Origin of the sequence: Streptacidiphilus sp. MAP12-20 (assembly GCF_041262525.1) — a bacterium.
Classification (GTDB): Bacteria; Actinomycetota; Actinomycetes; order Streptomycetales; family Streptomycetaceae; genus Streptacidiphilus.
On sequence record NZ_JBGCCK010000002.1, the window covers coordinates 167598 to 396852 of the forward strand.

General features: G+C 71.1%; 204 protein-coding genes, 1 tRNA gene and 1 pseudogene (1 of these 206 running past the window's edge). 94 read left to right on the forward strand and 112 right to left on the reverse strand.

Annotated elements, in window-relative coordinates:
• The first annotated feature begins 99 nt into the window (after positions 1-99).
• Complete coding sequence (locus ABIA32_RS03015) at positions 100-936, forward strand: LysR substrate-binding domain-containing protein (RefSeq protein ID WP_370092166.1); 837 nt, start codon at positions 100-102, stop codon at positions 934-936.
• Positions 937-1064: 128 nt separating this feature from the next.
• Positions 1065-1562, forward strand: coding sequence for a cupin domain-containing protein (locus ABIA32_RS03020; protein ID WP_370092167.1), 498 nt, complete (start codon positions 1065-1067; stop codon positions 1560-1562).
• A gap of 13 nt (positions 1563-1575) precedes the next feature.
• Here ABIA32_RS03020 and ABIA32_RS03025 read toward each other — a convergent pair whose 3' ends face one another.
• Positions 1576-2175 carry a hypothetical protein gene (locus ABIA32_RS03025; protein WP_370092168.1) on the reverse strand — a complete coding sequence of 200 codons (600 nt, stop codon included), beginning with the start codon at positions 2173-2175 and terminating at the stop codon, positions 1576-1578.
• A gap of 100 nt (positions 2176-2275) precedes the next feature.
• Complete coding sequence (locus ABIA32_RS03030) at positions 2276-3526, reverse strand: low temperature requirement protein A (protein WP_370092169.1); 1251 nt, start codon at positions 3524-3526, stop codon at positions 2276-2278.
• A gap of 154 nt (positions 3527-3680) precedes the next feature.
• Here ABIA32_RS03030 and ABIA32_RS03035 point away from each other — a divergent pair, with 154 nt between their 5' ends.
• Entirely contained in the window at positions 3681-5963 is a 2283-nt protein-coding gene (locus ABIA32_RS03035) for a helicase (protein WP_370092448.1), read from the forward strand.
• 13 nt (positions 5964-5976) lie between these two features.
• Here ABIA32_RS03035 and ABIA32_RS03040 read toward each other — a convergent pair whose 3' ends face one another.
• Both ABIA32_RS03040 and ABIA32_RS03045 read right to left on the reverse strand, forming a co-directional pair.
• Complete coding sequence (locus tag ABIA32_RS03040) at positions 5977-6936, reverse strand: PfkB family carbohydrate kinase (RefSeq protein WP_370092170.1); 960 nt, start codon at positions 6934-6936, stop codon at positions 5977-5979.
• Positions 6933-7577, reverse strand: a complete 645-nt coding sequence (locus ABIA32_RS03045) for a bifunctional 4-hydroxy-2-oxoglutarate aldolase/2-dehydro-3-deoxy-phosphogluconate aldolase (protein WP_370092171.1) — start codon at positions 7575-7577, stop codon at positions 6933-6935. Before ABIA32_RS03045 ends, ABIA32_RS03040 begins: the two co-directional genes overlap by 4 nt.
• A gap of 97 nt (positions 7578-7674) precedes the next feature.
• On the opposite strand from ABIA32_RS03045, the gene ABIA32_RS03050 reads away from it, so the two are divergent.
• Positions 7675-8451, forward strand: coding sequence for an IclR family transcriptional regulator (locus ABIA32_RS03050; protein WP_370092172.1), 777 nt, complete (start codon positions 7675-7677; stop codon positions 8449-8451).
• Here the strand turns inward: ABIA32_RS03050 and ABIA32_RS03055 are convergent.
• From ABIA32_RS03055 to ABIA32_RS03065, 3 genes are all read right to left on the reverse strand, one after another.
• Positions 8448-9632 carry a DUF2306 domain-containing protein gene (locus tag ABIA32_RS03055; protein ID WP_370092173.1) on the reverse strand — a complete coding sequence of 395 codons (1185 nt, stop codon included), beginning with the start codon at positions 9630-9632 and terminating at the stop codon, positions 8448-8450. The two genes, ABIA32_RS03050 and ABIA32_RS03055, sit on opposite strands and share 4 nt — an antisense overlap.
• 97 nt (positions 9633-9729) lie before the next feature.
• Entirely contained in the window at positions 9730-10251 is a 522-nt protein-coding gene (locus ABIA32_RS03060; RefSeq protein WP_370092175.1) for a PadR family transcriptional regulator, read from the reverse strand.
• A 19-nt stretch (positions 10252-10270) separates the two neighbouring features.
• Positions 10271-10735: a VOC family protein gene (locus ABIA32_RS03065; RefSeq protein WP_370092176.1), complete on the reverse strand. Its 465-nt coding sequence runs from the start codon at positions 10733-10735 to the stop codon at positions 10271-10273.
• A 138-nt stretch (positions 10736-10873) separates the two neighbouring features.
• On the opposite strand from ABIA32_RS03065, the gene ABIA32_RS03070 reads away from it, so the two are divergent.
• Positions 10874-11314, forward strand: coding sequence for a heme-binding protein (locus ABIA32_RS03070; RefSeq protein ID WP_370092177.1), 441 nt, complete (start codon positions 10874-10876; stop codon positions 11312-11314).
• Between the two features lie 7 nt (positions 11315-11321).
• The gene (locus ABIA32_RS03075) at positions 11322-12044 is read left to right on the forward strand and encodes a helix-turn-helix domain-containing protein (RefSeq protein ID WP_370092178.1); all 723 of its coding nucleotides are present in this window, start codon (positions 11322-11324) and stop codon (positions 12042-12044) included.
• An 85-nt stretch (positions 12045-12129) separates the two neighbouring features.
• On the opposite strand, the gene ABIA32_RS03080 is transcribed toward ABIA32_RS03075, so the two are convergent.
• On the reverse strand, positions 12130-12531 hold the full coding sequence (locus ABIA32_RS03080; protein WP_370092179.1) for a VOC family protein: 402 nt from the start codon (positions 12529-12531) through the stop codon (positions 12130-12132).
• Positions 12532-12615: 84 nt separating this feature from the next.
• Between ABIA32_RS03080 and ABIA32_RS03085 the strand changes: the two genes are divergently transcribed.
• Complete coding sequence (locus tag ABIA32_RS03085; protein ID WP_370092180.1) at positions 12616-13242, forward strand: GNAT family N-acetyltransferase; 627 nt, start codon at positions 12616-12618, stop codon at positions 13240-13242.
• 56 nt (positions 13243-13298) lie between these two features.
• Here the strand turns inward: ABIA32_RS03085 and ABIA32_RS03090 are convergent, their stop codons facing one another.
• A complete protein-coding gene (locus ABIA32_RS03090; RefSeq protein WP_370092181.1) occupies positions 13299-15593 on the reverse strand; it encodes a discoidin domain-containing protein in 2295 nt (764 codons plus the stop codon).
• A 150-nt stretch (positions 15594-15743) separates the two neighbouring features.
• The gene (locus tag ABIA32_RS03095; RefSeq protein ID WP_370092182.1) at positions 15744-16946 is read right to left on the reverse strand and encodes an ROK family transcriptional regulator; all 1203 of its coding nucleotides are present in this window, start codon (positions 16944-16946) and stop codon (positions 15744-15746) included.
• Between the two features lie 222 nt (positions 16947-17168).
• Here ABIA32_RS03095 and ABIA32_RS03100 point away from each other — a divergent pair, with 222 nt between their 5' ends.
• The 4 genes from ABIA32_RS03100 (at position 17169) to ABIA32_RS03115 (ending at position 21995) form a co-directional block, all read left to right on the forward strand.
• Positions 17169-18530: a sugar ABC transporter substrate-binding protein gene (locus ABIA32_RS03100; protein WP_370092183.1), complete on the forward strand. Its 1362-nt coding sequence runs from the start codon at positions 17169-17171 to the stop codon at positions 18528-18530.
• Positions 18531-18628: 98 nt separating this feature from the next.
• The gene (locus ABIA32_RS03105) at positions 18629-19621 is read left to right on the forward strand and encodes a carbohydrate ABC transporter permease (protein ID WP_370092184.1); all 993 of its coding nucleotides are present in this window, start codon (positions 18629-18631) and stop codon (positions 19619-19621) included.
• A 46-nt stretch (positions 19622-19667) separates the two neighbouring features.
• Positions 19668-20507 carry a carbohydrate ABC transporter permease gene (locus tag ABIA32_RS03110; protein ID WP_370092449.1) on the forward strand — a complete coding sequence of 280 codons (840 nt, stop codon included), beginning with the start codon at positions 19668-19670 and terminating at the stop codon, positions 20505-20507.
• A 105-nt stretch (positions 20508-20612) separates the two neighbouring features.
• A complete protein-coding gene (locus ABIA32_RS03115; protein WP_370092185.1) occupies positions 20613-21995 on the forward strand; it encodes a GH1 family beta-glucosidase in 1383 nt (460 codons plus the stop codon).
• A 43-nt stretch (positions 21996-22038) separates the two neighbouring features.
• On the opposite strand, the gene ABIA32_RS03120 is transcribed toward ABIA32_RS03115, so the two are convergent.
• Entirely contained in the window at positions 22039-22536 is a 498-nt protein-coding gene (locus ABIA32_RS03120) for a hypothetical protein (protein ID WP_370092186.1), read from the reverse strand.
• Positions 22537-22552: 16 nt separating this feature from the next.
• On the opposite strand from ABIA32_RS03120, the gene ABIA32_RS03125 reads away from it, so the two are divergent.
• Positions 22553-22852, forward strand: coding sequence for a hypothetical protein (locus ABIA32_RS03125; RefSeq protein WP_370092187.1), 300 nt, complete (start codon positions 22553-22555; stop codon positions 22850-22852).
• A 210-nt stretch (positions 22853-23062) separates the two neighbouring features.
• On the opposite strand, the gene ABIA32_RS03130 is transcribed toward ABIA32_RS03125, so the two are convergent.
• On the reverse strand, positions 23063-24136 hold the full coding sequence (locus ABIA32_RS03130; protein WP_370092188.1) for a dipeptidase: 1074 nt from the start codon (positions 24134-24136) through the stop codon (positions 23063-23065).
• A complete protein-coding gene (locus ABIA32_RS03135) occupies positions 24133-25461 on the reverse strand; it encodes an amidohydrolase family protein (RefSeq protein ID WP_370092189.1) in 1329 nt (442 codons plus the stop codon). The genes ABIA32_RS03130 and ABIA32_RS03135 overlap by 4 nt, the downstream gene beginning before the upstream one ends.
• Before the next feature lie 89 nt (positions 25462-25550).
• Between ABIA32_RS03135 and ABIA32_RS03140 the strand changes: the two genes are divergently transcribed.
• From ABIA32_RS03140 to ABIA32_RS03150, 3 genes are read left to right on the forward strand one after another with little or no spacing between them, the layout of a single operon-like run.
• A complete protein-coding gene (locus tag ABIA32_RS03140) occupies positions 25551-26330 on the forward strand; it encodes an IclR family transcriptional regulator (protein WP_370092190.1) in 780 nt (259 codons plus the stop codon).
• On the forward strand, positions 26327-27400 hold the full coding sequence (locus ABIA32_RS03145; RefSeq protein ID WP_370092191.1) for an ornithine cyclodeaminase family protein: 1074 nt from the start codon (positions 26327-26329) through the stop codon (positions 27398-27400). Before ABIA32_RS03140 ends, ABIA32_RS03145 begins: the two co-directional genes overlap by 4 nt.
• Before the next feature lie 33 nt (positions 27401-27433).
• The gene (locus tag ABIA32_RS03150; protein ID WP_370092192.1) at positions 27434-27682 is read left to right on the forward strand and encodes a Smr/MutS family protein; all 249 of its coding nucleotides are present in this window, start codon (positions 27434-27436) and stop codon (positions 27680-27682) included.
• Positions 27683-27707: 25 nt separating this feature from the next.
• Here the strand turns inward: ABIA32_RS03150 and ABIA32_RS03155 are convergent, their stop codons facing one another.
• Positions 27708-28262: a hypothetical protein gene (locus ABIA32_RS03155; RefSeq protein ID WP_370092193.1), complete on the reverse strand. Its 555-nt coding sequence runs from the start codon at positions 28260-28262 to the stop codon at positions 27708-27710.
• Positions 28211-28567: a hypothetical protein gene (locus tag ABIA32_RS03160; protein ID WP_370092194.1), complete on the reverse strand. Its 357-nt coding sequence runs from the start codon at positions 28565-28567 to the stop codon at positions 28211-28213. The genes ABIA32_RS03155 and ABIA32_RS03160 overlap by 52 nt, the downstream gene beginning before the upstream one ends.
• 217 nt (positions 28568-28784) lie before the next feature.
• Between ABIA32_RS03160 and rpmG the strand changes: the two genes are divergently transcribed.
• Positions 28785-28949: a 50S ribosomal protein L33 gene (gene rpmG / locus ABIA32_RS03165; protein ID WP_037607149.1), complete on the forward strand. Its 165-nt coding sequence runs from the start codon at positions 28785-28787 to the stop codon at positions 28947-28949.
• A 5-nt stretch (positions 28950-28954) separates the two neighbouring features.
• Here rpmG and ABIA32_RS03170 read toward each other — a convergent pair whose 3' ends face one another.
• The 3 genes from ABIA32_RS03170 to ABIA32_RS03180 all read right to left on the reverse strand — a co-directional run bounded on the left by ABIA32_RS03170 (position 28955) and on the right by ABIA32_RS03180 (position 29837).
• Positions 28955-29281 carry a helix-turn-helix domain-containing protein gene (locus ABIA32_RS03170; RefSeq protein WP_370092195.1) on the reverse strand — a complete coding sequence of 109 codons (327 nt, stop codon included), beginning with the start codon at positions 29279-29281 and terminating at the stop codon, positions 28955-28957.
• The gene (locus ABIA32_RS03175) at positions 29281-29667 is read right to left on the reverse strand and encodes a type II toxin-antitoxin system RelE/ParE family toxin (RefSeq protein ID WP_370092196.1); all 387 of its coding nucleotides are present in this window, start codon (positions 29665-29667) and stop codon (positions 29281-29283) included. The genes ABIA32_RS03170 and ABIA32_RS03175 overlap by 1 nt, the downstream gene beginning before the upstream one ends.
• Before the next feature lie 96 nt (positions 29668-29763).
• Positions 29764-29837 (reverse strand) — tRNA-Met (locus tag ABIA32_RS03180).
• A gap of 125 nt (positions 29838-29962) precedes the next feature.
• On the opposite strand from ABIA32_RS03180, the gene ABIA32_RS03185 reads away from it, so the two are divergent.
• Complete coding sequence (locus ABIA32_RS03185; RefSeq protein ID WP_370092197.1) at positions 29963-30484, forward strand: hypothetical protein; 522 nt, start codon at positions 29963-29965, stop codon at positions 30482-30484.
• A gap of 10 nt (positions 30485-30494) precedes the next feature.
• Here the strand turns inward: ABIA32_RS03185 and ABIA32_RS03190 are convergent, their stop codons facing one another.
• The 6 genes from ABIA32_RS03190 to ABIA32_RS03215 form a co-directional block, all read right to left on the reverse strand.
• A complete protein-coding gene (locus ABIA32_RS03190; RefSeq protein ID WP_370092198.1) occupies positions 30495-30926 on the reverse strand; it encodes a PaaI family thioesterase in 432 nt (143 codons plus the stop codon).
• 67 nt (positions 30927-30993) lie between these two features.
• On the reverse strand, positions 30994-32733 hold the full coding sequence (locus tag ABIA32_RS03195; RefSeq protein ID WP_370092199.1) for an amidohydrolase: 1740 nt from the start codon (positions 32731-32733) through the stop codon (positions 30994-30996).
• On the reverse strand, positions 32730-34232 hold the full coding sequence (locus ABIA32_RS03200) for an APC family permease (RefSeq protein WP_370092200.1): 1503 nt from the start codon (positions 34230-34232) through the stop codon (positions 32730-32732). The genes ABIA32_RS03195 and ABIA32_RS03200 overlap by 4 nt, the downstream gene beginning before the upstream one ends.
• Positions 34233-34385: 153 nt before the next feature.
• Positions 34386-35423: an Lrp/AsnC family transcriptional regulator gene (locus ABIA32_RS03205; RefSeq protein ID WP_370092201.1), complete on the reverse strand. Its 1038-nt coding sequence runs from the start codon at positions 35421-35423 to the stop codon at positions 34386-34388.
• 65 nt (positions 35424-35488) lie between these two features.
• The gene (locus ABIA32_RS03210; protein ID WP_370092202.1) at positions 35489-36514 is read right to left on the reverse strand and encodes a LacI family DNA-binding transcriptional regulator; all 1026 of its coding nucleotides are present in this window, start codon (positions 36512-36514) and stop codon (positions 35489-35491) included.
• A gap of 112 nt (positions 36515-36626) precedes the next feature.
• On the reverse strand, positions 36627-38033 hold the full coding sequence (locus tag ABIA32_RS03215; protein WP_370092204.1) for a DUF222 domain-containing protein: 1407 nt from the start codon (positions 38031-38033) through the stop codon (positions 36627-36629).
• Positions 38034-38284: 251 nt separating this feature from the next.
• On the opposite strand from ABIA32_RS03215, the gene ABIA32_RS03220 reads away from it, so the two are divergent.
• The 7 genes from ABIA32_RS03220 to ABIA32_RS03250 all read left to right on the forward strand — a co-directional run bounded on the left by ABIA32_RS03220 (position 38285) and on the right by ABIA32_RS03250 (position 48079).
• On the forward strand, positions 38285-40486 hold the full coding sequence (locus ABIA32_RS03220; protein ID WP_370092205.1) for an ArnT family glycosyltransferase: 2202 nt from the start codon (positions 38285-38287) through the stop codon (positions 40484-40486).
• 71 nt (positions 40487-40557) lie between these two features.
• On the forward strand, positions 40558-42627 hold the full coding sequence (locus tag ABIA32_RS03225) for a DUF2264 domain-containing protein (protein ID WP_370092206.1): 2070 nt from the start codon (positions 40558-40560) through the stop codon (positions 42625-42627).
• A 35-nt stretch (positions 42628-42662) separates the two neighbouring features.
• Positions 42663-44882: an NADP-dependent isocitrate dehydrogenase gene (locus ABIA32_RS03230; protein ID WP_370092207.1), complete on the forward strand. Its 2220-nt coding sequence runs from the start codon at positions 42663-42665 to the stop codon at positions 44880-44882.
• A 137-nt stretch (positions 44883-45019) separates the two neighbouring features.
• Positions 45020-45526 carry an N-acetyltransferase family protein gene (locus ABIA32_RS03235; RefSeq protein WP_370092209.1) on the forward strand — a complete coding sequence of 169 codons (507 nt, stop codon included), beginning with the start codon at positions 45020-45022 and terminating at the stop codon, positions 45524-45526.
• 25 nt (positions 45527-45551) lie between these two features.
• On the forward strand, positions 45552-46166 hold the full coding sequence (locus ABIA32_RS03240; protein ID WP_370092210.1) for a TetR family transcriptional regulator: 615 nt from the start codon (positions 45552-45554) through the stop codon (positions 46164-46166).
• A 120-nt stretch (positions 46167-46286) separates the two neighbouring features.
• Entirely contained in the window at positions 46287-47072 is a 786-nt protein-coding gene (locus ABIA32_RS03245; protein WP_370092211.1) for an electron transfer flavoprotein subunit beta, read from the forward strand.
• Between the two features lie 38 nt (positions 47073-47110).
• Positions 47111-48079 carry an electron transfer flavoprotein subunit alpha/FixB family protein gene (locus ABIA32_RS03250; RefSeq protein ID WP_370092212.1) on the forward strand — a complete coding sequence of 323 codons (969 nt, stop codon included), beginning with the start codon at positions 47111-47113 and terminating at the stop codon, positions 48077-48079.
• Between the two features lie 240 nt (positions 48080-48319).
• On the opposite strand, the gene ABIA32_RS03255 is transcribed toward ABIA32_RS03250, so the two are convergent.
• The 3 genes from ABIA32_RS03255 to ABIA32_RS03265 form a co-directional block, all read right to left on the reverse strand.
• Positions 48320-50353 carry an FAD-dependent oxidoreductase gene (locus tag ABIA32_RS03255; protein ID WP_370092213.1) on the reverse strand — a complete coding sequence of 678 codons (2034 nt, stop codon included), beginning with the start codon at positions 50351-50353 and terminating at the stop codon, positions 48320-48322.
• 142 nt (positions 50354-50495) lie between these two features.
• Positions 50496-51713, reverse strand: a complete 1218-nt coding sequence (locus tag ABIA32_RS03260) for a cytochrome P450 (protein WP_370092214.1) — start codon at positions 51711-51713, stop codon at positions 50496-50498.
• Between the two features lie 312 nt (positions 51714-52025).
• A complete protein-coding gene (locus ABIA32_RS03265; protein ID WP_370092215.1) occupies positions 52026-53024 on the reverse strand; it encodes a helix-turn-helix domain-containing protein in 999 nt (332 codons plus the stop codon).
• A 267-nt stretch (positions 53025-53291) separates the two neighbouring features.
• On the opposite strand from ABIA32_RS03265, the gene ABIA32_RS03270 reads away from it, so the two are divergent.
• From ABIA32_RS03270 to ABIA32_RS03305, 8 genes are all read left to right on the forward strand, one after another.
• A complete protein-coding gene (locus ABIA32_RS03270; protein ID WP_370092216.1) occupies positions 53292-54269 on the forward strand; it encodes an ROK family protein in 978 nt (325 codons plus the stop codon).
• Between the two features lie 112 nt (positions 54270-54381).
• Positions 54382-56073 carry an ABC transporter substrate-binding protein gene (locus ABIA32_RS03275; RefSeq protein WP_370092217.1) on the forward strand — a complete coding sequence of 564 codons (1692 nt, stop codon included), beginning with the start codon at positions 54382-54384 and terminating at the stop codon, positions 56071-56073.
• 35 nt (positions 56074-56108) lie between these two features.
• Positions 56109-57098 (forward strand): ABC transporter permease, encoded by a 990-nt coding sequence (locus ABIA32_RS03280; protein WP_370092218.1) that lies wholly within the window; start codon positions 56109-56111, stop codon positions 57096-57098.
• A gap of 5 nt (positions 57099-57103) precedes the next feature.
• Positions 57104-58033 carry an ABC transporter permease gene (locus ABIA32_RS03285; protein WP_370092220.1) on the forward strand — a complete coding sequence of 310 codons (930 nt, stop codon included), beginning with the start codon at positions 57104-57106 and terminating at the stop codon, positions 58031-58033.
• Positions 58008-59042, forward strand: a complete 1035-nt coding sequence (locus ABIA32_RS03290) for an ABC transporter ATP-binding protein (RefSeq protein ID WP_370092221.1) — start codon at positions 58008-58010, stop codon at positions 59040-59042. The genes ABIA32_RS03285 and ABIA32_RS03290 overlap by 26 nt, the downstream gene beginning before the upstream one ends.
• A complete protein-coding gene (locus tag ABIA32_RS03295) occupies positions 59039-60088 on the forward strand; it encodes an ABC transporter ATP-binding protein (RefSeq protein WP_370092222.1) in 1050 nt (349 codons plus the stop codon). Before ABIA32_RS03290 ends, ABIA32_RS03295 begins: the two co-directional genes overlap by 4 nt.
• A gap of 96 nt (positions 60089-60184) precedes the next feature.
• A complete protein-coding gene (locus ABIA32_RS03300) occupies positions 60185-63052 on the forward strand; it encodes a sugar-binding domain-containing protein (protein WP_370092223.1) in 2868 nt (955 codons plus the stop codon).
• 8 nt (positions 63053-63060) lie between these two features.
• Positions 63061-64641: a beta-N-acetylhexosaminidase gene (locus ABIA32_RS03305; protein ID WP_370092224.1), complete on the forward strand. Its 1581-nt coding sequence runs from the start codon at positions 63061-63063 to the stop codon at positions 64639-64641.
• A gap of 15 nt (positions 64642-64656) precedes the next feature.
• On the opposite strand, the gene ABIA32_RS03310 is transcribed toward ABIA32_RS03305, so the two are convergent.
• Positions 64657-65820, reverse strand: a complete 1164-nt coding sequence (locus ABIA32_RS03310) for a methyltransferase (protein WP_370092225.1) — start codon at positions 65818-65820, stop codon at positions 64657-64659.
• Positions 65821-65963: 143 nt separating this feature from the next.
• On the opposite strand from ABIA32_RS03310, the gene ABIA32_RS03315 reads away from it, so the two are divergent.
• From ABIA32_RS03315 to ABIA32_RS03325, 3 genes are read left to right on the forward strand one after another with little or no spacing between them, the layout of a single operon-like run.
• Positions 65964-66941 (forward strand): phosphatase PAP2 family protein, encoded by a 978-nt coding sequence (locus ABIA32_RS03315; RefSeq protein WP_370092226.1) that lies wholly within the window; start codon positions 65964-65966, stop codon positions 66939-66941.
• Positions 66942-66998: 57 nt separating this feature from the next.
• Positions 66999-68561, forward strand: coding sequence for an MFS transporter (locus ABIA32_RS03320; protein WP_370092227.1), 1563 nt, complete (start codon positions 66999-67001; stop codon positions 68559-68561).
• 3 nt (positions 68562-68564) lie between these two features.
• A complete protein-coding gene (locus ABIA32_RS03325) occupies positions 68565-69404 on the forward strand; it encodes an MBL fold metallo-hydrolase (RefSeq protein WP_370092228.1) in 840 nt (279 codons plus the stop codon).
• A 221-nt stretch (positions 69405-69625) separates the two neighbouring features.
• Here the strand turns inward: ABIA32_RS03325 and ABIA32_RS03330 are convergent, their stop codons facing one another.
• Both ABIA32_RS03330 and ABIA32_RS03335 read right to left on the reverse strand, forming a co-directional pair.
• Positions 69626-70636, reverse strand: coding sequence for an NADPH:quinone reductase (locus ABIA32_RS03330; RefSeq protein ID WP_370092229.1), 1011 nt, complete (start codon positions 70634-70636; stop codon positions 69626-69628).
• A gap of 60 nt (positions 70637-70696) precedes the next feature.
• Complete coding sequence (locus ABIA32_RS03335; RefSeq protein ID WP_370092230.1) at positions 70697-71593, reverse strand: S41 family peptidase; 897 nt, start codon at positions 71591-71593, stop codon at positions 70697-70699.
• Positions 71594-71772: 179 nt separating this feature from the next.
• Between ABIA32_RS03335 and ABIA32_RS03340 the strand changes: the two genes are divergently transcribed.
• The 3 genes from ABIA32_RS03340 to ABIA32_RS03350 all read left to right on the forward strand — a co-directional run bounded on the left by ABIA32_RS03340 (position 71773) and on the right by ABIA32_RS03350 (position 74827).
• Positions 71773-72357, forward strand: a complete 585-nt coding sequence (locus tag ABIA32_RS03340; protein ID WP_370092231.1) for a hypothetical protein — start codon at positions 71773-71775, stop codon at positions 72355-72357.
• A 46-nt stretch (positions 72358-72403) separates the two neighbouring features.
• Entirely contained in the window at positions 72404-73012 is a 609-nt protein-coding gene (locus ABIA32_RS03345; RefSeq protein WP_370092232.1) for a class F sortase, read from the forward strand.
• A 144-nt stretch (positions 73013-73156) separates the two neighbouring features.
• Positions 73157-74827 carry a nitrate/nitrite transporter gene (locus tag ABIA32_RS03350; protein ID WP_370092233.1) on the forward strand — a complete coding sequence of 557 codons (1671 nt, stop codon included), beginning with the start codon at positions 73157-73159 and terminating at the stop codon, positions 74825-74827.
• Positions 74828-74884: 57 nt separating this feature from the next.
• Here the strand turns inward: ABIA32_RS03350 and pulA are convergent, their stop codons facing one another.
• Positions 74885-80329: a pullulanase-type alpha-1,6-glucosidase gene (gene pulA / locus ABIA32_RS03355; RefSeq protein ID WP_370092234.1), complete on the reverse strand. Its 5445-nt coding sequence runs from the start codon at positions 80327-80329 to the stop codon at positions 74885-74887.
• Between the two features lie 224 nt (positions 80330-80553).
• Here pulA and ABIA32_RS03360 point away from each other — a divergent pair, with 224 nt between their 5' ends.
• Together ABIA32_RS03360 and ABIA32_RS03365 are read left to right on the forward strand one after the other, a co-directional pair.
• Entirely contained in the window at positions 80554-83034 is a 2481-nt protein-coding gene (locus ABIA32_RS03360) for a carbohydrate-binding module family 20 domain-containing protein (protein ID WP_370092235.1), read from the forward strand.
• A 189-nt stretch (positions 83035-83223) separates the two neighbouring features.
• The gene (locus ABIA32_RS03365; protein WP_370092450.1) at positions 83224-84036 is read left to right on the forward strand and encodes a phosphatase PAP2 family protein; all 813 of its coding nucleotides are present in this window, start codon (positions 83224-83226) and stop codon (positions 84034-84036) included.
• A gap of 129 nt (positions 84037-84165) precedes the next feature.
• Here ABIA32_RS03365 and ABIA32_RS03370 read toward each other — a convergent pair whose 3' ends face one another.
• The 3 genes from ABIA32_RS03370 to ABIA32_RS03380 form a co-directional block, all read right to left on the reverse strand.
• Positions 84166-87216 carry a bifunctional [glutamine synthetase] adenylyltransferase/[glutamine synthetase]-adenylyl-L-tyrosine phosphorylase gene (locus ABIA32_RS03370; protein WP_370092236.1) on the reverse strand — a complete coding sequence of 1017 codons (3051 nt, stop codon included), beginning with the start codon at positions 87214-87216 and terminating at the stop codon, positions 84166-84168.
• Positions 87217-87303: 87 nt separating this feature from the next.
• A complete protein-coding gene (locus tag ABIA32_RS03375; protein ID WP_370092237.1) occupies positions 87304-87777 on the reverse strand; it encodes an RDD family protein in 474 nt (157 codons plus the stop codon).
• 57 nt (positions 87778-87834) lie between these two features.
• Entirely contained in the window at positions 87835-88590 is a 756-nt protein-coding gene (locus tag ABIA32_RS03380; RefSeq protein WP_370092238.1) for an MBL fold metallo-hydrolase, read from the reverse strand.
• 72 nt (positions 88591-88662) lie between these two features.
• Between ABIA32_RS03380 and ABIA32_RS03385 the strand changes: the two genes are divergently transcribed.
• The gene (locus tag ABIA32_RS03385) at positions 88663-88884 is read left to right on the forward strand and encodes a hypothetical protein (protein WP_370092239.1); all 222 of its coding nucleotides are present in this window, start codon (positions 88663-88665) and stop codon (positions 88882-88884) included.
• A gap of 207 nt (positions 88885-89091) precedes the next feature.
• Here the strand turns inward: ABIA32_RS03385 and ABIA32_RS03390 are convergent, their stop codons facing one another.
• The 3 genes from ABIA32_RS03390 to ABIA32_RS03400 form a co-directional block, all read right to left on the reverse strand.
• Positions 89092-90453: a glutamine synthetase family protein gene (locus tag ABIA32_RS03390; RefSeq protein WP_370092240.1), complete on the reverse strand. Its 1362-nt coding sequence runs from the start codon at positions 90451-90453 to the stop codon at positions 89092-89094.
• 117 nt (positions 90454-90570) lie between these two features.
• Positions 90571-91620, reverse strand: a complete 1050-nt coding sequence (locus ABIA32_RS03395; protein ID WP_370092241.1) for a C40 family peptidase — start codon at positions 91618-91620, stop codon at positions 90571-90573.
• Between the two features lie 70 nt (positions 91621-91690).
• Positions 91691-92923: an SPFH domain-containing protein gene (locus ABIA32_RS03400; protein WP_370092242.1), complete on the reverse strand. Its 1233-nt coding sequence runs from the start codon at positions 92921-92923 to the stop codon at positions 91691-91693.
• Between the two features lie 232 nt (positions 92924-93155).
• Here ABIA32_RS03400 and ABIA32_RS03405 point away from each other — a divergent pair, with 232 nt between their 5' ends.
• The gene (locus ABIA32_RS03405) at positions 93156-94913 is read left to right on the forward strand and encodes an NAD+ synthase (protein ID WP_370092243.1); all 1758 of its coding nucleotides are present in this window, start codon (positions 93156-93158) and stop codon (positions 94911-94913) included.
• Positions 94914-95145: 232 nt separating this feature from the next.
• On the opposite strand, the gene ABIA32_RS03410 is transcribed toward ABIA32_RS03405, so the two are convergent.
• The 3 genes from ABIA32_RS03410 to ABIA32_RS03420 all read right to left on the reverse strand — a co-directional run bounded on the left by ABIA32_RS03410 (position 95146) and on the right by ABIA32_RS03420 (position 98602).
• Positions 95146-96120: an endonuclease/exonuclease/phosphatase family protein gene (locus tag ABIA32_RS03410; protein ID WP_370092244.1), complete on the reverse strand. Its 975-nt coding sequence runs from the start codon at positions 96118-96120 to the stop codon at positions 95146-95148.
• A gap of 71 nt (positions 96121-96191) precedes the next feature.
• Positions 96192-96902 (reverse strand): TetR/AcrR family transcriptional regulator, encoded by a 711-nt coding sequence (locus ABIA32_RS03415; protein WP_370092245.1) that lies wholly within the window; start codon positions 96900-96902, stop codon positions 96192-96194.
• A gap of 14 nt (positions 96903-96916) precedes the next feature.
• On the reverse strand, positions 96917-98602 hold the full coding sequence (locus ABIA32_RS03420; RefSeq protein ID WP_370092246.1) for an MFS transporter: 1686 nt from the start codon (positions 98600-98602) through the stop codon (positions 96917-96919).
• A 206-nt stretch (positions 98603-98808) separates the two neighbouring features.
• On the opposite strand from ABIA32_RS03420, the gene panB reads away from it, so the two are divergent.
• From panB to ABIA32_RS03435, 3 genes are all read left to right on the forward strand, one after another.
• Entirely contained in the window at positions 98809-99693 is an 885-nt protein-coding gene (gene panB, locus ABIA32_RS03425) for a 3-methyl-2-oxobutanoate hydroxymethyltransferase (RefSeq protein WP_370092247.1), read from the forward strand.
• A 90-nt stretch (positions 99694-99783) separates the two neighbouring features.
• A complete protein-coding gene (locus ABIA32_RS03430) occupies positions 99784-100812 on the forward strand; it encodes an ATP-binding cassette domain-containing protein (protein WP_370092248.1) in 1029 nt (342 codons plus the stop codon).
• Positions 100809-101609 carry an ABC transporter permease gene (locus ABIA32_RS03435; RefSeq protein WP_370092249.1) on the forward strand — a complete coding sequence of 267 codons (801 nt, stop codon included), beginning with the start codon at positions 100809-100811 and terminating at the stop codon, positions 101607-101609. Before ABIA32_RS03430 ends, ABIA32_RS03435 begins: the two co-directional genes overlap by 4 nt.
• Before the next feature lie 17 nt (positions 101610-101626).
• On the opposite strand, the gene ABIA32_RS03440 is transcribed toward ABIA32_RS03435, so the two are convergent.
• Positions 101627-105121 (reverse strand): BTAD domain-containing putative transcriptional regulator, encoded by a 3495-nt coding sequence (locus ABIA32_RS03440; RefSeq protein WP_370092250.1) that lies wholly within the window; start codon positions 105119-105121, stop codon positions 101627-101629.
• A gap of 181 nt (positions 105122-105302) precedes the next feature.
• Here ABIA32_RS03440 and ABIA32_RS03445 point away from each other — a divergent pair, with 181 nt between their 5' ends.
• A complete protein-coding gene (locus ABIA32_RS03445; protein WP_370092251.1) occupies positions 105303-106103 on the forward strand; it encodes a site-2 protease family protein in 801 nt (266 codons plus the stop codon).
• On the opposite strand, the gene ABIA32_RS03450 is transcribed toward ABIA32_RS03445, so the two are convergent.
• Positions 106104-106265, reverse strand: a complete 162-nt coding sequence (locus ABIA32_RS03450) for a hypothetical protein (RefSeq protein ID WP_370092252.1) — start codon at positions 106263-106265, stop codon at positions 106104-106106.
• An 82-nt stretch (positions 106266-106347) separates the two neighbouring features.
• Positions 106348-107061: an NADPH-dependent F420 reductase gene (gene npdG / locus ABIA32_RS03455; protein ID WP_370092253.1), complete on the reverse strand. Its 714-nt coding sequence runs from the start codon at positions 107059-107061 to the stop codon at positions 106348-106350.
• Between the two features lie 47 nt (positions 107062-107108).
• Between npdG and ABIA32_RS03460 the strand changes: the two genes are divergently transcribed.
• Both ABIA32_RS03460 and ABIA32_RS03465 read left to right on the forward strand, forming a co-directional pair.
• Complete coding sequence (locus tag ABIA32_RS03460; protein WP_370092254.1) at positions 107109-107711, forward strand: hypothetical protein; 603 nt, start codon at positions 107109-107111, stop codon at positions 107709-107711.
• A gap of 138 nt (positions 107712-107849) precedes the next feature.
• Entirely contained in the window at positions 107850-108905 is a 1056-nt protein-coding gene (locus ABIA32_RS03465; RefSeq protein WP_370092255.1) for a terpene synthase family protein, read from the forward strand.
• A gap of 23 nt (positions 108906-108928) precedes the next feature.
• Here the strand turns inward: ABIA32_RS03465 and ABIA32_RS03470 are convergent, their stop codons facing one another.
• The 6 genes from ABIA32_RS03470 to ABIA32_RS03495 form a co-directional block, all read right to left on the reverse strand.
• Positions 108929-109591, reverse strand: coding sequence for a hypothetical protein (locus ABIA32_RS03470; protein WP_370092256.1), 663 nt, complete (start codon positions 109589-109591; stop codon positions 108929-108931).
• The gene (locus ABIA32_RS03475) at positions 109588-110922 is read right to left on the reverse strand and encodes a DUF58 domain-containing protein (RefSeq protein WP_370092257.1); all 1335 of its coding nucleotides are present in this window, start codon (positions 110920-110922) and stop codon (positions 109588-109590) included. Before ABIA32_RS03475 ends, ABIA32_RS03470 begins: the two co-directional genes overlap by 4 nt.
• Entirely contained in the window at positions 110919-111977 is a 1059-nt protein-coding gene (locus ABIA32_RS03480) for an AAA family ATPase (RefSeq protein WP_370092258.1), read from the reverse strand. The genes ABIA32_RS03475 and ABIA32_RS03480 overlap by 4 nt, the downstream gene beginning before the upstream one ends.
• A 57-nt stretch (positions 111978-112034) precedes the next feature.
• Positions 112035-112703: a hypothetical protein gene (locus tag ABIA32_RS03485; protein ID WP_370092259.1), complete on the reverse strand. Its 669-nt coding sequence runs from the start codon at positions 112701-112703 to the stop codon at positions 112035-112037.
• The gene (locus ABIA32_RS03490; RefSeq protein ID WP_370092260.1) at positions 112703-113680 is read right to left on the reverse strand and encodes a DUF4129 domain-containing protein; all 978 of its coding nucleotides are present in this window, start codon (positions 113678-113680) and stop codon (positions 112703-112705) included. Before ABIA32_RS03490 ends, ABIA32_RS03485 begins: the two co-directional genes overlap by 1 nt.
• Before the next feature lie 286 nt (positions 113681-113966).
• Entirely contained in the window at positions 113967-114158 is a 192-nt protein-coding gene (locus ABIA32_RS03495) for a hypothetical protein (RefSeq protein WP_370092261.1), read from the reverse strand.
• Between the two features lie 46 nt (positions 114159-114204).
• On the opposite strand from ABIA32_RS03495, the gene map reads away from it, so the two are divergent.
• Positions 114205-115062 carry a type I methionyl aminopeptidase gene (gene map / locus ABIA32_RS03500; RefSeq protein WP_370092262.1) on the forward strand — a complete coding sequence of 286 codons (858 nt, stop codon included), beginning with the start codon at positions 114205-114207 and terminating at the stop codon, positions 115060-115062.
• A gap of 18 nt (positions 115063-115080) precedes the next feature.
• On the opposite strand, the gene ABIA32_RS03505 is transcribed toward map, so the two are convergent.
• The gene (locus tag ABIA32_RS03505; RefSeq protein ID WP_370092263.1) at positions 115081-115797 is read right to left on the reverse strand and encodes a bifunctional DNA primase/polymerase; all 717 of its coding nucleotides are present in this window, start codon (positions 115795-115797) and stop codon (positions 115081-115083) included.
• A gap of 129 nt (positions 115798-115926) precedes the next feature.
• Between ABIA32_RS03505 and ABIA32_RS03510 the strand changes: the two genes are divergently transcribed.
• Positions 115927-116139 (forward strand): hypothetical protein, encoded by a 213-nt coding sequence (locus ABIA32_RS03510; protein WP_370092264.1) that lies wholly within the window; start codon positions 115927-115929, stop codon positions 116137-116139.
• A 16-nt stretch (positions 116140-116155) separates the two neighbouring features.
• On the opposite strand, the gene ABIA32_RS03515 is transcribed toward ABIA32_RS03510, so the two are convergent.
• The 3 genes from ABIA32_RS03515 to ABIA32_RS03525 form a co-directional block, all read right to left on the reverse strand.
• Entirely contained in the window at positions 116156-116725 is a 570-nt protein-coding gene (locus tag ABIA32_RS03515) for a hypothetical protein (protein WP_370092265.1), read from the reverse strand.
• Positions 116726-116881: 156 nt separating this feature from the next.
• Entirely contained in the window at positions 116882-118351 is a 1470-nt protein-coding gene (locus ABIA32_RS03520) for an APC family permease (RefSeq protein WP_370092266.1), read from the reverse strand.
• 99 nt (positions 118352-118450) lie between these two features.
• On the reverse strand, positions 118451-118867 hold the full coding sequence (locus tag ABIA32_RS03525) for a hypothetical protein (protein WP_370092267.1): 417 nt from the start codon (positions 118865-118867) through the stop codon (positions 118451-118453).
• Here ABIA32_RS03525 and ABIA32_RS03530 point away from each other — a divergent pair.
• Entirely contained in the window at positions 118848-119402 is a 555-nt protein-coding gene (locus ABIA32_RS03530; protein ID WP_370092268.1) for a PucR family transcriptional regulator, read from the forward strand. The two genes, ABIA32_RS03525 and ABIA32_RS03530, sit on opposite strands and share 20 nt — an antisense overlap.
• A 41-nt stretch (positions 119403-119443) precedes the next feature.
• Positions 119444-121006 (forward strand): phytoene desaturase family protein, encoded by a 1563-nt coding sequence (locus ABIA32_RS03535; RefSeq protein ID WP_370092269.1) that lies wholly within the window; start codon positions 119444-119446, stop codon positions 121004-121006.
• 10 nt (positions 121007-121016) lie between these two features.
• Here the strand turns inward: ABIA32_RS03535 and ABIA32_RS03540 are convergent, their stop codons facing one another.
• Positions 121017-121664, reverse strand: a complete 648-nt coding sequence (locus ABIA32_RS03540; RefSeq protein WP_370092270.1) for a TetR/AcrR family transcriptional regulator — start codon at positions 121662-121664, stop codon at positions 121017-121019.
• Between the two features lie 125 nt (positions 121665-121789).
• On the opposite strand from ABIA32_RS03540, the gene ABIA32_RS03545 reads away from it, so the two are divergent.
• Positions 121790-122662, forward strand: a complete 873-nt coding sequence (locus tag ABIA32_RS03545; protein ID WP_370092271.1) for an esterase/lipase family protein — start codon at positions 121790-121792, stop codon at positions 122660-122662.
• Positions 122663-122723: 61 nt separating this feature from the next.
• On the opposite strand, the gene ABIA32_RS03550 is transcribed toward ABIA32_RS03545, so the two are convergent.
• From ABIA32_RS03550 to ABIA32_RS03580, 7 genes are all read right to left on the reverse strand, one after another.
• On the reverse strand, positions 122724-124100 hold the full coding sequence (locus ABIA32_RS03550; protein ID WP_370092272.1) for a glycosyltransferase: 1377 nt from the start codon (positions 124098-124100) through the stop codon (positions 122724-122726).
• 4 nt (positions 124101-124104) lie between these two features.
• Entirely contained in the window at positions 124105-124704 is a 600-nt protein-coding gene (locus ABIA32_RS03555) for an exosortase/archaeosortase family protein (protein WP_370092273.1), read from the reverse strand.
• On the reverse strand, positions 124697-124855 hold the full coding sequence (locus ABIA32_RS03560; protein ID WP_370092274.1) for a hypothetical protein: 159 nt from the start codon (positions 124853-124855) through the stop codon (positions 124697-124699). Before ABIA32_RS03560 ends, ABIA32_RS03555 begins: the two co-directional genes overlap by 8 nt.
• A 35-nt stretch (positions 124856-124890) precedes the next feature.
• On the reverse strand, positions 124891-126105 hold the full coding sequence (wecB, locus tag ABIA32_RS03565) for a non-hydrolyzing UDP-N-acetylglucosamine 2-epimerase (protein ID WP_370092275.1): 1215 nt from the start codon (positions 126103-126105) through the stop codon (positions 124891-124893).
• Between the two features lie 11 nt (positions 126106-126116).
• Positions 126117-126659, reverse strand: coding sequence for a hypothetical protein (locus ABIA32_RS03570; RefSeq protein ID WP_370092276.1), 543 nt, complete (start codon positions 126657-126659; stop codon positions 126117-126119).
• A gap of 163 nt (positions 126660-126822) precedes the next feature.
• Positions 126823-127338, reverse strand: a complete 516-nt coding sequence (locus ABIA32_RS03575) for a sortase (RefSeq protein ID WP_370092277.1) — start codon at positions 127336-127338, stop codon at positions 126823-126825.
• Between the two features lie 321 nt (positions 127339-127659).
• On the reverse strand, positions 127660-128346 hold the full coding sequence (locus tag ABIA32_RS03580; protein ID WP_370092278.1) for a TetR/AcrR family transcriptional regulator: 687 nt from the start codon (positions 128344-128346) through the stop codon (positions 127660-127662).
• A gap of 196 nt (positions 128347-128542) precedes the next feature.
• On the opposite strand from ABIA32_RS03580, the gene ABIA32_RS03585 reads away from it, so the two are divergent.
• The 4 genes from ABIA32_RS03585 (at position 128543) to ABIA32_RS03600 (ending at position 135039) form a co-directional block, all read left to right on the forward strand.
• Positions 128543-130453: an anti-sigma factor RsbA family regulatory protein gene (locus ABIA32_RS03585; RefSeq protein WP_370092279.1), complete on the forward strand. Its 1911-nt coding sequence runs from the start codon at positions 128543-128545 to the stop codon at positions 130451-130453.
• A 339-nt stretch (positions 130454-130792) separates the two neighbouring features.
• Positions 130793-132211, forward strand: coding sequence for an aldehyde dehydrogenase family protein (locus tag ABIA32_RS03590; protein WP_370092280.1), 1419 nt, complete (start codon positions 130793-130795; stop codon positions 132209-132211).
• Between the two features lie 53 nt (positions 132212-132264).
• Positions 132265-133350, forward strand: coding sequence for a Zn-dependent alcohol dehydrogenase (locus ABIA32_RS03595; RefSeq protein WP_370092281.1), 1086 nt, complete (start codon positions 132265-132267; stop codon positions 133348-133350).
• Positions 133351-133425: 75 nt separating this feature from the next.
• On the forward strand, positions 133426-135039 hold the full coding sequence (locus ABIA32_RS03600) for a peptide chain release factor 3 (RefSeq protein WP_370092282.1): 1614 nt from the start codon (positions 133426-133428) through the stop codon (positions 135037-135039).
• On the opposite strand, the gene ABIA32_RS03605 is transcribed toward ABIA32_RS03600, so the two are convergent.
• Both ABIA32_RS03605 and ABIA32_RS03610 read right to left on the reverse strand, forming a co-directional pair.
• Entirely contained in the window at positions 135036-135896 is an 861-nt protein-coding gene (locus ABIA32_RS03605) for an alpha/beta fold hydrolase (RefSeq protein WP_370092283.1), read from the reverse strand. The genes ABIA32_RS03600 and ABIA32_RS03605 overlap by 4 nt on opposite strands.
• A gap of 40 nt (positions 135897-135936) precedes the next feature.
• Positions 135937-136308: an arsenate reductase family protein gene (locus ABIA32_RS03610; RefSeq protein ID WP_370092285.1), complete on the reverse strand. Its 372-nt coding sequence runs from the start codon at positions 136306-136308 to the stop codon at positions 135937-135939.
• An 87-nt stretch (positions 136309-136395) separates the two neighbouring features.
• Here ABIA32_RS03610 and ABIA32_RS03615 point away from each other — a divergent pair, with 87 nt between their 5' ends.
• Entirely contained in the window at positions 136396-136710 is a 315-nt protein-coding gene (locus tag ABIA32_RS03615; RefSeq protein WP_370092286.1) for a putative quinol monooxygenase, read from the forward strand.
• A gap of 10 nt (positions 136711-136720) precedes the next feature.
• The gene (locus ABIA32_RS03620) at positions 136721-137398 is read left to right on the forward strand and encodes an NAD(P)H-binding protein (RefSeq protein ID WP_370092288.1); all 678 of its coding nucleotides are present in this window, start codon (positions 136721-136723) and stop codon (positions 137396-137398) included.
• A 46-nt stretch (positions 137399-137444) separates the two neighbouring features.
• On the opposite strand, the gene ABIA32_RS03625 is transcribed toward ABIA32_RS03620, so the two are convergent.
• The 5 genes from ABIA32_RS03625 to ABIA32_RS03645 all read right to left on the reverse strand — a co-directional run bounded on the left by ABIA32_RS03625 (position 137445) and on the right by ABIA32_RS03645 (position 143625).
• Positions 137445-140039: a phosphatidylglycerol lysyltransferase domain-containing protein gene (locus tag ABIA32_RS03625; RefSeq protein ID WP_370092290.1), complete on the reverse strand. Its 2595-nt coding sequence runs from the start codon at positions 140037-140039 to the stop codon at positions 137445-137447.
• Positions 140036-141403, reverse strand: a complete 1368-nt coding sequence (locus ABIA32_RS03630; protein ID WP_370092292.1) for an alpha/beta hydrolase — start codon at positions 141401-141403, stop codon at positions 140036-140038. Before ABIA32_RS03630 ends, ABIA32_RS03625 begins: the two co-directional genes overlap by 4 nt.
• Before the next feature lie 260 nt (positions 141404-141663).
• On the reverse strand, positions 141664-142188 hold the full coding sequence (locus ABIA32_RS03635; RefSeq protein ID WP_370092294.1) for a histidine phosphatase family protein: 525 nt from the start codon (positions 142186-142188) through the stop codon (positions 141664-141666).
• Positions 142189-142228: 40 nt separating this feature from the next.
• Positions 142229-142351: an SGM_5486 family transporter-associated protein gene (locus ABIA32_RS03640; RefSeq protein WP_370092296.1), complete on the reverse strand. Its 123-nt coding sequence runs from the start codon at positions 142349-142351 to the stop codon at positions 142229-142231.
• A 17-nt stretch (positions 142352-142368) separates the two neighbouring features.
• A complete protein-coding gene (locus tag ABIA32_RS03645) occupies positions 142369-143625 on the reverse strand; it encodes an MFS transporter (protein WP_370092298.1) in 1257 nt (418 codons plus the stop codon).
• A gap of 102 nt (positions 143626-143727) precedes the next feature.
• On the opposite strand from ABIA32_RS03645, the gene ABIA32_RS03650 reads away from it, so the two are divergent.
• The gene (locus ABIA32_RS03650; protein WP_370092300.1) at positions 143728-144393 is read left to right on the forward strand and encodes a FadR/GntR family transcriptional regulator; all 666 of its coding nucleotides are present in this window, start codon (positions 143728-143730) and stop codon (positions 144391-144393) included.
• Between the two features lie 162 nt (positions 144394-144555).
• On the opposite strand, the gene fabI is transcribed toward ABIA32_RS03650, so the two are convergent.
• Positions 144556-145323 (reverse strand): enoyl-ACP reductase FabI, encoded by a 768-nt coding sequence (gene fabI, locus ABIA32_RS03655; RefSeq protein WP_370092302.1) that lies wholly within the window; start codon positions 145321-145323, stop codon positions 144556-144558.
• Positions 145324-145328: 5 nt separating this feature from the next.
• Positions 145329-146033 carry a 3-oxoacyl-[acyl-carrier-protein] reductase gene (fabG, locus tag ABIA32_RS03660; RefSeq protein ID WP_370092304.1) on the reverse strand — a complete coding sequence of 235 codons (705 nt, stop codon included), beginning with the start codon at positions 146031-146033 and terminating at the stop codon, positions 145329-145331.
• Positions 146034-146248: 215 nt separating this feature from the next.
• Between fabG and ABIA32_RS03665 the strand changes: the two genes are divergently transcribed.
• Entirely contained in the window at positions 146249-147769 is a 1521-nt protein-coding gene (locus ABIA32_RS03665; protein ID WP_370092305.1) for a TldD/PmbA family protein, read from the forward strand.
• 41 nt (positions 147770-147810) lie between these two features.
• Positions 147811-148686 (forward strand): oxaloacetate-decarboxylating malate dehydrogenase, encoded by an 876-nt coding sequence (gene maeA, locus ABIA32_RS03670; RefSeq protein ID WP_370092451.1) that lies wholly within the window; start codon positions 147811-147813, stop codon positions 148684-148686.
• An 89-nt stretch (positions 148687-148775) separates the two neighbouring features.
• Here the strand turns inward: maeA and ABIA32_RS03675 are convergent, their stop codons facing one another.
• Both ABIA32_RS03675 and ABIA32_RS03680 read right to left on the reverse strand, forming a co-directional pair.
• Positions 148776-149759 carry a GNAT family N-acetyltransferase gene (locus ABIA32_RS03675; protein ID WP_370092307.1) on the reverse strand — a complete coding sequence of 328 codons (984 nt, stop codon included), beginning with the start codon at positions 149757-149759 and terminating at the stop codon, positions 148776-148778.
• A gap of 324 nt (positions 149760-150083) precedes the next feature.
• Positions 150084-150377, reverse strand: a complete 294-nt coding sequence (locus tag ABIA32_RS03680; RefSeq protein WP_370092309.1) for a DUF1330 domain-containing protein — start codon at positions 150375-150377, stop codon at positions 150084-150086.
• 188 nt (positions 150378-150565) lie between these two features.
• Here ABIA32_RS03680 and ABIA32_RS03685 point away from each other — a divergent pair, with 188 nt between their 5' ends.
• Entirely contained in the window at positions 150566-151468 is a 903-nt protein-coding gene (locus tag ABIA32_RS03685) for a LysR family transcriptional regulator (RefSeq protein ID WP_370092311.1), read from the forward strand.
• A gap of 263 nt (positions 151469-151731) precedes the next feature.
• Here ABIA32_RS03685 and ABIA32_RS03690 read toward each other — a convergent pair whose 3' ends face one another.
• Positions 151732-152463 carry an SDR family NAD(P)-dependent oxidoreductase gene (locus ABIA32_RS03690; protein ID WP_370092313.1) on the reverse strand — a complete coding sequence of 244 codons (732 nt, stop codon included), beginning with the start codon at positions 152461-152463 and terminating at the stop codon, positions 151732-151734.
• A gap of 95 nt (positions 152464-152558) precedes the next feature.
• Between ABIA32_RS03690 and ABIA32_RS03695 the strand changes: the two genes are divergently transcribed.
• Positions 152559-153419: a LysR family transcriptional regulator gene (locus ABIA32_RS03695; RefSeq protein ID WP_370092315.1), complete on the forward strand. Its 861-nt coding sequence runs from the start codon at positions 152559-152561 to the stop codon at positions 153417-153419.
• A gap of 146 nt (positions 153420-153565) precedes the next feature.
• Here ABIA32_RS03695 and ABIA32_RS03700 read toward each other — a convergent pair whose 3' ends face one another.
• Entirely contained in the window at positions 153566-154405 is an 840-nt protein-coding gene (locus ABIA32_RS03700; RefSeq protein WP_370092317.1) for an SDR family oxidoreductase, read from the reverse strand.
• Positions 154406-154496: 91 nt separating this feature from the next.
• On the opposite strand from ABIA32_RS03700, the gene ABIA32_RS03705 reads away from it, so the two are divergent.
• Positions 154497-154901: a winged helix-turn-helix transcriptional regulator gene (locus ABIA32_RS03705; protein WP_370092319.1), complete on the forward strand. Its 405-nt coding sequence runs from the start codon at positions 154497-154499 to the stop codon at positions 154899-154901.
• Here the strand turns inward: ABIA32_RS03705 and ABIA32_RS03710 are convergent.
• The gene (locus ABIA32_RS03710; RefSeq protein ID WP_370092452.1) at positions 154877-155830 is read right to left on the reverse strand and encodes a GlxA family transcriptional regulator; all 954 of its coding nucleotides are present in this window, start codon (positions 155828-155830) and stop codon (positions 154877-154879) included. The genes ABIA32_RS03705 and ABIA32_RS03710 overlap by 25 nt on opposite strands.
• Positions 155831-155999: 169 nt before the next feature.
• Between ABIA32_RS03710 and ABIA32_RS03715 the strand changes: the two genes are divergently transcribed.
• The 3 genes from ABIA32_RS03715 to ABIA32_RS03725 all read left to right on the forward strand — a co-directional run bounded on the left by ABIA32_RS03715 (position 156000) and on the right by ABIA32_RS03725 (position 159385).
• Complete coding sequence (locus tag ABIA32_RS03715; RefSeq protein WP_370092320.1) at positions 156000-156587, forward strand: isochorismatase family protein; 588 nt, start codon at positions 156000-156002, stop codon at positions 156585-156587.
• Between the two features lie 161 nt (positions 156588-156748).
• Positions 156749-157903, forward strand: a complete 1155-nt coding sequence (locus tag ABIA32_RS03720; RefSeq protein ID WP_370092321.1) for a hypothetical protein — start codon at positions 156749-156751, stop codon at positions 157901-157903.
• Positions 157904-158059: 156 nt separating this feature from the next.
• Positions 158060-159385, forward strand: a complete 1326-nt coding sequence (locus ABIA32_RS03725; RefSeq protein WP_370092322.1) for a CynX/NimT family MFS transporter — start codon at positions 158060-158062, stop codon at positions 159383-159385.
• A 608-nt stretch (positions 159386-159993) separates the two neighbouring features.
• Here the strand turns inward: ABIA32_RS03725 and ABIA32_RS03730 are convergent.
• From ABIA32_RS03730 to ABIA32_RS03785, 12 genes are all read right to left on the reverse strand, one after another.
• Positions 159994-162315 carry a glycoside hydrolase family 3 N-terminal domain-containing protein gene (locus ABIA32_RS03730; RefSeq protein ID WP_370092323.1) on the reverse strand — a complete coding sequence of 774 codons (2322 nt, stop codon included), beginning with the start codon at positions 162313-162315 and terminating at the stop codon, positions 159994-159996.
• A 202-nt stretch (positions 162316-162517) separates the two neighbouring features.
• The gene (locus tag ABIA32_RS03735) at positions 162518-163336 is read right to left on the reverse strand and encodes a carbohydrate ABC transporter permease (protein ID WP_370092324.1); all 819 of its coding nucleotides are present in this window, start codon (positions 163334-163336) and stop codon (positions 162518-162520) included.
• Entirely contained in the window at positions 163333-164253 is a 921-nt protein-coding gene (locus ABIA32_RS03740; protein WP_370092453.1) for a carbohydrate ABC transporter permease, read from the reverse strand. Before ABIA32_RS03740 ends, ABIA32_RS03735 begins: the two co-directional genes overlap by 4 nt.
• Before the next feature lie 47 nt (positions 164254-164300).
• Complete coding sequence (locus ABIA32_RS03745; protein ID WP_370092325.1) at positions 164301-165587, reverse strand: ABC transporter substrate-binding protein; 1287 nt, start codon at positions 165585-165587, stop codon at positions 164301-164303.
• Between the two features lie 274 nt (positions 165588-165861).
• Positions 165862-166902 (reverse strand): LacI family DNA-binding transcriptional regulator, encoded by a 1041-nt coding sequence (locus ABIA32_RS03750; protein WP_370092326.1) that lies wholly within the window; start codon positions 166900-166902, stop codon positions 165862-165864.
• Positions 166903-167038: 136 nt separating this feature from the next.
• Positions 167039-168745, reverse strand: a complete 1707-nt coding sequence (locus ABIA32_RS03755; protein ID WP_370092327.1) for an RICIN domain-containing protein — start codon at positions 168743-168745, stop codon at positions 167039-167041.
• 190 nt (positions 168746-168935) lie between these two features.
• Positions 168936-169634: a hypothetical protein gene (locus ABIA32_RS03760; RefSeq protein WP_370092328.1), complete on the reverse strand. Its 699-nt coding sequence runs from the start codon at positions 169632-169634 to the stop codon at positions 168936-168938.
• A 58-nt stretch (positions 169635-169692) separates the two neighbouring features.
• Positions 169693-170094, reverse strand: a complete 402-nt coding sequence (locus ABIA32_RS03765; RefSeq protein ID WP_370092329.1) for a DUF5955 family protein — start codon at positions 170092-170094, stop codon at positions 169693-169695.
• A gap of 26 nt (positions 170095-170120) precedes the next feature.
• Positions 170121-171632, reverse strand: coding sequence for a hypothetical protein (locus tag ABIA32_RS03770; RefSeq protein WP_370092330.1), 1512 nt, complete (start codon positions 171630-171632; stop codon positions 170121-170123).
• A gap of 602 nt (positions 171633-172234) precedes the next feature.
• Positions 172235-172357 (reverse strand): 50S ribosomal protein L36, encoded by a 123-nt coding sequence (locus ABIA32_RS03775; RefSeq protein WP_370092454.1) that lies wholly within the window; start codon positions 172355-172357, stop codon positions 172235-172237.
• Between the two features lie 92 nt (positions 172358-172449).
• Positions 172450-172704, reverse strand: coding sequence for a DUF2630 family protein (locus tag ABIA32_RS03780; protein ID WP_370092455.1), 255 nt, complete (start codon positions 172702-172704; stop codon positions 172450-172452).
• Between the two features lie 95 nt (positions 172705-172799).
• Entirely contained in the window at positions 172800-173600 is an 801-nt protein-coding gene (locus tag ABIA32_RS03785) for a maleylpyruvate isomerase family mycothiol-dependent enzyme (protein WP_370092331.1), read from the reverse strand.
• A gap of 94 nt (positions 173601-173694) precedes the next feature.
• Here ABIA32_RS03785 and ABIA32_RS03790 point away from each other — a divergent pair, with 94 nt between their 5' ends.
• The 4 genes from ABIA32_RS03790 (at position 173695) to ABIA32_RS03805 (ending at position 176392) form a co-directional block, all read left to right on the forward strand.
• Positions 173695-173874 carry a hypothetical protein gene (locus tag ABIA32_RS03790; RefSeq protein WP_370092332.1) on the forward strand — a complete coding sequence of 60 codons (180 nt, stop codon included), beginning with the start codon at positions 173695-173697 and terminating at the stop codon, positions 173872-173874.
• 210 nt (positions 173875-174084) lie between these two features.
• Positions 174085-175491 (forward strand): metallopeptidase TldD-related protein, encoded by a 1407-nt coding sequence (locus ABIA32_RS03795; RefSeq protein WP_370092333.1) that lies wholly within the window; start codon positions 174085-174087, stop codon positions 175489-175491.
• A 139-nt stretch (positions 175492-175630) separates the two neighbouring features.
• On the forward strand, positions 175631-175945 hold the full coding sequence (locus ABIA32_RS03800; RefSeq protein ID WP_370092334.1) for a DUF3099 domain-containing protein: 315 nt from the start codon (positions 175631-175633) through the stop codon (positions 175943-175945).
• A 219-nt stretch (positions 175946-176164) separates the two neighbouring features.
• Complete coding sequence (locus ABIA32_RS03805) at positions 176165-176392, forward strand: hypothetical protein (protein WP_370092456.1); 228 nt, start codon at positions 176165-176167, stop codon at positions 176390-176392.
• 15 nt (positions 176393-176407) lie between these two features.
• Here ABIA32_RS03805 and moaA read toward each other — a convergent pair whose 3' ends face one another.
• Complete coding sequence (gene moaA / locus ABIA32_RS03810; RefSeq protein ID WP_370092336.1) at positions 176408-177433, reverse strand: GTP 3',8-cyclase MoaA; 1026 nt, start codon at positions 177431-177433, stop codon at positions 176408-176410.
• A 206-nt stretch (positions 177434-177639) separates the two neighbouring features.
• Between moaA and ABIA32_RS03815 the strand changes: the two genes are divergently transcribed.
• Complete coding sequence (locus tag ABIA32_RS03815; RefSeq protein WP_370092337.1) at positions 177640-178833, forward strand: CaiB/BaiF CoA transferase family protein; 1194 nt, start codon at positions 177640-177642, stop codon at positions 178831-178833.
• Positions 178830-180005 carry an acyl-CoA dehydrogenase family protein gene (locus tag ABIA32_RS03820; RefSeq protein ID WP_370092338.1) on the forward strand — a complete coding sequence of 392 codons (1176 nt, stop codon included), beginning with the start codon at positions 178830-178832 and terminating at the stop codon, positions 180003-180005. The genes ABIA32_RS03815 and ABIA32_RS03820 overlap by 4 nt, the downstream gene beginning before the upstream one ends.
• A 300-nt stretch (positions 180006-180305) precedes the next feature.
• Here the strand turns inward: ABIA32_RS03820 and ABIA32_RS03825 are convergent, their stop codons facing one another.
• Positions 180306-181349: a zinc-dependent alcohol dehydrogenase family protein gene (locus ABIA32_RS03825; RefSeq protein WP_370092339.1), complete on the reverse strand. Its 1044-nt coding sequence runs from the start codon at positions 181347-181349 to the stop codon at positions 180306-180308.
• An 87-nt stretch (positions 181350-181436) separates the two neighbouring features.
• Here ABIA32_RS03825 and ABIA32_RS03830 point away from each other — a divergent pair, with 87 nt between their 5' ends.
• From ABIA32_RS03830 to ABIA32_RS03845, 4 genes are read left to right on the forward strand one after another with little or no spacing between them, the layout of a single operon-like run.
• Positions 181437-182477 (forward strand): DEDDh family exonuclease, encoded by a 1041-nt coding sequence (locus tag ABIA32_RS03830; protein WP_370092340.1) that lies wholly within the window; start codon positions 181437-181439, stop codon positions 182475-182477.
• 21 nt (positions 182478-182498) lie between these two features.
• A complete protein-coding gene (locus ABIA32_RS03835; protein ID WP_370092341.1) occupies positions 182499-183287 on the forward strand; it encodes an SURF1 family protein in 789 nt (262 codons plus the stop codon).
• A gap of 31 nt (positions 183288-183318) precedes the next feature.
• The gene (locus tag ABIA32_RS03840; RefSeq protein ID WP_370092343.1) at positions 183319-185115 is read left to right on the forward strand and encodes a glycoside hydrolase family 15 protein; all 1797 of its coding nucleotides are present in this window, start codon (positions 183319-183321) and stop codon (positions 185113-185115) included.
• 10 nt (positions 185116-185125) lie between these two features.
• Complete coding sequence (locus ABIA32_RS03845) at positions 185126-185887, forward strand: SDR family oxidoreductase (RefSeq protein WP_370092344.1); 762 nt, start codon at positions 185126-185128, stop codon at positions 185885-185887.
• Between the two features lie 138 nt (positions 185888-186025).
• On the opposite strand, the gene ABIA32_RS03850 is transcribed toward ABIA32_RS03845, so the two are convergent.
• From ABIA32_RS03850 to ABIA32_RS03920, 15 genes are all read right to left on the reverse strand, one after another.
• Positions 186026-186823: an enoyl-CoA hydratase/isomerase family protein gene (locus tag ABIA32_RS03850; RefSeq protein WP_370092345.1), complete on the reverse strand. Its 798-nt coding sequence runs from the start codon at positions 186821-186823 to the stop codon at positions 186026-186028.
• Between the two features lie 131 nt (positions 186824-186954).
• A complete protein-coding gene (locus ABIA32_RS03855; protein WP_370092346.1) occupies positions 186955-187188 on the reverse strand; it encodes a helix-turn-helix domain-containing protein in 234 nt (77 codons plus the stop codon).
• Between the two features lie 350 nt (positions 187189-187538).
• Positions 187539-189137 carry an ABC-F family ATP-binding cassette domain-containing protein gene (locus tag ABIA32_RS03860; protein WP_370092347.1) on the reverse strand — a complete coding sequence of 533 codons (1599 nt, stop codon included), beginning with the start codon at positions 189135-189137 and terminating at the stop codon, positions 187539-187541.
• A gap of 82 nt (positions 189138-189219) precedes the next feature.
• Positions 189220-190023, reverse strand: a complete 804-nt coding sequence (locus ABIA32_RS03865) for a hypothetical protein (RefSeq protein WP_370092348.1) — start codon at positions 190021-190023, stop codon at positions 189220-189222.
• 76 nt (positions 190024-190099) lie between these two features.
• Positions 190100-190435 (reverse strand): YnfA family protein, encoded by a 336-nt coding sequence (locus ABIA32_RS03870; protein ID WP_370092349.1) that lies wholly within the window; start codon positions 190433-190435, stop codon positions 190100-190102.
• Positions 190436-190445: 10 nt separating this feature from the next.
• Positions 190446-191690 (reverse strand): GNAT family N-acetyltransferase, encoded by a 1245-nt coding sequence (locus ABIA32_RS03875; protein ID WP_370092350.1) that lies wholly within the window; start codon positions 191688-191690, stop codon positions 190446-190448.
• Positions 191687-192421: a Wzz/FepE/Etk N-terminal domain-containing protein gene (locus tag ABIA32_RS03880; protein WP_370092351.1), complete on the reverse strand. Its 735-nt coding sequence runs from the start codon at positions 192419-192421 to the stop codon at positions 191687-191689. The genes ABIA32_RS03875 and ABIA32_RS03880 overlap by 4 nt, the downstream gene beginning before the upstream one ends.
• The gene (locus ABIA32_RS03885) at positions 192411-193685 is read right to left on the reverse strand and encodes a glycosyltransferase (RefSeq protein WP_370092457.1); all 1275 of its coding nucleotides are present in this window, start codon (positions 193683-193685) and stop codon (positions 192411-192413) included. Before ABIA32_RS03885 ends, ABIA32_RS03880 begins: the two co-directional genes overlap by 11 nt.
• 56 nt (positions 193686-193741) lie before the next feature.
• Positions 193742-194632 carry a polysaccharide deacetylase family protein gene (locus ABIA32_RS03890; RefSeq protein WP_370092352.1) on the reverse strand — a complete coding sequence of 297 codons (891 nt, stop codon included), beginning with the start codon at positions 194630-194632 and terminating at the stop codon, positions 193742-193744.
• The gene (gene murJ / locus ABIA32_RS03895) at positions 194622-196475 is read right to left on the reverse strand and encodes a murein biosynthesis integral membrane protein MurJ (protein WP_370092353.1); all 1854 of its coding nucleotides are present in this window, start codon (positions 196473-196475) and stop codon (positions 194622-194624) included. Before murJ ends, ABIA32_RS03890 begins: the two co-directional genes overlap by 11 nt.
• On the reverse strand, positions 196472-197989 hold the full coding sequence (locus ABIA32_RS03900; protein ID WP_370092354.1) for an O-antigen ligase family protein: 1518 nt from the start codon (positions 197987-197989) through the stop codon (positions 196472-196474). Before ABIA32_RS03900 ends, murJ begins: the two co-directional genes overlap by 4 nt.
• A 4-nt stretch (positions 197990-197993) precedes the next feature.
• On the reverse strand, positions 197994-199493 hold the full coding sequence (locus ABIA32_RS03905; protein ID WP_370092355.1) for a sugar transferase: 1500 nt from the start codon (positions 199491-199493) through the stop codon (positions 197994-197996).
• Between the two features lie 152 nt (positions 199494-199645).
• Positions 199646-200842 carry a glycosyltransferase family 4 protein gene (locus tag ABIA32_RS03910; protein ID WP_370092356.1) on the reverse strand — a complete coding sequence of 399 codons (1197 nt, stop codon included), beginning with the start codon at positions 200840-200842 and terminating at the stop codon, positions 199646-199648.
• 278 nt (positions 200843-201120) lie between these two features.
• A complete protein-coding gene (locus tag ABIA32_RS03915) occupies positions 201121-203580 on the reverse strand; it encodes a DHA2 family efflux MFS transporter permease subunit (protein ID WP_370092357.1) in 2460 nt (819 codons plus the stop codon).
• A 210-nt stretch (positions 203581-203790) separates the two neighbouring features.
• Complete coding sequence (locus ABIA32_RS03920; protein ID WP_370092358.1) at positions 203791-204231, reverse strand: SRPBCC family protein; 441 nt, start codon at positions 204229-204231, stop codon at positions 203791-203793.
• Between the two features lie 101 nt (positions 204232-204332).
• On the opposite strand from ABIA32_RS03920, the gene ABIA32_RS03925 reads away from it, so the two are divergent.
• The 3 genes and pseudogenes from ABIA32_RS03925 (at position 204333) to ABIA32_RS03935 (ending at position 206560) form a co-directional block, all read left to right on the forward strand.
• Complete coding sequence (locus tag ABIA32_RS03925; protein WP_370092359.1) at positions 204333-205349, forward strand: acetamidase/formamidase family protein; 1017 nt, start codon at positions 204333-204335, stop codon at positions 205347-205349.
• Positions 205271-205861: pseudogene (locus ABIA32_RS03930) on the forward strand (NUDIX hydrolase); the annotation flags it as partial. The gene ABIA32_RS03925 and the pseudogene ABIA32_RS03930, both read left to right, overlap by 79 nt.
• A gap of 6 nt (positions 205862-205867) precedes the next feature.
• The gene (locus ABIA32_RS03935; RefSeq protein ID WP_370092458.1) at positions 205868-206560 is read left to right on the forward strand and encodes a VOC family protein; all 693 of its coding nucleotides are present in this window, start codon (positions 205868-205870) and stop codon (positions 206558-206560) included.
• A 162-nt stretch (positions 206561-206722) separates the two neighbouring features.
• Here ABIA32_RS03935 and ABIA32_RS03940 read toward each other — a convergent pair whose 3' ends face one another.
• Positions 206723-207619, reverse strand: coding sequence for a LysR family transcriptional regulator (locus ABIA32_RS03940; protein WP_370092360.1), 897 nt, complete (start codon positions 207617-207619; stop codon positions 206723-206725).
• 145 nt (positions 207620-207764) lie between these two features.
• Here ABIA32_RS03940 and ABIA32_RS03945 point away from each other — a divergent pair, with 145 nt between their 5' ends.
• From ABIA32_RS03945 to pssA, 13 genes are all read left to right on the forward strand, one after another.
• On the forward strand, positions 207765-208352 hold the full coding sequence (locus ABIA32_RS03945) for an ArsR/SmtB family transcription factor (protein WP_370092361.1): 588 nt from the start codon (positions 207765-207767) through the stop codon (positions 208350-208352).
• Positions 208349-209674, forward strand: coding sequence for an MFS transporter (locus tag ABIA32_RS03950; RefSeq protein WP_370092362.1), 1326 nt, complete (start codon positions 208349-208351; stop codon positions 209672-209674). The genes ABIA32_RS03945 and ABIA32_RS03950 overlap by 4 nt, the downstream gene beginning before the upstream one ends.
• A gap of 98 nt (positions 209675-209772) precedes the next feature.
• Positions 209773-210564 carry a hypothetical protein gene (locus ABIA32_RS03955; RefSeq protein ID WP_370092363.1) on the forward strand — a complete coding sequence of 264 codons (792 nt, stop codon included), beginning with the start codon at positions 209773-209775 and terminating at the stop codon, positions 210562-210564.
• Entirely contained in the window at positions 210561-210959 is a 399-nt protein-coding gene (locus ABIA32_RS03960; protein WP_370092364.1) for a hypothetical protein, read from the forward strand. Before ABIA32_RS03955 ends, ABIA32_RS03960 begins: the two co-directional genes overlap by 4 nt.
• Positions 210960-211189: 230 nt before the next feature.
• Positions 211190-212998, forward strand: coding sequence for a 3-hydroxyacyl-CoA dehydrogenase family protein (locus ABIA32_RS03965; RefSeq protein WP_370092365.1), 1809 nt, complete (start codon positions 211190-211192; stop codon positions 212996-212998).
• A gap of 20 nt (positions 212999-213018) precedes the next feature.
• Positions 213019-213858, forward strand: a complete 840-nt coding sequence (locus ABIA32_RS03970; RefSeq protein WP_370092366.1) for a TetR family transcriptional regulator — start codon at positions 213019-213021, stop codon at positions 213856-213858.
• Between the two features lie 383 nt (positions 213859-214241).
• The gene (gene ccrA / locus ABIA32_RS03975; protein ID WP_370092367.1) at positions 214242-215579 is read left to right on the forward strand and encodes a crotonyl-CoA carboxylase/reductase; all 1338 of its coding nucleotides are present in this window, start codon (positions 214242-214244) and stop codon (positions 215577-215579) included.
• A 32-nt stretch (positions 215580-215611) separates the two neighbouring features.
• On the forward strand, positions 215612-217627 hold the full coding sequence (locus ABIA32_RS03980; RefSeq protein ID WP_370092459.1) for a protein meaA: 2016 nt from the start codon (positions 215612-215614) through the stop codon (positions 217625-217627).
• Positions 217624-218610, forward strand: coding sequence for a CoA ester lyase (locus ABIA32_RS03985; RefSeq protein WP_370092368.1), 987 nt, complete (start codon positions 217624-217626; stop codon positions 218608-218610). Before ABIA32_RS03980 ends, ABIA32_RS03985 begins: the two co-directional genes overlap by 4 nt.
• An 8-nt stretch (positions 218611-218618) precedes the next feature.
• The gene (locus ABIA32_RS03990) at positions 218619-219116 is read left to right on the forward strand and encodes a MaoC family dehydratase (protein WP_370092369.1); all 498 of its coding nucleotides are present in this window, start codon (positions 218619-218621) and stop codon (positions 219114-219116) included.
• Between the two features lie 90 nt (positions 219117-219206).
• Positions 219207-220415 carry an acyl-CoA dehydrogenase family protein gene (locus ABIA32_RS03995; protein ID WP_370092370.1) on the forward strand — a complete coding sequence of 403 codons (1209 nt, stop codon included), beginning with the start codon at positions 219207-219209 and terminating at the stop codon, positions 220413-220415.
• Positions 220416-220765: 350 nt separating this feature from the next.
• Positions 220766-221419, forward strand: a complete 654-nt coding sequence (locus ABIA32_RS04000) for a phosphatidylserine decarboxylase (protein WP_370092371.1) — start codon at positions 220766-220768, stop codon at positions 221417-221419.
• Positions 221406-222302, forward strand: coding sequence for a CDP-diacylglycerol--serine O-phosphatidyltransferase (pssA, locus tag ABIA32_RS04005; protein WP_370092372.1), 897 nt, complete (start codon positions 221406-221408; stop codon positions 222300-222302). The genes ABIA32_RS04000 and pssA overlap by 14 nt, the downstream gene beginning before the upstream one ends.
• 61 nt (positions 222303-222363) lie before the next feature.
• Here the strand turns inward: pssA and ABIA32_RS04010 are convergent, their stop codons facing one another.
• The 7 genes from ABIA32_RS04010 to ABIA32_RS04040 all read right to left on the reverse strand — a co-directional run.
• Positions 222364-222681: a hypothetical protein gene (locus ABIA32_RS04010; RefSeq protein WP_370092374.1), complete on the reverse strand. Its 318-nt coding sequence runs from the start codon at positions 222679-222681 to the stop codon at positions 222364-222366.
• A gap of 44 nt (positions 222682-222725) precedes the next feature.
• Positions 222726-223097 carry a hypothetical protein gene (locus ABIA32_RS04015; protein ID WP_370092375.1) on the reverse strand — a complete coding sequence of 124 codons (372 nt, stop codon included), beginning with the start codon at positions 223095-223097 and terminating at the stop codon, positions 222726-222728.
• Between the two features lie 131 nt (positions 223098-223228).
• Positions 223229-223792, reverse strand: a complete 564-nt coding sequence (locus ABIA32_RS04020) for a hypothetical protein (RefSeq protein WP_370092376.1) — start codon at positions 223790-223792, stop codon at positions 223229-223231.
• A gap of 67 nt (positions 223793-223859) precedes the next feature.
• Complete coding sequence (adhE, locus tag ABIA32_RS04025; protein WP_370092377.1) at positions 223860-226472, reverse strand: bifunctional acetaldehyde-CoA/alcohol dehydrogenase; 2613 nt, start codon at positions 226470-226472, stop codon at positions 223860-223862.
• Between the two features lie 250 nt (positions 226473-226722).
• A complete protein-coding gene (locus ABIA32_RS04030) occupies positions 226723-227211 on the reverse strand; it encodes a MarR family winged helix-turn-helix transcriptional regulator (RefSeq protein WP_370092378.1) in 489 nt (162 codons plus the stop codon).
• A gap of 61 nt (positions 227212-227272) precedes the next feature.
• Complete coding sequence (locus ABIA32_RS04035) at positions 227273-227920, reverse strand: NAD(P)-dependent oxidoreductase (RefSeq protein WP_370092379.1); 648 nt, start codon at positions 227918-227920, stop codon at positions 227273-227275.
• 154 nt (positions 227921-228074) lie between these two features.
• A protein-coding gene (locus tag ABIA32_RS04040; protein ID WP_370092380.1) for a glycosyl hydrolase crosses the window boundary here: on the reverse strand, positions 228075-229255 show its end. Its footprint extends 1306 nt past the window's final position; the window shows 1181 of its 2487 coding nt (coding positions 1307-2487); the start codon falls outside the window, past its right edge — the gene reads right to left on this strand; its stop codon occupies positions 228075-228077.

Consider the following 229255-nt stretch of genomic DNA (forward strand, 5'->3'; position numbering starts at 1 on the left):
TCGGTGCCGTGGGGCTGGGTCGTCTGGGATTCGGGCGATGTCATGGGTCCAGGGTAGCGAGCGAGCGACCGCGCTGGTCACAGCCGGTAACCTGGCTGTGTGACAGACACGCACGAATCCGCTTCCTTCCGGCTCGCCTATGTCCCGGGAGTGACACCCGCCAAGTGGGTGCGCGTCTGGATCGAACGGCTCCCCGACGTCCGCCTCAATCTGGCTCTGGTGCCCGCCGCCGAGGCCGAGGCGTCCCTGCGCGCCGATGCGGCCGACGCGGGCCTGGTCCGCCTGCCGGTCGACCGGCAGGGTCTGCACGCGATCCCGCTCTACACCGAGACCACGGTGGTCGTCCTCCCCAAGGACCACCGCCTGGCCGAGGCCGCCGAGACGGCCGAGGTCGCCCCGGCCGATCTGGCCGAGGAGCTCGTGCTGCACCCGCTGGACGACGTCTTCGACTGGGAGGAGTTGCCCGGCCTGCCCGCGAAGGAGCGCCCGGCGACGACGCCGGACGCCGTCGAGCTGGTGGCGGCGGGCGTCGGCGTCGTAATCGTGCCGCAGTCGCTCGCCCGCCTCTACCACCGCCGTGACCTCACCTACCGCCCGCTCACGGACGCCCCGCAGTCGCAGGTCGCCCTGGCCTGGCTGGAGGACCGGACCACCGACCTGGTCGAGGAGTTCATCGGCGTGGTCCGCGGCCGGACCGCGAACAGCTCCCGAGGCAACACGGCCGCCGCGGCCGCGAACACCGCCGCCGCGCCGAAGAAGCGCGCCACCCCTGCGGGCGGCGGCAAGGCGGGCGGCGGCAAGGCAGGCGGCGGCAAGGCAGGCGCGGGCCGAACCGGCGGCGGCAGCGGAAAGTCGGGCAGCGGCGGGCAGCGCGGCGGCGCCGGTAAGCCGAAGCCCGGGAGCGCGAAGCGCGGCAAGCCCCGCCGCCGCTCCTGACCTCTTCGCACCGAAGTGGACCAGGGAACGGCCACCACAATGGCTCTTCTGGCTGGACCTCCTCGCGCCGTACGGTCGTAGCACCCCAGCACACACGACCACGACCACGACCAGTCGAGGAGCCCCCGATGTCCTACCCCTCGCCCCGCTACCTCGCCGAGAACGGTGCCGCGACGGCCGCCTACCGGCCCGCCTCCGCCGGGCCGGACCTGCTGATCGGCGCGAAGTCCCAGGTCGGCTACCTCGCCACCGGGGCGTCCACGGACGGGCAGTTCGGGCTCTACCGCTGGGACATGTCCGCGATCCCCAACGGCCCCGGCGCGCACTTCCATCGCACCATGTCCGAGTCGTTCTACGTCCTGGACGGCACGGTCTCGCTCTTCAACGGCGAGAAGTGGCTCGACGCGACGGCCGGCGACTTCCTCTACGTCCCGCCGGGCGGGATCCACGCCTTCAGCAACGAGTCCGGCTCCCCCGCCTCGATGCTCGTCCTGTTCACCCCCGGCGCGCCCAGGGAGGCGTACTTCGAGGAGCTCGCCGACATCGTGGCGACGGGCCGTCAGCTCTCGCCCGAGGAATGGACGGAGCTGCAGGCCCGCCACGACCAGTACGAGGCCGACGCATGACCGGCGGCCTCCGCTAGGACGCAGCCCCGGCAGCCCCGACTGCCCTGCTGCCACAGAACCGCCGACGGATCATCAGCACCCCGCCGGTCACCAGCAGCGCACCTGCGCCGACCTCGGCCAGGTTCGGCCCGAGCTGCGAGCCGCCGAGCCCGGCCGCGACCCCACCCCCGGGAAGCCCGCCGCCACCGCCGTTCGTCCCGCCCCCGCCGCCGACCGTGCAGGTCACCCGGAAGACCTTGAACTTGTCCTTGCCCTTCTCACCCGCGAAGTGCCAGAACAGCTTGTACATCCCCTTCGGCAGGGTCAGGTTCTTCGTGTGCCCGGTGCCGTTCGTCAGCGTGATCGTCCCGCTCAGCACCGTGCCCGAAGGCTTGAGCGGCTGATGGACGATGTGCCAGGACACCAACTGCAGCGTGTCGAAGTGGAAGGCGTCGAGATAGAAGACACAGACCTTCGGGTTGTTCCGCTCATCGGTGACCGGCGTCGTGCTCTTGTGTACCTTGACGTCGCCGTTGCTGCCGGGAATCGGAGTCGGCTTCGCCTGGGCGGCCGTCGGTGCGACCAGACCGAGGGCGGCCACGCCGACGGCGAGCAGCGGTACGACTCCGACCACCACTCTCCGCCGCGGGCTCGTAGGGGGGTCAGCAGGAAGGGGGCGTCTCACGGGTGCTCCTCACGGGCCGGGATAGTCCGACGGTCGGACTATCAGGCAATCAGCGTGAGCACCGACCAGTCCTCCGCCGGTGGCACCACGCCCCCTCAGGCCGAAGGATTCCCCACGTTGGCGGAGCGTCAGTCGCCCGCACCCTGGTCTCCAGGCACAGCATCGCGATCAGCACCGCAACCAGCCCCAGCAGCTCCGCCACCGCCGCCACGCGGATGCCGAGCCTGATCGTCGCCAGCGCGCCGACCGCACCCGCGACGCGGAAGCGCATCGGCTCCTCGATGCCGAGACTCAGCCTGAGCGCCAGGTTGCCGAGCAGGAAGAGCGCGACCCCACCGGCCAGCGCCACCGACGGCGCGGTGGCAAGAGGCTCGGGGAGGTGCCCGATGGCCTTCCTCATCCCGGCGGCCAGGACGGCGACGCCCAGCAGCATCGGAATGAAGCTGTAGTAGTACGCGAGCAGCGTGCGACGGAAGCGGGCGACCCCCGTGGCGCGGTGCAGCGCGTGCACCGCCGCCTCCTCGTCGCGGTCGAAGTAGACCCACCACAGCGCCGCCGCCAGGGCCAAGGCCAGCACCACGCCCAGGAACAGGGCCCAGTCCAGCCGCAGCCCGTCCGCGCCGGCGCCGATCGCGATGACCGATTCGCCGAAGACGATGAGCAGCAGCAGGCCGTGCCGCTCCACGAAGTGCGCCGGATCCAGTCCGCCGACCTGGTCGGTGACCCGGCTACGCGCGCCGTCCGAGGAGGTGCCGGTGATCCGGCTGGAGATGATCGGGGTGATCGTCTGCAGCACCAGCGCCGCTCCCCAGAGCTCGTCGGCCGCGGCGCCGTGGACCAGGCCCGCGCCGGTGACGCAGAGCGCGGCCAGCACATTGGTCAGCGCGAAGCTGAGCACGTAGCGGCCGTGCCTGATGGCGTAGAGCGCGCTGTGCACGACCACCACCAGCAGGAATCCGAGACCGAATGCGACGCCGGTGCCGCTGAAGACGTCCGGGACCGCCAGCGCGCAGGCCAGAAAGCCGCACATGCCGAGCATCAGTGGAATCCGGCGGGCCAGCGTCTCCGGCGGGACCTGGTTGGTGAGGTACGCGTACGCCCCGTACATCCAGAAGAGCACGCTGAAGATCAGCAGCACCCGTCCGGCCTGCGCGAAGGAGAGGTTCCGGCCCAACAGCACGGTGAGCTGTGTGATCGTGAAGACGAAGACCAGGTCGAAGAAGAGCTCCAGCGTGGACACCCGCCGCTCGCCGACCGCCTCGGCTCCCTCTTCCGATTCCTCCGCAGCCTGAACGGACATGGCGTGGCCCCCCGGAAAAACAAAAAGCCGGAACGCTGGCGTCCCGGTGATTCTGCTCGTATATTGGAAAGTTCCGTGCCCGGAAACACAAAAGGGCGTACGGAATCGATAGCCTCACTATATCCGAGCGGGAGCAGAATTGTCAAACGACGAAATTCGCCAGGAACAGGAATTCATCGACCTGCTCCGTGCACGCCTCTCCACCCTGGAAGCGGCGGCCGAGGCGGCCGTCGGCTCGGCGCTCGGGCAGGACGCGGGCACCGCCCAGGCACGGCTGGAGCGCGACGTGATGGTGGCGGAGCAGTCGGGGCTGCTGGCCGCCTTCGCTTCGGGCGAGAACGGTCTCTGCTTCGGCCGGCTGGCCTTCGGCGACGGGAGCGACCACCACATCGGCCGGATCGGCATCCGCCGCGACGACGCCGAGCGCACCCCGCTCGTCGTCGACTGGCGGGCCGAGATCGCCCGGCCGTTCTACCTCGCCACCGGCCACCAGCCCATGGGCCTGCGCCGGCGACGTCACATCACCACCGAACGCAACCGCGTCACCGCCCTCCACGACGAGATCCTCGACCTCGACGACGCCGAGCGCAGCGGCCACGAGGGCGCCGACGCGGACGCCGTGCTGCTCGCCGCGCTCGACGCGGCCCGCACCGGGCGGATGCACGACATCGTGCAGACCATCCAGGCCGAGCAGGACCGGATCATCCGCGCCCCACACCGGGGCGTCCTGGTCGTCGAGGGCGGGCCCGGGACCGGCAAGACCGCCGTCGCGCTGCACCGCGCGGCCTACCTGCTCTACGCCTACCGGGAGTTGCTGGCCCGCCGCGCGGTGCTGATCGTCGGGCCGAACCCTGCGTTCCTCGGCTACATCGGCCAGGTGCTGCCCTCGCTCGGCGAGACCGGCGTCCTGCTGGCCACCCCCGGCGAGCTCTACCCCGGCGTGACCGCCACTGGCACCGACACCCCGGCCGCCGCCGCGGTCAAGGGCGGCGCGGCGATGGCCGACGCGCTGGCCGCCGCGCTGCGCGACCGGCAGTCGCTGCCCGAAGCGGAGCTGCTGATCCCCCACGAGGACGGCGAACTGGTGCTGGACCGCGAGCTCGCCCGCGCCGCCCGCGACGACGCCCGCGCGACCCACCTGCCGCACAACCTCGCCCGCCCGCACTTCGCCTTCGCCGTCATCGACGCGCTCACCGCGCAGCTGGTCGATCGGATCGGCGCCGACCCCTTCGGCGGACCGAACCTGCTCGGCCCGGACGACCAGGCCCTGCTGGGCAAGGCGATCGCGACCAGCCCCGCGGTGCACGCCGCCGTCGAGGACCTGTGGCCGCAGCTGACGCCGGAGCAGTTCGTCGCCGACTTCCTTACCGAGCCGACCCACCTCCCACCCGCCGACGCGGCGGCGATCCGGCGCGAGCGGCAGCTTCCCGAGGCTGGGCTTCCCGAGGCTGGGCTGCCCGAGGCGCGGCTGCGCGAGGCGTGGACGGCGGCCGACGTGCCGCTGCTGGACGAGGCCGCCGAGCTGCTCGGCGAGGACGACTCGGCGCGGCGCGCGGCCGAGGAGGCTCAGCGGCAGGAGGAGATCGCCTACGCCCAGGGCGTGCTCGACCTCTCCTACGGCTCGCGCAGCCACGAGTTCGCGGACCGCGAGGACGAGGACTCCGAGGAGCTGGCGGCGCACGACCTCATCGACGCCGAGCGGCTGGCCGACCGCCAGGAGGAGGCCGACCACCGCAGCGCCGCCGAACGCGCCGCCGCCGACCGGACCTGGGCCTTCGGCCACGTCATCGTGGACGAGGCACAGGAGCTCTCCCCGATGGCCTGGCGACTGCTGATGCGCCGCTGCCCGACCCGCTCGATGACGCTGGTCGGCGATCCGGCGCAGACCTCCGAGCCGGGCGGCTGCGGCAGCTGGGCGACGGCGCTCGCCCCGCACGTGGGCGACCGCTGGGATCGTGTCCTGTTGGACGTCAACTACCGCACCCCGGCCGAGATCATGGACGTCGCGGCGGGCATCCCGCGCGCTGCGGACCCCGCCTTCGCGCCGCCCCGCTCGATCCGCGCGACGGGTGTCCGCCCCTGGGCGGTGTTCAGCCAGGATCTGCCGGCCACCGTCGCCGCGGCGGTGGCACGCGAGTCGGCGCAGGAAGGGCAGGAGGGGAACGAAGGCCGCCTCGCGGTGATCGCCCCGCGCGAGCACCTCGACGCCCTCGCCGCCGCCCTGCCGACCGCGTCCGCCGGTCCCGCGCCGGATCTCACCCGACCCGTCGTGCTGCTCGCCCCGGCGCAGGCCAAGGGGCTGGAGTTCGACTCGGTGGTGGTCGTCGAACCGGCCGGCTTCGGCGACAGCGAGCTCTACGTCGCGCTGACCCGCGCGACGCAGCGACTCGGCGTCGTCCACTCCCGCCCGCTGCCGGACGGCCTCAAGCTGCCGTAACGCCGGTGCGCCCTCAGCCTTCGAGACGGCGGCCGGCCAGCGCCGCTGTCTCGGCGAAGGCGGGCACGCGTCCGGTCCCGCCCCGGCCGGAGACGGAGAGCGAGGCCGCGGCCAGGCCGCACACCACCGCGTCGGCGAGCGGGTCGCCGAGGACCAGCCGGGCGGTGGCGGTGCCGGTGAAGCAGTCACCGGCACCGGTCGCGTCGAGCGGGTCCGGGTTGACCGGCACAGGGAAGAACGTGGCACCGGCCCCGTCGTGCAGCAGCAGCCGGTCCGCCCCGGTGGTGACGGCGACCGCGCGGGCGCCCAGCGCGCGGTAGCGCTCGGCGGCGGTGAGCGGGTCGTCGCTGTCGACGAGCGCGTGCGCGTCGGCGGGGCAGGAGGTCTTGAGCAAGCCGGTCAACGGGGCGATCTCGGCCAGCAGTTGCCGCGCCTCCGCTCTGCTCGTCAGCCGGGCGCGGAAGTTGGGGTCGTAGCTCACGTGTCCGCCCGCGTCGTGGACGATCGCGGTGGCAGCGAGGACCGCCGCCCTGCTGCTCGCGGAGAGCGCGCCGGTGATGCCGCTGGTGATCAGCGCGCCCGCACGGCCGAGCAGCTCGCGCCAGGACTCGACGTGCGCGGGCGAGAGAGTGGAACCCGCGCTCCCGGTGCGCCAGTAGACGAACTCCCGGTCGCCGTCGGGGTCCGCGCCGAGGAGGTAGGCGCCGTTGGGGCGGGCGGCGCGGCGCACGTGGGTCACGTCGATGCCGAGGCGGGCGGCGCGGTCCAGCAGCGGCACACCGAGTTCGTCGTCGCCGACCACGGCCAAGAGCGCGGTGCGGGCCCCCGCGGCGGCGGCCGCAGCCGCCGCGTTGAGGGCGTCACCGGAGTAGGAGAGCCGCGCGCCGGTCCCGTCCGCCGCGTCGCGCAGAGCCGCGTCCAGATGGACCTCGACCAGCACCTCGCCCATCACCAGCACGTCGTAGTCGGTCATCGCGCCGCCTCCCCCTCGTCCACGGCGGCGAGCCGGGCGAAAACGGCAGCCAGTTCGGCCGGGTCCGCCGGCAGGCCGCTGCCGATCCCGACCGCGAAGGCCCCTGCGTCCAACCACTCCCCGATCTGGCCGAGCGCGATGCCGCCGGTCGGGACGAGGCGCACCTGCGGGAGGACCGCCTTGAGCGTGCGTATGTACTGCGGGCCGCCGACATGGGCCGGGAAGACCTTCGCCACGCCGGCGTGCCGCGCGGCCGCAGCCACCTCCCCCGGGGTGAACCCTCCCTCCACGAACAGCGCCCCGCGCCGGTTCGCCACCTCGCGCACCTCGGCCGACGCGCAGGGCGAGACCAGGAACGCGGCCCCCGCGTCCAGCGCCCGCTCGGCGTCCTCCCCGGTGGTGACCGTGCCGAGGCCGATGACGGCCGGACGGTTCTGCGCATCCGTCAGCGTCGCGGCCCGACCGACCGCCTCGGCCCAGCCGGGCGTCGAGGTGGTCAGCTCCACCGCCCGGCAGCCTGCGGCGAGCAGCGCGGCCGTCTCCCGCACGGCGGCGTCGGCGTCGGCGCTGCGCAGCACCGGCAGCAGCCGTTGCGCGGCGATGACGGCAAGAACGGGGTGGACAGACAGGTCGGCAGGCATGGGCACCTCCACTTGTTCCACGTAATGGAACGCTGTACTGTGTAATGGAATCGCTGCCGCAGACCTTACCCACATCCGCCGATCCATGGAGAGCCCCGTGCCGTCGTCACCTGAGGGCCGGGGCGGCCGCACGTCCGCAGCCGGCACCGCACTGGAGAAGTCGATGCGCATCCTGGAGGCCGTCGCCGCGCCCGGCGGCCCGCACCGGCTGGCCGAGCTGACAGCCGCCGCAGCCGTGCCGAAGTCGAGCACCTTCCGCATCCTGGCCTCCCTGGTCGAGCAGGGCTTCGTCCGGATCGAGGCAGAGAACCGCTACGCGGCGGGCCCCCGGCTGCGTGCGCTGGCGGCGCAGGTCGGCGGCGCCGAGCCGCCCGGCGTCGAGAGGATCCTCGCCGACCTTCGGGACGCCACCGGACAGACGGTCCACCTCGCCCTGCACAGCGGTGAATCCATCACCTACGTCCAGAAGTTGGAGAACCCGGAGCAGCCCTTCCGGACCGCCTCCCGAGTGGGCATGCAGATGCCGCTGCACACCACGGCGATCGGCAAGAGCATCCTGGCCCACCTCCCGACGACGGAGGCCGACGCCCTGATCGCCGCCACCGGTCTCCAGCGCCGCACCCCGCGCACCCTCACTTCCGCCGAGGCGCTGCACGCCGAGCTCGCCTCGATCCGCGCCCGTGGCTTCGCCGTCGATGACGAGGAGAACGAGCCCACCATCCGCTGCCTGGGCGCCCCGATCCTCTCCCCGTCCGGCCGCCCGCTCGGCGGCGTCAGCATCACCACCGTGACCTTCCTGGTCCCGCGCGAAGAGCTCGAGACCTTCGCCCCCGCCCTGCTGAAAGCGACGGCGGCGCTGGCACCCCTCCTCTAAGGCGCCTGCACCGCCGCGGCCGGCATCCGGTCGCCCTCGGCTTCACTCTTCTGCTGAAGCTTCAGCACCTCCCGCGCGACCAGCGCCCGCACGCTGACCGCTGCCGTGGCCCAGAACGCCAGCATCCCGCAGCCGATGGCGACACCCGCCGACATCGCCGTCTCCCGATCCAGGCCGAAGGCACGCTCGAGCGGCAGCACCGTCGCCAGCGAGAAGACCGGCGCGAGGCAGAGGGCGACCAGGTGCAGCCGCCACTCCTCGCGGGCCCACGTCCGGCCCTCGCGACCTGCGCGCCGCTGACGCCAGAGCATCACCGCGTAGGTGGCCACCCACGGCACCAGATAGCCCGCCAGCAGCCGGTGGCCCTGCGCGCCCCAGCCGAGGTAGGCCGTCGTGATCCACACCAGCGCGCCGGCGGCCGCCAGTTGCGCGACGGCGAGCACCGGCATCGGCACCCAGCTCCCGGTCACACCGGGCACCGTGGCCCGCTTGTCCAGCGCCCGCGAGGCCAGCAGCGCGCCGAAGGCGACGACGGAGCCGAGGTGCATGACCGCGATCCGGTTGATCTCCGCCATCGACAGCCCGGGGAAGAGCACGGGCAGCGCGCCCCACTCGAAGCGCAGCAGCGGAGCCGTCATCAAGAACCCGTAGCAGAGCAGCATCCAGCGCTGGTGCAGCTCGGGCAGCCGGCCCACGGCGGCGCCGATGCCGAAGGTCACGCTCATCACCGTGCCGACCAGGATCGTCGCGAGCACGATCCAGAAAGCAGCCCCGCTGAACGCGTCACGCGGCGCGGTCCGCAGCAGATAGACGGCCGCGCCCGCCATCGACACGTAGACGGTGACCGCGAAGAGCACGCCCATGGCCCGGTGCAGCCGGATCCGCCGCCGGACTGCGGAGAGCAATTGGATCGGTCCGAGCAGCATCAGCAGGCCGCCCAGCACCGAGTGGACGATCATCGCGGCGAGGCTGTGCCGGTACGGCGCGATCCGGGTCGCGAGCGCGGTGGCGACGTAGTGCGGCGAGACCATGTGACCCAGCAGCGACTGTCCGATCGCGGGCGCCCCCGGGTGGGCGTAGGGCCAGAGCTCGGTCATCGCCACCGGCGCGTAGCCGACGCAGACGACGACCACGGCGATCATCGCCGCACGGCCCCGGGCGATCCCCCTCGGACGGTTCACGGCGACTCCTTCGCTTCCCTCGCTCGCTCATAGTCTCTCCTGGACTATCGAGAAGGTAGGGCGGAACCAGGACCCGGTCAAGAGGTTGTTACCCGAGTCAGTTACTGTCGGCGCGCGCCTCGACCCAGGCCCAGAAGTCGAGCATCATCCGCTCGTAGCGGATGCCGAACTCCAGCGCCTCGCGCTGCCCCCGGCTCAGCAGCTCGCCGACGCTCCCGGCCAGCGACTCGTACTCGGCGAGCGTGCGCTCGTGCTCCCCCAGCTGCACCGGTGCCAGTACCTCCCCCCGCGCGCCGAACCAGAGCTTGAGGATCCCGCGTTCGCGCGCCTCCACCGGCACGAACGCCGGGTCCCCCAGCCACTCCGCGAGCGCGGCCGAGCCAGCCTCGGTCAGCCGCATCAGCCGCCGGTTCCGCCCGCCCGCCTGCCGTGCCTCCGCGAGCAGGCCCGCCTCGACCAGCCGGTCGCACTGCGCGTACACCTGGGCGTGCGGCATCGCCCAGAACGGCGCCACGGTGCGCCCCGCCTCGACCTTGACGTCGTACGGCGTCGCCTCGCCCAGCGCGTCGATGATGCCGAGGACGAGGTACGAGGACGTGGTCAACCGGGTGTCAGCCATGGCGAGACGTTATCGCGGGCTACGCCGCGCAGAACTCGTTGCCCTCGGGGTCCTGCATGACCCACCAGTGCCCGGCCGGGCCCCGGTCGACCTCGTTCAGGCGCTTGGCGCCCAGACCCTCCAGGCGCGCGACCAGTCCGTCGAGCCCTTCCGGTCCGGCGTGGACGTCGATGTGCAGACGGTTCTTGACGGTCTTGGCCTCCGGCACGTCCTGGAAGAGCAGCCGGCGACCTCGGCCGATCCCGGTGAACTGGTCGAATGGGTCCTCGGGGTGACGGATCGCGGCAGCGCCGCGGAAGACCCGGCGTCCGCCGTGCTCGGCGATCAGCTCGGGGCCGACCTGACCGGCCGCCAGCAGGTGCTCGATCAGCGCGCTCTGGTCCTCCACCTCGTAGCCGAGGGCGGCGGCCCAGAAGTCGGCGAGGACGGGGGCGTCCGCGGTGTCGATGACGAGTTTCCAGTGAAGTGCTGAGGGTCCGGTCATGTCAGCGGTTCTATGTGCCTGCGGTGCCCCGCGCAAGTCAACGCGCCCACCACCGCGACAGATTGCCGTGCACGCGCCCCGGTCCGATACACCCTGCCCCTGGCCGCCTTCGCCGCACGGCCCGCAGAGTGCTGCCTCATGACCCAGCCACCCGTGCTCGATCTCGCCACCGCCCGCGACCTCTGCGACGCCGCCCTCGCCGCAGCAGCCTCGCGCTCGCTCCTGGTCTCCGTCGCCGTCGTCGACGCGGGCGGACACCTCGTCGCCTTCGCCCGCATGGACGGGGCCGAGATCGCCGGCCCGACGCTCGCCGTGGACAAGGCGTTCACGGCCGTCGCCCACAGCGCGCCCACCCACGAACTGGCCGTCGCAGCCGCGCCCGGCGGGCCACTCTTCGGACTGCACGCCGCCGGACAGGGCCGCTACGTCATCTTCGGCGGCGGCATCCCGCTCCGCGCCGAACCCGGTGGGGTGATCGTGGGCGCCGTCGGCGTCAGCGGCGCGCCGGACCCGGCCGACGACACCGCCTGTGCCGAGGCTGCCGTCGACGCAGCCGCGGCCCGCTGGACCCGGCGATAATCGAGGCGTGTACGAGGAGCAGCCGGCCGCACGAATCCCGGGCGGGGTCATCTGGACCCGCGATCGGGAAGTCGCCGCGACGGCACCTGTCCGCGTGCTGCCCGACGGCTGCATGGACCTGATCTGGTTCGACGGCACGCTCCTCGTCGCCGGTCCGGACACGACGGCGCAGCTGGTGTCCGGCGGGGCCGGTGGGGCCGGAGGGAGCTACGTCGGCCTGCGCTTCGCGCCCGGGACGGCGCCGGCGGTGCTGGGCGTGGCCGCCTGGGAGCTGCGGGACCAGCGGGTGCCGCTCCAGGCGCTCTGGCCCGGGCGGCGCGTGCGGGAGCTGACCGAGCGGGTGAACGACGCCACCGACCGCGCCGCCGCGCTGGAGGCGCTCGCCGCACCTTTCGGGGCCCGCGCGGACCCGCACGGTGACGACGTGGCGGCCGGTGTCCTGTGGGGGCTCCGGCGCGGCCTGGGCGTGCGGGAGCTCGCGGGCGAGCTGGCGCTGAGCGAGCGCCAGCTGCGCCGCCGCTGTCTGGACGCCTTCGGCTACGGCCCCAAGACGCTCGACCGCGTCCTGCGCCTCGGCCGCGCGCTCGAACCGGCGCGCAACGGCGTCCCCTTCGCCGAGGTCGCGGCCCGCGCCGGCTACGCCGACCAGGCCCACCTGGCCCGGGAGGTCCGGGCACTCGCCGGCGTGACGCTGGGCCGACTGCTCGCGGACGAGGCCGCCCGCGCCTGAACCCGCTTCCGTTCCCGCCTCAGGCTGAGGCGGGCAGCGCTCAGGCAGGCAGCTCTCATTCAGGCAGCGCTCATTCAGGCAGCGCTCATTCAGGCAGAGGCGCGAACAGGTCCACGCCGTTGCCGTCCGGGTCGTGGACGACCGCGTAGCGCATGCCCCAGAAGGCGTCCCAGGGCTCCTTGTGACCCGCGTACCCGGCGCCGACCAGGTCCGCGTAGGCCTTGTCCACCTCCGCCGGGCCCGCGCACGCGAAGGCGAGTCCCATGCGCGCGCTGCCCGTCGGGGGCGTCCAGTCGGGGTCGAAGCTGTGGACGACCGCCACCGTGTCCCACGCCATGCGCAGCCCGCCGGGCAGCAGGCACTCGACGTGCGGCTCGGCGTCCGCCTCGGGCGGCAGGTCGAGGCCCAGGCGGCGGTAGAAGGCCAGCGAGGCCGCCATGTCGGCGACGACCAGGCCGATGAGATCGAATCGTGGCTGAGGAGTCATGCCCCCACGCTAGGCAGCCACGCCGTCCGCCGTCTTGAACGAAACGGACGTGCCCGCCGATCCGGGAAGTGATTAGGTGAGCCCGTGAGCAACGAAGCCATGCCAGTGCCGACGCCCGTCACCGCTCGGAACGCCACGCCCGCCGACGTCGACGCGATCGTCGCGGCCATGACCACCGCGTTCTTCGACGACCCGCTGTGGGGTCCGGCCTTCCCTGACCCGGGCCGACGGGCTGAGCAGGCTGCTGCCATGTGGCGGCTGCTCGTGGAGTCCTCGCTGCGCTACCCGTGGATGCTGGTCACCGAGCACGTCGAATCGGCTGCCCTGTGGATCCCGCCGGACGGCGCCGAGCTCACCGACGAGGAGGAGCACGGGTTCCCCGACTTCCTGGCCGGGATCACCGACCCGGAAACCGCCCACGGCATCGAGGCCATCCTCGACGCCCTGGAGGCCGCGCACCCGCGCGACGAGCCGCACTTCTACCTCAGCCTGCTGGCCACCCACAGCGACCACCGGGGCCACGGCCTCGGCATGGGCCTGCTGCGGGAGAACCTGGCCCGGATCGACGCGATCGGCATGCCCGCGTACCTGGAGTCGTGCAACCCGGGGAACAACAAGCGCTACGCGAGCGTCGGCTTCGTCGCCAAGGACGAGGTCCGGGTTCCCTCGGGCCACATCGTGACCACGATGTGGCGCCCCGCGCGCGGCTGACCCGAAGGCCGGCCGCACGCGAGGCTCGCGATGATCCACCCACAGCATCAGGGCTGCTAGGGGTAGCTCACCACGTCACTCGGCCCGCCGAAGGTCGAACTGACGGGCTTGCCCACGCCGTTGACGACCGAGTCGATGCCGCCGCTGCCGTTCAGGAAGACCGTGAGCAGGTCGTGCAACTGGACGCCGGCGGTGTTCGGGACCTGGAAGGCCATCGCGTTGTGGATGTTCACCCCCTTGCTGAAGTAGGAGTAGCTGCCCATCCCGTAGCCCTGGAAGCTGGTCACTCCGGGGGCGACGTAGAACGCGGGGTAGCCGTTCTGGCTCGGGCTCGCCATCCAGGCGGCCTGGCTGGGCACCTCGTAGGGGTTCTCGTTCTGGAAGAAGACCACCTGCCCGCCCTGGCCGTTCCAGACGGTCTCGTTCTTCTGGAAGTGCTCCACGGCCAGGCCGGTCGCGACGACGTTGTTGCCGTTGACGACGAGTCCGGTGTCGCTCTGGTCGCCGGTCCAGCCGCCCGCGCCCGCGCCGTGGTCGGCGCGCCAGATCCACGCGTCGTCGATCAGCGAGTTGTTGCTGTTGTCGATGAGCGCGGTCGTCGCCGACCCTGCGGTCGCGCCGCCGATCCGGAAGAAGACGTCGTCCAGGCTCACCGGGTCGGCCGCGTGGTTCACGGTCGATCCCTGCGTGCCGACCTGCAGCAGCGCCGGGGAGTTGGTCGCTCCCGCATCGAAGATCACGCCGGTCACGTTGACGCCGCTGACGTCGGCCACGTTCATCGTCACGTTGCCGTTGCTCGGCACCAGGGTCGGGAAGCCGATCCCGACGATCTTCGTGTCCGGATTGGTCACGTTGATCGTGCTGGGCACGGAGTAGACGCCCGGCGTGAAGAGCAGGTTGTCACCGGCCGCGAGCGCCGCGTTGATCTGGTCGACCGTCGCACTGGGCTGGACCACGAAGAAGCTGTTCAGCGACAGCGAGGTGCCCGGCGTCGAACCGTTCTGCCACGTGGTGCCTGAGGAGTTGGCCTGCGTCGCGGGGACGAAGACGTTGTAGTTGCCGCTCGCGTCGAGGTAGAGGTAAGGCGCCTCCCGGGTGACCGGGCAGGTGGCGAGCGTGGTGTAGGAGTTGGGACCGCCGCTGTCACCGGAGTTGGCCGCGAAGGACTGCGCGGGCGCGCCTGGCGATCCGCAGAAGACCTGGTTCCAGACCGCGTTGCTCCAGCCGTCCAGACTGCTGTTGCGAGTGAAGAACTGCTGCTGCGAGCCGTTGGTGACGGTTCCCCCGGTGAACTGCGAGTCGGCGATGAAGCCGCCGCTGGCCCAGTCGGGCGAGCCGGTGCAGTAGTCCATCAGGCTCAGGTTGCCGTTGATGTGCACCCGGCGCAGCGGCGCGGCCTGGGAGACGGCCCAGAAGTCGTCGCCCGCGTAGCAGCCGGTCATGCCCGTCACGTTGATGGTGAGGTTGGTGAGCGAGCGCCAGAAGTTGGTGGTGGCGTAGCACTGCGTCTGCACGCCGCCGTTGCACTGGTTGTAGACATCGACCGTGCCGTTGATGACCACGTCGCCGGGGTTCCGGCCCAGTCCCGCCACGCTCTCGTAGAAGCCGACCGAGAAGATCAGCGGGCTCGCGGTGGAGCCGTAGGTGCCCGGCTTGAACAGGATCGAGTAGCGCTGCGTGCCGAACTCGTTGCCGGCCTGGGCGTTGGCGATCGTGTTGAGCTGGCTCTGGATGGACGCCTGGCTCATGCCGGGGTCGAAGACGAGGACGTTCGGGCCGAGGCTGCCACCGGTCGGCGGAGGCGGCGTGCCGCCGCCCGAGCCGCTGCCGTAGACGGAGAACTCCCAGAGGCTGTAGCCCCACTGGGTGTTCCGCTGCGTCCCGTACATCCGGATGTAGCGGCCCGAGCCGCTCACGTTCAGGGTCTCGGTGCCGCCGGGGCCGGTCGTCGTCGAGTAGACGGTGGTCCAGTTGACGGCGTCGGCCGAGGTCTGGATCTGGTACGCCTTACCGGACGCGGTCTCCCAGTTGAGCACGACCTGGCAGACGCTCTGCGTGGAGCCGAGGTCGACCTGGAGCCACTGCGGGTCGCTGAACGCGCTCGACCAGCGGGTCCCGGTGTTGCCGTCGACAGCGTTCGAGGCCGGGTCGCCGGCGTTCTCCAGCGAGGAGGCGGCGGCGGGCTTGTTGAGCGCGAGGTTGGTGGTGCCACAGCTCGCCGCGGCCGCTCTCGGCGCGAAGCCCGCCTGCATGAGCAGACCGGCGAGCAGCAGGGTCAGGACGGCCAGCAGGGTGGTGAGCGGGCGGCCGCGCGATCTGCGGACGGCCGGGACGAACGAGACGGGACTCATGACACTCCTAGCACGGTGGGTGGGCTGCAGTGCTGGGTGAGAGAGCGCTCTCTGCGAGGAGCATCGTGCGCGCCTGATCCGCGCCTGTCAATAGAAAAGGTAAACGGTCAGGACACTGAGGAAACGTCAGCAGTGCTCTCCGGCAGGCAGTTACGCACCCGACTCGAGGAACCGTGCCACCGGCAGCGTCGCCGCTCCGCGCGCCACCGCGTCCGGGCCGAGCGCGCCCAGTTCCACCGAGGTCAGCGAGTACGGCAGCCGCAGCGAGTGCGCCTGCGCGACCTCGTGGATCCGGGGCAGCAGCCGCGGCGCCATGGCCAGCCCGGCCCAGCCGCCGATGATGACCCGCTGCGGGTTCAGGAAGTTGACGACATTGGCGATCCCGACGCCGATCCGCACCGCCGTCTCGTCAAGTACCGAACGGGCGGCATCCCCCGCGGCGCCCGCATCGACTTCCGCCAGGGCCAGGATCCGGCCCAGGCCCTCCTCCTCGTCGTCCGTGTCGATGACCGCCGCCCCGACCGCCTCGCGGTACCGCGCGATCACCGCCTCCGCCCCGACGTACGCCTCCAGGCAGCCGCGCGCGCCGCAGCGGCAGAGCCGCCCGCCGTACTCCGCGTTGAGGTGACCCCACTCCCCCGCGCTGGTCGTCGAGCCGCGGAACGGCGCGCCGTCCACGATCACGGACGCGCCCGCACCCGAGCCCAGCAGCAGGAAGACCGCGCTCTCCGCACCGCGCCCGGCGCCGAACCACATCTCCGCCTGGGCCATCGTCCTCGCGCCGTTGTCCACGAAGAGCGGCAACTCGGTGTGCTCACGCAGCAGCTCCTCCAACGGGAGCGCGTCCCAGCCGATCGTCTGCCCGTGCACGACGGCGTACGGCTGGTGCTGCACGGTGCCGGGCACGCCGATGCCGACGCCGAGCACCGGCGCCTGCGCCCCCGCGGTCAACTCGGCCAGTCCGGCCGCGATCGCGGGCACCACGGCCTTCGGGTCGAGCTGGCCGCCGAGCACCGGGACGTCCACTGAGCCGAGTTCGCGCAGCCCGAGATCGAAGCGCTCCAGCCGGATCCGCGTCTCGCCGACGTCCACCCCGATCGCCTCGAAGCGCGCCGCGTCGACCCGCAGCAGGATGCGCGGCCGCCCGCCGTCCGACTCGACCGAACCGGCCTCGACCACGATCTTTGCCTCGATCAGGTCGGCGACGACATTGCTGACGGAGGCCGAACTCAGGCCCGTTGTCTGCACCAACTCCTGGCGGCTGAGCGGACCGTGGAAGTAGAGCCGGCGCAGGAGCATCGCGCGGTTGCCGCGCCGCAGGTCACGGACGTTTCGGCGGCCCTCGTCGGTCATGCGCCCACCTTCCCTGGTCGAGGCATTCACTCGGCACCCTACTGGCACATTGCCTGGCACAGTCGCGCCGCAACCTGTTGACGGCTGATTGTCTCACAGGTTAAATCACGTCTCGAACTAAGCCATGAGCAAAGCCTCTCCGGCAGAATCTCCGCCACGCTGCCACCACGCGCCGCCACCGCACGCTGCCGCTGAACCGCCACCCACCGAAGGGCTCCCACCATGCGCGTCCTCAACTCCGCTGCCCGCACCCCCCTCGCCCGCAGATCCGCGCTGCTCACCCTGGCCGTCTCCACCGCGCTGCTCGCCTCCGCCTGCGGCAGCGGCGGCTCGGGCGGCGGCGGCACCGCCGGCAGCTCGGGCGGCTCGCAGACGACGCTGACCTACTGGGCCAGCGACCAGGGCGGCTCCATCGCCCAGGACGTCAAGGTGCTCACCCCCGAGCTGGACGCGTTCACCAAGCAGACCGGGATCAAGGTCAAGCTCGAGGTCATCGGCTGGAACGACCTGCTCAACCGGATCCTCGCCGCCGCCAGCTCGGGCCAGGGCCCGGACCTGGTCAACATCGGCAACACCTGGTCCGCCTCGCTCCAGGCGACCGGCGCCTTCCTTCCGGTCTCCGACGACGTGATGGGGCAGATCGGCGGCACCGGCCGCTTCCTGCCCGGCGCCCTGGCCGCCACCGGCGCGCCCGGCAAGCCGCCGGTCGGCGTCCCGATCTACTCGATGTCCTACGCCCTCTACTACAACAAGGCCATGTTCCAGGCCGCCGGCATCAGCACCCCGCCCGCCACCTGGGCCGACTTCGTCGCCGACGGCAAGAAGCTCACCAAGAACGGCCAGTGGGGCGTCTCCGTCGAGGGCGCGAGCACCTCCGAGAACGCGCACCACGCCTTCACCTTCAGCGCCCAGCAGGGCGGCAGCTTCTTCGACAGCGCCGGCAAGCCGACCTTCGACACCCCGCAGAACGTCGCCGCCCTCAAGCAGTACGTCGACTTCGTCGCCGCCGACAAGATCGCCAACCCGAGCAACGCCGAGTACTCGAACGGCACCGAGGCGGTGAAGGACTTCGCCACCGGCAAGGCCGCCATGCTGCTCTGGCAGTCGGCCGACGCGACGCTCGCCACCTACGGCATGCAGTCCGGCCAGTACGGCGTCGTCCCGGTCCCGTTCGCCTCCGCAGGCGCCAGCGGCCCGACCCACGTCGACTCGATCGTGGCCGGCATCAACCTCTCCGTCTTCGCCAACACGAAGAACAAGGACGCCGCGCTCAAGTTCGTGAAGTTCATGGTCAGCAAGGAGACCCAGACCGCCCTCAACAAGGCGTACTCCTCGCTGCCCTCCGTGTCCGACGCCTACACCGACCCGGCCTTCCAGACCGAGAGCGTCAAGGTCATCCAGAGCGTGCTGGCCAACTCCGCCGCGCCGATGCCCGCCGTCGCGACCGAGAGCCAGTTCGAGACCGTCATCGGCTCCGCGCTGAAGAACCTCTTCGCCGACGCCGCCAGCGGCAAGCCCGTCACGAACCAGTCCGTCGCCGCCCAGCTCGACCAGGCCCAGCAGCAGCTCCTGGCCGGCGGCTGACCGGCAGGCGGCCGACCCGCACACTGAACGGATCTGGAACTGCACCGATTCGACTGCACGGTCTAGAACAGCAGCACCACGGAAGGACCCCACGACCGATGCCCGCCGCCATCGACACCGCCCGCAGCAGGGCGTCCGCGCCGCGCCCCGAGCCCCCCAGCGCCTCCTCCCCGCGCTCCTGGGCCCGGATCCGCCGAGCCGGCCTGCCCTACCTGCTGCTGCTGCCCGCCGTCCTCTTCGAGCTGCTGGTGCACGTGGTGCCGATGCTGGTGGGCATCTTCATGAGCTTCAAGCACCTCACCGAGTTCTTCATCCGCAACTGGAGCGCCGCGCCCGGCGCCGGCTTCGACAACTACCGCTTCGCGCTGGACTTCAACAGCGCGGTGGGCCGCAACCTGCTGCACTCCTTCGAAATCACCTGCGGCTTCACGGTGCTGACGGTCGGCGTCTCCTGGCTGCTCGGCACCGGCGCGGCGCTGCTGATGCAGGACCCGTTCCGCGGCCGCGGCCTGCTCCGCACCTACTTCCTTGTCCCCTACGCCCTGCCCGCTTACACCGCCGCGATCACCTGGGAGTTCATGTTCCAGCGCGACTCCGGCCTGGTGAACCAGCTGCTGGTGCACGACCTGCACCTGTTCAAGACCGCGCCGTTCTGGCTGCTCGGCGGCAACAGCTTCTGGGCGCTGGTCGTCACCGCCGTCTGGCGGACCTGGCCCTTCGCCTTCCTGGTCGTCACCGCGGGGCTGCAGAACATCCCCGGCGATCTGTACGAGGCGGCCGCCATCGACGGCGCGGGCACCTGGCGGCGGATCCGCTCGATCACGCTGCCGCAGCTGCGTCCGGTCAACCAGGTGCTGGTGCTGGTGCTGTTCCTGTGGAACTTCAACGACTTCAACACGCCTTTCACGCTCTTCGGCAACGTCCCGCCGCCGCAGGCGAACCTGATCTCGGTACAGATCTACGACACCTCCTTCCAGAACTGGAACTTCGGCTCGGGATCGGCCATGTCCGTCCTGCTCCTCCTCTTCCTGCTGCTGGTCACCGCCGTCTACCTGCTCGTCACCAACCGGAGGAGGAAGGCCGTTGACTAGCACACGCACCGGGCGCACCCCTCGCACCAGTCGCCCCCGGTCCCCGATGGCTCCGCCGCCCGCGTTCGTGTGGACCCGACGGATCGGCCTCACCCTGCTCGGGATCTTCACCTTCCTGCCGCTCTACGTCATGGTCAGCAGCTCGCTGAAGCCGCTCCAGGACGTGCAGGCTGCCTTCGCGTGGCTGCCCACGCGGCTGACCTTCCGTCCCTACGTGGACATCTGGAGCACCGTCCCGCTGGGCCACTACTTCGTGAACAGCCTGGTGGTCGCCTCCTGCTCCACCGCCATCTCGGTGGTCCTGGCGATCCTGGCCGCCTACGCGGTCAGCCGCTACCGCTTCCGCGGCCGGCAGCTGTTCAGCGTCACGGTGCTGTCGACGCAGATGTTCCCCGGCATCCTCTTCCTGCTGCCGCTCTTCCTGATCTACGTGAACATCGGCGCCGCCACCGGGATCCAGCTGTCCGGCTCGCAGCTCGGGCTGGTCATCACCTACCTCACCTTCACCCTGCCGTTCTCGATCTGGATGCTGGTCGGCTACTTCGACTCGATCCCGCGCGAGCTGGACGAGGCGGCGAAGGTCGACGGCAACGGCCCGATCGGCGCGCTGGTCCGCGTGATCGTGCCGGCGGCGGTGCCCGGGATCGTCACGGTCGCGGTCTACTCCTTCATGACCGCCTGGGGCGAGGTGCTCTTCGCCTCGGTGATGACCGACGACTCCACCCGCACGCTGGCCGTCGGGCTGCGCAACTACGCGTCGCAGAACGACGTGTACTGGAACCAGATCATGGCGGCTTCCCTGGTGGTGAGCGTGCCGGTGGTCGTGGCCTTCCTGCTGCTCCAGCGCTACCTCGTGGCCGGCCTGACCGCCGGCTCGGTCAAGTAGCGGCCCCCTTCACCTCGTACCGCCTTTCACCCCGCACTGCCCTTCGCCCCGCACTGCCCTTCACATGCACTGCCCTTCACCCCGCACCGTGAGCTGAGGAGACCCATGCCTGCGCCCGACCCCTCCGTGTTCGACACCTCCGTGTTCGGGCCTGACTTCCGCTGGGGGTCGGCCACGTCCGCCTACCAGATCGAGGGAGCCGTCGCCGAGGACGGCCGGTCCCCCTCCATCTGGGACACCTTCTGCCAGGTGCCCGGCGCGATCGACAACGGCGACACCGGCGCGGAGGCCTGCGACAGCTACCACCGCTGGCCCGAGGACGTCGCCCTGATGCGCACCCTCGGCCTGGACAGCTACCGCTTCTCCATCGCCTGGCCGCGCGTCATGCCCGACGGCACCGGCACGGTCAACCGGGCCGGTCTCGACTACTACGACCGCCTGGTCGACGCCCTGCTCGAAGCCGGGATCCGGCCCAACGCCACGCTCTACCACTGGGACCTGCCGCAGGCCCTGCAGGACCGGGGCGGCTGGCCGGCCCGCGCGACCGCCCGCGCCTTCGCGGACTACGCCTCCGTCGTCGCCGCCCGCCTCGGCGACCGGGTCGCCGACTGGGCCACGCTGAACGAACCGCTGTGCAGCGCCTGGATCGGCCATCTCGAGGGCAAGATGGCCCCGGGCGTCACCGACCTCACCGCGGCCGTCCGCGCCTCCTTCCACCTGCACCTGGGCCACGGCCTGGCCGCGCAGGCCCTCCGCGCCGCCTCCCCGGGTCCGACCAGGATCGGCATCACCAACAACCTGAGCACCTGCGAGCCCGCCTCCGACAGCGAGGCCGACCACGCGGCCACCCGGCGCGCCGACGGACACATCAACCGCTGGTGGCTCGACCCGATCTTCGGCCGCGGCTACCCGCAGGACATGCTCGACCACTACGGCGTCGAACTCCCGGCCCTGGACGGCGATCTGGCGACCATCGCGCAGCCGCTGGACTGGCTGGGCGTCAACTACTACTTCCGCCAGATCATCGCCGACGACCCCGGCGCCGCGGCACCGGGCTTCCGTCAGGTGCCGGGCCCCGGCCCACGGACGGCCATGGACTGGGAGGTGCACGCCGCGGGGCTGGAGGAACTGCTGCTCCGGGTGACCAAGGAGTACGGCGCGCAGAGCCTCATGGTCACCGAGAACGGCTCGGCCTACCGGGACGTCCTCACCGCCGACGGGCAGGTCCTCGACCCCGAGCGCACCGCCTACCTCGAACAGCACCTCGCCGCCTGCGCCCGCGCGATCAAGGCCGGCGCGCCGCTGACGGCGTACTACGCCTGGTCGCTGCTGGACAACTTCGAGTGGGCCTACGGTTACGACAAGCGCTTCGGCCTCGTCCACGTCGACTACCCGACCCAGCGCCGCACCATCAAGTCCAGCGGCCACCGCTACGCCGACATCATCCGCACCCACCGCACCCGCTCCACGCCCCCGGCCGCGGCCTGAGACGTGAGGCGTGAGGCGTGAGGCCTAGCGCTGCTGCACGGCACTAGACCGGGGTCACCCCGGCCGGGCCCTTGGGGAGCGGGAAGACGAAGTGCCGTGGCATGCCCGTCGGCCGGGCACCCGGGTAGTCGAGGGTCAGCCGGGTGAACCGCACCGACCCGGCATGGCCGGACCAGGACACCGGCCGGTCCAACGTGACCTCGACCGGGAAGCGGTGGAAGTGTCCGGCCGCGCAGTAGGGCACGCAGTCGTTGGCCACGTCGGTGCCCGAGGCGCGGGCGGCGCTCCCGTTCCACTGCGTCCAGTGCAGGGAGACGAGGTAGTTGTTCCCGTCTCCGCAGGCGACCACGTACGTGCCGGGGCGCGTCTGCGGGTGGCCGACGCAGTCGAGCAGGATCGGCGTCCGCACGGCCTGCTGCGCACCGGTGCTCTGCCCGCCCGGGGCGGGCGCGCCGGAAGTGCTGGATGTGGAGGACGCCGCCGCAGGGACCAGGGACCCACCGCAGGCCAGGAGTGCTGCTGCCAGTTTCATCAGTGCCATCGCGCGCTCTCCCCTGGTGCTCTTCCTGGGTACCCCTACGCTACGACGCCCCGGCGCTGCCCGCCCACCGCGCCACGCCACCACCTCGCCTCGCCGAGCGCGCCTCCCGACGCGCCGCGCGGACGAGCTGCGCAGCACAGCCGCCCCGGGGCCCACTCTCGGCGAGGCCGCCGACGACTTCCTCGCCCGCGCCGAGCTGGACGCCTCCAGCCGTCGCTCCTACACGCAGACCCTGCGACAGCTGCGCCTGAGCCTCGGGGAGACCAGGCCGCTCGACGACCTCGCCACCGCCCTTGCCCGTCGGACAGGGCACTGATCGGCGACCGCCGGCGCGGACCCCTCTGCCTCACCGACCGCCGCCCCGGCCCGGCCCGCACCCCGGCCGACCCCGCCGACCTGTGCCCGGACACCGGACGCCGCCGACTCTCCTACGAGCGTGCCGAGTACCTCTTCAAGCAGTCGACCAAGGACCTCGACCCCACCGGCGAGGGCTGGACCCTGCGCCGGCTCAAGCCCAGCTCCCCCGTCAGGGCCAGATCCGCTCGGCGTAGTCGATGAAGTTCCCGCCCATGATCTTGGCTATCCGCTGCTCCGTGAAGCCGCGCCGCTCCAACAGCCGGATCAGCTCGCGGAACTGGTCGACGCCACGCAGGTCGATGACGAAGGGGAGGGTGTCCGCCCGCTCGCCCGCCGCCCCGACGCCCGCCCGCGCCCGCTCGGCGACGTGCTCCGCCAACCGGGCGCGATAGGCGTCGAGATCGTCGATGGCGGTGACCGGCCCGTCCGTGCCGATGCCGACCGCGTCCTCACCGCAGACGTCCACCGCGTGGACGATGTGCTCGACCACGTCGGCCGCACGAGCGTGTCCGGAGAGGGTGAGGAAGGGCATGAAGTAGATGCCCACGAAGCCGCCGCGCTCGGCGACCAGGCGCAGCTCCTCGTCGGTCTTGTTGCGGGGCAGGTCGGCCAGGGCCCGGCAGCCGGTGTGGTTGATCGAGACCGGCTGCCGCGAGATCCGCGCGGCCTCCAGGCAGGTGCGCTCGCCGCTGTGGGAGAGGTCGACCATGAGCCGGTGCTCGTTCAGCGCGGCCACGACCTCCCGCCCGAAGCCGCTCAGCCCGCGGTTCTCCGGCGCCATCGACCCGTCGCCCAGGTGGTTGGCCTGGTTGTACGTCAACTGCACAACCCGCACTCCGCGCTCGGCGAAGAGGCCCACCCGCTCGCCGATCCGCGCCGGATCCTCACCCACGGCCACGCCGTTCTGGAAGCCGTAGATCACCCCCACTCGCCCCTCGTCATGCGCGCGGCGGATGTCGGACGCGGCCAATACCTTGACCAGTTCGTCCGGCTGCGCCGCGATGATGCCGTCCCAGACGTCCAGCTCGCGCAAGGTGTGCTCGTAGGGCGGCAGATCGCCCAGCGTGTAGCCCAGCGTGATGTTGACGGCCGTCAGCCCGGACGCTTTGGCCTCGGCGAGCGCGCGGGCGTCGATGACCAGCTCCTCGCCGGTCTGCTGGAGTTGCCCTGCCGCCTCGGTCTCGGCGTTGGGATTCTCCAGGCCGCCGAGCGCGTTGACGATCGGGTAGCTGAGCGTGCTCACGCGGACGCCTCTCCGTTCAGGTGCTCTGAGTGATCGGCGCGGTACTCGACCCGGTGCTCGGCCCGGTACTCCGCGCGGTCGTACCGCTTGCCTCGCTTGACGACGAAGCGCAGGCTGCGCAGTTGCCGGATGTCCCGCGTCGGATCCTCCGCCAGGACGAGGAAGTTGGCCAGCTTCCCTGCCTCGATCGTGCCCATCCGCGCCTCGGCGCCCATGCTCACCGCGCCGGCGTACGTCGCGCTGCGCAGCGCCTGCTCCGGGGTGAGCCCGCAGCGCTCGACCAGGTACTCGAGCTCCTCGAAGAGCGGCGGCCAGGGCTGCTCCGGATCCGGATCGCAGTCCGTGCCCGCGGACACCGTCACCCCGGCCCGGAACGCCTGCGCGGTCAGCGCGGCCGACAGACCGTCGTTGGCCACGGCCCGCTCGCGAGTTTCGTGGTCCTCGACTCCTGCCCCGTCCCCTGCCTCGCGTGCGATGCGCGCCCACAGGCTCGCCGTCGCGTCCAGGACCGTGCCCCGGCGGCGCATCTCCTCGAAGAGCTCCGCGAGGCAGGCGTCGTCCCCGGCCGCGAAGCGGGCGTAGTCGATCGGGGGCTTCTGCTGGTACGTCGTCAGCGGCTGCTGTGCCGCCTCGTGCACGAGCAGCTGTACGTGGGAGACCGAGTCGACGCCGGACGCGACGACCTCGCCGGGCGTCGCGGGGAAGACCGCGCCGTGCGCCCAGACCGCGATGCCCTGCCGGTGCGCCTCGGCGGTGATCGCGGCCACGAGCCCGCCGGGAAGGTTGGCGTAGATCTTGATCGCCGTCGCAGACGTGCCGCGCGCCATGGCGACGGCGAGCGGCAGATCCGTCTCCTCCGTGATCGCCTGCATCCACGGCACGGCCCCCGGCGTCGCGCCTTGGGAGACCTGCCAGGTGCGCGGGTCCTCGAAGAAGCTGGGGCCCGCCATCAGCGCGGCGTAGTGGATGTCGGGCGCCGCGATCTCGCCGACCAGCGCAGCGCGCGCCAGATCCGCCACCTGACGCAGGTCGTCTGCCATGTCCCTGGTCGCGGTGACCCCGCCGTACAGGTCGCGCCGGAGCGTCGCCTCGGCGAGGGCCCGGTCGGGCGGGGTGGCGATGTGCTGGTGCGAGTCGATCAGCCCGGGCACGACGAAGGCGCCGCCGAGCTCGACCACCTCGGCGTCCACCGGGACGTCAGCGTCGGCGTCGGCGTCCGCAGCGACCAGCCGGATCTTGTGCTCGTCGACAACGATCGTCACCCCCGCGCGGACCGGCGCTCCCGTGCCGTCCAGCAGCGTTGCTCCGCGATACGCGACCACCATGGGACCCCTCCTGCGAGGTGTTACAACAGCTGAAACATCTGCTTCAATGTCTGCAACACCCTATCCCAGCCTTCCGACAGGAGGACCCCGTGCCCGCATCAGCCACGTCCGCCGTCGACAAGGCTCTGGATCTGATCGAGACCGTGGCCGGCTCCGACCGGCCGCTGCGCCTGTCCGAGATCGCCGACCGCCTCGGCATGCACCGCGCGACCGCGTACCGCGTGCTCCTGGACCTGGTCCGGCGCGGCTGGGTACTGCGCCTGGGCGACCACTACCTCCCCGGCACCGCGATCCTCCGGCTCTCCGGCGCGGCCGCCGCCAACGGGCTGGCCGGCGTCGCCCGTCCGGTCCTGGAGGCGCTCGCCGCAGAGACGGGCATGATGGTGAACCTGCAGGTCCCGGCCGAGGACCGGTCCCGCGTCGTCGACGTGGTGCGCCCCGCCCGGCTGGCGATGATCAGCGACCTGCGCGACGAACTGCTCCCCGTCCACCGCTTCGCCGGACCGCTGGCGCTGGTCGCCGCGCTCGCCCCGGAGGCCCGCGCGCCCTACCTCCGCCCCGCCGAGGCCGACGGCCACCCACTGACCGGCCCCGACGGCCTGCTCGCCGATCTCGACCGGACCGCGAGCAGCGGCTTCGCCGTCCAGCGCGGACGCAACCAGCAGCTGATCGCCTCGGTCAGCCGCGCCGTCACCACGGCGGCGGGCGCGACCCCGGTCTGCGCCCTGACGGTCGTCGGCCCGGTCGCGGAGTTCGACGGCGAGGGGCTCACGACGCTGGAGCGGCAGCTGCGCGCCGCGGTCGACCGACTCAGCAGCGACCTCGCGGAACTGACGTCCTCCCACCACACAGCCCGGGGCCACGCATGAGCCAGGACAGCGCCTCCTACCCCATCTCCCCCATCTCCCCCATCTCCTCCGGCACCGCCTCTCACCCCGCGCAGGTGCTGGTCCTCGACCACGCCCGCACCGAAGCCGCCCTCACCGGCGTGCCCCGCGACCCGACGCACAGCGCCTCCACCCCGACCGCCACCCCGACCTCCACCCCGACCGCCAGCCTGACCGCCGCCCTCACTCACGCCCTGGTCGCCATCGCGCGCGGCGAGGCGTCCAGCCCGCCCCGGATCGCGGCTCGCGCCCCGCACGGCCTGCTCGGCGCGATGCCCGGCTACGTGCCAGGACTGGGCCTCGCGGCCAAGCTGATCACCGTCTTCGGCGATCCCGACCAGCCGGGCCGCAGCACCCATCGCGGTCTCGTCGCCTACTTCGACGAGCACGACGGCCGCCTGCTCGCACTGCTCGACGCCGAACCGCTCACCGCCGCCCGCACCGCCGCGACGGCCACGCTCGCCTTCCGCGCCCTCGCCCGCCCCGACGCCTCACGCATCGCCATCGTCGGCACCGGCGCCCAGGCCACGGCCCAACTCGCCCTTCTCACCGACGACGAGGCCGCCTCGGCGACCGTCGCCGGACGCGACCCCGCCCGGGTCCGCGCCCTGGCCGACCGCTTCGGCGTCGCGCCCGCCGCGTCGATCGAGGAGGCCGTGCGCGGGGCGGACATCGTCCTGTGCTGCACGGGCGCCCGCGAACCCGTCGTCCGCCGCGAGTGGCTCGCGCCCGGCACCCACATCAGCTCGGTCGGCGGCTCCGACGGCCCGGAGCTGGACGCCGCGACGATCCGTGACGCCGCCCTCTTCGCCGAGTGGCCCGGCGCGGCGGGCTCCCCTCCTCCGGCAGGCGCGCACGAACTCCAGGCTCTCGCTGCTGACCGCGTCACCCTCATCGGCGCAGTCCTCGACGGCGCGCACCCGGGCCGCCGCGCCGCCGCCGAGCTGACCGTCTTCAAGTCCACCGGCCACGCCGCGCTCGACGTCGCCGCCGCCTCCGTCGCCCACGCGGCCGCCCGCGCCCTCGGCCTGGGCAGCACGGTGCAGCTCTGACATCTCCCGGCAAGCTGTGACAGGCTGCCCTGCATGCTGAGCCTCGACCTGCATCCCATCTTCCGCAACAACCGGGACATCGAGCTGGCCATGCGCCAGTTCCTCTTCACCGCCGCCCACTCGGGCGAACGGGTCGTCGAGATCATCCCCGGCAAGGGATCGGGCAAGCTCAGGCAGCGCGTCGTGGCCTTCCTCGACCAGAAGCACATCAAGAAGCTCTACCTGCGGCACGAGAACGCCCCCGGCAACGACGGCCGGGTCCTCGTCTGGTTCCGCGACTGACCCGCGACTGACCCGACCTCCAGGGCTACTGCGCCTCGGTCGAGTCCGCCTTCATCAGCTGTACCGCCCCGCTCGACTGCTCCGGGATCTCCGGCTGCATCTCCCGCTGCTCCTCCGGCGGCCGCAGCTGGTCCAGGTGGCGGGCGACCGCATCGGTGCGCTCCCGCAGCGCCTCCAGCCGGGCGCGCTCGTCGCTCTCCGCAGGCGCGGCGGCCGGGCGAACCGGCACTCCGTGCAGCGCGGCAGTCGCCGCCAGGCTGTCTGCCACAGGCTCCACGATCACCAGCGTCGCCGCCGCGAACAGCCCACCCCGCAGCACTCGTTGGCGTCCGAGCAGTCCCCGATGGACGATCTCGGCGGGAACGGTCAGCTCGTCGAGCCGCCCCGGCGTCGAACCCTGCTCCAGCGCCGCCAGCACCACCGTGGCCATCGCCTCGGCCGCCTGGGTGACCAGCCACTTCCGCCCTGGAACAGGCGGCAGCAGGGTGCGGATGCGGTCGACCTCGTTCTCGAGCGCCTGCGTCGTCATCAGCTCGAAGGCGTTGCGGGTGCGGATCTCGACGATCTTGCTCCACTCCACCTCCTCGCCGTCGAAGCACCGACGCCCTGCGGACCGAGGTGGACCGCGCCGAGTCCGTCGAGCAGACCGAGCGCCTTGTGGGCCAGCGCCGGGGTCCGCGGGTGCCGGCCGAGCAGTGTGCCCATCGACAGCTTCCAGGCTTCGCTCACCGGCACGGCAGGCGGGGCGACCGAAGTCAGCGCGGCATAGGCCCACTCGCCCTGCGCAGCCCTCCGGCCGCCGTCGACCACCCGGTCCCGCCCCGCATGCAGCAGACGCGCTGCCCCCGCCAGACCCGTCCGCGCGAGCTCCCCCGCCTCAGCCATACGGCCCGCCTCACCCATCCGCCCCGCCTCAGCCATACGGCCCGCCGCCCCATCCGTCCGACCACTCGCCCCACCTGTCAAGGGCACAGATCATTCCACGCCCCGCCCCGGCCCGGCCCGGGAATGCGCCGACCCCGACGCGTGTTGACGCGTACCCGACCACAGCACGGGTCGGCCGTACAAGTAAGTTCAGAAGCAAGGAACAGGAGAGGCCGTCATGGCACGCAGTGAACTCCGTCCCGTCGTCAAGCTCCGCTCCACCGCAGGTACCGGGTACACCTACGTCACCCGGAAGAACCGTCGCAACGACCCCGACCGGCTGAGCCTCCGCAAGTACGACCCGGTCGCGGCCGCCCACGTGGAGTTCCGCGAGGAGCGCTGACGCGTTTACCGCTCGGTCAGCGTGACCTGAGCGCCGTCCGCGTCGATCGCAAAGTGCAGCGAGGCCTCGAGCCCCTGGGCGAGTCTGGTCAGCAGGGCCAGTGTCGGCACCGTGTCGGATCCCTCGATCCGGTCGACCGCCGCCCGGGGCATGCCCATCCGGGACGCGAGCTCGGCCTGGGACAGGCCGAGCTCCACCCTGCGGTCGCGCACCACCCGCGCCAGCGCCATCGCCAGCCGGTGCTCCTGCCGCTCCTGCTCCAGTTCGAGCGACTCACGGTGCCCGTCGACGAGCCTGCACTCGCTCGCCAACTTCCATCGGGTATGCGCCATTACAGACCCCCGTCCCCTTCGCGGGTGAAGGTCCCCTGCTCCGCCTGTGCATGGCCCTCGTGCCCCGCCTCGCACTCCTGCTTCGCCCGCACGGCCCGGCTGATCTGCGCCTGCTCGTGCGTGCGAGTCTTGCGGAAGACGGTCAGCAGCACGATGCGTCGGTCATCGGTGATCCAGAAGGTGATCCGCGTGGCCACCCCGTCGAGCGTCGGACGCAGCTCTGCCACTCCGTCGCCCAGCTTCCGGACGTACGGCGAGGGCGTATCCGGCCCCAGTTCGGCCAGGAGCTCCGCGTAGGTCTCGAAGCGACGGAACAGCCGACCGGGCAACAGCTCCAGCCAGGCCCTGACCTCCGGTTCGAGCTCGACCGTGTACGGCGGTGCCATACCGCCAGCCTAGGCCCGAAAAGCAAGCACTGCTCGAAGAAAGCACTGTGGGCCTGATCAACGGATGTCCGTCGATCAGGCCCACAGTGGTGCGAGTAGCGGGGACAGGATTTGAACCTGCGACCTCTGGGTTATGAGCCCAGCGAGCTACCGAGCTGCTCCACCCCGCGTCGTTGAGTTCACAGTAACAGACCTGCCCGGACATGCGAAAACGGATATCAGCACGTCCCGGACCGTCGCACCCACACCCCCACCTCCCCTACCTGAAATCTTGTAATGGTGTAATCATGGATCCATGACAGACATGGGCAAGACCGGGGAGTCGGTCGCGGAGTGGTTCGCCGCACACCTTCCCGAAGGACTGTTCGAGGAGACGCCGACGGTCGTGGCTGACCGCGAGGAGATCACGGTCGTCGGCACGATTCCCGCTGCGGCGGAAGAGACGGACGGGTCGACCGACCCGGTGGCGGAGTTCCGCGAGCGCACGCGCGTGGACCGGATGCACGTGGCCCGCGCGGCGGAGGAGCACTTCGGCCGCAAGGTGTCCTGGGGCGTGCTGCACGACGGCCGACGGATGATGTTCACCCATCTCGCCGTCCCCACGATGACCCGGCTGCGGCAGCCGGAGCGCCAGGTGCTGGACACCCTGGTCGCGGCCGGCGTCGCCCGCAGCCGCAGCGACGCGCTGGCCTGGTGCGTGCGCCAGGTCGGCGACAACGCCGAGACCTGGCTGGGTGACCTGCGCGACGCGCTGCGGCACGTCCAGGAGGTCCGCCGCCAGGGCCCCAGCAGCTCCCCGTCGGGCAAGGCGTCGTGACGGGCCTGGGCTAGCTGAGCAGGGCGTAGACAGCCGTCGCGTGCGCTGCCGGCGCATGCTCGGCCACGGTGCCGTCCGGACCCTCCGGCGACATCGTGATGTCGGCGAAGGCGAGCGTGCGGCCCAACTTGGTGAGCGTGGCGCGCACCAGTACGTCCGCGCCCACCACGGGCCGCTGGAACGAGGTCGACAGCTGAACGGTCGTCATCGGCACGTACCCGCCCCGCGCCGCCGCGACCGCGACGACCGTGGCGGTGTCGGCGGCGGCCATCAGCGCCTGCCCGGAAAGCGCACCACCCTCCCGGGCGAGCCGCTCGGACCAGGGGAGTCGCAGCACGGCGTGCCGTTCACCGGTCGTGACGACCCGTAGACCCAGATCCAGCACCCAGGGTGCGAAGTTGTCGGCGAGGAGCTTGTCGGCGAGTTCCACGGTCAGCGGCATCGCACCAGCATGCCGGTGCGATGCCGCTGACCGAAACCCCCGGGCTGGAGGCGGGGCCCTCCGGCCCTCAGACGCGCGAGCTGCGCTGCACCACTTCGCCGTCGAGCACCGACAGATCGACCACCGTGTCCAGGATCGCGCGCGGGTCGTCGAGGGCGAACAGGTCCTGCGAGAGCAGGACCAGGTCCGCGTACTTGCCGACGGTGATCGAGCCGAGCCGGTCGTCGAGGTGGTTGGCGTAGGCGCCGCCCATCGTGTAGCCGTGCACCGCCGTGGCCAGGTCCAGGGTCTGCTCCGGCTGCCAGGCCGGACCACCTGCCAGACCCTGCCGGGTGACGGCCGTGTAGAGACCGACCATCGGGTCCATCTCGGCCACGTTCCAGTCACTCGAAAGAGCGAGCCGCGCTCCGGCCTCGTGCAGACTGCGCATCGGCCAGGCCTTGTTCCAGCGACCAGGGCCGACCGCGTCGGCCCAGTCCTGCCCCGGACCGGCGATGTCGGGCGAGCAGTGCCGGGGCTGCATGCAGGCGACGACATCCAGCTCGACGAAACGCGCCACGTCATCGGGGTCGAGGCACTCCACGTGCACGATCTGGTGCCGCGCGCCGCCGTCCCCGCCGTAGCCCCTGGCCGCTCCGCCGTAGCCCTCCCCGCCTTCGTTCACCTTGCGCGCGTACTCCGCCGCGTCCAGCACCGTGCGGATACCGCGGTCGCCGGTCGCGTGCACGAAGAGCTGGAAGCCCAGGCGGTCCAGGCGGGCGAAGGTCTCGGCGAACTCCTCCGGCGGGTAGAACGTCTCGCCGCGGTGGGAGTGATGCCCCGCGTAGGGCTCCAGCAGCGCTGCCGTGTGCGGCTCGACGACGTCGTCGATGTAGAGCTTCAGCGGGCCGACCCGGAACCGGTCGCCGCTGTGCTCACGCCCCGCCGCGGCGAACTCCGCCAGCTCCGCGTCGCTCGTGCCGCGCGGGTGGAACAGCCCGGCGACCAGGCGCGACCGCAGCCTCCCTGCACGCCGCGCCCGCTCGTACAGGGCCAGGTCGTCGAGCGAGTTCTGCGGCTCGACGACGGTCGTGATGCCGTAACGGGCCGCCATGTCCAGGCTGCCGCAGAGCCGCGCGTACTGCCGGTCCGGGTGCGCCCACGGCACGCCCGCTGCCTCGAGCGCCCGATGGCCGTCACGGGAGAGCCCGCGCACGGCGAAGTCAGTGAGGAAGCCCGTCGGTTCGCCGGTCCCTGGATCCTTCTGCACGGTCCCGTACGGGGTCTGCGCCACACTCGCGTCGATGCCCAGACGCCGCAGCGCAGCCGAGTTGAGCCAGGCAGTGTGCACGTCGTAGCTCAGCACGAAGGCCGGGCGGTCGCCGGTGAACGCGTCCAGATCGGCCGCCGTCGGCATTCGGCCCGCCGGGATCGCGGTGTAGTCGAACGCCTCCGCCTCCACCCACTCGGCGTCCGGAGTCTCCGCCAGCCAACGCTGGATCCGCCGGCCGATCTCCGGCAGCGACCCTGCCCCGGCCAACTGCACGCAGGCGCTGTCCGAACCGAGCCGCACGTGGTTGTGACTGTCGACGAACCCGGGCAACAGCAGCCGTCCGCCCGCGTCGACGACCTCCGTGTCCGGCCCGAGCCAGTCACGCCAGCCGCCCGCGTCGGCGTCCCTCGCGCTGCGCCCACTCCCCCCACCGCCCCCGACGCCGACCCAGACGATGCGCCCTTCGCGCACGGCCACGGCCTCGGCGCGCGGCTGTCGGGGGTCGACGGTGTGGACGTGGGCGTTGTGGACGATCAGATCGGCGTGCTGGTTCATGAGTTCTTCCGTGCGGTGGCGATGGTGGCTGCCGCGGCAGCGGGTGTGACGTCGGCAGCGGGTGTGGCTCCGGCGGTAGGTGTGGCTTCGGGCGCAGGCGGCGGGGTCTGGTCCGCAGGCAGGCTCAGCTGCCAGTGCGTGGCCAGGCGGGGACGGAGGAACCCGACCCAGTAGGCCAAGCCCACCAGCAGCACCACGCCGGTGATGATCAGGTCGTGCGCCGTCTGCTGCGTCAGCACGTAGGCCAGCGCTGCCACGGTGACCACCGGGGCCACCGGCCACAGCGGCATCCGCCACGCCGTCGTCTCCCGGTGCCGCCCGCGCCGTGCGGCCAGCGCCGCGACGCCGAGCAGCAGGTAGATCACGGCGACCACGACACCGGTGAAGCCGAGGAGCTGGTCGATCGGCACGGCCAGCGCGAGCACCACACCCGGCAGGCCGATGGCCAGCGTCGCCACCCAGGGAGACCCCCAACGCGGGTGAATCCGGCTCAGCGCGTGGTTGACCGGCTCGGGCCAGGTGCGGTCACGGGCGGAGGCGAAGAGGACGCGTCCGTTCTGCAGCACCATCACGATCACCGCGTTCAGGATCGCAGCGGCGACGCAGAGGCTGACAAAGGTGCCGACGCCGCTCCCGGCCCAGCTGTTCACGACGGCGACCAGATCCCCGGCCGCCAGCTGATCCGGACTGCTGACGCCCAGACAGATCGCGGTCACCGGGACCGTGATGACGACGACGCCCGCCACCAGCGACCACAGCACCGTGCGTGCGACCGAGCGGCGCGGCTCGATCAGGTCCTCGGAGAGGTAGATCGCGGTCCCGAACCCGTTGTAGGTGAACAGCGCCACCGCCAGACCCGAGACGAGCAGGCCCGCCGTCAGCGGACTGGTGTGACCTGCTCCGTCGGGGACGACCGGGTGGATCAGCGTCGCAACCGACTGGTGCACATGCGTGAAGCCCAGGAAGCTGACGACGGCGGCCGCCAGCACTTCGATCCCCAGGAAGATGCCGGTGATCAGCGCGTTCGACTTGATGTCCAGCACGCCCACCACGACGGCGAGCAACATCACCACCGCTCCGGCGATGCTCGCGTCCACGTTGACGACGGATGCGATGTAGCCGGCCGTACCCAGCGCGATGATCGGCGGGATGACGATCAGCGACACCAGCGAGATGACGAAGACCAGCCAGCCGATCGGGCGACCCAGGATCTGTCCGACGATCGAGTACTCGCCTCCGGCGCTGGGCACCAAGGTGCCGAGCTCGGCGTAGCAGAGCCCCACCCCGAGCGAGAGGAACGCCGCGACCAGCAGACTCAGGACGGCCCCGCTGCCGAGCTGCTGCAGCAGCGGCGGGACGACGATGAAGAGCGAGGACGCGGGCGTGACACAGGAGAGCGTCAGCAGGACCGCGCCGAAGACCTTGAGGGATCTCGGCAGAGCCGCTGCAGTGGAAGCCGCAGTAGGCGCAGAGGGCGCTGGAGGCGCTGGAGGAGTCATCGGGCCTGGCCTTCAGAGCGAGAGGGGGATGAGTCCGCTCATTGAAGGGCAGGCGAAAAGTAGGCGTCAATCTCATGCGGCGAATGAGAAGCCGTGACTTTCACGCACATCCAGCGATTCAATGGCATTCGCATCACCATGCAAAAGATCCGCCTACTGCGTCGGCAGATCGTAGCTGTAGCTCTCCTTGACGATCTCCATGTGCACCCAGGACTCGCTCCGGGCCACGCCCGCCACCGAGCGGACCGCTTCGAGCCCCACCAGCAGTTCCTCGCGGTCCCGCGCGTCCACGCCGCACACCAGGTCGAAGCGCCCGTGTCCGCGCGCGACGAAGTTCACCCCCGGGACCGCCGACACCTCGCGCGCCACCTGATGCACGTTGCCGTACCCGCCCCCGTAGCCCACGCCCAGCCCGATCCCGGCCGCCTCCCGCACGCCGAGCGCCCGGGTCGCGATCAGCGCGGTCACGTGGACCGCGCCGGAGTCCAGCAGACGCAGCACCCGCGCCCGGACCGCCGGTCCCGAGAGCCCGACCTCCTGCGCCAGCGCCGCGAACGCCGCCCGCCCGTCCTCCTGCAACAGCGCCAGCAGCCTCCGGTCCACGGCGTCCAGATCGGCGGCGGTGAGCCCGGTGGAGACGGGCCCGCCGCCGGGCCTTCTCCGTCCGTCCGGCCACAGCGGCGAGTAGGCGTCCTTGACCAGCTCCGCGCAGCGGAAGACCTCCACGTCCCGCACCCCGGGGGCACTGCGCAGCACGGCCAGCTCGCGGTCCAGCGCATCCTCGTCCGCGGCCCGCAGGTCGACCACGACGCCGCGCGCCCCAGCCGTGCAGGAGACGAACCGCGCAGCAGCCCGCCCCGCCGCCACCCGCGCCACGGGCCCGCTCGGCCCGCCGACGTCGAGCGAGACGTGCGCCATCGCCGCCAGCCCGGCCACCTGCGGCGCGACGATCCCGACGATTCGCACGCGCCCCCGCGCCAGCAGCCGCTGCACCCTGGTCCGGGCCGCCTCGCGGGAGACGCCCGTCCGCTCGGCCAGCTCCTGATAGCTGAGCCGCCCGTCCCGCTGCAGCTCCCGCACCAATGCCGCGTCCACCGCGTCCAGCGCGCCGACCCGCTCGCCGCCGGACCCGTCTGCGCCGAACCTGGCTGCGCCGAACCTGTCTGGGCCGAACCTGTCTGGGCTGCTCATGCGGCTGGATCGTACCGGCATCGCGTGGCCGGATCCCGGTGCGCGGCCCCGCCCTCCCCACCCGGTCAGGCGCTGTCGCGGACGACGAGCTCCGGCTGGAACACCCGCGACTGCAACAGCCGCTCGGGAGAGGCGATCTGCTCAAGCAGCAGCTCCGCCATCTGAGCAGCCATCTCCTCCACCGGCTGACGCACCGTGGTCAGCGGCGGATCGCAGGTCAGCGCGACGTTGCTGTCGTCGAAGCCGACCACCGCCAGGTCCTCCGGGATCCGCAGTCCCGCGCGGTGCAGCACGCTCACGGCACCGAGCGCCATCAGGTCCGACGCGACGAACACGGCATCGGTGTCCGGTGCCCGCTCCAACAGCCCGCGCATCGCGGCCGCTCCCCCGGCCTGGGTGAAGTCGCCCTCGGCCCAGGCCGATTCGGCGAGCCCGTGATGCGCCAACCGCTCCCGGAAGGCCTCCAGCCGTACGCGTCCGGCGGGCGTGTCCAGCGGACCCGAAGCGGTGGCGATCCGCCGCCGCCCGAGCGCCACAAGATGGTCGACCGCGAGAAAGACACCGGCCTGCTGGTCCACCTCGACGAAGCTCACCGGCAGCGGATCAGCCGGCCGCCCGGCGAGCACGGCCGGCACCTTGGCGGCGGCGAGGTCCGCCGGCAGCGGGTCGTCCGTGTGCGTGGAAACCAGCACCACACCGTCGACGTGGCCCTGCCGCAGGTAGTTGAGCAACTGCTTTCGGGAAGGCTCGTCATCCACGATGGTGAGCATGAGCTGGACGCCACGTGGGCGGACGGTCTGCGTCACTCCACTGACGACCCGGCCGAAGAACGGATCCGCGAAGATCTGCCCCGCGCTCATGTCCGAGACGGCCAGCGCGATGGACCCGGTCGTACGCGTCACCAGCGAGCGAGCAGCGAGATTGGGCACGTACCCGGTGGCGGCGATCGCCTTCTCCACGGACTTGCGCAGCCCCGCAGCAACCGAGGCATTCCCGTTCACCACCCGCGACACTGTCGCCCGCGACACCCCGGCCACCCGCGCGACATCCTCGAGCGTGACCACGAGAGCGGGGACGGGCTTCTTGGACATGCATGAGTTATACACGTCGCACTCGCACAATGACCGAGCCAATCGGATCCGTGCTGCACGCGGGCGTGCCGATGGGCCGCCTGGTGGGGCGGCTCATGGGCCGTGCTGTGGGTCAGCCGGGGTATCTGGTGTTGGGGGGTGGTGGGGTGTCGGGTGGTGGGACGGCTTGGGGTTGGCCGTTGATCATTTCGAGTTCCCAGCCGGTTTGGTGGAGGTCGGTGTGGTGTTCGCCGCACAGGAGGGCGAGGTTGTCGAGGCTGGTGTGGCCGCCGTCGGCCCAGTGGGTCAGGTGGTGTGCTTCGCACCAGGTCGGGGGGCGGGTGCAGCCGGGCCAGACGCAGTGCCGGTCCCGGGCGATGACCGCGTCGCGCAGGTGGGCGGGGACGGTGCGGGTGGCGCGGCCGATCGAGACGGGCTTGTCCTGGCCCCGCGTCAGGATGACGCGGAGCTGGCAGTCGCAGGCTTCCTTGCGGGCCTGCCAGGCGGGGAGCTGGTAGCCCCGGGTCGTGGTCGCCACCACCCGAGGGCGCAGTAGCCCCGACAGGTCATCCCCGCCCTCTTCCGGCTCGTCGTCCTCGGACTCGTCGTGGTCGAGGGTGGGGTGGGTGGGGCAGGTCGTCCGCAGCGCGTCCAGGTCCGCGATCAGGGTGAGGTGCGGACGCTGGCCACCCGTGGTGGGGAGCTTGTCGGAGCCGAGCGCGAGGTCGGCGACGGTTTCGATGGCGTCGCCCATCCGCTCCGCGTGGGTGCGCGGGTCCCCGTCCACGGGAGCGCCCATGGCGGCCTCCAGCGCGACGCGGAGCTTCTCCCCGACCACCGGCGACAGTTCACCGGACAGGACCCAGAACGGGTCGTCCGAGGTGCCGGTCGGCGACAGCTTCGCCCAGGACTGGAACGACGCCGGAACATCGTCCGCCTTGGGGTCTTCCTCGGCGACGAGGTGGGCGTGGACCTGCTGGGCGGCCGTCCGCAGGTGCGCGAGGTGCAGGACCTTGGCCTGGGCGATGAGGAGTTCCTCGGCCTGCTGGCGGGCCTGCGGGTCCTCGACCGGGACGATCTCCTTCGCGATGACCTCCACCTGGCTGGAGGAGAGCTCACCCACCGCGAGGGCGGTACGGACGCTGCGGAGCTTGTCCAGGTCCCGGGCCCGGCCGACCAGCTGGTTCGCGTGCTTGTCCGCGAGCTGCCCGTGGGTGCGGAGGAAGCCCTTCGTGGTGCGGGACCGGACGGCGGTCGCGCCGCCGGTGCGGTCGAACACCGCCAGGCGGCGCGCCAACTCCGCGCCGACCATTTCCTCGAACCGCACCAACGCCAGGAGTTGCTCGGACTGGAACCGGGCCCCGGCCGCGTGCAGCACCTCATCGTCCTCCGCCGCCAACGCGGCCAGAAACGAGAGGGCGGAAGCGGGCAGGGTGCGGAGGGGCTCCGCGCAGTGGCGGGCCTGGCGGGAAGACTTGGGGGTCAGCGGGTCCGCACGGAACACATCCCCGAGCGAGGGGCCGGAACAGCCCTCACCCATGGACGCATCTCCGTCTTCACACCCGCCCCCGAACATCGAGGCGTCCATAGAACAATTGTGACACCCAAACAGCCCCACGCCAAGCCCAAACCATCACCCACAAGAGTGAAAAACCCCAGCTCAGCGCCGCAATCCGACCCGCAGATAGATCATCTGACAGGGCGTCAAGAATTGGCCAAATCTTCCTGGGAATCCGGCACATTCGGCCTGCCGATCACCCCGGTTCGACCGCGACCACCGACAGTCGCCGCATGCCCATGTTCACCGCACCCGTCCACCCCGGCCGCCCCAAGGGAAGCGCAGCAATCGCCGACCGGCTGATCCTCCTCGGTCTCTGCGCCCTCTCAGCCGTGCTCTTCGCCTGGGGGATCGGCCGGAGCCAGTTCCATCCCTTCTACGCGGATGCAGTCCGCAGCATGACGCTGAGCTGGAAGGGCTTCGTCTTCGGATCGTTCGACCCCGGTAACACCATCACCCTCGACAAACTCCCGGGCTTTCTCTGGCCGCAAGCTGTCGCCGCCCGACTGTTCGGATTCCACCCCTGGGCGCTGACCCTGCCGCAAGTCGTCGAAGGCGTCGTGAGCGTGGGCGTACTGCACACACTCGTGCGTCGCTGGGCCGGCCGAACGGCGGGGGTTCTCGCCGCCCTGGCCTTCATGCTGACGCCGGTTGTGACCGGACTCTTCCGCACAGCCGTTGAGGACCCGGCGTTCACCCTGCTGCTCCTGCTCGCCGCCGAAGCAACCTCCCGCGCTGCACAGAGCGGTCGGACGCGAACGCTGCTCCTGGCCGCGACCTGGGTCGGGCTGGCCTTCCAGGCCAAGATGCTCGAAGCCTTCGCCGTGTTGCCGGTGCTCGCTGCGGTGTATCTGATGTCCTCTCCGACGCCGCTGCGCAGGCGCTGCGTTCAGCTCGCGGCTGCGGGCACTCTCGCCGTCCTCGTGTCTGCGTCCTGGATGGCGCTCGTCGCCGTGACACCGTCGGCCGACCGTCCGTACGTGGACGGTACGACCGACAATTCTCCGGTCAGCATGGTGGTCGGCTACAACTTCCTGAACCGCTTCTCCGCCGTCGGCCTGAATGCCATGGGCACGGGCAGCGTGTCCGCCGTTCGCGGTGGCGGCGTCAGCGGCGTCGACCCCAACAGCGGCGGGCGCACCCACACGAACAACGCCATCCCGCAGGCCGCCAGGAGCGACGGCTGGGCGAAGCTGCTGCGCGGGTCGCTCGCCTCCCAAGTCGGATGGCTCTACCCGACCGCCCTCGCCGGGTTCGCGGCCGGACTGTTCGCGCGGCGCGGACGACCCCGAACCGATCCGGTGCGCGCCGGATACGTGCTCTGGGGCAGCTGGCTCGCGGGCTTCTTCGTGGTCCTCAGCGCGGGCAGCGTCGCCGGGCACGCCTACTATCTGGGCGTCATCGCCGCACCGTTGGCCGCTCTCTCCGGCGCGGGCCTGCCTCAGCTGTGGCGGTCGTACCGCAGCGGCGTGGTGGAGTCCGGCGCACGTGTGGAGGCGCGCTCGGGCACCATCCGGGCGCTCGCACTGCCGGTGACCGTCGCGGCGACAGCGGTGTGGGCGGTCGTGCTGAGCCGCCCGTACCAGGGCTTCCGGCCCTGGGTGACGCCGACGGTCACGCTGCTGGGTGGTCTCTGCGTCGGGCTGCTTCTGCTGCCGATCCTGCTCCGGGCGCTGGGCGTGCGGCCACGGCCGTACCTCGCCAGGGCAGGAGCAGCAGCAGCCGTCGCCGCCGGGCTCGTGACGACCCTGCTGGCGCCCACCGCCTGGACCTCGAGTGTGTTCGATGCCCACTACCCGCACTCGATGATGGGCGCGCTCGGGCCGACCGCCCTGCTCGGGCCCGGGTCGGGATCTCCGGCAGCGACACAGACGTCAACACCGAAGTCCTCCTCGCACAATGCCGGCGCCACTGCCGCTTTCGCCTCCTGGGCACGCCTCCTCGACAGCGGCGGCGACGGCCCCTCGTCGCTCGATCCCGGCCAGCGCGCACTGCTCGCCTATACGACCGCGCACCGGGGCGCAGCGCGCTACCTGTTCGCGACGACGAGTTGGACGGCTGCCGCGCCCTTCATCCTCGCGACGGGCGCGCGGGTGCTGCCGATGGGCGGATTCACCGAGCAGGTGCCCTGGCCGACGGTCCGCGCCGTGCGCCAGGACGTGGCCGACGGACGCCTGCGGTACGTCCTGATCAGTTCCGCGCGCATGCCGGGTGCCACGGCCGGCACAGCAACCGGACGGACCGGCGACAGTACGCCGGCTGCCGGCGTCAGGTCCTGGGTGACCGCCACCTGCCACCCCGTCAGCGTTCCAGCATTGCAGACGAGCCGTCAGGACCCGCAACGGCTCTACGACTGCGCACCATCGCCGACGCCTCCGGCAACCCGGACGTCTCCCTCTCGGACGGCAGGAGCTGCCGCCCGACCCAACCCCTGAGCTGGACCCCTGAGCTAGCATGCTGACCCACCACCACGGAAACCGCTTTCCAAGGCAAGGGACAGGTCAGCATGCGGCAGCCAGCCCCCACCCTCCCGACCATCCGCTCCCCGTTCACCGGCTGGGATCGGAGCCACTGGGAAGCACACGCGGACCGACTCCTCGACGGGGTGCTCCCCTACGCGTCGCCGCACTTCGCCGGCTACGCCCTGCCCGGACCGCCCTCCTGGTCCGGGCCCGCGTCGGACGCGCTGGAAGGCTTCGCCCGCACGTTCCTGCTTGCCGCCTTCCGCATCGCAGGGGCGCGCGGGCGCGGCATGGAGGCCGCCCAGCTGCTCGAGCGCTACGCCACCGGCCTCGCCGCAGGCGCCGATCCACGCCACCCCGAGGCGTGGCCTCGCATCGACAGGGACCGCATCCAGCCGATGGTCGAGGCCGCGTCCGTCGCGCTGGCATTGCACGAGACCCGCGACTGGCTCTGGGACGCGCTCTCCTCCACCACCCAGGAGCAGGTCACTGCCTGGCTGGGCGGTTTCGTCGGACGTCGGCCGGTCGACAACAACTGGATGCTCTTCCAAACGACGGTCGAGGAGTTCCTCTCCTCGGTCGGGGCGCTGCACGACGACGCCGAGATCCGGCGCGGACTCGAGGCACTGGAAGACTGGTACCTCGGACACGGCTGGTACAGCGACGGCCCGTACGGCACCACCGGCGGCCACATCACCGGCGGCCTGCGCGTCGACCACTACAACGGCTGGGCGCTGCACCTCTACCCGCTGCTGTGGACCCGAGTCGCCGCCGACGGCCCGCGTGCCGCGCTCGCCGACCAGCTCGGCGCGCGCTACCGCGAGCGGCTTCGGCTCTTCCTCGCCGACTACGTCCACCTCATCGGCGGCGACGGCGCGCCACTGCACCAAGGGCGGTCGCTCACCTACCGCTTCGCTGCAGCCGCACCTCTGTGGATGGGCGAGCTGTTCGACTGCTCCCCCGGCCCGTCCGGCCTCGCACGGCGCGCGGCCTCCGGGATGCTGCGGCACTTCGCCAAGCACGGAGCTCCGGACGCCGACGGGATACTGACGCGAGGTTGGCACGCGCCCTGCCCCGGCATCACCCAGGCGTATTCCGGTCCGGCCTCTCCCTACTGGGCCAGCAAGGGCTTCATCGGGCTGCTGCTCTCCGCCGACCACCCGGCCTGGACCGCGACCGAGCAGCCGCTCCCCGTCGACACCGGTGACACCGTGCGGCTGCTCGCAGGCGTCAACTGGCTGGTCCAGGGCACGAAGGCGGACGGCATCGTACGCGTCCACAACCACGGCAGCGACGGCCTCGACCCCCACGCCACCCCGCACAGTGCGCCCAGCGAGCGCCTCAGCGATCCGCACTATGCCAAGCTGGCCTTCACCACGCACACCGGCCCGGTGCTCTCCGCGCGGCAAGCGGACAACGAACTCGTCCTCACCTCCCCCGACGGCACGCTGACCATCCCGCGCGGACGCATCACTCCGCTCCCCGGCCTCCAGGTCGGACCGCCTCTGGCGGCCTCGGCCTACGCCGTCGACGCCACGGTGGGCGCCCGCGTCGAGACGGTCACCCTCCTCGACGGCCGTTTCGAGCTGCGTCTGCACGCCGTCCTCGCACCCGCCGGCTGGCAGATTCGCACCGGCGGCTACGCAGTCGCCGCCGCCACGCCGCCCGTCACCCGCCGTGGTCGACACTGGACGCTCGTCCGGCACCCGACCGACGGCACCCTCAGCGCACTCGCCCCGCTGCACGGCTTCGAACCCGAGGCCGTCACCGTGACCCCCGCCGAGCACGCCAACGCCTTCGGCCCGTATGCGGCCTTCCCGGTCGCCGCCGCCGTCCAGCCCTCGACCGGCCTGTGCGTCTACGCGACCTGCACCACGCTCACCGGCACGCCCCTCGACCCCGACGAACCCTCGCCCTTCTCCCTCCGGGTCACTCCGGACGCCGTGGTCGTCACCCACCCCCACCGCGCCGACGAACTCCGCCTGCGCCTGTGCGTCGCCCTGGCGTCGGCCGTGCCCGATGTCCACAGCCCGCTCCTCACGCTGCCCGCAGGCGCGCGCACCGCCACCCAGGGGACGCCGGTACCCGGAAGCGGCTCGGACAAGATATCTTGATGTCGAGACGTTGTAGACGTGAAGCGGGAGTACCGGTGACTGACTCGACCATCATCTATACGCACACCGACGAGGCCCCGGCCCTGGCGACGTATTCGCTCCTGCCGGTGATCCAGGCGTACGCCTCGACGGCGGGCGTCACGGTGGAGACGCGTGACATCTCCCTCGCCGGGCGCATCATCGCCAGCTTCCCCGAGCGTCTCACCGAGGCCCAGCGGATCCCGGACGCGCTGCACGAGCTCGGCGAGCTCGCCAGGACGCCGGGCGCGAACATCATCAAGCTGCCCAACATCTCCGCGTCGATCCCGCAGCTCAAGGCCGCGATCGCCGAGCTGCAGGCGCAGGGCTACGCGCTGCCGGACTACCCGGACGACCCGAAGTCCGACGAGGACAAGGACGTCCGCGTCCGCTACGACAAGGTCAAGGGCAGCGCCGTCAACCCGGTCCTGCGCGAGGGCAACTCCGACCGCCGCGCGCCGCTCTCGGTCAAGAACTACGCCAAGACCCACCCTCACCGCATGGGCGCGTGGAGCGCGGACTCCAAGACCAACGTCGCCACCATGGGCGAGAACGACTTCCGCCACAGCGAGAAGTCCGCCGTGATCGCCAAGGACGGCAGCCTCCGCATCGAGCTGGTCGCCGCCGACGGCAGCACCACGGTGCTGCGCCCGTCCGTCCCCGTCCTCGCGGGCGAGGTCGTCGACGCGAGCGTCATGCACGTCGGCGCGCTGCGCGAGTTCCTGACCGCGCAGATCGCCCGCGCCAAGGCCGAGGACGTGCTCTTCTCGGTGCACCTCAAGGCCACGATGATGAAGGTCTCCGACCCGATCATCTTCGGCCACGTCGTGCGCGCCTTCTTCCCGAAGACCTTCGCCGAGTACGGCCAGACCCTCGCCGCCGCCGGCCTGAGCCCGAACGACGGCCTGGGCGCGATCCTGAACGGCCTGGCCGCTCTCCCCGAGGGCGACGCGATCAAGGCCTCCTTCGCCGCCGAGATCGCCGAGGGCCCGGCCCTGGCCATGGTCGACTCCGACCGCGGCATCACCAACCTGCACGTGCCGTCCGACGTCATCGTCGACGCCTCGATGCCGGCCATGATCCGCACCTCCGGCCACATGTGGGGCCCGGACGGCGACGAGGCCGACACCCTGGCCGTGCTGCCGGACAGCAGCTACGCCGGCGTCTACCAGGTCGTCCTCGACGACTGCCGCGCCCACGGCGCGTTCGACCCGTCGACCATGGGCTCCGTCCCCAACGTGGGCCTGATGGCCCAGGCCGCCGAGGAGTACGGCAGCCACGACAAGACCTTCGAGATCCCGGCCGACGGCACCGTCCGCCTGGTCGACACCGAGGGCAACGTCGTGCTGGAGCAGCCGGTCGCCGCCGGTGACATCTTCCGCGCCTGCCAGACCAAGGACGTGCCGATCCGCGACTGGGTCAAGCTCGCCGTCACCCGCGCCCGCGCCACCGGCTCCCCGGCCGTCTTCTGGCTGGACGAGACCCGCGCGCACGACGCCAACCTGATCGCCAAGGTCAAGCAGTACCTGCCGGAGCACGACACCGACGGCCTGCAGATCGAGATCATGTCCCCGGAGGCGGCCACCGCCTTCTCGCTGGAGCGCATCCGTCGCGGCGAGGACACCATCTCGGTCACCGGCAACGTGCTGCGCGACTACCTGACCGACCTGTTCCCGATCCTGGAGCTGGGCACCAGCGCCAAGATGCTCTCGGTGGTCCCGCTGATCAACGGCGGCGGCCTGTTCGAGACGGGCGCGGGCGGCTCCGCCCCGAAGCACGTGCAGCAGTTGCTCAAGGAGAACTACCTGCGCTGGGACAGCCTGGGCGAGTTCTTCGCGCTGGCCGCCAGCTTCGAGCACCTGGCCACGTCCACGGACAACGCGCGCGCGCAGATCCTGGCCGACACGCTGGACCGGGCCACCGGCACCTTCCTGAACGAGGACAAGTCGCCGAGCCGTCGCCTGGGCGGCATCGACAACCGCGGCAGCCACTTCTACCTGGCTCTGTACTGGGCCCAGGAGCTGGCCGCGCAGACCGAGGACGCGCAGCTGGCCGAGGCCTTCGCGGGTCTGGCCAAGACGCTGGCCGAGCAGGAGCAGGCGATCGTCGCCGAGCTCATCGCGGTCCAGGGCTCCCCGGTCGAGATCGGCGGCTACTACCAGCCCGACGTCACCAAGGCGTCCGCCGTCATGCGCCCGTCTCAGACGCTCAACGACGCGCTGGCCACTCTGGCCTGACGCAGCATCAACCGGGCCTGAGCCCGAACAGTGGGCCCGCGGCGAGCAGCCGCGGGCCCACTGCGTTTCTCCGACACGTGGGCGCCGACGCTCCGGCACACCTTGCACTTATGACCCTCGTCATAATAATGGGAGCTATGACAGCCGTCATAGAAATCGACGCCGTTCAGATCGACGCCGTGCGGACCGGCGATCGCTCGGCCATCCAGGGACTCTTCGCCGACTGCTCGACCGAGACCGTGCGGCTCCGCTTCTTCGCGCAGTTGCGCGCCTTCCCCGCCGCCTATCTCGACAGCCTGCTCGCGGGCCCGCCGGAACAGCACGACGCCGTGATCGCGCGCGAACGGCTCACCGGACGGGTCCTCGGTCTCGGCACCCTCGCCCGCGTCGACGCCGAAACCGCCGAGCTCGGCCTGCTGGTCGCGGATGCCTGGCAGCGCCAGGGTCTGGGCCGGGCCATGACCGAGTCGCTGCTGACCCGCGCCCGCGGGCGCGGCATCAGCCGTCTCTCCGTCGACGTCGCCCACGGCCGGTCGGCCCTGCTCGGCGCGCTGGCCCGCCGGCTGCCCGACGCCGTGCGCCGCAGCACCCGCGAGGGCGTGACCGGCATCTATAGGCTGGACCGACCCGCACGTCGCCCGTGAGGCCCGCCCCCTGGAGGTCGTCGAGATGCCAGCGTCCGAGCACGGACCGCGCGAGCGCCTGGTCGTCAGCGCGGCCCAGCTGATCCGTCGCGACGGGGTGGGCGCGACCGGCATGCGCGACGTCGCCGAGCACGCGAACGCTCCGCGCGGTTCACTGCAGCACTACTTCCCGGGCGGCAAGGAGCAACTCGTCAACGAGGCGGTCGGCTGGGCAGGCCGCTACGCCGCCCGGCGGGTGACCCGACATCTCGACGCTCTCGACGCTCTCGGCGGGCAGGAGCGCAGGCCGAGCGGGCTCCTCGCGGCGATGGTCCGGCAGTGGACCGTGGAGCTGACGGCCACCGACTACACCTTCGGCTGCACGATTGCCGCGGTGACGATCGACTGCGCCGAGTCGTCGGCGCCCGCGCGGGTGGCAGCCGCCACGGCCTTCGCCGGCTGGCAGGCGCCACTCACCGCCGCGCTCGGCGAGCTCTGCATCCCTGCGGCGCGGGCATCGTCACTGGCCACGCTCGTGATCAGCTCCCTGGAGGGCGCGCTGCTCATCGCTCGCGCCGAGCAGAGCGTCCGTGCGTTCGAGGCGATGAACGCCGAGCTCGGGCCGCTGCTGGACGCGGCGGTCGCACCGCAGTCGCGGTAGTGCCGCAGGCCACTCGACCGATGGCACTCAGTGCCTTGGCAGATGGCACTCAGTACCCTTATGGTGCGAGTAGCCAGCCCCGCTGTGGGAGTGAGTGGTGACCAGTACAGGAGACAGGTCGTGAGCTTGAGGATCGTTGTCTGTGTGAAGTACGTGCCCGACGCGACGGGGGATCGTCGGTTTGCGGAGGATTTCACGACCGACCGTGACGGGGTCGACGGCCTGTTGTCGGAGCTGGATGAGTACGGGGTGGAGCAGGCGTTGCGGATCGCGGAGGCGTCGGGGGACGCCGAGGTGACCGTGCTGACGGTGGGTGGCGACGACGCGAAGGACGCGTTGCGTAAGGCGTTGTCGATGGGTGCGGACAAGGCCGTGCACGTGAACGACGACGACATTCACGGGTCGGATGCGATCGCTACTTCTGCGGTGCTGGCGGCTGCGGTGGGCAGGGCCGGGTTCGACCTGGTGGTGTGTGGGATGGCGTCGACGGACGGGACGATGGGTGTGGTGCCGGCGCTGCTGGCGGAGCGCTTGGGCGTGCCCGGGGTGACGCTGGTCTCCGAGGTCGCGGTGAACGGTGGCACGGTGACGGGTCGCCGTGATGGTGACTCGGCGACGGAGGTGCTGGAGGCGTCCCTTCCCGCGGTGGTCAGTGTGACGGACCAGTCGGGTGAGGCGCGGTACCCGTCCTTCAAGGGGATCATGGCGGCGAAGAAGAAGCCGGTGCAGTCCTGGGATCTGGACGACCTGGGGTTGGACGCCGAGCGGGTGGGGTTGGCGGGGGCGTGGACCGTGGTGGACGCGGCCGTGGCGCGTCCGGCCCGTACGGCGGGGACGGTCGTGAAGGACGAGGGCGAGGGCGGCAGGCAGCTGGCCGAGTTCCTGGCCGCGCAGAAGTTCATCTAGCCCACCGGACCGTTTTCCCTTCTTCTGGAGTTTTGATCATGGCTGAGATTCTGGTCCTGGTGGACCATGTGGACGGTGTCGTGCGTAAGCCCGCGCTGGAGCTGCTGACGCTGGCGCGTCGCATCGGCACGCCGGTCGCGGTGGTGCTGGGCGCGGGCGATGCGGCTGCCGCTGTCGCGGCGAAGGCGGGCGAGTTCGGCGCCGAGCGCGTCGTGACCGCGGAGGCGTCCGAGTTCGCGGACTATCTGGTGGTGCCGAAGGTCGACGCGCTGGCGCAGATCGCGGCGAGTGTGAACCCGGCGGCGGTGCTGGTGACGTCCTCGGGTGAGGGCAAGGAGATCGCGGCGCGGCTGGCGCTGCGCCTGGGTTCGGGTGTGATCACCGACGCCGTCGACCTCACCGCGGGCGAGCAGGGTCCGGTGGCGACGCAGTCGGCGTTCGCGGCGTCGTTCACCGTCACCTCCCGTGTGTCGCAGGGCATCGCGGTGATCACGGTCAAGCCGAACGCGGCCGCCCCGGAGCAGGCCCCGGCCGCCGGCACCATCGAGACCGTCACCGTCGCCTTCTCCCCGGCGGCGACGGGCACGAAGGTCACCTCCCGCACCGCGCGGGTCTCGACCGGGCGTCCGGAGCTGACCGAGGCCGCGATCGTGGTCTCCGGCGGGCGTGGCGTGGGCGCGGCGGAGGGCTTCTCCGTCGTGGAGGCACTGGCCGACTCCCTGGGTGCGGCCGTGGGCGCGTCCCGCGCCGCGGTGGACGCGGGCTGGTATCCGCATTCCAACCAGGTCGGGCAGACCGGCAAGCAGGTCTCGCCGCAGCTGTACATCGCGAACGGCATCTCGGGTGCGATCCAGCACCGGGCGGGCATGCAGACGTCCAAGACGATCGTCGCGGTGAACAAGGACCCGGAGGCGCCGATCTTCGAACTCGCCGACTTCGGCGTCGTCGGCGACCTGTTCACGGTCCTGCCCCAGCTCACCGAGGAGATCAAGACCCGCAAGGGCTGACCCACCCCGGACACACCCCCGGAACCACCCGACGGACCCCGCGCAGCCACCCCGCCGCGCAGGGTCCGTCGTTGTGCGCGAACGTCAGGCCACAGAAACGCAGTCGCACGTCAGACGGAGTGACGGTTAGGCTGACGCGCGCTGTCCGGGCGGACGCCGAAGCGGTCGGGCCGACTCGGCAAGGGGAAACGCCGGTTCGAATCCGGCCGGGACCAGGACGCGCGAATGGGGCATAGCCGCCTACAGCGTCGCCGCCAGGCGGGTGCCCTGGTCGATGGCGCGCCTGGCGTCGAGCTCGGCGGCCACGTCCGCGCCGCCGATGATGTGGGGCTTCAGCCCTCGGTCCAGCAGCGCCTGCTGGAGTTCGCGGCGCGGGTCCTGGCCGGTGCAGAGGACGACGGTGTCGACCGGCAGGACGCGCTCCTCGCCGTCGACGGTGAGGTGCAGGCCGGCGTCGTCGATGCGCCGGTACGAGGCGCCGGAAACCGAGGTGACGCCGCGGTGCTTGAGCTCGGCGCGGTGGATCCAGCCGGTGGTCTTGCCGAGGCCCTCGCCGACCTTGCTGGTCTTGCGTTGGAGCAGGTGCACCTGGCGCGGGGAGCGGTGTCGGACGGGCGCGGTGAGGCCGCCGGGGGTGCGGTGCTCGGTGTCGACGCCCCACTGCTCGAAGAAGACCTCCGGGCGCAGGCTCGCCTGCTCGCCCGGGTCGGTGAGGAACTCGGCGACGTCGAAGCCGATACCGCCCGCGCCCAGGATGGCGACGCGCTCGCCGACCTCCGCCTCACCGCGCAGGACGTCCACGTAGCTGACGACGCTGTGGTGGTCGACGCCGGGGATCTCGGGCGTGCGCGGCGTGACGCCGGTGGCGAGGACGATCTCGTCGTAGCCATTGCCGTCGCCGTCGCCAGCCAGGGTCTCGGCGTCGACGTAGGTGGAGAGCCGCACCCGCACGCCCAACGCGTCGAGCTGGTACCGGTAGTAGCGCAGGGTCTCGTCGAACTCCTCCTTGCCCGGCACCCGGCGGGCCAGGTTGAGCTGACCGCCGATGGTGTCGGCGGCGTCGAAGAGGGTGACCTCGTGGCCGCGTTCGGCTGCGGAGACCGCGCAGGCCAGGCCGGCCGGTCCGGCGCCGACCACGGCGACGTGCTTGCGCAGCCGGGTGGGCGAGAGGACCAGCTCGGTCTCGTGGCAGGCGCGCGGGTTGACCAGGCAGGAGGCGATCTTGAGGCTGAAGGTGTGGTCGAGGCAGGCCTGGTTGCAGCCGATGCAGGTGTTGACGGCCTGCGGGGTCCCCGCCGCCGCCTTGGCCACGAAGTCCGGGTCGGCCAGCAGCGGGCGGGCCAGCGAGACCAGGTCGGCGGTGCCGGAGGCGAGCAGCTCCTCCGCGAGCTCCGGGGTGTTGATCCGGTTGCTGGTGACCAGCGGGACGGAGACCTGGCCCATCAGCTTCTTGGTGACCCAGGTGTAGGCGCCGCGCGGGACGGAGGTGGCGATGGTCGGGATCCGCGCCTCGTGCCAGCCGATGCCGGTGTTGATGATGGTCGCGCCCGCCGCCTCGACCGCCTTGCCGAGCTGTACGACCTCGTCGAAGGTCGAGCCGCCGGGGATGAGGTCCAGCATCGAGAGGCGGTAGATGAGGATGAACTCGGCCCCGACCCGCTCGCGCACCCGCCGGACGATCTCGACGGGGAAGCGCATCCGGTTCTCGTAGGAGCCGCCCCAGCGGTCGGTGCGGCGGTTGGTGGGGGCGGCGATGAACTCGTTGATCAGATAGCCCTCGGAGCCCATGATCTCGACGCCGTCGTAGCCCGCCTGCTGGGCGAGCGCCGCGCAGCGGACGAAGTCCTCGACGGTCTGCTCGACCTGCTCGTCCGTCAGCTCGTTCGGCACGAAGGGGCTGATCGGCGCCTGCAGCGGGCTCGGGGCGACCAGGTCCTGGTGGTAGGCGTAACGACCGAAGTGCAGGATCTGCAGAGCGATCTTGCCGCCCGCCGCGTGCACGGCGTCGGTGATGACGCGGTGCTGCGCCGCCTCGGCTTCGGTGGTCAGCATCGAGCCGCCCTCGAAGGGGCGCCCGGCCTCGTTCGGGGCGATGCCGCCGGTGACGATCAGGCCGACGCCGCCGCGGACGCGGGTGGCGTAGAACTCGGCCATCCGCTCGAAGCCGTCCGGGGCCTCCTCCAGGCCCACGTGCAGGGAGCCCATCAGCACCCGGTTGGGCAGCGTGGTGAAGCCCAGGTCGAGGGGGCGGAGCAGGTGGGGGTAGGCGGTCATCGGGCGTCTCCTCGCAGCCGGCGCGTCCGGTGTCGGCCTCCACGGTAGGGCCGGGGCGGAACGTTATGCAACAAGGTGCAAAAGAGATGCGGCGCACAGTCCCGCCCCGACCGCCCCGGCCGGCCCAGCTCAGTCCGTCAACTCAGCCCTTCAGCGTCACCGGCAGCGTCTGGACGCTGTTGCTGAGGAACGAGGCGATCGGCACCGGCTCGCCCACGGCCCGGACCTGCGGGAAGCGCGCGTACAGCTCGCGCAGCGCGACCTCCGCCTCCAGGCGGGCCAACGGCGCGCCGAGGCAGAAGTGCAGGCCGTGGCCGAGCGAGAGGTGGCGGTTCGGCTCGCGGGTGACGTCGAAGCGGTCCGCCTCCTCGTAGTGGCGCGGGTCGCGACCCGCCGCGGTGTAGGAGGCGAGGATGCCGTCGCCGCGGCGGATGACCACGCCGCCGATCTCGATGTCGTCCAGCGCGAAGCGCATGAGGAAGTGGTTGACCGGCGAGTCGTAGCGCAGCGTCTCCTCCACCACCGCGGACCACGGGACCGCACCGGAGCGGACCAGCTCGCGCTGCTCGGGGAAGGCGGTCAGCGCGCGCACGGCGTTGGTGATCAGGTTGAGCGTCGTCGCGTGGCCGGCGATCAGCATGAGCATCATCGTGCCGACGACCTCCTGCTCGCTGAGCCGGTCGCCCGGGCCGGACTCCCCCGCCTCGCGTGCCGCGATCAGGTCGCTGGTCAGGTCGTCGCCCGGCTGCGCTCGGCGTTCGGCCGCGACCGCGCCCAGGACGCCGAACAGCCCGCGCTGTGCCGCGATCGCCTGCTCGGGCGTGGCCGAGCTGCGTACCACGACGCCCGAGTGCTCGTGCAGCTCGTCGCGCAACTCCTCAGGAATGCCCAGCAGTTCGCCGATGACCCGCATCGGCAGCGGGTAGGCGAAGTGCTCGCGCAGGTCGACCGGGCCGGGGGCGAGCGTGGCCATCCGGTCCAGCAGTTCGGCGACGATCGCTTCGACCTGCGGGCGCAGCGCCTCCACCCGGCGCGGCGTGAAGCCCCGGCTGACCAGCCCGCGCAGCCGCCGGTGGTCCTCTCCGTCGGCCGAGGTCATCCCGGGAATGGTGATCATGCCGAGCAGCGGCCAGTCCGCCGGGACCCGACCCTCCTGCAGCGCGTTCCAGTTGCCCGGGTTCTTGGCGACGCGGGCGTCGGCGAGCAGCGACTGCAGTTCGTCGTGGCCGGTGACGGCCCAGGCGGTCAGGCCGCCCGGCAGCTCCACCAGCGCGACCGGGCCGCGCTCGCGCAGGGCGGCGTTCTCGCCGTGATGGTCGCTGCCGTGGATGTCGAGGCGGTAGGGCGGTGCGCTGGTCATGACGTGATCCCCCGAGGGTAAAGCCGAAACGTGACGAATGATCCCCTGATCGTTTCTGATCATGGATCACGACGTGACGCTCCGTCCACTCCATCCACTCCATCCGCTTCGCCCCCGAGGACGGCGCGAAGCGGGGGCTGGAGTCCGGTCCCCGGTTCCGGGCTCCAGCCCCCGCTCGCCGGTCGGAAGGTCTCACGGCGACGAGGCCCACAATCGCGGAAGCCGCAGCGGCGGGGCCCCGTTGAGGGGTGTCGCAGCAGCGTGACAGTCGAGCGGACGAGAGACCAGCTTTTAGGGGGAGAGCCTAAAAGCTCAGCCGGAGCCCGGGTTCGCACAGACCAGCGCGTCCCCCAGGTCGGTGAGCACATGGCGGACGCGCTGGCCCTCGCGGACGCTGGCGATGAGGTCCGCGTTGCGCAGCGCGGTCGTGTGCTGCGAAGCGGTGGGCGCGCTCACGCCCAGGCGCGCGGCCAGCTCGCCGGTGGTGCAGCCGCCGCCGATGGCGCGCAGGGCGCGGGCCCGGCCCTGGCCGATCAGCACGGCCAGGCCGTCGCCGCCACGCGGGATCGAGCCGCGCGACCGGGCCGGGTAGACCAGGGTCGGCGGCCGGCTCGGGTCCAGCACCGGCAGGCACTGATTCAGGCCGAAGAGGCTCGGCACCAGCACCAGCCCCCGCCCGCCGAGCTCGACCCGCGCGTCGGCGGCCAGGCCGGGGACCGGGACGAGCAACGCGCCCGCACCGCCTTGCCAGCTGATTCCCGGGTGCACCGAACCCGCCGCCGAGGCCAGGCCGAGCGAGGCGGCACGCTCGCTCACGTCAGCCATGTCCCGCCGCAGCGCCGCCCGCATGCCGCTCCAGCCGTCGGCCATGCACGCGGAGAAGAGGGAGCGCATCGCGGAGACCAGGCCACGAACCTCGCGCTGCCCGCCGTCGCGCAGGCGCAGCAGCGCGGTGGGTGGGCGGGTGAGTCCGGCGCGGGTCACGTAGAGCTCGATCTCGCGGGAGATCCGTTCGGGCTCGGCAGCCTCCAGCGCCTCCAGCTCGGACTCCAGGTCGTCGCCCATCCCTGGCACGAAGGGGACCAGCGGCAGCGGCACGAACCGTGGATGAGCATTGATCAGTTCCACGACGGGCAGTGCCCGCTGCGGCACCTGCCGTCGCGCCGTCGCCCACCAGCGTTCCCGCGCGACCCCGCCGTCCGCGCGGGGGCCGTCATGGAGGGCGTCGACCAGATTGCGCAGTGGTGAGATCGAAAGGCGCATCCGCATCAGGTCCTCGGCATCGCAGCCGAGCAGAAGCGACGTCTCCACCGTCGCCCACCCCCTCTCCTCCCCCGACCGAGCATAGACCGGACTGCGACCAGCACATGACAGTACGTCAGCCAGATTTGCCACGCACGTGGCCGATCGCGATCGCTCCCCGGCCACCCCAGCCCACCCCAGCCCGCCCCGGCGGCCCCGTTGCGGAGACGTTATTGATCGTTTCGACTGCCCCATTGTCGGGACCCCGCCCATAGTTTAGTTTCCTAACTTAATCAGCACCTGGGTCCGTCTCGAGATTCACGCGAGGAGCCGCACGTGCCACAACCAGTCGTCCTGGGCATCGACTTCGGCGGGACCAAGACCGCCCTGGCCGTCGTGGACGCCCACGGGACACGACTCGGGTCCGTCACCGTGCCCACCGCAGCCGAACAGGGAGCGGAGTCGAGCCTGAAGCGCGCGGTGTCCGCCGCCCGCGAACTCCTCGCCGAGGTCGCGCCCGCACGGGAGTTGACCGCGATCGGCGTCGCCACGATCGGCATCCCCGGCGAGACCGGCGTCGAGCTGGCCCCCAACATCCCCGGCTGGAGCGGACTCGCACTCGGCCGCGAACTGCGCGCCGCCTTCCCCGGCGCCCGGGTGCGCCTGGCGACGGACGTGAAGGCCGCCGCAGGCGTCGAGGCGGAGGAGGGCGCGTTGCGCGGCTGCGATCCGGGCCTCTACCTCAATCTCGGCACCGGACTGGCGGTCGCGATCGTGGCCGGAGGCCGGGTCGTCAGCGGCAGCAACGGGGCCTCCGGAGAGATCGGTTACGCGCTGCGCCGCCTCGCTGACGTCGGGCTGACCCTCGACGAACGGACGCCGCTGGAGGATGTGGTCAGCGGCAAGGCGCTCTTCGAGAACGCCGTACGCCACCTGCCGCCCGGGGCCACCGGCGCCGAGGACGTCTTCGCCCGCGCGCCGCACGACCCGCAGGTGGCGGAGGTCCTGGCGGACTTCCTGGACGAGCTGAGCTTCCACCTGGTCAATCTGGCCCTGGCCGTCGACCCGCGCCGGATCGCGGTCGGCGGCGGGCTGGTCCGCTCCTGGGACGCCCTGCACGGACCGCTGCGCCGCGCCCTGGACGCGGCCCTGCCGTTCCCGCCGGAGCTGGTCCCCGCCGCCCACCCCTACGACGCGCCTCTGCTGGGCGCCCTCGCCCTCGGCCTCGCCGCCGCACGGGAGCCGGACAGCGGCGAGGTCGGCAAGGCGGAGGGCAGTGCGACGGACAGTCCCGAGCACGCCCGCATCCCATGACCTTCCATCAGTTCAGCGTCACCGCAACGCAAGTACCGCCGCACCACCTGACATCGCCAGCACGGAACACCGCTGCCCCGCCGCAGCACCGTCCTTGGAGGGATCCGCAGAGATGAGGCGCACCAGACTCGCCGCCGTCGCCCTGGCGATCGGCCTGGCCGCGACGGCCTGTACCAGCACGCAGCGCACCACCGACAAGCCCAGCGGTTCCAGCACCGCCGCCAACAACGGCCCGCACAAGCAGGGCGGCACGGTCACCATCTCCAACGAGCAGGGACAGACCTGGCCCTGCCAGTTCAACCCGTTCAACCCCTCCGTCTATCTGGAGTCCAACGGCTTCGTCTACGAGCCGCTGGTCTTCGTCAACGCGCTCAACAACCAGGCCGAGACGCCGATGCTGGCCACCGGCTACCAGTGGAACGCCGACAAGACACAGATCGTCTTCACCGTCCGCTCCGGCGTGAAGTGGAACGACGGGCAGGCTTTCACCGCCGACGACGTGGCCTTCACCTTCAACCTGATGAAGCGCGTGCCCGCCACCGACACCTACGCGCTGTGGACCGGCGCCGGACTGAAGAGCGTCACGGCCGCAGGCGACAAGGTCACCATGACCTTCAAGCAGAACGCGCAGACCTACTTCTTCTCCTTCGCCGACCAGGTCGGCATCGTCCCGCAGCACATCTTCGGCTCCGGCGCCGCCGCCGCGAACCCGGCCACCTGGGCCGATCCCAACCCGGTCGGCACCGGCCCGTTCACGGTCAGCCCGTGCACGCCCAACAACATCCAGTACACCGCCAACCCGAGCTACTGGCAGGCGGGAAAGCCGTACATCCAGAAGATCGAGTACCCGGCCTACCTGGACAACGGACCGGCCAACCTCGACCTGGCCAGCGGCAAGGCGCAGTGGGGCAGCCAGTTCATCCCCGGCATCAAGAACCTCTACCTGGCCAAGTCGTCCGACAACCACACCTGGTCGCCGCCGATGCTGAACGTGTCGCTCTGGCCGAACAACGACCCCTCGCACAAAGCCACCAGCACCCTGGCCGTGCGCCAGGCGCTCGCCGCAGCCATCGACCGCAGCCAGGTCGCCGCGATCGGCGAGGGCGGGCAGGAGCCGCCCGCCAACCAGTCCGGCGTGGTGGCGCCGACCTTCCAGAACTACTACGACTCGGCCGCCGTGGCCGCCGCCGGCTACGACAAGCCGGACCCCTCCAAGGCCGCGCAGTTGCTGGCAAGCGCGGGTTACTCGCCCTCGAACCCGCTGAAGCTGACGGTCATCACGATCACCGGCTACACCGACTGGGACGCCTCGCTCGCCGTCATCAAGCAGCAGCTGAAGCCGCTCGGCATCGACCTGACCATCGACGACCTGGCCCAGCAGACCTTCAATGCCAAGCTGTTCAACGGCAACTACGACCTCGCCTACTACGGTCTGCAGACCGGCGGCCCGACCCCCTACTACGAGCTGCGTGAGCTGCTCGCCTCGGCGAACACAGCGCCGATCGGCCAGCAGGCCAACAGCAACTTCGAGCGCTACAAGAACCCGGCGGTGGACGCGCTGTTCGCCCAGTACGCGACCGCGTCGCCGGACCAGCAGGTCGGGATCATCAAGCAGATCGAGGCGTCGATGATCAACGACGTACCGGTCATCCCGATCACCGAGTCGGTGGACTGGTTCCAGTACAACACCAAGGACCTGGCGGGCTGGCCCACGCCGCAGGACCCCTACGCGCAGCCGGCGGCGTTCAACTTCCCCGACGCCGAACAGGTCCTGCTGCACATCTACTCCAAGTCGGCCCAGTAGTAGCGCAGATCGGACCGAGCGAAAGGAAGCACGACGTGAGGTTCCTGCTCCGGCGGCTGGGCTTCTTCCTGCTGACCCTGTGGGCCGCCCTGACCCTGAACTTCTTCATTCCGAGGTTCATGCCGGGCAGCCCGGAACTGGCGCTGCGCGACCGCACCCGCGGCAAGGTGTCGCCCGCGGCGCTGGAGCAGATGCTCGCCTCCTTCGGCTTCAAACCGCACCAGAACCTGTTCGACCAGTACCTCGCCTACCTCGGCGACATGGTCACCGGCCACTGGGGGCTGTCCATCGGGCAGAACCTCGGTGAGCCGGTGACCACGATCATCGGCCAGGCCCTGCCATGGACGCTGGGCCTGGTCGGCCTCACCACCGTGATGGCCTTCGTCCTCGGCACGCTGATCGGCACGGTGGCCGGGTGGCGGCGCGGCGGGCGGCTGGACGGCATTCTGCCGCCGGTCTTCGTGGTGACCTCGGCGCTGCCCTACTTCTGGGTGGCCCTGGTCCTCATCATGGTCTTCTCGGTGTGGACGGGCGGCTGGCTGCCCGGCGACAACACCTACGACAACACCATCATCCCCGGCCCCTCGCCGGGCTTCGTCACCAGCGTCCTGCAGCACGCCCTGCTGCCGGCGGCGACGCTGCTGATCACCTCCATCGGCGGCTGGATCCTCACCATGCGCAACAACATGATCACCACCCTGGCCGAGGACTACATCCGGATGGGCCGGGCCAAGGGACTCTCCAACCGCCGCATCATGTACGGCTACGCGGCCCGCAACGCGATCCTGCCGAACCTTTCCGGCTTCGCGATGTCGCTGGGCTTCGTGATCTCCGGCGCGATCCTGATCGAGTATGTCTTCAACTACCAGGGCCTGGGCTACCTGCTCTACAACGCCGTGCAGAACGTGGACTACCCGCTGATGCAGGTGCTGTTCATGCTCTTCACGGTGGCGGTGCTGGTCGCGGTCCTGGCCTGCGACCTGGCGACGGTCTGGCTCGACCCGCGCGCCCGGGCGAAGGGGTGAGCGGGATGAGGAAGCACCGCTCGAACGGCTTCTGGCCGGCGCTGCGCGGCAATCGCAAGGCGATGACCGGGGCAGTCATCCTGCTGGTCTTCACGCTGGTCGCCGCGTTTCCCGGACTGTTCACCTCCGTGCGGGACCCGAACGCCCTCCTCTCTCCGCCCTCCCTGCAGCCCTCGGGCGCGCACTGGCTCGGCACGACCAGCCTCGGGCAGGACATCTACGCCCAACTCGTCTACGGCACCCGACAGTCGTTGATCATCGCCGTCGTCGCCGGGGCCTTCGCGACAGTGCTCTCGGTGCTGATCGGCGTCTCCGCCGCGTATCTGGGCGGGGTCTTCGACGACCTGCTCTCCATGCTGACCAACGTGATGCTGGTGATCCCCGCCTTCCCACTGATCATCATCCTGTCCAAGTACGCGGGCAAGGGCTCGTTGACGGTGATGCTGGCGGTGCTGGTCGCCACCGGCTGGTCCTACGGCGCCAACCAGCTGCGCGCGCAAGCGCTTTCGCTGCGCAACCGGGACTTCCTCGAGTCGGCCAGGGTCCGCGGCGAGCGGCGCGGCTACATCATCGTCTTCGAGGTGCTGCCGACGATGACCTCGCTCATCGTCGCCAACTTCCTCGGCGCGGCGCTGTATTCGGTGCTGAGCGCGGCCGGCCTGCAGTTCCTCGGGCTCGGCGACCCGAACTCGTCCAGCTGGGGCACGATGCTCTACTGGTCGCAGAACCAGCAGGCGCTGCTGACGGGCAGCCCGCTGTGGTCACTCGCCCCGGGTCTCTGCGTGGCCCTGCTGGGCGCCGCCTTCGCGCTGATCAACTACGCCTTCGACGAGATCGGCAACCCGGCCCTGCGGCCGGTGCGTACCAACGCGCGCACGCGCGTGAAGACCGTGAAGAAGAGGGGGCAGCGTGTCCAGCGCGCCGAATCACAGTGACCCCAGCAGTGACCACGAGCCGCTGCTCGATGTGCGCGGGCTGCGGGTGAGCTACCAGAGCTCGCGCGGGCCGGTCGAGGCGGTGGGCGGGGTGGACCTGCGGGTCGGGCGCGGCGAGTTCGTCGGCGTGGTCGGCGAGTCGGGCTGCGGCAAGTCCACGCTGCTCTTCGCCGTCGCGCAGCTGCTCAGCCCGCCCGCCGCGATCACTGACGGCAGCGTCGAGTTCAAGGGCCAGAACCTGGTCCGGCTGACCGAGAAGCAGCTCAACGCACTGCGCTGGCGGGACTACTCGGTGGTCATGCAGAGCGCCATGAACGCGCTCAACCCGGTGACGACGATCGCGGCCCAGTTCAAGGACGCGATCCTGGCCCACGACCGGCGCAGCGCGGAGCAGATCCGCGCGCGTTCGGTCGAGGTGCTGCAGCTGGTCGGCATCGACCCGGTGCATCTGGGCAGCTATCCCCACCAACTCTCCGGCGGGATGCGGCAGCGCGCGATGATCGCGATGGCGCTGCTGTTCACCCCGGATCTGGTCATCATGGACGAGCCGACCTCCGCGCTCGACGTGGTGGCGCAGCGTTCGCTGATGGTGCAGATCAAGGAGCTGCAGCAACTGCTCGGCTTCGCGGTCGTCTTCGTCACCCACGACATGTCGCTGGTCAGCCACTTCTCCGACCGGCTGCTGGTGATGTACGCGGGGCAGGTCGTCGAGGCGGGTCCGACCCGGCAGGTCTTCGACGCACCGGCCCACCCCTACAGCCGTGGCCTGCTGGACGCCTTCCCCTCCATCCACGGCCCGCGCGTGCCGCTGACCGGCATCCCCGGCAGCCCGCCCGACCTGGCGGAGCCGCCACCCGGCTGCCGCTTCGCACCACGCTGCCCGGTGGTGGAGGAGGCCTGCCACCGCGTGGCGCCCGCGCTCTACCCCGTCGGCGGGGTGCTCTCCCGCTGCCTGCTCGACGCACCCGACCGCCGGACCCCGGCGACTCCTGTGGAGGCGACGTCGTGACCGAGGGCCTCACCCACCAGGAAGCTTCGCGGCCGGCTGCTCCGCTGCCGATTCCCCCGCTGCTGGAGACCGTCGAGCTGACCCGGCACTTCAAGGTCGGCGCCGGGCTCTCGCGGCGGATGCTGCACGCCGTCGACGGCGTCAATCTGGTGATCAACCGTCAGGAGATCGTCGCCCTGGTCGGCGAGAGCGGCAGCGGCAAGTCGACCGTCGCCCGGCTGCTGGCCCAGGTCCACCGGCCGACCAGCGGTGAGATCCGCTACCAGGGCAGGTCGCTCGCCGCACTGCGCGGCCGGCGGGCGCAGCTGGCGTACCGCAGCGACGTGCCGATGGTCTTCCAGGACCCGTTCAGCTCGCTCAACCCCGCCTACCCCGTCGCCCACGGCATCCTGCGCGGCCTCAAGCTGCACCGACCCGAACTGGGCCGGGCCGAGCGGCAGGCCGAGGCGGAGCGGGTGGTGGAGGCGGTCGGCCTGTCCCCCGCCACGGAGATCCTGGCCCGGTACCCGCACGAGCTCTCCGGCGGCCAGCGGCAGCGGATCGGCTTCGCGCAGGCGCTGGCGTACCGGCCGAAGCTGATCCTGGCGGACGAGCCGGTCTCGATGCTGGACGTCTCGATCCGGATCGGGCTGCTGAACGTGATGGCGGAGCTGCGCGAACGCGAGGGCGTCTCCTTCCTCTACATCACCCACGACATCGCCAGCGCACGCTACGTCTCGGACCGGCTGCTGGTGATGTACGGCGGGCATGTCGTCGAGTCGGGGCCGACCGAGGACGTGCTGGCCGGTCCGAAGCACCCCTACACCCAACTGCTCCTCTCCGCGGTGCCTGATCCCCGGGCGCCGCTGGAGGTGGACGCCGCGGCGGCGAAGTCAGAGCCGCCCGTGGTGATCGATCCGGGGCCGGGCTGCCGGTTCCGGGAACGCTGTCCGTTCGCGGTCGAGCGGTGCTTCGCCGAGACCCCGCTGCTGCGGGAGCTCGGCCCGGCCCACACGGCCGCCTGTCATGTCGCGGTCGCCGACGAGGTGCCGACCGCCGCGGTGTAGTCACGATCCCCGGTCCCTCTCTGTAGAGCGCACCTCATCCGCACCTGTGCACACGTTCATCGCAAGCTCCCGCTTCCCCCACGTCAAGGAGCATTGATGGCACGTCACAGCAGACCACTCGTCACCGCCGCGGTGGCCCTGACGCTCGCCGGGGCCACCGCCCTGGCAGGCGGCTCGGCCACGGCGCGCGCCCATCAGGGCGGGGCGCGGGCCAACGCCCTCGCGGCCGCCCCCGCCGCCTTCGCGGATCCCCCGACCGGCTCGACCGCCGTCACCGATCTCGGTGCGGCCAACGGCTGGAAGGTGCTGACCTCCGGCACCGCCACCCAGGGCGGCGCGGCCATCTCCACCCCCGGCTTCGGCACCGGCGGCTGGCTCACCGTCGCCAACGACGGCGGCGGCGCGCCCGGCACCGAGGTCAACGCGCTGCTGCAGAACGGCGGTTGTCCGAACGTCTTCTTCTCCACGAACATGAAGACCTGCTACGGGCAGATGACCAAGGTCGGCGCCGACACTCTTTCCCCGTTCACGGTCCCCTGGTGGTATCGCACGGACTTCGCCGCACCGCCCGCCGGACAGGACGCCAGGATCGTGCTGAACGGCGTCGTCGGCCAGGCGGACGTCTGGGTCAACGGGACCGAGATCGCCACCCAGGCGACCGTCAGCGGCGACTACGCGCGCAACGTCTTCGACGTCACCAGTCACCTGGTGTCCGGCACGAACTCGATCGCCGTCGAGGTCTACCCGAACAACCCGACCACGATGCTGACCCTCGACAACGTGGACTGGACCCAGATCCCGCCGGACAACAACACCGGCATCCAGTTCCCGGTCCAGCTCCAGACCAGCGCGGCCCTCGTCGTCGGCAATGCGCACGTGAACCAGAACACCGCCGCCGACCTGTCCAGCTCCGCACTGACGGTCAAGGCGGACGTCACGAACACCACCGCCTCCGCGCAGACCGGAACGGTGACGGCCACCGTCACCCCGCCGGGCGCCGGCACGCCGGTGACGGTCAGTCAGAGCGTGACGATCGCGGCGAACGCGACGCAGACGGTGACCTTCTCCGGCGGCGGCCTCACCATCGCCTCGCCGCAGATCTGGTGGCCGTACCAGCTGGGCGCGCAACCGCTGTACTCGCTGGCGACCTCCGTCGCGCAGGGCAGTACGGTGCTCAACTCGACCAGTGAGACCTTCGGCATCCGCACCGTCACGTCCTATCTGACCGGCGCGTCCACGATGGCGCCGAGCGGCGTCCGGGCGTTCAAGATCAACAATGTGCCGCTCGTCGTCCGCGGCGGCGGTTGGTCCCCGGATCTGTTCCTGCGCTACAGCCCGGCCGACACGGCCAAGCAGATCGGCCTGATGAAGTCGATGGGCCTCAACACGATCCGGCTCGAGGGTCACCTCATGCCGGCCGACTGGTACCAGCAGATGGACGCGGCCGGCATCCTCGTCAACGCCGGCTACCAGTGCTGCGACTTCTGGGAGACCACCAGCTACACCGCCGCCCAGCAGGCCGACTACCAGCTCACCGCACAGTCGGTCGGTCAGACGCTGCGCAACCACCCCTCCGTCTTCAGCTTCCAGTGGAGCGACAACGCGCCCACCGCGACCCAGGAGACGCTGGCACTCAACGGCTTCGCGGCCGCCGACTATCCCGGCCCCTTCATCTCCTCCGCCGAGTACAACACCAGCCCGCAGCTGGGCGCGTCCGGGGAGAAGGAGGGCCCCTACGACTGGGTCCCGCCGCTCTACTGGTACGACACCTCGCACTACAACAGCGGTGACTCGACGCTGACCAACGCGGGCGGCAGCTGGGGCTACGACAGCGAGCAGAGCGCCGGGAACACCGTTCCGACGCTGGACTCGATCAACCGCTTCCTCTCCGCCGCCGACCAGTCCGCGCTCTGGCAGTCGCCGGGCGCCAACCAGTACCACAACAACTACGAGGGCACCAAGCACATCGGCTACCACTTCGGCACCCTCTACAACCTGGACCAGGCGATCAACAACCGCTATGGCACGCCCACCAGCCTGGCCCAGTACGTCGAGGAGGCGCAGGTCCAGAACTACGAGGACACCCGCGCCCAGTTCGAGGCCTTCGTCGCGCACTCCACCAACACCGCCCAGCCGTCCACCGGCACCATCTACTGGCAGATGAACAAGGGCTGGCCGACCCTGCTCTGGTCGCTCTGGAACAACGACGGCGACCAGGCCGGTGCGTACTTCGGCGCCCAGCAGGCCAACCGCACCTTGCACGCGCTGTTCGGGCTCGACACCGACAAGGTGACCGTCGACAACCTGGGCGGCACGACGCAGAGCGGCGTCACCGTCGAGTCGAAGGTGTACAGCACCGCGGGCGCGCTGCTGGACGACCGGACGACGGCCTCGCTGTCGCTGGCCTCGCAGCAGGTGACGAACAACGTGCTGAGCCCGGTGCTGCCGACAGCCTCGGGCACGGTCTACTTCGTCGAGCTGCTGGTGCGTCAGAACGGGGCGCTGGTGGACCGCAACGTCTACTGGAACTCCACCACGCCGGACGTGCCCAACTGGACGAAGACGATCGGGCAGCCGCAGGCGACCATGAGCTCCTACGCGAACCTCAAGGCCCTGCAGAGCCTGGCGCCGGCCTCCGTCTCGGTGACCGCGACGACCAGCAGCCAGCCGGGCCCGAACGGCTCGGACAAGCTGGTGACGGTCACCATCACCAACAACTCCACCGGCCCGACCGTCGGCTTCTTCCTCCGGGCCGACATCCGGCGCGGCACCGCGAGCGGCACGGAGCTGGCGGGCGACAACGAACTGCAGTCCTCCATCTGGGGCGACAACGACGTGACCCTCTGGCCCGGCGAGTCGGAGACCCTGACGGCCTCCTACAGCTCGGCGGACCTCCAGGGCGCGACGCCGGTCGTCAGCGTCTCCGGATGGAACGTCCCCAAGACCGACGTCGTGGCGGGGTGAGGCGGCAGATGCGCACGCAACGACTCAGGCAGTTCCTTCTCGCGCTGCTCGCCGTGCTCGGCCTGCTCGGGGCCGGGCTGGCCACCGGCGCTGGTCCGGCCGCCGCGGCGGCGGCTTTTCCCAACAGCGTGGTGCCGGTCCCGGTGAGTGAGACCGCCGACGGCAGCACCTTCACGCTGACCTCCGGGGCCACACTCACCTCGGACGACGCCAACACCGGGGGCTACCTGGCGGGCGTGCTGCGCGCCTCGACGGGCTACGCGCTGCCGCTCACGGTCGGCGCGACGACGCCGGGCACGATCGCGCTCTCGCTCTCCGGCGCGCCCGCGAACGTCGGGGCGGAGGGCTACCAGCTCACCGCCTCGGCCACCGGCGTCGTGATCCGGGCCAACCAGGCGGCCGGTCTCTTCCACGGCGTGCAGACGCTGCTCCAACTGCTGCCGGGCGCCGTGATGAGCCCGACCGTGCAATCCGGCCCGTGGACCGTGACCGGCGGCACGATCGTCGACTACCCGCGCTTCGGCTACCGGGGCGCGATGCTGGACGTGGCGCGGCACTTCTTCACCGTCGCGCAGGTCGAGCGGTACATCGACGAGTTGGCGCTCTACAAGGTCAACTACCTGCACCTGCATCTCTCCGACGACCAGGGCTGGCGCATCGCGATCAACAGCTGGCCGAATCTGGCCACCTACGGCGGCAGCACCGAGGTCGGCGGCGGCGCAGGCGGTTACTACACTCAGGCCGACTACTCCGCGATCGTCGCCTACGCGGCCTCGCGCTACCTGACCGTGGTCCCGGAGATCGACATGCCGGGCCACACCAACGCGGCGCTCGCCTCCTACGCCCCGCTCAACTGCAACGGCGTCGCGCCCGCCCTCTACACCGGCACCAACGTCGGCTTCAGCTCGCTGTGCGTGCCGCTGCCGCTGACCTACACCTTCATCGACCAGGTGGTGGGCGAGCTCTCGGCGCTCACCCCCGGCCCATGGATCCATATCGGCGGCGACGAGGCCAGCTCGACCACGGCCACCGACTACGACACCTTCATCGGCAAGGCGCAGCAGATCGTGGCAAACCACGGCAAGGCGGTGATGGGCTGGCACGACATCGCCAACACCGGCGCGCTGCTGCCGAGCACGCAGGCCCAGTTCTGGGGCACGACCACGACCGCGCCGAACCTGGCGACAGCCGCGGCGAGCGGGACGAAGGTGGTGATGTCCCCGGCCAACCACGCGTACCTGGACATGAAGTACACGCGGAAGACCAGGCTCGGCCAGACCTGGGCGGGGCTGATCGAGGTCAACACGGCCTACGGCTGGGACCCGGGCAACTACCTCACCGGCGTCACCGGCTCCTCGGTGGCGGGCGTGGAGGGCCCGCTGTGGACGGAGACGATCGTCACCTCGGCCGACATCGACTACATGGCCTTCCCCCGGCTGCCCGCGCTGGCCGAGCTGGGCTGGTCACCGTGGTCGACGCACAGCCAGACGGCCTTCGACTCCCGGCTCGGCGCGCAGGGGCCGCGCTGGAAGGCGATGGGGGTGAACTACTACAAGTCGCCGCAGATCACCTGGCCGACGGGCTCGTAACTCAGCTGACCTCGGTCAGCCGCGCTTCACGGCCTTCAGGATGACGAACTTCGGATTGCCCGCCACCGTGCGGCAGTTGCCGAAGAGCCGGCGCAACTGGACGTGGTAGCCCAGGTGCCGGTTGCCGACGACCCACAGCTCACCGCCGGGACGCAGCGCACGTCGTGCGCCGCCGAACATGCGGTGGGCTGTGGCGTCGGTGGACGCCTGGTAGCTGTGGAAGGGCGGGTTGTTGAGGATCACGTCGACCGATCCCGGCGCGAGGTCGCTCGCGCCGTCGCCGACCAGGAAGCGGGCCTTGCGGCCCTCGGTGTTGTCCTGGAAGCTCGCCTCGGCGGAGGCGACGGCGCCGAAGGACTCGTCGACGAAGGTCAGTTCGGCCGCCGGGTTGGCCAGCGCGGCGGCCAGACCGAGGATTCCGTTGCCGCAGCCGAGGTCGAGGACGTGAGCGGCGCCTTGCGTCACCGGCAGGTGCTCGAGCAGGAAGCGAGTGCCGATGTCCAGTCGCTCGGCGGAGAAGATGCCGGCGTGGTTGGTGACGGTCCGGCCGGCCAGCAGCGGGGCGTCCGCAGGGAGCTGGTAGCGACGCGGCCAGGGGTTGGCCGGGCGGGCGGCCAGCACGGCCTGGTCGGGCGTGCAGAAGATCAGCCGGGCCTTTCGACGGGCCAGTGAGGTGCGGGTGGGACCGAGGATCGCTTCGAAGAGCTGGAGCGTGGAGGTGTGGATCTCGGTCACCATGCCCGTTCCGATGACAACGGTGCCGGGGTGCACGGCGGGGGCGAGCCTGAGCAGCTGATCCTCCAGCAGTGCGAGGCTCTTCGGCACCCGGACCAGCAGGACGTCCACGCGCTGCGGCGGCAGGTCCCTGGTGGAGAGCAGCCGCGCCGCGTCGGCGGTGTGGCCATGGCGGGAGAGGTTGAGCTCGGTGGCGCGGTGGGCGAGATAGGAGTCGGTGATCTGCGTCGGCGGGTGCGCGGTGTGAGCGGCGAGCGACGCGGTGAGCGCACCCCAGCGGTCGCCGAGGACGACCACTGATCCGTCGAGTGGCGCTTCAGTCTCGTCCAAGTGCCGCAGCAGATACTCGTCAGATGCGTCCCAGGCACGGAGTCGGTCACGCGGGTCCACGGGGAAGCGGACAAGGTCGGGGTCGGCGCCGCCGGGCAGAGCGATGTGGTTCATGGTGCTGCCCAGTCTGCCCGATACAACCCGGATCGGATCCGGTTCGCGTTCGGATCATCCCTGGGGCGGTTGCGCGACTGCATAGCGTACGGCGTACGGTATGCAGTGACCATCATGTGAAACGCACGGGGGGATCTCGACGAATGGCAGGCACCATAGCCCGCGGCGAGCCACGTACCAAGAGCATTGAGAACGACGCGCTGGACGACGTGCACGGCGTGCAGGACAGCACCACCCGGGGGTCCGTGAGTCCGAAGCCCGGCCTGGCCGGACTGATCGCGCGGCTGCGCCGCTGGAAGCCCCGGCAGTGGGGTCTCGAACTGATCCTGCTCGTCTACGCCGCCTACGACGGCAGTCGACTGCTGGTCCACGGCAAGGAGACCCAGGCGCAGGAGCACGGCGAGATGCTGCTGCGCACCGAGCACCGTCTGCACGCCGCTCCCGAGCACGTGCTGAACCGGCTCTTCTCCGAGCACGCCTGGCTCGGCATACCCGCCGACTTCGTCTACGCGAGCCTGCACTACGCGGTCACCCCGCTGGTGCTGGTCTGGATGTTCCGCAGCCGCCGCGCGCACTACGCCTTCGCCCGCACCTGGCTGGTGCTGGCCACCGCGCTGGGCCTGGTCGGCTTCGTGCTCTTCCCGACCGCGCCGCCGCGTCTCCTCACCCACCACCACGGCTTCCTCGACGTCATGGCCCAGCACGCGGGCGTCGGCTGGTGGGGCGGCAGCGGCAGCGCGCCGGAAGGCCTCGGCGAGATGACCAACGACTTCGCGGCGATGCCGAGCCTGCACTTCGGCTGGGCACTCTGGTGCGGGCTGCTGATCCACCGCTACGCGCGCCGCCGTTGGGTGCGGGTGCTGGGACTGCTCTACCCGGCGCTGATCCTGGTCGTGGTGATGGGGACGGCCAACCACTACCTGCTCGACTGCGTCGCCGGCGGCGCGGTGGTCCTGCTCGGCCTGGCGCTCAGCGGGCCGGTCCAGCGCCTGGGCACGCGGCTACGCAGGCGGCGTCGGGGGCAGCCCTCGGTGCCCGACTACATCCCGGCTCAACGGACGGACCAGTTGCAGTCCGGCCAGATGCAGTCCGGCCAGATGCAGTCGAGCCCCGTCGACTGAACCTCTGGCGCGATCCGATAGCATTTTCGGATCTTCGTCGCGTGGAAGGGGCGGTCCATGGGTGGCGGCGAGGGGTCCTGCAGAGATCAGCACACGGCGGCGCCCACCCCCGCCCCGCCCCCACCGAGCGGCGCCCGCCACCGGCTCGTCGTCGCTGCGCTCATGCTGTCGATGGCGCTGGTCGCCCTGGACTCCGCCTGCGTCTCGACGGCGGTGCCCCAGATCGTCGGCGAGCTGGGCGGGTTCAGCTACTTCTCGTGGATGTTCTCCGGCTATCTGCTCGCCGTCACGGTGACGCTGCCCATCTACGGCAAGCTCGCCGACGCGCGCGGGCGCAAGCCGGTGCTGCTGATCGGCTCGTCCGTCTTCCTCTTCGGCTCGCTGCTCTGCGCCGGCGCGTGGAGCATGGGGGCGCTGATCGTCTTCCGGCTGGTCCAGGGCCTGGGCGGCGGCGCGATCCAGGGAACCGTGCAGACGCTGGCCGCCGACCTCTACCCGCTGGAGCGGCGGCCCAGGATCCAGGCCGCGATGTCCACCGTCTGGGCGGTCTCCGCCGTCCTCGGCCCGGCCCTCGGCGGCGTGCTGGCCAGCTACGCGAACTGGCGCTGGATCTTCCTGATCAACCTGCCCGTCGGCGCGATCGCGCTGCTGCTGCTCAAGCGCAACCTGCACGAGGCCCAGGCGGAGCAGCAGCCCCGCACCCGGATCGACTGGCTGGGCGCGGCTGGGCTCTTCCTGACGACGAGTCTGCTGCTCTTCGCCCTGGTGCAGGGCGGCGTGGCGTGGGCGTGGCTCTCCGCGCCGAGCCTGAGCGTCTTCGCGGCCTGCGCCGCGCTGGGCCTGGGCACGTTCTGGGTGGAGCGGCGGGCGGCGGAGCCGATCATGCCGGGCTGGGTCTGGCGTCGCCGGGTCATCGCCGGGGTCAACCTCGCGCTGGGCTTCCTCGGCATGCTGATGATCGCGCCGATGGTCTTCCTGCCGACCTACGCGCAGTCGGTGCTCGGGCTGGCGCCGGTGGCCGCGGGCTTCGTGCTCTCCGTCTGGACGATCAGCTGGCCGATCTCGGCGGCGTTGTCCAACCGCGTCTACCGGCGCATCGGCTTCCGTAACACCGCGCTGATCGGCGCCACCATCGGGACGGCGCTGCTGCTGGCCTTCCCGCTGCTCCCCTACCGAGGCGCTGCCTGGCAGCCCGCGCTGCTGATGCTGCTGCTGGGCGGCGGCCTCGGGCTGTTCCAACTGCCGCTGATCATCGGCGTGCAGAGCAGCGTGCCGTGGCACGAGCGCGGTACGGCGACGGCCTCGGTGCTGTTCTGTCGCCAGGTCGGACAGAGCGTCGGCGGTGTGCTCTTCGCGGTGATCGCCAACACGACGCTGACCAGTTGGCTCAGGGACGCGCCCCGCGGGCTGCGCGGCAGCCTGCCCCAGGGACTCGACCAGATCGCCGGCGCGCTGCTGCACGGCGGCTCGCTGAGCCGGGCGGGCACGGACTACCTGCGGCACGCGCTGGCGGCGGCGGTGAACCACGTCTACCTGGGCGCGGCGGTGGCGGCGGCGCTCTCGGTGATCGTTCTCGCTACAGTGACGCCGAAGCGCTTTCCGCTGGCGGAGGGGAACTGAACAGTGAGCTGGGTCGAGGTCGGCGACAGGGTCTTCCAACGGCGGTACGAACCGTGCGACGTGACGGTCAGCGTCGTCGCAGGCGCGGACGGGCTCGCCCTGGTCGACACCCGCTGCAGCCTCGCCGAGGCCCGTGAACTGCGCGAGCACCTGCGCGAGATCTCGGCCGCGCCGGTCCGCTGGGTCGTGAACACCCACATCCACTTCGACCACGTCTGGGGCAACGCCGAGTTCGTGGCACCCCGGCAGACGCCTCCGGCGCAGGTCTGGGGCAGCGCCGAGATGATCGCCGCGATGCGCGGCGCGGCACGTGACCCGGCGGCCGCCGAGTTCAAGGAGTACCTGGCGGGGCAGAGCGAGGAGTGGGCGGCCAAACTCGCCGAGCTGGAGGAGTACGTCCCCGACCACGAGGTCCGCGGCGCGCACGATCTCGACCTCGGCGGCGGACGCGTGGTCTCGCTCCGGCAGGTGGGCCGCGGCCACACGGACGGCGACATGATCCTGCACGTCCCTGACGCGGACGTGCTGCTGATGGGCGACCTGCTGGAACAGTCCGGCGCACCGGCCTTCGGCCCGGACTCCTACCCGCTCGAGTGGGCCCCCACCCTGGACGCGGCGCTGACCCTGTCCGGCCCGGACACCCGCTTCGTCCCCGGCCACGGCGACGCGACGGACGCGTCCTTCGTCCGCGCGCAGCGGGATTCCATCCGCGCGGTGGCCGACCAGTGCGCCGCGCTGCGCGCCGCGGGCGTCCCCGCTGACAAGGCGCTGGCGGCGGGCGACTGGCCCTACGACCCGAAGCACCTCGAACACGCCGTGGCGCGGGCGTACGCACAGCTGTAGTTGCACCTCCAGGGGCGCGTAGCTCTGCCGATTTGCGGCTCCTCCGCGTGGGCGCGACAGGTCACGACGGAGGGCCAGTTGCACCGCCAGGGGCGCGGGGAACTGCGCGATAAGCCGCCGGTGTGCGGATGGTGCTCAACGCGCAGGGCCATCCGCGCAGGGTGGTTTCTCGCGCAGTTCCCCGCGCCCCTGAAGGTGCAACTGATCCAATTGCAATATGGCTAAAGCTCGATCAGGACCTTGCCCACCGCGCCGTTCTGCACAGCGTCGTGCGCCTCCGCCGTCCGCGCCAGCGGGTGGACGTGCCACGGCAGGCCCGCCTCCTCGCCACCGCGGAGCGCCCCCGCCGCCACCGCGTCCTGGATCGCGGCGACCGCCGCCCGCTTCGCCGCGTCCGGGATCGTGTAGACGAGAATGCCCAGCCAGCGCAGGTTGCGGATCATCGAGTCGCGGACCGGGACGGCGACCTCCGCGCCGCTGCCGTCCGCGTAGAAGGCGACCGTGCCGCCGGTGGCGAGGACCGCCAGGTCCAGCTCGCGGTTGGCCGTCGGGGCGACCTCGACGATCAGGTCGACGCCCTGCGGTGCCGGCTCGCGGATCGCCGCCGTGGCGTCCTGCGCACGGTAGTCGACGACGTGGTGCGCGCCGGCCGCCTCGGCCAGCTTGGCCTTCGCCGGGCTGCTCACCGTGGTGATCACCTTCGCGCCCGCCCAGCGCGCCAGCTGGATCGCCGCGTTGCCGACCGCTCCGGCTCCGCCGGCGACCAGGACCGTCCGCCCCGCCAGCGCGCCCGGCGCGAGCTGGGCGGGGCCGCCCTCACCCAGCGTCAGCGCGCGGTGCGCGGTCATCGCCGGGATGCCGAGGCTCGCGCCCAGCTCCAGCGAGGCGTGGTCGGACAGCGGGACCGCCTGGCGCGCGGGGAGCACGACGTACTCCTGCGCCGTGCCGTCCGGGCGCTGCCACGCGGCCTCCCAGATCCAGACGCGCTCGCCGACCCGGCCGGGGGCAACGCCCTCGCCGACGGCGTCGACGACCCCGGAGCCGTCCTGGTTCGGCACCTGCTGCGCCCCCGCGCCCAGGCCGGAGCCCGAACGGGCCTTCCAGTCGGTCGGGTTGACGCCTGAGAACGCCACCTTCACCCGCACCTCGCCCACGCCGGGCGTGGGCAGCGGCCTGTCGATCAGGGACAGGACGTCGGAACCACCGCTGCGCTCGTACACGATTGCCTTCATACCGGGCGCAACTCCGACCGTCCCCTGAGTGTTCCCTCCGACCAGCCGGTTCTCCCGGACTCAGCCCAGACGGGCGAGCGCCTCGCGGTGGGCCCGCTCCAGTGCCTCCGCCGCCGGGACCTCGATGTCCGGCTGGACGCCGGTGCCCTCCCAGTTGGTGCCACTGGTCGGGTTGATCGCGCGCCCGACCGGGATGGTGGCCTCCAGGTGCGGGTGGACGGTCCAGCCGTTACGCGGGTGCGCCCCGCCGCCGGTGCGCTCGCCGACGACGACCGCGCGGCCGAGCTGCTGCAGGTCGTACGTCAGCTCTTCGGCACCGGAGAAGGTGGTTCCGCTGGTCAGCACGTAGACCGGCTTCTCCGCCCCGAACCGGCGGCCCGGCACGAAGGGCAGGGTCCAGGCCTGCTCCTCCGCGTCTGCCTCGCGCCAGTACTGGGTGTTGATGTGGGTCGGCTCGTCGAAGAGGTAGCTGCAGATGAACTGGACCGTGTAGGGGTCGCCGCCACGGTTGGCGCGCAGGTCGACGATGAGCGCACGAGCCTGCGCGGCGAGCGTCAGGACCGAGGTGAGCGAGTCCGCCGAGAAGCGCAGCGGGAACAGCAGCGGGGCCAGCTCGACGAGCGCGACGGCGCCGTCCAGCAGCTCGAAGCGGGGCACGCCGGCGCAGGAGTCCGCGGCGCGGGTCACCATCAGCTGCTCGGCGGCGGCGTCCTTGCCCGTGGGGACCGGCGTCTCATGGAAGGCCAGCCGCAGGTGCCGGTCGTCGTTGGCGGACTGCAGGTCCTCGGTGACCAGACGGCCGAGGGTCTCGGCGTCGCCCGCGGCGTCGTAGCGTCCTTCGGCCAGAGCGGCCCGGAGCTGCGTGGCGATCTTGTCGCCGAGCTCGGGAAAGACGTAGTGCTCGGCAACGAGATCGGCGGTCTGCCGGACGATGTCGGCGTGATCAAGGGAAGTCATGATCGAAAGTAAAGCGGACCGCCACCGCCCATCACCACTGCTTCTTTCGGATTAATTATATGACCGGAACGCTACAAGACGCACACGCACGGTGACACTTCCTGCCGAGACAGTCGCGGTGTGTCCCCCGTACCCGGGCCCGGCGCCCGAGGTCCGCACCCGACGCACGGAGGTGCCGGATGCGCGCCATAGCGCCCAGAACCGCCACGGCAAAGACCCCCACGGCCGCCGCCGCATGCGCTGCGGCCCTCGCGCTGACCTTCGGGCCGCTGCTCGCGCTCGCGCCGGGCGCGGCGGCGAGCGGGGTTAACGGAGCCGACATCGCCCTCAACCCGTCGAGCGTGCGGCCCGGCGCGACGGTGGGACTGATCGTCAACTGCAGCTCGGCCTTCTTCGGCACGCCGAACCCGACCTCCGTGTCCTCGATGGCCTTCGTGACCTCCGTGCACCTGCACCCGACGCCGGGCCAGCCGGGCTTCTTCTCCGGGGCGGCCACGGTCAGCAGGGACATCAAGCCGGGCGACTACAACGTCTCCGGCGCCTGCCAGGAGGGCAACACCTCGCTGTCCACCTTCAGCGCCACCCTGGAGATCCGCGGCAAGGACCGCGGCCACGACGACCGGCGTCCGCACGGGCCGGTGCACACCGGCGTCGGCGGCAGCTTCGACCCTGGCAGCGGCGTGCAGGTCGCCCTCGGCCTCGGCCTGGCCGGTCTCGGCGGCGGCGCGCTGTACCTGAGCCGGCGTCGGCGCGGCGAAGAGTAGCGAGCAGCGAGGACAGGGGCCGTGGATGGGGAGTAGCGCGCGACGCATGGTTGCCCGCGGCGCGCTGGTGCTGGGCCTGGTGATCGCCGGGCGCGGCGTCGGCGGCGCGCCGCCGCAGCCCGACGCGAGCGCCGCCACCGCAGGCGACGGCGTCTACTGGTACGCGGATCAGGACCGTCCCGCTCCCCCGCTGCCGGCCTCGAAGCCGCTGCGCGTGCGCATCCCCTCCATCGGCGTGGACGCGCCGCTCACCGCCCTCTCCCTCGACCGCGCCGGCACACTCAGGCCGCCGCCGGAGGAGCAGCGCAACCTGGCCGGCTGGTACGCCGGCGGCACGGCGCCCGGCAGTGCCGGGCCGGCCATCGTCGCGGGCCACGTCGACAACGCGCACGGCCCGGCGGTCTTCTACGCGCTCGGCTCGCTGCAACAGGGAGCCACCGTCGACGTGCTGCGCGCCGACCACCGGACCGCGGTCTTCGTCGTCGACCGGGTCCAGGTCTTCACCAAGGACGCCTTCCCCGACAAGCTCGTCTACGGTCCGACCCCGCTCGCCGCGCTGCGTCTGATCACCTGCGGCGGGGGCTACCGGCGCGGGCAGGGCTATCTGGGCAACGTGGTGGTGTTCGCGCATCTGGCGAGCCGCCCTGCTGACTGAGCGTCAGGCCGACCGAGCGTCAGGCCGACTGATGCGTGGGCGACCTGTGCTCTGGGTCACATTGGTACGTGCAGACCTCTAGGCCATACTGACTGGTCGGTACTACCCTCCTGGCACGCTCCGGCTGCCGCCCTGGGAGGGCTCATGGCCACCACCACCGCACCTGCCCCGTTCGTGCTCCAGCGCCTTTGGAGACGCGACCTCGCGCACTACCCCGACTCCGCCCGACGCTACGCCTACCTCGGCATCGTCGTGCTGACCACGGTCGTGCTCTACTACGCGCTCTACATCCAGTACGCCGTCGCGACCTCGATCATCACCAACTTCCACATGAGTTACCGCTACTTCGTGTGGATCAGCGTCATCGGCAACGCCGTCGGCGCCTTCGCCTCCCTCGTCGCGGGCCTCGCCGACCGCTGGGGCCGGGCGAACCTGGTCGTCTACGGGCTGCTGGTCACCGGCCTGCTCGTCTGCTTCGGCCTGCCCAACGCCCCCGACAAGACGACCTACCTCGTCCTCTTCGCGCTCGTCGGCTTCGTCGAGGGCATCGTGCTGGTGGCCACCCCGGCGCTGATCCGCGACTTCTCGCCGCAGCTCGGCCGGGCCACGGCGATGGGCTACTGGACCATGGGACCGGTCCTCGGCAGCCTCGTCGTCACCGAGGTCACCTCGCACACGCTCGGCACCGGCGCGGGCAGCGCCACCTGGCAGGACGAGCTGCGCTACGCGGGCATCGCGACGCTGCTGGTCTTCCTCGTCTCGCTCTTCGGTCTGCGCGAGCTGGCCCCCCGGATCAGGGACCAGGTCATGGTCTCGCTGCGGGACCGCGCGCTGGTCGAGGCCCGCGCCAAGGGGCTGGACCCGGACGCCGCGCTGCGCGGCCACTGGCGGCAGATGATGAAGCTCGACGTCATCGGCTCCGCCTTCGCCATCAGCGTCTTCCTGCTGCTCTACTTCGCAGCGGTGGGCAACTTCGTCGTCTACTTCGCGACCACCTTCGGCTACAGCGAGCAGCGCGTCAACGCGTTGGCCAACTGGTACTGGATCAGCAACGCCGTCGCGCTGCTGATCGCCGGGCTGATCTCGGACCGGCTCAAGGTGCGCAAGCCGTTCATGCTCGTGGGCGGGGTGGGCAGCATCGTGGTGACGGTGCTCTTCGCGCTGCGCGCGACCCAGGCGGCCACCGGCTACTACACCTTCGCGTGGCTCTTCGTCGGCATCGGGGTGCTCACCGGCCTCACCTACGCGCCGTGGATGGCGAGCTTCACCGAGACCGTCGAGCGGCACAACCCCGCCGCCACCGCGACGGGTCTGGCCGTCTGGGGCTGGATCATCCGGATCGTGGTCGCGGTCTCGGCGGCGTTCCTGCCGGTGGTCGTCACCTCGGTGACGCCGCTGGTCGAGAACGGCGCGGCGGTCTCGGCGGCCGCCACCCGGGCGGCCCCAGCGCTGGCCGTCGTCGCGCAGCACAAGCCGCTCTTCGACCAACTGGCCCAGTTCGCTCCGACCGCGATCCCGCCGGCCCTCGCCGCGCAGGCGGTCCAGGAGGTCGGACTGCCCGGCCTGCAGACCGTGCAGGCGGAGCAGAAGGACATCCTGTTCCTGCAGAAGTACGGCCCCCAGGTCGTCGACGCGCAGAAGCACAACCCGCACAACTGGCAGGTGTGGTGGTGGGTCTGCGTCGGCGGGCAGGTGCTCTTCCTGCCGTTCGTCTTCGTGATGGCAGGCCGCTGGAGCCCGAAGAAGGCCCGCGAGGACGCCGACGAGCACCAGCGCGCGGTCGACGCGGAGCTGGCCTCGCTGGCGAGCGAGTAGCGTGAAAGACCCGAGGGGCGGCCGGAATGGCCGCCCCTCGGGATGGTTCTACGACGCTCACTGCTGGACGTAGACCGCCACGGTCCTCGCGGGGATGGTGAAGGCGCCGGTGGCGGGGTCGAAGGACGCGGCCTTGACGACCGCGTCGGTGCCGTCGGCCTGGACGGGGTGGAGCCGCTGGCTCGTGCCGATCAGGCCGGTGAGGGTCTGGGTCTGCGCGGTCGGGGCCGCGTTGAAGACGACCGTGACGGACTTCCAGCCGGGCAGGCCGGCTCCGTCCAGGTGGAGCGTGATGACGCCGGGGATCTCGCCGGCCGTGCCGGAGAGCGGGTAGCTCAACCGCTGCTGGACGGCGGCGGCCGTGTTCAGCGAGAAGAGCGGCGTGGACGCCTTGATCCGCAGGAACTGCTGGTAGAGGGCGCTGGTGTCGTGCTGCGCCTGGCAGTTCGGGACCAGGGCCGGGTCCGCCAGCAGCGGCTTGGCGTAGGGCCAGAAGCCGAAGTTGGACGCGGCCGTCGGCAGGCCCCGGCCGAAGCCGTTGCCGTTCGCGCACTGCCACTGGATCGCGTTGAACCAGTCGCCGCTGTCGTAGGAGTTGCCGTCGAGCGACTTGCTGCGCAGCAGGTCGCTGCCGGCCACCGAGAAGCCAGGGCCCTGCGAGAGCGCGGTGGTGGCCAGGGCGAGCGCCTGCACCCGGGTCCGGTCGGCCATGGAGGTGCCGGTCGGCAGCTTGTAGGCGAGGGCGTCGTAGAGGTCCAGGTTGTCGTGGGCGTCCACGTAGGTGATGGCCTCCCCGGGGGCGGCGGTGTAGCCGGCCGGCGCGCCGTTGTAGTCGATCTCCGATCCGGTGACGGTCCTCCCCGCGCTGTCGGTGAAGGAGTAGCGGGCGAGGTTGCCGGTCAGGCCCACCTTGATCTGGTCCATTTCAGCGAGCAGCTTCGCCTTCTGCTGCGCCGCCGTGCCGTTGACGCTGTCGCCGTTCGGCGCGGTGAACAGGCCGGAGGCGAAGCCCTGCAGGTGCGGGTCGGTGTCGAAGGGGCCGCCGCCGCGCACCGCGTCGCGCAGCCGGTCGTTGAAGGTGGCGATCCCGGTACCGGCCATGTTGGCCTGGGTGGCCTGCACGAAACGGGAGTTGTTCGCGACGGTGCCGAAGTTCCAGCCCTCGCCGTAGAGGAACTCGGCCCGGCCGGTGTGGGCGAGGCCCGCCTGGACGTCGAGCATGGTGGCCTTGGGATCCAGGCCCATCAGGTCGAAGCGGAAGCCGTCCACGTGGTACTGGGTGGCCCAGAGGCGGGTGGAGTCGACGACGAGCTTGTTCATCATGCTGTGCTCAGGCGCGGTGTCCGCGCAGCAGGAGTCGGTCGTCACCGCGCCGTCGGCGGAGAGCCGCTGGTAGTAGCCGGGGACGATCCGGTCCAACACGCCGGCGGCCGCCTGGCCGGAGGCCGCGGTGTGGTTGTAGACCACGTCCATGACCACGCGCAGCCCGATCCTGTGCAACGCCGCGACCATGGCGCGGAACTGGACGGTGCGGGCCGTGCCGTTGGGGTCGGTGGCGTAGGAGCCGGCCGGGACGTTGAAGTGCCGGGGGTCGTAACCCCAGTTGTAGGCGTCGGTGGCCGCCTGCTTGGCGATGCAGGCCTGCTGCTGGTCGGAGTCGGCCGCGTACGAAGCGAGATTGCAGGCGGGGGTGGTCTGCTCGCTCTTCGCGTCAGGGACCGAGGCGAAGTCGAAGGCGGGCAGCAGGTGGACGGTGGTCAGGCCGTGCCGGGCGAGTTCGGCGAGGTGCCTCATTCCCGCCGAGGTGAGGTCGGTGAAGGCGAGGTAGGTGCCGCGCCGATTCGCCGGGACGGTGGCGTCGGCGACGGAGAAGTCGCGGACGTGCAGTTCCTGGATCTCCTGCTGTGCGGAGGTGATCGCCTTCGGTGAGCGGTCGGTCGCCCAGCCGCTCGGCGCCAGCGTGGCGGCGGACAGGTCGACGACCTCGCTGAGCCTGGCGTCGGTGGAGAGGGCGACCGAGTAGGGGTCGGTCACCTCGTTGCTGACGAGCTTCTGGACGCTCGGGGCCCAGACGGTGACCCGGTAGCGGTAGAACCTCCCGATCCAGTCGGGCACGCCGGTCACCGACCAGACGCCGCTGCTGTCCTGACGTCGCATCGGGAACAGCTTCGGAGTGGTCGCCTTCGCGGAGTCGAAGAGCTCCAGGGAGACCTGCTGCGCGGTCGGGGCCCAGACCGAGAGCGTCGGGGTGCCGTCCTTGCCGTAGACGGGGCCGAGCTTCGCCTTCGCGGCGGCCGCGCCGTAGAGCGCGTCCAGCGCACCGGGCAGTTGGACGCCGGTCGCGGCGAGCAGCGCGCCGTTCGCCTCGCGCTCGGTCATGACGAGCTGCGAGCGCAGCGCGAGCTTGACGCGGGAGAGGTCGCGCGGGTCGACGGTGAAGGCGGCGTACCCCTTCAGCTCGGGGTGCCTCGCGAGTTGAGCCGCCGACAGGCCGCTGCTGACCGGGAGCAAGCGGAGCCAGTAGCCGGGGTCGGTGGTGTCGCCGTTCTTGACGGCGATCGCGCCGGTCGGCGAGTAGACCAGCTCGGCGGAGGAACCTGCCGGAACCGTCGCTCCGAAACCCCAGGTGACCGGGACGGCGACGGTGCTGCCGTCGACGAACTGGGCCTTCGCCTTGGTCAGGTCGAGGTCGGCCGCGGACGCGGAAGCCTCGGGCAGCAGGTAGCCGGGGGTCGCGTTGAGGATCCAGATCTCGTGGCCGCTCTGGCCGAAGACCAGGGACTGGTCGTCGGGCAGGTCCTTGGTGTCGCCGTTGTGCAGGATGTAGCTGAGCGAGGTGGCCCCGGCCGCCAGCGGCACGGTGAAGACGTCGCCGAAGGCGTCGGTGCCGGAGGGCTGCAGCGGGGAGGTCCAGCTGGTCGGGTTGGCCGCGCCGGTCCAGTCGTGCAGGCCCCAGCCGGCGTAGTTGCCGTCGGCGCGGTGGTAGTGGATGACCGCCGTGCCGGCCGGGACGGGGTTCGCCGCACCGGGGTTGCTGGTGTAGGTGGTGGTGTCGCCGGAGTTGACCCAGACCTCGCCGGTCTGCGAGATATCGATGGAGCGGTCGGCGGCGGTGTCCTTGGTGCCGTTGTTCTCGATGATGAAGCCGACGTTGCTCGCGCCCTGCTTCAACTTCACGTAGGCGAAGGCGCCGAAGGCGTCCCGGCCGATGAAGGGGTGCCCGGCGGGCCAGGTGGTGCCCTCGCCGTCGGCGAGGTCGCCCCAGGCGTAGAGGTTCCAGCCGGCGTAGTTGCCGTCGGCGCGGTGGTAGTGGACGACGGCGTAGCCGCGCGAGACTGCGGTCGGCTTGGGCGTCACGGGCGCGGCGCCGACGAGCGTGCTGCCGCTCGCGTCGGCGGTGCGGCCGCTGTTGTCGACGACGACGGCCTTGTAGCGGACGGTCGTTCCGGCCAGGATCGCGCCGAGGTCCTGGGTGACGGCGTAGGGGGCGTGGTCGGCGCTGCCGAGCACCTTCCACGCGCCGGTGCCGACGGAGGCGGCGACCACGACGCGGTTGAAGCCGCCGCCGGTCACGTCCGCCTTCACGGTGGCAGTGCCGGAGGAGCCGTCGGCGGGTGCGGTCAGCGTCAGCGCGGGAACGACGCTCGGCGCGGCGAGGCGGGCGTCGGCCTTGTAGACGACGGCGGACTCGGCCGGAACCGTCAGCGTCAGCTTGCTGTCCGTGCCGGTGACGGCGTGGGTCTGGCCGGTGCCGTAGAGCGGGGTGTTGTATATCCGGGTGAAGGCTGCCCCTGCGGAGTAGGTCGGCACGGCGACGGTCTGGTCGGTGGTCGCGTTGTTGACCGCGACCAGGTACTCGACCTGCTGCTTCGCGTCGATCCTGGAGAAGGCGTAGACGCCGGGCCCGTTCGCGGCGTAGCGCTCGATCTGCGCGCCGTTCGCGAGGGCCGGGTTGGCCGCACGCAGCGCGGCGAGCTGAGAGATCGTCGTGAAGACGGGCACGGTGGTGGAGTAGCGGTCGGCGGAACCGCTGCTGCCGCCGATCACGACGTCGGCGTTGTACTCGGCGGTCTTCGAGGCGAACATGTCCTGCCGCGCCGACTTGTCACCGCCGGGGCCGGTGAAGCCCTGCTCGTCGCCGTAGTAGACGACGGGCTGGCCACGCGTCAGGAAGAGCAGCTGCTGCGCGAGGTCGTCCTTCTTCAGCAGCTCGGCATCGCTCGCGCCGGGGTTGTCGGTCTTCAGGAAGGAGCCGATCCGGCCCATGTCGTGGTTGCCGAGGAAGGTCGGCTGCTCGTAGGCGTCGCTGCTCGCGGAGGCGTACTTGTAGTCGTCCGCGTAGAGCGCGGCGAGCACCTGGGCCGAGGCGCCCTGGGAGGCGTAGAGCCGGGCCGCGTTCTGGAACGGGAAGCCGAGGGCCGCGTCGAGCTTGCCTTTGGTGACGTAGGAGGAGTTGACGGTGGTGTTCGCGTCGTAGACCTCGCCGAAGAGGAAGAACTTCTTGTTGCCCTGCTGCTCGGCGAACTTCTTCAGCGCCGGGGCCCACTGCTGCCAGAACGCCATGTTGACGTTCTTGACGGTGTCGATGCGGAACCCGTCGACGTTGTCCTGCTTGACCCAGTTCTCGTAGATCTTCTCGAAGCCGGTGACCACGCGCGGGTTCTGGGTGTCCAGGTCGTCCAGGCCGAAGAAGTCGCCCTCGGTGGCGTTCTCGCCGACGAAGGTGGTGTTGCCCCGATTGTGATAGAGCGTCACGTCGTTGAGCCAGGCCGGACTCTTGACGGTGGCGCCGGCCGGCGTGTTGAAGACGGGGGTGTAGGGGAAGGAGTTCTTCGTCAGCTTCGGGTAGTTCGCGGTGCCGTTGGCCGCGTTGGCGTCGGCGATCGCGGTGGTGTCCACGGGCCGACCGCTGGCGTCCAGGGTCGGGTAGGCGCCGATGGAGCGGTAGTCGTAGGTCTTCTCCGCGTAGTCGATGACGTCGGCGGTGTGGTTGGTGATGACGTCGAAGAAGACCTTCATGCCCATCGCGTGGGCCTTCCGGATCAGCTCCTTGAGCTGGGCGTTGGTGCCGAAGTGCGGGTCGACCTGGGTGAAGTCGGTGATCCAGTAGCCGTGGTAACCGGCCGAGACGTTGCTCCCCGTGCCCTGGACGGGCTTGTTCTTGAAGATCGGCGCCATCCAGATGGCGGTGGTGCCGAGCTTCTTGATGTAGGAGAGCTTGTCGATGATCCCGGCGAGATCTCCGCCGTGGTAGAAGCCCGAGTCGGTCGGGTCGTAGCCGGTTGCCAGCCGGGAGCCGGTGATGCCGCCGGTGTCGTTGCCGGTGTCGCCGTTGGCGAAGCGGTCGGGCAGCAGGAAGTAGAACTGCTCCTTGCTCAGCCCGTGCCGGGTCGGCGTCGCGGCCAGCGCGGCGTCCGAGGGCGCCGCGGGCAGCGGCGCCGCCTGCGCGCCTGAAGCCCCCGAGGCACCCGCGACAGCGGGGCTCAGCAGCGCCGCTGTCACCAGCAGGCTTCTCCATCTGGACCGATTGATGGCCACGCGTTCACTCCCCTGGGACGGCTCTGCTCGGGCGAGCCAGAACTTACTGACGACGACAGATGGCCGCAAGATGTTTCAGCAAGATGCAGAAAATATTTCCACGGATGTCTTGACGCTCAGGAACCGCAGCGAGGAGTCTCGTCGCCAACGCCATCCCCCACCCACCCTCTCCCCACTCGGAGAAACCGATGCCCCGTCAAACCGGCCGAATCCGGACGCTGTTGGCGTCCGGGGCGCTGCTGGCCGCAGGCACCGTCGTGCCGCTCGCCCTGACCGGCGGCACCGCTCATGCGAGCGCCGCCAACGGCGGCGATGTGATCGCGAACATGTTCATGTGGAACTGGTCCTCCGTGGCCTCGGAGTGCACGAACGTGCTCGGACCGAAGGGCTACGGCGCCGTCCAGGTGGCCCCGCCCGAGGACTCGATCAGACTCTCCGGCGCCCACCCCTGGTGGGAGATCTACCAGCCGGTCGGCTACGACCTGAACAGCCGGATGGGAACCGAGGCACAGTTCCAGTCCATGGTGACGGCCTGCCACAACGCGGGCGTCAAGGTCTACGCGGACGTGGTCCTCAACCACATGGCCGGATCCAACCAGACCAGCACCGACTCCTACGGCGGCGACGCCTTCTCCGAGTCGCCGATGAGCTACAGCCAGATCCCCTACACCTCGGCCGACTTCCACACGTCCCCGGCCAACTGCCCCAACTCGAACATGTCCATCAACGACTGGAACAACCAGACCCAGGTCCAGGAGTGCGACCTGCTCTCGCTGGAGGACCTCTACACCGAGACCGACGACGTCCGCAGCAAGGAGGCCGGCTACCTGAACAAGCTGCTCGGCTACGGCGTCGACGGCTTCCGGGTGGACGCCGCCAAGCACATCGCCCAGGCGGACTTCGCCAACATCCTCTCCCGACTGAACAGCACGACCTGGGGAGGCGCGCCCTACGTCTCGCAGGAGGTCTACCCGGGGAGCAGCGGCAACCTGGCGCCCTCGGCCTTCGAGGGCAACGGCAGCGTCATCGAGTTCAGCTACGCCTACGACCTGAAGAACCAGTTCAACGGCAGCATCGCCAACCTGAAGACCTTCGGGAGCAGTTGGGGCCTGGAGCCGAGCGCGAAGTCCACAGTCATGGTGACCAACCACGACACCGAACGGGCCGGCTCGACGCTCAGCTACAAGAACGGCGCCGCCTTCGACCTGGCCACCGAGTTCGAACTGGCCTGGGGCTACGGCACCCCGCAGGTCTACTCCGGCTTCGCCTGGAACAGCAGCGACGACTCCCCGCCGGCCGACTCGAACGGCTACGTCACGGCGACGGACTGCTCGGGCACCGCCTGGTCCTGCACCGACCGCGTGCAGGGCGTGGCGAACATGGTCGGGTGGCACAACGCCGCGCAGGGCGCGTCGGTGGCCAACTGGTACGACGACGGCTCGAACCTGATCGCCTTCTCGCGCGGCAGCAAGGCGTGGATCGCGATCAACAACGAGAGCTCGACGCAGACCAGGACCTTCCAGACCGGCCTGGCCGCAGGCACCTACTGCGACGTCATCCACGGCGACTACACGGCGGCGACGGCCTCGTGCTCCGGCCCGACGGTCACCGTCGACGCGAGCGGCGCCGCGACCGTGTCGGTCGCGGCGAAGGACGCGGTGGCGCTGTACGCGATCTCGACCGCTTCGCCTTCTGCATCTGCATCCGCCTCCGCATCCGCCTCGGCGTCTGCCTCCGCGTCTGCCTCCGCGCCTGCCTCCGCGTCTGCCAGTGCCCCTGCGGGGAGCATCGCGGAGACGTTCACCGTCAGCGGCGCGCCGACCAGCGCGCCCATGTACCTGGTCGGATCCGTCAGCGGCCTGGGCAACTGGGCGCCGGCCGCAGCCGTCCCGATGACGCAGTCCGGCTCGACCTGGACGACCACCGTCACGCTGCCGCAGTCCACGGCAGTGCAGTACAAGTACATCGAGAAGGACTCCGCGGGGAACGTCACCTGGGAGCCCGGCTCGAACCACTCCGCCACCACCGGCTCGGGCAGCACCGCATCGCTGACGGACGCTTACAACGGCTCCAGCGGCACCGTCAGTGAAACTTTCAACGAGTCAGCGACCACCTGGCTCGGCCAGAACGTCTACCTCGTCGGCTCGATCCCCGCCCTCGGCAGCTGGAACACCGCGAACGCGGTTCCGCTCTCGTCCAGCACCTACCCGACCTGGTCCGCCTCGGTCGCGCTGCCCGCCGACACCTCCTTCGCCTACAAGTTCATCAAGAAGGACCCGGACGGCACCATCACGTGGGAGTCCGGCGCGAACCACGCGGCCACCACAGGTACCAGTGGCGCCACGCTCAGCAATACCTGGGGGGCAACGCCCACCAGCCCCGTGGGAGTGAGCTTCGACGAGTCGAAGACCACGACTCCCGGTCAGAACGTCTACGTGGTCGGCAGTATCGACGGTCTCGGATTCTGGAACCCGAACAACGCGATCTTGCTCTCTTCTGCAAATTACCCCGTTTGGACGAAGACCATCAGCATCAGCCCGAACACGTACTTCGAGTACAAGTACATCGTCAAGGACTCGGCAGGGAACATCACCTGGGAGTCGGGCACCAATCGCAGCTGCACCACGGGGGCCTCGGGCAGCGTGACCCTGAACGACAGCTGGAAATAACGGAACGTGACGATCCGCGGCCGTCGCCCTCGCCAGGCGGCGGCCCGTGGTTTTTGGTCCACTAGGACCTGAGGGGTATTTCGCTCGTGGAATCCCCGACCAGAGGGTGATCAGGAGACCCCAGGCCGCATGGCAGACTACTCACCCATGGGGAAGGCAACGGAAGCACGCACCAGCACCAGGGAGCCCATGGGCCACTTGATGCGTTCCATGCGTGGGCACTTCCGTTCGCCGGGACGCCCCCGCTTGTGGATCGAGCTGCTGCTGATCGCCGTGAGCTACTGGATCTACTCGATGGTGCGTAACGCGGTTCCCGAGATGGAGGCGCGGGCGCAGCACAATGCTCACGACATCTGGGCACTCGAACAGACGCTGCACATCGCTGTGGAGCGTTCCGTCAACCATGCGTTCGACTCGGTTGCATGGTTGATCACTGGACTGAACTACGACTACGCGACGTTGCACTTCATCGTGACGATCGCCGTCCTGGTGTGGTTGTTCCGAGGCCATTCGGGGCGATATGCGGCGGCACGACTGTCACTTTTCGTGACAACTGGCTTCGCACTGTTCGGGTACTACTTCTATCCGCTGGCACCACCAAGGCTGATGCTCGACGGCGGATTCATCGACACGGTGGCGAAGCATCACACCTGGGGGTCGATGGCCTCCGGGGACATGGCGCACGTCTCCAACCAGTTCGCGGCGATGCCGTCGATGCATATCGGCTGGTCGCTCTGGTGCGGCGTGACGATCTTCTTCCTGGCGAAACGGCGCTGGGTACGCGTGTTGGGCGTGCTGTACCCGCTCTCGACGGTGGTGGTGATCGTCGCGACGGCCAATCACTTCTTCATGGACGCGATCGCCGGCGCGCTGTGCACGGCGGTAGGTCTGACGACCTCCCGCCTCGTTTACCGACGCTGGCCCTACAGCTTCCCGAAAGCGGCGCCGGTACCCGCGCTGGTTCCCGAGCCCAAGCCCGAGCCTGTCGGCGCGTCCCGTTAGGGGCGCGAGGCTCTGCTTGATCAACTGCGTGCGCGAGGAACCACCCCGGGCGGATGGCTCTGTGCGTTCGGGGACCCACCACATCGGCGGCTTGTCGCGCAGTTCCTCGCGCCCCTGAGGAAGTGCAACTCACCGTTCGCCGAAAACGATCCGTTCCATCACATCCCGCGCCAGCCGCGCCGTGCGACGGTAGTCGTCGACCATCTCGCCCGCGTGGCCCTCGCCGTAGCCGAGGTAGCGCGCCACACCCGCCAATTCCCGCGGCTCCGCGGGGAAACTGTCCCCGGCGCGGCCGCGCACCAGCATGACCGCGTTGCGGACCCGGGTCGCCTGCACCCAAGCCGCGCTCAGGGCATCCGCCTCGTCGCGGCCGAGCAGCTGTGCGTCCACCGCCGCGCCCAGCGCCCGCAGCGTGCGGGTCGTGCGCAGGCCGGGCACGGCGTGCCCGGCCTGGAGCTGCAGCAGCTGGACCGTCCACTCCACGTCCGCCAGGCCGCCACGGCCCAGCTTGGTGTGGGTGGTGGGGTCAGCGCCGCGCGGCATGCGCTCGCTCTCGACGCGGGCCTTGATCCGCCGGATCTCCCGCAGCTCGGCCTCGTCCAGGCCGGTCTCCGGGTAGCGCAGCGGGTCGATCAGCGCCAGGAACTCCTCCCCCAGCGCCCGGTCCCCCGCGACGGGCTTGGCCCGCAGCAGCGCCTGGCTTTCCCAGGTGTGCGACCAGCGCCGGTAGTAGGCCGCGTAGGAGCCGATCGTGCGCACCAGCGCGCCCTGACGGCCCTCCGGGCGCAGGTCCGCGTCGATCAGCAGCGGGGGCTCCGTCGAGGGCAGCTGGAGCAGCCTGCGGAGCTCCTCGAAGACCTGCCGGGCGGCGTTGCTGGCCTTGGTCTCGTCCGCGCCGGGGAGGGGGTCGTGGACGAACATCACGTCCGCGTCCGAGCCGTAGCCGAGCTCGTGGCCGCCGAAACGGCCCATCGCGATGACCGCGAGCCGGGTCGGCAGCGGCTCGCCCGTGCTCGCTTCCGCCGCCGCGACGCACGCCGCGAGCGCGCCGCTGAGCGTGGCGCGGTTCAGGCCGGTGAGCGCGAGGCCCGCGGCCTCGACCCCGGCGGCGGGGGTGTCACCCAAACGGCCCAACACGTCGGCAGCAGCTGTCCGGAAGAGCTCACGCCGCCGCACCGACCGGGCGGCGGCGACGGCCGCCGCCGCGTCGTCCGCGCGTCCCACGGCGGAGGCGACCTCGCGGTCCAGGACCTGCGGTGAGCGGGGGTCCAGCCCGTCCGTGTCGCCGAGCAGCGCGACGGCCTCGGGCGCGCGCAGCAGGAGATCGGGGGCGAGGCGTCCGGAGGAGAGGATCCGGGCCAGGTTCTGGGCGGCCGCGCCCTCGTCGCGCAGCAGCCGCAGGTACCAGGGGGTGGAGCCGAGACTGTCGGAGACCTTGCGGAAGCTCAGCAGTCCTGCGTCCGGGTCGGCGGAGTCCGCGAACCAGCCGAGCATCACCGGCAGCAGCGTCCGCTGCAGCGCCGCACGGCGGCTGACGCCGGTGGCGAGCGACTGGAGGTGGCGGAAGGCGCCGACCGGCTCGCGGTAGCCGAGCGCGGCGAGGCGCGCCTGGGCCGCCCCCACGCTGAGCGCGCTCCCGCTCTCAGCACCCCCGAAGCGGCTCGTGAGGCCGGCCTCCTCCAGGTCCAGGTGGGCGACGGCGTCGAGCAGCGGGCGGTAGAAGAGCTTCTCGTGCAGGCGGCGGACCTCGCGGCCGTGCCGCTTCCACTCCGCGAGCAGCTCGGCGACGGGGTCGGCGCGCAGGCCGAGCGAGCGGCCCAGCCGGCGCAGGTCCTGTTCGGCGGTCGGGACGAGGTGGGTGCGGCGCAGCTGGAACAGCTGGATGCGGTGTTCGAGCGTCCGCAGGAAGCGGTAGGCGCTGTCCAGCGCGGCGGCGTCGGCGCGGCCCACGTAGCCCCCGGCGGAGAGGTCCGCGAGTGCGGTGAGCGTGGTGGCGCTGCGCAGGTTCTCGTCGGTGCGGCCGTGGACGAGCTGGAGCAGTTGGACGGAGAACTCCACGTCGCGCAGTCCGCCGGGGCCGAGCTTGAGCTCGCGTTCGACCTCGGCGGCGGGGATCGCCTCGATGACCCGGCGGCGCATCTGCTGCACGTCCTGCACGAAGTTCTCGCGCTGCGACGCCTGCCAGACCATGGGACTGACCGCCGCGAGGTACTGCTGCCCGAGGGCGGCGTCGCCGGCGACCGGACGGGCCTTGAGCAGGGCCTGGAACTCCCAGGTCTTGGCCCAGCGCTGGTAGTAGGCGAGGTGGCTGGCGAGGGTGCGGACCAGTGGTCCGTTCTTGCCCTCCGGGCGCAGGTTGGCGTCGACCTGCCAGATGCTGCCCTCGCGGGTGCTGTCGGAGCAGAGCCGCATCATGCGGGCGGCGAGGCGGGTGGCGGCCTGGAGCGCGTCGACGTCCCCGTCGGTCCTGGGCTCGGCGACGAAGACGACGTCGACGTCCGAGATGTAGTTCAGCTCCCGGCCACCGCACTTGCCCATCGCGATCACCGCGAGCCGGCAGGCGCGGGCGGCGGCCGGATCCTCCTCGGCGGCGATGTCGAGCGCGGCCTGGAGCGTCGCTCCGGCGAGGTCGGCGAGTTCGGCGGCGGCCTGGCCGAGGTCCGCGGTACCGGTGAGGTCGCGGGCGGCGACCGTCAGCAGCAGTCGGCGGTAGCCGGAACGGAGCGCGTCGGCGCGGGCGACGTCGTCGTTCTCCTCCCAGATGTGCCGGTAGAGGCGGCGGACGAACTCCTCGGGGCCGGGGTGGATGTCGTGCAGCTCGAAGGTGACCAGCTCGTGCCAGTCGTGCGGATGCCGGGCCAGGTGCTCCCCCAGAGCGGCGCTGGCGCCCAGCACACCGAGCAGGCGGTCGCGCAGCGGCTTGGCGGTGGTGAGCGTGTCCAGCAGCTTGTGCCGCTCCGCGTCGTCGCGGCAGGCCTCGACGAGCGAGGCGAGCCCGTGCAGCGCCTGGTCCGGATCGGCGGTGGCCGCGAGCGCGTCCAGCAGCACGCTGTCGGCGGCGTGCGCCGCCAACGCCGGCTCCGCGAGCCGCCGCGCCGCCGCCTCCGGATCCGTGAACCCCCGCCGCACCAACCTGCCGACAGGATTACTCCGCCGCGCACCGCTGCGCTCGGTGTCCAACGCGTCTCGCCTCCGCGGGCCGTCCGGGCTTCCTGCTCTCGATCCTCCCCGACCCTACGTCGTTCGAACACCCGGACAGGCGTGGCCTCAAAGGATCCGCGCGCGCGTGTCGATGACGACGGTTCGGGCGATCTTGTCGTGGAGCGCCTGACGGTTCGGCTTGTCCCAGAGGAGCCAGGCCGGGTCGAGCAGCGACCAGACGTCCCCCACGTTCAGTGGCAGCAACGTCGGGAGCACCGCCGCAGCGGTCCGCAGCCACGCCTGCCCGGCCGTGGGCCGCTCGCCGCCGTTCAGCGGGACGACACGGATGCCCAGCGCCCTCATGCCCAGGGTCTGACCACGAACGGCGAGCATCAGCCCCCCGTAGACGAGGACGATCCCGCTCTGGACGAGGACGAGCGTCCAGCTCCCGATGGATGTCCCCGGTATCAGCAGGCCGAGCAGCACGAGCGGGACCATCAGCAGGGAGTCGAGCAGAAACGCCCCGAACCGGGACCCCGCTGAGGCGAGCGTCGGCTCGGCTGGTCGACTCATCGGCTCGTACGTCATGTCGGCGTCCACGCGCGGCATCCAAGCACGCGGCGCACGACCCCGACAAGATCCACGACCGGGCGAGACTCAGAGCGGGAGCGTCAGCCCTTCCTCAGCCGCGATCACCTTGCCCGCGAACGAGGCGCGGGCCTCCGCGACGGAGCGGGAGCGGTCGCTGCCTGGCCAGAAGTGGGTGAGCAGGAGGCGCCGCGCCCCTGCGAGGGTCGCGGCCGTGCCGGCCTGGGTGGCGGACATCAGGAGCAGGTCGGCGTCGGCCGGTGACGGGTCGCCCTGGAGGGTGGCGCCGGCGACGAGGAGGTCGGCGGAGGAGGCGAGGTCGGTGAGCGCCGGGGCGGGGCCGGCGTCGCCGGAGTAGGCGAGGGTGAGGCCGGGCGCGGCCAGGCGGATGCCGGCGTGGGGGACGTGGTGCGGCAGCAGCGCGCTGTCCAGGCGGAACGGGCCGAGCTGGTGGCCGCCGCCGGGCAGTGGACGGGCTGCGAAGACCTCGTGCAGGTCTTCACTGGGCTCCATCGCCTGGACCCGGGTCAGTACCCCGGGCGGGCAGTACAGCGGCACCCTGCTGCCGCCGTCGCGTCGGCCGCCTCCTCCGAAGAGCAGGGCCCGGCAGAGCGCGCTGAGGTCCGCGCAGTGGTCGGGATGCTCGTGGGTGATGACGACCGCGTCGATCTGCTCCGGGGCGCAGTGCTGCAGCACACGTGGCAGGGTCCCGTAGCCCAGGTCCAGCACCAGCCGGAACCCGTCGTAGTCCAACAGCAGTCCGCTCGCGGCCCGCCCGGCCTCGGGCCAGGCTCCGCAGGATCCGAGCACGGTCAAACTGCGCATTCCGCCCGCTTTCGTAAGGCTGACCCAGGGCCGAGGGTGATGCATCGGCCCGCTGCCCGCATACTTGCTGTAATGACAAGATCTGAGGGACCTCGCCGCACTTTGCCGTCCAGCCCGTTCATCCGCGCCGTCGCACCGGCCCCCGAGCAGTTCGCGGTCGGGGACCGTGTCAGCCATGACAAGCACGGCCTCGGCCGGGTCGTCGCGGTGGAGGACGAAGCTTCGGTGATCGTCGACTTCGGCTCGACGCACCGACGCATCTCCACGCCGTTCTCCGCGATGACCAAGCTCTGACCTCACTGCTGCGGCCTACGCACCGCGCCGCCGCCCGCTCCGTCCTCGGAGAGCCGGGCTCCGGCGGTGATCCGTCGTGCCGTCCGGGGCCGTCACCGGCCTCGACCTCACACCCGGGCCCCTCAGCTCAAAAGGGCCGGACGACCGTGGCTGTCGCGCCACCGTCGTCCGGCCCTTTCTCGTTGTCTCTACCCCGCTGACCTGCGGTTACAGCACCGGCAGGCCCCGGCGCAGCTCGAAGGCGGTGACCTCGGAGCGGTACTCCTCCCACTCCTGGCGCTTGTTGCGCAAAAAGAAGTCGAAGACGTGCTCGCCCAGCGTCTCGCGGACGAGCTCGCTGCGCTCCATGAGGTCGATCGCCTCACCCAGGTTCTGCGGGAGCGGCTCGATGCCCATCGCGCGGCGCTCGAGGGAGCTGAGCGCCCACACGTCGTCGTCGGCGCCGGGCGGGAGCTCGTAGCCCTCGGCGATGCCCTTGAGGCCCGCCGCCAGGAGGACCGAGTAGGCCAGGTAGGGGTTGCAGCCCGTGTCCAGGGAGCGGATCTCCACTCGCGTCGAGCCCTGCTTGCCCGGCTTGTACATCGGCACGCGCACCAGCGCCGAGCGGTTGTTGTGGCCCCAGCAGATGTACGACGGAGCCTCGCCGCCCGCGCCGGCGGCCCGCTGCGAGCCGCCCCAGATGCGCTTGTACGAGTTGACCCACTGGTTGGTGATCGCCGCCGTCTCCGCCGCGTGGCGGAGCAGGCCGGCGATGAAGGAGCGGCCGACCTTCGAGAGCTGGTACTCCGCGCCCGCCTCGTGGAAGACGTTGCGGTCGCCCTCGAAGAGGGACAGGTGCGTGTGCATGCCCGAGCCCGGCCACTGGGAGAAGGGCTTCGGCATGAAGGTCGCGTGCACGCCCTGCTCCAGCGCGACCTCCTTCATCACCAGACGGAACGTCATGATGTTGTCGGCCGTCGACAGCGCGTCGGCGTAGCGGAGGTCGATCTCCTGCTGACCGGGAGCGCCCTCGTGGTGGCTGAACTCCACCGAGATGCCCATCGACTCGAGCATGGTGATCGCCTGGCGGCGGAAGTCGTGGCCGACGCCGCGCGGGGTGTGGTCGAAGTAGCCCGAGTGGTCCGCCGGGATCGGCGCGGTGCCGTCCGCCGGGAGGTTGTTGAGCAGGAAGAACTCGATCTCGGGGTGGGTGTAGAAGGTGAAGCCGAGGTTGGACGCCTTCTCCAGGGTCCGCTTGAGGACGTAGCGCGGGTCCGCGAAGGACGGCGAGCCGTCCGGCATCAGAATGTCGCAGAACATGCGGGCCGTCCCCGGCGCCTCCGACCGCCACGGCAGTATCTGGAAGGTCGCCGGGTCCGGCTTGGCCAGCATGTCCGACTCGTAGACCCGGGCGAAGCCCTCGATCGCGGACCCGTCGAAGCCGATGCCCTCCTCGAAGGCCTGGTCCAGTTCGGCCGGTGCGACCGCGACAGACTTGAGAAACCCGAGGACGTCGGTGAACCAGAGCCGGACGAACCGGATGTCTCGCTCTTCGAGAGTGCGGAGCACGAACTCCTGCTGCTTGCCCATGGCTACAGTCTCACCTCTGCGGTTTACGGATGCGTTAACGCGGAAGCGCAGGCGGCGCCTGGTCCACTGTTCGCATCATTGCAGATTATGAGCCTGGTGGGACGGCCGGGCGGTCCGTTAGGAGACCCGGCCGAACTGGGTCGGGTAGTAGCCCGTCGACAGCACGGAGATGCGCACGTCCGCCCCGGGGTGCGGGGCCTCGATGTAGCGGCCGCCGCCCAGGTAGATCGCCACGTGGTGGATCCCGGACGCGCGGCCGCTGTACGACCAGAAGATCAGGTCGCCACGGCGCAGCTCGCTCGAGGAGATCGGCGTGGTCGCCCGGTACTGGTCAGCGGCGACGCGCGGCAGTTGGATGTCCGCACGAAAGTACGCCTGCTGGACCAGGCCGGAGCAGTCGTAGCCGTAGGGGCCGTTGCCGCCCCAGACGTAGGGCTTGCCCAGCTGGGCCTCGGCGTAGGAGATCGCCGACTCCAGGGTGCCCGCGCCCTGGCCGGGAGGCGGCGTGGGGGGCTTGTGCGAGCCGGGGTCGCCGGGGTTGCCTGGGCCGGGGCTGGGGTGCGCGCTGCCGGCGTACTTCAGGTAGATGTCGTAGTGCGTGGTCCAGCGCCACTCGCCGTTCTTGCGGAACCAGTAGCGGTGACCGTCCCAACCCCACTTGATGCCGTCGGCGGTCTGGGTCGAGCCGTCGCCGCCGCCGGTGCCGCCGCCCGTGCCGCCGTCGCTTCCGCCCGCGTACTTCAGGTAGACGTCGTAATGCGTGGTCCAGCGCCACTCGCCGTTCTTGCGGAACCAGTAGCGGTGACCGTCCCAGCCCTGGCGTATGCCGCCGTCGGTCGCGCTGGCCCCGCCGCTGTCGCCACTGCTGCCGGTATGACGCAGGTAGACGTCGTAGTGCGAGGTCCAGCGCCACTCGCCGTTGGACATGAACCAGTAGCGGTGCCCGTCCCACCCGGCGTTCGCGGGCGCGGTCTCCGCGCTGGCCGCCGGGGCGGCCATCAGGGCGGCGCCGCCGCCGACGGCGAGCATCGCGGTCGTCGCCGCGGCCCGCACCAGCGGGCGTGCGTGGTGGCGCGGCTCGGCCGTTCCGGGTGAGGGGGCCTGACCGTGGACGCGGCAGTGGGCGCAGGTGCAGTCGGTTATGTCCAGCTCGGCGAAGGCGGTCATCGCGGACGGGCTCCGTTCTTCGGGGATGGTGCTTACTGCGTCACGAAGGTCTGCGTCATGAAGGTCTGCGTCACGGGAGCTCAGCGGCAGGCTGCGGTTCTGCGCTGCACTGGGAGGCAGGTGTCCGGGAGGAGAGCGCCGTCGCGGAGCGGTGATGCACCGGGAGGCGGCTCGTCTCCTCCAACTGGTCCAAGGGGGTGGCGTCGAGGACGTCGGGGACGGCCGTCGCCGACCCGGGCGCGGGGATGGTGGCCGTCGTCTCCTCGGCCTTCGTCCGGGCCTTCGCTTCGGGCCCGGCGGTGGCGACCTCGGGGTCGCGGCTGGGAACCGGGACGGCCAGGAAGGCGGTGACCAGGTCACGGGTCAGCGAGGCGCGGAAGTCCGCGTCGAGGGTCAGCCCCTGGTTGCGTTCGAACTGGCGCAGCGTCAGCGCCGCCGTCTCGACCGCGTCGCCCACGATCACCTCGCGCGTGCCCGCGTCCAGCTCGGCGAGCCTGCGCCGGCGCATGCCGTCGGCGAAGTCGGCGCGGTAGCCGAGGTTGACGGCCTGGACGGAGTAGACCGCCACGCCGACCGGGGCCATCTCGGCGCCGAGGAGCCGGGTGAGCTCGCCGCCGAGCCACTGGCCGTCGCGGAGCGAGGGGCCGGGGGTGACGAAGTTGTCGCAGGGCAGCGTCGAGGCGATCCGGCAGAAGACGGACTCGGCGCTCGCGGCGAGGTGCTTGCCGTGGTCGTCGACGGCGAACCGGGCCCGCGCGGTGTCCTTGACCTGCCAGACCAGCATCAGCTCGGCGGTGATCGGCGAGCCCTCGCGGTCGGTCGCGGCGATCGGCTCGCTGCGCCAGTGGCGGATCCGCACGTCGATCGGACGCCGCTTCAGCAGCGGGTTGACCCAGACCAGTCCGGAGCGCCTGACCGTGCCCCGGTAGCCGCCCCAGCGGCTGAGCACGCGGGCGGTGCCCATCGGATTGGCCATCAGGCCGAAGAAGGCGAGGACGAGCACCAGCCCGCACAGGGCGAGCAGCGCCACGGCGGCGCGGTCGGCCAGGACCGGCCCGCTGTCGTGGAGGTCCTGCGCGCCCGGCACCCAGGAGGGGAGCCCGGCGGCGCGTCGCGCCTGGACCAGTACGGCGCCGGAGAGAGCGGCGAGAATCGCCAGGAGGGCGATCCAGCCCGGAAGGACCCCTCGGGCCGGACGCTCCCTCAGTTCCGCGTCCGATCGGGGAGGTCGGCGGACCGCCCATGGGGCGGTGACCTGACGCTCGGCCGGCTGGTCCACGTGGTCCATCCCCTCTGCGGGCATGTCAGCCGCCCGCACCCGTACTCGAAGGCTCGAACGTACCTTTATTTCGGACATATCGTCAATACGGTTATATCTCAGTCCCAATAGCGGCATGCCCCGATTCATCCTGCAAGGAAACGCGCCCGAACGAGTCGAAAAGAGGCCGAACGCACAGATGTCCGCGAGCGGCGAGGACGGCGGCCCGACGGGAACTCACTGCACATAGCGTCGAAGAGACGATTACTCTGGAGGCATGCCTAGTCTTCGCCTCGCGTTGAACCAGATCGACGCCACCGTCGGCGACATCGACGGCAACGCCGAGCTGATCGTCCGTTGGACCCGACACGCCACCGAGCAGGGCGCCGACCTGGTCGCCTTCCCCGAACAGGCGCTCACCGGCTACCCCGTCGAGGACCTGGCCCTGCGCCCCTCCTTCGTGGAGGCCTCCCGCTCGGCGCTGGTCGCGCTGGCCGGTCGCCTCCAGGCGGAGGGGCTGGGCGCGACGCCGGTCGTCGTCGGCTACCTGGGCAAGTCGCAGACCGCCTCGACGCGGCTGGGCCTGCCGGCCGGCTCCCCGCAGAACTGTGCGGCACTGCTCCACCAGGGTGAGGTCGTCACCAGGCTGGCCAAGCACCACCTGCCCAACTACGGCGTGTTCGACGAGTTCCGCTACTTCGTCCCCGGCGACACCCTGCCCGTGATCCGCCTGCACGGCGTCGACGTCGCGCTCGCCATCTGCGAGGACATCTGGCAGGACGGCGGCCGGGTCCAGGCGGCACGCCAGGCCGACGCCGGGCTGCTGCTGGTGATCAACGCCTCCCCCTACGAGGCCGACAAGGACGATGCGCGGCTCGCACTGGTCCGCAAGCGCGCGGCGGAGGCCGACTGCACGCTCGCCTACGTCAACCTGGTCGGCGGGCAGGACGAGCTGGTCTTCGACGGCGACTCGCTGGTCGTCGACGCGAGCGGCGAGGTACTGGCGCGAGCGCCCCAGTTCGAGCAGGGCTGCCTGCTGATCGACCTCGACCTGCCGGCGGCGACGGCGGCGGCCGACGGGGCGACCCGGATCGTCGCGGACGGCCTGGAGATCAAGCGCACGGTCCTGTCGGAGGAGCCGCTCGCGGCTCCGGAGCAGCGGGTCGTGCCGGGTCAGGCGCGACGGCTGGACGAGCTGGAGGAGATCTACGCCGCGCTGGTCTGCGGCGTGCGGGCGTACGTGGAGAAGAACGGCTTCAAGTCGGTGCTGATCGGCCTCTCCGGCGGCATCGACTCCGCGCTCGTCGCGGCGATCGCGGTGGACGCGCTGGGGCCGGAACACGTCTTCGGCGTCTCGATGCCGAGCGCGTACTCCTCCCAGCACTCGCGCGACGACGCGGCGGAGCTGGCCGCGCACACGGGTCTGCACTATCGGACGGTGCCGATCGCGCCGATGTTCGACGCGTACATGGAGGGATTGGGCCTCACCGGCCTGGCCGAGGAGAACCTGCAGTCGCGCCTGCGCGGCACGACGCTGATGGCGATCTCCAACCAGGAGGGGCACCTGGTGCTCGCGCCGGGCAACAAGAGCGAGCTCGCGGTGGGCTACTCCACCCTCTACGGCGACTCGGTGGGCGCCTTCGGCCCGATCAAGGACGTCTACAAGACGCTCGTCTTCCGCCTCTCCCGCTGGCGCAACGACGCCGCAGTGGCGCGCGGCGAAACCCCGCCGATCCCGGAGAACACGCTCACGAAACCACCGTCGGCGGAGCTGCGTCCGGGCCAGGTGGACACGGACTCACTGCCCGAGTACGACGTGCTGGACGCGGTGCTGACGGCGTATGTGGAGCAGGACCGCGGCTACGCGGAGATCGTCGCCGACGGCTATGACGCTGCGCTGGTGGAGCGGGTGATCCGGCTGGTGGACGGCGCGGAGTACAAGCGGCGGCAGTACCCGCCGGGGACGAAGATCTCCTCGAAGAACTTCGGCCGCGACCGCCGGCAGCCCATCACCAACCGCTGGCGTGAGAGCTAGGCACAGGCTCAGGTTGCACTGTCAGGGCGCGGGGAACTGCGCGAACAACCACCCTGTGCGGATGGCCCTGAACGTTCGGCGCATCAGCTCGTTGGGTGGCTTGTCGCGCACGCGGTTGGTCGAGCAGAGCCCCGCGCCCCTGACAGTGCAACTGCCCCCCTCGTAACCTGTCGCGCCCACGCGCCGGAGGCGCAAATCAGCAGAGCCCCGCGCCCCTGGTAGTGCAACTGACTCACAGCTGGAAATGTGCGGCGATCGGGAGGTGGTCGCTACCGGTCTGTGGGAGGGTCCACGCCGACGTAGGCGTCATGCCGCGGGACATGATCTGGTCGATGCGGGTCAGCGGGGAGCCCGAAGGCCAGCTGAAGCCGAAGCCCGAGCCCGCGCTTCCCTGCGCGGAGCGCAGCTGCATGGTGATGGGGGCCAGCGCGCGGTCGTTCATCGTGCCGTTCATGTCGCCCAGCAGCAGGACCCGCTTCAGCGGAGCGTGGGTCAGCGCCTGTCCGAGCGACTCCGCGCTGCGATTGCGCTGGTTCGCCGTGAAGCCGCCGTCGAACTTCACCCGGACCGAGGGCATGTGGGCGACGTAGACGGCGACCGCGCCGTTCGGTGAGTTCACCGTCGCCCGCAGCGCGCGGGTCCAGCCGATCTTGATGTCGACGGGCTGGGTGTCCGTCAGCGGGTACTTCGACCAGAGGCCGACCGTGCCCTCGACCAGGTGGTAGCGGTAGGTGCCGTCCAGTTTCTGTTGGATCGTCGGCAGCTCGGCGCCGGTGATCTCCTCCAGGGAGATGACGTCCGGGTTCGCCTTCATCAGCGTGTCCATCGTGCCGCCGACGTCAGTGTTGGTCGCGCTGATGTTGTGCTGGACCGCCGTGAAGTCGTAGCCGCCGCCGCTCTTGTCGGTCAGCAGTGGACCGAACAGCAGCAGCCAGACCAGCGCCGGCGCGAGCAGCGCCACCACCGCCGACGCCGAGCGGCGCAGCAGCGCGGGCACCAGCAGCACGGGGACGGCCAGGCCGACCCACGGCAGGAAGGTCTCCAGCAGGCTGCCGAAGTTGCCGATGCTGTCGGGGATCTGCCGGTGGAAGGCCATCAGCGCGGCTGTCAGCAGCGCCAGCCCGGCCACGACCCAGCCACGGCGCCAGGTGGATCGGCCCTTGCCGTCCCGCCCGCGCCAGTGGAGGTCCCTGAAGCCGAATGCCATGCGCCGTTCCTCACCCTTAGCCCAGTTTGCCGCGTTTCAGCGTATGGGTGAGAAGACGCTACCCGGCGGTGTCAGGTTCCCTCGGCGAAGCTGTGAACCGGGTTCGCCGCCAGACCGCCGAGCACCGCGTCGACCATCGTCGCGGCGAGGTCCGGGTCCTCGACGGAGGCGTCCGGGTGCAGCAGCGAGCGCGAGAGCATGGGGCCGACGAACAGCTCCCCGAGCAGGTCGGGGTCGAGATCGGCGCGCAGTTCGCCGCGTCGCTGGGCGTCGGCGATCAGCTCCCGCAGGGCCGCGCGGCGGGGGGCGATCACGGCCTCGTGGTAGCGGCAGTAGAGGCCGGGGATGGCCCGGATCTCGGCGCCGATCATGGCGAGGTCGGTGTCGGAGCGCCGGTGGACGGCGTTCAGACGGATCCGCTCCAGCACCGCGATCAGGGTGTCGCGGATCGAGTCGCGCTCGCACAACGGCTCGGTCTTGGACTCCAGCTGGACCAGGAGGTGCAACAGCAGCGCGTCCTTGTCCGGCCAGCGGCGGTAGATCGTGGCCTTGCCGACGCCCGCCTCGGCCGCGATGGCATCGATGCTGAGGCCGGCGAGGCTCGAACCCCGCCCCAGCAGCCGCAGCATGCCCTCCAGGATGGAGGTCTCCACCGCCTCGTTGCGCGGGCGGCCGCGCCGGGCGGGCACCGGGGCGGCGGGAACAGGGGCGGCGGACTTCTGCTCGCCGATCTCGCGGCTGATCAGGTGCTCGAACTCGCTGTCAATCGCGCTGCTGCTCACCGCCCCATCCTCCCTCACTCGGCTGGTGCCTTAGTAGCGTCTGCCTCGGTAGCGCCGCCCTCGGCAGCGTCGGCCTCGGCAGCGTCGGCCGGGACCGCAGACGGCTGTGCCTGCTCCGGGCCGCTCGCCTTGGGCGACATCGCGCCGCCGTAGGAGGCGGACTTGCCCGGCAGGAAGAGCAGCGCGACGATCAGTCCCAGCACCGCCGCGGCCGCAGCGGCCAGCGAGGTGGTGTGCATGGCGTCGATGAAGGCGTTCTTCGCCGGGTCGACCACGCCGGCGGCCGACGGGCCGAGCTTCTCCGCGATGCCGAGCGTGCCCTCGATCGACTCCCCCGCCGGGCCGCGCAGGCCCTGCGGCAGGGAGCCCAGGTGGTCCTTGATACCGCTGCGGTAGGTCGTGGAGAGCAACGCGCCGAGGACCGCCACGCCGAGCGAACCGCCGACCTGACGGAAGGTGTTGTTCACCGCCGAGCCCGAGCCCGCCTTCTCGCGCGGCAGGCTGGCCATGATCGTGACCGAGGCGGGCGGCATGACCAGCGCCATGCCCGCGCCCTGGACGAAGGCGATGATCTCCAGCACCCAGATGCCCGTGTGGCGGCCCAGGGCGAGGAAGCCGACGAAGGCGACGGCGATCAGCGCCATGCCGAGCGCGACCGTGGCCTTGACGCCCCAGCGGTCCACGATCAGCCGGGCCCGCGGCGAGAAGATCAACTGGGCGACGGCCAGCGGGAGCAGCAGCAGACCCGCCTGCAGCGGGCTGTAGCCACGCACGCTCTGTATGTAGAAGACGCCGAAGAACGTGACGCCCATCAGCGCGAAGAAGGCGAGGCCGATGGCGACGACGGACGCCGAGAAGTGCTTGTTGCGGAACCAGGAGATGGTGAGCACCGGGTGCTTCGCCCGGCGCTGGTAGAGCACGAAGCCGGTCAGCACCAGCACGCCGAGGAGCATGGGGACCCAGCTCTCGGTGGCGCCGAAGTTCGCGTCCTGGCCGCCCTTGATGATGCCGTAGATCAGCGCGACCAGGCCGACCATGGAGAGCAGCACGCCGAGCGGGTCCAGCTTGCCCGGCTTCGGGTCACGCGAGTCGGGCACCAGCCAGACCATGCCGATCAGCGCCGCGATCACGATGGGGACGTTCACCAGGAAGACCGAGCCCCACCAGAAGTGGGCCAGCAGCAGACCGCCCGCGATCGGGCCGATCGCGATGGCGAGACCGACCGCGCCGGACCAGATGCCGATGGCCTTCGGGTGCTCCTCGCGCTCGAAGACGTTCATGATGATCGCCAGCGTGGCCGGCAGCACGAAGGCACCGCCGAAGCCCATCGCGGCCCGGAAGGCGATCAGCTCGCCCGGCGAGGTCGCCATGGAGCAGAGCAGCGAGCCGAGGCCGAAGACCACCATGCCGAAGAGCAGGACCTTCTTGCGGCCCAGCCGGTCGCCCAGCAGCCCGGCCGTGAAGAGCAGGCCGACGAAGACCAGCGTGTAGGAGTTGATCGCCCACTCGAGCTGGCTCTGGGTGGCGCCCAGGCCGATCGGCGCGGGGGTGGCGATCGTCTTCATCGCGACGTTGAGGATCGAGTTGTCCAGCACCACGACGAGCAGGCTGAACACCAGGACCGTGAGGATCGCCCAACGGCGCTTGTGAATGGCTTCGGGCACCCGGGGCGGTGCGGCGACAGGGGCGGTGGTCGTCATGGGAGCAGCGTAGCTCATTTTCGATACGAGAACGTCTCGTATCGAAATCGCAACCGGGCCCGCCCCCGAAACCACCCTGGAGAGTGATCTGCGCGACGCTCGCGCGCCGCGCCTTCCCCTTTCCCTCCTTCGCGGCGACGTGCCAGCATGGACGTGATCCGGGGACGCCGAACGGCGCCACGAGACGACAACACAGGAGACACGTCATGCAGAACGGTTCGCTTCCGCCTGCCCAAGCTCCCCAGCCCCCGAAGGACGCGGCGCCCAAGTCGCTCTACGGCGGCGTCACCTCGCGCCGCGTGACGGTGCGCGACCTGGCCGCCGCCAAGCAGCGCGGCGAGCGCTGGGCCATGCTCACCGCCTACGACGCGATGACCGCGGGCGTCTTCGACGAGGCCGGCGTGCCGGTCCTGCTCGTCGGCGACTCGATGGGCAACTGCCACCTCGGCTACGACACCACCGTGCCGGTCACCGTGGACGAGATCGCGATGCTCTCCGCCGCGGTCGTCCGCGGCACCAAGCGCGCGCTGGTCGTCGCCGACCTGCCGTTCGGCAGCTACCAGGAGTCCCCCGCGCAGGGGCTGCGCAACGCGGTGCGGCTGATGAAGGAGTCCGGCGTCCACGCGGTCAAGCTGGAGGGCGGCGAGCGCTCGGCTGCGGCCATCGAGATGATGGTCCAGGCCGGCGTCCCGGTCATGGCCCACCTGGGCCTGACCCCGCAGTCCGTGCACGCGCTGGGCGGCTACCCGGTCCAGGGCCGCGGCGACGAGGCGGCGCACCAACTGCTCCGCGACGCCAAGACGGTCCAGGCGGCGGGTGCCTTCTCCGTCGTCCTCGAGGCCGTCCCGGCCGAGCTGGCCGCCCAGATCACCGCCGAGGTGCACATCCCGACCGTGGGCATCGGCGCGGGCGTCGGCTGCGACGCGCAGGTGCTGGTCTGGACGGACATGGCGGGCATGACGGACGGCCGGGTGCCGAAGTTCGTCAAGCAGTACGCCAACCTGCGGGCCGAGCTGGGGCGCGCCGCGCGCGAGTACGTCGACGACGTGCGCGCCGCGACGTTCCCTGCCGAGGAGCACACCTTCCACTGACAGCCGCGAACACGGCATGAAGGTGCGCCGACGGTGCGCTGACGGAGCTCTGACGGAGCCCTGTCGGCGCACCCCGGCACAGTCCTCGGCATGGAGCTGAGGCAAGAACCGACGAATCCCGGAACCGCACCCGCCGGTACCGCGCGCACCGCCGTCCAGGTGCGCGGACTGGCCAAGCACTACGGCGACACCAAGGCCCTCGACGGCGTCGACCTCGACGTCGCCGAGGGCACCGTGACGGGCGTGCTCGGACCGAACGGCGCGGGCAAGACCACGCTGGTCCGGATCCTCTCCACGCTGATCCGCCCCGACGCCGGGCGCGCCGTCGTCGCCGGCTGGGACGTCGAGCGGCAGCCGCGACAACTGCGCCGCGCGATCGGCCTGACCGGGCAGTACGCCTCGGTGGACGAGCTGCTCTCGGGCTACGAGAACCTCTATCTGATCGGCCGGCTGCTCGACCTGAGCGCCAAGGGCGCGAAGGCCCGCGCCGAGGAGTTGCTGGAGCGGTTCTCGCTCACCGACGCCGCACGCCGCCCCGCCAAGACCTACTCCGGCGGGATGCGCCGCCGCCTCGACCTGGCCGCCTCGATGATCGGCCGACCCCGCGTGCTCTTCCTCGACGAGCCGACCACCGGCCTCGACCCGCGCACCCGCAACGAGGTCTGGGCGGAGGTGCGGCGCATGGTCGAGGAGGGCTCGACGGTGCTGCTCACCACCCAGTACATGGAGGAGGCCGAGCAGCTGGCACAGGACCTCACCGTCATCGACCACGGCAAGGTGATCGCCTCCGGCCGCGTGGACGATCTCAAACGGCAGGTCGGCGAACAGACCCTGACGGTCCGTCCGGCCCGTCCCGAGCAGCTCGACGCCATGGTCCGCCGCCTGGCCGAAGGCGGCCTGCCCGCGAGCGCCACGCCCGAGGGCCTGTTGAGCGTCCCGGTCGGCGGCGAGGAACAACTGACCGCCGTCGTCGCCGCGTTGGGCGGCTCCGGCCTCGCCATCGCCGGACTCGAGACGCGACTGCCCAGCCTGGACGAGGTCTTCCTCGCCATCACCGGCCGGCAACCGGCCACCCCACCCCGAGCCGCAGCAGACCAGATCCTGGAGCCCGTCGCATGAGTGTCTACGCCTCTCCCCTCGTCGACCAGCGGATCAGCCTGCGGGCCACGGCCCATCACGTCGGGGCGCTCACCCGGCGCAATCTGATGCGCATCAAGGCGGATCCGGAGTCCATGCTGGACGCCCTGCTGATGCCGATCCTGTTCACCGTGCTGTTCGTCTACGTCTTCGGCGGCGCGGTCGCCGGCAATGCGCACAACTACATCCAGTACATGGTCCCCGGCATGCTCGGGCAGATCGGCATCAGCCTGGCCATGGCCGTCGGCACCGGACTCAACAGCGACTTCACCACCGGCGTGATGGACCGCTTCCGGACCCTGCCGATCGGCCGGGCCTCCGTCCTCGTCGCCAAACTCCTCTCGGAGAGCTGCCGTTCGGCCGTCTCGCTGGTGATCCTGATCAGCTTCGCGATGTGCCTGGGCCTGCGCATCCACACCGGTCCGCTGCAGCTGCTGGCGGCGCTCGGGCTGGCGATGGCCTTCGGGACCGGCATGGTCTGGGTGTCCATGCTGCTCGGCATGGCGATGAAGAACCCGCAGTCCGTCCAGGGTGTCGGGATGCTGATCATCATGCCGCTGCAGTTCGGCAGCTCGACCTTCGCTCCGGTGCACTCGATGCCGGGCTGGCTCCAGTCGTTCACGAAGTTCAACCCGCTGTCGGCGCTGGCGGACTCCAGTAGGGCGTTGATCAACGGCGGACCGGTGCTCCACCCGGCGCTGGAGGTGCTGGCCTGGGCCGTCGGACTCACCGTGGTCTTCGCTCCGCTGGCCGTGGCCCGGTTCCGCAAGCGGACCTGACAGCGACGCACATCGACTCAGCCCAGCATCAGTCGCACGGCCCCGGCAGCGTCCAGGGCCGTGCCGGCCGCGTAAGCGGCCTCGAACCCTGCGTCGCCCAGGAGTTCGCGCAGGCCCTGGATGGTCTCGTCGAGCGCGACGCGGTCCAGATGGTGCGCGGCCGACCGCGTCTGCAACCGGTCGAAGGCTCCGATCAGTGTTGCTGCGGTCTGCACGGCAGTGCCACGCTCAGCGGCACCGGACGCCACGCCCGCACGATGGCAGCGCAGCAGCGTCGCGGACAGCGCCGGGATCAGCACCAGCGGTAGCTGGTCGGCCACGTAGGGCATCAGCGGATGGCTCTGCATCTCGGCGAGGCCGCCGCGGATGCGCAGCAGGCCCTCCTCCGGCCGTCCCTCCATGCCGTCGACCGCGCCCAGCATGCCCGCGACCAGCCCGTTGAGCATGGTGCCGAAGCCCTTCCCGTCGTGGTCGGGCAGGAGGCCCTCCAGCAGCTCGCGCGCCTCGGGCAGGCGCTGCTGCCGCATCCGCAGTCCGGCCAGCAGCACCGTGCCGAAGAGTCCGGCTCCCTGGCCGGCGGCGCCGTGCGCGGCGGCGTCGCCGATGCCGCCCAGCAGTTCAGCCTCGCCCTCCTCCAGGCGACCCAGCCCGAGCAGCGCGTCCCCGAGCCGGACGCGCAGGACCGGCTGCGCCTGGTCGGCGCCGATCTCCTGCGCCAGCACGATAGCCTCCCGCGCGCAGCGCACCGCCTCCGCGAAATCACCGCTGAAGTTGGCGATTTCGGCCTGCCCTGCGAGCGCCTCCACACAACCCCAGCGGTCCCCGAACCGGGTGAACAGCGCGAGGCTCTCGGCCGCGTCCTCGACGGCCTGCGGCCGGTTGCCCGGCGCGTCGTTGAGCAGCTTGGAGCGGGCCTGAAGCACACAGGCCAGCTCCCAGTCCCTGCCGAACCGCCGACAGCCCTCGACCAGCGAGTCGACAGTCGGACGCAAGCGGACCAGCAGCCCGGCGAACATCAGCACGTAGACCCGCTGGATCGCGGGCAGCCGCGCGGACTGCGGCAGGTCGTCGGGGTAGGCGTCGACGATCTGCTCGCCGAGGCGCCGCAGCGCGGGGTCCGGGTCGCGGCCGAAGTCACCGTCCGCGGTGAGGAAGGAGGTGACGGCAGCCGCCCGGCGCGCCTCCTCCAGCACCGGCTGCGACCAGGGCGGCGGCAGGTCGGTCGGCCCCTCGCGCACCGGGACCGACGGGACGGCGAACGGGTCGCACGGGATCAGCGCGACCACGGCCCGGCACCAGACGTTCGCCTCTTCGCGCTGGTTGCGCAGCATCCAGTACCAGCCGAGTCCGAGCAGCAGACTCAGCGCCTCCTGTTCCTCCCCAGCGTCGATGGCGCGGCGCAGTGCGGCCCGCAGGTTGTCGTGCTCGGAGTCGAGTACGACGAGCGCGTCGAGCTGGGCGGCGGAGCGCAGCAGCGGATCGGTGGTGCGGGCGAGTTCACGGAACCAGCGCAGGTGCGCGGTCGCGAGCGCCTCACGTTCGCCGGACTCGCGCAGCCGCTCGGCGGCGTACTCGTGGATGGTCTCCAGCATCCGGTAGCGCGGTTCGGGCCCGGAGAGATCGACCTGCACCAAGGACTTGTCGACGAGCGACAGCAGGTGCCGCGCGACGTCGTCGGGGGAGATTTCCTTGCCGTCGGCGCAGATCGGCTCGGCGGCGTCGAGGGTCCAGCCGCCCGCGAAGACGGAGAGGCGGGCCAGCAGGGTCCGCTCCTCGGGCTCCAGCAGCTCCCAGCTCCAGTCGACGACGGCGCGCAGGGTCTGCTGCCGCGGCAGATCCGTGCGGTTACCGCTGGTGAGCAGTGCGAAGCGGCGGTCGAGGCGGTCGGCGAGCTGGCGCGGCGTCAGGCCTCGGAGCCGGGCGGCGGCGAGCTCGATGGCGAGCGGCAGGCCGTCGAGTCGGCGGCAGATCTCGGCGCACGCGGCCGGATCCTGCGCCGGGTCGCCCGGGTCGAAGCCGGGCCGCGCGGCGGCGCCCCGCTCGGCGAGCAGCCGCAACGCGGTCGGATCCGGCAGCGGCTCGACCGGCCGCACCTGCTCGCCGGCGACGCCCAGCGGCTCGCGGCTGGTCGCCAGCACGGTGACGCCGGGGCAGGCCGCGACCAGCTGCGCGGCGAACTCGGCGGCGGCCTGAACCAGATGCTCGCAGTTGTCCAGCACCAGCAGGAGCGTGCGGTGCGCGCAGTGCTCCAGCAGCCGGTGCAGCGGCGTCTCTGGCTCGGTGCTTGCGGCCGCCGCGCCGAGCGCCTCCGCGCGGCCCAGGAGCAGCTGTGTCGCCCGCAGCCCGAGCGCGCCCACGGCGGCGTCGACGACCGCCCGAGGGTCGTCCAGCGGCGCGAGCTCGACCATCCAGACGCCGTCCGGATACGCCCCGGCCACCGACTCCGCGGCCTGCTGCGCGAGCCGGGTCTTCCCCGTCCCGCCGGGCCCGGTCAGCGTCAGCAGCCTCGCCCCCGGCAACGCCCGCCGCAACGCCCCGAGCTCCTCCTCCCGCCCGACGAAGCTGGTCAACCGCGCCCGCAGGTTCCCTGCGGGGCGTGGCGCGTGGGAACCGTGGGCGAAGTCGGACGGCGTGAGCCCCCCGCGACGATCGACCCCCGCCTCCGTGGCAGCAGCCCCAGGCCGTCCGGCCCGCCCTGAAGGCTCGGTCAGGGAGCGGTCGCCCACCGCGAGGGTGGAGCCCTGTCGCATGGCCGGCCCGGCTCCCGGCTGCGCCGCACCGGCCGACGCTGACGCCTCGTCGGGCGTCTCGCCCGGGGCCAGCAGCTCCGCGTGCAGGGCGCGCAACGCGGGCCCCGGGTCGGTGCCGAGGGAGTCGGCGAGGTGGCGGCGGAAAGTGTCGTAGGCGAGCAACGCCTCAGGCGAGCGGCCCGCCGCAGCCAGCGCGCGCAGGTACAGGGCCTGGAGCGACTCGTCCAGCGGCTCGCCCGCGACGAGTTCCGCCAGCTCAGGAAGGATCATGGCCGCGCGCCCGAGCGCCAGCTCCGCGCCGAGCAGGGCGCGGTGCGCGGCCGTGCGTTCGGCGTCGAGGCGACGGGCGGCGTCGTCACGGGTGGGGAGGTCCGCCAGCGCGGGACCGCGCCAGAGCGCGAGCGCGGAGCGGAGGGTCGGTGCGGCGGAGGCCGGGTCCGCGCCGGACGCGTCGGCGACGAGTGCCCGGAACGCAGTCACGTCCGTGTCCCCGCCGAGCAGGCGGTAACCCTCCGGGCCGGAGCCGACGTGCTCGGCACCGATCTGTCGGCGCAGCCGGGCCACCAGCGTCTGCAGCGCGTCCTGCGGGTCCGCCGGGGAGCTCTCGGCCCAGATCTCCTCGATCAGCGCCCACGCCGGAACGGCTCGCCCCTCCCGCAGGGCCAGCGCCGCGACCAGCGCGCGCAGCCGGGTGCCGGGGAGCGCCACGGGCTCGCCGTCGTCGCCGGTGAGGAGCGTGCTGCCGAGGATCCCGAAGCGCATCCCCCCATTGTGGTCCACGCACCACAGTGATCAACGCCGCCGGAACGCAGGCGGAACGCCGCCCCTCGCCCGGACGTTGAGGGGGAGGCGCAGCCTCGCGGCGCGCGCCGGGCTTGGCGCTGCCGGTGCCGACCCGGCATCATCGGCAGTTCATGCCCCCTGGACCGGAGCTCCGTCACTCATGAGCGCGTTCGATTCCCATCGCCATTCCGACCGGAAGATCAGCACCGTCTTCTGGGTCCTGCTCGCCATATGCGCGGCCTCCGGCTGGGCGCTCTGGACGGGTTGGGGCAACGCCTCCTTCGGCGTCTTCCTCTTCGTCTGCGCCGGCTGGCTGATCTCCCTCTGCGTGCACGAGTACGGCCACGCCCGGATGGCCCTGCACGGCGGCGACATCAGCGTCGGCGCCAAGGGCTACCTGACGCTCAACCCGCTCAAGTACACGCACCCGGTCTACAGCTTCGTGCTGCCGCTGATCTTCATCGTCCTCGGCGGCATCGCACTCCCTGGCGGCGCGGTCTACATCGAGCGCGGGCGGATCAAGAGCAAGGCCAAGAACAGCCTGATCTCCGCGGCCGGCCCGCTCAGCAACCTGGTCTTCGCGCTGATCCTGCTGCTCGTACTGAGCCAGGTGACGACGACGGCACACCAGAACTTCTGGGGCGCGGTCGGCTACCTCGCGTTCTTCCAGATCATGGCCACGCTGCTGAACCTGGTGCCGATGCCGGGCCTCGACGGCTACGGCATCATCGAGCCCTGGCTCTCCTACGAGACCCGTCGCTCGCTGGCGAACCTCGCCCCTTACGGCATGATGATCGTCTTCCTGCTGCTGTGGAACAGCACGATCAACCACTGGTTCTTCGGCGACGTGATCTTCCCGATCCTGGGCTGGTTCGGACACGCCGACTACTTCGCCTACATCGGCAGCGACCTGTTCCCCCGACTCAGCCTGAACTTCGCCGGATTCGGCGGCGGCCACTGATCAGACGCGGGCGCGCTTCCACTGCACCCAGCCGACGTTGCTGGCCACACCGGCCAGCAGCACGAAGGCCAGCCCGAGCCAGAACTGCGCCAGGACCGACACGACCGCCGCAGCCAGGGCCAGAACGGCGAGGGCGAAGGCGAAGAACGCGAAGCGGGGCATCGGGGGAACTCCAGAGGACGAAAAGCGGACGGGCCGGACAGGGACATTCTCTCCCCTCCGGCCCGGTCGGCTGTTCCGGGGGTCAGACGTCCGTGATCCGCAGGCCCGCGTGGGCCTTGTAGCGGCGGTTGACCGAGATCAGGTTGGCCACCAGCGACTCCACCTGGTGCGCGTTGCGCAGTCGGCCGGCGAAGACACCGCGCATGCCCGGGATCCGGTTGGCCAGCGCCTGGACGACATCCGTCGCGGCGCGCTCCTCGCCGAGCACCAGCACGTCGATGTCGATCTCCTCGACCTCGCGGTCCTCCAGCAGCACCGCCGAGAGGTGGTGGAACGCGGCGGTGACGCGCGAGTCCGGCAGCAGCGCCTCCGCCTGCTGGGCCGCGCTGCCCTCCTCCGGCTTCAGCGCGTAGGCGCCCTGCTTGTCGAAGCCCAGCGGGTTGACGCAGTCGACGACGATCTTTCCGGCCAATTCCGCGCGCAGGGAGGCCAGCAGCTCGGCGTGACCCTCCCACGGCACCGCGACGATCACGACGTCGCTGCGCGCCGCCGTGCCCGCGTTGTCCGCGCCCTCGACGCCCAGGCCCAGCTCGGTGGCGGCGGCCTCGGCGCGCTCCGCGCTGCGCGAGCCGATGATCACCCGCTGGCCGGCCTTGGCCAGTCGGTAGGCCAGCCCGCGTCCCTGCGGGCCGGTGCCGCCGAGCACGCCGACGACGAGGCCGGAGACGTCGGGCAGGTCGAAAGGCGTCCGGGCGGCGGCAGCTGCGCCGGTCGACGCTGCATCAGATGTACTCATGGCCAGATCCTCCCACTACGGCGTTGTCATACGGGAGCATGGCTGCCATGGATGCGGTGAGGGTCACAATGCTGCGCGAGCTGCTGGCCGACACGCCCTGGCTCGCCCGGACGCGCGGCTTCGGCGGCGCACTGCGCGGAGCGGCGCGCCCCGGCGGGCTGCTGCTGGTGGGCACCGAACAGGAGGAGCCCTGGCACCTGGCGGCGCACCTGTCCGACGAGGCCGCCTACGCCGATCTGCCCGAACTCAGCCCGGTCCTCGTCCGCCACCGGGTCCCTGCGGGCGCGCCGCCGCACCTCGCCGTGTCGCTGGCCCGGCTGGAGCAGGCGCGGCGCGGCGAGACGGTCTTCGTCGTCGCCCCGGACACGGCCGACGCGGGCCTGCTGGAACGCGTCCACGACGCGCGCCGCACCGGCGCGACGGTGCTCGCCCTCGAGGCCGACGACCCGGAGCTGCGCGGCCTCGCCCACGAGGCGTTGACCGTACGGCCGGATCCGACCTCGCCGTCGTTCGAACTGGTGCAGCACCTGGTCAGCGCGGCGGCCGGCGAACCGCTCCAGCCCCGCCGCCCACGCGGCGGCAGCCTCCGCGACCGGCTGGGCCGCCTGGTCGACCAGCTCTCCGCGCCGCCCCCGCCGATCGGCTGGTAGCGCGGCGCAATCGGCGTGCCGCCGCCCGTGCTGCCTCGTTGGGCCGATCATTGGCCATGCGTCGGAACGCGGCGGCAGCCCGTCGGCGCGGCAGAGCGCCACAGCGGCGATGCACCACAGCGGCGAAGGAGAGACCGGATGAGCTCAGCCACCGCGGCAGCGACGCCCGCCCGCGAGGAGGTGCTCGCACTGGACCTCGCCCTCCCCCACGGGCGGCTGCGCCCCTCCCGCCTGCACCCGGAGGTCGACACCGTCCGGGCCGAGCACGACGCCTGGTTCCGCGCCGTGCTGACCGATGTTCAGCTACCGGGCAGCGAGCGTCTCTTCCGTGAGTGCGAGGGCGTCAGCCTGCTGTGCCGGGTGCTGCCCGACGCCGAGGCGGAGCGGCTGGTGGGGATCTGCGTCGCCGCCTCCGCGCTCTTCCTGCTCGACGACGTCGCCGACGACGAGGCGGGCGAGCGGGCCCGCGCCGACGACTACCTCGCCGTGCTGCACGATGCCGCGCCCTCCGCGCCGGGCTCCGCGCCGTTGCGCCTGCTCGCGCGGACGCTCACCCGTGCCCGGGCCGGGGTGCCGGCACGGCTGTGGGCACGGTTCGTGGCCGGCTTCTCCGAGGTGATCGCGGCCGGGGCGGGCAAGGCGGAGGCCTCGGTCGACGGCTACGAGTCCTACCTCGACGCCCGCTACGCCGACTCCGCCTTCGACCTGGTGGGCGTGGCGATCGAGCACGGACTCGGAGTGGACCTCACGCTCACCCGCGCCGCCGCCCCTGAGGCCGCGTGGGACGCGCTGCACCGCGCCTGCTTCGTCCACACGATTCTCGTCAACGACCTGCTGTCGTTCCGCAAGGAGTACTTCGGCGCGGAGCCGATGAACGCCCTCTCGGTGCTCGGCCGGACCGAGGGACTGAGCCTCCAGCAGGCCGCGGACACGGTCTGCGCCCGCATCGCCGCCGCCGAGGACGCGTTCTTGACCCACACCGCGACCCTGCGTGCCGCCGCCGCTGACGCCGATCCAGGGCTGCAACTGAACCTCGACCGGTACCTGACGGCCTGGGAGCTGATGCTCAGCGGCAACCTGACCTGGTCTCTCGGCTGCCCCCGCTACCACGGCACCACCGGCCCGCAGCGCCGTCCCGACGACCCGCTGCCGACCCGGATGGAGCTGCACCGGGACCGCACCGTCTTTCGGTGAGCGGGCCTTCAGCGAGCGGTCACCTACCGCCGTCCTGACGGCTTCCGCCAGACCGCCAGCCCCAACGCCGCGGCCACTACCAGCACCAGCACGGCTGCCAGGGCGCGTGCCCAGGAGTCGGCGGTCGCGATCGACACCACCGCGCCGGTCAGCACCAGCCCCTGCGCCGCGAGCGCGCCGACGACCGCGGGCCAGTCGCGCAGCTGCGCCGCACCGGGCGGGCCGGCCGCCGCCGCGTCGACGAAGAGCAGGTAGGTCAGGAGCAGGGCCGCGTCGCAGGCCATCAGCCAGACCGGCGGCGAGGTCAACGCCGCGGCCACGACGAAGCCCACCGCCAGCGCGCTGTTGCGGTGCCGGGAGAGCCGGCTGCGCCACAGCACGTCACCGGTCACCGGCCGCGCCACCACCGGGGGCGCGGCGAACCAGGAGACCGCGAGCAGGACGCAGAAGAACAGCACCCAGGCGATGAATCCGCGGGCGCTGGTCGTCTCGGCCAGCCGCACCGGATCGGCCCCGGCCAGGGCCAGCACCGCGCCCAGACCACGACCCGCCCAGACCTCGCTGTCGGCGGGGCCGTAGCGCACCGGCTCCGCCGCCGCGCCGAACGCGAAGACCTCCGACTCATCAGGCGCGCCAGGTGCGGGTGGCGCCATCGGTGCCACAGGTGCCGTCGGCAGATCGCTCATCGCAGCCTTCCCTGGATGCGGGTGCGCAGCAGCGGCGCGAACGTCAGGTCGAGGGTGTCGCCCTCCCAGGGCGCCACCGGGATGCCCTTCTCGGTCAGGCTGAAGCGCAGCGCCGCCCGGTCCTGCCGCCACAGCCGCAGCGCCAGCGCCTCGTTGTGGTCGCCCTTGCTGATCCGCGGGTCGCCGATCGGGATCTCCACGACGACCACCGGGTTTCCGCGTTCGGCCAGGCCGCCGAGGACGCCCATCATCCGGTTGTCGGCCAGCGGCGTCACCGCGTGCACCAGCGCGCCGTGCGGCAGCGCGGGCGGGGGCAGGCGGGTGAGGTCGGGGGTCTGGTAGGCGAGGTCGCGACGGACCTCGAGGACGGTCTGCACCAGCCGGTAGAAGTACTGGTCGCCCTGGCCCGGTTGGAGCCAGTGCAGTCTGCCGCCGACCGAGACGACACCGACCCGGTCGTGGCTGCGCAGGTAGGCGCGGGCGATTCCGGCCGCGACGCGCAGCGACTCGTCCAGGCTGGAGACGCCGGTGGCCGGGTCGCGCATGTCCGCGAAGGCGTCCAGCAGCACCACGACGTCAGCCGCCCGCTCGGACGCGAACTCCTGCAGCTGGATGCTGCCGCGCCGGGTGGTGGCGGGCCAGTTGATCCGGCGCTGCCGCTCGCCCCAGACGAACGGGCGCACGCCGATGACCTCGATGCCCTCGCCCTGCTGTCGCGAGGCGTGCTCGCCGAGGTTGCCGGGCAGCAGCACCGGAACGGGTGTCAGTCCGCCCTCGGCGGGGATCGGGAAGATCTCGACCGTGCCGAGCTGCACCCGCAGCGTCCGGCGCAGCAGCCCGCCCCGGTCGTGGACGTCCACGTCGACGGTGCCGAGCGGCCAACGGCCCCAGCGCCGGGCGACGAAGCCGAGCGTCAACTGCGCGCCCTCGATGTCGACCGAGACCAGCTCCGCGCCCGCCCCCGGAACCACGCCGGGGTCGATCCATTCGGCGGTGCCCTCGAAGGCCAGCCGGAAGCGGACCGTGATCGGCTCGCCCTCGAAGACCCGTGCGCTGGACTGGTGGATCTGACCGCCCGCGAGCACCGGCTCGCCGTTGATCCGGTGCCGGCTGAGCGCACCGAACAGCAGCAGGCAGAGCGGCCCCGCCGCGAGCGCGAGCAGCCACGGCTGCGCCGTCAGCAGCGCCAGCCCCACCGCCGCCACGGCGACCGAGGCGAGCCGCAGCGCGCGCTCGCTCGGCCGCACGCCCGGCTCCCGCAGGCTCGGGATCTCCTCGTGCTCGGTGCCCTGTGGCTGCCCGCCGAGGGCTCGGGCGACCGGGTGGATCATGCGCCGACCGGGTTCGCGTGCGGCTGCCCCTGCGGGTGGATCTGGGCCTGAGCATGCGCCTGCGGGTGACCCTGCGCCTGCGGCCGCGTTCCCGGCGTCGGGACGCCCTGGACCACGCCGGCGATGACGTCGTCGGCGGAGATCCGACGGACCCACAGCTCCGGCTTGAGGGTGATCCGGTGGGCCAGCGCGGGGAGCGCGACGGCCTTCACGTCCTCGGGGGTGACGTAGTCACGCCCGGCCATGACCGCCCGCGCGCGGGCCAGCTGGACCAGCGCGAGACCGCCGCGCGGCGAGGCGCCGACCTGGATCTGCGCGTGCCGGCGGGTCGCGTCGATCAGCGCCACGATGTAGTCGACCAGGTCGGTGTCGACCTCGACCTGCTCCAGCGAGTCGCGCATCGCCTGCACCTCGACGGGGTTGCTGAGCACGGCCAGCACCGCCTCGGGCACGTTCCTGTCGAGACGGCGGCGCAGCATCGCGGCCTCCTCGGCGACGGGCAGGTAACCCATCCGCACGCGCAGCAGGAAGCGGTCGAGCTGCGCCTCGGGCAGCGCGTAGGTGCCCTCGTACTCGATCGGGTTGTCGGTGGCGATGACGACGAAGGGCTGCGGCAGCTTGCGGGTGACGCCGTCGATGGAGACCTGACCCTCCGCCATCGCCTCCAGCAGCGCGGCCTGCGTCTTCGGGGGCGTGCGGTTGATCTCGTCGGCGAGCAGCAGGTTCGCGAAGACCGGGCCGGGCCGGAAGACCATCTCGCCGCTGCGCTGGTCGTAGAAGGGCGCGCCGGTCACGTCGGAGGGCAGCAGGTCAGGGGTGAACTGAATGCGGCGGAAGTCCAGGCCGAGCACGGTCGAGAAGGAACGGGCCAGCAGCGTCTTGCCGAGGCCCGGCAGGTCCTCGATCAGCACATGGCCACCGGCCAGCACGCCGAGCATCACCAGTTCGAGCGCGGCGCGCTTGCCGACGACGGCGCGCTCGATCTCGTCGAGCACGGCGTGGGCACGGATTCCCGCCTGCTGCGGGGTCAGCTTGTCCGTTACGGGGGCGGTCACGGTGCTCCTCGGTGGGTGTCGGCGAAAGGTCAGCCGGGGCTGGCGGGGTATCGGGGGTCAGAGCGTTTCCAGGCGGGAGACCAGCGCTTCGAGCAGCGCGGGCGGCAGTGGCCTGGGGTCCGGCAACCCGTGGTGTCCGGCCGCGCGGGCCTGACGGATCGCGGTGGGGGTGCGCGGGACGTGCGGGTCGATCCAGGGCCACAGCTCCGGCCCGACGATGGCCGCGGCGCGGTGCGGCTGCATCCGCAGCGCGACGCCGTGGCGCTCGGCGAGCCGCACCTCGTAGAGGCGCAGCAGCAGCGGGTAGAGGTGGAGGGCATAGCCCTCGGGGGTGGACGCCGCGTCGGAGATCGCGGCGTCCCAGTAGCGCAGGGTGGGCTCGCGGGTGCCGACCAGCCGGTTGCGCCGCCGCTGGCCGCTGTCCATCGCGGCGGCGCCGACGACCCAGCGCCCCGCCCAGAGCGCGGAGGCGACCAATACCACCGCGCCGACCGAGGCGCCTGCGGTACCGCCGACGAGCGCGAGTGCGGCGACGCAGACGACGCCGAAGCCGCCGAGCGCGAGCAGCGCCACGGCGTTCGGACCGAGCCAACGGCGCTTCGCGGACGCGAGGGTCGGGGCAGCCGGGCGGGGCTGGTAACCGGGGAACGCGGACGGGCGTGGACCGGCCAGCGGGGCCTGCGGCGGGGCTTGCGGCGGTGAGGGAACGTGGGCAGGAGTGGACATCAGACCTGGAGCTCCTCGAGCGGGCCGAACCGGTCGGCGGCCTCGGCCGCGGCCGCGGCGAGGTGCGCCGCGATGGTCTCCAGCGCGGCGCGGGCCTGGTCGCGCTGGTGCTCGCGCATGGGGTGGGTCGAGTAGCGGGCCTCGCGGAAGAGCTCGGTCAGCGTGCGCGCCGCCTCGCCCTGGACCAACCCCGCGTCGACGGCACGCTGGAGCAGCTCCGTCGGAGTGTCCGCCTTCTCCCGGCTGACGCCGCTCTCGGCGAGCGACACCTCCATCGCGGCGTAGCAGGCGATGATCGCGGCCCGTGGGTCGGGGTCGTCGGCCAGCGCCTGCTGCCCGGCGTTGACCGCGTCCGCGAGCGCCTCGTCGGCGCCGTCGACGGGTTCGCCGGCGATTCCCTGGGCGTCACCGCCGCGCCGGGTCAGCATCCAGCGCACCAGGACCACGATCAGCACCACGAGGGCGGCCGCGCCGAGCAGCCAGGCGAAGCCGAGCAGCAGCGTGGAGAGGGAGATCGGCGAGGAGGAGACGGGCTTGGCCAGATCGGGCTGCTGCACGGGGAACGAGCTCGGCGGCGCCTGGGACCCCTGCGCGCTGGACGAGACGGCCGGCACGGGCTGCGGCTGCGGAAGCTGGTCCACGCCCCGCGTCTGCAACCCCAGCACCGCCAGGCCGACAGCGGTGACCACCGTCATCAGCACGAGACCGGGTACGACGAGCGAGTCGATCCTGGACTCCAGCGGCGGCGGCGCCTGCGCGCGGTCCTTGCGGGCGCCCATCCGCGCGGCCAGCAGCCAGCCCGCGGCGCCGACGACGGCGAGGACGATCAGCCAATGGGCCTTGGCCGGCCCCACCCCGGCGAGCGCGGTGCCGCGCGCCGCGTGCAGCGCGACCGCGGCGAGCGCGAGGGTCGCCGCCGCGACCAGCACGGCGCCGAGGCGCAGCCCAAGCCCGCGCCTGTCCTTGCCACTTGCCACTTGCGTTCCCCCGCGTCGCCCATTGCGTGGGGCCACCCTGCCACAGCCCACCGGCCCCCGTCAGGGGGGTGCCCGCCTTATGGCACTTCGTGCTCGGCGTATGAGCACTTGCGCGCAAGGAGTCAGTTGCACCTCCAGGGGCGCGAGGCTCTGCTTGATTCACTGCGTGCGCGAGAAACCACCGTGTGCGGATGGCCCTGCTCGTTCGGATCAGCACCTGCGTGGGTGGCTTGTCGCGCAGTTCACCGCGCCCCTGGAGGTGCAACTGATGTGCCCAGAGAATCGGTCACTGCCAGCGGGGGTCGTTGTCCCATTCGTCGTTGCGCTGCGCCGCGCGCTCCAGCGCGTGGGACGCCGCGTCGGCGGTCGGGTACGGGCCGAGGCGGTTGCGGGCGGGGCACTCGGGGCCCTCCTCCACCTTCTTGTGCTTGAGGCAGTAGAACCACTCCCCTGGCTTGCCGGTCGGCTGCTTCGCCATCGCGTCCTCCTTCGGCTGTCCTTCAAGATGGTGCCCGCTGGCTAGGATGACCAACATGGCGCCACTCGTCCCCGGAATCCTCTCCCCGACCCGTACCGTCCCCGTGCACATCCCACGCCCGGAGTACGTCGGCAAGAAGGCACCCACCCCCTACACCGGGCCGGAGGTGCAGACCGCCGAGACCATCGAGAAGATGCGGATCGCCGGCCGCATCGCCGCCCAGGCTATGGACGCCGCCGCCGCGGCGATCGAGCCGGGCGTGACCACCGACGAGTTGGACAGGATCGCGCACGCGTACATGTGCGACCACGAGGCCTATCCGTCCGACCTCGGCTACCGGGGCTTCCCGAAGTCCATCTGCACCTCCGTCAACGAGGTCATCTGCCACGGCATCCCGGACTCGACCGTGCTCCAGGACGGGGACATCGTCAATCTCGACGTCACCGCCTTCATCCACGGTGTCCACGGCGATCTCAACGCCACCTACCTGGTCGGCAACGTCGACGAGGAGTCCAAGCTGCTGGTCGAGCGGACCCGCGAGGCGACCCGGCGCGGGATCGCCGCCGTCAAGCCGGGACGGCAGGTGAACGTGATCGGGCGGGTGATCGAGTCCTACGCCAAGCGCTTCGGCTACGGCGTCGTGCGCGACTTCACCGGACACGGGATCAACACGTCGTTCCACTCGGGGCTGATCATTCCCCACTACGACAGCGAGTTCGCGACCACCGTGCTGCGGCCGGGCATGACCTTCACCATCGAGCCGATGCTGACGTTGGGCGACTACCGGCATGACATCTGGGCCGACGGCTGGACGGTCGTGACCAAGGACCGCAAGCGCACAGCCCAGTTCGAGCACACCCTCGTCGTCACCGAGACCGGCTCGGAGATCCTCACCCTCCCCTGACCGGGAAGCGCGGAGCGCCTAGCGGATCATCCACTGCTCGCCGAGCGCCGCCGCGCCGACCGCCGCGCAGGCGTCCGTGAGGACGTCCAGCAGGCGCAGCGGGTCCGGCAGCGGCTGCTCGGGGCCGCGGACCCAGGCCACCTCGGAGCCGTCGACCAGCAGGGACGGCGGCAGCAGGACGTAGCTGCCGCGGGTGTGCCAGCGCAGGCCGGGGTGTTCGGCGTCGTCGTCCTCGGGGTGCGAGTCGAGCTCGGAGGTCCACCACTCGTCCTCGTCGAGCGGTGAGCGGGTCGTGGTGAAGAAGAGCCAGCGCGTCTCGCCGACGGAGGCGACCGGGCCCGGCGCGACGCCGGCCTCGGCCAGCCGCTCCAGCGCGAGACGGCCGGCCTCGGCCGGGACGTCGAGGACGTCGTGCACGCGGCCGGTGGGGGTGATCGCGTTGGCGTCGGGATCGCGGGAGAGCCAGCGGGTGATCTGATCGGGGTCGGTGGTGGCCTGCGACTGCCAGGCGAAGGAGAGCGGGTGCTGCGCCGGCGCCGGACAGCCGACACGATCGCAGGAGCAGCGGAAGTCGATCGCGTGCGCGGCGGGCGCGACGGGGAAGCCCGCGCGGGCGGCGTCCAGCAGGGTGCGCAGGCGCATCGCGCGCTCGGCAGCGGCATCCGCCTCGGCCGGGCGGCTGCCCGGGCGGAGCCATCTGCGCCACCAGGCGCCTACCTTGCCCGCGGATTCCACTGGAGCCCCTTTCACTGCCGCGCGGCCCAGGGTCACCGGGACGCGTACAGAGCAGGATACGGCCGCGAGAGAGGTGCTGTGTGCCAGGGGTGGGATCCTGGGACTCTTTCCGGGTGCGAGACTTGGGTCATGCGACATGCCCAGACCCAGTTCGTCGGCGGCCCGCTGGACGGCAAGGTCCTCCCGGTCGCGCTGACGATGGCCGAGCAGGTGCCCAAGCGTTACAAGGTGCCGGTTCCGGCGACCGCCGACCAGCCGGCCTACGAGCTGGTCTACGAACGGGAGGAGTTCACCGGCGCCGACAAGCGACGCCGGTGGCGCTACATCCACGTCAGCTCGTGACGTCCGGTTGTGGCGATCAGCTGTTGACCATCTGCGTGAGCTGACTCGCGTTCGGGACCTGGTCCTGGATGTTCAGGCCGTTCGCCGCGCCCGCCTTCTTCACGCCGTCGATGACGCCGGTGACCTGGTTCATGTCCGCGTCCGTGGCGTTGCCGCCCTTGATCTTGCTCGGCAGGTTCTTGATGCCGTCCACCGCGCTGGAGAGCGCGTCCGTCGCCTTCGACAGCGTCGGGTCGCCCTTGGCGTCGTTGAGCGCCGCCTTCAGGCGGTTGTAGGTGAAGGCGCCGGCCAGACCGCCCTTGATCAGCGCGGCGGTGCGGCCCTTCGCGCCGCTCTTGAAGGTCCCGGCCTTGAACGGCTTGTAGATCCACTGGTAGAAGGCGCCGGACGCCAGCGCGGCGTTGGCGACGAACTTGGTCTTGGCCAGCTTCACCCGGTCCGCGCTGCTCGTCGCGGTGGCGGCGGCCTGGCCACCGTTGATGCTGTTGCTCGTCTTGCTGGACGAGCACGCGGGCAGGGCCAGGAGCGACCCCGCCACCGCAACGGCGATGACGGACGTACGAACGTGGGCAGTATGCAGCGACACGGTTGGCCTCCGGAAGATCGGGCACGTCTTCGCTCACGCTCACACGCCCCGGTCGACTCGGCGACCTGCCGCCACCCGAACGGGTGATCAACGCCACGTGGCCGCACCCTGTCGGTCCACGGCAGGGTGCGGCGACGTGAAGGGTCGAGCCGGAGGTCAGTCGGCGAGCACCGGCTCCGGTGTGGCGGTCTGCTGCTCGCCGCGCGCGAGGCGCGAGTGGCGGCGGCTGTAGCCGAAGTAGACGCCCAGGGCCAGCGCCAGCCAGCCGGCGAAGAGCACGAAGGTGTCGACCGGCAGGTTCCAGATCAGGTAGAGGCAGAAGAGCACCGAGGCGATCGGGACGACCGGGTAACCCGGCACCTTGAAGCCACGCGGCAGCTGGGGCTCACGCACGCGCAGCACGACCACGCCGACGGAGACCACGGCGAAGGCGACGAGCGTGCCCATGCTGGTGAGGTTCGCCAGCCAGTCCAGCGGGACGAAGGCGGCGAGCACGGCGATGAACCCGCCGACGATCAGGGTGTTGCCGACCGGAGTGCCACTGCGCGGGCTGACCTTGCGGAAGACCGGCGGCAGCAGGCCGTCACGGCTCATCGAGTAGAGAATGCGGGTCTGCCCGTAGATGACGACCAGGGTGACGCTGACGATGGAGAGCACCGCACCGGCAGAGAGCAGTGCGCCGGGCCAGTTCTGGCCGGTCACCCGCTGGAGGATCGCCGAGAGGCCCGCGTCCTGGCCGTTGAAGAGCGTCCACTTCTGTGCGCCGACGCCGACCAGGGCGACCAGGCAGTAGAAGGCGGTGACCACCAGCAGTGCACCGATGATCGCCCGCGGCAGGGTCCGCTGCGGGTTCTTGACCTCCTCGCCGGCGGTGGAGACGGCGTCGAGTCCGATGAAGGAGAAGAAGACCGACGAGGCCGCCGCGCTGATCCCGGCGATGCCGAGCGGCGCGAAGGGGTGCAGGTTGGCGGAGCTGAAGCCGGTGACGCCCACGACGATGAAGAGCACCAGCACGGCGAGCTTGATCAGCACCATGACGGTGTTGACGACGGCCGATTCCTTCGCGCCGCGCATCAGCAGCAGGCAGCACAGGACGACGAGCACGACGCCGGGCAGGTTGACGTAGCCGCCCGCCCCCGGCGGCGCGGATATCGCGGCGGGCATGGTGAAGCCGAACAGCCGCTGCGTCAGGTCGTTCAGGTACTGGCCCCAGCTGACCGCGATCGCCGCGCCCGAGACCGCGTACTCCAGCAGCAGACAGGCTCCGACCACCCAGGCCACCAACTCGCCGAGCGTGGCGTAGGCGTAGGAGTAGGAAGAGCCGGAGACCGGCACGGCCGAGGTGAGTTCGGCGTAACAGAGCGCGGTCAGCGCGGCGGTGATCGCGCCGAAGACGAAGGAGAGGATGACGGCGGGTCCCGCCTGCGGGACAGCCGTGCTCAGGGTGAAGAAGATCCCGGTGCCGATGGTCGCCCCGACGCCGATCATCGTGAGCTGGAAGGTGCCCACGGTTCGGCGCAGCCCGCCGCCCTGGTGGTGTTCGGCCTGCTCGGAGTCGGCCAGGAAGGCCGAGACCGGCTTGCGGCGCAGCAGCTGCTGACGGAGTCTCACATCGTTCGGGGGCATGGCAGGTGACCTCTCGCTGGTCCGGTGGGCAGGGTGGATCGCGTCCCGGACGTGAGGTACGGGACGCGAGGGCTGTGGTGGGGGGCGTTACGGGTCCTGCTACAGGTCGCGCTGCATCAGGTCGGCGTAGGTCTCGCGGCGGACGACGGCGCGGTGCTCGCCGTCGCTCACGAAGACGACTGGGGGCCGGCGCGCGCCGTTGTAGTTGTTGCTGAGCGCGTAGGTGTACGCGCCGGTGACCGGCACGGCGATCAGGTCGCCGACGCGCGGGTCCTGCAGCGGGACGCCGGCGCTGAGCGTATCGCCGGACTCGCAGTGCCGCCCGACCAGGCGGCAGAGCTCGCCCTGCTCGGCTTCGCTCCGCTGGTCGGCCCCGACGTCCCCGGTGCGCCGGGGCCTTCCGGGCCTTCCGGGCCTTCCGGGCGGCGACGACCTGCTGGTCCGCCTCGCGGCCGCGTCCACCCGGCACTGGCCGGCCGTGCACGCGGAAGCGTCGGTGGCGACGGTCGGCCGCACCGTCTACGTGCTGTTGCCGCTCGACGACGAGGTCTCCGCCTTCGCGACCGCGCGCCGGCTGGGCGAGCAGGCCGCCGCTGTCCTTACCCGCAGCGTCGAGACGCCGCTCCGCGCCGCCGCCGCCAGGATCGCGCTCGGCCCGGAGGAGCTGCCGGAGCTGCGCGCCGAGGTGGACGACATCCTCCGCGTCATCACCGCCGACCTGGAGGCCCCGGCCTTCGCGACGCTGCGCGACACCCACACCCGGGTCCTGCTCGCCCACGTCGCCGACGAACTCGCCCGCCGCCCGCGCCTGCGCCACCCGGGCATCGACGCGATGCTGGAGCACGACCGCGCCAAGGGCACCGCTTTCGCCGCCTCGGTCACCGCCTGGCTGGACGCCGTCGGCAACATCGGCGACGCGGCGGCCCGACTGACCATCCACCCCAACACGCTCAAGTACCGCCTGCGGCGCGCGGGCGAACTCTTCGGCCTCGACCTGGACCACCCGGACGACCGCCTCTCCTGCTGGCTCCAGCTCCGGATGGCGCGCTGAACCCTGTTGCCGGGGGCACCTGAGCTGGTAGGACGTTCCCCATGAGCAACGCGTATGACGCCGTGGTGATCGGCGGCGGGCACAACGGGCTGGTCGCAGCCGCGTATCTGGCACGCGCCGGACGGCGCGTCTGCGTACTGGAGCGGCAGGACCACGCCGGCGGCGCAGCGGTCTCGTCCCGCGTCTTCGCGGGCGTGGACGCCCGGCTGTCGCGCTACTCCTACCTGGTCAGCCTGCTGCCCAAGAAGATCGTCGACGAGCTGGGGCTGAAGCTGGAGCTGCGCCGCCGCCGCTACTCCTCCTACACCCCCTACGGCGACGGCCGTGGCCTCCTCGTCGACAACGGCGACCCGGACGCGACGGCGGCCGGCTTCCGCGCGCTGACCGGCGGCGACCACGAGTTCGCCGCCTGGCGGGCGTTCTACGCCCGCACGCAGCGCGTCGCCGAGGCCGTCTTCCCGACCCTGACGCAGCCGCTCCCCGACCGGGACCAGCTGCGCAAGCTCGTCGGCGACGACGAGATCTGGCAGCAGCTCTTCGAGCGCCCGATCGGCGAAGCAGTCGAAGCCACCTTCTCGAACGACCTCGTGCGCGGCATCGTCCTCACCGACGCGCTGATCGGTACCTTCGCCGACGCCCACGACGCGTCGCTGCGCCAGAACGCCTGCTTCCTCTACCACGTGATCGGCAACGGGACCGGCGACTGGGACGTCCCCGTGGGCGGCATGGGCGCGGTCTCCGGCGCCCTGGAGTCCGCCGCGCGCTCGGCCGGGGCCGAGATCCTGACGGGTTGTGAGGTCACCTCCGTCCAGGCCGACGGCCGCACCGCCGAGGTCCGCTTCACCGACTCCCGAGGCGGCGAACGCGTCATCAGCGCGGGCTGGGCGCTCTGCAACGCCGCCCCGCGCGAACTCGCCCGTCTCGTCGGCGACACCTCCGACGCCGCGGCCGAACCGGTCGAAGGCGCTCAGCTCAAGGTCAACATGCTGCTGACCCGGCTCCCGCGCCTGCGCGACCGCTCCGTCGACCCCCGCGCGGCCTTCGCAGGGACCTTCCACATCGCCGAGTCCTACCGCGAGCTGGAAACCGCCTACCAGCAGGCCGCCCACGGCTCACTCCCGAGCCCGGCCCCCTCCGAGATCTACTGCCACTCCCTCACCGACCCGAGCATCCTCGGGCCCGAGCTCCAGGCACGCGGCTACCAGACCCTCACCCTCTTCGGCCTGCACCAGCCCGCCCGGCTCTTCCCCGCCCACGACCGCGCCGCCGCCCTGCGCGCCGTCCTCGCCCCGCTGGACGCCGTCCTCGACGAACCTCTCGCCGACTGCCTCGCCCACGACTCCGACGGCAACCCCTGCGTCGAAGCCCGCACCCCGCTCGACCTCGACACCGACCTCGGCCTCCCCGGCGGCAACATCTTCCACCGCCCGCTCACCCTCCCGTTCGCGGAGGCCGCCGAGTCCGCCTCCCCCTCCGCCGGCCGCTGGGGCGTCGGCACCCCCTACGCGGCCAACCTCCTCCTCTGCGGCGCGGGCGCGCCCCGCGGCGGCGGCGTCAGCGGCATCCCGGGCCACAACGCCGCGATGGCGGCGCTGGGTCGGTGAGCGACGTCGGTCACCGAGATATGAGCCCCCGGCGGACCGCGGCGTAGAAGGCGTCGAGGTCGTGGATCAGCGCGGACACCGCCGTCGGCTCGGCGGGGTCCGCGTCGAGCAGCCAGTCGGCGATCAGGTCGAAGAGGCCGCCGATCAGGCCGGTGGCCAGGCGCAGCAGGTCCGCCTCGGGGACGACGTCGACCACCCCGTGGCTGCGCCAGATGCGGACGACGAAGCGCGCCGCCCAGCGGCGGTTGGCGCGTCGCTCGCGCTCCAACGCCGGGGAGACCGCGACGCCGTGGCCGAAGGCGACCTGGGCGACGCGAGGGTCGTCGATCAGGGCGCGGGCGAAGGCCGCGACCAGCGCGCCCTCGTCCGCGCCGGCGTCGAAGCGGGCGGTGACCAGGGCCTCGGTGTGTGCGGTGACGTCCTTGAGCAGGGCGATGTAGCAGGACTCGCGGCTGTCGAAGATCTCGTAGAAGCCCTTGGTTCCTACGTAGGCGCGCTGGCAGAGCTGTTCGATGGAAGTGGAGGCGTAGCCCTGCTCCGCGAACAACTCCAATGCCGCGTCAAGTAGCTGACGCCTCCTCTGCTCACGGCGTTCGTCGGGGCCGAGACCCCTGATGCGTCGAGCCGATCCTGACGGGCGATCCTTCGGCAATGTCACGTCCGGGACTCTACCGATGCCCTGACGCACTTTCAGCAAAGCTGACAAGATGCCTTGTTGGGAAAATGAAGTCGTGCTGTCATGTCAGGCACCAGCACCCTTCCACTCCCCGCCCGGAGGACACGATGCGTCGCCGTCTGCTGCACAGAGCACTCCTGGCCGCCTGCGCCGGACTGCTGATCTTCTCGGCCTCGGGAACAGCGCACGCCGGCACCACGGGCAGCTCGTCCGGGTTCAACGACTGGTCCTGCCACCCCTCCGCGGCGCACCCCGAGCCGGTCCTGCTGCTGCACGGGCTCGGTGGCAACGGACCGGGGAACTTCGCCACCCTCGGGCCCGAGTTGGCGCTGGCCGGCTACTGCGTCTACGCGCCCACGTACGGCGAGGCGGTGCCGGGCATCCCGGTCGGCGGGCTGGTTCCGATCGAGCAGTCGTCGAAGGAGATCGCGGGCGTCATCGACCAGGTGCTGACCTCGACCGGTGCGGGCAAGGTCGACGTCGTCGGGCACTCGGAGGGCGGCTTCCAGTCGCTCTACATCCCGAAGTTCCTCCCCGGCTACGCCGCGAAGATCGCCAAGGTCGTCGCCCTCGCGCCGCCGACGCACGGCACCACCTTCGCCGATCTCATCACCATCGCGGACGACCTCGGCATCCGCTCACAGGTCGACGGCGTACTCACCCAGGCCGGCTGCGCCGCCTGCACCGAGATCACCGCGAACGGCAGCCTGATCGGCCCGCTCACCAGCGGTCCGATCGCTCAGCCGGGCATCGACTACACGATCATCGCTTCCCGCACCGACGCCCTGGTCACCCCGTACGGGACCGAGTTCGTCGACGAGCCCGGCGTGCACAACGTGACCGTCCAGGACACCTGCTGGTTGGACGCGGTGGGCCACATCGGCCTGGCCTACGACTCAGGGGTGGCCATCATGGTCGCCAACGCACTCGACCCGGCCCACCGACTGCCGGTGCTCTGCGCCTTCGGTCCGGTCATCTGACGCGCCCCCGGCGATCCCCTGCACCGCCCCCGCGACCGCAGCCGTGGGGGCGGCGGATGTCTCAGCGGCCGGCTGTCGGCAGGGCCTCGGCAGGCGCGGTCGCCCCCGCCGAGGCCGGTTCGGGCACGCGCGCTGTCTCGTCGACCCGCACGGTCTTGGCCCAGCCCTGCCGGCGCAGCAGGATCCGGAAGAGGGCCCGCCAGACGCAGACGAACGCGATGTAGTTCATCAACACGAAGTTGTGGCCCAGTGCGAAGGCGCGCCAGAAGCCGACGTCACCGGAGCGGCGCAGGCAGAGCCAGGTGCCGAGCAGACAGGGCAGGAACGACAGCGCGTACCACAAGAGGCCACCGAGCAGGCCGGTGGACCAGCCGTCCACGAAGGAGAAGATCTGCGGCGCCCGGGAGAGGAAGCGGTACCAGCCGATGTGGAAGAGGATGCTCCACGGCAGGTCCACGGCCCAGGGGATGAGCAGGTAGCCGACGATCTCCAGTGCGCCGGCGTTGGAGAGGTGGGGCGAGCGCCAGACCTCCGTGATCCGGCGACCGGAGGTCATGTGGCCCTGGTACCAGCGCACCCGCTGGTTCAGCATCCGGCGCAGGGTGTCGACGCCCTGCTGGTTGACCGAGGCACGGGGCTCGGTCTCCAGGTGCCAACCGTTCACGGCGAGCGTGACGGCCAGGTCGAGGTCCTCCGTGAGCGAGGGCGACCACGGCCGCTCTCCCAGCTGTTCGAGCGCGCTGAGCCGACTGAACTGTCCGTTGCCACCGAGGCTCGCCGTGCGCAGTCGGGCGCGACCGCACTGCGAGATCGCGGCCAGCGACCAGAAGCAGAAGTCCTGGTACCAGAGAAGCATCGAGGTGCGGTTGCGGATCCGCACGGGCAACTGCAGCCCGCCGACGCGCGGGTCGTCGAAGTGCGGGAGCACTCTGGCCAGCGCGCCGTCGGAGAGGCGTCCGTCGGCGTCCATCACACAGACGATCACCTGGGCGGGGTCCTGGCCGCGTTCGCGCGCCAACTCGCGGACGACCAGGAGCCCGGCGTTGAGGGCTGCACCCTTGCCCTTCCTGGCGTTCGGCAGGTCACGGCGGAGCAGCACCAGATCCGCGCCGCCGGCCTCCCGGGCGAGCTGCGAGGTGGCGTCGTCGGAGCCGTCGTCGATGACGACAAGGGTGCTGCGCTCAGGGCCGGTCAGGCCACGGACCGTGGCCTGGATGACGGCCGCCTCGTTCAGGCAGGGCACCAGGTAGTAGACCCAGTACGGGTCGTCCGATGCTCTGCCCAGACTGGGCCGGCCGTAGCGGGCGTCGCTCTGCTCGGGCAGGTTCAACCCGCGTCGGCGCCACTCCAGCATGCCGAGGACCATGACGCCCCCGGAGTAGGCGGCGGCGAAGCAGATCACGACGAGGGCGATCGCACTGAAGGCGGGCCAGGTCATCGGGTCAGCGTCCCTTCGGAGTCCTGGGAGGAGTTGGAGCGGAGGGGGTGCCTCCCCCGCAGATCACGAAGAAGGCGACCATCGCGGCGGCGATCCCGACGAGGATGAGCAGCGAGCCGACGGTGGCATGGGTCCAGCCGTAGCCCGCCGCCCCCCAGGTGTGAGCGGCCCAGGCGATCATGACGATCCGGAGCTGGTTGACCGCGAACATCCCGCCCGCGGCAACGAGCAGGGCGACGCCGATCCGGGGCAGCCGGAACCGACCCGGCAGGGCGACGGCGCCGGCCAGAGCGAGCAGGGCGGCGATGGGCAGGGCGGACGTGCACTCGGGCGTGATGGTCAGGCCGTAGACGCGCGGGGTGTACAGGCCGAGGAAGACGGTGTCCGTCGCCGGGCGGACCATCACCACGCTGGACGTGCAGAACCGGACCACCGGTCCGGCGACCACGGACTCCAGGCCGCGGAACCAGGCATTCCGTGTTGCCAGCCCACCCGCGGACGCGAGCAACAGCACCGACACCGGCGCCCGGACGACCCAACCCGCGACGCGGCGCGGGCTGGGCCGGCGTCCGAGCGCCGTGGCCGACCGGAGACTCTCAGTCATGCCGGTGCGAGGTGCGCCTGCTGCGGGCGAGCAGCAGCACGAGCAGGAGCAGTCCGGGTACGAGGAGCGACACGGCCGCGAACTGAAGCGGCATCAGGCTGGCGCCGGTGGCTGCCAGCACACCGCCGCCGATGGGGGGAGGACGATACATGCAGGAGGCTCGCTTTCGGTGAGAGGTGTGCGGGGTCAGACGTGAACCGTGGGCTGCGGCTCCCGTTGGCCGGCAAGCCGCGGTTCCGGCGGCTTGATCGGGTCGGCGGCGAGCGCGGGCCCGGTGTGCCCGGTACCTGTGTGTCCGGCACCGGCGCGGTCCGCCAAGGCGATCGCCAGGGCGACGATCCGCCCCGACGCGCGACCGTCCCCGTAGGGCGAGGGTCGGGCGGCGAGTCGGCGCGGCAGGTCCGGGTCGCCGAGCAGGCGCCGGGCCGTCGTGCCGATCAGCGGTCCGGGGCGCACGAGCGCGGCGAAGCCGGACTCCACCGCTTCGGGGCGCTCGGTGCTGTTGCGGACGACGATCAAGGGCTTCTTCAGGACCGTGCACTCCTCCTGGACACCGCCGGAGTCCGAGACGAGCAGGGCGGCGTGCTGGGCCAGGCCCAGAAACGAAGCGTGGTCCACAGGCGGGACCACACCCAGCGCCGCGAGCTCGCGGCCCAGCCCGTGGCGCTCGCAGGCGCGCACAGTACGGGGGTGAGCAGGGAAGAGCACCGGAATCGAGAGAGCCCCGAGTTCATGGAGGATCCGGGCCATGCGCTCCGGATCGTCGGTGTTCTCGGGCCGATGGATCGTCGCCAGGACGTAGCCGCCCGGGCGAAGCCCGTAGCGCCGCGGCAGGGATCTGGCCAGCTCCGGTGCCGGCAGCGACAGGTGGACCGCCTCGACCACGGTATTGCCGGTGAGGTGCACCCGGTGGGCCGGCACACCCTCGGCGAGGAGGTTACGGACGGCCTCCTCGGTCGGGGCGCAGTGGACGTCCGCGAGAACGCCGACCACCTGGCGGTTGATCTCCTCCGGCATGGCCCGGTCCCGGGACCGCAGACCCGCCTCCACATGGACCACGGGCACCCCGTGGTAGTGCGCGGCCTGAGCACCGGCCGAGGTGGAGTTGGTGTCTCCCTGGACGATCACCACATCCGGGCGGGCCACCGCGAAGCGCTGCGACAACTCGGTGATCACCGCCCCGATCTGGCGGCCTCGGTCCAGTCCGCCGACACCGGCGAGCCGGACCTGGGGATCCGGCAGGCCCAGACCGCGGAAGATGTCGCCGGCCAGCGTCTCGTCGTAGTGCTGCCCGGTCCAGATTGCCTGACAGCGCTCGCCCAGCGCCTGGACGACGCCCGCGAGCTTGACGATCTCAGGCCGGGTGCCGAAGACGACGGCGACGGATCCTTGCCTTTGCACGACGGGCGTCCTCAGGCCGCGCTGTTGCGGCGGCGCCAGAAGACATAGCCCATCAGGCCGGGGGCGACGATCGCACCGGCCACGCCGAGAACCTTCCCGTTCACCATCGGGACGCCGACGTTGCAGTTCGAGGTGACCTTGAACTCCTTGGTCTTGCGGCCCATCGAGTCGTCCTCGAAGGCGACGTACATGCCCTGCGGCAGGGCGATCGGCCCGGAGATGTCCTGACCGGCAGGGGGCGTGACGGTGAACGTGGCAGTGCCCGCGGCCACCTGCGTGCCGGGCATGCCCGCGGTGCCGGTGAAGACCGACCAGCTCAGGGCCTGGTTGTTGTCGAAGTCGAACGCGTCGATGTAGAAGCAGCCCACATCGGGGTCATTGCTGTCGACGTTGACGCCGGTTCCCTCGTCGTGGATCTGGATGTGCCCGTTGTTGCCGGGCGGCGGCGCGGCCCAGGCGGCTACCGGGGCCGCCAGTGCCAGCACGGCGACGGCCGAACCGGCCAAGGCGGCGCGTCTGACCCCGCGGGGCGTCCGACTCGAAGTGATCAACATGGGTGATTTGCTCCTGACTGTTCGTCAACTCATCAACGAAACGCCGGCGCGCCACCCTTGCGGCGGTCACGCAGGGCGAGGTCCTGCCGAACAATCACTAAATGGTCCGAGAACCTGACGACTTGCCACGACGCACCGATACCGACCGAACGGGCGGGGAAACTCACTCCCCCGGCCGCGCCAACTGACCGAACACGATGAAGCGACCGGAGTGACCGAAGCGGGGGGTGCAGGTCGTCAGGGTGATCAGCCGCCGGCTCGGGTCGGCACCGCGGCCCTGGTCGGCAGCGAGCACCTGAACCGCCGAAGGGGTGGCGTTCTCCGTCGCGGTCACGAGGTAGCGGAAAACGCCTGCCGGGGCGGTGACGATGACCTCGTCCCCCGGGTGGACCAGGTCCGGCAGGTCGGCGAAGGGCTCGAAACCGGCGAGCGAGGAGCGGTGTCCGGCGAGCGCGTAGTTGCCGACCTCGCCCGGACCGGCTGTCCCGATGTAGTGAGCCAGGCCCTTGCCGAGTTCGTCCTCCCCGGTGCCCTCGTAGACCGGATACTGCCAGCTGCGGCCGAGCGCCGGGATCTGCACTACGGCCGTGGCCTGTCCCGGCAGGGCCGGGCCGCGCCCGGGAGTGCTCCTGCCGGACCCGTGGGCCAGCTCCGTAGCGAGCCGCTGGGTGCTCGCCAACTGTGAAGCACTCGGGGCGGGTCCGGCCGCGAACCGGAGGTAGAGGGCATACGATCCGAGCGTCCCACCCAGGGCGATCGCGACCACCGCCACCGCGAACAGGAATGCACGGAGACGCGACCTCGCCTTTGGCACCGCCCTCGCCGCCTTCCGCGACCTCGACCACAGCCGAGGTGCCAGGCTAGTGCCGTGACGACACGTCAACCCTTGCGGTCTTCCCGGCCCGTCGCGTGTCGGCCGGGAACCGCCCGTTCGGGTGAGCTCGGCCCGAATCCGCCGGTCGACGACGGATCGAGGGGCGACAGGCCGGTGGGTCCGGGCTCAGTCGCCGTAGCGCGCGCCGCGCAGACGCGGTTCCAGGCCGATCCAGATGACCGACATCAGGCGCCGCGCGGTCTCCTCCGGAGGCTCCGGGCCGGTGTCCAGGACCCACCCCGCCAGGGCGTCGGCCGCGCCGACGATGACCTGCGCCATGGCCGCCGCCTCGCCCCGGCCCCGGCCCTCGCCCGGACGGGGACCGGGGACGCCTTCCTCCCGGACGGCGTCGCGGACCGCGCGCCGCAGCAGCGTCGTGACGGCGGTGACGACCTCGCGACGGGCCGAGGCGACGTCCTCGACGACCGGCTCGCCCTGGGCGCGGGCCTGCTGGTAGAGGACTATCCAGCTGTCGCGGTGCTCGGCGACGAAGGCGAAGAATGCGGTCAGCCCTCGGAAGAGCTGATCGCCCGGGTCCAGCGAGGGATCGGCCGCTCCTGCGAAGGCCGCGATCAGGCGGTCCGCCTCGCGGCGGATGCAGGCGGCGAAGAGCTCCTCCTTGGACCCCAGGTACAGGTAGAGCATCGGCTTGGAGACCTCGCAGGCCTCGGCGATCTCGTCCATGGACGCGGCGTGGTAGCCGGAGCGGGAAAAGATCATCACAGCCGCGTCCAGCATCTGCTGCTCACGCTGTGCCCGGGGCACGCGCTTCGCCTTCACTGGGGCCGCCTCGTCCCGTGCATCCGATCGCATTCGTCGAGTCTATGTCGTCAGGAGGTTCGCCCCGCCCACGCGAACAGCCCGGATCGCCTGGCGGATCGGCCGCGATCGGCCGACCGACGGTCTGGCAGACGGTCTGGCCAAAGCCCTGACCGGGCGGCCCCCGCCGTCCTATGTTGGTGGCAGCCGCGCGCTCCCGTCGCGCACCGCGTCACCGCAGGAGGCCCCGATGGCCGTCCAGCCCCGCACCGCCGCTTCGCGCCCCGCCGCGCCGAACACCGTCCAGGTCGGTGAGATCCGGCCGAACGACCACCTCTGCTTCGTCTTCGGGGACGAGCGCGAGCGCGCCGCGGTGACGACGACCTTCGTCCGGGACGGCCTGACGAGCGGCGACAAGGTCCTCTACATCACCGAGGACGACGGCCCGGCCCTCGCCCGCGTGCTCGCCACGTTCACCGCCGCGGGCATCGACGTCGCCGGCCACAGCGCCTCCGGCCAACTGGTCGTCGCCGGTGCGGAACAGACGTATCTCGCCGACGGCCGCTTCGACATCGACCGCACGGTCGCGATGATGGACGCCTTCATCCGGCAGACCGAGGCCGACGGCTACCGGCTGCTGCGGGTCACCGGCGAGACGGGCTGGGTGGCCCGGCACGGCGTCAGCATCGACGAGGTGATCGCCTACGAGCAGGCCGTCTCCCCGCTCGCCGTCGACGGCAAGGTGCTCGCGCTGTGCCAGTACGACCACCGCTCCTTCGCCGCCGCCGACATGGACGCGCTCGACCGCGCCCATGCGGGCCGCGCCGAGGAGAACGCGGTCTTCGAGGACGGCGAGCTGGTGATCCGTCGCCGACACGGGGACTCCCCCGGGCTGGGGCTCTCCGGCACGGTCGGCGAGACCGGCCACACCCCGCTGGCCAAGGCGCTGGACGCGGTGGTCGCCGAGAGCGCGGCACAGTCCACGGATGTCCATGTCGACATGTCGGGTCTCGACTTCGTCGACCTGGAGGGCCTGCGGCTGCTCGTCGCCGCCCGGCAGGAGCTGGCCGACGGGCGCGCGCTCCACCTCGAACGCCCCGCACCGCACCTGCGCCGTCTGATCCGGATGGCCGGATGGGACGCGTCCAGCGCGTTCCACTCTCCTCATCCCGACTTCCGCCACCAGGCCTGCCTCTACGGCAGCGACGCGGAGTTCCTGGCGACGGCGGTCCCCTTCGTCGAGGAGGGCTTCCGGCTGGGCGAGCCGGTCCTGGCCGCGACGACCTCGGCCAATCTGGAGCTGCTGAGCGAGGCACTCGGAGAGCGTGCCGAGTTGCTGGACTTCGCCGAGACCGCGTACTTCGGGCGCCGCCCGCCGCAGCGCGTCGCCGCATACGAGCGATACTGGCGCTCGGCGTCCGCGGGCACGGCCGCGCGGCACGTCCGGATCCTGGCCGAACCGGTCTGGGCCGGCCGCTCGGCCGCCGAGGCGGCGGCGTGGCGGCGGATGGAATCGCTGTTGAACGCGCTGCTGGGCGACACCAACATCTGGATGGTCTGCCCGTACGACACCCGCGTCGCCCCGCCGGGCGTCCTCGCGGACGCTCGCCGCACCCACCCCGAGCTCCGCCACGGCGTCGAGCGCGTGCCATCGCCCGAGTACGTCGACCCGCGCACGCCTGCTGCCGCGTCCGACGACAGCCCGGCGCTGACCCCGCCGCCGCACGGCGCGGCGGTCATGCTCTGGCACACCGTCACCCCCGCGACGGCGGAACTGCGCGGCTTCGTCACCGAGCATGCCGCTGCGCTGGGCCTGACTGGTGACCGCGCGGAGCTGCTCGTCGTGGCCCTGGCGGAGGTCGCCCGCCTGCTCGGCCACGCGTCGGTCGACTCCCCCTCGCCGGACGCGGCGCCGGCCTCACTGACGCTGTGGGCGCGGGGGCGGCGGGTGGCGGTGGAACTGGTACAGCCGGGCCTGCGGCCCAGCGACTCCTCCCTGGACGACCCCCTCCTCGGCTACCGCCTGCCGCGCCCGGAAGGACCGAGGCCGGGCGAGGGCTTGTGGCTTGCCCGCCAGATCGCGGAAAGCGTGGAGGTCAGAGCGACGGAAGCGGGCTGCGTGGTCCGCCTCGAACTCACGGGTGCCCGCGCGCTGGCGTGAGATGGCAACACCTCAGGGGCGCGAGGCTCTGCTCATACGCGGCTCCTCCCCCAGCCTTCGGCCGGGAGGTGCCCCCTGCGTGGGCGCGACAAGCGGGGCCTTCGCTGCCGCCTGCGGTTGCACCTCCAAGGGCGCGGGGCTCTGCTGAATGAACTGCGTGCGCGGCCAGCCACCCGCCCAGGTGAGTCCCCGAACGTGCAGGGCCATTCGCACGCCGGTGGTTACTCGCGCAGTTCCCCGCGCCCCTTGGCAGAGTGCAACGCATCACCTTGCATCTCTGATCCTCACGGCCTTAACTAGCATCGCTAGTTAACAGACGATCGCCCGGAGGGACACCCGGTGGAGACCTACACCGACCAGTACATCGGCGGCAGCTGGCAGCCCTCCCGCGGCAAGGAGGCCATCACCGTGGTCAACCCGGCCACGGAGGCGCCCCTCGCCGTCGTCCCCGCCGGCACCGCCGACGACGTGGACGCCGCCGTCGCCGCCGCGCGCAGCGCGCAGCGTGCCTGGGGGGCGACCAGCCCCGAGACGCGGCTGGGGTACCTGACCGCGATCCGGGACGGCCTCGCCGCCCGCCAGGGCGAGATCGCCGAGACGGTCACCGCCGAGCTCGGCTCGCCCATCGGCTTCGCCAGCGCCGTCCAGGCGGCCCTGCCGCTCGGCGTGGCCACCACCTACCTCGACATCCTCGCGAACTACGAGTTCACCGAGCGCGTCGGCAACTCCACCGTCTACGCCGAGCCCGCAGGCCTCGTCGCAGCGATCACCCCGTGGAACTACCCGCTGCACCAGATCGTCGCGAAGGTCGTCCCCGCCCTCGCCGCAGGCTGCACCGTCGTGCTGAAGCCCGCCGAGGACACTCCGCTCGTCGCGCGTCTCTTCGCGCAGATCGTGCACGAGGCCGGGCTGCCGGCCGGGGTGTTCAACCTCGTCACCGGCGTCGGCGCCGTCGCCGGCGCCGCGCTCGCCGCGCACCCGGACGTGGACCTGGTCTCCTTCACCGGCTCCACCGCCGTCGGCCGCTCCATCGCCGAGCAGGCGGGTCGCGGCATCAAGCGCGTCGCGCTCGAGCTCGGCGGCAAGTCCGCGAACGTCGTGCTGCCCGGCGCCGACCTCGCCCGCGCCGTCAACGTCAACATCGGCAACGTCTTCGCCAACTCCGGCCAGACCTGCAGCGCCTGGACCCGGCTGCTGGTCCACCAGGACCAGTACGAGGAGGCCGTCGCGATCGCCGCGAAGGCCGCCGCCAAGTACGCCCCCGGCGACCCGACCAGCGCCGAGACCCGCGTCGGTCCCGTCGTCAACGCCAAGCAGCGCGAGCGCGTGCGCGGCTACATCCAGCAGGGCCTGGACGCCGGGGCGCGCCTCGTCGCCGGTGGCGTGGACGCGCCCGAGGGCTGCGAGGTCGGCTACTACGTCCGGCCGACCGTCCTGGCCGACGTCAGCGCCGAGATGACCGTCGCCCAGGAGGAGATCTTCGGCCCGGTCCTGTGCATGCTCGCCTACCGCGACGAGGAGAACGCGCTGGAGCTGGCCAACGGCACCGAGTACGGGCTGGCCGGCGGCGTCTGGGCGGCGGACGAGGAGACGGCCGTCGCGTTCGCGCGCCGAATGGACACCGGGCAGATCGACATCAACGGCGGCCGTTTCAACCCGCTGGCGCCGTTCGGCGGCTACAAGGGCTCCGGCGTCGGCCGCGAGCTGGGCCGACACGGCCTGGAGGAGTTCCTCCAGCCCAAGTCGCTCCAGTTCTGACGACCGCGACGACCACGCACCCGCCCTCACCTCCCCACGAAAGGCAATTCCCCGTGACGACGGTCCGCGCCGCCCTGCTTCCCGCCGTGGGAGCCCCGCTGGAACTCACCGAGATCGAGCTGCCCGAGCCCGGCCCCGGCCAGGTCCGGGTCCGCCTCGCGGCGGCCGGAGTCTGCCACTCCGACCTCTCCCTCTCGAACGGCGTGCTGCGCGCCGCGACGCCGGTCGTGCTGGGCCACGAGGGCGCCGGCACCGTCGTCTCCGTGGGTGAGGGCGTCAGCACGGTCCGGCCGGGCGACTCCGTCGTGCTCAACTGGGCCCCGGCCTGCGGCCACTGCCACCTGTGCACGATCGGTGAGCCGTGGCTGTGCGAGAACTCTTACGCCGCGTCGGTCGAGACGTACGCCGCCCTCAAGGACGGCACGGGCGTCTACCCGGGCCTCGGCGTCGCCGCCTTCGCCGAGGAGACCCTCGTCTCCGCGAACGCGGTGATCCCGCTGCCCGAGGGCGTGCCGCTCACCTCGGCCGCGCTGCTCGGCTGCGCGGTGCTGACCGGCTACGGCGCGGTCCACAACGCCGCGCACGTGCGCGAGGGCGAGTCTGCGGTCGTCTTCGGCCTCGGCGGCGTGGGCCTGGCGGTGCTGCAGTCGCTGCGGATCGCCGGCGCGGGCCCGATCGTCGCGGTGGACGTGACGCCGGAGAAGGAGGAGCTGGCCCGCCGCCACGGCGCGACCGAGTTCCTCCTGGCCGACGAGCAGACCCCGAAGGCCGTTCGCAAGCTCACCGGCGGCCACGGCGCGGACCACGCCTTCGAGTGCGTGGGCCGCAGCAGCACCATCCGCGCTGCCTGGGGATCGACCCGGCGCGGCGGGCGGACGACGGTGGTCGGCATCGGCGGCAAGGACGACCAGGTGTCCTTCTCGGCGCTGGAGCTGTTCCACTTCGCCCGCACCCTGACCGCCTGCGTCTACGGCAACGGCGTCCCCGAGCGCGACCTGCCGATCCTCGCCGAGCACGTCCGGGCGGGCCGCCTGGATCTGGAGGCGCTGATCACCGACCGGATCACGCTCGACGAGATCCCGGCCGCCTTCGACCGCATGGCCGCCGGCAAGGGCGGCCGGTCCCTGATCGTCTTCTAGGTCGGGGTCCGCAGCCCGGTAGAGTGGTGCGGTTGCCCCGCACCACTCTGACCGCCGAAGGACCTGAGGAACGACGTGAGCACCGACTCCCCCGCCACCGCTGCCCACGTCCTGCAGGAGGCTTCGCGTCGCCGTACCTTCGCGGTGATCTCGCACCCCGACGCCGGAAAGTCCACGCTGACCGAGGCTCTCGCCCTGCACGCGCAGGCGATCACCTCGGCGGGCGCGGTCCACGGCAAGGGCGGCCGCCGCGGCGTCACCTCCGACTGGATGGAGCTGGAGCGCGACCGAGGCATCTCGGTCACCTCCGCCGCGCTCCAGTTCGGCCACCGCGACCACGTGATGAACCTGGTCGACACCCCCGGCCACGCCGACTTCTCCGAGGACACCTACCGCGTCCTCTCCGCCGTCGACTGCGCGATCATGCTCATCGACGCGGCCAAGGGCCTGGAGGAGCAGACCCGCAAGCTCTTCTCCGTCTGCCGCCACCGCGGCGTCCCCGTGATCACCTTCATCAACAAGTGGGACCGCCGCGGCCGCGAGGCGCTGGAGCTGCTGGACGACATCCAGAACATCCTGGAGATCACCCCGGTCCCGCAGGTCTGGCCGGTCGGCGGGGCGGGCAACATGCGCGGACTGGTCCAGGCGGACAACACCGAGGAGTTCCTCCGTTACACCCGCGTCCCCGGCGGCACCCACGAGGCCGAGGAGGAGCGGATGGACGCCACCCGCGCCGAGGCCGAGCAGGGAGAGCTCTGGGGCACCGCGCTGGAGGAGCTGGAGCTCGCGCTCGACGCCGGCCCCGGCTGGGACCCGCAGGCCTTCCGCGAGGGCAAGATCACCCCGGTCTTCTTCGGCTCCGCGCTGACCAACATCGGCGTCCGGCTGTTGCTCGACTCGGTCGTTGACCTGGCCCCCTCCCCCGACGCGCGTGAGCTGGCCAAGGGCGGCACCCGCGCGGTCGAGGACGAGTTCTCCGGCGTGGTCTTCAAGATCCAGGCGAACATGGACCCGGCGCACCGCGACCGGATCGCCTTCGTCCGGGTCTGCTCCGGCGTCTTCGAGCGCGGCATGAACGTCACCCGCGCCGCGAGCGGCCGCTCGCTGGCGACCAAGTACGCGCACACCGTCTTCGGCGCCGAGCGCACCGTCGCCGACACCTGCTACCCGGGCGACGTGGTCGGTCTGATCAACGCGACCGCGCTGCGCGTGGGCGACACCCTCTACGTCGGCAAGAAGGCCGAGTTCCCGCCGCTGCCCGCGTTCGCGCCGGAGCACTTCGCGGTGGCGCGGCCGATGGACATCAGCCGCTCCAAGCAGTTCCGCAAGGGCATCTCGCAGCTGGACGAAGAAGGCGTGGTCCAGGTCCTGACCTCCGACCGACGCGGCGACCAGGCCCCCGTCCTGGCCGCCGTCGGTCCGATGCAGTTCGACGTCGTACTGCACCGCATGGAGCACGAGTTCTCGTCCCCGATCGCGCTGGACCGGCTGCCCTACTCCCTCGCCCGCGTCACCGACGCCGAGGGCGCGGCCGTCCTGGACCGCTCCCGCCTGGTCACCGGCGAGCCGCTCACCCGCCGCTCGGACGGCGCGATCCTCGCGCTGTTCGGCGACAAGTGGCAGCTCAACAGCTTCCTTCGGGGCAACCCCGACGTCCACCTCGAGACGCTGATCGCTACCGCGGACTAACCGCCGCTGCGCGCAAGGAAGTCGCCGACGGTCCGGAGGAAGAACTCCGGACCGTCCAGCCACGGGAAGTGCGCCGCGCCCGGTTGGACGACGAGTTCGGCACGCGGGAAGATCGCGGCGATCTCCGCCGCCTTGGCGGGCCGCGGTGACGGATCCACCTCGCCCGCGAGCACCAGAACCGGGACGTCGAGCCCGCTCAGCACCTCGCGCACCACGGCCGCGTCGTCGAACGCGCCGGGGCCCGGGTACGCCTCGGCGGCCTGCTCGTTGTACTCGTCCTCGCCGGAGGCGGCATGCGCCTGGGCGGCCGTATCCCAGCGGCCGTAGGCGAGGCGGTCGAGGAACTGCCAGTCGCCCGCCGTCGCCTCCCCGGCCATCGCGCGCTCGAAGGCGGGCACCGCCTCCTCGTACCAGGACTCACCCTTGCGCAGCGCGAGCGCCTCGCGCCGACCCTCCAGCGGGAACTCGATCCCGGCCGCGCGGGCCCTGGCGGTCAACAGCACCAGGGAGCGGACCCGCTCCGGATACCGGCCGGCGTAGAGCAGCGCGAGGTCCCCTCCGGCGGAATGGGCCAACACGTCGATCCGCTCGAGACCGAGGTGGACACGGAGCGCCTCGACGTCGTCCACCTGCCGGTCGGCGCGGTAGCTCGACGGGTCGGCGGGAGCCTCGGACTCCCCGGTGCCGCGCAGGTCGAGCAGCACCGGCGAGCGCCCGGCGGCGGTCGGCAGGCCGCCCAGATCACCGAGGTAGGCGGAGGCCCGCATCGGGCCTCCAGCGAGGCAGATCAGCGGCCCGCCCTCCCCCACGGTGCGGTAGGCGAGGCGGGTTCCGTCAGGAGCAGGAAAAGTCGGCATCCGGCCATCCTCGCAGTGGCCGCGTACGACGCGCCACGCGTTACCGACCAGGCACGACCTTGGCCAGCGCCTCTTCCGTGCGGCCGACCACGGTCGTGCCGTCGTCGGCGCTGATGATCGGGCGCTGGATCAGCACCGGGTGCTCCGCCAGCGCGGCGATCCACCGCCCACGTGAGGCCTCGTCGCGCGGCCAGGCCTGACGGTCCTTCATGCCGAGCTCCTTGGCGACCGGCTCGTCGGTCCGCGTGATGTCCCACGGCTCCAGGCCGAGCCGCCCCAGCACGGCCTCCAGCTCCGCCAGCGAGGGCGGCTCCTCCAGGTAGCGGCGCACGGTGTACTCGACCCCCGCCTCGTCCAACGATCCGACGGCGACGCGGCACTTGCTGCAGCTCGGATTGATCCAAATCTCCATGGCGCCAGCCTAAGCGGCGCTGGGAAGATGTCCTGGCCAGAGCCGGTCGGCTCGGGCAGGAACAGACGACCCTCGAAGGAGCCGCACATGTCAGTCGTCGTCACCGCCGTGGTGCACCCCAAGCCCGGGCTGCTGGAGGAGGCGCTGGCCACCTACGGCCGCCACATCGACGCCGTGCACGCCGAGCCGGGCTGCGAGCTCTACGCCCTGCACACGGACGGGACCTCGATCGTGATCCTCGAGAAGTGGGCCAGCCAGGCAGACCTCGACGCGCACGCGGCCGGGGACGTCCTGGCCAAGCTCGGGCCGGAGCTGGACGCCCTGCGCGAGCGTCCGGCCGATGTGACGATTCTGGAGCCGCGCCCGGCGGGTGCGGACGCCAGCGGCAAGGGCGCGCTGTAACGTTCCGCTCATGAGAGTGGTGCTCTTCGGGGCTTCCGGCATGGTGGGCCAGGGCGTGCTGCGCGAGTGCCTGCTGGACGACCGCGTCACCGAGGTCGTCGCGGTGGTCCGCACGCCGCTCGGCCGGAGCGACGCCAAGCTCACCGAGCTCGTGCACGCGGACTTCACCGACTTCTCCCCGCTGGGCGAGCAACTGCGTGGCGTCGACGCGTGCTTCTTCTGCCTCGGCGTCTCCAGCGTCGGCATGAGCGCCGAGGAGTACCGGCGGATCACCTACGACTTCACTCTCGCCGCCGCCCGCACGCTCGCCGCCGCGAGCCCGGGGCTGACCTTCACCTACGTCTCCGGCGAGGGCACCGACAGCACCGAGCACGGCCGGGTCGGCTGGGCCCGGGTCAAGGGCGCGACCGAGAACGCGCTGCTGGCTGACCCGGACCTGATCGCGTATCTGTTCCGACCCGGGTGGATCCAGCCGAGAAACGGTGAGCGGGCGAAGACCGGCTTGTATCGCGCCGCCTACAGCGTCGTCGGGCCCGCCTACCCGCTGATCGCCAGGCTCGCGCCGAAGCACGTGACGACCACGGAGCACCTGGGCCGGGCGATGCTCGCCGTCGTCGGTCTGCGCGGCGCCGGCGAACGCGTGCTGGCCAGCCCGGAGATCAACGCCCTCGGCGCGCCCGCGCGCTGACGGGCACAGCGCCTGGCAGCGGAGCCCCTGCAGTGATCAGCAGTGATCAAGAGCTGGCGGTGAACTGACGGCTGAGCCGGACCATCTGACCCGGCGTCGTGTGCGGAAGATAGGCCTTGCCGATCGCCGTGCCGATCGCCGGTAGCTGCGCCGGGTCCGGATAGGCCATGTAGAGCGGCAGGTAGTCCGGCTGGAACTTCGCCTTGAACGCCAGCAACGAGCGGAAGCCGTAGACCGGCTCCAGCGCCTTGCCCGCGATGTCGAGCACGCGCTGCAGCGGGACTGCCTGCTCGCCCCGGTCGATCCTCGCGAGCGGCGCGCCGGAGAGGCTGAGGAACTCCGCGCCCTCCTCCTTGAAAGAGAGCGCGGCCGTGGCGATCAGGAACTCCATCACGCCGCGGAAGCCCTCGCCGCTGCGGCGCATGAAGTCGAGCGTCCAGCCGATCGGCCGGTCCTCCCGGTAGCAGGGCAGCCAACTGGTGATGCCGTGCAGCGTGCCTTCCTCGTCCACGGCGACCAGGATCCGCACGCGGGGGTCGTCCAGCTCGTCGAGGCCGCCGAGGGTGAAGCCCATCTCCGGCAGACCCTTGTCCGCGACCCACTCCTCCGACAGCGCCCGGACCTGCTCCTGGATCGCGACGGGCGCGGTGGGCCAGGTGTACCAGTGGGCGGTGATCCCGGCCTTGCCCGCCTTGTTCAGCGCGGTCCGCACGTCCTGCCACTTCTTTCCGGTGAACGCCAGATCCGGCAGGTCGAGCATGGTGTCCTCGGCGACCTGCACCGCGGACCAGCCCAACTCGTCGGAGGCCTGCTTCGTCTCCCCGGTCACGCTGTAGAAGCACGGCGACCAGCCCTGCGCGTCGCAGAACGCGGTGAACTCCGCGACGGCGACGTGCCGGGCGTCGGGCTCGCCGTACGGGTCACCCATGGTGAGCGCGGTCGTCCCGATCACCCGGTAGGCGACAGCGGCGCGCCCGTCCGGGCTGATCCAGTACTCGTTACCGGGCCAGGTGGTCATGTAGGAGAGCGTCGACCCGCCGTTCTTCAGCAGCAGCGCCTCCGCCTGCCCGGAGTTGTCGACCTTCCGCCGCGCCCCGGCCCGCCAGAACGCCACGAACAGGCCGGCGAGGGTGACCAGCCAGAACACCGGCCCGGCCAGCTCGTACAGCGCCTTGGCCCAGCCGCCCACCGGGACGAAGACCGCCGTTCTGGTCTCGAAGGCGATCAGATAGGCCGGCGGGACGAGACGCTTGGGGTAGTCACTGACCATCTGCTGGAAGGTGGGCACGGGCGCGAACTGATCGCGGGCGTCGTAGCCGAACTTGATATAGGCCGCGCCGACCACCAGGAAGGCCAGGACCGCGATGGTCAGGAAGGTCAGCGCCGTGCCCTTCTCGGCCCGCACCTGGAAGTGTCGCCGGGTGACCACCAGCACCACCAGCACAGCCACCGGCACGAGGAGCAGCCCGATCGAATAGATCGTCAGGGGCGTGACGAGGTCCGGCGAGTCCTTCACGAAGCCCGAGCGGGTGTAGAGGAAGTACCGCAGAGTCACCCCGAAGATCGCGACCTCGAAGAGCACCGCCGCCCACCAGGCCATCCTCCGCGCCCGCCACAGGCCCAGCGCGATCACCACCAGGACGAAGAGCGGAACCAGCAGCATCAGCTGGGCCACGCTGTGGGTGATCAGGTATTCGGAACGGAGCTCCGTACAGAGCGCGGGCGTCGTCGACGTCCGGACGCAGGCGTCCTCGACGTCGTTCGCGAGCGCCCCCTCTCCGACGAAGAGATCCTTGTAGATCGCGAGTGGCCCCGACTGCGAGTCGGTGACCCAGGTGATGAGCGGACCGAGCGCCGAGGTCGCCGCGAACAGCGCCACCAGCACCCGGGTCTCCGCGTGCGACGACGGCTTCAGCCGGATGTCCCTGAGCGAACGCCGCTGCGTGAAGAGCAACACCCCCGCCACCACGCCCACGAAGGCCGCTCCGGCCCGTGCGATGTCCAGCACCTCACCGGCGTAGAAGAGGAACAGCACGGTTGCGGTGATGAGCAGCAGGCGCGTCCGACGTCGCCACAAGGCCGTGAGCGAGGCGCTCAGCGCCAGGCCCACCCCCGTGAGTCCGACACTCGACCCGACGGAAAGCCCGCCCACGGCATCCTTCAGCCACAGGTCGCCCGCCACCGCGCCCACCTCGATGGCGGCGATGCCGAGCAGGGCTCCCACCACCTGGCAGAGCAGGAAGATGCCCCCGGCCCGAAGGGCGCCCATGCGCCGTTCGGCCGGCAGAAGCGTCGCCAGGGCCAGCACCGTGCTGACGATGTAGGGCGTCAGCCCCGACGCCCAGAAGCCGTAGCTGAACAGGGTCCACCACTTGCCGTCCGTGAGCGCGTCGGTTCCCACCCCGACATGCGAGAGCAGCTTGTCGCTCGGGCCGTGCCGGATGCTTCCGGTGGCCAGGCCGATCACCCAGAGTGCGACCAGAAGGGTGACCGTCAGCGGCGCCTTCGCCAGGATCCTGGGGATCGTGGCCGCGGCCGCGAGCCAGGAGGAGAGGCGCTCCGTCAACCTGTGCAGCCGGCTGGGAGCCTGTGTGGCAGCCGGCTCGGCGGCGGTTGAGGTCTCGGCGGCCGAGGAGGTCATGAGCTGAGTCCGTCCTGTTTGGCGATCCACGTGAGTTGCTGCTGCAGCCCGGCCTTCCAGACCCCCCAGCTGTGGCCGCCCGGCATGGTGACGAAGACGACGTTCATGCCGGCCTGCTGACAGGCGGCGAAGACCTTGCGCTGCTGAGGCCCGTAGGTCGTGTCGCTGTCGCCGACGAGGACGACCCCGGCGGTGTCGGGAAAGCGCTTGTGGGCCATCACGCTGAGCGGGTCGACGGCGAGGAAGGCCGCCTCGTCGCCGCCGAAGGCCGCGCTGACGGTCTTGCCGCGGTCGCCGAGGGTCGGCTCGTCCTGGCCGGACATGTCCAGGAAGGAGCCGTAGGCCTCCGGGGCGTTGACGGCCAGCTGGAGAGCGCAGGTGCCGCCGAAGGAGAGGCCACCGACCGTCCAGGCCTTCCGCCCGGGGCTGATCTGCAGGTTGGCGTGGATCCAGTCCGGCACGTCCTTCGCAAGGTACGTCTGGGCCTGGCCGAGCTTGGAGTTGACGCAGAGCGTGTTGCCGAACTGCGAGCCGATCGGGTCCGCCACGACGACGACCGGGGCCAGGCCGTCATGGGCGGCGGCGTAGGCGTTCAGGATCGACTCCATCTGCCCGCCGGTCGTCCAGTCCTCCGGCGCCCCCGGCTGGCCTGGCAACAACACCAGCACCGGCAGCAGCGGCCGCTGCTTGGCCGCGTAGGCGGGCGGGAGCCAGATGTACGCGTCGCGGGCGGGGAAACCGGAGAGCTTGCCGGGGATCTTCGCGGTGGAGAGGGTGCCGCGCGCGGGCAGGTTGGCGGGCTTGTGCCAGACGTCGGCGATGGTTTTGCCCGCCGGGACCTTGAGCGTCGACTCCTTGTCGCCGATCGCCAGCTCGGCGGGCTTGGCCTGCCACGGTCCTGGCAGCGTGCTGAGCGTCGGGTACTGCTGGAACTGCTGGTTCACCTTGTTCCCCGCGAAGCCCACCACCAGCAGGCAGGCGACCAGCGCGAGGATGCGTCCACGCCAGCGCAGCAGCGGCAGCCGGAAGAGGAAGAGCAGCACGGCGAGCACGCAGACCCCGATCCAGACCGCCGACTGGGTCGGCAGCCCGTCGGGGAACGGCTGCCACCAGTCGTCGACCCAGACGACGATCAGGTAGGCCAGACCGGCCGCGAGCAGCAGCGCGAGCGGCAGCCAGCGCAGCCACCAGTTGCGACGGCGCGAGAAGAGCAGCCAGGCCAGCGAGAGCAGGCCCAGTCCGGCCAGCACGGCGGGCAGCGGTCCGGACAGCAGCGACCAGTCACCGGGCCCGGCGAGCTGACTCCCCCGAACTTGGAGCCCCCGACCCTCCGTCCCCAAAAGCTGGAGCCCCCAGACACCCATGGCTGCGCCCCCTCTCGTGATCAATCCCTGCTGGCGATTCCAGGACAGATCACCGGAAACCGCATGTTGATCTTCATGCCCACGGAGACCGGACCGGTTCCGGGGCAAGGGCGCGGGGGTGAAATCCACTTCGAAATCCGCTTCACCCGATCGGAGGAACGACAACGCCGTGACCCCCGACCTTCCGTCGGGGGTCACGGCGTTGTCGCGTGGGTGTCGCGCAGGTTCTGCCGAGGCTCCTGGGCTGCCCAGGCTCCTGCCTAGGCTCCGTCCTTCGGCGTATAGAAGGCCCGCAGTCGGCCGACGCCAGGCTCCAGGCCCTTCCACGGGCCCGCGAAGTCGATCAGTGCGACCGCCGAGGTCGGGAAGCCGGAGGCGCGCAAGCGGGCCAGCGCGTCGCCCTCGGAATCGCCGGAGACGATCTCCGCCAGGCCCTGCACGCCGGGGTTGTGGCCGACCAGCAGGACCGTGCGCACCTCCTCGGGCAGCTCATGGAGCACCTCGATCAGCTGACCCGGCGCGGCCTCGTAGAGGCGGTCCTCGTAGACCGTCCGCGGGCGCTCCGGCAGCTCGTGGGCGAAGAGCTTCCAGGTCTCCCGGGTCCGCGCGGCGGTCGAGCAGAGGGTCAGGTCGGGGACGACACCGGCGACGGCCAGCCAGCGACCGGAATTCGGGGCGTCCTTGCGGCCCCGGTCGGCGAGCGGCCGCTCATGGTCGGGCACCGAAGGCCAGTCGGCCTTGGCGTGCCGGAGAACGATGATCGTGCGGGACGTGTCGACGCTCATGCCTGCCAGCTTCGCAGAATCCGGACGAAGCGGCAGGAGCTCACCCGAAGTTCGCGCCTATCGTGGCCACGACGGCGATCACGACCAGGATCGCGCCGATCAGCGCGAACATCTGCAGCAGCTTCTTGTTGCCGCCGGTGGGGTTCGGTTCAAGTACGGGCATGGACCGAAGTCTGCCACTCACATTTCGTCCTCGATCTGGCGGGGTCGCCCCGCCCGCAGGCCGATCACGAGCTGAATCGACATCAGCCCGGCCAGCAGCGCCAACGGCCCGTACCAGCCGTGCTCGCGCTGGTAGAGGACGCCGATCAGGACCGGTCCCGGCACCGAGATCAGGTAGCCGAGGCCCTGCACGAAGGCGGAGAGCTTGGCGACGCCCTCGCTGGTGCGCGTGCGCAGTCCGATCATGGTCAGCACCAGCGGGAAGGAGCAGTTCGCGACGCCCAGCAGCAGCGCCCAGACCCAGGGCGCGGCGGCCGGCGCGAAGGCCAGGCCGGCGTAGGCCGCCAGCCCGCAGGAAGCGAGCACGGCAGCCACCGGACCCTGGTGCGGCAGTCGGGCGGCCAGCGACGGGATCACGAAGGCGAGCGGCGCGCCGACCGCCATGGTCACGGCCAGCAGGACTCCGGACCGTGCCGCGGAGATGCCTGCGTCCTGGAAGATCTGCGGCAGCCAGCCCAGGGTGGCGTAGGCGGCGGTGGCCTGGAGGCCGAAGAAGACGCCGAGCAGCCAGGCGGTGCGGCTGCGGGTGATCCGGATCCTGGTGCCGCCGGCGGCCGGGGCGGCCGCGCCCTCGCGTCGCTGCGTCGCCGCCTGGAAGATCCAGAGCGCCAGCGCGAGGGCGCCTGCCAGCGCCCAGACCCCGAGCCCGACCCGCCAGCCGCCGCCGAGCGCGGCGGTCAGCGGCACCGCGACGGCGGCGGCGACGGAGGTACCGAGGGCGAGGGACATCGAGTAGAGCCCGGTGATCGGACCGATCCGGTCCGGGAAGTAGCGCTTGACCAGCACCGGCATCAGCACGTTCGAGACCGCGATACCGGCCAGCGCGAGCGCGCTGAGCAGCAGGAAGACGGCGCTGTTCGGCGCGAACGAACGGGCGGCGATGCCGAGCGTGATCGCGGCCATGCCCAGGCACACGGTGATCGCCGGACCGAGTCTGCGCGCCAGCCCCGGCGCGGCGAAGCCGACCAGCGCGAAGCAGAGCGAGGGCAGCGCGGTGAGCAGGCCCGCTACCCCGGCGTTCATGTGCAGCGTCTGCCTGACCTGCTCCAACTGCGGCCCGAGCGCGGCGACGGCGGGCCGCAGATTGAACGCGGCGACGGCGAGCGCGAGTGCGAGCAGCCAGCGCGCGCGGACGCGGGCTGCGGGCGGGGCCGGCTTCGGTGTGTGGATATCGGTGGCGGATTCCCGGGTGTCGGTGGCATGGTCGGCAGACATGAAGGGATCATACAATGATGGGATGAATTTGGGGACTGGTTCTGCCGGCCTCGATCGCACGGGATGATGTTCCGCAGGTTCCACGAAGAAGGCAGGAGCGACATGGCACTCACCTCGCCCCGGCGCGAGCCGCTGGCCGACCAGGTGATCGCGCAGCTGCGCACCCAGATCACCTCGGGCGAGTGGCCGGTCGGCTCACGCATCCCCACCGAGGCGGAGCTGGTGGAACGCCTCGGCGTCGCCCGCAACACCGTCCGCGAAGCGGTGCGGGCACTGGCTCACAACGGGCTGCTCGACATCCGCCAGGGCTCGGGCACGTACGTGCTCGCGACGAGCGAGCTGGCCGGCGTCATGCATCGGCGCTTCGCGGAGGCGGACAAGTCGGAGGTGACGGAGCTGCGGCTGGCGCTGGAGGCGGCGGCCGCCCGGCTCGCGGCTTCCCGCCGCACCAAGCAGGACCTGCGCCTGCTGGAGACGGCCCTGGGCCGCCGCGACGACGCCTGGCGCTCCGGCGACGCGGAGGCCTTCGTCCTCAACGACGCGGCGTTCCACCAGGCCGTGATGGCGGCCTCCCACAACGCGGTCCTGGCGGCGCTCTACGCCGACCTCGGCGAGGTGCTGCGCGCGGAGCTGCGGGAGGTCGTGGGCCCGGTCCTGGAGGACGACAAGTACGTGAGCCACGACGGCATCCTCGCCGCGATCCGCGCCGCGGACGGCGACGCGGCCGCGGCGGAGGCGGCCAACGCGCTGACTGCTTGCCGCAGTTAGACGAGAGAATACGGCCAGTTGCACAACCCAGGGGCGCGAGGAACTGCGCGAGTAACCACCCTGTGCGGATGGCCCTGCTCGCTGAGCGACCCACCGCACTGGGTGGCTTGTCGCGCAGTTCCTCGCGCCCCTGGATTGTGCAACTGACCCAACGTGCGAAAGCTACGCGCCGATGGCGTGGAGGCCGCCGTCGACGTGGATGATCTCGCCGGAGGTCTTCGGGAACCAGTCCGACAGCAGCGCGACCACGCCGCGGCCCGCCGGCTCCGGGTCCGTCACGTCCCAGGACAGCGGCGAGCGGTGGTTCCAGGTGTCCGCCAGCTGGTCGAAGCCCGGGATCGACTTCGCCGCCATGGACTTGATCGGGCCCGCGGAGATCAGGTTGCAGCGGATGCCCTGCTTGCCGAGGTCGCGGGCGAGGTAACGCGACGTCGCCTCCAGCGCGGCCTTCGCCGGGCCCATCCAGTCGTACTGCGGCCAGGCCAGCTGCGCGTCGAAGGTGAGGCCGACGATCGCGCCGCCCTCCGACATCATCGGCAGGCAGGCCATCGACAGCGACTTCAGCGAGAACGCCGACACGTGCATCGCCGTGCCGACCGACTCCCACGGGGTGTTCAGGAAGTTGCCGCCCAAGGCGTCCTGCGGCGCGAAGCCGATCGAGTGGACGACGCCGTCCAGCCCGCCCAGCTCGGCGCGGACCTTCTCCTCCAGGCCGGCCAGGTGCTCGGCGTTGGTGACGTCCAGCTCCAGGACCTTCGCCGGCTTCGGCAGCTTCTTCGCGATGCGCTCGGTCAGGGTGGGGCGGGGGAACGCGGTCAGGATGACCTCGGCGCCCTGCTCCTGGGCCAGCTTGGCGGTGTGGAAGGCGATGGAGGACTCCATCAGCACGCCGGTGACCAGGACGCGCTTGCCCTCGAGGATTCCACTCATGGTGATCAGTGACCCATTCCCAATCCGCCGTCCACGGGGATGACGGCTCCGGTGATGTATGCGGCCTCGTCCGAGGAGAGGAAGCGCACGGCGGAGGCGATCTCCTCCGGCGCGGCGTAGCGGGCCAGCGGCACCTGCGCGACGATCTCGGCGCGGCGCTCGTCGCCCAGTACGGCGGTCATGTCGGTGTCCACGAAGCCCGGAGCCACCACGTTGACGGTGATGTTGCGCGAGCCGAGCTCACGCGCCAGCGAGCGGGCGAAGCCGACCAGACCGGCCTTGGACGCGGCGTAGTTCGCCTGGCCCGCCGAACCCAGCAGGCCGACGACCGAGGAGATCAGCACGACGCGGCCCTTGCGGGCCCGCAGCATCGCCTTGCTGGCGCGCTTGACGACCCGGAAGGTGCCGGTCAGGTTGGTGTCCAGGACGGAGGTGAAGTCCTCCTCGGACATGCGCAGCAGCAGCGTGTCGCGGGTGATGCCCGCGTTGGCGACCAGGACCTCGACGGGACCGTGCGCCGCCTCGACCTCCTTGAACGCCTGCTCGACCTGCTCAGCGTCGGTGATGTCGCACTTGACGCCCAGCAGCCCCTCCGGCGGCTCGCCGGAACGGTAGGTGACGGCGACCTTGTCGCCCGCCTCGGCGAAAGCTCGGGCGATGGCGAGGCCGATGCCCCGATTGCCTCCGGTGACCAGAACCGACCGGCTCACAGGCATACCTCTCTCAACTGCTGCGATCTCCTCAGGACGGACAGTGTGACGCTATCCGCTGACCAAGGGGCGGAGCGAATCGACCCTCCACAGCGAGGCACGCGGGTATCTGTCGGGTCCTGACAGTTTTGCGCGTCGCGGACCGAGTTAGGGGCAGGATGCTGACCAGCAACCATCTCCCGATCCTTGATCCCCGATCCCCTCCAAGGAGAACGATGTCGCGGACATCGCCAGAACCGGACGCCTCGTTCCTCGCCCTGCCCCTGCACCTGTTGGCCGACGCGGCGCTGACCCGGGCGGAGGCCCTGGGCGCGAGCCACGCGGACTTCCGCCTTGAGCGGGTGCGCAGCGCCTCGCTGCGACTGCGGGACGCACGGCCCGCCGGCGGCTCGGACTCACTCCAGCTGGGTTACGCGGTCCGCGTCGTGGTGAACGGCGCCTGGGGCTTCGCCGCCGGCGTCGACCTGACCTCCGCAGCCGTGGCACACGTCGCCGACCAGGCCGTGGCCGTGGCGCGGCTGTCGGGCGGGCTCAGCGAAGAGGTCGTCGAGCTGGCCGAGGAGCCGTCCTACGGGGAGGTCACCTGGGTCTCCTCCTACCAGGAGAACCCCTTCGACGTGCCGGACGCGGAGAAGTCCGCGCTGCTCACCGACTGGAGCCGCCGCCTGCTGGGCGCGCCGGGCGTCTCGCACGTGACGGCGTCGCTGCTGGCGGTCCAGGAGAACAAGTTCTACGCCGACACCGCGGGGACGACCACCACCCAACAGCGCGTCAGGCTCCACCCCCAGCTGGAGGCCGTCTCCGTCGACGAGGCGACCGGGGCCTTCGACTCCATGCGCACGCTGGCCCCGCCGGTCGGCCGCGGCTTCGAGTACCTGCGCGGCACCGGCTGGGACTGGGACACCGAGCTCGCCCAGCTGCCGGAGCTGCTGGCCGAGAAGATGAAGGCCCCGAGTGTCGAGGCGGGCCACTACGACCTGGTCGTCGACCCGTCGAACCTGTGGCTGACGATCCACGAGTCGATCGGCCACGCCACCGAGCTGGACCGCGCCCTCGGCTACGAGGCCGCCTACGCGGGCACCTCCTTCGCGACCTTCGACAAGCTCGGCTCGCTCCGCTACGGCTCGGAGCTGATGCACGTCACCGGCGACCGCACCGTCGAGCACGGCCTGGCCACCATCGGCTACGACGACGAGGGCGTACGTACCCAGCAGTGGGACCTGGTCAAGGACGGCACCCTGGTCGGCTACCAGCTGGACCGGCGGATCGCCAAGCTCAAGGGCCTGGGCCGCTCGAACGGCTGCGCCTTCGCCGACTCCCCCGCGCACGTCCCTGTGCAGCGGATGGCGAACGTCTCCCTCCAGCCGGCCCCCGCCGGGCCGGACACGGCCGGGCTGATCGCCGGGGTCGAGGACGGCATCTACGTGGTCGGCGACCGCTCGTGGTCGATCGACATGCAGCGCTACAACTTCCAGTTCACACAACAACGGGCGTACAGGATCCGGAACGGCCGGCTTGCAGGACAGGTCAAGGACGTGGCCTACCAGGGCACCACCACGGACTTCTGGGGCTCCCTGGTCGCCCTGGGCGGACCCCAGACCTACGTCCTTGGAGGGGCTTTCAACTGCGGAAAGGCCCAACCGGGGCAGGTAGCGGCGGTCTCGCACGGCTGCCCGGCGGCCGTCTTCCAGGGGGTCAACGTCCTCAACACGGCACAGGAGTCCGGTCGCTCCTGAGGCGAGGCCAGGCAGGGCCGTCGGCTAATCGGATCTACAGCATCCAGGGCACCGCGGCCGTGGCCATGGCCGCGCTCACCGCCGGCTGCCGCGTCAGCGGCACGAAGCTGACCGAGCAGCGCGTGGTCATGCTGGGCGCCGGCTCCGCGGGCATCGGGGTGTGCGAGCAGATCGTGCGCGCCATGACGGCAGCGGGCCTGAGTGAGCAGGCGGCCCGCGAGCGCATCTACGTGGTCGACATCCGGGGCCTGCTGACCGACGACCGCACCGACCTCGACCCCGCGCAACGGCGCCTGGCCCACCGGGCGGACGCGGTGCTCTCCACCACGACCGGGCCCGCCGGCCTGGCCGACGTCGTCGCGGCCGTGCACCCCACCGCCCTGGTCGGCCTGTCCACCGCTACCGGTGCGTTCACGGAGCAGATCGTGCGCACCATGCACGAGCACTGCGACCGGCCGGTGATCATGCCCCTGTCCAACCCGACCAGCCGCAGCGAGGCCGCCCCGCAGGACCTGCTGGACTGGACCGACGGACGCGCCCTGATCGCCACCGGTTCGCCGTTCCCTCAGGCGCACTACGGCGAGCGGGATGTGCCGGTCGCCCAGTGCAACAACGTCTACATCTTCCCCGGTATCGGCCTGGCCGTGACCGCTGTCCGCGCCACGCGCGTGACGGACGCGATGATGACCGCCGCCGCCGAAGCCGTCGCCGAAAGCGTCGACACCCACACGCGGGTCCCCTCTCTGCTCCCCGAGCGGGCGCGCCTGGCGGAGACTGCGACCGCCGTCGCGCGCGCCGTCGCCAGGGCCGCGGTCGCCGACGGGGTCGCCCCGCACCTGAGCGACGAGGAGATCGACGACTCGGTCGAGGCCACCCGTTGGCAGGCCGCCTACGGTCGGCCCGACGCTCAAGCGTGACCGCTGGGCCGCGCCCCGGCACACCACCGGGGCCGGCCGGGGCATTGTCAAGTCCTGTGGACTGACCCGACAGCCCAATGGTCGGTCGATCAAGCAAGCGGCTTGCGGTAACGGACGTACTCGTTCTGCCGCCGGAACCCCACACTCTCGTAAAGGTCGTAGGACCGGTGCGGATTTGCCGTGCCCGTGAACAGCCGAGCGCTCGTCGCACCCTGCTCGCGAAGGCTCCGCAGCCCGTCCAGCAGCAGGACCCGGCCGATTCCGAGGCGTCGCTGGTCCGTCCGGACACTCAGCTCTTCCACCTCGCCCACGGTGTGGTCGTGACGGCGGATGGAGCAGAGGGCGACGCCGACCATGTCCTGCCCGCTCCAGGCAGCCCTCCAGCATGCCGGGTCGGCGGTGTCGACGAAGTCCTGGAAGGGCCATCTCTGAGTGAAACCGGGGTCCGCGTACGAATCGACGACCGTCCTCCAGGCTGCACGGTAGTGACTTGTCCCGATCGGCCCTGTCCGTATCCCGGCCGGCAGCTCGCTGCCCGGCTCGGGCACCTGCTGCAGATCGCCCAGCTCCAGCTCGACCAGGCTGAAGACACGTCGGTAGCCGGCTGCGCGCAAAAGTGCCGTGGCGTCCTGCTCGGAGGCCATGGCGTTCGCGCCGATCACTGCCGTCCGCGCCGTGTCATGCTGTTCGACGAGCTGGCGGATCCGCTCTTCGGCCCAGCTCAGCATGGCTGAGCCGATGCCCTGGCCGCGATGCTCGGGCAAGAGGTAGCCGCGGTGCAGGTACAGCCACGTATCGTCCCGCTCTTGCCACCACCGGATCGTCGAGTAGCCGACGACGCTCCCGTCGAGCACCACCAGGATCTGGTTCTTGGACGGCTCCTCCAACTTGGCAGAAGCTTCGGCGATCTCGGCCGCTGTCGGGAGCCCTTCCACTACCGAGTGGACGTCGACCCGGTCCCGTTCAGCACACCCCAGCCGCACCGCGGCCATGGCGCCGTGGTCTTCGTCGCCGCGATACGGCCGGAACCCGACGCCGACCGGAAGGTCCTGCCCTGCCGTGCCATCCAACATGACCGGATGTTCTCGAACTTCGAGGCAGGTCCGCCACCCTATTCACGCCACGGTCGTCTGCGGCCGTTCAACGAGCCGGCCGCGTTCAAAGCGGGCCCCAGCGCGGACGAGGGCAACGAGGCGGGGTGCATTCACGGCTCGCCGGCGGGCCTGGGCGGACTCGACGAGCCCCTCCGCAGGCGGACACCCGGCGGAAGAACCAAAAGCGGCCCCTTGGTTGACCGTCCACCGGCAATCTTGGGGAAGGCGTGATCATTCGGGTCCGCCGGGAGGAGCACCGTGAACAACAAGTGGCGACTGCCCGAACTGTGACGCGCCCGCCGGTCAGTCGATGCCTTCGATGATGCGGAAGTCGCGCTCGACGCCGTCGGGGAGGGCCACCAGCGCCTTCTGGTATGCCTCGCTCTCGTATGCCGCGACGGCCTGTTCAAAGCTGTCGAACTCGATCAGAACGACGCGTTGCGTGATTCCTGCCTCGTGGGCGACGACTCGACCGCCACGGGACAGGACGCTCCCGCCCCCAGCCCGGACAGCCGGACCGGCCAGCTTCTCGTAGGCAGTCAGCCCCTCAGGGTCGGAAATGGCGGGGTAGACACTGACCCAGTAGCCGTTAGCCATGGAAACCTCCTGTGTTCGGCCGGACACGCCCGACTTCGAATTGACACTCAGATCGATCGATCCCGGCGACGGGTACCGCGGTCGGTTGAATCGTCATATGCGCAGGTTAGGGCTTGATACGCGGTCGAGGGAAAGACCGGTACGGGATAGACTCAGAACGGATCGTTATCAATCGGCAGGGAGGGCACGTGGCGCCGGACACGGTGAGCCTGCGGTACTTCCTGGTGCTGGCGCAGGAGTTGAACTTCACCCGCGCGGCCGCACGGATCGGTATCGCACAGCCCGCACTCAGCGCCCGGATGCGCCGATTGGAGGCGGAACTCGGTACGGCCCTGCTCGTCCGCAACACGCGTAGCGTCGTATTGACCACGGCCGGTGCGGCTTTGGCAGAGTCCGCGCCGCCCGCGCTGGCGGCGCTGGACCGGGCATGGGACACCGCCCGGAGCGCGGCGGCCGGTGAACTGGGCACGCTCCGCATCGGATACAGCCTCAGCGCCGGGGCCGAGACGGCACCGACCCTGGTGGACAGGCTGATTCGCGGCAACAGCGGACTCGAGGTCGGCGCGGTCCCGATGGCGACACCGGAGATCTCCCCCGCGGTCGCCGACGGCCGCATCGATGCCGGGATCACCCGCGGTGAACAGCCGGGCCGTGGCGTGCGCCGGTTCCTGCTCCGGCGTATGCGCATCGGAGTCCAACTGGCGCAGCACCATCCGCTGGCCGAACACCCGGAGATTGAGATCGCCGACGCGGCCGCCTATCCGCTGCGGCTCCCGGACCGTGCGGCCAACCCCGTGATCCACGATCAGCTGTCCGCACTGTTCCGAGACACCCGACCACACCCCCGATTCCACACGCCCGCAGTCTCTTTCGACATGTCTCAGCGCGACCTGCGCGACGGGCTCACCCTCGCCCCGGCCGGAGAAGCCGCGGTCACGGCATCACCGGCCGGTCTCACCTGGCGACCGCTGCGGGGCGCGCCCAGCCTGACGTTCCACCTGGTCCTCCCCCGCGAGCAGTCGCCGCTACACCGCCGCGTCCGTGCCGTCGCCAAAACCCTGGCGCACGAGCTGCACTGGCTGCCGGACTGACGCGCAAGAGGTCAAGCGAGACGGCCGCCTGCGGTGGCGAGACCGAAGACCTTGCGCCCGGCGGAGGCGCCGAACACCTGCTGTCCGTCGAGCGCCCCGACTTCGACGAACAGCCCTGACTCACGCGCCACAACGCGCCGGAGATCGCCAAGGGCGGGGCGTCCGCCGAAGCGTGGGCTGGGACGACCGCCACAGTCGCTGAACCTGTTCGAGACGAGCAATCGAAGTCGCCTGGCCCCGGCTGGTGATGACCGCCGGGCACTTCACCACGGCACGACGCCGGCGTCCTCGAAGAACTGGCCGGTCGGGCCGTCGTCGGGCAGGGTCGCGAGCTTGATGGCGATCGCCGCGCCCTGTTCGGGGGTCCGCACGCCACGGAAGCCGTTGAGGTCGGTGGCGACGTAGCCGGGGCAGCCCATGTTGATCAGGATGTTCGTACCACTCAACTCCCGGACGTACTGGAGGGTGACGGCGTTCAGGAACGTCTTCGACGGGGCGTACGCCACAGCCACCGGACCCGACGTCAGCTCGGCAGCGGTTCCCCCCTGCCGGGTGAGGGAGCCGACGCTGCTGGACATGTTCACGATCCGCGGCGAGGCGGAGCGGCGCAGCAGCGGCAGCATCGCGTTAGTGACGCGGATGACGCCGATCACGTTGGTCTCCACGACCGTGCGGATGGTGGCGGGATCGACGTGGGTGGGCTCCTGCGGCATGCCGCCGGTGATGGCGGCGTTGTTGACGAGCACGTCGAGGCGCCCGGCCTGCTCCTCGATCAGCCGTGCGGCGGCGGTCGCGCTCGCGTCGTCGGTCACGTCCAGCGGTACACCGAAGGCGTCCACGCCGGCCCCGCGCAGTTGCTCCACCGCGGCCTTGCGGCGCTGCTCGTCTCGGGCGCCGACGCCGACGCGCCAGCCAAGGGCGCCCAGGCCCGCGGCGATCTCGTAGCCGATTCCCTTGTTCGCGCCGGTGACCAGCGCAATCGTCTGTTCGCTCATAGGGACCATGCTGCCGTCGGAGCCCAACGGGGGTCCAACACCGATCAGGTGGGCAACGATACCGTCCAGGTATTGATCCGGAGTAGCGTGATTGCATGGAAACCCGGGAACTGCGCTACTTCGTCGCCGTTGCTGAAGAGCTGCACTTCGCCCGCGCCGCGCAGCGGCTCGGGATCGCGCAGCCGCCTTTGTCGCGGGCGATCCAGAAGCTCGAACGCCGGCTCGGGGCAGCGCTGTTGGATCGGACGAGCCGCGCCGTCACGCTGACCGAGGCCGGCTCGGTGCTGTTGGTCGAGGGGCGGGCGGCCCTGGAGGCGGTCGACGCCGCCGAGCGCCGGACCCGCCGAGCCGCCCTGTCCGCGGCCGACCGTCCCGGCCTCGTTCTGGTCACCAAAGCCAACGCATCCAGCGAACTGCTGGCGAAACTGCTCGACGCATACGCCGTCGAACCCGGCGCAGTCCCCGTCGACGTCATCCTGTGCGGCCCGGCCGAGCAGGAACGACTCCTGCGCGAGGGCCGGGCCGACGTGGCACTGCTGCACCGGCCGTTCGACTCGACGGCCGGGTTCCACACCGAGGAGCTCAGCACGGAGGGCCAGGTCGTGGTCCTGCCCGCCGGGCATCCGCTCACCCTCCGGGACCAGGTGCACATGGCCGACATCACCGGCCTGCCGGGCCTGCCCCTGCCACGCTGGCCCGGCCCCGACGGCACCTACCCGCCCGGCCCCGGCCCCCAGGTCCGCGACCACGCACAGTTGCTGCAACTCGTCGCGCTCGGCCGTGCATGCGCGGTCTCACCGGAGTCGTGCCGATCCCAACTGCACGGCGACCTCGCCGCCGTGCCCGTGGTGGACGCGCCCGCAGTCACCACCGTGATCGCCTGGCCACCGCACAGCCGGTCCAGGGCCGTCGCCGACCTCGTCCGGACCGCGATACGCCTCCAGGTTGTTTGTTGACGGCGGGTCAGCGACGCAATAGGCCGGTCAGCTGTCTGGAGTGTCAGTCTCGCGCATGTCGCCAACGTCAGCCTCGGATCAGGTTCCTCGGCTGTCAGCAGTGGATCGCCGAGCACGCCGAGCAGTTCCAGCGGCGCTGACCAGTTTCAGCGGAACGCGGCGATATTTCGCGCGACCCAGTCGGCGAAGGGGCGCGGGGCGCGGCCGAGGACCCGCTGGACGTCCGGGCTGACGCGCAGTTCGGCCGGGTTCGGGGAACCGAGGATGGCGAGGGTGTCCTCAGCGAGCTCAGCCGCCATGCTCCGGGCCATGGCGGCCTTGGCCTCGTCGCGGGTGAGGTCGTGGAACCGCACTGGCGAGCCCAGTGCGGTGGCGATGGCCTGCGCCTGCTGGCGCGGCGTGATCACCTCCGGGCCGGTCAGCTCGTACACGCCGTCGGCGTGCCGGCCCTCCAGCAGGCAGGCCGCCGCGACCTCGGCGATGTCAGCCGGGTCGATGATCGGCACCCCGACGTCGCCGAAGGGAGCAGCGACGACCCGTCGCGCGCGGATGGACTCGGCCCACCACAGGGCATTGGAGGCGAAGCCGCCCGGCCGCAGGATGACCCATTCCAGGCCGGACTCCCGCAGCACATCCTCCAACGTGCGCATCGCGATCCGCGTCGCGCCGAAGGGCCTGGTCACCACACCCTGCGTGGAGAGCAGGACGACCCGACGGACGCCACTGGCCTCAGCTTGGCCGATGATGTCGGCCGCGTTGGCTCCGGGGGCGTGCATCTCGCCGGACAGCAGCAGGAACAGCGCTTTCGCCCCGGCCAGCGCGGGCTCAAGGCCGGCGGGCTCGGCCAGGTCGGCCGCCACGTGGCGGACGCCGTCCGGCACCGCCGCGGCGTGCCGTGACACCGCCGTCACCTGCCGGCCCGCCTCGGCCAACGCCCTCGTCAACGGCCGGCCCACATTTCCGGTAGCCCCGGTCACCACGATCATGATCAGCTCCTTGTCACAGGTCCTCTGTGGCCTTCACGCTAGGAGCCGGGCTTACTCCTGGTAAGGACATACCCTGAAGTAAGCTCATCACGTGACAGGAAGCGTGCAGCCCATACGGGCCGAGGCGGGGAAGCGGTATGAGGTGTTTCACACCGACTGCCCCGCAAGTGAAGTGGTCGACCACGTGACCAGCAGGTGGGGCGTCTGGGTGTTGATCGCCTTGCAGAGCAACAGCCTCCGCTTCTACGAGCTGCGCGACAGCATCCAGGGCATCAGCGAGAAGATGCTCGCCCAGACCCTGCGCGCGCTGGTCCAGGACGGCCTGGTCTGGCGGGAGGTCGAGCCGACGACCCCGCCCCAGGTCACCTACGGGCTGACGCAGTTCGGTCGGGACCTCGGTGAACCACTGACGGAGCTGCTCGACCGGATCACGCGGCGACTGTCACCGCGCGAGGCGGGAGGAACTGTCGATCAAGGGTGGAAGCGTTCGCGGTAGTGGGTGGGGGTGGTGTCGAGCTTGCGGCGGAACGCGCGGATCAGGGTGTCGATGCTGTTGAAGCCGCAGGCTGTCGCGATGCGGTCGAGGGTGTCGTCGGTGGACTCCAGGCGGCTGCGTGCGGCTTCCACTCGGGCGGATTCCACGTAGGCGGCGGGGGTCGTGCCGAGTTCCGTCTTGAAGATCCGCGTCAGTTGCCGCTCGCTGATGTTGGCCTGCCGGGCGAGGTTCGGAACGGTGAGTGGCGCGTCGATGCTCGCCGCGATGTGGTGTCGCAGATGTTCCATGCGGCGCGTAGTGGAGGCGGGCTCCAGGGGGACGCTGAACTGGCTCTGTCCGCTTGTGCGCTTGAGGTACATCACCAGCTGTCGGGCCACGCGCAGGGCGACGACCTCGCCGAAGTCCTCAGTGATCAGTGCGAGGGACAGGTCCAGGCAGGCGGTGATTCCCGCGCCGGTCCACACGTTGCCCTGGCGGATGAAGATCGGGTCAGCGTCCACGTGCACAGCGGGGAAGTCTGCGGCGAGCTGCTGCGCGGTGGACCAATGGGTGGTGGCGCGTTTCCCGTCGAGGAGTCCCGCTGCGGCGAGCAGGTGCGCGCCGACGCAGACGGACGCGACGCGGGCCGAGCGTGCGGCGAGGACCCGCGTCCACTCCACGACGTCGGGTTCGGTGATCGCCCGGACGCGGCCGGACGCGTCCGATTCCACCGAACCCGGAACGATCAAGGTGTCGATCCGGCCGTTCGCCAGCTGCTCGAACGTCAGGTCCGGCAGCACCCTCACGCCGGCTGCCGTGGTGACCGGCTCTACTGAAAGCGCCCCGAGCACGACCCGATAGCCGGTGGCGTCGGGCATCTCGCGGCGCAGCAGGGAGAACACCTCCGGCGGGCCGGTGACGTCCAGCAGATCAACGCCGGGGAACAGCATGATGGCGATCAAATGTCCACTTTGTTGCACGAGTTGCCCCCCTGGCGACTGTGACGACGGCAGTGGCGGCCATGTCGGTTTCTGCAAGTTGGATGTCATTGCCGTCAACAATTTGTTGATCGTAGCGTGGGGACGTCCGACCGAACCACTGATCGAAAAAGGTGCAGCAGTGACGACCACCCTGCGTGAACTCAACAGCTTCGACCAGAGCCCGGCGCAGCTGGCCGACTCCACGCTGATCCTGATCGACTACCAGAACACCTACACCCGGGGCGTGATGGAGCTCGACGGCTGGAAGGACGCCCTCGACGCTGCGGCCGACCTGCTCGCCCGGGCCCGTGCCGCCGGGGCGAAGGTCATCCACGTCATCAACGACGGTGGCGAGGGCACCCCGTACGACATCCGTGTGGAGATCGGCCAGATCCACCCCAGGGTCGCCCCCGTCGCAGGCGAACCGACCGTCGTCAAGGGCAAGCCGAACGCGTTCCTGGACACCGATCTCGGTGAGCTGGTGGACGGCGCCGCCAAGGGCAAGGTGATCATCGCCGGGTTCATGACCCACATGTGCGTGGCGTTCACCGCTCAGGGTGCGTTCCTGCGTGGCAACCACGCCACGGTCGTCGCTGACGCCTCGGCCACCCGGCCGCTCCGGACTCCGGCCGGCGAGGTGACCGCCGAGCAACTGCACCAGGGCGCGCTCGCCACCATCCACGACCTGTACGGCGTCGTGGTGGCCAAGGGTGCCGAGCTGGCCTGACGCCGAGCCCGCCCGATCCGCAATCCATCCGCAGTCCAACAGGGGCAGCACCCGCCGCCACAAGCGCCGGGCGCTGCCCCGCGCACAGGTGACGCACTACGCGCACCAGGGCACGGCCGCGGCAGGCCGCTGCCCTGTCATCCAAGGGGGAGAGAAAGCAAGTGCCTACCCGTAGAACCGTTTTGGGGGGAGCGGCTGCCATCGGTGCAGCCGCCGCAATCACCGGACTGAGCGCCCGTACCGCGTCCGCCGACGGCACCACCGGCAACGTCACGCAAGCGCAGGCCCGCGACAACATCCGCGCCGTGGACACCGGCATGCGCAACAACTACGACGCGTTGCGCGCCAACGTCATCAACCAGCTGGACCCGGTCATCGTCGTCAACAACGACATGCAGGGCGGCACCTACTACCTGATCAGCAAGGGCACGGTGCTGGAGACCATCCAGCCCGTGGACGAGGTGTTCGCGCTGGCCAAGTCCATCGCGCACACCCCGCTGGGCATCTTCTCCATCTGCGCGCCGTCGCTGGACCCGAACAACATCCTTTCCTCGCAGACCGCGTACATCGACCAGCACGACCTTCAGATGGTCGCGTTCAACGGGCCCGGCAACACCGGCTGGATCGACTCGCTGCAGACGTTCTCCAACACCCTGGACACCGCCCGGCAGACCCTGGAGTCGGCGAACCTGCCCGGCGACACGAACGGGAGCCTGCACGACGCCTGCGCGTACATCCTCGACAAGGCGCACGACTACATCGCCACGACGATTCGCAACCGCGAGTTCGACATGCAGTCGTTCGAGAACTTCACCGCCGACGTCTACCCCAGCATCCGCACCAACATGTACTGGTCGTCCCGGGTGCAGATCGACGGCGTCAGCAAGCTGATGACCCGCTGGCGCAGCCAGGTCGGCGGCGCGTGGTCGGGGCTCTACGTGGTGGTGCTGTCCATCTGGACGACCTACGTGCAGAACCAGAACAGCATCATCCTGAAGAACTTCATGGACCAGAAGCAGGTCCCCACGCACCTCATCGACCTGATGACGGCGCAGACACCCACCGACCCGGTCCATATCGCGCTCGACAACCTGGCGCGCATCGTCCAGGACAACATCGCTGCAGAGATGGTCTTCTCCACCGACCAGCCCACCGCCGACGCCCTCAAGGGCCAGCCGGACCTGCTGTCCACGGAGATCCTCAAACTCCTCGGAACCGGTTCCACCGCCGCCAATGCCTCGAGCGCCCTCACCAAGGGTCAGCTCACACAGATCGCGTGCCCGTTCCACAACCGGGCCTCTGCCCTCCGCGCCTGACTCATCCACCGGACCGCTGCGCCCCTCCCCGCTGCACCGAGGGGCGCAGCGCCCGCACCACCGACGGCTTCCCTCCGGGCCAGCGGCCAGCGCCGCACAGCCCGCGCGGGAAGCCGTCGCCGTTTCGGCACCGCATGTCCACGGGGGAAACACGACATGAACCACGCAACCGGCGTCCGCCGGACCACGAGAGTCTGGTTGCTCCTCGGCCTGATCCTGCTCACGGTCAACCTTCGCGCCGCGATCACCGGCGTCTCGCCGCTCCTCGCGCTGCTCCAGACCACGCTTCACCTCAGTGACATCGAGACCAGCACGCTGGCCACCCTGCCGGTGCTGTGCCTGGGCGTGTTCGCCGCTGTCGCGCCGGGCCTGAGCCGCCGCTACGGCAACGAGGCCACCATCACCGCGTCCCTGCTGGTCACCACCGCAGGCATCGCCCTGCGCGTCGCGCCAGGCCAGGTGGCGCTGTTCAGCGGAACCGCCCTGGCCGGCGCGGGCATCGCGATCGGCGGCGCGCTGATGCCCGCAGTGATCAAAGAGCACTTCCCCACGCAGGTGGGCACCCTGACGGGCCTGGCGATGACCCTCATGGCCGCCGGCGGGGCCACGGCGGCCGCAGCCGCCGTGCCCCTGGACGACGCGGCCGGATGGCGCGTCGCCCTCGCCGTGTGGGCGCTGCCGAGCCTGGCCGCCGTTCTGGCCTGGGTGCGGCTCACCCACCATGCCGGCCGCACCCCCACGCCGGCCGCCCCGCAGCCGCACTCCGGCACGCTCCTGCGGTCCCGACTGGCGTGGGCGGTGTCAGCGTTCCTCGGCGTGGTGTCACTGATGTTCTACGTCCTGGTCGCGTGGCTCCCGCAGATCATGACCCAACGGGGCTACACCCCCGTCCAGGGCGGAGCGATGGTGTCCGTCATGCTCGCCACCGGAATCCCCTTCGGCTTCCTCACGCCCTACCTGGCCGCGCGTTTGAAGGACCAGCGGCCGATCATCCTCGCGATCGTCATCATCAAGCTGACCGGCCTGGGGGGAATCCTGATCCTGCCCGGCTATGCCTGGGTGTGGATCGCTGTCCTCGGCGTCGCCACCGGCGCTGCCTTCCCCCTCGCCGTCACGTTCCTCAGCCTGCGCTCACCCGACGCCGCCGTCACCGCACGCCTGTCCGGCATGGCCCAGACCGGCGGCTACCTCCTCGCCGGGGCGGGCCCGTTCCTCTTCGGTGTCCTGCGCGCCGCGACCGGCAGCTGGGCCATACCCCTGACGGTCCTGGGGACGCTGATGATTCCCGAAGCCCTCTGCGGCCTGCGGGCCGCGCGGCCCGGCCATGTCCAACCCGTCGCAGCAGGCACCGGCATGACCAGGCTTGGAGAGGCACTGCCAGCCGAAGCCCAACGCCTTCGCGTCACCACTCATGGAGAGCTGGGTGAGGGCCTTGAGAACTCGTGCCCGGCGGCGTTCGGAGTCCGAGCACGGCGTGGGTGAGGCTCGCGCGGTTGGGCACCCCGAGTTTGGCGTCGGGGTGGTCGCCCGAGCAGCGCGAGGGCCTGCGCCCGGGGCAGCGGTCCGATGTGCCGTACCTCGAGCTGCCCCATGGATGCGGCGCGGGAGAGCACGGCGGCCAGCGCGGGCGAGAGTTGGCGCTGACGGTAGGCCAGCAGGCAGAGCACCGCGCTGGTGGCGGCCGTGTGGAGCAAGCGCTCTACACCCGGAATCCGGTCGGTTGCGAGATGGTGCAGGTCGTCCATCGCCACCAGGGTGGCCCTCCCCTGAGCCACCTGCTCGTGCAGCTCACAGCAGCCGTCCGTCAGCGAGCGCACGTCGCGCGGCGTGGGGGCGAGCGCGCGCCGACCGTGAGCCGCGAACACCCGGACACCGGCTCGCCGTCCACACCTCGCTCTGGGACGACCAGACAGCGGGAAGCAACACCCACGGCAAATACCGGGCCATCAGGGCATTCATGCAGGCTGTGGGACCCACCTGGGTCTCGGTCATCTTCGGGGTGATGGCCGTGGGCCTGCTCCTGGTCGGAGTGCGCGAGATCCGAGCAGCGTACAAGGACTGATTCTTGGAAGGTCATCCACAACCGTCCCCTAGTCGAGCAGTTGGGCCTCCGCGGCCATGGTGCGTCGGTGGTCGAGGTAGCGCGTCTCTCCGGTCAGACGGATCGCGGCCACGGTGCCCGCCTCGGCGGCGGACTGGGCGACGGTCAGGAGCAGGCGTCCGGGTTCGACGCGGCGACGCAGGTCGCGGCCGGTGAAGCCGGCGAGGTCGGCGGAGACGGTGAACTGCAGGGTCCTGGTCTCCCCTGCCTGGAGGTCCACGCGGGCGAAGCCGATGAGCTGCCGGACGGGGCGCGTCACCGAGGCCACCGGATCGGTGAGGTAGAGCTGGGGTACGGCCGTTCCGGCGCGGTCTCCGACGTTGCTCACGGTCGCCCGGAGCACGACGGTGCCGTCCGTGGGGATCTCGTCGGCGCCGGCGCGTACCTCGTCGACGCGGAACACGCTGTAGGAGAGGCCGTGGCCGAAGGGGAAGGCGGGTGTGGGGTCGATGTTGCTGACGCCATCGCTCTTCAGTGCCAGGGGTGGTGCGAGATAGGTGCCCGGCTGCCCGGAGTTCTCGCCGGGGATCTGTACCGGGAGGCGGCCTGAGGGGTTGACCCGGCCGGCCAGGATGCCCGCGATGGCCGTGCCACCCTCCTGGCCGGGGAAGAACGCCTGCACGGTGGCCTCGGCCGCGTCGACGTGGCGGCCGATCGCATACGGACGCCCCGAGACGACGAGCAGGACGCTGCGGTGCGCGGCGGCCAGCACCGCCTCGGTCAGCTCCTCCTGGACTCCGGGCAGGTGGAGGGTGGCGACGTCGCAGCCCTCGCCGGAGGTGCCGTTGCCGAACATGCCCGATCGATCGCCGACGACGAGCACGGTCACGTCTGCGGCGTCGGCCGCCTCCACGGCGGCCTGGATGCCGGAGCGGTCCGTCCCGCTGATGCTGCAGCCGGGTGTGTAGCGCACCTCGGCGTCGGGGAACTCCGCTCGGATCGCGGCCAGGACGGTCGGCGCGTCGATGCCGAGGGGAAGGTCCGGGTGGTGGGCGAGGACGTGGTTGGGGAAGGAGTAGCAGCCGAAGAGGCAGCCCGGGTCGTCGGCGGCCGGACCGATGACCGCGATCGAGCGGGGCGCCCGCAGGGGCAGCAGGCCGGCGTGGTTGTCCAGGAGCACCACGGACTGCTCGGCCATGCGGCGGGCGACGGCCCGGTTGCGGTCGGAGTTCAGGTCGACGGCGCGGTACCGGTCGGCGGACCACCCCTCGTCCAGCAGGCCCATTTCGGCCTTCTGGGTCAGGACGCGGAGCACGGCGCGGTCGAGCACCTGGGGAGAGATGCGTCCGTCCTCCGCCATCAGCCCGAGGGCGGCTCCGTAGCCGGAGGTGTGCGGGAGTTCGACGTCGATGCCGGCCTGCAGCGCCTGCCGGGCTGCGTCGGGCAGGTCCGAGGCGACGTGGTGCATGGAGTCGAGGAAGGCGATGGACCAGTAGTCGGAGACGACGGTTCCGGTGAAGCCCCACGCGTCGCGGAGCAGACCGGTGAGAAGCGTCGCGTCGGCGGCGCAGGGTGTGCCGTCGACGTCGTTGTAGGCGTTCATGACGGAGCGGACGGGACCGTGGACCACGGCCCTCTCGAACGGGGGGAGGATGACGTCGGCGAGCTCGCGGGGGCCGATGGCCGCGGGGGCGTGGTTGCGTGCGCCGCGGGAGGCGGAGTAGCCGGCGAAGTGCTTGAGGGTGGCGATGACGCCCGCGGACTGGAGTCCTTGGACGTAGGCGAGGCCCAGTTCCGAGATGAGATGGGGATCCTCGCCCATCGTCTCCTCGACGCGGCCCCAGCGGTAGTCGCGGACGACGTCGAGGACCGGGGCGAGTCCCTGGTGGATTCCGACCGCGGCCATGTCCGCGCCGATGGCCGCGGCCATCTCCCGCACCAGGGCGGGGTTCCAGGTCGCCGCCCAGGCGAGGGAGGTGGGGTAGACGGTCGCCTGCCAGGTGGTGAATCCGGTGAGGCACTCCTCGTGGGCGAGGGCCGGGATGCCGAACCTGTTGGCGGCGACGACGTGGGACTGCAGCGCGGCCAGGCGTGCGACGCCCTCCTCGGCGGTGATCGGCACGGTGCCGAAGATCCTGGTCAGCTGGCCCAGGCCGTCTGTGATCGCTTCGGCGAAAGGTTCGGCTCCTCGGAAGGTCTCCTGCATCGGGGCGACGTCCCCGCTGCCCTCGTGGCCGGGCCAGGTGCTGCCCAGTTGGCTGATCTTCTCAGCCGGCGTCATGGCCGCGAGCAGGGCCTGGGCGCGGACCGGCGCGGGAAGGCCGGGGTCGTTCCACAGTCCGGTCTTCGGGCGTTCGTCGCTGATGGTCACGGTCTGGTCCGTTTCTCTGCGTTCATGGCGCTGCGTTCACGGCGCTGCGTTCACGGCGCTGCGTTCACGGCGCTGTGTTCGTGAGGATGGGCAGCGCGGGGCAGCGCCCGCTGCCCGGTCGTGCGGGCTCGGGTGCTGGGGTGCTCGGGTGCTGGGGTGCTGGATTGATCGAGTGCGGTGCGAGGGATGTGGAGCGGGGCGGCTACTTGCCGCCGGCGCCCACAAGGCCGGCGACGAGTGCGCGGCGAGCGAAGAGGTAGACGACGAGGATCGGCACGGCCGACAGCAGCACGGCGGCCAACAGTGCGGGCACGTTGGCGCTGTACTGGGAGACGAAGTTGTACAGACCCAGCGTCACCGTCTTGCTCCCCTCCGACTGCGTCATGATCAGCGGGAACAGGAATCCGTTCCAGGCCTGGAGCGCGGCGAAGACCGAGGCGGTGGCGATCCCGGAGCGCGAGAGCGGGATCACCAGGTCCCACAGCACCCGCGCCGGCGGAGCGCCGTCGAGCGCCATCGCCTCGTAGAGGGAGCTGTCGATCTCCCGCATGCCGCCGCTGATCACCAGCACCGTCACCGGCAGCGCGAAGGCCGCCGTGGGGAGTGCGATGCCCCAGAGACTGTCGTACAGGCCCAGCCGGTTGACGATCAGGAACAGCGGGATCACCACCGCCTGGGAGGGGATGGCCAGACCGAGCAGGAAGATCCGGAACACCCCGCGGGACCACCAGCCCCGGCCGCGCACCACGGCGTAGCTGATCGGGACGCCGAACAGCAGCACCAGCGCCACCGTCAGCGCCGCCACCACGAGCGTGTTCCACAGGTAGCCGGGGAAACCGCTGTTCAGCACGGTGTCGAAGTTGGCCCAGGTCAGCTTGGACGGCAGGGCCAGCGGGCCGTTGTTGGTGTACGTGTCCTGCGGTTGCAGCGCGGCGGAGAGCAGCGAGTACACCGGGACGCCGACGATCACCAGCCAGAAGCAGGCGGCCGCTCCTGCCAGGTAGTTGGGACGAGTCTTCACAGCCCCTCCAGGGTTCCGGTCATCCGGTCGTAGCCGCTGAGTCGGGTCAGCAGCACGGACGCGCCGGTGGCGAGCAGCAGCAGGAAGCTGGCGATCGCGCTGGCGTAGCCGTAGTCGTAGGTGCGGAACGCCGTCTGGTACATCATGAACGGCAGGATCGCGGTGTCCGTGCCAGGCCCGCCGTTGGTGAGCAGCAGCACGATGTCGAAGGCGGTGAGGCCGCCCACGACCATGAAGGTGGTCGAGGTGATCATGGTGTTGCGCAGCTGCGGCAGTGTGATGTGGAAGAACTGCCGCACCCGGCCCGCCCCGTCGATGGCCGCCGCCTGGTAGAGGGTCTCCGGAATGGCCCGGGCCGCGCCCTGGTAGAGCAGGCTGTGGAAGGGCACGAACTGCCAGCTGGTGACCAGCACCAGGCAGGCGACCGCGCCGGACTGGCTGCCGAGGGGGCTGGCGTTGCCGAACAGCCAGGTCAGGTGGGCCGGCAGGCCGAAGTTGGGGTCGAGCAGCTGCTGCCACATGACCGCGGTGGCCGCGGTGGACAGCAGCAGCGGCAGGAAGAACACCGCCGACAGCACGGCTCGGTTGCGCTGGCGGCCGGCCGACCAGACGCCCAGCAGGATGCTGATCGGCGCCTGGACGAGGATGTTGCCGATCAGCAGCGCGCCGGTGACGGCGGTGGACTGGAGGACCTGGCCATCGGTCAGGAACCGGCTCCAGTTGCTCAGCCCGGTGAACTGCGGCGTGCTCAGGCCGTCCCAGCTGGTCAGCGAGAGGTACAGGACGCCGACCATGGGGGCCAGGGCGAAGACGGCGAAGAACAGCAGGCCGGGCACCGCCCAGGCCGCCCCCGGCCGCTCCAGGGTGGGAGCGGCCGAAAGGGCACGCTGCCTGCGGGCCGTCCGCCCGGCGATCAGGGATGCCACACGCTTGCCTTTCTCGGGCTCGTTCTCGGTTCCGGCGGTCAGTGCTTGATGGCCAGCACGCCGCTGACGAACTGCTGGGGGCTGGACTGGCCGTTGAACAACTTCTGGATCTCGGTGAGCAGCGGGGTGCCCAGCGTCAGACCGAGCGCCTGGTCCCAGGACTGGGTGAACGCGGGCGCTGTCGCCACCAGGTTGTACTGGAACTCGGCGTAGGCCGGGTCCGGCGCCTTGGTCAGCGCCGCCTTGGCGTTGTCGGTGACCGGCACCTCGCCCTTGGCGACCAGGCCCTGGACGTAGGCGTCGCTCCAAGTGGTCTTCAGGAAGTCGACAGCGGTGGTCTTGGCCGCGGCGGTGGTGACCGAAAGATAGTTGGTGGGGTTGCCGACGACGTCGGCGGGGTTGCCCTGGCCGCCGTCGACGGAGGGGAAGGCGACGTAGCCGAGGTCGTTCTTGGCGAAGTTCGGGTCGGCGGCCTGCTGGGTGGCGTATTCCCAGGAGCCCATCAGCTGCATCGCGGCCTTGCCCTTGGCGAGCAGCGTGGAGGAGCCGCCGGCGCCGTAGTTCACGGAGGCGAAGTTCTTGCCGAAGGCGCCGCCGGCGACGAGTTGCTGGACCATCTCCGCGGTCTTGAGGATCGCCGGGTCGTTCCACTGGGACCAGTCCCCGGCCGCGATCTTCTTGAAGAGCTCCGGCCCGGCGAGCCGGTCCACCAGGTACTCGATCCACATCAGCTCGGTCCAGGAGGACGTCGCGCTGCCGGCCAGCGCGAAGGGCGTGATCCCCTTGTTGGTGAAGACCTGGACCAGATTGGTCAGGTCGGCCCAGGTCTTGGGCGGCTGCACGCCGGCGTCGGCGAAGACCTTCTTGTCGTAGAACAGGAAGACCGGCTGGGTGCCACGGGCGGGGATGCCGACCAGCTTCCCGTTGACGGTTCCGGCCTGCAGGGCGGCGGGCAGGAAGTGTGAGCTGAAGATCGACGGGTCCAGCGAGACCAGCTTGCCCGCCTTGACGTAGTCGTTCAGGCTGCCGCCGCCCCAGTTGAAGAAGATGCCGGGCATCTGCGAGGAGCCCATGGCGGTGCGGACCTTGTCCTTGAAGCCGTCGGTGGAGATCACCGACATGGTGACCTTGCCGGTGCCGGCCGTGTTGAAGGCGTCGACCTGGGCCTGCTGCACGGTGTTGGTGGGGTCCTGCAGGGTCCAGAACTGGACGTTCCCCGTCGGGGAGCTCGCAGAGCTGCCACCGCCCGAGGAGCCGCAACCGGCCGCCAGGAGGGCGGAGCAGACCACGAAGGCGGTGAGGGCCTTTCTGGACGCGCTGTTCATCATCGAACGCCTTTCGACTCGACAGGGGCACCGGCAGGACTGCGCGGTGATGCGCGGCGGGGTTCATGTGGCTGGCGCCTCATCGGCACCAGGCGTCCCGGCCTGCGGCGTGCCGTCACGCTAAACGTGCGTGAAACAAGGCGGCAATAGTCGGAGTCCTGTGGACTCCGAAAGACTTTCGCAGCCGTCATGGCCGCTCATCTGCCCGCACCCGAACGAACGCCCGCCCACGGGTGATCGCGCGAAAACCTTTCGCAGCCCCTGTCGGTCCTTGTCAGTCGGCGGCGGCTCCACGAGGCGGGGCCGTCGAGGTGCGCAGGACCAGCCTGGTGGCCAGCTCGATGCGGTCGGAGGCCGGTCGCTCGCCCCGGGAGAGTTGCAGCAGGATGCGCGTCGCCTCACGGCCGAGTTCCTCGAAGGGCTGCCGGACCGCGCTGAGGGGCGGACAGGCCATCGCGGCCACGATGGTGTCGTCGAAGGACATGACCGACAGGTCCTCCGGGACCCCCAGTCCCACCTGCCGCGCGGCCTCCAGCACGCCCAGGGCCTGCGCGTCGCTCGCGGCGAAGACGGCGGTCGGTGGCGCGTCACCGAGCAGCATCCGGCGGCTCACCACGAGCCCCTCCGCGAAGTCGAAATCCGTGGAGCGCACGAGGGCGGGGTCGTAGTCGATGCCCGCTTCCTCCAGCGCGGCCCGGTACCCGTGGAGCCGTGCGGCACCGGTGAGGGAGTGCGACCGACCGGCGATCATGCCGATCCTGCGGTGCCCCAGCTGGATCAGGTGGCAGACAGCGTCCTTGGCACCGGCCCAGTTGGTCACCCCGATGCTCGGGATCGGCAGCGACGGCGCGCTGAGCGGATCGACCAGGACGACCGGCAGCTGATGCTCGACGATGCTCCGCTGGTCCTCCTCGGTGAGCATCGAGATCACGATGATCAGGCCCTCGACCCGATCGGAGCGGCATTTCTCCAGCCAGTGCGAGATGGGACGGGCGCTCGTCGTCGCCGTCAGCACATCGATCCCGAGGGCTCCGGCCGCGTCGACGACGCCCCGGACGACCTCGAGCGCGTAGGGCCCGGACAGGTCCCGGAACACGGCGACGATCTGCTGGGCCCCCACCGGCGTGGGCTCCCCCGGCCGGACGTAGCCGTGCTGCGTGAGGAGCCCCTCCACCCGGGCGCGAGTGGTCGCGCCGACATCGCGTCGCCGGTGCACCACCTTGGACACCGTGCTCAGCGAGACGCCGGCTTCGGCCGCGATCGTCGTGAGCAGGCCGTACTGGGTGTCCAGGTGCGCCCTGTTCTGATCCGTCACCTGGCACCCGTCCACTCGCAGCGGACCGCGCAGTGACGCGAACCGGGGCATACCGGTTCGCGTCACTACGCGGAAACATTGCGGCAACGTAGTCCGGCCCGAGGCCACCAGGCAACCGCCGGGCCTCAGCACCCGGCTAGGACGAAACCGGCACCAGGGACCACAGCTGGGAGGTCGCGCCGGTGTACGGCTGCTGGACGACCTGCGCGCCGTCGCCGGTCGATCCTCCGGAAACGCTGAGGGCGAGACCGGAATTGCGATTCACCAGCTCGAAGTTCGAGCCGACGGCGACCAATCGCCACTGCTGGTCGTTGCTGCCGTTCTGGACCCACTGCACGGCGTTCGCGCCGCTTGCCGTACTGGCCTGCCATACGCCGAGGGCTCGACCGCTGTTCTTGTCGAGAAGTGTCGTGTATCCGTTGCCGAGGTCGGTGACGTGCCACTGCTGGTCGGCCGACCCGTTGCCGGTCCACTGCACGACGTTCTGCCCGTCGAGGAGGTCCGCGCCGTATACGCCGAGATCCGTGCCGCTGTTGACGTTGACGAGCTTGTCGTACGCGCCGACGGAGTTCCCGAAGTCGATGTCCGCGTAGGAAATCGTGGTCGTTCCGCCGACGATCTCGACACGACCGGTGTTCGGGACATACGTGAGGCTGCGGCTGTAGTCCGACGCCATCGTCGTGTGCTGCTGGGTCCACGCACCGCTGCTGCTCCCGCCGGCGTTCGTCCAGACGTCCCCGCTGCCTGCGGCGTTGAAGAGGATCCGCCCGTTCGGCAGGCGCAGCAGCACCGGGCTGCCCCCACGGGCCAAGGCACCGGACCCCGACGTCACCGGAAGCGAGGTGATGCCGGTGCCCGCAGCGCCGCCCACCGCATAGAAGTGCAGCGGATCACTGGCGATCTTGTAACGGACGTTGTCGCCGCCGCCCCAGTATTCGAAGGTCATCATCCACTTGCCGTCACTGGTCTGGACGACATTGGTCATGCCTGGGCGACCACCGCCGATTTCGGCGTATCCCGATGAATTGGTGATCGTCGTTCCGGAGACGTCGACGACCGGGCTGCTCCATGACGAGCTGAGGCCGTCCCATGTCCGGTGTGCCAGGATCTGCGTGCCCGCGTCCGGCGCCGTGTTGTTGTTCGGATCGAGAGTCGGAACGCCCGTCGTCGAGTCGTAACCGGTGTAGTCGTTCTCGTCGGAGTAGTAGGCGACGAGTTGGTTGTTGTAGACCATCAGGTACGGCTCCCACACCGGGTCGTTCTGATGGTAGGTGTTCTCGGTGGCCGGGTAGTGCAGCCCGTTCGACCAGCCGCCCGTCGTAATGACGTTCACGACATTCCAGGTGGCACCCGAGTCGGTACTCGAGTAGAGCGCAATCGCCGTGTTACTGCGGTCTCCGTCGTGCGTGGGCACGTAATTGGGATTGCTTGCTTTCTGGTCGAGGTAATTGTAGTCGTCGCCCGACACGACGGTGGCCATCAGCAGGGTGCCGGCGGCGAGATTTCCCACCGCCTGCGGCAGCACGTACAGATACGGGTTGGTCCAGTTGCTGACATACCGCGAGTACGCGGGGTTCGACGAGGCGTACGCCGGCGCCTTGACATCCGTCAGAAGCTGCCAGGTCGTGCCGTTGTCGTCGCTCTTGTACACCGGGATCGTCTGGCCGTCGGCCGAGCCCGAGCCGGCCACCCTCGACTTCTCGAACGCCGCGACAAGCCGTCCGCTCGGCAGCGCGGCCGCCTTCGGATAGAGAACGCAGTTGTTGATCAACTTCGTGCAGGACGCGTTGCTCGGGAGCTGGTAGAGAGTGGCGGGCGTCGGAGCGGACGCGTGAGCGGGCATTGCCAGTGTCCACAGCACGGCGGCCGCGGCCAGAGCTGCGCCCACAACTCTACGGACACCTATTCGCTTACCTTGCACTGCGCCTCCAGGAATACCTGACGGAAAGGCCACGGACGGCCCACAGTATTTGGCGATTCCTGGTCGCTGTCACGCTCGCGCGACGAAAGACTTTCGGTGACACCGCTCGAGATCAGGCAGCGCGGAGCTGGGCCTGGGTGATGACACCGTTCTGGACGGTGTAGCTGCCGAGGAAGTGCAGGACGGTGCCGTCGCTGTGCTGTGCGTCGATGGCGACGTCCACGGTGTCGCCGGTGTTGCCGGTGATGGTGAGGGTGTCCTTGACCGTGTTCGCGAAGCCGGAGGAGAACGTGGCGTAGGACTGGCCCAGATTGTCTCCCCCGAGGTTCCAAGCTGCTTGGTAGTCGTGCCGGTTGATGGCGCTGTAGTAGGCCGTGACAACGCCGTCGGGGGTGGCCGCACTCGGAGTGGGCGTGGCACTGGTCAGCGAGGGGCTCGGCGTCGGGCTCGATGTCGGGGACGAACTCGGTGATGGCTGCGTGGGCTGCGTGGTTGGCATCGCCGTGGTGGAGGGCGTGACGACCGCAGCTTGTGCACCGGCAGGGTGGTTGCCTGTCCCGTGGGTCAGCAGGAGCGTGATGCCTGCGGACAGCGCGAGGGTGACCGCCGCCGCCAGCACGAGCAGGGTGAGCCGGTGCCGGCCCCTCGGCAGCGGCGGGGCGGGGAGCGCGGGCAGCGCCTGAATGGTCAGCGTTTCCGCGGGCGCGTCGGCGGGTGGCGGCGTGCCCGGTTGAAGCGAGGCGCCGCAGTTGGTGCAGAACCGCTCCGCGGCAGCCGACAGGACGTGCCCGCAGGTCCGGCAGAACGCCATCAGATCCCCCTCTGTGCCGGGCGGCACCAGCCTGGTGCCGCCCAGCTGCGTGTCAGACTCAGATTCCGAACAGCGCGCGGACGGCCTGGGCGAGAGCCGTCACCGACGTCGTCAGGACGGTGGCGCCGCCGACGGCCGCTCCCAGGGAGAGCATCAGGCCCTTGATCCGGAACTTGTCCGGGGCCTCCTTCCCGGTCTCCTCGTGCAGGGCCTGGGCGTTGGCCTCGGCCTCGGCCGCATCCGCCATGTCCCCGCTGTCGGCCGCCTGGATCCTCGTGAGGAGCTCCGCGAGCGCGTCTCGCAGTTGGTCGATGGTCTGCGGGACGGGCGTCGAGGCTTCGCCGGTGCTCGCCGTGCCGCTCGCGGAGGCGTGGTCGCCCGCGGCGATGCCCACGCCTGTGAGTGACGCGTTGTCGCCGATCCTGATGCTGTTGTCGCGCTTGCCCGGCCTGCTGCTCATGATGTGCCCCTCTCGCTCAGGATCGGTCAGGACCCGGCTCGTGACGTGGGCCGACCCGCCGACGCTGTGGCCCTGGCCCCCTTGCCGACGCTGAACGCCGCTCCGGAGATGGTGTTGTTGTCGCCGATGGAGACGCTGTTGTTCACGATCGTTTCGACGCGGCGCTTCAGTTCACCGGCGTCGATGTTCTTCTGCTCCAGGAATTCGACAAGCGAGTCGAAGATCCGCTTTTCGACGACTTTGGTGTACATCTCCTTGTCCAGGATCTGGAAGTACCGGTGGTAGCCGAGCAGGAAGCCGCCGCTGTCGAGCACCAGCCGCAGCACGGTGCGCACGACCGGGCCCAGGATCGGGTCGAGGAGGCCGAGCGAGGGGAAGTGGTCGGGGACACGGGAGCGCACATCGCTGGCCGCCTCCCGGACGCTGATCAAAGCACCGTGATTGAAGGTGAACTGACGGGCGATGACGCGGCGCTGGCGGATCTCCTTGCGGGCGCGCCGGAAGTCGGCGAACACCTGGCGCGCCGCGCGCGGCAGGCAGCGCACCATCATGCCGAACCACTGGAAGCCGCAGCGAAAGACCAGCCGTAGGAACTGTCGGACGCTGGGGCGCAGGAGCAGATCGTCGATCTCGTAGTAGCGCGTGTTCAGGGGCGGCAGCAGGGTGTGGCTCGCCTCGACGAACAGGTGTGTGGAGGTCAGGGACAGGCGCAGGAAGAGGGTGTAGACCAGCTGGCCGTCCCAGCCGACGATCTCGATGGCGAGGTAGGGTCGGGCCCTGTCCTCGGGGTGCTCCATCAGGTAACGGATGACGGCGTCGCTGACGCGTTCCACCGGCCGCCCGGCTCCCTGCGGGCCGGTGAGGAAGCGGGCGTCATGGTGGATGTCGGCGCCGTTGATGAAGAGCCGGTCGTGGACGCCCAGCCCGGGGAAGTCCAGTCGGCCGACGCACTCAGCCACCCAGTCGTGGAGCTCGGTGACGGTGAAGGGGTCGACGGGCTCGTCCGGGTCGTCCGGGATGTTCGCGTCGAGCGCGAAGGACCAGCTGTCCAGGGACCAGCCGTGGCCCAGGAACGGGTCGAAGCCGCTGTACGCGGTGACGTTGCCCGCGGCGTACGCGGCGACGAGATCGATCTGCTGCTTGGTCAGTGTCCTTCTTGGCTGAGGCGCCTGTGACGCGTCGAACGATCCCCGGCGCAGGGTGTGGGCGAGGGCCCCCCAGCGAGCGACGTACGCCTCGGTGAAGACCACGACCCACGACAGCACGAAGACCAGCAGGAACGGCAGGAAGGTGCCCGCCACCAGGCAGACGAACATCAGCAGGAGTGCGACGACGAGGGCGACGTCGCGGGTCAGGTGCCGCGCCCTGGCGGCCACGACGTGCTTCATCACGGCGACCAGGTCCACGCCCGGCGAGCGTGCGACTCCCCGGAGTGGCTCCTCCAGGACCTTCTCGACCAGGTCCTCGGCAAGCTTGCTGTCCAGGTGCACGGCCGCACACAGGTACCGTGTCGCCTCGTCCCGGCCCACGACCGGCACGGGTGTCGGTCGACCCGGATCAGGGCCGCGCTGTGAGGGCACCGCGTCGGTCCGGGCGAGAGAGGCGGTGGCCTGCTCGGGGACGAGGGTGGGTAACTGAAGTGGAGCAGAAGCGACTTGTACGGGCCTGCCGACGCTTACCCCGTCAGCGTCGGCGTCAAGGACCGCTGTCGGTCCCGTCGCGTTGCCGCAGTTGCCGCAGAATGCCGAGCCGACGGGATTCTCGTGCCCGCAGACGGAACACGGCACCATTCGACCTCCTCGGGTGATGGACGTGCGTGACTGTTCGGTGTCGGCTGCCGGTGCGGGCGGCGCAGCCGCCTGATAGCCCCGGGGTCCGAGAAAGCCGGGACGCGATGCTCCCGCGGAAGTCGATAAAGGCGATAACGGCCCCCGAATGGTCGGCCTCGCGGTCAACCGTAGCCCCAACTCGGGCCCGGTGACGGCGTCATGGAAAATCGCATCGTCTCCGGCGGTGACCCGGGCCACCGGGGCGACCCGGTGGACATCCTCACCACACACTCACCACACAACACAGGGGTCCGGCCGCTCCTGAAAGGAGGCGGCCGGACCCCCGAGGCCCGCACCCGAGGTCGGCGGCGTCAGCCCTGCCGAACCTTCGATCGCGGGTCCTTACGATTGATGACGAAGACCCTGCCGCGCCGCCGAACCACCTGGGCGCCGGGCTTCGCCTTGAGCGAGCGCAGCGAATTGCGAATCTTCAACGAGATCACCTTTCCTCTCAGACCCTCCCCCGTCGTGTACACAACACGCGACCGTCGTCCGACATTCCACGGCGCTGCCCGCCCGGGGCTCGTCAGGACTCGTAGCCCTCCACCTCGGCCGCCGGGCGGACCCGTGCGGCGCCCGGGTCCTCGCCGAACTCCGACAGGGCCCGGCGCTGCCGCAGCAGGTCCCAGCACTGGTCCAGCTGCACCTCCAGCGCGGCCAGCTCCTTTCGGGCGGCGTCGCTGTCCGCGCTGCCGTCGGCGATCCGGGCGCGGAGCTGCTTCTCGGCGTCGATCAGCCGGTCGATCGAGCCGAGGATGTCATTGTTCTGCTGGTCGGCCATCGGGTCTCCCTGGAGTGGTGTGGTGGACACGGCTCATCCTCGGTCCGCACCGAGCCTGGCGCATGCCGGCGCACGATGTGCGCCACCACGACGTCCTACTCCTCCGGCTCCCAGGCGCGCAGCAGGTCGATCAGCCCGGCGTCTCCGTCGATCTTCAGGGAGTCCGCCGGGAGCCGGCCGTACAGGAAGAGGACCAGCTCACTGGCCGTGCCACGGACAGAGAAGCCGGCTGCGTCCGGGCCCCCGCCGGTAGTGGCAGCGGCGGCAGAGGCGGGCAGACGGGTGGACCGTGCACCGTCGCCGTCGACCGTGAGGCGCCAGGAGTGGCCCTCGGTGGCGTGGAAGTCGAAGGCAGTGGGCTTGTGCGGCCAGGCGCTCGGCGTTGCGCAGCAGGTGGACAGGAAGTCCTCGAGTCCGTCGAGTGCCACCTCCTCCGGCAGCGGCTGCGGGGCGCCCACGGTGATCTGGGCGTCGTAGGTGTGCACCGCGATCTCCTGGAGCTGGTGCCGGGCGACCGCACCGCAGGTCTGCGGCGACTGCGACGAACCCCACCACGTCCAGCAACCGCGATCCGGACCGGCCTCCCGCAGCGCGTCCAGCAGCTGCTGCGTCGATGCGGCAAACCAGGCCAGCAGGGCCTCGCGCTCCCGAGGCGCCGCCGCGGCGCGCTCGGCAGCGGCCTCGGCCGTGGGAGCGTCGGCAGGCCCTGCGGCGACGGTGACGGCCCAGAAGCGGCGGCTCTGGCTCATGTGCTGCACCAGGTCGAACAGCGTCCACTCGGGGCAGGTCGGCACCCGCACCTCGAGGCCGGGCGCGGAGGCGACCGCGGCGCGGAACGCGGTCGCCCGTTCGTCGATCAGTCGCAGCAGAACGGGGAGCTCAAGATTCTTCTTCACCGCGGCTGTCTATCACCGGGCTCCGGCAGCTGGCCAGCGGTTTTCACATCCGCCGGATATTGGATGACACATCAACCGATGTACCATTCCCAGCATGGATGAGCCCCGCTGGCTGAACGAGCATGAGGCGCTCGTGTGGACGAAGTACCGCACGCTCCGTCGCGAACTGCAGGCCGTTCAGGACCGGCAGCTCGCCGAGGACTCCAAGCTTTCCGGCGCCGACTACGCGCTGCTCGCTCCGCTGTCGGAATCCGCGGCCGCGCCGCAGCATTGAAGGCCCTGGAAGTCATCTTCGATCGCTTGCTGACGGCCTTGTCCGAAGACTGAGAAGACTGAGGGGACGAATAGGCGGCCTTCGCGACCCCTCCGCCGCGAGCGAGTAGGCGCGTGGTTACGTCGCAGCCGGATCGGGCCCTACCTTTGATCTCATGGCAGTCGACACCGGGATCAACGCGCCCGACACCCAGCAGGAGGCGGGTCGCTGATGACCGACCAGAACACCGTGCGACCCCACGAGCTCGTCGAGCGCGCGCTGGAGCTCTCCCGGGCTGACGGCTGCGTCGTCATCGCCGACGAGGAGTCGACCGCCAACCTGCGCTGGGCGGGCAACAGCCTCACCACCAACGGCGTCACCCGTGGCCGCACGCTCACCGTGATCGCCACCGTCGACGGCCAGGAGGGTACGGCCGTCAGTGTCGTCTCGCGCGAGGCGGTGACCCTCGACGAGCTGGAGTCGCTGGTCCGCGCCGCCGAGGCCGCCGCGCGGGCGGCCGGTCCGGCCGAGGACGCGCAGCCGCTGCTCGCCGGTGGTGCGGCGTCCGCCGACTTCACCGAGGCGCCGGCCGAGACCTCCGTCGAGGTCTTCTCCGCGTTCGCCCCGGCGCTCGGCGAGGCGCTCGGGCTCTCCCGCAAGAGCGGGCGGCTGCTCTACGGCTTCGCCAACCACATGGTGACCTCCAGCTACCTGGGCACCTCCACCGGCCTCCGGCTCCGGCACGACCAGCCCACCGGCACGCTGGAGCTGAACGCCAAGACGGCGGACCTCTCCGCCTCCGCCTGGACGGGTGCGGCCACCCGCGACTTCCGCGACGTGGATCCCGTGGCCCTGGAGGCGCAGCTCGCGCAGCGGCTCGCCTGGGCCGAGCGGAAGATCGACCTGCCGGCCGGCCGCTACGAGACGCTGCTGCCGCCCTCGGCGCTGGCCGACCTGATGATCTACCTGACCTGGTCGGCGGGCGGCCGCGACGCACACGAAGGGCGCACCGTCTTCTCCAAGCCGGGCGGCCGGACCCGCGTCGGCGACCGGCTCTCCTCGCTGCCGCTGACGCTGCGCAGCGATCCGGTCTACCCGGGTCTTGAGGCCGCGCCCTTCGTCGTCGCGCACGCCTCCGGCGGCGACAGCTCGGTCTTCGACAACGGGCTGCCGCTCTCCCCCACGGACTGGATCCGCGACGGCGAGCTCACCAACCTGCTGACCACGCGTCACTCGGCGGGGCTGACCGGCCTTCCGGTCCGCCCGGGGATCGACAACCTGGTCTTCGAGGGCGCCGACCCGGCCTCGGGCACCACGCTCGAGGACATGGTCGCCCGCACCGAACGCGGGCTGCTGCTCACCTGCCTCTGGTACATCCGCGAGGTCGACCCGGCGACGCTGCTGCTGACCGGGCTCACCCGCGACGGCGTCTACCTGGTGGAGAACGGCGAGGTGACCGGAGCGGTGAACAACTTCCGCTTCAACGAGTCCCCGGTCGACCTGCTCGGCAGGATCACCGAGGTGGGGCGCACCGAGCGCTGCCTGCCGCGCGAGTGGAGCGACTGGTTCACCCGGGCCGCGATGCCGCCGGTGCGGGTCGCCGATTTCCACATGAGCTCGGTGAGCCAAGCCTCCTGACCGACCCGGATCCGTCTCTTGATCGTCCCCGACCGATCGTCCGCGACCGACACGCATCTCGCGGGCACCCCCCTCTCCTCAGCGGGGTGCCTGCGGCGTACCGTGGTCGTAGGGGCCGGGTAAGGGGTGGTGGAGAGCAGTGAGTAAAGCCAAGGCGATCCGGATCACGGGAGCGCGGTCGAGCCTGACCGAGGACGTACGGGGCCGCCAGCGCCGCTACATCATCTCGATGGCCGTCCGCACGGTCTGCGTGATCCTTGCCGTCGTGCTCTGGCAGGAATCGCGGATAGCGGCGATCATCGCCCTCGTCGGCGGGACGATCATTCCCTACTTCGCGGTGCTCTTCGCCAACGCGGGCCGCGAGGGCGCCCCCAAGATGCCGGAGACCTTCGTCGGCTACCAGCCGCCGCCGGCCCTCGGGCCCGGCAGCACAGCGCCGGTCGACAAGCCTTAGAGAAACCTTAACCAAGGATCAAGACGATTGACCGGATCCCTGGACGAGTGCACAGGCTCGCATGCCATACTGCAGACGCGCTCCGCATCCCCCGTCGGAGCGACGGACTGATGCCGGGCGGCTCCCCCCGTGGCTGCCCGGCATCGCCATGTGCGCTGCGCGTGCGCTGCGTGGGCGCCGCTCTTTTTGTGGCGGCATAGGGTTGCCGGTATGAGCTGGATGAGCACCGAAGAAGCGCCGGAGACCCCGATCTGTTCAGGGAAGGGCTGCCGCGCGGCCGCCGTCTGGGTCCTGGCCTGGAACAACCCGAAGCTGCACACCCCCGAACGCCGCAAGACCTGGCTCGCCTGCGACGAACACCGCGACCACCTGACGCTCTTTCTGGACGCGCGCGGTTTCCTCAAGGACGTCGTCAGGCTTGAGGACTGGCAGGAACCGGCGAGCTGAGCCGGACCCGGGAACCTACCCGCCGATCGCCGACATCGGCCGGTCCGGCTGGTGGAACGTCGGCGCGTCGATCCCGGCCGGGGCGTCGACGCCGGCGCCGGCCTTCTTGCCCCACATCGCCTTGCGCCACAGCTCGGCGATCTCCGCGTCCGAGCCGCCGCCGCGCAGGGCGCCGCGCAGATCCGTCTCGCCCGTCGCGAAGAGGCAGTTGCGCACCTGACCGTCGGCGGTGAGCCGGGTGCGGTCGCAGGCGCGGCAGAACGGGCGGGTCACGCTGGCGATCACGCCGACCTTGGCCGGACCGCCGTCGACCAGCCAGCGCTCGGCCGGGGCCGCGCCGCGCCTGGCGTCCGGCTCAGGGGTCAGCGTGAAGCGGGCGGAGAGCCGCTCGAGGATCTCCTCGGCGGTGATCATCGAGGACCGGTCCCAGCCGTGCTGGGCGTCGAGCGGCATCTGCTCGATGAAGCGCAGCTCGTAGCCGCGCTCCAGCGACCACTCCAGCAGATCCGCCGCCTCGTGGTCGTTGACGCCGCGCATCAGCACCGCGTTGAGCTTGACCGGCCGCAGCCCCGCCGCGTCCGCGGCGGCAAGGCCCGCCTGGACGTCGTCGAGGCGGTTGCGGCGGGTGAGGGTGTGGAAGGTCTCCGGGTCGAGCGTGTCGACGGAGACGTTGACCCGGTCCAGACCGGCCTCGCTCAGGGCGGCTGCCGTACGGGCCAGGCCGATGCCGTTCGTCGTCAGCGACAGCTCGGGACGTGGCGTGAGCTGCGCGCAGGCGGCGACGATGCCGACGACGCCGGGCCGCAGCAGCGGCTCACCGCCGGTGAAGCGCACCTCGCGCACCCCGAGGTCGTTGACGGCGATGCGCACCAGCCGCACGATCTCCTCGTCGCTGAGCAGCGTGTCCTTGCCCAGCCACTGCAAGCCCTCCTCGGGCATGCAGTAGGTGCAGCGCAGATTGCACCGGTCGGTCAGCGAGACGCGCAGATCCACGGCTCGCCGCCCGAAGGTGTCGAGCAAACCGTTCTCCGCCGTCGCCACGTGCCCCGCCTTTCCCCAAGCTGTCACTCCAGCCTAGTGCCCCCCGCCGACAATCCCCCGACGCGCTCGCGACAGCATGAACTCCAACGCCCTGAACCTTGACGCCGTGAACCTCGACGCCATGGACAAGGAGGCGTGTCCAGGTGGGCGATCTCACCACAGGGGCCACTTCCTCGGATTGTTTGGATCTTGCAAGCATGGCTGGCATGCCACCCACACCAAGCCCGGCTCCCCTGGACGGCGTGCTCGTGGCCGACTTCAGCCGCGTGCTGGCCGGCCCGCTCGCGGCAGCGACGCTCGCCGACCTCGGCGCGACCGTGGTCAAGGTCGAGCGGCCAGGGGCCGGGGACGACACCCGCGCCTGGGGTCCCCCTTTCGTCGACGGGACCGCCGCCTACTTCGACGCCGCCAACCGTTCCAAGCAGGGCGTCACCCTCGATCTCGGCACACCGGACGACGCCGCGCTGGCGCGGGAGCTCGCCGCCCGCGCCGACATCCTGATCGAGAACTTCAAGCCCGGCTCCCTCGCCCGCTACGGCCTGGACCAGGCTGCCGCCCTCGCCGCGAACCCCGGACTGGTCTACTGCTCGATCACCGGTTTCGGCACCGGCAGCCCGCTGCCCGGCTACGACTTCGTCGTGCAGGCCATGGGCGGCCTGATGAGCATCACTGGCGAGCCGGACGGCGAACCGCACAAGGTCGGCGTCGCGCTGGTCGACGTCCTCACCGCGAAGGACGCCGTCGCTGCGATCCTCGCGGCGCTGCGGCACCGGGACCGCGCCGGCCAGGGCCAGCACGTCGAGGTGAACCTCTTCTCGAGCCTGCTCGGCTCGCTCGCCAACCAGGCCTCCGGCTACCTCGCCACCGGCCGCGCGCCCGGACGGATGGGCAACCAGCACCCCAGCATCGCCCCCTACGAGACGCTGCACTGCGGCCCGGAGGGAACCGAACTGCTCGCCGTGGCCTGCGGCAACGACGGCCAGTTCCGCGCGCTGACCAAGGCGCTCGGCGTCCCCGCCCTCGCGGACGACCCGCGCTTCGCCACGAACGCCGCCCGCGTCGGCAACCGGCCCGCGCTGGTCGCCGCGCTGGAGACCGCGCTCGACAGCCGCGGCGCCGGCGAGTGGCAGCCGCTGCTGACCGAGGCCGGGGTCCCCTGCGGCCCGGTCAACGACCTGGCCGGCGCGTTCGCGCTCGCCGCCGAACTCGGGCTCGACCCCGTCGCGGACGTCGGCGAGGCCCGCGTCCCCCAGGTCCGCAGTCCGCTCACGCTCACCGCCACGCCGGTCCGCCCACCCGTCGCGCCGCCCCGGCTGGGCGAGCACAATGACGCCGTGCGCGCCTGGCTGTCCCAGCCCAGGTCCACCCACCTCCCCAGCACTGATGAGGATTCAGCATGAGCCCCGCACTCGACCCCCGCGACCCTCTCGGCTTCGACGACCTGCTGAGCCCGGAGGACCTCGCCGTCCGCGACACCGTCCGCGACTGGTGCACGGACCGCGTCCTGCCGCACATCGCCGACTGGTACGAGGCGGGCGAGCTGCCGACCGTCCGCGAGCTGGCCCGCGAGCTCGGCCAGATCGGCGCGCTCGGCATGCACCTGGAGGGTTACGGCTGCGCGGGCGCGTCCGCCGTGCAGTACGGCCTGGCCTGCCTGGAGCTGGAGGCGGCCGACTCGGGCCTGCGCTCGCTGGTCTCGGTCCAGGGCTCGCTGGCGATGTACGCGATCCACCGCTGGGGCTCGGAGGAGCAGAAGCAGCAGTGGCTGCCCGGCATGGCGGAGGGCGAGATCATCGGCTGCTTCGGCCTGACCGAGCCGGACCACGGCTCCGACCCGGCCTCGATGCGGACCGCGGCGAAGCGCGACGGCGCGGACTGGGTCCTGAACGGCCGGAAGATGTGGATCACCAACGGCTCGGTGGCGGGCGTCGCCGTGGTCTGGGCGCAGACGGACGAGGGCATCCGGGGCTTCGCCGTCCCGACGGACACGCCGGGCTTCTCGGCGCCGGAGATCAAGCACAAGGGTTCGCTGCGGGCCTCGGTGACGAGCGAGCTCGTCCTGGAGGACGTGCGCCTGCCCGCCGACGCGGTCTTCCCCGAGGTCCGCGGCCTGAAGGGCCCGCTCTCCTGCCTGAACCAGGCCCGCTACGGCATCGTCTGGGGCGCGCTGGGCGCTGCGCGCTCGTGCCTCGAGACGGCGCGGGAGTACAGCATCACCCGCGAGCAGTTCGGCCGCCCGATCGGTGGATTCCAGCTGACCCAGGCGAAGCTGGCGGACATGTCGCTGGAACTCAACAAGGGCCTGCTGCTGGCCTGGCACCTGGGCAACCGCATGGACGCTGGGACGCTGCGTCCGGAGCAGGTCAGCTACGGCAAGCTGAACAACGTCCGCGAGGCGATCGAGATCGCGCGGACGTCGCGGACGATCCTGGGCGCGAACGGGATCTCCTTCGAGTACCCGATCATGCGGCACGCGAACAACCTGGAGTCTGTGCTGACCTATGAAGGCACGGTGGAGATGCACCAGTTGGTCATCGGCAAGGTCCTCACCGGACAGGACGCGTTCCGGTAGACGTCAGGGGCGCGAGGCTCTGCCATGTGCGGCTCAGCCGCGTGGGCGCGACAGCTCACGACGGAGGGCCCGTTGCACTGCCGGGGGGCGCGAGGCTCTGCTGTTTTGCGCCTCCGGCGCGTGGGCGCGACAGGTCACGACGGAGGGCCCGTTGCAGCCACCCAGGGGCGCGAGGAACTGCGCGACAAGCCACCGTGTGTGGTGAGTCCCTGAACGTGCAGGGCCATCCGCTCAGGGTGGTTGCTCGCGCACGCAGTTCATCGAGCTGAGCCTCGCGCCCCTTGAGAGTTGCAACTTCCCCTAGAACTTGATCTTGACCTTCAGGGCCGTGCGCTCGTCCATGGCCTTGTAGCCGTCAGGTACTCCGTCCAGACCGACCTCCGCGTCGAAGACAGGTGAGGGGTCGATCGCGCCGGACAGCACGTCCGCCAGCAGTTCGGGAATGTACGCCCGTGCCGGGGCCACCCCGCCGCGGAGAGCGACGTTGCGGTTGAACATCTGGCCGATGTCCACCCCCGCGCTGCCGCCGTGCGGGACGCCGACGTAGCCGACCGCGCCGCCGTCGCGGGCGACGCTCAGCGCCGTGCGCATCGACTGCTCCGTGCCCACCGCCTCCAGGACCGCGTGCGCGCCCAGGCCGCCGGTCAGTTCGCGTACCGCCGCCACCGCCTCGTCGCCCCGCTCCGCCACCACGTCCGTCGCGCCGAAGGTCCGGGCGATGGCGGTCCGCGCCTCATGGCGGCCGAGGGCGATGATCCGGTCCGCGCCGAGCCGCTTCGCGGCGAGGACGCCGCAGAGGCCGACCGCGCCGTCGCCGACCACGGCGACCGTCGCGCCGGGGCGGACGCCCGCCGCGACGGCGGCGTGGTGACCGGTGGACATGACGTCGGAGAGGGCGAGCAGCGCGGTCAGCAGATGCGGGTCCGACGCCGCGTCAGCCGGCAACTTCACCAGCGTGCCGTCGGCGAACGGGACGCGGACCGCCTCGCCCTGGCCGCCGTCCGAGCCCGGCTCGCCCCAGAAGCCGCCGTGCGGGCAGGAAGTCTGCAGGCCCTCGACGCAGTACTCGCAGACGCCGTCGGACCAGACGAAGGGCGCGACCACCAGGTCGCCCGGCTTCACGTCGCGGACGTCAGCGCCGACCGCCTCGACGACGCCCAGGAACTCGTGCCCGATCCGCTGCCCCGGCTGTCGCGCCGCCACGCCCCGGTAGGCCCACAGGTCGCTGCCGCAGATGCACGCCAGCACCGTCCGCACCACCGCGTCCGTGGACTTGCGCACGACCGGATCGGGGACCTCCTCGACGCGGATGTCGTTCGGACCGTGGATCACTGTGGCGCGCATGGATGTCTCTCTCTGTCAGACGCCCATCGGTGTCGGGCGCCTATCGCGGTAAGGCACTGTCAGCCTCTCACCGTATTGTGGTCCACCGTGCTTCCTGGGACTGACACCGCTGATCCGAACCGCAGCGCCGAACCGAACCGCAGTGCCGAACCGAACAACAGCCGCACCTGGCCGCTCGAGTACCCGGACGCGGGCTGGGCCGTCGTGGACGTGGAGACCACCGGGCTCGGGCGGACCGACCGGGTGATCTCCGTCGGCGTCTACCAGCTGGACCCGCGCGGCGCGGTACAGGACCACTGGTACACCACCGTCAATCCCGAGCGCGATCCCGGTCCGGTCTGGATCCACGGGCTCACCAGCGACCTGCTGGAGGGTTCGCCCACCTTTCCCGAGATCGCCGCGGAGCTGACCCGCCGTCTGGACGGCCGGGTGCTGGTCGCGCACAACGCGCTCTTCGACTGGTCGATGATCTCCCGCGAGTACGCCCGGATGGAGGGGCGCGCCCCGATCGAGCAGCGGCTGTGCACCATCGTGCTCTCCCGCGATCTGGGCCTGCCGCTCTCGAACCACAAGCTCGGCACGCTCGCGTCGCACTTCGGCGTCGAGACGCGCCAGGCGCACCACGCCCTCGACGACGCCCGCGTGCTCGCGGAGATCTTCCGCCCCAGCCTGCACCTGGCCGCCGAGGCGGGCCTGCGGCTGCCGCTGGTCACCTGCGTCCCGATAAGCGACCTCGGCAGCCCCGGTCACGACGGCAACGCGATCCCCTCCCAGACCACCCGGCGCGCCGGGGCGTGGGGCGGCTACCGCCCCGCCAAGCGGCGGCCCGCCTGCCCGTACCCGAACCCGGGCCGCTGGGAGCCGGACGGACCGCTGGTCCAGGGCATGCGAGTGGCGATCACCGGCGACACGGCCACCGAGCGCGAGGTGCTGGAGGACCGGCTCACCGAGGCCGGCCTGCATGTGGCGAGCTCAGTGAGCAGCCGGACCAGCCTGCTCGTCACGAACGATCCGGCCGGCTGGTCGTCCAAGGCGCGCAGGGCCCGCGAGGTCGGCACGCCGGTCGTCGACGAGGCCGCGTTCCTGCAGTTGCTGCAGCGGGTGGCACCCCCGCGCGGGGAGGACTGAGGCGCGGGGTACCGTCATGGGGTGTTCCGCATTCTGCTCACCCGGCGCTGGCTGGTGCTCACCCTGGTCTTCCTCGCCCTGATCCCGGCGATGGTCTGGCTGGGCTCCTGGCAGTACCACCGGTACCAGCAGACCAACAGCAGCGACGCCGTCATCACCGCCAACACCACAGCCCCGGCCGTGGCGATGGAGACGCTCTCGCAGCCGGGCGCGACGATTCCGGCCGCCGAGATGTACCGGACGGTGACCGCCGGCGGCCACTTCGACACCGCACACGAGTTCGTGGTCCGGCACCGGACCGACGCCTCCGGCCAGACCATCGGGTTCTACCTGGTCACCCCGCTGATCACGGACGACGGCAAGGCGGTGCTGGTCAACCGCGGCTGGATCGCCCCGGGCAACACCAGCGGCGCAGAGTTCCCCACCGTCCCGTCGACCCCCACCGGTGAGATCACCGTCACCGGTCGGCTGCGGCCCGACGAGACGACCGCGCTGACCGGCATCCGCAACCCGGGGGGCATGCCGGACCGGCAGTTCATGCTGATCAACAGTCAGGAACAGGCCAAACGGCTCGCCCAGCCGGTACTGGCCGGCTACCTGGAGCTGACCAAGTCCGCCCCGGCACTGCCCTCCTCCGCCCAGGCCGAGCTGGTGCCGGATCCGACCAGCAACACCTCCGGCGGCATGGCCGTGGTCGGCAAGGGCGTGCACCTCCCCTACGCCGTGCAGTGGTGGCTCTTCGCCCTGCTGATTCCGGTGGCCTGGTGGTTCCTGTTCCGACGCGAAGTGAAGCAGACCCGAAAGGCCTGATTTCGCTCGACTGTCCGGGCAGGATGGGCCCATGCCCGGACGCATCGAGGACTACGCCCTCATCGGAGACCTGCAGACCGCCGCGCTGGTCGGCAAGGACGGTTCGATCGACTGGCTCTGCCTGCCCCGCTTCGACTCGGCCAGCTGCTTCGCCGCGCTGCTCGGCGGCGACGAGCACGGCCACTGGCGGCTGGCCCCGGCCTCGGACGGCCTGGCCCCGAGCCGCTCCTACATCGGCGACAGCCTGGTGCTGCAGACCGAGTGGACCACGCCCACCGGCACCGTCCGCGTGATCGACTTCATGCCCCAGCGGGACCGCACCCCCGATGTGATGCGGATCGTCGTGGGCGTCAGCGGCCACGTGAAGATGACCGGCGTGCTGCGGCTGCGCTTCGACTACGCACGGATCATCCCGTGGATGCGCCGCACGGACCACCACCGCGTCGCCGTCGCCGGCCCGGACGCGGTCTGGCTGCGCTGCGGCGAGGGCGTGAACACCTACGGCCAGGACTTCGCGACCGTGTCGGAGTTCACCGTCCACGCCGGTCAACGGGTGCCGTTCGTGCTGAGCTGGGTCCCCTCGCACCACAAACAGCCGCCACGACAGGACGCGGAGGCCGCGCTCAAGACCACCCTGGCCGACTGGGAGTCCTGGGCCGCCTACTGCTCGACGGGCATCGCCGAACGGGACCGGGACGCTGTGCGCCGCTCGCTGATCACACTCAAGGCGCTCACCTACGAGCCGACCGGCGGCATCGTCGCCGCTGCGACGGCGGGCCTGCCCGAGCAGGTCGGCGGCGCGCGCAACTGGGACTACCGCTTCTGCTGGCTGCGCGACTCGACCATGACGCTCTCGGCGCTGCTCAACGCCGGCTACCGCGCCGAGGCGGAAGCCTGGCACGGCTGGCTGCTCCGCGCGATCGCGGGCGACCCGGCCGACCTGCAGACCATGTACGCGGTCGGCGGCGAGCGCCGGCTGCCGGAGACGATCGCCGACTGGCTGCCCGGCTACGAGGGCTCCCGCCCGGTCCGCTTCGGCAACGCCGCCGTCGACCAGCTCCAGCTCGACGTCTACGGCGAGGTCGTCGACACGCTCTACCTCGCCCACCAGCACGGCATCCGGATAGAGCGCCACGTCTGGGGTCTGCTGCGGAAGTTCCTCGAATTCCTGGAGGAGCACTGGTCCGACCCGGACGAGGGCCTTTGGGAGGTGCGCGGCCCGCGCCGCCACTTCGTCCATTCGAAGATCATGTGCTGGGTCGCCTTCGACCGCGCGGTCAAGCTCGCCGAGGAGACCGGCCTGCCCGCCCCCGTCGAGCGCTGGCGCGAGCTGCGCGACCTGGTCCACTCCGACATCTGCGCCCGCGGCGTCGACCCGGCGAGAGGCGTGATCACCCAGTACTACGGCGGTAGCGAGCTGGACGCGTCGGCGCTCTTCGCCGTGAAGACCGGTTTCCTGCGCCCGGAGGACCCGCGGGTCGTCGCCACCGTCGAGGCGGTCCAGCGCGAGCTGGACCACGGCGGCTTCGTCCGCCGCTACTCGACGCCTGAGGCGTCGGACCTCGCCGACTCGGTCGACGGCCTGGCCGGCTCGGAGGGCGCGTTCCTCGCCTGCTCGTACTGGCTGGCCGACGCGCTGATCGCCATCGGACGCGTGACGGAGGCGCGGGAGCTGTTCGACCGGGTCTCCGGGCTGGCCAACGACGTGGGCCTGATCTCGGAGGAGTGGGACCCGGTGAGCTGTCGTCAACTCGGCAACACGCCCCAGGCGTTCACTCACGTCGCCCTGGTCAACACCGCGTTCCTGCTCGCACTTGCGGAAGGCTGAGGCTGCACTGATGGATCTGGGACTGGGCGGTCGCGTCTACATCGTCACCGCCGCGACCCGCGGCCTGGGCTTCGCCTCCGCGAGGGAGCTGGTCGCCGACGGCGCCCGCGTCGTGATCACCGGCCGCGCGAAGGACTCGGTGGCGGAGGCCGTCGACGCGCTCGGCGGCCCCGAGCTCGCGGAGGGCGTCGTCGCCGACAACGCCGCGCCCGACACGGCGGAGCGCCTGGTCGGCGCGGCGCTGGAACGCTTCGGCCGCCTCGACGGGGTCCTGATCAGCGTCGGCGGCCCGGCGGCGGGCACCGCGCTGGGCACGCCGGAGTCGGCGTGGCGGGAGGCGTTCGAGTCGGTGTTCCTGGGCGCGCTGCGGATCGCCCGGGCGGCGGCGGACGTGCTGGGCGACGGCGGCGCGATCGGCTTCGTGCTGTCGGGCTCGGCGCGCGAACCGATCCCCGGCCTGGCGGTGTCGAACGGCCTCCGACCGGGCCTGGCGATGGCGGCGAAAACCCTGGCCAACGAGCTGGGCCCGGAGGGCATCCGCGTCTTCGGCCTGCTGCCGGCCCGAATCGAGACGGAACGCGTCCAGCACTTGGATTCACTTGCTGCGGACCCCGCTGCGGCACGGGCGACGGCGGAGGCGTCGATCCCGCTGCGCCGCTACGGCAGCGCGGAGGAGTTCGGCAGGGTCGCTGCGTTCATGCTGTCGCCTGCGGCGTCGTACCTGACGGGCGTGATGCTCCCCGTGGACGGCGGCGCGCTCCACGGGCTGTAAGCCCGTTAGGGGCGCGAGGAACTGCGCGACAAGCCACCCGTGGTGGTGAGTCCCCGAACGTGCAGGGCCATCCGCACAGGGTGGTTTCTCGCGCAGTTCCTCGCGCCCCTGGATAGTGCAACCGGGCCGATTGCCCAACTACTCCCCCACGCCGGCCAGGTCCCGCAGGCGGCGCAGCTGCGCCGCGCGCTCCGCCGCGCGCTGCTGCTCCAGCGTGCGGGCGCCCGCACCCTGCAGCAGGGCCTTCGTCTCGATCAGCGCGTCCCGCGGCGCGGCCAGCAGCGCGGCGGCGAGGTCGGACGCGGCCGCGTCCAGCTCCGTGGCCGGGACGACGAGGTTGGCGAGTCCGAGCCGGGCGGACTCCTCCGCGCCGACCCAGCGGCCGGTGCCGCAGATCTCCAGCGCGCGGGCCGGGCCGACCAGGTCGACCAGGGGCTTGGTGCCGGTCAGGTCGGGGACCAGGCCGAGCGCGGTCTCCTTCATCGCGAACTGGACGTCCTCGGCGACGACGCGCAGGTCGCAGGCGAGCGCCAGCTGGAATCCGGCGCCCACGGCGTGGCCCTGGACGGCGGCGATGCTGACCAGGTCCGGGCGGCGCCACCAGAGGAAGCCCTCCTGGTACTCGGCGATGACCTCGTCGGCGTCCTCGCTCTTGGCCAGGTCGACGAAGGAGCGCTCGCCGGGGATGCCCTCCAGGGTGAAGGCCTGCCGGTTGAGCCCGGCGGAGAAGGAGACGCCGTCGGCGCGCAGCAGCACGACCCGGACGGATCCCGGCAGCTCGCGTCCGATCGCCGCGAGGGCGCGCCACATCGCGGGCGACTGAGCGTTGCGCCGCTCGGGACGGCAGAGCGTCACCGTGGCGAGCTCGCCCGCCACCTCCAGGCTGACCCCGGCCTCGGCCCAGTCGGCAGCGGTGTCAGCAGCATGGTCAGTCACAGGTTCCTCCGGCGGTCGCAGAACTTAGCTACCGAAGAGTAACCACAGTGGCCCACGTGTGCCCAGACGTGACGAACGACGGTCGGGGGGAGGTTACCCGGACCGCCGTTTCGCCAAGAGCAGGTGTCGCGTCAGGAACTGGACGCAGCGGCGGCCTTGGCCTTTCCGCGCGTGGCTCCGCCACGGCCGCGCAGGGAAACTCCGGACTCGCTGAGCATGCGGTGAACGAAGCCGTAGGAACGGCCCGTCTCCTCTGCCAGCGCGCGGATACTCGCACCGGAGTCGTACTTCTTCTTGAGCTCGGTTGCGAGCTTCTCCCGTGCGGCACCAGTCACCCGGCTGCCCTTTTTCAGAGTCTCGGCCACCCGTGCCTCCTCGTAGCAGTGCTCTGTCGGAATCCCATGATCACCCATGGGGGGCTTCATGGCCACCCATTCGACAAGGTCGATACCGGGAATCCCGGGGTGAAGTGGTGTTGCCGCGCACTCGGGGAGCGTGCACTACCTGACCGCACGCCCCCGGCTCCAGGCCGCCGTCCTCGCGAAAATGCTGATCAGCAGCGGTAATTGAGCAATGCCCAGGAATCCCGAATCCAGAGAATCCACGCGCTCGGGAGGGCAGGATGAAGCGAGCTGCGATATGAACTCTTCTGGTCCAGATGCATGATCCCCCGCCTAGTCCAACAGTTCCGACGAGGCGTTTTGCTACTGATATTTCACGCGAGGGTCACGAGATCTGCGTATCCCTCGTTCCACAGGTCCTCGACGCCGTCCGGGAGCAGAATGATCCGCTCCGGCTGGAGCGCCGTGACCGCGCCCTCGTCGTGGGTGACCAGGACCACCGCGCCCGCGAAGGAGCGCAGCGCGCCGAGGATCTCCTCGCGGCTGGCCGGGTCGAGGTTGTTGGTCGGCTCGTCCAGCAGCAGCACGTTCGCGCTGGAGACGACCAGGGTGGCCAGCGCCAGCCGGGTCTTCTCGCCGCCGGAGAGGACGCCTGCGGGCTTCTCCACGTCGTCGCCGGAGAAGAGGAAGGAGCCGAGGATCTTACGGATCGCGACCAGATCCATGTCCGGCGCCGCCGAGCGCATGTTCTCCAGGATCGTCCGGTCCGGATCCAGGGTCTCGTGCTCCTGGGCGTAGTAGCCGATCTTCAGGCCGTGGCCGGGGACGACCTCGCCGGTGTCCGGGGCCTCGACGCCCGCGAGCATCCGCAGCAGCGTGGTCTTCCCCGCGCCGTTGAGGCCCAGCACGACGACGCGCGAGCCCTTGTCGATGGCCAGGTCGACGTCGGTGAAGATCTCCAGCGAGCCGTAGGACTTGGACAGCCCCTCCGCCGTCAGCGGGGTCTTGCCGCAGGGGGCCGGCTCGGGGAAGCGCAGCTTGGCGACGCGGTCGTCCTGGCGGACCGCCTCCAGGCCGGAGAGCAGCTTCTCGGCGCGGCGGGCCATGTTCTGCGCGGCGACGGTCTTGGTCGCCTTGGCGCGCATCTTGTCTGCCTGGGCGTTGAGCTGCGAGGCCTTCTTCTCGGCGTTGGCCCGCTCGCGCTTGCGCCGCTTCTCGTCGGCCTCACGCTGCTGGAGATAGAGCTTCCAGCCCATGTTGTAGACGTCGATGGTGGTGCGGTTGGCGTCCAGGTAGAAGACCTTGTTGACGACCTCGTCGACCAGGTTGATGTCGTGCGAGATGACGATGAAGCCGCCCTTGTACGTCTTCAGGTAGTCCCGCAGCCACAGGATCGAGTCGGCGTCGAGGTGGTTGGTCGGCTCGTCCAGCAGCAGCGTGTCCGAGTCGGAGAAGAGGATGCGCGCGAGCTCGACGCGGCGGCGCTGACCGCCGGAGAGGGTGTGCAACGGCTGGCCGAGGACCCGGTCCGGCAGGCCGAGGCTGGCGGCGATCGTCGCGGCCTCCGCCTCGGCGGCGTAGCCGCCCTTGGTCAGGAAGGTGGTCTCCAGGTTGGAGTACTTCTTCATGGCCTGCTCGCGGGTCGCCCCCTTGCCGCTGGCCATCTTCTCCTCGTTGAGGCGCATCTTGCGCAGCACCTCGTCCAGACCGCGGGCGGAGAGCACCCGGTCCCTGGCCAGCACGTCGAGGTCGCCGGTACGCGGGTCCTGCGGGAGGTAGCCGATCTCGCCGCTGCGGGTGATCGTGCCGCCGGCGGGCTGGGCCTCGCCCGCGAGCACCTTGGTCAGCGTCGTCTTGCCGGCGCCGTTGCGGCCGACCAGACCGATCCGGTCACCCGCAGCGAGGCGGAAGGTCGCCGACTCGATCAGGATGCGCGCGCCCGCGCGCAGTTCGATGTCATTGGCGGCGATCATGGCGAAGCTACTCCCGGGACGGTACGTGCCGTATGTGCTGGATGCCGACACGACCGACCGAAGGGAGGCCATGCTGCAGGATTCAAGCAAGTCTAACGGGCGGCGCAAACGCATTCCGGCCGTAGTGACCGGAGGCCGGGTCCAGCAGGTACGGCTCACGCCACGGCACGGCCAGTACCGCCACCTGTTCCGCCGCCTCCCCGACCCCTCCTCCGCCCGCCGCTGGGCGCAGCCGCAGGGCGGCCCCCGGGCGCTGCCAGCGGCGACCGTCCGGGCTGAACCCCTCCAGCTCGCTGCCCCCTGCCGCGCCCGCCGTGCCCGCCTCGCCGCAGCTGCGCTGGACGACGACCCACTCCCCGACGTGGACCGGGCCCGCGAGGCCGGAGGCCGTGTAGGAGCAGCCCGGCGACGGCAGGGTGGAGGTCCGGATGGTGCCGTCGACGGTGTTGTACGTCATCACCAGGTCCGAGGTCATCACCAGGAACGTTTCTCCAGCGCCCAGCGGCACGAGCAGCAGCGGAGTCCGACCGGACACCCCCGGCACGAAGCGGTGCCAGCGCACGGCGGCCGGCTCCGGCAGCACTCCGGTCAGCATGCCGTCGTCCCAGACCGCGACGGTGGTCCTGGCCACCGTCACCAGCCGCAGCGGCACGCTCCCCTCCCTGCGGTAGCTCCACGCGGCCAGCCCGCTGCGCCGGTCGTAGGCCTGCACCTCACCGCCGGGCACCGTCCGCAGCGCGTCTGCGGCCACGGCCCGCGCCCGGGGGTTGGACGAGGCCGCGACCGTGTCCCCGAACGGCGCCGGCCGGTGCGCCCGCGCCGCCGCGCCGAGCAGCGCGAGACCCACGAGGAGCAGGGCCAGCAGGGCCTTGGTGGCGGAACGCATGCACGTCACCGTAAGGGCTGCGACCTCGTGAAAGTGACAGCGCGTGTGCGTGTCGTGACCTCGTGCCCGGGGGCTGCTACCGCCCGCGCGGTGCGTACATGATCAGGCCGACGCCGACGAGACAGACCAGCGCGCCGATCACGTCGAAGCGGTCCGGCCGGTAGCCGTCGAAGACCATGCCCCAGACCAGCGAGCCCGCCACGAAGACGCCGCCGTAGGCGGCCAGGATCCGGCCGAAGTGCGCGTCCGGCTGGAGGGTGGCGACGAAGCCGTAGGCGCCGAGAGCGATGATCCCGGCGCCGATCCACACCCAGCCCCGGTGTTCGCGCACGCCCTGCCACACCAGCCAGGCCCCGCCGATCTCCAGAACAGCGGCGAGCAGGAACAGTGGGACAGAGCGGGCGATCGTCATGCGCAGAAGCCTAGGCAGTCTTTCCTGCTCCATTGCCCCCAGCCCCGGCGTCCCCGGCCCCTGTGCCCCCGGCCGGGCGGGACGCGGCTCTCCCCCGGGCCAGCTGGGCCAGCACCCGCAGCCGCGAGCGCAGCGACTTGAGCCACGGCAGCCGGGCGCGGGCGAAGTTCTTGGCCCGCTCGGTGGCCCGCGCGGACACCGCCACGGTCGCCACCGCCGCCGCCGAGCCGAAGAGCAGCCGTTCGTTCCGGGCCGGGTCCGGACGCCAGCGCTGCTTGTAGGGCTCGTTGCCGCGCAGCAGACTCAGCTCCGTACAGCCCGTGCGGACCGCCTGGGCGAGGGACTCGCCGAAGAGCATGCCCGCGATGTCGAGCCGCTCACGCGCCTCGGGGTGGACGCCGTAGACGTAGAGCGCCACCATCGCGGGACTCTGCAGCATCAGGTCGCAGGCGATGAGCCGGCCGTCGAGCCGGTACTCGCGCAGGGTGGCCCGCCCGCTGCCGCACATGCCGGTCGCCGCCGCGCGCAGATGCTTGGCGAACCGTTCCCGCATGTGCTCGGGGGTCGCACCGCGCTCACGCCACTGCAGGGCGTGCAGCGCGAGCATGCGGTCGACGGCCTCGGGTGCCTCCCACGCCGGTACCACGCGCACCTCGACGCCCGCCGCGGCGAGCTTGCGCAGCTTCACCTTGGTGCGCTGCGCGGTGCGGCCCGGCAGCCGCGTCAGCAGCTCCTCCATGGGGACGCCGGGCAGATGCTGGACGAACGACGCAGGCAGCTGCCGCAGTGCGCGCGGCCAGTGCGGGGCCAGCCGGTGCACGGCCGCGTCGGCGCGGACCTCGCCGAGGTCGAGGCGGGCGAAGGGCGCACGCAGCTCCGCCGCGAGCGCCGCGGCCAGGGCGGCGGCTGCCTCGTCGAGATGGTCGGCGTCGAGCAGCACGTCGTGGAAGTCGGTGAGTTCCGCCCCCAGCGGGCGCAGCGCCGCGCCGTCGCGGTACAGCGGCGCGAGCGCGATCAGCCTCCCGTTCCGACGGACCGTCACCAGCCGCAACCGGCCGGGTCGTCCGTAACTGTGCCACCAGGAAGAGAGCCAGGCGTGGCACTGGAAAGGCGTCGCTCCGGGGCTGCGATCCTGGAGCTCGTCCCACTCGCCCGCGAGCACCTCGAGGGCGCGCTCGTCGCGCAGCACCACAGCCTCGAAGACCGGCGGTGTGTCGGCCGTTCCGGCCGCGTCGGGTCGGACGACGGTCGTCATGCGCCGGTCCCCGCCGTTTCGCGCTGCTGCTCGGGCAGGGGCGCGCCGCCCTCGGCGGGCTCGCGTGCGTCGAGCTGCTCGCGCTCCGGCGCGCCCGAACGGCCGCCGCTGCCACCGCCGATGCCGCCGCCCGACCGGGCCAGCAGGGCGAGGCTGCCCAGCAGCAGTCCTGCCGCGCCGCCGACCGCGACGTCGAGGCTGCGAGAGGGCGTGGAGGCCGTCACCGGCGGGGCGGCCGGAGCGAAGGCCATCAGCCGGACGCGCGTCTGCTTCGCCGTGGCGTCGCCGAAGGCGACCATCGAGCGGGCGACCGCGTTGGCCTCCTTCGCGGCCAGCCTGGCGCTGGTGGCGGTGCCGCTGACCTGGATCATCGGCGCGTCGGGCGAGGTCTGCGCCTGGATCTGCGCGGTCAGCTCCCTGGCCGGGACGCCGGTCTCCGCCGCGGCACGCGCCAGGATCTCCGGCTGGGCCACAACGCGCCCGTACGCCTGGGCGAAGCTGACGGCGGTCGCGCTCTCGGTGCCCTGGTCGGCGACGACCATCACGTAGGCGTCCGCCTGGTACTGCGGCGTGGCGACGAGGGCGTAGCCGCCCCCCGCCACGGCGCCCGCGGGGACGGCCACCAGCAGCGGCCACCACTTGCGCAGGGCCGACCGCAGCGCGGCGGACCGACGCTCCGCCGACGCGGGTGCTGCGGGTGCGGGCGCGCTCTGCTTCTCGCTATCGGGCACGGGTCATCTCCTCCGGGTGTGCTTCGCGGTGACGGTGGGACAGTTCGGTGGCAGTGAGTTCGGTGGCAACCGGTCCGGCAGCAGTCAGTTCGGCGTAGATCGCGGCAACGCGCGGGGCCAGCCGGGCGATGTCGTAGCGGGCCGACAGCGATCCCGGCTGGGGTCCTGCCGGAAGCGTCTCGGACCTGGCCATCAGTGCGGCCAGCGCGGTGGCGTAGGCCGCCGGCGTCGGCTCGGTCCGGGAGGTGCCACGTCGGGCCAGCGCCGACAGCTCCTGCGGGGGTAGTTCGGCCAGCGCGGGTCCGGAGGACCAGAGCACAGGAAGCCCGGACGCCAACCCCTCCACCAGGGCCAGCCCGAAGGTCTCCCCAGCTGACGGCGCGGCCAGCGCGTCCAGCGCGCCGAGCAGCGCGGGCACGTCGTCACGCTCTCCCGTGAAGACCACCCGCTCCGCCACACCCCGCTCGCGCGCCCGCGCTTCGAGCGCGGCGCGCTCCGGTCCGTCGCCGACGATCAGCAGGTACGGCGGGCCCCCCGTCACCCCGGCCCGTTGCAGCGCCGGAGCTTGCAGCGCCGGCAGCGCCAGCGCGTCGACGAGGACGTCGAAGCGCTTGCCCGGCACCAGCCTGCCGACCGCACCGATGACGAAAGCGTCCTCAGGAAGTTCGGACAGCCCCAGCTCACGCCACGACACGGCGGCCGTCCGGTAGGCGTCGGGCTCGATCCCGTTGGGCACCACCCGGATCCGCTCGGCCTGCACGCCCCAGGCGCGCAGCTGATGGGCGACCGCCTCGGAGACGGCGATCGTCACCAGGCCGAGCCGCTCGGTGGCCAGGTAGAGCCGGCGCAGGCCGAGGCCGGTGCGGCGCCCTTCCAACACTCCGGGCTGGAGTGAGTGCTCGGTCGCGACCACGGCGCGCACCCCGGCAAGCCGCGCCGCGATCCGCCCGTAGACGCAGGCCCGGTAGAGATGGCAGTGGACCAGATCGAACCGCCCGGCGCGGATCAGCCGCACCAGCCGTGGCAGGGCGGCCAGGTCCCGGTTGCCGCGCATGCCCAGCTCGTGCACGGTGACCCCGTCCGCCCGCAGCCCCTCCGCCACCGCGCCCGCCTCGCACAGCGCGACGACCTCGCAGTGGACCTCCGGCGGCAGATGCCGCAGCAGCAACCGCAGTTGCTGCTCGGCTCCGCCCGCACGCAGACCGGTCACGACGTGCAGCACGCGGAGCCGGGCCGGGCGCGGACACGGCCGGGGCTCGGGCAGCTCGGGCAGCTCGGGCAGCTCGGGCAATTCAGGCAGCTCAGGCAGGACGGCGTGGTTCAACAGGTCCACCCCCGCAGGGTGTGCCGGATCTGCTTCGCCCGCAGTCGCAGTCCACCGTCGCGCTCGCCGACGTAACATCGCGGCAGGGCCCAGCGGCTGGCGGTGTGCTGGTGGCAGATGCCGACGCCGTAGGCGTATCCGGCCGCACCGACGGCCCGCTCCGCTGCCTCGTCGGACGCGCCGTAGGGGAAGCAGAAGCCGGTGACCGGCCCGTCGACCACGGCTTCCAGGAGCTCCTTGCTGCGCCGGGTCTCCAACGCCAGATCCTCCCCCGACAGGCCGGCCATCCGGCGGTGGCTGAGCGAGTGCGAGCCGATCTCCACTCCTGCCGAGGCCAGTTGCCGCACCTGGGCGATCGTCACCAGCGGCCTGCGCGGCCCGTCCACGTCCCAGGCGTTGTGGCCGCCCATCCGGCCGGCGACGATGTAGGCGGTCGCGTTGAAGCCGTAACGCAGCAGCACCGGCAGCACCTCGCGCGGGAAGTCGGCGTAGCCGTCGTCGAAGGTCAGTCCAACCAGGCCGGACGCGCTGCCGCGCTCCTGTGCGAGCAGCAGCTCGCTCATGGAGACCCCGCGCATCCTGCGACGGCGCAGCCATTCCATCTGCCGGACGAAGCGCTCGGGGGTGACGGTCACCAGATAGGGATCTTCCGGCACGGTGTCGACCGAGTGGTACATCAACGTCCACGGCGGCCTTCCGGTGAACACCCGGTCCGGAGCTTGTGCGCCTTCCTGGGCCGCCGCCTCATCCGGGACCGCTGCTTCGTCCGGACTCGCTGTTTCGTCCCGGCCCGCTGCTCCATCCAGGGCTGCCGGAGCGGCCTGCTGCTTCAATCTGACCAACTCGCTCGGCGCGCTGCGCTCCCCCTGGAGCGGTTCAGCACCCATCAGCTTCTCCCGTCGCATGTTCGATCGCTGCGCTGCGCTGACGGATGACGGTCGGCCGGGAAGCCAGCCGGCCGCGAAGTCCGCTCAGCACGTCACTCACCCCGGGCGCGCGCAGCGCTCCCGCCAGGGCGAGGAAGGAAAGAAGTCCGGTGGCCCCGCCCGCGAGGAGCGGCAGCAGAGGCCCGAGGCCGTCGATCCCGGGGATGTTGGCGGCCAGCCACGTGGGGACGACCGCGCACGTCGCGGCGAGCAGCAGCCGGGCCTGGCCACCCAGCACCGTGTGCACCCGCACCGGGATGCCGCGTGTCCGCAGCGCGAGCAGCAGCAGTACCGCCGTCACGCTGATCCCGACCGCGTTTCCGGCCGCCAGCCCGCACGCCCCGACGAACGGCGTGCTGCCCGCCGCGACGGCGACGGTCACCAGCAGGCCCAGCCCCATCGCGGCGATGGGGTACCAGTCGGTCCGGTCGAGCGGCCTGGCCGTCCCGTCCTCGCCGAAGCCGACCGCGGGGCGGGCGGCAAGGAACGGCCGGATCAGCGCGCCGACCAGGCCCTGCGCCAGCAGCCCGAGGCAGTAGACGCGCATCAGCGAGGCCGTCGCCGCGGTGTCGGCGGCGTTGAAGGCGCCGCGCTCGAAGAGGACCGCGACGAGCTGCGGTGCGCAGGCGAACAGGACGACCGAACCGGCCAGCACCACCGCGCCGACGACGCCGAGGTCCTTCTCCACGCGCTCGCGCGCGCCCTGGGTGTCGCCCTCCGCGAGCGCCCTGGCGATCATCGGGAAGGTCACCGTGCAGACCAGGATCCCGATGATCATCACGTTCTGGGCCACCTTCTCCGCGTAGTTGAGGTGCGAGATGGTGCCCGGCGGGAGGGTGGAACCGATGAAGCGCTCGACGAAGATCTGCGCCTGCCTGGTCAGTGTGAACAGCACCACCGGCAGCAGCGCGACAGGGCTCAGCACCGGCGCACCCGTGCTCACGCCGCGTGCTCCGTCGGCGCTGCGCCTACCGTGACGTACCGTCAATCGACTGACCGTCAGACGGCTGACCTGGCGCGTGAACGGCGGCAGCAGCACCGCCGTCATCAGCAGACTGCCCAGCGCCACCCCGCCCGCCGCCGCGCGCACGCCCAGGCTGCCGTGGAGCAGCAGCATGACGCCGAGGATTCCGACGTTGTAGGCGATGTAGACGGCCCCGGGCACCGTGAAGCGGTGGTGCGCGCGCAGGCCGGCGCTCAGGTAGCCGGTGAGGCCGAAGGGCAGCACGGTGACGGCGGTCAGCCGGGTGCAGACGACGGCCAACTGCGGGTCCGCGAGACCCGGCGCCAGCAGGTGCACCAGCAGCGGTGCACCCAGCGCGGTCACCGCCGAGAGCAGCGCCAGCGCGAGCGCGAGCGGCGGCAACGTCGCCGCCACCAGCGCCCGCACCTGGTCCTGCTGCTCCGCTGCTGCGTCGCCGTCCGCAGCTCCCTCCCCGTCCGCCCGTCCGCGTGCGGCGAGCGCGGCGCTGAAGGCGGGGACGGTGAGGAAGGCCATCCCGTCCTCGATCAGCAGCGGGGCCGCCGTCTCCGGCACCGTCCAGGAGACCAGGAAGGCGTCCGTCGCCGAGCCCGCTCCGTAGAAGCGTGCGAGCAGCAGATCGCGCAGCAATCCGAGGATCGAACCCACCGCGCTGAACAGCGCGGTGACGCCGAACGCTTTGGCGACGAAGCCGCGCTTCTGCGAAGCCTCAGGCGCGGGAGCGGGCTGTGGCTCGGGCGACGACTCGGGCGACGGCTCGGGTGATGGCCCGGGCGCGGCCCCCTCTCCCGGTTGGGATGCGTTCTCGGTGGCAACGGTCACAGCGCGGAGGCCTCCCGCCGGGTCAGAGCCGCACGCGGGGACGGGATCGCCAGCACGCCGGTGCGAGCGAGCGCACTCGCGCAGAGGCCGAGCACGACGGAGATCAGCACCGTCGTCGTCCCGCCGATGTCGGCGTAGAGGAAATCCACCATCTGCCAGACCAGCAGCCCGACCACGGCCGGGGTGCGCCACGCGCCGAGGGCGGTGCCGAGCAGCAGCGTCGCGAAGGCGGTGAGCCCGAGCAGGCCCTGCTCGCTGAGCACCAGCATGTACATGTTGTGCGGAGAGAGCAGCGGCTCGCGCGAGAAGCCCGCGCCCGCGCCGCCCGTGTCGCTGCCGGACGAGAGCCGCAGCGGGGCGTGGGCGTCGCGGTAGACGGGGAACTCCTTGGGCCCGACCCCCGTCAGCGGGTGCTCGCGCCAGATCCGCCCCGCGGTGGTCCACAGGTCGTAGCGGTCGGTCACGGAGTGGTCCGCCGCGCCGGTGACCGAGCCGATGCTGGTCAGCCGCGCCGTCACGGACCCCTCGCTGCCCGCCCCGCCCGCCGCACCGCCCGCGCCGACCACCCCGGCCGCCGTCAGTCCGCCCAGCACGACCACACCGACGGCCGCCAGCGCCACCCCGGTGCGCAGCAGCAGCCGGGCGTCGGTGAGCAGCATCACGACCGTGCCCGCGACGGCGGTCGCGATCCAGCTGCCACGGCTGAACGAGAGGGCCAGCGGCGCGGCCAGGGCCGAAGTCGCCAGCGCCCACCAGCGCATGGCCACGGTCCGCTGCTCGCGGCGCGCCTCGAGCGTCAGGCCCAGCGAGGCGAGCAACCCGAAGCTGACGACGACGGACATCGCCATCACGTCCTGCGCGCCGAAGGTGCCGACCGCCCGCTGCGAGCCGCCCGCGAAGGAGGCGCCGGTCCCGGTGACGTACTGCTCGACGCCGACCGCGCCCTCCAGCAGCGCCGCCGACGCGAACGCGCCCAGCACCATCCGCAGGTCGCGCCGGTCACGCACGGCGTAGAGCACGGCCGACGGCACGACGACGAAGATCTGTACGAACCTGACGAACCCGGAGATGCTCTGGTGCGGATCCATCGAGGCCGCGGTGGCCACGCCGACCGCGACCAGCACGCCCGCGAAGAGGAGCGCCATATGCAGCGAGAGGGCTGTGTTCACGAACACCGTCCCCGCCGTCCCCGGCCGGGGAGACCGGGTCCGCCGCAAGAGCGCGAGCGGCAGGGTGACCGCGACCAGCACGAGCGAGCCCACGTCCGCGGGGGTGACGTGCACGGACGCGGTGACGTCCTTGTTGCCCAGCGGCACGCAGACCAGCAGCACGGTCAGCGCGGCCAGATGGGCCGGCCGCAGCGCTGCCCACAGCCGGCTCAACGGAGCCTGCGCCACCGGATTCTGCCCCGGCACCTCCGTGCCGAGTCGGCCCAGCCCGAGCAAGCCTCGTCCCGCCCAGCCGTGCCCTGCCCAGCCCTTTCCGGCCCAGCCCTGTCCCAGTCGTGGGGACACCCCGTCAACTCCCGTCCGTCCGCAGCACCGCGAGCACCGTGCGGAGCAGGATCTTGACGTCCTGCCACAGGCTCCAGCTGTCGATGTAGTAGTTGTCGAACCGCGTCCGGTCCTCGATGGACGTGTCGCCACGCAACCCGTTGACCTGGGCGAAGCCGGTCAGCCCGACCGGCACGCGGTGACGCTCGCGGTAGCGCGGGTACGCCTGCGCGAAGCGCATGACGAAGTACGGCCGCTCCGGGCGCGGGCCGACCAGGCTCATCTCGCCGCGCAGTACGTTCCACAGCTGCGGCAGCTCGTCCAGCGAGGTACGGCGCAGGAAGCGCCCGACCGGCCCGAGCCGGTTGTCGTGCGCGATGTTCCAGCGGGTGGCCGACTCGTGCTCGTCGGCCGGACGCAGGGTGCGGAACTTGAGCACCGTGAAGTTCTGCCCGTCCAGGCCGACCCGCTCCTGACGGAAGATCACCCCGGGCCCGCCCTCGAGCCGCACCGCGATCGCGCAGCACAACAGCACCGGCGAGAGCAGCAGCAGCCCGACTCCGGCGAAGCAGGCGTCACCCGCGCGCTTCACCGCCCAGCTCGGACGGTGCATCGGGCTGCTGCCGAGCCGCAGGCAGGGAAAGCCCCAGAGGTGGTCGCCGACGGCCGTGCGCCGCCCGTTGTGCTCGAAGGCGCCGTAGTCGGGGAAGCCCGGCACGAACCAGACGTCGCAGCCGAAGTCGGTGCTGGTGCGCAGCATCTGCGCGGAGCGCTCGTCGTCCACGCCGCCGCTGGTCAGGATGACGTCCCTGATCCCGCGCCGGGGCAGCTCACGGACCAGCACGTCCGGTCCGCCGAGCACAGGAACGGGGAAGTCGGCGGGCAGGAAGATGGGGTCGGGGTCGATGAAGCCGACCGGCCGCAGCCCGTACTCGGGGTGCTCCAGCAGCGCGGCGGCGATCCGTTGCCCGACGTGGCCCGCCCCGGCGATCAGGGTCGGACGCGGTGCCCGCCGGCGGTGCGCGCGCACGGCGGAGTAGACCAGCGCACGGCCGATCCCGTCGAGGGTGAGGTGACAGACGAGCAGCGCGATCAGGATCTTGATGTCGGCGGGGATCGAGGTGGGCAGCGCGAAGGGCAGCAGGAAGGTCTGGAGGCAGCGCTCCAGGGTGAGCGCGAAGGAGATCGCGATGGTCGCCCGCCCGGCCAGGCCCGGCAGTTCGTCCAGCACCGAGGGCGCCAGCCGCAGCCGGTACTGCCCGCCGGAGGAGTACATCAGCACCAGGACCGGCAGCAGCCCGCAGGCCGCCCGCACGGCGACGGCGAGACCGCCGGGCAGCACGATCGCGAGCGCGCCGAGCGCGGCCACCGCGTCGACGCCGAGCAGGGTGGCGGGGATGCCCGTGCCGCCGTGGACGGCCGGGGAGTTCGCAGCGGAGGACAGGCCGGAGCCGTGCCGCCGGGCGGGTGCGAGGCCGACGGCCCGCACGCCCGTGGGCAGTTCCTCGTTGTCGATGGTGGTCATCCGCGCACGTACTCCCCTGATGGAGGTAGCACCTGCCGCCGCGGTCGGCACCGATGCCGTCTCACGGGGAAAGGAATGAAGCAGGCAAATAGGACATTACAGAATTTCTGCTGGGATTTTGACAGTGTCGGGCGGTGTCACACCGATGACCATTAGTCAGACTTTCCAACACGATGATCATTTGTTGCGCTCGGCGCGGCGGGCGCCGGGATCCGCCGCGACTGGAGCACCGCGTCATACGTCTGGGCCATCAACATCCTTGTGGCACGCAGGTCGTGACGTTCCGTCGTGCGCGCACGGGAGCGGCGCCCGAGCTCGGAGCAGAGCTCCTGGTCGGCGAGCAGCCGAATGAGGGATGTCGCGAGCGTCCGGGTGTCCCCGACCGGGACCGGGAATTGCTGATCACCCAGACATTCACGGGCCCCTGCCACATCTGTCAGCACCACCGGCCGCGAGCAGGCCATCGCCTCCAGCGGCGCCAGCGCCATTCCCTCCCAGCGGGAGGGCAGCACCATCAGGTCGGCCGCCGCGTACCAGGCGCGCGGGTCGTCCACCCGCCCGGCGAAGACCACGCTCTCCGGCGCCTGCAGCGTCGCCGCCTGCTCCTCCAGCGCACCCCGCTCGGGCCCGTCGCCGACCAGCGCGAGACGCGCGTGCGGCAGCTCGGCCAGCACCTCGCCCCAGGCCCGGAGCAGCAGGTCCTGCCCCTTCTGCCGACAGAGCCGCCCGACGCAGACCGCGAGCGGTGCGTGCTGCGACAACCCGAGGGCCTTCCTTGCCCGCGGCCGGGGCGGTAGCCGGGCCGGGTCGTAACGGTCGAGGTCGATGCCGTTCGGGACCAGCGCCCAGCGCCCGCCGAGGCCTGCGGCCTGCCCGCGCGCCCGTTCCTCCGCGCTGACGCAGACCAGCCGGTCGCTCCAGCGGGTGGCCCACCGCTCCCACCGCTCGATCATCCGGGCGGACGGGCCGCCGACGGCCTCGAAGGACCAGGCATGCGGCTGGAAAACCGTCGCGATCCGCCCGCGGATCGCGAGCCGACCGACGAGGCCCGCCTTCGAGCTGTGCAGGTGCACCAGGTCCGGCCGGGTCTCGGCGACGATCCGCCGCAGCTCAGCGATCTCGTGCGGCAGCCCCGCGCCAGGCGCGCGCTCCGCGCCCCACGGCGCGATCCGCGCGCCCGCGACGCCGGCGTCACGCGACAGCCGTCCACCCTCAGGACACGGACACGCGACCACCACGGCGTGCCCGTCCGCGACCTGACCCCGCGCCAGGTCGGCCACGACCTGGGCGACGCCGCCGTCGACGGGCTGCGAGACGTGAAGGATGGTCAGGGGTTCACAACTGGGCACGTCGCGCAACCTATGCCGGTGGGCGGGGGGCGCGACGCACGCGCTCACCCGGGCGGTGGATTCTTCTACCTGCTTGGGTGAGCGGGCGTCACCAAGTACTTCGCTGGAGCGTTGGACCGACAGGGATCGGCAAATGGGGATCCCTGGGGCGCGAGGAACTGCGCGGGAAACCACTGACGAGCGGATGGCCCTGCGCGTTCGGTGTTCTACCTCGCCGGGTGGCTTGTCGCGCAGTTCCTCGCGCCCCTGGGGGTTGCAACTGACCCGTTTGCCAGACGCTAGTCGTCCAGGCGGTGGGAGAGGTGCAGGTCGCGTTCCGTATGCCCATCCTCCAGGCGGAGCGCCGTTGCCACGGGTGGGTAGCCCGCCGCGATGACCGTGTACTCGCCCGGCTCCAGGTCGGTGAAGCGGAACGCCCCGTCCTCCCCCGTCGTCGCCGCCGCGACCACCGCGCCGGAGGCGTCCAGCAGGGTGACCCTGGCCTCCGCGACCGCGCGGCCGAGGGAGGTCCTGACCGTGCCCCGCAGTGTTCCGCTGCCCGCGAGGGTGATGTCCTGGCGGGTCTCGCCGCTCGGCGCGACGTCCACCGCGAGCGCCGTCGGCCGGTAGGCCCGCGCGCTGACGGTCAGCGTGTAGACGCCGGAGACCAGATCGCGGAACGCATAGGCGCCGTCCGCGTCGGCGTGCGCCGCGGCGACGACCTCACCGTGCACGTCGGTCAGCGTCACCGAGGCACCCGCGACGGGCGCGCCCTCCGCGCTGCGGATCGCTCCGGCCAGCCGACCCGTGCCGCCGAGCACGACGTCCAGCTCCACCGGACGACCGCCCACTGTCACCGTGACCGCTTGCGGCTGATGGCCGGGCGCCGCCGCGATCAGCACGTAGTTCCCGCTGCGCGGCGCGGCCAGCGCCCAGCGGCCGTCCCCGCCGCTGCCGGTACGGGCGATCTGCCTGCCCTCGAGGTCCACCAGCGTCAGCACCGCGCGCGGGACACCCGCGCGATCCGCCTGCAGCACGGCCCCGGTCACCGGCGTCCCGTTCAGGCCCGGCTGCTGCTGCGCCTGCGACGGATGCGGCGGCTGGTGTAGCGGCTGCTGAGGGATTGGCGACTCCGTGAAGTCCTCCGGTCCGTGATGGCTGACCAACGGTTTCTCCTTCAGCACGAAGCCCAGCAGGAAGCCCAGCGCCAGCACCGGCGCCAGATAGAGGAAGACGCGCGGCATCGCCGTCGCGAACGCGTCCACGTACCCGGCACGCTGCGCCGGGGGCAGCGCGCGGACGAGGGCCGGGGTGATCGAGTCGTCGCGCGGCAGGCCGTGCAGCGCGAGCTGGTGCGCGAGGCGGGAGGCGAAAAGCGTGCCGAAGACCGCCGCGCCGACCGAACCGCCGATCTGCCGCAGGTAGTTGTTGGCCGAGGTCGCCGCGCCGATGTCGCCCGGGGCGACGGAGTTCTGCACGGCCAGTACCAGCACCGGCAGCACCAGGCCGACGCCGAGGCCCAGCACACCCATGGCGAGACTCTGCTCCAGGTAGGAGCTGTGCGCGTCCAGCCGCCCCAGCAGCGCCATGCCGACCGTCGCCAGGGCACCCCCCACGATCGGGTAGAGCTTGTAGCGGCCGGTCCGGCTGATCAGCTGACCGGTGCCGATGGAGGCCAGCACGATGCCCGCCATCATCGGCAGCATCTTCAGGCCCGAGCCGGTCGCGCTGGCACCGTCGACCATCTGGAGGAAGCTGGGCAGATAGCTGGCCGCGCCGAACAGCGCGACGCCGACGACCACGCCGATCAGTCCGGCGACCGTGAACACGCCGTCCCGGAAGAGCCGCAGCGGGACGACGGGCGCGATGCCACGCCGCGCGACCCAGAGCTCTACGGGCGCGAAGAGCGCCAGGGAGAGGACCGCGCCGCCGATCAGACCGAGGATCACGGGCGAGCGCCAGGCGTACTGGCTGCCGCCCCAGCTGGTCGCCAGCACCAGGCAGGTGCCGACGGCCGCGAGCAGCAGCGCGCCGAGCCAGTCCAGTCGCGCCCGCTCGCCGTTGCCGGCGCGGACGGGCTTCGGCAGCACGAGAGTGACCACCAGCAGCGCGAGGACGCCGACCGGCAGGTTGACCCAGAAGCACCAGCGCCAGCCGGGTCCGTCGGTGAACCAGCCGCCGAGCAGCGGCCCGGCCACCGAGGAGAGTCCGAAGACCGCCCCGATCAGGCCCATGTAGCGGCCGCGCTCACGCGGAGAGACCACGTCGGCGATGATGGCCTGCACGCCGATCATCAGTCCGCCGCCGCCGATGCCCTGGATCGCCCGGTAGGCGATCAGTTCGGCCATGCTGTGGGCGAAACCCGCCAGCGCGGAGCCGACCAGGAAGACCACGATGGCGAACTGGAAGACGGGCTTGCGCCCGACCAGGTCGCCGAGCCTGCCGTAGAGGGGCAGACCGACGGTGGACGCCAGCAGATAGGCGGTGACCACCCAGGACATCCGGCTGAGCCCGTGCAACTCGCCGACGATGCGGGGCAGTGCGGTGGCCACGATGGTCTGGTCGAGCGCGGCGAGCAGCAGGGCCAGCATCAACCCGGCGAAGACCAGCCGGATCCGCACGGTGGCCCCGCCCGTTCCGGTGGCACCAGTGGCACCAGTGGCACCGGTGGGAGCAGGCGCAGGACTGGGCGGCTCGGCCGTCACCGGCGGCGGGTCGATCACGGCGGCGTCCATCACGGCTGTGTCCATCACAGGCATGGCCGGGATCCTTGCAGGCTGCACTCATCGGCGCGGACCGGCCCGATCATCGGACCGGCCGCGTCGATCCTGCTTTACCTGCGGAGATGTGACGCCATGTCGACAAAGCCGGGAGGCAATCCCTCGGCAGAATCACCCGGAGGGGCGATCCCCGGACGCGTGCACGTCAGACTGCGGCTCTCTCAGACGGCGACTCGCAGACGGCGGCTCTCAGGCGGCTGTCGCGGCCAGGCGGTTCAACACCTCGTCGTGGATCCGGTTCAGGCCCTTGGGCGCGAAGGTGCGCTCGAAGAAGCCGCCGATGCCGCCCGCGCCCTGCCAGGTGGTCTCGATGACGACCTTGGACTTGCCCTCCCCGGCCGGCGTCACCGTCCAGGTCACCACCATCGAGGAGTTGGCGTCCGTCTCGACGAGTCGGCCCGGGGTCGGCTCGGTCACCGTGAACAGGCAGTCGCGCACCCGCTTCTCGGTGGCCTGCAGCTTCCAGTGCACGACCGTGCCCGCGCCGCGACCGCCCTGACACACCTCGTACTCGCTGTACTGTGCGGGCAGCAGGGTGGGGCGGACCTTCTCGTAGTCGGCGACGGTGTCGAAGACCTGCTCGGGCGAGGCGTCCAGGACTCGCTCGGTGACGGCGTAGACCTGACCCATGACGTGCTCCTTGGCTGATGTGACGGCGGATGGTCCCCCGGGTCCAGCCAACCACACTCGGCCTCTGGCGGGCTCCGCGTGTCCGGTGCCATGGTGTCGGCATGAGCGAGCGACGCGTGCTGACCGTCCGCCCCAAGCCCGACGAGTACGCCTGGACCTTCGGCGGCGCTGCGCCGGTGGCCCGCGTGGCGCCGGGCACGGTGCTGGATCTGACCACCGAGGACTGTTTCGCCGGCCGGGTGACCTCCGAGCGGACGCTGGTCTCCGAGGTCTGCGAATTCCCCTTCCTCAACCCGCAGACCGGCCCTTTCTGGATCGAGGGCGCCGTACCCGGGGACACGGTGGCGATCCACTTCGTCTCGGTCGAGCCGACCCGCGACTGGGCGGCGTCCACGACCGTCCCCCTCTTCGGCGCGCTGACCTCCACCCACGCCACCGCGACACTCCAGGAGCCGCTGCCCGAGCGGGTCTGGATCTGGGAACTGGACCGCGCCGCCCGGCTGTGCCGCTTCACCGCCCGGGACAGCGTGCTGGTGCTGGACCTGCCGATGGCCCCGATGCACGGCACCGTCGGCGTGGCCCCGGCCAACCTGGAGGTCCGCTCCGCGCTGGTCCCCGACGCGCACGGCGGCAACCTCGACACCCCGGAGATGCGCTCCGGCGTCACCTGCTACCTCGGCGTGAACGTCGACGGCGCGCTGTTGAGCCTCGGCGACGGCCACGCCCGCCAGGGCGAGGGCGAGACCTGCGGGGTGGCGGTCGAGTGCGCCATGCACACGGTGGCGATCGTCGAACTGCTCAAGGGCATCGCCACGCCCTGGCCCCGGATCGAGTCCGACACCCATCTGATCTCGACGGGCTCGGCCCGCCCGCTGGAGGACGCCTTCCGGATCGCCCAACTCGACCTGGTGCAGTGGCTGGTGCGCGACTACGGTTTCTCGTCCATGGACGCCTACCAGTACCTCTCGCAGGCCGTCGAGTCCCCGCTGGCCAACGTGTGCGACACCAACTACACGTCGGTGGCGAAGGTGCGGAAGGAATGGCTGCCCGGCGGTCGCACCACCTACCGGGGCCTGCACGCGCAGCTGCGCGAGGCGGCGGCATCATTGCTGTCGTGACCGAACCAGTGATCCCCTTGAGCCAGGACGAAGTCCTGGACATCGTCGACGGTGCGGACCGCGTCGTCGGCCAGGCCACGCGCGGCGAGGTGATGGCCCGGCGGCTGCGCCACCGCTGCGTCTTCATCCTGGCGACGGACGCCGACGGCCGGATCTTCGTGCACCGCCGCACGCCGGCGAAGATCGTCTTCCCGTCGATGTACGACGTCTTCGTCGGCGGCGTCGTGGGCACCGGCGAGTCCTACGACCAGGCGGCGAAGCGCGAGGCGGAGGAGGAGCTGGGGGTGACCGGCATCGAGCCGGAGCACCTGTTCACCTTCCTCTACGAGAGCGCCGACCACAGCTGGTTCTCGGCCGTCTATCGCGCCCGCACCCCGGTCGAGGTCGCCCCGCAGGTGGAGGAGGTCGCCTGGCACGCCTTCCTGACGGAAGAGGAGCTGGCGGCCGCCCTGCCCGGCTGGGACGTGGTCCCTGACGGCCTCGAGGCGTGGCGCCGACTGGCAGGCTGGCGTGAGGCCATGCGTCAGCGCCTGAGCCGCCCGGCCGCGTCGGCGGCCGTGACCGATCATGGCTGGCGCTACCTGCTGGGGTCCCTTCGCACATCGGTCCCGGTCACCTCACTGTCCGAGGCGGTCGAGGTCGCAACGCTCACCACTGCGCGGTGCGGCCAGGACGCTGACCGGCATCTGCGCCTCGACCTGCGCCCCGACCGGGTCATCCTCACCCTGCAGTCGGCCGACCACGCCGACGTGACCGCACGGGACGCCGATCTGGCGGCGCGACTCACGGCCGCGCTGCGCGACGCGGGCCTCCGTCCCGGTCCCGAAATCGGCGCGGAGGCGGCGCGCTCGGTGCAGGTCGTGGAACTCGCCGTCGACGCCATCGACATCGCCGCCGTCCGTCCTTTCTGGAAGGCGGTCCTCGGCTACGTCGACGAACCGGGCCACTCCGGTCCCACGGACCCACTAGTGGACCCGCTCGGCCAGAGCCCGGCGATCTGGTTCCAGCAGATGGACCAGCCCCGCCCGCAGCGTAACCGCCTCCACCTCGACATCTGCGTCCCCCACGACGAGGCCCTCACCCGCATCGAGGCGTCTCTGGCCGCCGGCGGCCGTCTCGTCTCGGCGACCCGCGCCCCAGCCTTCTGGATCCTCGCCGACGCGGAGGGCAACGAGGCATGCGTGACGACCTGGCAGGGCCGCGACGGCTGAGGGGTTTGCCGGGCCGCTTCCATGAGGGAGAGTCAGGGACGTCTCGCGGTCGTCTCGGGGTCGATATCGGTGCCGACCCACTTCCGCTGCGGCCACGATCGGGCCATGACCAATCACACTCGGGGGACCCCGGCATGCCGATGGGCCGCCGTGGGGTGCGGCTCACAGCCGACTTGACGCCGTCTCCCCGACCGCGTCGACGAAGGTTTTCGCCGCTCCCGTCAGCGCTCCCGCCCAGACCGCCTCGGTGCGGTGCAGCAGTCCGGGATCGGTGACCGGGACGGCGATAACGTCCGGGGGAAGGAGCGTGCCGGTGGGGACGACGGCCAGCCCGAGGCCGGCGGCGACGCAGGCGGTGACGGAGCGAAGGTCGGAGCCGGTGAGGGTGAGGGTCGGGGTGAAGGCATCCGAGCCCGTCGCCGCACGGAGGTCGGCGAGTGGCACCGCCGCCTCCGGCGCGTCGAGCCAGAGGCTGTCGCTGAGTGCGGCGATGCGCAGGCTGTGACGGGCCGCGAGCGGATGCTCCTGCGGAAGCAGCACGGTGAGCTTGCGCTCGGCCACCCGGAGGGCCGAGACCGGTGCGGCCGCCGGGAGCGACAGTGGGTCGCTCGGCGCGGTGAGTCCGTCCACCACCGCGACCTCCGCCGCGCCCGACACGACGGCGGCGACCGCCGCATCGCGGCCCAGGACGGTGACGACCAGCTCGGCGCACGGGAGTTGACCGCGCGTCGAGGCCAGTGCGCGGGCCGTCCGGCCAGGGTCCGCGAGCGCCGTCACGGCCAGTCGCAGCAGTCCGCGCGGCGAGCTGCCGAGGCGGGTGAGGTCGGCGCGGGCAGCGTCGAGGCGGAGCAGGATGCCGGGGGCGTGCTCCAGCAGCCGCGCGCCCGCCTCGGTCGGGGCGACCGGGCGGCGGAGCAACAGCGCAGTGCCGAGGTCCTGCTCCAGAGCGGCGATCTGCTGCGAGATCGCGGACTGGGTGTAGCCGAGCTCCAGTGCGGCGTCGGAGAAGGAGGCGAGCCGGGCGACGGTCACGAAGGTGAGCAGGTGCTTGGGATCCACCGCATCAGTATCTCCGATGGAGGGGCAGCTCTTCATTACCTGACCTGATCGACGAACCGCGCATGCGTTCGCCCGTCTTCGTCGTAACTCCCCTCTGAGATCTGAGCGTTGACTCTCACAATATTTGAGAGGACACTCTCAGAGTGTGAGTCACGTCAACCCCTACGGCGACTTCGAGATCCTCGACCCGTCCGCCATGCGCGCCCTCGCGCACCCTGTCCGGCTCGCGATCCTGGAGACGCTCCAGCGCGACGGACCAGCCACCGCCACCCAGCTCGCCCCTTATGTGGGCGCCACCCCCACCGTCACCAGTTGGCATCTGCGCCACCTCGCCGGCTTCGGACTCGTCCGCGACGCCGAGCCGGCAGCGGACCGGCGGCAGCGGCGATGGGAGGCGGCCTCGAACGGCTTCCGCTTCCAGGCCGGCGAGGACGCCGAAAGCCAGTCCGCCGCGCGGATGCTCTCGCGTCAGATGTTCGCCCGCTACGGCGAATTGCCGCAGCGGTGGCTGCTCGAGGTCGAGCCGCAGCTGGAAGCGCCCTGGACCACCCTGGCGGGCCTCTCCAACACGGTGCTGTACCTGCACGCCGAGGAGCTGGCCGACCTGGTGGGGCGCTTCGAGGAACTGCTGGCCCCCTACGTCAACCGAACCCGAACGAACTCGCCTCCAGGCACCCGGCGAGTTCGCTGGATGACCTACCTGCTTCCCGACGCCCAGAAGGAGCCCGAGTGATATCCCGACTGCGCCGCAACCGCCGACCGTCCGCCCCCAGCCCCTCCCTGGGACGCGACTTCCACCTGCTCTGGGCCGGACAGTCGGCGTCCGAACTCGGGGACCGCGTCTCGGAACTGGCGCTCCCCTTTCTCGCGGCTGTGGGACTGCACGCCTCGGTGCAGCAGGTCGCACTGCTCGCCGCACTCACCTGGACCCCCAACCTGCTCGGCCTGGTCATCGGCACCTGGGTCGAGCAGTTCCGCTCCAAGCGGCGGCTGATGGCCCTCGCCGACCTGGTCCGCGCCGCCTCGCTCTGCTCGGTGCCCTTCGCCTACCTCTGCCACTCGCTGACGCTCACCCAGCTCTACGCCGTGGCACTCGTCAACGGAACCGCGGCCGTCTTCTTCGGCACGGCCTATTCATCGTTCTTCACCCAGCTGATCCCACGCGAGGCGTACCTCGCCGCGAACAGTCGACTCAACGCCAGCCGCTCCGCTTCCTTCGTCGCCGGGCCGTCGATGGGCGGCCTGCTGGTGCAGTTCCTCGGCGCGCCGTTCGCCGTGCTGGCCGACGCCGCATCGTTCCTGGCCTCGGCGGTGACTCTCCAGGCCATCCGCCTCACCCCGCCGCCATCGTCCGACGCCGACGCCCCGCAGGGGCCCTTCCTCCGCAGGATGAAGGGCGGCTTCGCGCTGCTCTCGCGCGACCCCCTGCTCCGGGCGTGCCTGGGCTGCAGCACGACGGTGAACCTCTTCACCTTCCTCAGCAGCGGCCTGCTGGTCGTCTACGCCAACCGAACGCTCGGACTCTCCGCAGGCGCACTCGGGCTCGCGCTCGGCGTGGGCGCCGTCGGCGCGCTGGTCGGCGCCCTGCTCGCGCCCAAGGCGGCGAAGCTCCTGGGCACGGGACGGACCATCGCCCTGGGCGCGGTCGTGTTCCCGGCCCCGATCGCGATCATGGCGGCTGCCGGGGGCCCGCTGTGGCTGCGGGCCGTGGTTCTCGGCGCAGCAGAGTTCCTCTCCGGTGCGGGCGTCATGCTCTTCGACGTGAACCTCAACTCGCTGCAGGCATGGGCGACCCCGGCCGACATCCGCAGCCGGATCTCCGGGGCGTTCAAGGCCGTGAACTTCGGCGTCCGCCCGCTGGGAGCGATCCTCGGCGGCGCGCTTGCTGCGGGGATCGGATTGCGGGCGACCCTGGTCGTGACGGCGGTGGGCGGGGCCGCATCGGTGTTCTGGGTGCTCTGGTCCCCGATCTTCGCAGTGCGGGACCTGAGCCAGGTCGCCTGGTCGGCGCCGGCCGCGCCGGACACCTCCCCCTCCCCTTCCCTGACGAGCTGACGAACCACCTGTCATCGGCATTGCTCATCAGCATTGCTTATGCGGGCAGCATTTATCATCGTTGGACGTGAACATGGAGCCCCGCGCAGCATGGATCCATGACGACGAACGCCGCAACGGACACCGCTCCTCACACACCCCGGATCGCCCTGGTCGGGGACCGCTCTCCCCAGGTCCGCTCGCACCAGCGCATCCCACAGCTCGCCGCCGCACTGCTGGAGCGCGACTCGCTCGCGCTCGACCTCTACTGGATCGGCAGCGACGAGGTCGACTCGCCCGAGGACCTGCGCGGTTTCGACGGGATCTGGGTGCTCCCCGGCAGCCCCTACCGCTCCGAGGCCGGGGCGCTGCATGCGATCCGCGCGGCGCGCGAGAACGGGACGCCGTTCCTCGGTACGTGCGCCGGCTTCCAGCACGCGCTCCTGGAGTACGCCCGCGACGTCTGCGGCCTGACCGACGCCGCGCACGCCGAGAACGACCCCGACGCCGAGCACGCGCTGATCACACCGCTCGCCTGCTCGCTCGTGGGCCACGAGCTGCCGATCAGCGTCGCCCCCGGCACGCTCGCGGAGCGGCTGCTCGGCGCCGAGCGCACCGTCGAGCGCTACCACTGCGCGTACGGCCTGCACCCCGACTTCCCCGCCGTGCTCGAAGCCCACGGAATGGTGTTCAGCGGCCACGACCTCGAGGGCGCGCCCCGCGTGGTGGAGCTGCCGGCCGAGCGGCACCCGTTCTTCCTGGCGACCCTCTTCCAGCCCGAACTCGCCGGCGACGGCACCCGCCCCCACCCCTTCGTCCGCGCCTTCGCCCACGCAGCGGCGGACCACCGAGCCACCGCGCACGGCGGTGCGGGATCACGGCCCGTCAGCGCGGTTAGCATGCCGGGATGAATGCTCCCGAGCGAGGCGCCTGGCTCCGACGCGGAATCAGTCGCAACGGCGGCCCCCTGCGTGAGGACCAGGAGGTCGTCTGGCTGCAGGTCGGCGTCCACTACGCCGACAGCCGCGGATTCGCGGGCACCACCTCCTACGACGGCGCCCAGCTGCGCTTCCACCACGACGTGGGGGAAGCCGGGGAGGACGTGGGGACCCTGCGGCGCGACGGCGAAAACCTGATCGAGTCCGGCGTCAATCCGGACGGGAGCACCTTTCTGGAGGTGTGGACCCCGCTTCCCGACGACGGGGGCGAGGGCGGTTCCTGGAGCCTCGCCGGGTGCCAGGTCGTCCGGGTGGGACGGCACGTGGTGCATGTCGACGGCGAATCCGGCGCTTACCTGCCGATCTGAAGGCGGGCTGCCACCCCTTCCTACCTGGCGGTAACCCGGGTACAGTGTCGCCACCACCTCCGTCGGCGTTGGGAGCCGCCACGACGGAGGGTTCGGGTTTTCTCTTTCTCCGGGTTCTCGTTCCGGAGCTCTCTTCACACGGTCCTCAGTCGCGCCGTGTCCCTCACCTTTCCTGCCGCCGCGTCGGAGCGGACCGACAAAGCGGCGTACTCCCCTTGAGGAATCTCGCCATGACTGAATCGACGTCCGCAGCCACGTCCGCGCTCCCCCACCCCTTCCCCACCGTCGCCGTCGTCGGCCTCGGCACCATGGGCGCCGGGATCGCCGAGATCGTCGCCCGCAGCGGGCGCCAGGTGATCGGCATCGAGGCCACACCCGCCGACGCGCACGCCGCCCGCGTCCGGATCGAGGAGGCCACCGCCCACTCGGTCCGCCGCGAGCGGCTGACGGAGGAGGAGCGGCAGGAGCTGCTCTCCCGCATCCGGGTCACCGACGAGCTCACCGCCGCCGCCGAGGCGCAGCTGGTGATCGAGGAGGTGCCCGAGCAGCTCGAGCTCAAGCGCGAGATCTTCGCCGCGCTCGACAAGATCTGTCCGGAGGAGACCGTGCTGGCCACCGGCACCACCGCCCTCTCCGTCACCCGCATCGCCGCCGCGACCAGCCGTCCCGAGCGCGTGCTCGGCCTGCACTTCTTCAACCCCGCCCCGGTGATGCAGCTGGTCGAGGTCGTCCGGACGGTGCTGACGAGCCCGCAGTCCGCCGAGGACGCCGCCGAGTTCGCCCGCTCGCTCGGGAAGTCGCCGGTCGCCGCCGGGGACCGGGCCGGGTTCATCGTCAACGGGCTGCTCTTCGCCTACCTCAACCAGGCCGCCGCGATGTTCGAGTCGCGCTACGCCAGCCGTGAGGACATCGACGCGGCCATGCGCTTCGGCTGCGGCCTGCCGATGGGTCCGCTCGCCCTCCTCGACCTGATCGGGATCGACACCGCCAAGACGGTCCTGGAGGCGATGTACGCGCAGTCGCACGACCGCCTGCACGCGCCCGCGCCGATCCTCGGCCAGTTCGCCGCCGCCGGCCTGCTGGGCCGCAAGAGCGGCCGCGGCTTCTACACGTACGCCGCGCCCGGCTCCTCCCGGGTCGTCGCGGAGGCGAACACGACGGCCAAGGTCCGGGTCGCGGGCCGCGAGATCCGCAGCGTCGGCGTCTGCGGCTCCGGCACGATGGCCGCCGGTATCGCCGAGGTCTTCGCCCGGGCAGGCTATGAGGTGACGCTCGTGGCCCGCAGCCAGGAGAAGGCCTACCGCGCCAGGGGCGCGATCCACAAGTCCCTCGAGCGCATGGTCAGCAAGGGCCGCCTCTCCGCCGAGGACCGCGACGCGACGCTCGCCCGGGTCACCGCGTCCGGCTCGCTCGAGGACCTGCACAGCGTCGATCTGGCCATGGAGGCTGTCGCCGAGGACCTGGCCGTCAAGCGCGAGCTCTTCGCGACGCTCGACAAGATCTGCAAGCCGGGCGCGGTGCTGGCGACCACCACCTCCTCCCTCCCCGTGATCCAGTGCGCGACCGCCACCGACCGCCCGCAGGACGTCATCGGGATGCACTTCTTCAACCCGGCCCCGGCCATGAAGCTGGTCGAGGTCGTCAGCACGGTGCTCACCGCCGAGGACGTCACCGCGACCGTGCTCGACCTGTGCGGCAAGGTGCGCAAGCACCCGGTCGAGTGCGGCGACCGGGCCGGCTTCATCGTCAACGCGCTGCTCTTCCCCTACCTGAACGACGCGGTCCGCATGATCGAGGAGCACTACGCCTCGGTCGACGACGTCGACACCGCGATGAAACTCGGCTGCGGCTACCCGATGGGACCGTTCGAGCTGCTGGACGTGGTCGGCCTGGACGTCTCGCTGACCATCGAGAAGGTCCTGCACGCGGAGTTCCGCGAGCCGGGCCTCGCGCCCGCGCCGCTTCTGGAGCACCTGGTGACGGCGGGCTGCCTCGGCCGCAAGACCGGCCGCGGCTTCCGCGACCACGCGCGGCGATGAGGCCGGGTAGCCTTCCGGTCATGACCACGGAAGAGCAATTGCTGGAGCAGGTGGCCGGCACGGGCGCATCCGGTAGCAACGGCACCACCGCGAGCCCGGCCACCGGTGCCGCCACCGGGACTCCCGCCCGCCGGGCCACGGCCCAGCGCCAGCTGATGCGTCAGGAGCTGGCCACGGCGGCGATGGAACTCTTCGCGAGCCAGGGCTACGAGGAGACCACGGTCGATCAGATCGCGGTCGCCGCGGGCGTGGCCCGGCGCACCTTCTTCCGGTACTTCCGGTCCAAGGAGGAGGCGATCTTCCCGGACCACGACGACACCCTGGTTCGGGTGGCCGACCTGCTGGCCAGCGCGGAGCCGACCGAGCACCCGCTGGACGTGGTCTGCCGGGGCATCAAGGAGGTGCTGCGGATGTACGCGGCCACCCCTTCCGTCTCGGTGGCCCGGTACCGGCTGATCCGGCAGGTGCCGACGCTGCGCGAGCGGGAGATCGCCGTGGTCGCCCGCTACGAGCGGCTGTTCACCCGCTACCTGCTCGGACGCTTCGACACCGACCAGGGCGACGACGCGATGCTGGCCGAGGTCTCGGCCGCCGCCGTGGTCGCCGCCCACAACCACGTACTGCGCCGCTGGCTGCGGGCCGGCGGCCGGGGCGAGGTGGAGACCCAGTTGGACCACGCCTTCGAGGCGATCCGGCGGACCTTCTGGGGTGACCTCACCACCAAGCGTTCGGCACTTCCAGTGGCACCCAGTGCCACCGGATCCGGAGAGATCGTCATCACCGTCACCCGGACGGACGCTCCCCTCGATGAGGTCATGGCCAGTATCCGGACCGCCCTGAGCCAGCCGAGCGAGGCATAACCGCAGGTCAAGTAGATCCCAGAAGGGCCCGCCCGCACACAGGTGCCGGCGGGCCCTTCTGTCGTGTTGCAACGTGATGACGCTCACGTGACACTCGATGCAATTGGTGGCACGCAGTGTCTTTACGAGTGGCACAGGGTGCCAGTACGTTGTTACTCACTGGTCGCGGCGCCGCGGCTCCCCACCCCGGCGCGCCGTGCCACCGCCCGCGCGCCACCCCTGCGCAGGCCCCAAGCTCGAAGCAGAAGACCCAGCTCAGCCAGCCAAGCCCAGCGACTGAACCGCACCAGCCGGTGTCCGCTCCCGGTGACCCTCACCACCTCGCCATGTAGTCCCACAGACGCACCCTGCATCTCTCAGCAGGTACGCCGCCGGAGGCAGCCATGAAGGAAATCCTCGACGCGATCCTCAACCCGGGGACCAGCGCCGCCGAATACGCAGCGCTGAAACTCCCCGAGTCGTACCGCGCGGTCACGCTCCACAAGGACGAGCAGGAGATGTTCGCCGGCCAGGACAGCCGCGACAAGGACCCGCGCAAGTCCCTCCACCTGGACGAGATCGCGATTCCCGAGCTGGGCCCCGGCGAGGCGCTGGTCGCGGTGATGGCGAGCGCGGTGAACTACAACACCGTGTGGAGCTCCATCTTCGAGCCCGTCTCCACCTTCTCCTTCCTGGAGCGCTATGGCCGCCTCTCCCCCGAAGCCGCCCGCCACGACCAGCCGTACCACGTGGTCGGCTCCGACCTGGCCGGTGTGGTGCTGCGCACCGGGCCGGGTGTGCACGCCTGGAAGCCCGGCGACCAGGTGGTCGCCCACTGTCTCAGCGTCGAGCTGGAGAGCGCCGACGGCCACAACGACACGATGCTCGACCCCGAGCAGCGGATCTGGGGCTTCGAGACCAACTTCGGCGGCCTCGCCGAGGTCGCGCTGGTCAAGTCCAACCAGCTGATGCCCAAGCCGAAGCACCTCACCTGGGAGGAGGCGGCGTCTCCCGGCCTGGTCAACTCGACCGCCTACCGCCAACTGGTCTCCCGCAACGGCGCCGGCATGAAGCAGGGCGACAACGTGCTGATCTGGGGCGCGAGCGGCGGCCTCGGCTCCTACGCCACCCAGTACGCGCTCGCCGGTGGCGCGACGCCGATCTGCGTCGTCTCGAACGACGCCAAGGCGAAGATCTGCCAGGACATGGGCGCCGAGGCGATCATCGACCGCAGCGCCGAGGGCTACAAGTTCTGGAAGGACGAGAACAACCAGGACCCGCGCGAGTGGAAGCGCTTCGGCGGCCGGATCCGCGAGCTGACGGGCGGCGAGGACGTCGACATCGTCTTCGAGCACCCGGGCCGCGAGACCTTCGGCGCCTCGGTCTACGTCACCCGCAAGGGCGGCACGATCGTCACCTGCGCCTCGACCTCCGGCTACATGCACCAGTACGACAACCGCTACCTGTGGATGTCGCTCAAGCGCATCGTCGGCTCGCACTTCGCGAACTACCGCGAGGCGTGGGAGGCCAACCGTCTGATCGCCAAGGGCAAGATCCACCCGACGCTCTCCAAGACCTACACCCTCGCCGACACCGGCCAGGCGGCGCTGGACGTGCACCACAACAAGCACCAGGGCAAGGTCGGCGTCCTCTGCCTCGCCCCCGAGGCGGGCCTCGGCGTCACCGACCCGGAGCTGCGCGCGAAGCACCTGCCTGCCATCAACAGGTTCCGAGGAGAGTAGAAGTGACGACTCATCGGGACCGGCCGTGGCTGATGCGGACCTACGCGGGGCACTCGTCCGCGGCCGCGTCGAACGAGCTGTACCGGAAGAACCTGGCGAAGGGTCAGACGGGCCTCTCCGTCGCCTTCGACCTGCCGACGCAGACCGGCTACAACCCCGACCACGTCCTCGCCCGTGGCGAGGTCGGCCGGGTCGGCGTGCCGGTCAGCCATGTGGGTGACATGCGGGCGCTCTTCGAAGGCATCCCGCTGGAGCGCACCAACACCTCGATGACCATCAACGCCACCGCCATGTGGCTGCTGGCCATGTACCAGGTGGTCGCCGAGGAGCAGGGCGCGGACATCGCCAAGCTCACCGGGACGACGCAGAACGACATCGTCAAGGAGTACCTGTCGCGCGGGACGCACGTCTTCCCGCCCGGTCCGTCGATCCGGCTGACCACCGACATGATCGCCTACACGGTCGCCAACATCCCCAAGTGGAACCCGATCAACATCTGCAGCTACCACCTGCAGGAGGCCGGGGCCACGCCGGTGCAGGAGCTGGCCTTCGCGATGTGCACGGCGATCGCCGTGCTCGACGCGGTCCGCGACAGCGGCCAGGTGAAGCCGGAGCAGATGGGTGAGGTCGTCGCCCGGATCTCCTTCTTCGTCAACGCGGGCGTCCGCTTCGTCGAGGAGATGTGCAAGCTGCGCGCCTTCTCCCAGCTGTGGGAGAAGCTCACCCTGGAGCGCTACGGCGTCGCCGACCCCAAGCAGCGACGATTCCGCTACGGCGTCCAGGTCAACTCCCTCGGCCTGACCGAGGCGCAGCCGGAGAACAACGTCCAGCGCATCGTGCTGGAGATGCTGGCCGTCACGCTCTCCAAGGACGCCCGCGCCCGCGCCGTGCAGCTGCCCGCCTGGAACGAGGCGCTGGGCCTGCCCCGGCCCTGGGACCAGCAGTGGTCGCTCCGGATCCAGCAGGTGCTGGCCTTCGAGTCGGACCTGCTGGAGTACGGGGACCTCTTCACCGGCAGCGTCGTCGTCGAGGGCAAGGTCGCGGAGCTGGTCGAGGGCGCCGAGGCGGAGATCGCCAAGGTGCTCGGGATGGGCGGGGCGATCCCGGCCGTCGAGTCCGGCTACATGAAGGCGGCCCTGGTCGCCTCGCACGCCGAGCGCCGGGCCCGGATCGAGTCGGGCGAGGACAAGGTCGTCGGCGTCAACTGCTATGAGACCACCGAGCCCAGCCCGCTGACGGCCGACCTGGATACCGCGATCATGGTCGTGGACGGCGACGCCGAGCGTGCCGTCGCCGAGGCCTTCGCCGGTTGGCTGGCCGACCGCGACGAGACCGCCGCGCAGGCGGCGCTCGCCGAGCTCAAGGCCCAGGCCGCCACCGACGCCAATCTGATGCCCGCCACCCTCGCCTGCGTCCGCGCGGGCGTGACGACCGGCGAGTGGTCGCAGGCCCTGCGCGACGTCTTCGGCGAGTACCGGGCTCCCACGGGCGTCGGCGGCGCGCCGATCACCGGCACGATCGACCCGGAGTCGGGCGCCGAGCTGCTGGCGGTCCGCGCGGCCGTGACCCGTACGGCGGAGGAGCTGGGCAGCGGCAAGCTGCGGCTGCTGGTCGGCAAGCCGGGCCTGGACGGGCACTCCAACGGTGCCGAGCAGATCGCCGTCCGGGCCCGCGACGCCGGGTTCGAGGTGGTCTACCAGGGCATCCGGCTGACGCCGGAGCAGATCACCGCCGCGGCCGTGGCCGAGGACGTGCACTGCGTGGGCCTGTCGATCCTCTCCGGCGCGCACGCCGAGCTGGTCCCCGACGTGCTGCGACGGCTGCGTCGGGCGGGCGTCGAGGACGTGCCGGTGGTCGTCGGCGGGATCATCCCGGCCGCCGACGAGCAGGCGCTGCTTGCCCAGGGCGTGGCGGCGGTGTTCACTCCGAAGGATTTCGGGATCACCACGATCATCGGCCGTATTGTCGACGAGATCCGTCTGGCCCACAGCCTCGACCCGATCTTCGCCACCACTTTGGACATCAAGGAAGAGACCCTCGCCTCATGACCACCGTGCACAGCGTCAACCGACTGCGTCCGCGCCGCTCCTGCCTCGCCGTCCCCGGCTCCAACCCGCGCTTCCTGGAGAAGGCCCAGGGCCTCCCCGCCGACCAGGTCTTCCTGGACCTGGAGGACGCCTGCGCGCCGCTGGCCAAGGAAGGCGCCCGCCACACCATCGTCGACGCGCTGAACAACGGCGACTGGACCGGCAAGACCCGCGTCGTCCGCGTCAACGACTGGACGACCCACTGGACCTACCGGGACGTCGTCACCGTGGTCGAGGGCGCGGGCCAGAACCTGGACTGCATCATGCTGCCCAAGGTCCAGGACGCCCAGCAGATCGTCGCGCTGGACCTGCTGCTGACGCAGATCGAGAAGACCATGGGCTTCGAGGTCGGCAAGATCGGCATCGAGGCGCAGATCGAGAACGCCCGGGGCCTGATCAACGTGGACGCGATCGCCGAGGCGAGCCCGCGCCTGGAGACCATCATCTTCGGCCCGGCCGACTTCATGGCCTCCATCAACATGAAGTCCCTGGTCGTCGGCGAGCAGCCGCCCGGCTACCCGGCGGACGCGTACCACTACATCCTGATGCGCATCCTGATGGCCGCCCGCGCCAACGACCTGCAGGCCATCGACGGCCCCTACCTGCAGATCCGCAACGTCGACGGCTACCGCGAGGTGGCCGGCCGGGCCGCCGCGCTGGGCTTCGACGGCAAGTGGGTGCTGCACCCCGGCCAGGTCGACGCCGCCAACGAGGTCTTCTCGCCCTCCCAGGAGGACTACGACCACGCCGAGCTGATCCTGGACGCCTACGACTGGTGCACCAGCGAGGCGGGCGGCAGGAAGGGCTCGGCGATGCTCGGCGACGAGATGATCGACGAGGCCAGCCGCAAGATGGCCCTGGTCATCTCCGGCAAGGGCCGCGCCGCCGGCATGCAGCGCACCACCAAGTTCGCCGCCCCTGAGAACACGAGCCCGGAAGCCTGAGGCCAGAGATGCAGTTCGGACGCACCTACGAGGAGTTCGAGGTCGGCGCGGTCTACAAGCACTGGCCTGGAAAGACCGTCACCGAGTACGACGACCACCTCTTCTGCCTGCTGACCATGAACCACCACCCGCTCCACATGGACGCGAACTACGCGACCACGACGGTGCAGGGCAAGAACGTCGTGGTGGGCAACTACATCTACTCGCTGCTGCTCGGCATGTCCGTCCCGGACGTCTCCGGGAAGGCCATCGCCAACCTGGAGATCGAGTCGCTGAAGCACGTGGCGCCGACCTTCCACGGCGACACGATCTACGGCGAGACGACGGTCCTCGACAAGAACATGACCTCCAAGCCCGACCGGGGCATCGTCTACGTCGAGACCAAGGGCTACAAGCAGGACGGCACGCTCGTCTGCATCTTCCGCCGCAAGGTCATGGTCCCGACCGAGACGTACATCAAGGAGCGCGGGGGCGAGCAGCCCGGCCGCCCCGAGCTGCAGCAGTAACCAGCGGTAACCCACCCCCAAGTTCGGGCGCTCCGCGGTGTATGCCACGCCCGCGGAGCGCCCGGTCCGGCCGAAAAGGACACCTCTCCCATGGGACGCCTCGCCCAGACCGAAGGTCTCACCGAGATCCAGCAGGACATCCTCAGCACCGTGCGCAGCTTTGTCGACAAGGAGATCATTCCGGTCGCCACCGAGCTGGAGCACCGCGACGAGTACCCCGCCGACATCGTCGAGGGCATGAAGGAGATGGGCCTGTTCGGGCTCATGATCCCGGAGGAGTACGGCGGGCTCGGCGAGTCGCTGCTCACCTACGCGCTCGTGGTCGAGGAGATCGCCCGCGGCTGGATGTCCGTCTCCGGCATCGTGAACACGCACTTCATCGTGGCGTACATGATCAATGCCCACGGCACCCAGGAGCAGAAGGACTACTTCCTGCCCCGGATGGCCACCGGCGAGGTCCGCGGCGCCTTCTCCATGTCCGAGCCGGGTCTGGGCTCCGACGTCGCCGCCATCTCCACCAAGGCGGTCAAGGACGAGAGCGGCGAGTTCTACGTCCTCAACGGCCAGAAGATGTGGCTGACCAACGGCGGCACGTCCACCGTCATCGCCTGCCTGGTCAAGACCGACGAGGGGGCCTCCTCCCCCTACAAGAACCTGACCACCTTCCTGATCGAGAAGACGCCGGGTTTCGGTCCGAACGAGAGCGTCCCCGGCCTGACCGTGCCCGGCAAGATCGACAAGATGGGCTACAAGGGCGTCGACACCACCGAGCTGGTGCTCCAGGACGTCAAGATGCCGAGCAACCGCATCCTGGGCGGGGTCCCCGGCCGCGGTTTCTACCAGATGATGGACGGCGTCGAGGTCGGCCGCGTCAACGTCGCGGCGCGCGGCTGCGGCGTCGCGCAGCGCGCCTTCGAGCTGGGCATCCGCTACGCGCAGCAGCGGCAGACCTTCGGCAAGAAGATCGCCGAGCACCAGGCCATCCAGTTCAAGCTGGCCGAGATGGCCACCAAGGTCGAGGCGGCCCACCAGATGATGGTGATGGCGGCCCGCAAGAAGGACTCCGGGCAGCGCAACGACCTGGAGGCCGGCATGGCCAAGTACCTCGCCTCGGAGTACTGCAAGGAGGTCGTCGAGGACTCGTTCCGGATCCACGGCGGATACGGCTTCTCCAAGGAGTACGAGATCGAGCGGCTCTACCGGGAGGCGCCGATGCTGCTGATCGGCGAGGGAACCGCGGAAATCCAGAAGATGATCGTCGGTCGACGTCTGCTGGAGGAGTACAAGCTCGCCGAGTAGCAGGCCTGGGGAGGCGGCGCATCGGCGCAGATGGGGGCGTGAACCAAATGGCTCACGCCCCCATTTTCCACACTCCCACCGCATGTTTCCCGGCTTGAGGGCTTTGTCACCGTTCGCCTACAGCCCTTGGCCTCGGCACCCCGACCGGCTTACCGTTGCGAGACAGAGAGAAACGCGGGAAAGCCCCACGCGGGTTCCCGGAGCTTGCTACGGCCCCACCCGCTGCCGATAGCATCCCCCCGGACAGATAACTGTCGTCAGCGGTCTGTGCCCTCGGGCTCGGGTCGTCGCCGGCACTGTCCCCGAACCCCTCGACTCCGCGACCTTGTCGGTCGCGACAAAGGTCTTCGATGCCCCTTCGTCCGTCCCAACCGACCGACGCCCGCCCGCGCGTGACGCTGGCCCGCGGCGCGTCTCCCTGGCTCGTCCCCACCGTGCTCACCGCTGCCGCGTGCACCGCCCTCACCCGGCGCAACGGCAGATGGGCACTGGCGGCGGTACCGGCCTCCGCGCTCAGCGCGGGGATGCTCTGGTTCTTCCGCGACCCCGAGCGCGAGATCAGCGAGGGCCGGGTGATCTCCCCCGCCGACGGCGTCGTCCAGAGCATCGACGCCTGGCCGGACGGGCGCACCCGGGTCGCGATCTTCATGAGCCCGCTGAACGTCCACGTCAACCGGGCCCCGGTGCCCGGTGTCGTGCGCTCGGTCGAGCACGTACCGGGTGGGTACGTGCCGGCGTTCAACAAGGACAGCGACCGCAACGAGCGGGTCGTCTGGCACTTCGACTCCGAGCTCGGCGACATCGAGATGGTGCAGATCGCGGGCGCGGTCGCTCGGCGCATCGTCCCCTACGTCACCAGCGGCACCAAGGTCGAGCAGGGCGAGCGGGTCGGCCTGATCCGCTTCGGCTCCCGCGTCGACACCTACCTCCCGGCGGGCGTGGAGCCCTGCGTCGAGGTGGGGCAACGCACGACGGCAGGGGTGACACGCCTTGACCGTGACTGATCCCGAGACCTACGCGGACCACGACGAGCACGGCGGACACGACGGGGAGAGCGAGCACGAGCGCGCCGCCCGGCGGCTGCGCTGGGCCCGCGACCGCGAGCTTCGGCGTCCGCTGTCGCCGCAGCACCTCTCCACGGCCGACCTCTTCACGCTCGGCAACGCCGTCTGCGGCTTCCTGGCGATCTACTGCACCACGACCGGCGTGCTCATCCCGCACCTGACCGGCGTCGCGACCAGCGGCGACCGGCGCAGTGCGGCGGCCGCCGTGACGCTGCTGCTGATCGGCTCGATGTGCGACCTGTTCGACGGACTGGTCGCCCGCAAGCTGCGCAGCTCGGCGCTGGGCGCGGAGCTGGACAACCTCGCCGACCTGATCAGCTTCGGCATCGCCCCGGCGTACTTCGTCGTGGTCTGGGGCATGACCGCAGGCGGCGCGCACCAGCGCGTCGGCGCGGGCATCGCCATCGTGGTGCTGCTGGCCGTGGTGCTGCGCCTGGCGCGCTTCTCCTGCACAACCGCCCGTCCGGGCGTGTTCCAGGGGATGCCCTCCCCCATGGGCGCGCTGACGGTCATCTCGATCGTGCTGCTGGACCCGCCGTTCATCCTGGGCGCGGTCGGGATCGTGGCGGTGGCGGCGCTCATGGTGAGCCAGGTCGAGTACCCGAAGCCGCAGGGCAAGCTGGCCACGGCGACGCTCTGCTGGATCGTCGTCTCCATGGGCTGCCTGACGGCCTGGGCGACGGGCCTGCCCGGCGGCGTCACGCTGCTGCAGATCGGCGCCAGCCTGCAGGTCGCGCTGGCCCTGATGGCCCCGCTCATGGTCATCCGCCGCAAGGTCGGGGACGTCCGCGCCAAGCGCGCCGAGGCGCGCAGCGCGAACTGAGCACGCTCGGATCGAACGAAGGCCCCGACCGCACTGCGGTCGGGGCCTTCGCGTCGCCCGGTCAGACGCGCTGCGCGGCCGGCTGCCGGGTGCTGCCCGGCGCCACGGCAGGCGCCGCGGGACGGCGGCGCAGCAGCGCCACCGCCAGGCCGACGAACCAGACCATGCCCACGAAGCGGCCGAGCGGGATGAACGCGGTGGCGGGCTCGGTCAGCAGCGAGAGCATGGAGAGCACCGAGAGTGCGGCGACGGTCAGGCCGAGCCAGTTCAACCAGCTCGGCAGCGCGCCCGCCCTGCGGGCAGCGGCCGCGACCGAGCCGGTCAGCAGCCCGGTGGTGGCGACCTGGGCGGCGGCGCCGATGATGAACACCAGGTCCATGACCGCGCGGTAGACCTGCAGGTTGTCGCCGATGCCCGGCCGGTTCAGGATCCACTGGGCGGAGGCGGAGAGCAGCAGGAAGGCCGCCGCGACGGTCCCTGCGGCGCGGACCAGACCGCTGTAGCGCCCCTCCGGCGCAACGCGACGGGCGAAGCGGCGGCGTACGGGACGAAGACCAGCAGCGCCAGCGCGCTCATCGCCTGGCAGAACGCTGCGACCGGGACGAGGTCGCGGGTGGTGGTGGCCAGGTAGTGGGCCACCTCCGCGTCGGTGGAGTACGGCGTGACCAGCGAGGCCCCGCTGTTCTGCCCGAGAATGTTGGGCAGAACGAACGACGCGAGGAAGAACAGCACGTAGAGCAGGCCCGCGAGGGCACCTGCCCGGTGGCGTGAGGGCGCGAGGGTGTCAGCGGACACGGGGAGCTCTCCTTGGCTGGGTGACGGGTCGCCAAGAAGGATCGCCCGATCCGCAGGGCCGTTGCGTCCCCCAGGCGACGGCACCGCGGATACCACGCCTGGAGTACGCCGTCGGCGACGCCAAGGACGTGTCAGCGGCAGTCGTCGTCCTGGCTCTGCGCGCGGAGCTCGACGATCAGGCCCGGCCCGCTGAACGGCACGTCCAGCCAGGTGGAGTTGGGCAGCTTGGTGGGGATGATCCAGCCGTCCCAGTTCTTCCAGGTGAAGTGCGCGTCCTTCGACGCGCTGGAGGCGACCGAGTGCCAGCCGTCCGCCAGCATGGAGTCCCTCAGCTGCGCCGGGATGCCGCCGAAGCTCTCGCCCTCGAAGAAGATGCGGTAACCGACCATGCAGCCCTCCGGGCTGGGTCGGAAGGCCGCGTCACGCTGCCCCTGACGGGTCAGACCGGCGTCGTCCATCGCCCGGACCATCTGCCGGCCGATCGCGGCGGCCTCGCCCTTGCGGCGGGTCTGCGCGGCCTGCTGCGCGGCGTGGATCTCCGCAGCACGCGCCTCGGCAGCCTTGGCCGACGCGCTGGCGGCAGCGCTGGCGGAGGCCCGGGACTCGGCGGGGGTCGGCCCGCCGGCCGAGCCCGCACAGCCGGCGGCCAGGGCGAGAACGGGCACGGCACAGAGGAGGTGGACAAATCGAGGCATGCGGGCAAGCGTAAGCGCCCCACCCACGTGATCTTCACGGGGTGGGGCACGAAACGGAATCACTGGTTCAGCTGCCGTAGTAGGCCTGAGTCATCAGGCGCTTCATGTCGTCGATCATCGGCATCCGGGGGTTGGCCGGGGCGCACTGGTCGGCGTAGGCGTTCATCGCCTGCTGCGGGAGGGCCTCGACGAAGGCCGTCTCGTCGACGCCCTCGGCCTGGAAGGAGCGCGGGATGCCGCAGCGGTCGCGCAGGTCCTCGACGGCCATGGCGTAGGACTCGACCCCCTCCGCCGTGGTCGCCGCCGGGAGGCCCAGCAGGCGGGCGATCTCGGCGAGGCGCTCCGGGGCGCGGTAGGTCTCCGCCTTGGGCCACGGGGTGGCCTTGTGGGTCACCGTGCCGTTGTGGCGGATGACATGGGCCAGCAGGATCGCATTGGTGCGGCCGTGGGCGACGTGGAAGGTGTTGCCCAGGGTGTGCGCCATCGCGTGGACCAGGCCGAGGAAGGAGTTGGCGAAGGCCATGCCCGCGATCGTCGACGCGTTGTGCATCTTCTCGCGCGCCTCGGGGTCGTTGGGGCCGTCCTTGACGCAGCGCTCCAGGTTCTCGAAGATCAGCTTGATCGCCTGCAGGCACTGACCGTCGGTGAAGTCGCTGGCGTAGGCCGAGATGTAGGCCTCCGTCGCGTGGGTCAGCGCGTCGAAGCCGGAGTCGGCGGTGACGTGCGGCGGCAGGTTCATCGGCAGCACCGGGTCGACGATGGCGACCGACGGGGTCAGCGCGTAGTCGGCCAGCGGGTACTTCTGGGCGGCCGCCGGGTCGGAGATGACCGCGAAGGGGGTGACCTCGGAGCCGGTGCCGGAGGTCGTCGGAATGGCGACGAGTTGCGCCTTCTCACCCAGCGAGGGGAACTTGTAGGCGCGCTTGCGGATGTCGAAGAACTTCTCCTTCGTGTCCGCGAAGGCGATCTCCGGGTGCTCGTACATCAGCCACATGATCTTCGCGGCGTCCATCGGCGAGCCGCCGCCCAACGCGATGATGGTGTCCGGCTGGAAGTCCCGCATCATCGCGGCGCCGGCGACGACCGTCTCCAGCTCCGGGTTGGGCTCGACGTTGTCGATGACCTGGATGACGACCGGCTCCTGACGCGAGTTCAGGATGTCGGTGACCTTCTGCACGAAGCCGATCCGGCCCATGGTCTTGTCGGTGACCAGCGAGACGCGGTGGATGTCGGCCATCTCACCGAGGTAGCGCAGCGAGTTGCGCTCGAAGTAGATCTTCGCGGGGACCTTGTACCACTGCATGTTGTTGTTGCGCCGCCCGATCCGCTTGATGTTGAGCAGGTTGACCGCGGTGACGTTGTTGGACACCGAGTTGTGGCCGTAGGAGCCGCAGCCGAGGGTCAGCGACGGCAGGAAGGCGTTGTAGACGTCGCCGATTCCGCCGAAGGTGGAGGGGCTGTTGACGATGACCCGGATCGCCTTGACGCGCTTGCCGAACTCCTCGGCCAGCTCCTCGCTCTCGGTGTGGATCGCGGCGGAGTGGCCCAGGCCGTGGAACTCGACCATCCGCGCGGCCAGGTCCAGGCCGTGCTCGGTGGTGTCGGCGCGCAGCGCGGCCAGGATCGGCGAGAGCTTCTCCCGGGTCAGCGGCTCGGCGTCGCCGACCTCGGCGCACTCCGCGAGCAGGATCGCGGTGTCGGCCGGGACGGTGAACCCGGCCTGCTCGGCGATCCACTGCGGGGACTTGCCCACGACAGCCGCGTTCAGCTTCGCCCCGGCGCAGTTGGCGCTGCTCGCGGTGACGCCGAAGACGAACTCCTCCAGCTTGGTCTTCTCGGCGGCGGTCAGCAGGTGCGCGCCCAGGCGCTTGAACTCGGCGATACCGGCCTCGTAGACGGCGGTGTCGAGGATGACGGCCTGCTCGGAGGCGCAGATCATGCCGTTGTCGAAGGCCTTGGAGAGGATGATGTCGTGGATCGCGCGGCCCAGCTTGGCGTCCTTCGCGACGTAGGCGGGAACGTTGCCCGCGCCGACCCCGAGGGCGGGCTTGCCGCAGGAGTAGGCGGCCTTGACCATCGCGTTGCCGCCGGTGGCCAGGATGGTGGAGACACCCTCGTGGTTCATGAGGAGGTTGGTGGCCTCCATGGACGGCGTCTCGATCCACTGCACGCAGCCGGCCGGCGCGCCGGCCTCCACGGCGGCGTCACGGACGATGCGGGCGGCCTCGGCGGAGCAGTGCTGCGCGGAGGGGTGGAAGGCGAAGACGATCGGGTTGCGGGTCTTCAGCGCGATCAGCGCCTTGAAGATCGTCGTCGAGGTGGGGTTGGTGACCGGGGTCATCGCGCAGACGACGCCGACCGGCTCGGCGATCTCGGTGATGCCGCTCAGCTCGTCGCGGCTGACGACGCCGACGGTGCGCAGGTCGCGCATCGAGTTGGTGACGTGCTCGCAGGCGAAGAGGTTCTTGACGGCCTTGTCCTCGAACAGCCCGCGTCCGGTCTCCTCGACGGCGAGGCGAGCGAGCTCGCCGTGCTGGGCGAGGGCGGCGAGCGAGGCCTTCTTGACGATCTGGTCGACCTGGGCCTGAGTGAACGCCTCGTACGCGCGCAGCGCGCCCTGCGCGCGCTCGACCAGGGCGGTGACGGTTTCTTCGGCGGTGTCTTGGGCAAGCGTCGACATTTCGCTCTTCACCTCGGCAGTTCCGTGAAGCGGACTGATTCGTTACTTTCAGCCTGCGCGGATCCCCACCGAGGGAATACGGGCCTTGGACGCCTCTTGCTCAGGACTAATGACCTGGCGCCACCTCAGGGGCGCGAGGAACTGCGCGAGAAACCACCGAGTGCGGATGGCCCTGTCCGTTCGGCCTGCCACGTGGGTGGGTGGTTTGTCGCGCAGTTCCCCGCGCCCCTGATGGTGCAACTGACCCTGATCAGCCAAGAGGCGGCAGTGCCTCCAGCGCGTGGCGGCCCAGTTCGTCCAGGCCCTCGATCGTCGCCGTCAGCTGTTCCGGCGTGAGGACCTGAAAGACATGCTCGTCGATCGCCTGCGCATGCCTCCGCGCCGCCTCCGCCAGCTTGGACGCGCCGAGTGCGGAAATGGTGACCACCTGGATCCGGCGGTCGGACCGGGACCGTTCGCGCTGGACCAGTCCCTGGTCCACCATGCGGTCGACCAGGCGGGTGGCTCCGCCGCTGGTCAGGACGGCGTCGCGGGAGAGGTCGCCCATCGTCGCGCCCTCCGGCGCGGCCGCCAGGCGCAACAGGACCTCGAACATCGGGTGCGAGATGCCGCTCTCCCGCTCCATCGCCGCGCCGAGCAGGCGCTCCAGCCGGGCCGCTGCCGTCAGCAGCACGCCGAAGGCCTGCACTCGTTCGTCGGCGACGGCCTCGGCGGCGGTCTCTATGCCGACAGCGGTCATCTCACGGCTCCTTCCCCAGGGGATCATTCACACGTTACCCGCCCGGGGTAGCCCACATGGGCTATCGGCCGACCGTGAAACGGCGTCCGACGTGCGCGGGCTTCTCGATCTCGTCGACCAGCGCCACCGCGTAGTCCTCCGCCGTGATGTGGCTCTTGCCCTCGGCGTCCACCACCAGCTGCTCCGTGCCCGTGCGGTAAGCACCCGTGCGCTCGCCGGGCTCGATCGTGGTGGCGGGGCTGAGGACGGTCCAGGTCACGTCGTCGACGGTGTTGTAGAAGGCCTGGGCGTCGCCGTGGGCGTGCATGATCTGCAACAGCCACTCGGGGAGGCCGGGGGTGTCCCAGACCTTGACGCCGGGCGCGACCTCGAGGCTGCCGGCGCCGCCGACGGCGATCAGGCGCGGCGCGTTCGCGCCGAGACCGCGCAGGGCCTCGACGAGCGAGCGGGCAGCGGGCTCGATGGTGGCCTCGTGACCCGGGCCGTCGCCCCCGCCCACCGCGCTGACCAGCACGTCTTCGCCGACCGCGACCTTCGCGACGGAGGCCGGGTCCAGCACGTCGCCGGCGACGACGGTGACGCCCTCGGGGGAGATCCAGCTCGAGGGGTCGCGGACCACGGCTGTGACCTGGTGGCCACGGGACAGAGCCTCAGCCACGATGCGGCTGCCGATGTTGCCCTTGGCTCCGATGACGGCGATCTTGGCCATGAGAGTGCCTCTTCCATGCGTGCGGGAGAGCGGGGTTACCGCCTTGCACCCATGAAAACATCTGACTGGTCAGAGAATATTCCTCGGTAAGCCAAAAGAGGGGACGCGCCGAACATGTCCGTCTGAACATGTCCGGCGCGTCCCGGGTCGTGCTTTAGCGGCCCAGCTCCGTCAGCTCGATGCTGAGGATCCCGCGACCGTGCGTCGCCGCGTAGACCCGGCCGTCCGGGCCGAGCAGGATCTGGTCGACGGAGACGGCAGGCAGCTCGCCGATCGCCTTGAAGTCGGTGCGGCCCGGCGCCCGGTAGACCGCGCCGAGGTCGGTGCCGACCAGCAGGCCGCCGGCCGGGGTGAGCGCCAGCGAGTCGACGGGGACGTCCGGCAGGTTCGCGGAGATGTCCGTCCAGGTCGCGCCCGAGTCGTGGCTCTCGAAGATGTGGCCGAAGCCCGCGCCGGGGCCCTCGTTCCACTGCCGCGAGAAGCCGCTGAACGACAGGTAGACGTGCGAGCTGTCGGCCGGGTCGATCTTCACGTCGCTGATGTAGCGGTTCGGCATGCCCGCCGGCAGGGTCAGCTGCGACCAGCCGGTGCCGTCCGCGTTGCCGACCGCCACGCCGTGGGTGAAGCCCTGCGAGTTGCACGGGCCGCACCAGGCCGCGTAGACCTTGCCGCCCGAGGAGGCGACCGCGGTCGAGACGTGGCCCGCGCCCAGGTCGTAGGCGCTGGTCCAGGCGCTGGACGCGCGGATCGCGTAACCCTGGTTCTGCACCCAGACGTTGCGGCCGCCGGCCACCCAGGTGTTCGGGTTCTTGAGGTCGGCCGTGAACGGCGCGATGAAGCGCGCCGAGGAGGTCGCGTTGTCCGGCGGCGGCACGTCGTACGTGGTCGGAGCGGTGAGGCCGTTGTTGACCGCGCAGTTCTGGGTGACGTTGATCTCCAGGTAGACGTACTCCTGGGCCTGGTTGCAGCCGTTCGCCGGGTCGGTCAGCGTCATGCCGCCGTCGCCGCCGAAGTTGGAGCCCATCACCGTGTCGACGCTCTTGGAGCCGTAACCCCGCAGCACCGACTGGCCGTTGTCCTGCAGACCACCGGTGACCACGACGCCCTTGCCGGCGGGCTCGTTGCCGACGCCGACCGAGTAGAACTGCAGCGAGTCGATGGTGCCGTCGTTCAGCGAGGCCCAGTCCGTCGCGTGGCCCAGCGAGTTGGCCGCGCCGTTGACCGGACGGCGGTAGACGCCGCCGTCGTTGGCCGCGAAGACGTAGCTCTGGCCCTTGTAGCTGCCGACCGCGAGACCGTGCTGGTCCGGGTGCGTGGTCTGCGGGCAGGTGCCGC

Bases quoted from the DNA above. Each gene is read 5' to 3' on its own strand.
- ABIA32_RS03020 (WP_370092167.1), top strand. From the start codon at position 1,065: ATGTCCTACCCCTCGCCCCGCTACCTCGCCGAGAACGGTGCCGCGACG.
- ABIA32_RS03030 (WP_370092169.1), bottom strand. From the start codon at position 3,526: ATGTCCGTTCAGGCTGCGGAGGAATCGGAAGAGGGAGCCGAGGCGGTC.
- ABIA32_RS03040 (WP_370092170.1), bottom strand. From the start codon at position 6,936: ATGACCGACTACGACGTGCTGGTGATGGGCGAGGTGCTGGTCGAGGTC.
- ABIA32_RS03045 (WP_370092171.1), bottom strand. From the start codon at position 7,577: ATGCCTGCCGACCTGTCTGTCCACCCCGTTCTTGCCGTCATCGCCGCG.
- ABIA32_RS03060 (WP_370092175.1), bottom strand. From the start codon at position 10,251: ATGGCTGACACCCGGTTGACCACGTCCTCGTACCTCGTCCTCGGCATC.
- ABIA32_RS03065 (WP_370092176.1), bottom strand. From the start codon at position 10,735: ATGACCGGACCCTCAGCACTTCACTGGAAACTCGTCATCGACACCGCG.
- ABIA32_RS03070 (WP_370092177.1), top strand. From the start codon at position 10,874: ATGACCCAGCCACCCGTGCTCGATCTCGCCACCGCCCGCGACCTCTGC.
- ABIA32_RS03080 (WP_370092179.1), bottom strand. From the start codon at position 12,531: ATGACTCCTCAGCCACGATTCGATCTCATCGGCCTGGTCGTCGCCGAC.
- ABIA32_RS03090 (WP_370092181.1), bottom strand. From the start codon at position 15,593: ATGAGTCCCGTCTCGTTCGTCCCGGCCGTCCGCAGATCGCGCGGCCGC.
- ABIA32_RS03095 (WP_370092182.1), bottom strand. From the start codon at position 16,946: ATGACCGACGAGGGCCGCCGAAACGTCCGTGACCTGCGGCGCGGCAAC.
- ABIA32_RS03100 (WP_370092183.1), top strand. From the start codon at position 17,169: ATGCGCGTCCTCAACTCCGCTGCCCGCACCCCCCTCGCCCGCAGATCC.
- ABIA32_RS03105 (WP_370092184.1), top strand. From the start codon at position 18,629: ATGCCCGCCGCCATCGACACCGCCCGCAGCAGGGCGTCCGCGCCGCGC.
- ABIA32_RS03110 (WP_370092449.1), top strand. From the start codon at position 19,668: ATGGCTCCGCCGCCCGCGTTCGTGTGGACCCGACGGATCGGCCTCACC.
- ABIA32_RS03115 (WP_370092185.1), top strand. From the start codon at position 20,613: ATGCCTGCGCCCGACCCCTCCGTGTTCGACACCTCCGTGTTCGGGCCT.
- ABIA32_RS03120 (WP_370092186.1), bottom strand. From the start codon at position 22,536: ATGGCACTGATGAAACTGGCAGCAGCACTCCTGGCCTGCGGTGGGTCC.
- ABIA32_RS03135 (WP_370092189.1), bottom strand. From the start codon at position 25,461: ATGGTGGTCGCGTATCGCGGAGCAACGCTGCTGGACGGCACGGGAGCG.
- ABIA32_RS03145 (WP_370092191.1), top strand. From the start codon at position 26,327: ATGAGCCAGGACAGCGCCTCCTACCCCATCTCCCCCATCTCCCCCATC.
- ABIA32_RS03150 (WP_370092192.1), top strand. From the start codon at position 27,434: ATGCTGAGCCTCGACCTGCATCCCATCTTCCGCAACAACCGGGACATC.
- ABIA32_RS03160 (WP_370092194.1), bottom strand. From the start codon at position 28,567: ATGGCTGAGGCGGGGGAGCTCGCGCGGACGGGTCTGGCGGGGGCAGCG.
- rpmG (WP_037607149.1), top strand. From the start codon at position 28,785: ATGGCACGCAGTGAACTCCGTCCCGTCGTCAAGCTCCGCTCCACCGCA.
- ABIA32_RS03170 (WP_370092195.1), bottom strand. From the start codon at position 29,281: ATGGCGCATACCCGATGGAAGTTGGCGAGCGAGTGCAGGCTCGTCGAC.
- ABIA32_RS03175 (WP_370092196.1), bottom strand. From the start codon at position 29,667: ATGGCACCGCCGTACACGGTCGAGCTCGAACCGGAGGTCAGGGCCTGG.
- ABIA32_RS03185 (WP_370092197.1), top strand. From the start codon at position 29,963: ATGACAGACATGGGCAAGACCGGGGAGTCGGTCGCGGAGTGGTTCGCC.
- ABIA32_RS03190 (WP_370092198.1), bottom strand. From the start codon at position 30,926: ATGCCGCTGACCGTGGAACTCGCCGACAAGCTCCTCGCCGACAACTTC.
- ABIA32_RS03195 (WP_370092199.1), bottom strand. From the start codon at position 32,733: ATGAACCAGCACGCCGATCTGATCGTCCACAACGCCCACGTCCACACC.
- ABIA32_RS03200 (WP_370092200.1), bottom strand. From the start codon at position 34,232: ATGACTCCTCCAGCGCCTCCAGCGCCCTCTGCGCCTACTGCGGCTTCC.
- ABIA32_RS03205 (WP_370092201.1), bottom strand. From the start codon at position 35,423: ATGAGCAGCCCAGACAGGTTCGGCCCAGACAGGTTCGGCGCAGCCAGG.
- ABIA32_RS03210 (WP_370092202.1), bottom strand. From the start codon at position 36,514: ATGTCCAAGAAGCCCGTCCCCGCTCTCGTGGTCACGCTCGAGGATGTC.
- ABIA32_RS03215 (WP_370092204.1), bottom strand. From the start codon at position 38,033: ATGGGTGAGGGCTGTTCCGGCCCCTCGCTCGGGGATGTGTTCCGTGCG.
- ABIA32_RS03220 (WP_370092205.1), top strand. From the start codon at position 38,285: ATGCCCATGTTCACCGCACCCGTCCACCCCGGCCGCCCCAAGGGAAGC.
- ABIA32_RS03225 (WP_370092206.1), top strand. From the start codon at position 40,558: ATGCGGCAGCCAGCCCCCACCCTCCCGACCATCCGCTCCCCGTTCACC.
- ABIA32_RS03235 (WP_370092209.1), top strand. From the start codon at position 45,020: ATGACAGCCGTCATAGAAATCGACGCCGTTCAGATCGACGCCGTGCGG.
- ABIA32_RS03240 (WP_370092210.1), top strand. From the start codon at position 45,552: ATGCCAGCGTCCGAGCACGGACCGCGCGAGCGCCTGGTCGTCAGCGCG.
- ABIA32_RS03250 (WP_370092212.1), top strand. From the start codon at position 47,111: ATGGCTGAGATTCTGGTCCTGGTGGACCATGTGGACGGTGTCGTGCGT.
- ABIA32_RS03255 (WP_370092213.1), bottom strand. From the start codon at position 50,353: ATGACCGCCTACCCCCACCTGCTCCGCCCCCTCGACCTGGGCTTCACC.
- ABIA32_RS03260 (WP_370092214.1), bottom strand. From the start codon at position 51,713: ATGACCAGCGCACCGCCCTACCGCCTCGACATCCACGGCAGCGACCAT.
- ABIA32_RS03275 (WP_370092217.1), top strand. From the start codon at position 54,382: ATGAGGCGCACCAGACTCGCCGCCGTCGCCCTGGCGATCGGCCTGGCC.
- ABIA32_RS03285 (WP_370092220.1), top strand. From the start codon at position 57,104: ATGAGGAAGCACCGCTCGAACGGCTTCTGGCCGGCGCTGCGCGGCAAT.
- ABIA32_RS03300 (WP_370092223.1), top strand. From the start codon at position 60,185: ATGGCACGTCACAGCAGACCACTCGTCACCGCCGCGGTGGCCCTGACG.
- ABIA32_RS03305 (WP_370092224.1), top strand. From the start codon at position 63,061: ATGCGCACGCAACGACTCAGGCAGTTCCTTCTCGCGCTGCTCGCCGTG.
- ABIA32_RS03310 (WP_370092225.1), bottom strand. From the start codon at position 65,820: ATGAACCACATCGCTCTGCCCGGCGGCGCCGACCCCGACCTTGTCCGC.
- ABIA32_RS03315 (WP_370092226.1), top strand. From the start codon at position 65,964: ATGGCAGGCACCATAGCCCGCGGCGAGCCACGTACCAAGAGCATTGAG.
- ABIA32_RS03320 (WP_370092227.1), top strand. From the start codon at position 66,999: ATGGGTGGCGGCGAGGGGTCCTGCAGAGATCAGCACACGGCGGCGCCC.
- ABIA32_RS03330 (WP_370092229.1), bottom strand. From the start codon at position 70,636: ATGAAGGCAATCGTGTACGAGCGCAGCGGTGGTTCCGACGTCCTGTCC.
- ABIA32_RS03335 (WP_370092230.1), bottom strand. From the start codon at position 71,593: ATGACTTCCCTTGATCACGCCGACATCGTCCGGCAGACCGCCGATCTC.
- ABIA32_RS03340 (WP_370092231.1), top strand. From the start codon at position 71,773: ATGCGCGCCATAGCGCCCAGAACCGCCACGGCAAAGACCCCCACGGCC.
- ABIA32_RS03345 (WP_370092232.1), top strand. From the start codon at position 72,404: ATGGTTGCCCGCGGCGCGCTGGTGCTGGGCCTGGTGATCGCCGGGCGC.
- ABIA32_RS03350 (WP_370092233.1), top strand. From the start codon at position 73,157: ATGGCCACCACCACCGCACCTGCCCCGTTCGTGCTCCAGCGCCTTTGG.
- ABIA32_RS03360 (WP_370092235.1), top strand. From the start codon at position 80,554: ATGCCCCGTCAAACCGGCCGAATCCGGACGCTGTTGGCGTCCGGGGCG.
- ABIA32_RS03365 (WP_370092450.1), top strand. From the start codon at position 83,224: ATGGGCCACTTGATGCGTTCCATGCGTGGGCACTTCCGTTCGCCGGGA.
- ABIA32_RS03380 (WP_370092238.1), bottom strand. From the start codon at position 88,590: ATGCGCAGTTTGACCGTGCTCGGATCCTGCGGAGCCTGGCCCGAGGCC.
- ABIA32_RS03385 (WP_370092239.1), top strand. From the start codon at position 88,663: ATGACAAGATCTGAGGGACCTCGCCGCACTTTGCCGTCCAGCCCGTTC.
- ABIA32_RS03390 (WP_370092240.1), bottom strand. From the start codon at position 90,453: ATGGGCAAGCAGCAGGAGTTCGTGCTCCGCACTCTCGAAGAGCGAGAC.
- ABIA32_RS03395 (WP_370092241.1), bottom strand. From the start codon at position 91,620: ATGACCGCCTTCGCCGAGCTGGACATAACCGACTGCACCTGCGCCCAC.
- ABIA32_RS03400 (WP_370092242.1), bottom strand. From the start codon at position 92,923: ATGCCCGCAGAGGGGATGGACCACGTGGACCAGCCGGCCGAGCGTCAG.
- ABIA32_RS03405 (WP_370092243.1), top strand. From the start codon at position 93,156: ATGCCTAGTCTTCGCCTCGCGTTGAACCAGATCGACGCCACCGTCGGC.
- ABIA32_RS03410 (WP_370092244.1), bottom strand. From the start codon at position 96,120: ATGGCATTCGGCTTCAGGGACCTCCACTGGCGCGGGCGGGACGGCAAG.
- ABIA32_RS03420 (WP_370092246.1), bottom strand. From the start codon at position 98,602: ATGACGACCACCGCCCCTGTCGCCGCACCGCCCCGGGTGCCCGAAGCC.
- panB (WP_370092247.1), top strand. From the start codon at position 98,809: ATGCAGAACGGTTCGCTTCCGCCTGCCCAAGCTCCCCAGCCCCCGAAG.
- ABIA32_RS03430 (WP_370092248.1), top strand. From the start codon at position 99,784: ATGGAGCTGAGGCAAGAACCGACGAATCCCGGAACCGCACCCGCCGGT.
- ABIA32_RS03435 (WP_370092249.1), top strand. From the start codon at position 100,809: ATGAGTGTCTACGCCTCTCCCCTCGTCGACCAGCGGATCAGCCTGCGG.
- ABIA32_RS03440 (WP_370092250.1), bottom strand. From the start codon at position 105,121: ATGCGCTTCGGGATCCTCGGCAGCACGCTCCTCACCGGCGACGACGGC.
- ABIA32_RS03445 (WP_370092251.1), top strand. From the start codon at position 105,303: ATGAGCGCGTTCGATTCCCATCGCCATTCCGACCGGAAGATCAGCACC.
- ABIA32_RS03450 (WP_370092252.1), bottom strand. From the start codon at position 106,265: ATGCCCCGCTTCGCGTTCTTCGCCTTCGCCCTCGCCGTTCTGGCCCTG.
- npdG (WP_370092253.1), bottom strand. From the start codon at position 107,061: ATGAGTACATCTGATGCAGCGTCGACCGGCGCAGCTGCCGCCGCCCGG.
- ABIA32_RS03460 (WP_370092254.1), top strand. From the start codon at position 107,109: ATGGATGCGGTGAGGGTCACAATGCTGCGCGAGCTGCTGGCCGACACG.
- ABIA32_RS03465 (WP_370092255.1), top strand. From the start codon at position 107,850: ATGAGCTCAGCCACCGCGGCAGCGACGCCCGCCCGCGAGGAGGTGCTC.
- ABIA32_RS03470 (WP_370092256.1), bottom strand. From the start codon at position 109,591: ATGAGCGATCTGCCGACGGCACCTGTGGCACCGATGGCGCCACCCGCA.
- ABIA32_RS03475 (WP_370092257.1), bottom strand. From the start codon at position 110,922: ATGATCCACCCGGTCGCCCGAGCCCTCGGCGGGCAGCCACAGGGCACC.
- ABIA32_RS03485 (WP_370092259.1), bottom strand. From the start codon at position 112,703: ATGTCCACTCCTGCCCACGTTCCCTCACCGCCGCAAGCCCCGCCGCAG.
- ABIA32_RS03495 (WP_370092261.1), bottom strand. From the start codon at position 114,158: ATGGCGAAGCAGCCGACCGGCAAGCCAGGGGAGTGGTTCTACTGCCTC.
- map (WP_370092262.1), top strand. From the start codon at position 114,205: ATGACCAACATGGCGCCACTCGTCCCCGGAATCCTCTCCCCGACCCGT.
- ABIA32_RS03510 (WP_370092264.1), top strand. From the start codon at position 115,927: ATGCGACATGCCCAGACCCAGTTCGTCGGCGGCCCGCTGGACGGCAAG.
- ABIA32_RS03520 (WP_370092266.1), bottom strand. From the start codon at position 118,351: ATGCCCCCGAACGATGTGAGACTCCGTCAGCAGCTGCTGCGCCGCAAG.
- ABIA32_RS03535 (WP_370092269.1), top strand. From the start codon at position 119,444: ATGAGCAACGCGTATGACGCCGTGGTGATCGGCGGCGGGCACAACGGG.
- ABIA32_RS03545 (WP_370092271.1), top strand. From the start codon at position 121,790: ATGCGTCGCCGTCTGCTGCACAGAGCACTCCTGGCCGCCTGCGCCGGA.
- ABIA32_RS03550 (WP_370092272.1), bottom strand. From the start codon at position 124,100: ATGACCTGGCCCGCCTTCAGTGCGATCGCCCTCGTCGTGATCTGCTTC.
- ABIA32_RS03555 (WP_370092273.1), bottom strand. From the start codon at position 124,704: ATGACTGAGAGTCTCCGGTCGGCCACGGCGCTCGGACGCCGGCCCAGC.
- ABIA32_RS03560 (WP_370092274.1), bottom strand. From the start codon at position 124,855: ATGTATCGTCCTCCCCCCATCGGCGGCGGTGTGCTGGCAGCCACCGGC.
- ABIA32_RS03570 (WP_370092276.1), bottom strand. From the start codon at position 126,659: ATGTTGATCACTTCGAGTCGGACGCCCCGCGGGGTCAGACGCGCCGCC.
- ABIA32_RS03580 (WP_370092278.1), bottom strand. From the start codon at position 128,346: ATGCGATCGGATGCACGGGACGAGGCGGCCCCAGTGAAGGCGAAGCGC.
- ABIA32_RS03585 (WP_370092279.1), top strand. From the start codon at position 128,543: ATGGCCGTCCAGCCCCGCACCGCCGCTTCGCGCCCCGCCGCGCCGAAC.
- ABIA32_RS03605 (WP_370092283.1), bottom strand. From the start codon at position 135,896: ATGCCGACTTTTCCTGCTCCTGACGGAACCCGCCTCGCCTACCGCACC.
- ABIA32_RS03610 (WP_370092285.1), bottom strand. From the start codon at position 136,308: ATGGAGATTTGGATCAATCCGAGCTGCAGCAAGTGCCGCGTCGCCGTC.
- ABIA32_RS03615 (WP_370092286.1), top strand. From the start codon at position 136,396: ATGTCAGTCGTCGTCACCGCCGTGGTGCACCCCAAGCCCGGGCTGCTG.
- ABIA32_RS03620 (WP_370092288.1), top strand. From the start codon at position 136,721: ATGAGAGTGGTGCTCTTCGGGGCTTCCGGCATGGTGGGCCAGGGCGTG.
- ABIA32_RS03625 (WP_370092290.1), bottom strand. From the start codon at position 140,039: ATGACCTCCTCGGCCGCCGAGACCTCAACCGCCGCCGAGCCGGCTGCC.
- ABIA32_RS03630 (WP_370092292.1), bottom strand. From the start codon at position 141,403: ATGGGTGTCTGGGGGCTCCAGCTTTTGGGGACGGAGGGTCGGGGGCTC.
- ABIA32_RS03635 (WP_370092294.1), bottom strand. From the start codon at position 142,188: ATGAGCGTCGACACGTCCCGCACGATCATCGTTCTCCGGCACGCCAAG.
- ABIA32_RS03640 (WP_370092296.1), bottom strand. From the start codon at position 142,351: ATGCCCGTACTTGAACCGAACCCCACCGGCGGCAACAAGAAGCTGCTG.
- ABIA32_RS03645 (WP_370092298.1), bottom strand. From the start codon at position 143,625: ATGTCTGCCGACCATGCCACCGACACCCGGGAATCCGCCACCGATATC.
- ABIA32_RS03650 (WP_370092300.1), top strand. From the start codon at position 143,728: ATGGCACTCACCTCGCCCCGGCGCGAGCCGCTGGCCGACCAGGTGATC.
- fabI (WP_370092302.1), bottom strand. From the start codon at position 145,323: ATGAGTGGAATCCTCGAGGGCAAGCGCGTCCTGGTCACCGGCGTGCTG.
- ABIA32_RS03665 (WP_370092305.1), top strand. From the start codon at position 146,249: ATGTCGCGGACATCGCCAGAACCGGACGCCTCGTTCCTCGCCCTGCCC.
- ABIA32_RS03675 (WP_370092307.1), bottom strand. From the start codon at position 149,759: ATGTTGGATGGCACGGCAGGGCAGGACCTTCCGGTCGGCGTCGGGTTC.
- ABIA32_RS03680 (WP_370092309.1), bottom strand. From the start codon at position 150,377: ATGGCTAACGGCTACTGGGTCAGTGTCTACCCCGCCATTTCCGACCCT.
- ABIA32_RS03690 (WP_370092313.1), bottom strand. From the start codon at position 152,463: ATGAGCGAACAGACGATTGCGCTGGTCACCGGCGCGAACAAGGGAATC.
- ABIA32_RS03695 (WP_370092315.1), top strand. From the start codon at position 152,559: ATGGAAACCCGGGAACTGCGCTACTTCGTCGCCGTTGCTGAAGAGCTG.
- ABIA32_RS03700 (WP_370092317.1), bottom strand. From the start codon at position 154,405: ATGATCGTGGTGACCGGGGCTACCGGAAATGTGGGCCGGCCGTTGACG.
- ABIA32_RS03710 (WP_370092452.1), bottom strand. From the start codon at position 155,830: ATGCTGTTCCCCGGCGTTGATCTGCTGGACGTCACCGGCCCGCCGGAG.
- ABIA32_RS03725 (WP_370092322.1), top strand. From the start codon at position 158,060: ATGAACCACGCAACCGGCGTCCGCCGGACCACGAGAGTCTGGTTGCTC.
- ABIA32_RS03745 (WP_370092325.1), bottom strand. From the start codon at position 165,587: ATGAACAGCGCGTCCAGAAAGGCCCTCACCGCCTTCGTGGTCTGCTCC.
- ABIA32_RS03755 (WP_370092327.1), bottom strand. From the start codon at position 168,745: ATGCCCGCTCACGCGTCCGCTCCGACGCCCGCCACTCTCTACCAGCTC.
- ABIA32_RS03760 (WP_370092328.1), bottom strand. From the start codon at position 169,634: ATGGCGTTCTGCCGGACCTGCGGGCACGTCCTGTCGGCTGCCGCGGAG.
- ABIA32_RS03765 (WP_370092329.1), bottom strand. From the start codon at position 170,094: ATGAGCAGCAGGCCGGGCAAGCGCGACAACAGCATCAGGATCGGCGAC.
- ABIA32_RS03780 (WP_370092455.1), bottom strand. From the start codon at position 172,704: ATGGCCGACCAGCAGAACAATGACATCCTCGGCTCGATCGACCGGCTG.
- ABIA32_RS03790 (WP_370092332.1), top strand. From the start codon at position 173,695: ATGGATGAGCCCCGCTGGCTGAACGAGCATGAGGCGCTCGTGTGGACG.
- ABIA32_RS03795 (WP_370092333.1), top strand. From the start codon at position 174,085: ATGACCGACCAGAACACCGTGCGACCCCACGAGCTCGTCGAGCGCGCG.
- ABIA32_RS03805 (WP_370092456.1), top strand. From the start codon at position 176,165: ATGAGCACCGAAGAAGCGCCGGAGACCCCGATCTGTTCAGGGAAGGGC.
- ABIA32_RS03815 (WP_370092337.1), top strand. From the start codon at position 177,640: ATGCCACCCACACCAAGCCCGGCTCCCCTGGACGGCGTGCTCGTGGCC.
- ABIA32_RS03820 (WP_370092338.1), top strand. From the start codon at position 178,830: ATGAGCCCCGCACTCGACCCCCGCGACCCTCTCGGCTTCGACGACCTG.
- ABIA32_RS03825 (WP_370092339.1), bottom strand. From the start codon at position 181,349: ATGCGCGCCACAGTGATCCACGGTCCGAACGACATCCGCGTCGAGGAG.
- ABIA32_RS03840 (WP_370092343.1), top strand. From the start codon at position 183,319: ATGCCCGGACGCATCGAGGACTACGCCCTCATCGGAGACCTGCAGACC.
- ABIA32_RS03845 (WP_370092344.1), top strand. From the start codon at position 185,126: ATGGATCTGGGACTGGGCGGTCGCGTCTACATCGTCACCGCCGCGACC.
- ABIA32_RS03860 (WP_370092347.1), bottom strand. From the start codon at position 189,137: ATGATCGCCGCCAATGACATCGAACTGCGCGCGGGCGCGCGCATCCTG.
- ABIA32_RS03865 (WP_370092348.1), bottom strand. From the start codon at position 190,023: ATGCGTTCCGCCACCAAGGCCCTGCTGGCCCTGCTCCTCGTGGGTCTC.
- ABIA32_RS03870 (WP_370092349.1), bottom strand. From the start codon at position 190,435: ATGACGATCGCCCGCTCTGTCCCACTGTTCCTGCTCGCCGCTGTTCTG.
- ABIA32_RS03875 (WP_370092350.1), bottom strand. From the start codon at position 191,690: ATGACGACCGTCGTCCGACCCGACGCGGCCGGAACGGCCGACACACCG.
- ABIA32_RS03890 (WP_370092352.1), bottom strand. From the start codon at position 194,632: ATGGGTGCTGAACCGCTCCAGGGGGAGCGCAGCGCGCCGAGCGAGTTG.
- ABIA32_RS03905 (WP_370092355.1), bottom strand. From the start codon at position 199,493: ATGACCACCATCGACAACGAGGAACTGCCCACGGGCGTGCGGGCCGTC.
- ABIA32_RS03915 (WP_370092357.1), bottom strand. From the start codon at position 203,580: ATGCCTGTGATGGACACAGCCGTGATGGACGCCGCCGTGATCGACCCG.
- ABIA32_RS03920 (WP_370092358.1), bottom strand. From the start codon at position 204,231: ATGGGTCAGGTCTACGCCGTCACCGAGCGAGTCCTGGACGCCTCGCCC.
- ABIA32_RS03925 (WP_370092359.1), top strand. From the start codon at position 204,333: ATGAGCGAGCGACGCGTGCTGACCGTCCGCCCCAAGCCCGACGAGTAC.
- ABIA32_RS03935 (WP_370092458.1), top strand. From the start codon at position 205,868: ATGCGTCAGCGCCTGAGCCGCCCGGCCGCGTCGGCGGCCGTGACCGAT.
- ABIA32_RS03955 (WP_370092363.1), top strand. From the start codon at position 209,773: ATGACGACGAACGCCGCAACGGACACCGCTCCTCACACACCCCGGATC.
- ABIA32_RS03960 (WP_370092364.1), top strand. From the start codon at position 210,561: ATGAATGCTCCCGAGCGAGGCGCCTGGCTCCGACGCGGAATCAGTCGC.
- ABIA32_RS03965 (WP_370092365.1), top strand. From the start codon at position 211,190: ATGACTGAATCGACGTCCGCAGCCACGTCCGCGCTCCCCCACCCCTTC.
- ABIA32_RS03970 (WP_370092366.1), top strand. From the start codon at position 213,019: ATGACCACGGAAGAGCAATTGCTGGAGCAGGTGGCCGGCACGGGCGCA.
- ccrA (WP_370092367.1), top strand. From the start codon at position 214,242: ATGAAGGAAATCCTCGACGCGATCCTCAACCCGGGGACCAGCGCCGCC.
- ABIA32_RS03980 (WP_370092459.1), top strand. From the start codon at position 215,612: ATGCGGACCTACGCGGGGCACTCGTCCGCGGCCGCGTCGAACGAGCTG.
- ABIA32_RS03985 (WP_370092368.1), top strand. From the start codon at position 217,624: ATGACCACCGTGCACAGCGTCAACCGACTGCGTCCGCGCCGCTCCTGC.
- ABIA32_RS03990 (WP_370092369.1), top strand. From the start codon at position 218,619: ATGCAGTTCGGACGCACCTACGAGGAGTTCGAGGTCGGCGCGGTCTAC.
- ABIA32_RS03995 (WP_370092370.1), top strand. From the start codon at position 219,207: ATGGGACGCCTCGCCCAGACCGAAGGTCTCACCGAGATCCAGCAGGAC.
- ABIA32_RS04000 (WP_370092371.1), top strand. From the start codon at position 220,766: ATGCCCCTTCGTCCGTCCCAACCGACCGACGCCCGCCCGCGCGTGACG.
- ABIA32_RS04010 (WP_370092374.1), bottom strand. From the start codon at position 222,681: ATGGACCTGGTGTTCATCATCGGCGCCGCCGCCCAGGTCGCCACCACC.
- ABIA32_RS04020 (WP_370092376.1), bottom strand. From the start codon at position 223,792: ATGCCTCGATTTGTCCACCTCCTCTGTGCCGTGCCCGTTCTCGCCCTG.
- adhE (WP_370092377.1), bottom strand. From the start codon at position 226,472: ATGTCGACGCTTGCCCAAGACACCGCCGAAGAAACCGTCACCGCCCTG.
- ABIA32_RS04030 (WP_370092378.1), bottom strand. From the start codon at position 227,211: ATGACCGCTGTCGGCATAGAGACCGCCGCCGAGGCCGTCGCCGACGAA.
- ABIA32_RS04035 (WP_370092379.1), bottom strand. From the start codon at position 227,920: ATGGCCAAGATCGCCGTCATCGGAGCCAAGGGCAACATCGGCAGCCGC.